Consider the following 230,686-nt stretch of genomic DNA (forward strand, 5'->3'; position numbering starts at 1 on the left):
TTCCATACGGATCAGATTGGGACGCCGTTGGAGCTGACGGACAACGAGGGCAAGATTGTTTGGCAGGCGACGTATCGGTCTTGGGGCACGATAGAAGCTTTGTCGATCAAAGAGGTCGATCAGAATCTGAGGTACCCAGGGCAATACAGCGATGATGAAACCTCACTGCATTATAATACCTTCCGCTACTATGATCCTGAGGTGGCACGATTTACCACTCAGGATCCGATTGGGCTACAGGGCGGTTTCAATCTTTACAGTTATGCTCCTAACTCCACCGGATGGCTTGATCCTCTAGGGTGGTGTGTCAACACCAATGTGACAAGAGGGGCAGCAGGTCAACCCTTGAGGGCTACTGCTACTATCACGAAGAATGACCTGAAAACAGGTACAGCTACCAATCAGTCCTCAAGGGCTTGGGCCCGTATGCTGGGCAATCAGGATGATGACGCTGGACATATAATTGGCAAGCTTCTTGGCGGTTCGGGGGGGAAGGATGGAGTGTTCCCTCAGCTTTCTAAAGTCAACCGTGGTTTGTTTAGGGACTTTGAAAAACAAATCGCAAAAGATGTCTTCGATAATGGGCCTGTTGATGTCGAGCTCGTATTCAAGTACGGCGCCGGCGGTACAAGGCCAACAAAGGTAATTTATAATGTATTCAGGAATGGGGACCTTGTAGATGGAAAAATATTCAGCAACTGATCTGGGTGAGGAGTTTGGCAAGGCGCTGAAGGAATTTATGCATGAAATGTATAATTGGGAGATGACATACTATCAAAAAAGCATTGATGCCTTTGATAGTGACTTGTCGGAAACGGATCTTGAAGAAGCCATGCGTAAAGATCTTTTGAAGATTTTTCGACAATATGTACTTAAAGGTGGAAGGAATTATGATAGGGTAGAAAATTTGATTTGCGGTAGGCATCCTGAGTATGATGAGGCAAATGATCAAGTGGAAGTCATTAATAACGATGGAAAAAAAGTTTCTGTTGTGATAAATAAAGTGAAGGGCTTAGCTGCTGTGTTTCGACTGAACTTTGTTTTAAGCGATGGTGTGTATATGGTTTCAGGTCGGGATTTGCAGCATGGAAAAAAGTGGCAGGAGACTTATGTCTGACGCGTGATTGAAGGCTCGGTGTCATTTCAAAGAGGCTTGGTTTTACTAGTGTTCTTTAATAAATAGTCTTTAGAGGCGATTGCCAACTTTTCAATCGTCTCATTTTTCAAATTTTTTATACATTGATCTATTCGCCTTCAAGTTTTCGTCGGTTTAAGCTTTACGATAGCAAAACCTGACATTTAAGTAAGACCAATTCTCTCGGCTGATCGAGAAACCGACCCGCTGAGCCGCAAGATCGCCTACGAACACCACCATGGCGGTCACCTGATTCGCCTGGACGAAATTGGCTATGGCGAAAGCGGCGAACGTCCGGAGCGCCATACGCTGTTCGAGCGTGACGCCATTGGCCGCTTGATGGCCAAGGTCAATCGCGATGCACGGCAAGATTTCGAGTATGACGAGGCTGACCGGTTACTGAGCATTCAGCGCCACCCAACAAGCGCGGGTAAGCAGCTGGGCATCACCGATGAAAAGCTAGGTTACATCTACGACCTGCTGGGGCGACTGACCCAGGAACTGACCCCAAGTGGGGCACTGGACTATGAATACGACCCACTTAGCAACCTAACTACGCTGACCCTGCCGGATGGCCGCAAGCTCAATCATCTGTATTACGGCAGTGGGCACCTGCACCAACTGAACCTGGATGGCCAGGTGATCAGCGACATGGAGCGCGATGATTTGCACCGCGAGGTGTACCGGACCCAGGGCAAGCTCACCAGTTGCTTTGGCTATGACGCCATGGGGCGCAAGGCCTGGCAGTTTGCGTCGACCTTGCCAGCGGACAAGCTCTCGCAAGTGCATAACACCGGCATTAACACCTCTTTGCTAGTCGAGCACGCCTACAACCCGATCCACCGCCGTTACCAGTACGACCCGGCCGGTGAACTGGTACGTACCCTCGACAAGCTACGCGGTGAGATCAAGTACGAATACGAAGCCAACGGCCAGTTGCGCAGTCGTGATATTGGCTCCTTGATCGGCAGCGAGGAATTCCGCTACGACCCGGCAGCCAACCGGTTGGACTTCAATGCGCGGCAGTTCGACAAGGTCAAGGACAACCGGATCAAACAGTGGCGGGATCAGGAGTACCGCTACGACCCGTGGGGCAACCTGATCGAGAAGCGCTCGGGGCACAGCAAGCTGCAGCACTTCAGCTATGACTGCGAGAACCGGCTGGTGCGGGCGAAGACGTTGGTCAATGGCAAGCTGGAAAGCCAAGGCGAGTACCGGTACGACAGCTTGGGGAGGCGAATAGCCAAACAGGCGGGAATGAATGGCGAGGTAGAGCAGAAGCGCTTCCTCTGGCAAGGCTTGCGGATGCTGCGGGAGGAAACGCCTGGGCACAGCATCTTGTACCTGTACGAGCCGGGTAGCTATGCGCCGTTGGCGCGGGTTGATCAGGTTGAAGGGAAAGGGCAGAAGGTCTATTACTTCCATACTGACCAGATTGGCACGCCGCTGGAGCTTACGAACAGCGATGGCGCAGTCGTTTGGCAAGCTACGTACCGCTCGTGGGGCATGCTAGAGCAGCTAGATATTAGTGAAGTCGAGCAGAACCTTCGATTTCAAGGGCAATACTTCGACGTTGAGAGTGAGCTGCATTATAATACCTTCCGTTATTATGCGTCGGATATTGGGCGCTTTATAACTCAAGATCCATTGGGTTTAGGTGGCGGTGTAAATCTTTACCAATATGCGCCTAATGCCACTGCATGGATTGATCCTTGGGGGCTATCTTTCAAGAGTGTGAATTTTGAGGGTTCGCCTGAGTTGTTCCCCGTAACCGGCAACCAAAAAAATATCGTATCTATTCAAATGCAAGGGTCTCGAGGTCGAGACTTTACTGAAGCTTACAAGCAAGCTGGTTTGTCGAAGGCTCAGGTCAAATCGATTGGTAAATATACTTGGCATCATTTGGATGATTTCGATCCTGTAACTGGTAAGGGAACAATGCAGTTAGTAACTCAGGCCGCGCACGAGGCTTCGTTGCCCCATACAGGGTCGGTGGCACAATTCGAGAAGCATTTCGGTTTGCCTTCTGGATCTTACGGGACACCTGAAGCTGTAGCTATCTCGCAGGACAAGGGGTGGCTGAAAGGGCGCCCACAAAAAATAACGTCTACAACTTGTTGAGGACTATATGGTGGATGATTTTAAACTCTTCAATTCTGATGTCGCTATTTCAGTGCTTGATATTGATGCACTTGAGTCTGAAATCGGTATGAGATTCCCTGCGGAATTTAGGGCGCTATACCTGAGCTTCAATGGGGGTGAGCCTAATCGGGCATTTTGGGCGGAAGACGAAAATTATGAGCCGATTAGAGTTGAAGATTTTAAGAGTATTGCTAGTGATGGCGCTGTAGACAAGGATGAGACTAAGTACATAGGTGGTTGTTTCAGGTTGATGGTGAGCAGGAATGTCTTGCCAGCACACTTGGTGCCATTTGCCGTAGATGAGGCGGGTAACTTTATTTGCCTTGATAAAAATGAGGGCAAGGTAATTTATTTTGCGGTGGACATTTTTCAGCCCGATATTGATATGCATCTAAATCACATCAATGCTCAACGGGTTCTTTCGCTTTCATTCCATGAGTTCATTGGGTCCTTGATTCATGAGGATCAAGTTGATCAGTGAGTGTGTGAGGTGTTGCCCTGAAGGCTGAAAGCTTTTACTGGCTTTAGCGCTTTAGCGTGAATGTCAGTGAATGTCAGTGAATGTCAGTGAATGCTGGCTTTAATTCAACCTTCGGCGCTATACTTTCTAAGTGGATTTAGTTTGGCTGGGATCTTTAATAACTTAACGTCGGAGGGCTGAGGCGTTAGCCTCAGTCATTCCAGTAAACGAGTCACACTGAATAGAACGTCCTGCAGCAGTCAGGCGAGATTGCTCTTTTAGCCGATAATTCGACAACTAGGCCGTTGAAACGCTCACACAGTACCGCTACGACGAACACGGCCAGCTGAGCGCGGTGATCAACCGCAACGGCGACACCGTTCGCAACTTCAGCTACGCCGACGGCCTGATGGTGACCCACAGCAACGCGCTGGGGCTGGGCTGCCACTACCGTTGGCAAACCCTGGGCGACAAGCCGCGCGTGGTTGAACACTGGACCAGCGACGGCGAGCATTACCACTTCCGCTACGACCTCGACAGCCGAACCAGCTGGGCCACCGACGTGCTCGGCCGTGAGCTGCAAGTGCAGTACAACGCCGACCACCGCGTGGTCGCCAGCCGCGACTACGGTGGCGAACGTTACGCCATCGAGCTGGACGAGCACGGCAACATGGTCGGCCTGGGCCTGCCAGACGGCAACCGGCTCGCCTTCAAGTACGATGAATACGCCCGCCTGCTGGAAGAAACCGATCCACTGGGGCGCAAGATCCAGTACGAGTACCACCACCTGACCACGCTGGTGACCAAAGTCAGCTACCCGGATGGCAGCACCTGGCAGGCGCGCTACGACGACAAGGGCAACCTGCTCGCCGAAATCGATGCCCTCGGCCAGATGACCGAGTACCTGAACAGCGATGACGGCCTGCCGCACACCATCATCGACGCGACCTACAAGTCCAAGTACCTGTGGTGGAACACCCTGGCCCAGGTCGAGCGTTATCAGGACTGCTCGGGCAAGAGCACGTACTACCGCTATGACGAGCGCCAGCACCTCGTTGCGGTAACGGACGCGCTGAACCAGACCACTACACTGGAGCGCAAGCCCGACGGCGAAGTGCTGCGCATCAGCCACCCGGACGGCACCACGGAAAGCTTCACCTACAACGTCTACGGCCAGGTACTCAGCCACACCGACGGCAAGGGCCAGACCACCCGCCTGATACGCACGGCCCGCGGCCTGCCGAGCAGCCGCCAGGATGCCAAGGGCCAGCGGGTTCGCTACGCGTACGACAAGGCCATTCGCCTGACCGCGCTGGTCAACGAAAACAACGCTACGTACAGCTTTGGCTACGACGCTTCGGACCGGCTGAGCGAAGAAGTGCGGGTAGATAACCTGACCCGACGTTTCAGCTACAACGTCGGTGGCCATCTCACACGACTGGATGAGATTGGCTATGGCGAGAATGCCGAACGGCCAGAGCGCCATACGCTGTTCGAGCGTGATGCCATTGGTCGCCTGATCGCCAAACTGAATAGCGACGCACAACAGCGATTCACCTATGACGACGGTGACCGCTTGCTGAGCATCGAGCGGCAACCAACCGGGATCGGCAAGCAGCTTGGGATCACGGAAGAAAAGCTTGAGTACGCCTACGATCTGCTAGGCCGGCTAACGAAAGAAATCACCCCCGATGGGACGCTAGCCTACGAGTACGACCCGCTCAGCAACCTGACCACGCTGACCCTGCCGGATGGGCGTAAGGTCAATCACCTGTATTACGGCAGTGGCCACCTGCACCAGCTGAACCTGGATGGTCAGGTGATCAGCGACATGGAGCGCGATGATTTGCACCGCGAGGTGTACCGGACCCAGGGCAAGCTCACCAGTTGCTTTGGCTATGACGCCATGGGGCGCAAGGCCTGGCAGTTTGCGTCGACCTTGCCAGCGGACAAGCTCTCGCAAGTGCATAACACCGGCATTAACACCTCGTTGCTGGTCGAGCATGCCTACAACCCGATTCACCGCCGTTACCAGTACGACCCGGCGGGGGAGTTGGTGCGCACGTTGGACAAACTGCGTGGTGAGATCAAGTACGAGTACGAAGCCAACGGCCAGTTGCGCAGCCGTGATACCGGCTCGCTGGTGGGCAGCGAAGAGTTTCGTTATAACTCGGCAGCCAACCGGCTGGACTTCAATGCGCGGCAGTTTGCCAAGGTCAAGGACAACCGCATCAAACAGTGGCGGGATCAGGAGTACCGCTACGACCCGTGGGGCAACCTGATCGAGAAGCGCTCGGGGCACAGCAAGCTGCAGAGCTTCAGCTACGACTGCGAGAACCGGCTGGTGCGGGCGGAGACGTTGGTCAATGGCAAGCTGGCAAGCCGAGGCGAGTACCGTTACGACAGCTTGGGGAGGCGAATAGCCAAGCAGGCTGAAATCAATGGCGAGGTCGAGCAGAAGCGCTTCCTCTGGCAGGGGCTGAGGATGCTGCGTGAGGAGACACCTACGCAGAGCATCTTGTACCTGTACGAGCCGGGTAGCTATGCGCCGTTGGCACGGGTTGATCAGGTTGAAGGGGAAGGGCAGAAGGTCTATTACTTCCATACGGATCAGATTGGTGCGCCGTTGGAGTTGACGGACAGTGACGGCAAGATCGTTTGGCAGGCCACGTATCGTTCTTGGGGGGCGATTGAGAATCTGGCCGTCAATCAGGTCGAGCAGAATCTGCGCTTCCCAGGTCAGTATTTCGATTCTGAAGCTGGGCTGCATTACAATACGTTCCGTTTCTACGATGCTGAGCTCGGACGGTTTCTGTCCCAGGATCCTATCGGGCTTGCAGGTGGAGTTAATGTCTATTTATATGCTGAAAATCCTGTTCAGCAAATCGACCCGCTGGGGTGGTGTTCGACGAAGCTGGGTAATAGCATGGGTGCCAAAAAAGGCGATGGGATGGCGAACCATCACCTCATTCCTGAGGAAGTGCTCAACAGCCCGCAGTTTGCCAGAATGTTTGATAAACTTAAGACAATGGGCTTCAACGGGGATGGGGCGCCGAACGGAATATTTTTACCTGGCAGCCAAACACTAACGCAGAGAATTAATTTGCCAGGGCATTGGTCAAATCACGCCAAGTATACTGCTATAATTGAGGGAAAAGTATCTAAACTGAATTCCTACTTCGAGGCGGGAGCTATTACCGATACCCAGTTAGCTTTGGGTATTGGAAAGATTCAAAGATTCGCTAGAGAGGGTCTTGAAGCGAATAAATTTATTGTGGACGCAGTTACAGGGAGATTGCTATGAGTCTCAAGGTCAAAAAGTATTACGAAATGCAGTACAACTCTAAAGGTTATGGATGTCCAGATAATTTGACTGGTTTTTTTAATTGCGATAGATTTGAGTGGTCACCTTATGAGAGCTATCCTGAGAAGCTAGAGATAAAAAAACATTATCGCCTCGCTCTTTCAGACTCAAGTATTAATATTGAGCTTTTGGACTTCGATTTTTATCAGATTAGCGTAACGTACGTTTCGCGAAAGTTTTTAGAGGTTTGTGATTCTTTAAAAGCCAAGTATAGGGCTGTACCGCTTGAGATATCACTGGGGAATAGAGTCAGGAAAGATGATTTTTTTATTTTCTTGCCCGGAGAAAGCTTGGCGGCTCTAGATAAAGCTTCATCAGTCTATGAGGCTGCAAAAGACCTAAAAACCGGAGATGTCATTGCTAATCGACTCTATCCCGGCGAGGTTGCTATCGAAAAAATAGAATCATTTGTGGTTTCGTCAGAGATAGAAAGTGATATATTCCGCTGCCAGGAAACACTTCAGCTTTTTTGCAGTGATAAATTTAAACAAGCTTCGCAGGATCTGAAAGGGATCTCATTCGTCGCGATAGATAAAAATTACAGGTATGATCCGTGGTCAGATTTTGAGGATTTGTAGGTAGATGGCTTCGAGCACGATTAGTATATTGGTTGCCTAAATTTCCAAGTTGATATTAACCTGGTTGGCTACAAGAATCCTTAAACATTTGGTCTTTAACAACTTATCGCGGGGCTCGTTTTTTCTCAGCTGCCTTCCGTTTGTGTTCTGGCTCCCGAGATATAGGGTTTTTCGCGATAACTCGCTCCATACTTGGTTCTGGCTAGAACACAAGCCGGACGGCCAAGTACTGCGTACCAACCACCCGGACGGCACTGCAGAAAGCTTTAGCCATGCACCGTTGGCGCGGGTAGATCAGGTTGCAGGGTAGGGGCAGAAGGTCTATTACTTCCATACTGACCAGACTGGCACGCCGTTGGAGTTGACGGACAGTGACGGTAAGATCGTTTGGCAGGCGACGTATCTTTCTTGGGAGGCTGTGGAACACCTAGCTGTTAGGGAGGGTAAGCAGAACCTGCGGTTCCAGGGGCAGTATTTTGATGTTGAAACGGCACTGCATTAAAGCATTTTCCGATACTATGATCCTTAGGTAGGGCGACTTATAACTCAGGATCCAATCGGTTTGGATGGTGGGTTTAATCTTTATCGTTACGTCCCAAATCCCACTAGTTGGGTCGATCCGTGGGGGTGGGTTTGTAATAAGCCAGGGGGTATAAAGCCGGTGATGTGGATGCCCACGGTAACCTATCACCTCAGACTAATAGAGCTATTGGTAATAGAAATATAGCGGTTAATGATTTTGTGCAGTCTCACCACTTTATTCAGCATGAGTGGGCTAAGCTAAACGTAAAAGGCTATAAGAGAAATAGCGCGCCAGCGATTTTGCTAAAAAGCAGCTCAGGTGAGTCTCATGCTATGATTTCTGCGATGCAGCGGGTGAGGCGTAGGGTGTCTGGATTCGGTGGGACGATCCGCGATGAATTTAATGTTGCATACAAAGAAATGATTGATGCTGGTGTTAGTCCGGACGCGGCAAGGCGAGCTGCAAATAAGTCATATAAATACTATGAAGCGTTAGGAGCCTTTGATTGATGGTTATTTGCACTGAGCAGCACGAAGCGGCAATTGATGCCTCAATTGAGGATGTTTGCAAGAAACTTGGTATCTCTGATGCTTCATGGATTGTTAGTCTTTGGAAAAGAACTGATGGTGCGCTTCTAAATGATCAAGTTCTGATTTATTCGGTTGGAGATATTGAGGAGCGTAATCAGACGTTTGAGGTATATAAAAACTTCAAAGGAATGATTGCTATTGGAGATGACTCTGGTGGCCGATTGATATTGATCAAAAAAAATGGAGATAAAGGGTTTATTCTGTCGGGCTCAGCTAATGTATCGTTGGATTATTCAGATCGATACCAGTCTCTAGAAGAGCTGTTAAGATCTTTGATGGATGATCAGGATGATGCTGGATTAGGGCTCGGGGATATCCTTACTAAAGGAGGCTGCAAGCCAAGCTTAGAAGAAATTGTCAGTTTAAAAAAAATGCTGGGAGTAGGTTTGTCGGTGGTGCAGTTAAAGGCTTTGCTAGGTGAGTCGGGGCATGTCCTTCTAAAGTCTGTTTATGCGCAAAAATATAGCGATGCACTAGTAAGATTTTCCCATATTATCGAGTTTAAGTAATGTTTTTGATTTGTTTTGGTTCTTTAATAATGCTTTTTTATTTTGTTGCCTGGCCGTGGTTTGCTGAGTTTACTGACTAACAGTGTTAGAGTATAGGTTCCTGATCAACACGCACTTACAGCACCCAAGTAGCTGCTAAGATGCTGGTAGAGAGTGGAACCGCTACGAGTATGACAAGGCCCTGCGCCTGACCGCACTGGTCAACGAGAACGGCGCGGCCTACCGCTTTGCCTATGACGCGTCGGACCGCCTGAGCGAAGAGGTGCGGGTGGACAACCTGACCCGGCGCTTCAGTTACGACGCCGGTGGTCATCTGGTGCGCCTGGACGAAATTGGCTATGGCGAAAGCGGCGAACGTCCGGAGCGCCATACGCTGTTCGAGCGTGACGCCATTGGCCGCTTGATGGCCAAGGTCAATCGCGATGTACGGCAAGATTTCGAGTATGACGAGGCTGACCGGTTACTGAGCATTCAGCGCCACCCAACAAGCGCGGGTAAGCAGCTGGGCATCACCGATGAAAAGCTAGGTTACATCTACGACCTGCTGGGGCGACTGACCCAGGAACTGACCCCAAGTGGGGCACTGGACTATGAATACGACCCACTTAGCAACCTGACCACGCTGACCCTGCCGGATGGCCGCAAGCTCAATCATCTGTATTACGGCAGTGGGCACCTGCACCAACTGAACCTGGATGGCCAGGTGATCAGCGACATGGAGCGCGATGATTTGCACCGCGAGGTGTACCGCACCCAGGGCAAGCTCACCAGTTGCTTCGGTTATGACGCCATGGGGCGCAAGGCCTGGCAGTTTGCGTCGACCTTGCCAGCGGACAAGCTCTCGCAAGTGCATAACACCGGCATTAACACCTCGTTGCTGGTCGAGCATGCCTACAACCCGATTCACCGCCGTTACCAGTACGACCCGGCGGGGGAGTTGGTGCGCACGTTGGACAAACTGCGTGGTGAGATCAAGTACGAGTACGAAGCCAACGGCCAGTTGCGCAGCCGTGATACCGGCTCGCTGGTGGGGAGCGAAGAGTTTCGTTATGACCCGGCAGCCAACCGGTTGGACTTCAATGCGCGGCAGTTTGCCAAGGTCAAGGACAACCGCATCAAACAGTGGCGGGATCAGGAGTACCGCTACGACCCGTGGGGCAACCTGATCGAGAAGCGCTCGGGGCATAGCAAGCTGCAAAGCTTCAGCTACGACTGCGAGAACCGGCTGGTGCGGGCGGAGACGTTGGTCAATGGCAAGCTGGTAAGCCGAGGCGAGTACCGTTACGACAGCCTTGGGCGGCGGGTGGCCAAGCGGACTGAAATCAACGGCGAGGTCGAACAGAAGCGCTTTCTGTGGCAAGGCTTGCGGATGCTGCGGGAGGAAACGCCTGGGCACAGCATCTTGTATCTGTACGAGCCGGGTAGCTATGCGCCGTTGGCGCGGGTTGATCAGGTTGAAGGGGAAAGGCAGAAGGTCTATTACTTCCATACGGATCAGATTGGTACGCCGTTGGAGTTGACGGACAGTGATGGCAAGATCGTTTGGCAGGCGACGTATCGTTCATGGGGTGCGATAGAGAATCTGGTCGTCAATCAGGTCGAGCAGAATCTGCGCTTCCAGGGCCAGTATTTCGATTCTGCAACAGGGCTGCACTATAATACATTAAGGTTCTATGATGCAGAAGTAGGCAGGTTTATTTCTCATGATCCCATAAGTTTGCTGGGTGGGATTAATTTATATGCATTTGCACCTAACTCGACTGGGTGGATTGATCCGTGGGGACTAAGCTGCCGGACTGAGTATTTAGGAAGGACGCCGGGCAAATCCAGCAAAACTGGTCGAGAAGTTATTGAGGCCATGAGAAAAGAGGGGCGTATTCGAGGTCGCGGTAATGAAATGGAGTTTAAAAGTTCGACAGACAAGCAGTGGTACTCGGTTGCGGAAGCTGACATGGCGCACAAGTATGATGCGGTGACTTATTGGAATGATCGCGGAGGTTTCTTCGGTGCCAAGTCCAAAGAAGTTCGGAAATGGATGCTTGACTCTAAGAATTATGAGTTAGAGCACTTTTCATTCAATCGGTCGGCAGGTGCCAGGCTGAACCAGTTTTATAGGTCGCCAGATAATTTTATCGGGCCGCATGAATATTTTAGCTATTGAGGTGTGCATGAACGATTTGTCGGAAATTAATTTGCCGTTATCTCAAGAGATTGTCGCGATTGTAGAGGCGGGTAATTTATTGCATGAGGCTGGCGCCTATGAATCTGCGCTGGAGAAGTACGGCGAATCTTGGAATATGCTGCCTGAGCCTAAAGAACAGTGGGACCTTGCTCATTGGATTGCCAAGTGTTATTCCAGGCTTTACTTAGAGCTTGAGTGCTATGACGAAGCGAAAGTTTGGGCAGTTAGGGCAGTTCAAACAAAACCCCCTCGCGAGACGTCAAGTTTCATACTCCTTGGTGCATCTCATCTTGGTGCGAATGAAAAAGAATCGGCTTACAAGTTTTTTAAAAAGGCCTTTGAGCTTGGTAAGGGGAGAGCCTTTCAAGGGTTTGATAAAAAATATCTGGATTTTTTTACTGGCTATGAAGAAAAATGAAAGATTTGCCAGATCAGCTATATGACGAAATTCTTGCTCTAAGTGAGCAGGGTAACGAATTGATGGATAAAGGAGAGTACTTGAGGGCAGCTGAGGCTTATCGAGTTGCGTTGATAAAGTTGCCCGAGCCATATGTGCAGTGGGATGCGTTTGTTTGGCTTAAAGCCAGTGTTGGGGATGCAATTTTTCACTTGAAAAATTATGCTGATGCCGCGGAAGAATTTTTTGATGCCATGGGTGGTGCGGATGGTTCTCACAACAGTTTTGTACTCTTGCGGCTCGGTCAGTGCCTGTACGAACAAGCAGATCCGAAAGCGATGGATTATCTATGTAAAGCCTACTTTTTAGAAGGTGATGACGTTTTTAGGCATGAAGATAAGAAATACATTGGCGCGGTTAAATCAGTGTTGGGTAGTAGGGTTAATTGATAAGCTTCAGGTTTGTTATGGTCTAGTGTTAAAGACTGCACTCGAAATTAATTATGCTAACCCTCTTATTGGCTATTTAAGGGCCAGCGCATGTGACGACTTTCAACTTTTTGAAAAATTAGGACGTAAGTCAACCATTGGCAGTATGTCTATGCGTATCGGACCGCTTGAGTGAGGTAGCACGGGTCGACAACCTGATCCTGCGCTTCAGCTACCGCGCTGGCGGTCACCTGATTCGCCTCGACGAAATCGGCTATGGCGAAAGTGGTGAACGTCCCGAGCGCAGCACGCTGTTCGAGCGCGATGCCATTGGCCGTTTACTGGCCAAAGTCAACGGCGATGCACGACAAGACTTCGGTTACGACGACGCTGACCGGCTGTTGAGCATTCAGCGTCAACCTACACCTGCAGGCAGGCAGTTGGGTGTCACCGTCGAAAAGCTTGGCTACAGCTATGATCTTCTAGGGCGCCTGACACAGGAACTGACCCCGAGCGGTGCCTTGGGCTATGAGTACGATGTACTCAGCAACCTGACCACGCTGACGTTGCCAGATGGCCGCAAGGTCAACCACCTGTACTACGGCAGCGGCCATTTGCACCAGTTGAACCTGGACGGCCAGGTCATCAGTGACATGGAGCGCGATGACCTGCACCGCGAGGTGTACCGCACCCAGGGCAAGCTCACCAGTTGCTTCGGTTATGACACCATGGGGCGCAAGGCCTGGCAGTTTGCCTCGACCTTACCGGCCGACAAGCTCTCGCAGATGCATAACACCGGCATCAACACGTCGTTGCTGGTCGAGCATGCCTACAACCCGATCCACCGCCGTTACCAGTACGACCCTGCCGGTGAACTGGTGCGTACGCTGGACAAGCTACGCGGCGAGATCAAGTACGAGTATGAAGCCAATGGCCAGTTGCGCAGCCGTGATACTGGCTCGCTGATCGGGAGCGAGGAATTCCGCTACGACCCGGCAGCTAACCGGTTGGACTTCAATGCGCGGCAGTTTGCCAAGGTCAAGGACAACCGCATCAAACAGTGGCGGGATCAGGAGTACCGCTACGACCCGTGGGGCAACCTGATCGAGAAGCGCTCGGGGCATAGCAAGCTGCAAAGCTTCAGCTACGACTGCGAGAACCGGCTGGTGCGGGCGGAGACGTTGGTCAATGGCAAGCTGGCAAGCCGAGGCGAGTACCGTTACGACAGCCTTGGGCGGCGGGTGGCCAAGCGGGCTGAAATCAACGGCGAGGTCGAACAGAAGCGCTTTCTGTGGCAAGGCTTGCGGATGCTGCGGGAGGAAACGCCTGGGCAGAACATCCTGTACCTGTACGAGCCGGGTAGCTATGCGCCGTTGGCGCGGGTTGATCAAGCTGAAGGGGAAGCGCAGAAGCTTTATTACTTCCATACTGACCAGATTGGTACGCCGTTGGAATTGACGGACAGTGACGGCAAGATCGTTTGGCAGGCGACGTATCGTTCATGGGGTGCGATAGAGAATCTGGTCGTCAATCAGGTCGAGCAGAATCTGCGCTTCCCAGGTCAGTATTTCGATTCTGAAGCTGGGCTGCATTACAATACGTTCCGTTTCTATGATGCTGAGCTCGGACGGTTTCTGTCCCAGGATCCTATAGGGCTTGCAGGTGGAATTAATGTCTATTTATATGCTGAAAATCCTGTTCAGGAAATCGATCCGCTGGGGTGGTGTTCGACGAAGCTGGGTAATAGCATGGGTGCCAAAAAAGGCGATGGGATGGCGAACCATCACCTCATTCCGGAAGAGATCCTTAAGAAGCCGCGTTATGCAAAAATGTTTAACAGACTCCGATCAATGGGGTTCAACGATGACGGGGCATCCAATGGTATATTTTTGCCTGGCACTAAAGGTTTGACGCAAAAAATTGATCTTCCTGGGCATTGGTCTAGCCATTCTCGATATACTAAGGCGATAGAGACCAAAGTGTCAGCACTAAATGACGCACTCAGCGCTGGAAAAATTTCAGACACCCAGTTGGTGTTGGGTATTGGTAAGATTCAGAATTTCGCAAGAGAAAATCTAATGAATAATAATTTTGTAGTGGCCTCTGTTACTGGGAGGCTACTGTGAGTAGTATGAAATATTATGCTCTGCGCTATGACTCTCATGATGCGGGCTGTCCGACTGTATTGTCGGGTTTTTTTAATTGTGAAGAGTTTGAGTGGGGCGCTTTCGAGATTAACCCAATGGAGCTGGTGATAGAAAAGATGTATGCTCTGGAACTGACCAGTCTTGAAGTGCCACTCAATGATTTGGATTTCGACTTCTATGAGCTTGGCGACACTTACGTGTCGAAAAGATTCTTAGAAGTTTGCGATGGCGTGGGCGCAAAGTACAGGGCTATCCCACTCGAAATATCATATGGCGGGGCTTCGCGGAAGGATGAGTTTTATATATTTATTCCTGGTGAAAGTCTGGCGGCGCTAGATAAGAGCAAGTCGGTGTTTGAGGTCTCAAAAGACATGGTCACCGGTTTAGAGGTAGAAAGTCCGATTTATCCAGGTTCTGTGAGTATAGAGAGCATTTCGAGTTTCGTGATGACTCCGACATTGGAAGGTGATCTTTTTAGATGTAAGGAAACGTTGGAGTTGTTTTGCAGTGAGAGATTTAAAGCTGCCGCCAGTGGTTTGAAGGGTGTCAGGTTTGAAGCGGTTGATGAGAAATATACATATGATACGTGGGCTGAATTCAACGATATTTAAAGAGATTAAGTTGTTGGTGAGATAGGTGCGCATAAGGTTGTAAGCTGATCAATCGTACTCTTCAAGAGTATTCGGCGACGGCTCTCCGTGTCATGTGGCAGAGTCAGTACTGGTAAGCTACAGAGTTTGGAGACACGAAACCAAGCGCGTACCGATGTTCGCAGTTGGTGCATGAGTTACGGTTGGTCTCGACCTGTCCACGGCAATGATCTTCTAGGGCGCCTGACACAGGAACTGACCCCGAGCGGTGCCTTGGGCTATGAGTACGATGTACTCAGCAACTTGACCACGCTGACGTTGCCAGATGGCCGCAAGGTCAACCACCTGTACTACGGCAGCGGCCATTTGCACCAGTTGAACCTGGACGGCCAGGTCATCAGTGACATGGAGCGCGATGACCTGCACCGCGAGGTGTACCGCACCCAGGGCAAGCTCACCAGTTGCTTCGGTTATGACGCCATGGGGCGCAAGGCCTGGCAGTTTGCCTCGACCTTGCCGACCGACAAGCTCTCGCAGGTGCACAACACCGGCATTAACACCTCGTTGCTGGTCGAGCATGCCTACAACCCGATTCACCGCCGTTACCAGTACGACCCGGCGGGGGAGTTGGTGCGCACGTTGGACAAACTGCGTGGTGAGATCAAGTACGAGTACGAAGCCAACGGCCAGTTGCGCAGCCGTGATACCGGCTCGCTGGTGGGCAGCGAAGAGTTTCGTTATGACCCGGCAGCCAACCGGTTGGACTTCAATGCGCGGCAGTTTGCCAAGGTCAAGGACAACCGCATCAAACAGTGGCGGGATCAGGAGTACCGCTACGACCCGTGGGGCAACCTGATCGAGAAGCGCTCGGGGCATAGCAAGCTGCAAAGCTTCAGCTACGACTGCGAGAACCGGCTGGTGCGGGCAGAGACGTTGGTCAATGGCAAGCTGGCAAGCCGAGGCGAGTACCGTTACGACAGCCTTGGGCGGCGGGTGGCCAAGCGGGCTGAGATCAACGGCGAGGTCGAACAGAAGCGCTTTCTGTGGCAAGGCTTGCGGATGCTGCGGGAGGAAACGCCTGGGCAGAACATCCTGTACCTTTACGAGCCGGGTAGTTATGCGCCGTTGGCGCGGGTTGATCAGGCTGAAGGGCAAGCGCAGAAGCTTTATTACTTCCATACTGACCAGATTGGTACGCCGTTGGAGCTGACGGGCAGCGATGGCAAGATCGTTTGGCAGGCGACGTACCGTTCGTGGGGGGCGATTGAGGATCTGGCCGTCAAGCAGGTCGAGCAGAATCTGCGCTTTCAGGGGCAGTATTTCGATGACGAAACCGGCCTGCACTACAATACGTATCGTTTCTATGATCCCGAAATTGGTAGATTTATCGCTCAAGACCCGATCGGATTATTGGGGAGTTTCAACTTCTATGAGTACACACGTAACCCGGTTACCTGGACTGATGCTTGGGGGCTGTGTGCTGGAAAAGACTGGGGGGCTTACTACGCGAAGAAGACGGAAACACGTCCACCGGCGACAATGGAGCGACCACACGCTCACCATATAGTATTCAAAGGTGATTTTGCGCGATCTCCAGGCATGCAAAAAGCCCTAGAGCGTAGTAGGGCGGTGCTGGCTAAATACAAAATCGATCCTGGGCACGATACATCTGCCATGATGTGGGCAGAAAACCAAGGTCATACGATAGCGAACGCGAAGCTGGTTGCAGGCAAGCTTGAAGCGGCGGATAAAGCCATTATGGCTCAAGATTTACCCTTCAATAAGGAAGCTTTCGCCATGACGGGTGAGTTGCAAAAAATTGGTGCTGAAATTTTTGGTGGTTCCTAGGAGAGGATGATGGATTGGAAGAATTCTGAAGTTGAAGTTTCGTCCATTGTGAAGCAGGCAATTAAAGATTTGCATGATGCACGGCCAAGTGAGCATTTCTATACATTCGCCCTTTATACAGATACTAGCGCAATGACAGTTGCAATGGCAGCTAATTCTCTTGAGGCACTGGAGCTAAAGCTTCAGGATGAGGATGAAGAGGATCGCGATGAGTCTCGTAGTTACTATCAATGGGCTACCTCAGAGTGGGAATATGAAGCCTGGCGCGGCGATCTGTTTAAAGGGATATCCAAGGAGTTAAGGGAAGCATCTGGGCGCGATGAAATTGCGGCTTTCAGAGAGAATCTATATTTGTCCATGACGAACGTGTTGAAAGAGCTTGGTAAGGAGCGTTTTTTTGATCCGTTTGTCGTGCAAAATCCAACACTATTTGTCACTGTTACGGATGATGATACGGCTGAGGTTGTGGAGAATAATTCAGCAAAAGTCCTAAGTACGCCTGCCGCTTATGCGGAGTTTGTTAACAGGTATGAAAAGTGATGGTATGAGGCTATTGGACCCTGTCTTTTAGTCTGATTGTTGGTGTTGCGGCCAATGAGGACTCATCGGCGAACGCCCAGAGCTGCATACGTAGCTCGAGCGTGATGGCCTTGGCCGACTGATGGCCAAGGTCAATCTCGATGCCTGGCAAGACGTCGCGTACGACGAGGCCGACCGCTTGCTGAGCATCCACAGCGCCACCCAACAAGCACGGGCAAATCCGATAGGTTTGGATGGAGGTTTCAATCTCTATCGTTATGTGTCTAGCCCCCCTCACAGGAGTTGATTTTTGGGGTTGGTGCGAGAAAGTATGGTGGTGAGCAAATCGGGACATCATGTGCCATCGGTGCGAAAGTCGAAAGGTAGACTTTTCGCCGTTTGTAGACCAGATAAAACGCGGCCAGCACGATTACCTAGAGGTGGAAACCCAGGGCATGAATATTGGCCTCTACATCAGGCAGAAAGAGGACCGGTCGGGCCTCGGCAAGGCAATTTCCCAGGTACAGATGATCAACCTTTTGCGGCATATCGTGAGGTTTAAAAGGATTTGCATCATAACAAAGTTGATGTCGTTTCGCCGAACGGAACCCATGTATTTGGTGAAAATTTGACGCCGCGCGCAGCAGTCAATTTAATAGAAAATTGGCTTAGAGAGGATGGGCTAAGATGAAAATAGACTCTTTGGATGATTTGAGGCGCATAATCCAGCAGGATAGTTTTTTTGAGGCTGTTGTGTGTAGTGTGCATGATTGGGATGAAGCATTGGATAGGCGCGATGATGTCATCTTCGACTCTGCATGGACCGGTGCATTTGAGGAATTGAAAAAAATTGAATACTCATCTAAAAGCGATGAAAAGGGTGTAAGCGATATCCGAGAGTATGTGTTTAAGAAAGTATACGGGTTGATTGGTAGTTCGGATGCTGCAGGATATATTTCGGATGATATAGGGCTGGTGGCTGAGTCTATATCGAAAGTGTGCGATGTTCAGTGGGTGAAAAAGTTATTCGATATTTATTGTGTTGGAGAATTTCCTAATGAACTGATTCTTTAAGCTTTGCGCGTTTTTCGTTGAGGGTGGGCGTTCTAAGTCAGCTTTTTAGTATCCGGAGGCCTATATCGCGAGTTACATCTACATTATCCAAGAGCAGGTGGACCTGGTGTGCACCGAAGGCGGCCACTACATACTGCAGAGCCTCGATAACCTGTGCGAGGCCTGGCAGTTTACCTCGACCTTGTCCCACAACAAGCTGTCGCAGGTGGACAACACCGGCCTCAATACCTCGTCACTGGTTGAGCACGCCTACAACCCGATCCACCGCCGTTACCAGTACGACCCGGCCGGTGTACTGGTGCAAACCCTCTATAAGCTACGCGGCGAGTTCAAGTACGAATACGAAGCCAACGGCCAGTTGCGCAGCCGCAGTACCGCCCGCTCCCAGCTCGGTCTTGAACAAGCCGGTGCATTAGGCGACAGCCGCGAAGTCCCCTTCTACCGAATCACTCTCGGCTGGGCATTTGGGGGCGGCCACCACCATGCATTTTTCGGCGCTGGCTCGTTGGCGCCAGATCTACATCGATATTCCAGTACTGCGCTCGCGCCTCACGACTTTGGCCATCTTCAGGTCGAGTGGAGGGCCCCGCATCGCGCAGCCCGGCTTTCACCCTATTTGTAATACCGAAGGGACTATCAAGCGCGTTCAAGCCAAAACATAAAGGAAATCAGTTGCTATCTTATTGGGGTTTCTCCCCCATACTTGCTTTGAGTCGGGCCAATGTAGGTGACTCTCCACCTGTCAACTCAATGCGAAACTCTGCAAACGCATGCTCGAGATCGCCATACTGCTGCAAGCCTTCTTCAGTGAACAGGTAGCGACCCGGGATGTCGCGCCATTCCATGGCGGAATGGATCAGCTGTCGCTCTGCCGCATGCAGCAGCGGCTCTAGCTCTACGCTCAATTTCATGGCAGCGGGGTCCTGTGCCTTCAGGCTGTCGATCAACATGCGAAGCTTGACCGACTTCTGTTTGAGTTTTTCGGTGTTCATGTTCAGCCCTAGTTGGAAAGGGTGCCTATCAATTTTGGAGTGCCCCATTCGCTACGATTAGGTGTGAGGTATTGCATTGCCGCACCGGTGGGTGAAATTGTGCCATTGAGCTCTGTGGTAGGGGCAACTCCACTCACAAAAACTTCGGTTTGCTGCAAGGCCGATCTGTCCAAAGGCGAACGCCCCGGCACGCCCGCCGCTCACCACCCCGCCACGCCGCCGTCGCCAGCCAGTACCTGACCCTGGGCGCGCAGCGCCTCGACCAGGAAAAAGGTCGCGCAGGGCGTTTCCACCAGGCCGGTACGCTGTGCATCAAGGCGATAGCGGTGGCCGATGAAGCAGCCGTGCCGCACCGACGTTGTCAGCAGCCCGGCTATCTGCCGGCAGGCCAGCTCGCACCAGGCATTACGCCCCGGCAGGCATTGCCATAGGCGCAGCAAGGCCACCGAGGCGATGGCGATGGCGCAGGGGTCGGCCTCGTCGGCGCCTGGGCGGCCGCTGGCGGCGGCCGCGCCCCAGCGCTGGGTCCAGTACTCGCAGGCCCGGCCTGCGGCCTCGGCGTACTCACCACCATAGCGACCTACGGCCTCGGCCAGCCCCAGCATCGCCCAGGCCTGCCCCCGTGCCCATTGGCCTGGCGCGGTACGCTGCCAGTTACCGCCTGGCAGCAACAGGGCCTGATTGGCCCAGGCGCCCGAGGGCTCGGACAAGCTGTTCAGGCAACGCTGCAGGTGTTGGCGTGCCAGGGCCCAATGGTCGGCGTCCGGGCTGGCATGCAGCAGGGCGAGCGTCGGGGCCAGTGCGTCGATGTCCAAGGTCCTGGCGCCAGCCTCGCCAGCCCCCAGCCCTGTGCCCAGCCACCAACCGCCCAACTGTGGATCGTAGTCCGCGGCCAGTGCCGCGGCCGCCTGGGTGGCCAGGCCACGGGCCTGCTCATCGCACGACTGGCGGGCGGCAAGGCCGGCGCCGTACCAGAACACGAAGCTGCGGTTAACACTCGGTTCGCCAAGCTGTGCGGCCAGCCGGGCGCTCCAGGTCCGTGCTTCGGCCACATCCACCGCATTGCCACTGGCCTGGGCGCGCCGCCACCAAAGCGCGGCCCAGAAGCCGCCCAGCCAGGAGCCGCGGCGCGACAGTTTCCAGGGCGAGTCCCGATCGACGCGGTACAACGGGAAATGGCCATCGCACTGCTGCGAGATGCGCGGCAGGGGCGCCAGCAGGGCTTCGATGATCGCCCCGCGTTTACGCTGTTCCGGCATCGGCGCAGCCCTCCGACACCTGCCGCGCCCGGTACAGGCTGCGGCATAGCCCGGCCCCCAGGCACAAGGCGATCATCAGCAGTGTCCAGCCCGCGGTGAAGCCGCCGGGCTGGCGCAGCAGCACGGCGAACAGCGGTGGGCCCAGTGCGATACCGCCAAAGAACCCCAGCGACAGCAGCCCGGCGCTACTGGCAACTCCGCCGAAGCGCGGTTCGCGCAGCAGCATGCTCATGGCCACCGCGTTGCTGGCTACCAGGCTCAGGCCCATTCCGACCACCGCGGCCCACAGGGGCCAGTGGCGCGCGGGCGTGGCCAGTTGCATCAACACGATCGTCGCCAGGGCGAACAGGAACAGGCCGCCCAGCAACACGGTTTCATCCTTGAAAGCCGCGCCCAACGGCGTGAGCAGCAGCCGTGAAAGCACACCGGTGACGCCGAACGCACTGATCATCAGGCCGATGCTCGCGGGCGTCACACCGAGGCTGCTGGCATGCACGCCAAAAAAGGTGATGAAGGCCGACAGGCACAGCCCGGCGCAGCCCTGGATGGCCATCAGCCGCAGCAGCCAGCCGTTGGGCCGCTGTACGCGTACGGGCGGTCGATGCGCCTGGGGCGCCGGGGCGATTTGCCGAGCGACCAGCAGCGCCAGCAGCAGCGCCAATGGCGCCCAGCAGCCCAGCGCCATGCGCCAGCCCAGGGCCTGGCTGAGCACCGGCAGGGCCAGGCCGGCGAGCAGCGCCGAGGCCTGCACCCCGGCCTGCTTGATGCCTACCAGGCTGGCGCGCGGTGCGTCCACCGCCTGGGCGATGGCCTGGTTGGTAGCCGGGTTGGCCAGCGCCTGGGCCAGGCCGCAGAAGGCCAGGGCGATCACCAGCCCGACGAAGCCCGGCAGTACCAGCACCAGGCTGAAGGACAGTGCCACCAGCATGAACAGCGCCTGCAAGCCACGGCGCGAGCCAATGCGCTGTACCAGCGCCCCGGCCCATGGCGAGAGCAGCGCCGCCAGGCCGAATGCGCTGGTGGTCAGCCAGCCCAGTTGCTCACGGTCCAGCCCCAGCGCTTGAATCAGTTGCGGGCCGAGTACACCCAGCGCATAGAACACCATCATCGGCAGGCCCATGGCGCAGGTGAGCAGGGCGGCCAGCGGAACATGCCGCTTCATGGGGCCTCCTTGGCAGGCGAAGGAACGGAAGGGGTCAGCACGTCGAAGGCGCGGCCGGGGCGCGTGGCCTGGAGCAGGTCGCGCCCCAGGGTGCTGATCAGCGCGTCGTCGGTGCCGTCGAGAATGTGCGTGGTGCGGGCGCCGCGATAGATGCCCGACAGCGGCGACAGCTCGCTCAGGCCCTCGGCGCCCATTATCTGGATCGCCGAATCCACGGCCAGCGACAGCGCATCGGAGGCCGCCAGCTTGGCCAGGTTGACTTCGATGGCGCTGGCCTGGCCGCGATCGAAGGTGGCCGCTGCCTCGCGCAGCAGGCCCCGGGCCGCCGCGATCTCGCGGTAACAGCGGTATACCCGGGCACGTACCAGTTGCTTGTCGGCGAGCCGTGCCTGCGCGCCGCGGGCCGAGTGCACCCGCGCGCACAGATCGTCGAAGCAGCGCCGGGCCAGGCCCAGCCAGTGGGCGGCGCGCAACAGGCGGCCCAGGCCCAGGCGTTGCTGCATCAGCATCAGGCCCTGGCCTGGCGCGCCCAGCACCTGGTCAGGCTCCACCCGCACCGCCTCCAGGTGCAGCTCGCCCTGGCCCTGCTGACGGCCTAGCAGCGCCAGAGGCCGCACAAAACGAAAGCCTGGGCTGTTGCAGGGCACCACCAGCATCGACAGGCCGGTCTGCAACGGGCCCTCGTCGGTGCGGGCGATGACGGTGGCGAAATCTGCCCGCTCGGCACGGCAGATGAACCACTTGCGCGCCGTCAGCCGCCAGTGGTCGCCTTGCCATTGGGCGCGGCTGTTCAGGGTGGCCGGGATCGAGCCGATGCTGTCGGGCTCGGACATGGCATAGCAGGGCACTTGCTCGCCGCGCACCAGCGGCAGGTACACGCGCTCGCGCAGGCTTGGGTTGGCGTGGCGTGCCAGCATGTGGCAGTCCAGCGTGGCGTCGCAGCCGAGAATCGCCGGCGCGAACTCGCTGCGGCCTTCTTCGGCGGCCACCTCCAGGTAGTCGGTCAGGCGCGCGAGGCGACCGCCGTCGGCCACGGGGTAGAAATTGCCGGATACCCCGGCGCCCTTGGCCTGCACCTGCAGTTCGGCGCTTAGCCGCGCCGCCGCCGCGTCGCAGCGGCCCAGCTCGGCCTCACGCGGCAAAATCTGCCGCTCGACGAAGTGGCGTACCCGTTGCGCCAGTTCAATGACGTGCTCGTTGGCCATGGCTCAGCCCACCTGCCGCACGGGCTCGCCCAGCCCGGCTGCGTCGGCGGCCAAGGCACGCTTGTCGACCTTGCCGGCCGGTGTCAGTGGCAGGTGGCGATAAAAGCGCAGGTATTCCGGCAGCTTGTTCACTTCCAGCCCCTGTTCGCGCAGGAACCCGGTGATGTCCTGCAGGGCGAAGCGCGGGGCGCCGTCGCGCAGGGTCACGCACAGGCATACGCGCTGGCCCAGGTCCGGGTCGGGCACCGGCACGCAGGCCACGCTCACCACGTCCGGGTGGGCCATGGCCAGGCCTTCGATCTGCACCGGGCTGATGTTGGCGCCGCCGCGGATGATGATGTCCTTCTTGCGCCCGGCGAGCTTGAGGTAGCCGGCCGCGTCGATGAACCCCAGATCGCCGGTGCGCACCCAACCCTCGGCGTCGCGATAGCGCTCGTCCAGCTCAGGCGCATTGACGTACTGCATCGGGCTCAGCGGCCCGCGTGCCGTGATTTCACCCACGCTGCCCTGGGGCACTTCGCGGCCCAGGTCGTCGACGATACGTATTTCGCAGACCGCCGGGTTGGGCTTGCCCACGCTGCCCAGCACCGCTTCCAGCGGGTCGTCCAGGGTGTTGTGGCAGTTCACCCCGTCGGCCGAGCCATACAGGCTGATGAAACCGCAGCCGAAGGCTTCGCTGCAGCGCAGCACGGTGGCCTGGTCGATCACCGAACCGCCGCAGATCAGCCCGCGCAGGCTGGAGGTGTCGATCTGCGCCAGGGCCGGGTCGGCGGCGATGCGTTGCAGCATGGTCGGCACGCCAAGGATGAAGGTTGGGCGTAGGCGCGCGATGGCCTTTATCGCCTCGCCCACCTCGAAGCGCGGCAGTACCACCAGCGAGCCGCCCAGCCAGCTGAGCACGCCGAAGGTGGCGGTAGAGCCGAACGAGGACCCCAGCGGGACCAGGTACAGGCCGCGGAATTCGGCGCCGTCATCGCTGATGCGCTGCAGGAAGCGCCCCCGTCCACCGATCAGTGCGTTGTGCGAATACGCCACCAGCTTGGGCTCGGATTCGGTACCGGAAGACACCAGCAGGCGTACTGGCGAGTCCGGGCATACCCGCGGCAGGCTGGTGCTGTCGATCGGCGCATGCTCGAACAGGGCGTCGAGGGTCGACCAGCCTGCACGCGGTGCGCCGTCTACGATCAGCACGCGCAACGAGAGCAGGGTTGGGCGTAGCGACTCGATGACCTCGCACAGGTCGATGTCGGCATACGTGGCCGGTACGATGACCGCCCGGGCATCGCAGCGGCGCACCAGCGCCTGGATGTCGAGCTTGCCGCGCCCCGGCGGGAAGGGTGCGACGATGGCGCCCAGGGCCGCCACCGCCAGGTCGATGGCGCAGCAGCGCCAGCTGTTGCTCAATTGGTAGGCCACCACGTCGCCGGCAACGATGCCCGACTGGCGCAGGCTGCCGGCCAGGCGCAGGGCTGCGCCCAGCAGTTCGGCATAGCTGACGTCGCCCTCGGGGGACAGCACCGCCGGCTTGGCCGGCGTTTCCCGGGCGCGTTCGCGGAACAGGTCGAACACGTCGCGATTAGGGTAGCTGCCGTCTTCGCGCCAGCGGCGACGGGCAGCCTGGGGTACCAGGTCGATGATGCCGGCAGTGTTCATGTGAAACTCCAGGGTGATTGAACGGATCGGTAGGCGCGCTGACCGAAGCAGTCGGCCAGGCGCGGGTCGTTGGCCAGGCACGCCAGGTCCTGATGCACCTGGCTGGCGGCAATGCCAGCCTGCTGGCAGCGCGTCTGCCAGTGCCGGGCGTCGGCGCTGGCCAGGCGCCGGGGTAGCTCTGCGGGGGTGCAGGTGCCGCCCAGCAGTTGCCCCAGGGCTTGCCACTGCTGGCGTGTCTGGCAGTCCAGTGCGAGCAGGCCGTCGCCGGTCTCGAACACGCCTTGCAGCAGGCTGGGCGGGGTGCTGTTGCAGGGGGGGGCCAGCAGCAGGTCGGCGGCGCCCAGCAGCGAGCTGTGTACCTGGTTGCCGCGCCCGTGCAGGCTGCGGTCCAGCAGCGCGGCGCAGATGCCTTGCGCGCTGATCACACCACCCAGGACATCGAGCGCGGTGAACAGCGTGCCGCCACGTGTGCCACTGGCGCGGGCGATGCGCTCGGCGACGCCGGACCACGCCTGCACGGTGAAGTCGGTGCCGGGCGCCGATACCGGGGCATCGCCCCAGCCACCGGCGTAGGCATGCACCAGGCCCGGCCGGGCAAGCTGCAGGTCGGCGGCATCCAGACCCAGCTCGGCGGCCTTGCCGGGGGCCCAGTTATGCAGGAACACGTCGGCGTCGGCGCACAGGGCGCGGATCTCGGCGCGACCTGCAGCGGACTTGATATCCACTTCGCGTACTGTCTTCAGGTGATTGAGCGCGTCGAAGCGCACCGAGCAGCCATCGGCGCAGGGCGGCATGTGCCGCAGGGGGTCGCCGCCTGGCGGCTCCAGGCGGATCACCTCGGCACCTAGCAGGGCCAGCAGGTGCCCGGCCAGCGGCCCCTGGATACGGCGGCATGACTCCAGCACGCGCAGGCCTTGCAACGGTAGCGCGGCTGGGCGCGGGGCTGGCCGCAGCGGTGCCTGCGGGCCGGGTGTCAGCCGCCAGGGGGTGTGCAGGCTGGCCGGGTAGTCGGCATCGGCCTGGCGCTGCGCCGGGCTGCGCAGTACCACCAGCGCTACCCCGCTGGCCCGCGCCTGCTGCCGGATCTGCGCCAGCGGCAGGCGCGCCAGTGCGTCCAGGCATTCGGCCGGCATCGGCGCCACGGCCTTAGCATAGCGCAGCAGAAAGTGCTGCCAGGCTTTGCCGGCCAGGCTGTCGGGCAAGCCGAGGGCGTGCCAGAAGTGGCGCCAGGGCTGGCTGTCGAGGGTTTCCAGTTCGAAGGCCGTGCCTTCCAGGGAAACGAACGGCGGGCGGGCAAGCGCGTCGTCCTGCCCCGGCAGCAGCCGTTCGGCGTCTTCCGGTGCGGTTGCGCCAGCCAGGTACTGGCCGATACTCAGCAGGCCGCCGCGCAGCGGGTCCAGGCTTACCTGGGTGAACTGCCCGCCGCGCAGTTGGCCGACGGCAGCAGCCAGGCTGGCCTGCCAGGCGAGGGCGGCGTTGAGGGCGGCCAGGTAATCCACGCCCAGTGCTTGCGGGCGCCCGCTGGCACGGCCGTGCACCGACATCAGGCCGCAGGCAGCTTGCTGTATGAACTCGCTGGTGCTCTCCAGGGGCAGACCTGGCGGTGCAACGAACCGCATGTGAACGGGGTGCAGATCAGCGTGGGCCAACTGCAGCGCGGCCCCTTCGGCCAGGCCGTCGAGGGCACGCAGGCCAAGGCACTGGCCGTGGTGTTGCAGGGCGCGGCTCAGGCCCTGCCAGCCGGGCAGGGAGGGGCCGCTGCGCCAGCCGAGGCTGGCGTCATCTAGCATACGGGACATGGCGGATCTCGCGAACAGGTTACGGGCGAGCAGGCTTCGCGGGCGGGCCCGCGAAGCGGTGAGCGGTGGGTCAGCCGCCGGCCACGGCGGGCAGTACGGTCAGTTGGTCACCGGGGCGGATAGGCGTGGCCAGGCCGTCGGCGAAGCGGATGTCGTCGTCGTTGACGTAGATGTTGACGAAACGGTGCACCTGGTCGTCTTTCACCAAGCGGGCCTTGATGCCGGGGTAGCGGCTGTCCAGGTGCTCGATGATGTGGCGCACGGTATCGCCTTGGGCCTGGACCTGCTTCTGGCCGTCGGTGAGTGGGCGCAGCAGGGTGGGGACGATCACGGAAACCGACATGCTTTTCTCCTTGTGGTACACGTTGTGCCGGGGGCCGGCAAGGGTCAGGGCTGGACGCACAGGGGCTCTTCGAACACCCGTCCGTCGATGATGCGAAAGCTGCGCGCGGCGTGCCGCGCCTCGCCCCAGGTCGAGACGATCAGGTAATGCACCTGGGGGTCGCTGGCCAGGGCGATATCCTCGCGGCTTGGCCAGGCTTCGCTGGCGGTGTGCGAGTGGTAGATCACCCGGCAGTCTTCGTCGCGCTGATCCAGCTCACGCCAGACCTGCAACTGCTCGCGCGGATCGAAGCTGAACCAGGTGGGGCTGGCGGCCTGGTTGCGCATCGGTACCACCCTGTGTGCAAGCGGCTCGCCGCTGGCGGCGGCAATCAGCCCACAGGCCTCGATGGGATGCGCGGCCTGGGCCAGGTGCCTTACCTGTTCCAGGGCCTGAGCGGTGATGCGCAGAACCATGCGGGCGCCCTCAATAGCTCGGCAGGGCCGGTTCCACTTCGCGCACCCACGCCAGCACGCCGCCTTGCAGGTCACGCACCCTGCCGTGGCCGAGCCGTTGCAGGTCGCCGGCCACGGCTTTGGAGCGCATGCCCGACTTGCAGGTGATCACCAGGTCGGTGTCGTGGCCGTAGCGCTCGACGATCTGCGTCGCCACCTGCGCAGACTTGGGCATGAGCACCGCGCCGTCGATGCGCACGATGTCCCATTCGGTCGGCTCGCGCACGTCGATGATCACCGGCGCGCGTCCGGCATCCTGCAGCGACTTGAGCTGCACCGCGCTGATCTGCGGCACGGGCGCTGCATCACTGGCAGCGGGTCGGTCCAGCCCGCACAACGCCTGGTAGTCGCCCAGGGCGGTGACCGGCTGGCGCTGCGGCAAACGGCGCAAGGGCAGCTCGCGGTAGCTCATCTGCAACGCGTCGTAGACCATCAGGCGGCCCAGCAGTGGCTCGCCGATGCCGGTCAGCAGCTTGATCGCTTCGGTAGCCATGATCGAGGCGATGGCCGCGCACAGCACGCCGAGCACGCCACCTTCGGCGCAGGAAGGCGCCAGCTCCGGCGGCGGTGGCTCCGGGTAGAGGTCGCGGTAGTTCAAGCCGCGACCGCCCGGGGCATTCTCCCAGAACACCGACGCCTGGCCTTCGAAGCGGAAGATCGAGCCCCATACGTAGGGCTTGTCGGCCAGGATGCAGGCGTCGTTGACCAGGTAGCGGGTGGCGAAGTTGTCGGTGCCGTCGAGGATCAGGTCGTAGCCGCTGAACAGCTCCACGGCCATGTCCGCCTCAAGGCGTTCGGTATGGGTGTGCACCTTGACCAGCGGGTTGAGGCGGGCAATGGCCTGGCGAGCGCTCTCGGCCTTGAGCTCGCCGAGGGTGTCGACGCTGTGAATCACCTGGCGTTGCAGGTTGGACTCGTCGACCCGGTCGAAGTCGATCACGCCCAGGGTGCCGATGCCGGCTGCGGCGAGGTAGAGCAGGGTCGGCGAGCCCAGCCCGCCGGCGCCGATCACCAGCACCCTGGCGTTCTTCAGGCGGCGCTGGCCGAGTACGCCGATGTCGGGAATCAACAGGTGACGGCTGTAGCGGTTCACTTCTTCGCGGCTGAGCTCGGCTGCGGGCTCGACCAGAGGCAGTAAGGTCATATCGCTTTCTTCCATTCAGTAGATACGAACTGGAACCATTTTCAATTGTGTGAGCCGCCGGTTCAATCCGCCGAGCGGCCCGATTCGTATGGCAAAGCGCGGTAAAACTATGGGTTTTGTCGGCGGGGCGGTGGCAGGGCGCAAAGGGGCTGCGTGGCAGCCCCCGTGGCTCACGACTGGAACGTGGCCAAGTCCTCGCAGACGCTGGCGAAGGCGCTCAGAAAGCATTCGGCTTCCTCGCGCGTGAGCACCAGCGGCGGCTGGATACGCATCACCCGGTTGTTGTTGGCGGTAACGAAGGTGAGCACGCCATGTTCCTCGGACAGCTTGGTCATGAAGCGCAGCACGAACATGTCTTCCAGGTTCTGCTCCAATGCCTGGGCGGCGGCCTCCAGGTGCGCGCGGGCAGCGCCCGACAGCATGCGGTAGGTGGCCATGGCCTGGCCCGGTATGCGCCCCGCCAGTTCCTTGACCAACGCCTGCACGCCGCCGCGCATGTCCTGGTGAAACTCGATCGCCAGCATCAGCCCGCGGCCGCGCACCGCCACCAGGAACGGGTAGCGGTCCACCAGGTGCTGCAAGCCGGCCTGCAGAAACGCCCCCACTTCGGCGGCATTGGCACACAGGCCGTCCTGCTCCAGCACATCCAGCGCCGCCAGGGCCGCGGCGGCAGCGAAGTTACCGCCACCGAAGGTCGAGGTGTGCAGGGCGAAGCTGTCGATATCGCCATAGGCACGTTCCCACACGGCGTCGCGCGACAACGTGGCACCGATTGGCACCAGGCCGCCGGACAGCGACTTGGAAAGCACCATGATGTCTGGCGCGGTATTGTCCCACTCACAGGCGAACAGCTTGCCCGTGCGGCCCAGGCCGGTCTGGATCTCGTCCAGTATCCACAGGCAGTCGAACTCATCGCACAGCGCACGAACCCCAGCCAGGTAGCCAGGCGGTGGCAGGATCACGCCGCCTTCGCCCTGGATCGGCTCGACGATGAAGGCAGCCACGTCGCCTTGCTCCAGGCGCCTGCGCAACGCGTGCAGGTCGCCGAAGGGCAGGCTGTCGCAGCGCGGCAGCAGGGGCTCGAAGGGGGTGCGGTGCTTGGCCCGGCCGGTCACCGACAGTGCGCCCAGGGTCTTGCCGTGGTAGCCGTTGTCGCAGTAGACCACGCTGCGCTTGTCGCTGGCGGCCAGGGCCAGTTTCAGTGCCGCCTCTACCGCCTCGGTTCCGGAGTTGCTGAAGAACACCCGGTTCAGCCCACCGGGCGCCAGTGCCGCCAGGCGCTGGGCCAGCAGGCTGGCGTGCAATGGCGCCGAGAGGTACTGGATGAAGGTGGGAAATTGCGCCTGCAGGTAGCCTTGCAAGGCCTGGCTGATGGCTGGGTGATTATGGCCGGTGTTGAGGCAGCCGTAGCCGGCGACGAAGTCGAGAAAGCGCCGGCCGTCCAGGTCGGTGAGCCAGCAGCCCTGGCCCTGGCTGAAGACACGCTCGATATGGTTGAACCGGTAGAACTCGCGCAGCACCGGGTTGATGTGCTCGGCAAAGCTGTTGAGCACTTCGCGGCGCAAGGCCAGGGGCTCGTCGGTGGCGTCGCTGGCGCGTAGCGCACGGCGCGGGTGGTGGTGGCGGTGCAGGCGGTCGAAGGCCTCGCTGGCGAGCACTTCGCCGTCATGGGTCATGGGCGAAGGGCTGAAGCCGTGACGCTCGGCGATGCGGCCGATCTCCAGCACCTTGTGCACCGGCAACTCACGGCCCAGGGAGAATGGCTCGGCGCGGCCCTCCAGCGCCAGGATCATGGTTTCGGCCAGGCAGCCATTGAGGCTGCGCTTGGGCTCCAGGCCCAGGCTGCGCAGCCCCAGGTGCACGGCGGGGCTGGCGGAGACCAGGCCGGCGTCCACCAGCAGGATGTCGCGGCGCTGGTGGGGCACGTCCATCACGTCCTTGGGCAAGGCGGCATCCAGCACCACCGAGCCTGGCAGCAGCCGGCGTGGGTCGATCAGGCCGCCGCTGGACGTCGCGGCTACATAGAAGCGCACCTGGGCGTAACAGTCTTCAAGGTTGTCATGCAGGGTGACCTGGGCGTGGTACTGGCTGGGCAGGTATTCCAGGTGCGCCTGGGCCTGCTGGGCGTTGCCCCGGTGCACCAGGCGCAGCCGGCAGCCCTGTTCGGCCAGCAACCGCGCCACGGCCAGGGCGATCGACCCGGGGTAGCCGAGTACCGCCACCTCGGCGTCCGCTGCGGCGATGCCCAGCAGGCGCAGGCTGTCCATCAGGTTGGCGTAGGCGGCGAAGGCGGTCAGCGAGTTGCCGGTGGTAACGGCCACCTCGGCCTGCTGCATGGTCGCCACGCCGCGGTTGCCGACGATCGCGGTAAAGCCGCCCAGGCCCACCAGTTCGGCGCCTTCGGCCTTGAGCGCGGCCACGCCCTGCAGCACCCGTTCGGCAATCGCGCGCGGCTGGCGCAGCATCTGCTCGGCGGTCAGCGGCACGAACTGCAGCATTCCCGAGCACTCGGCGCCACAGGCGCTGACGATGCGCCCGAAATCGATGAACGGCACCAGGTTGCGCTGCTGCCAGCGCTCGGCCTGGTAACCCCAGGCCTGTTCTTCCAGGGTGCGGTCGAGCATGTCCACCAGCTTGACCTGATGCAGCAGGCCAGTGGAGGTGGGGTGGGCAATGAATCCGAATTTCATCAGCAGTTTTCCATGTTCAGGCGGCTCCAGGCGGTTTCCGAGACCAGGCTCAAGCCATCGCCCTCGGAGTTGTGGCCCAGCCATACGTCGAAGAAGTTCAGGCGCCCCGGCGCAGTCAGCGCCTGGCGCAGGGTGTCGGGGCAGAACTGCAGCAGGCGGGCGCGGCAGACACGCAGCGGGCCGAACGCGCGCTCTTCCCACAGCGGCCCCTCGGCCAGCGGCACGTTGACCTGGCTGGCGCCGTGGCAGGCATAGCGTTTGTCCAGGTAGGTCTGAATCATCGACAGCACGCCGTTGGCCAGGTACATCACCGTGACGTTGCGCTGGCCGGCATCGGCGCTGCTGGCCAGGCTCATCGCCAGGCGCTGCTCGATGTCCGGCACCAGGGCGCGGGCACCGTCGCCAATGAACGCCAGCACATGGCGCTCGTCGTTCAGGGCTATGTAGGGCAGCGACATCAGCGCATCGCCCATCAGCGCCCGGCCGTACCAACCGGAGAAGCGGCGTCGGTACGGGGCAGGTTACGCAGGGCCGACAGGCTGCAACGGCCCACGTCGTAGACACCGGTGTAGCGGTAGCCGTGACACTCGATCAGCTCGCCAAGCAACTGGCCGAGGCGATGAAAGAAGTAGTTCGGCGTCATCGGCAGGGTTTCGATCTGGTCGCTGGGCAGCACCTCGCGGGTGCGCTGCAACCTTTGCAGCCGCTCGCGGCGGGTGCGCAGCAGCGCGGCCGGTACGGCCAGGCGCGGCTCCAGGTAGTCGAGCACCCTGTTCAGGGCCAGCGGCACTGGCAGCTCGCAAAACGGCGCGATATGGCCGGGCTGGTGGTTGACCTGGGCAATGTGGAACAGCCTGGGCAGGCGACCTTCCGAGTAGGGCGTGGCGGACTGGTCGATCTTGCTTTTGACGAACATCAGCCAGGGTTTGCCCGGCTCGTTGTCGGTGCCTTCGAGAAACGCGTGCACGCGGCGGCTGAATCCGTACATCGACAGCGGCCCGAGGTAATTGGGCACCGGCTCCTGGTCCTGATAGGCGCATACGCTACCGGGCGCGACAATGCTGTCGGCCAGCGCGATGCCAGCGCGGCGCGCCAGTTCGACCACCCGCTGGCGCTCGTCGGCAGCCAGCCGCCCGCATTGCCAGAGCAGGCGCGAAGGCGTGTGGTTGATCACCGCCAGCAACTGCTCCAGCGCCGCCAACTCCGGTGCCGTAAGCGCCTGCTGCATGGCTGTGGCGGGCATGGGCGGGGGCGGGCCTTCCAACTGCGCGCGGGATTCGAGCACCGCCTGGGTGGCGAACAGGAAAGTCGGCGCCGGGCGTTGGTCAAGGGCAGCGAAGGCCTGTTCGACACAGGCCGCGGCTTCATCCGGGCGGCGCACGAAGCGCTGCCACAGGCCGCGGGCGGCGATGACCTGATGGCCATCGTTGTCGGCGTCCAGGGTGCCCTGGAAGGCGAACCAGACCGACTCCGGGGAGTCGGCGCAGACCACCAGGCCCGGCGCACCGGCGCGCTTGAGGTTGGCCAGGGTGCCGCGCATCTCGTCAAGCATGCCCGAGGTCATCACGATCACGTAGGCCCGTTGGTACAGCTGCCAGCCGGCCAGGGCGCTGACCGCCAGGGCGTGCTCGTTGCAGGCGCTGTGGAAACCGCAGGCGGTTGGCCGCAGCAGTTCGCCCAGCGAGTCGAGCAGGCCGGCGACCATGGAGCCGGTAAAGAAATGGCAATCCCAGGCCTGGCCCCAGCGTTGGGTCATGCGCTGCTGGATGTCGCGGGCCAGGCTCACCGGCTCAGCCGATTGCAGGGTGGTGCGTGCCAGCAAGCGGTTGCAGTAGGCGTGCTCAAGGTGGTCGACGAACAGGCGCAGCAGGTCGGCGCGGCGCAGCGCGCGGTCTTCGTGGGGCACGCGCAGCAGGCGGTTGCCGCCCAGGCGGGTCAGCCAGTGCTGCAGGTGCTGCGCATGGCACAGCAGCACGGCGCTGCTGGGCGAGCGGCGGGCTTCGGGCTGGGTGTCGAGCAGGACGCCCAAGGGGTCGTGCTCGGGTTGCGCTTGCAGGTCACGGGTATCCAGCAGCACGTGGTCGCAGGGGCAGGCGGTGGCCAGCGCCGCCTGGGCCTGGGCAAGGTCGTCGAAGGCCAGCAGCTGCAGGGCCAGCGCACCTGGCTTGGCCTGTTGGCGCAGGTAGGCTTCGGCCTGGCCGGCGACCTGGCGGTACAGGCTCTGCAACTGGGCGGCGGGCCAATGCTGGCTGGCGTGCGGGGTCTCATGCCCCAGCCAGTGGTTGAGCCGGTCGAGCACGGCGCTGACGTCGGCCCGTAGCGCCGGATCGCGGCTGATCAGGCAGATGCCGTAGCGGTGTGGCTTCATGGTTTGCCCTCAAGGGTGATGGAAGCGGTGCCTGGGGCGGCGTCGCCGGGGGTGCGCAACAGGGCGTCGGTGCTGCGGGCGATGCTGTGGCGCACCCGCCACGCCAGCATCAGCGCCAGCGCCAGGCCCGCGCCCAGGCTGGCCAACAGGCCGCCATAGCCCAGGCGGTCGAGCAGCAGGCCGGCGAGCACCGGTGCGGCCAGACGGGTGACCACGAACAGGCTCGACTGCAGGCCATAGTCGCTGGCGCTGCGTTGCTGGCGGCTGAAGAACAGGGTCAGGCCGAACATCAGCGCCGACACCGCCCCCATGGCCAAGGCCAGCAGTAATGCACCGGCGATCAGCCAGGGCTGGCCCAGCCGCAGCCACACCGCCAGGCCCAGCACCCCCAAGGCCAGCAGCGCCGCCAGCAGGTACAGGACAATCGCCCGTGCCGTGCCCAGCAGCGGAATCAGGCGCCCGCCCACCAGGCTGGCAAATGCGCCCAGCGTGCCCCCGGCAATGCCCACCAGCCAGGCCACCTGCTCCAGGGCCATGCCCTGGTCGAGCAGCAGGGGTTTAAGGTACAGCCAGGCCGCCCCGATGAACGGGAAGGCGCTGAGCAGCAACCAGGTCCACTGGCGTGCCGCCGGCTGGCCGAAAAAGCCGGCCCAATCGGCCACCAGGCCCGGTGCCATGGCTGCCGGTGTGGGCACGCTCGGCAGGCGCCTGGCGACGAGCAGCAGCGCCAGCACCCCCAGTGCCAATGCCGCGCCCATGATCACGAACGGCGCCTGCCAGCCCAGGCGCGACTGCACCAGCAACATCGCGCCGCCGCCCACGATCGCACCCACGAACAAGGCCGCGGCGCGGATGCTGCCGGCACGCACCTGTTCGTGGCGCGGCAGCCATTGCACCGCCAGGGCATTGAGTGGGATGTCCATCCAGGTGGCGACGATGCTGATGGCGAAGGTCATGGCGAACAGCGCCAGGCGCTGTTCGATGAGGTTGTCGCGGGCGATCAGCGCATACAGCACGATCAGCACGCCACCGAGCAACGCCAGCCAGCGCGGCAACGGCGAGCGCCCCAGGCGCACCCGCTGCACCGGCACGGCCATGAGGAACTTGAACACTGCCGGCAGCCCGGCCAGCTGGAACAGACCGATCTCGGTCCCGCTCCAGCCGTATTGGCGCATGACCAGCGGCAGGCCGAACATCAGGTAGATGCTCGGCACGGCCAAGGCCAGGTTGAGCCAGCCGAACAGCAGTTGCAGGGCGATGACAGGGGGGCGGGTCATGGTGTCACTCCTTGGCCTTGCGGGCGATGACTGCCGTTACCGGCGTTAGTGGGTAGCGCACGCCATCGACCTGCTCTACACCACGCCAGCCGCTGTCGCGCAGCAGCTGCGCCAGCTCGCCCTCGGCCAGTACGTGGCGGCCTTGCAGGCGCATGTGCAGGTAGTAGGGCAGCACCTGGGCCGCGACCTGACGGGCCTGGGGCACTTCAGCCTGGCAGCACACCAGCAGGCCACCGGGCGCGAGCGCCGCGTGCAGGCGCTGCAAGGTGGCCGGCAGGTCGTCGACGAAGTGCAGCACCGACGAGCACCAGATCAGGTCGTAGCCGCTGCCTATGTCGTCGCTGTTCAGGTCTGCGCCGCGCGCGCTCAGCCGGGCGCCCAGGCCGGCGGCGGCGATATTGTCGGCGGCCACCTGTGCCGTCTCGGGGTATTCGAGGACCACGCCGCTGAGCGCCGTCAGTTGCCGGGCCAGGGCGATGGCCACCAGGCCCGGCCCGCCGCCGAGGTCGAGCAGGCGTTGCAGGCGTGGGTACTCCGGCAGGCTGGCCAGCAAGGCACAGGCGCTGTCGCAGGTGACCGCTCGTTGTTCCTGGGCGATCTGCAAGCGCGCGGCATTGGCCCACCCCTGGTCGAGCTGGGCGGTACTCGGCGCCTGGCGCGGCATGCCCGTGCGCAGGTAGCCGTCCAGTTGTGCGCCGGTTTCCCGCAGCACGCGGTGGCGGAACATCAAGGCATCGCCGCAGTACTGGACCGCGTCGCTGCGCAGGTGGCGGTCGGCCAGCGGGCTATTGCGGTAGCGCGCCGGGCGCTTAGCATGGCGTTCGAGCAGGTCCAGGCTCCACAGCAGTTCGAGGAAGTAGTCGGCGCTCTCGGCATGCCAGTCCAGGGCCTGCGCCACCTGGGCGGGGGCGAGGTATTGCTGCAGGTGATCGAACAGGCCGTGTGCCAGCGCCAGCTGCAAGGCGTCGGCCGCCAGCCCTCCCAGTTGCAGGTCCCAACAGGCTTGCAAGGGGTGGGTGGCGGTGGGGTGCAGGTCGCGGGGGGGGGTGCAAGTCGGGTCACGGTAACTTCCTGTAGTTGTCGCGTGTGTGGCCGTTGCGGGCCCACGGATAAAGAACGAAACGGGGCATGGCCGAATCAGCTCAAAGGGTGGTATATATTAAATAAGAATCATTCACATAAAATATGCGAGCCGGAGCCGTTTCTATGCGGTGCGACGGCCGCAGATCCTCAGGGATGTCTTCATGAACACGAGCAACGCCACCTGCCGCCTGGGCCTGGACCAGCCCCGGCACCGTTCGCTGAGCGCCGACGGGCGCCTGCGCCTGCAACTAGACGAAGCCTACGGGCAGTGCCACACCGACCTGCTGCAACTGGAGCAAGGCCTGTCGCTGGGGCGCCTGCATTACCACCCCACACGCCCGCTGGTGGAGGAGACCTGCGGGCCGCATGACGGCCACGTGATGGTGGTGACGGTGGGGCTGCAGGGAAAATCCGGCTTCATCGGCCAGGACGGCAGCAGCCTGGCGTTCGAGGCGGGGCACACCACCATCACCGCCTTCCGTGCCACGCCTGGCGAGCGCCGTTACCAGGCCAACGAAACCGCTTCGCAACTGCGCGTGGTGATCGACCACGCGACGCTGTGCAAGTACGTGGGCGAGGCACGGGCCACTGAAGTGCTGGGCAGCGGCCGGTTGCACCGCCTGGATTTCCGGCCCAGCTCCCAGGCCGCCCAAGCCCATGCCGCCGCGCTGGTGCGCTACCTGCAACCGGGCGGTCTGGACCCGGCCCACCGGCTGGACCTGCATATCCACACCCTCAGCCTGCTGGCCGAGCAGTTCAACCTGCTGGCGCCGCCGCCCAGCACCGCCGCGGCCTTGAGTACCAGCGACGTGCAGCGTATCGAGCGGGCGCGCAACCTGTTGTGCGAGCAACTGGACAAGCCGTTGACCGTGGATTACCTGGCCACGGCGGTGGGCATGAACGAACACAAGCTCAAGGAGGGGTTCCGTTACCTGTTCGACACCACACCGGCACGCATGCTGCTGGAATTGCGCATGCGCAAGGCCATGACCTTGCTGGAGGCCGGGCAACAGGTGGCGCAGGCGGCGTGGCAGGTGGGGTACAAATACCCGAACAACTTCACCGTGGCGTTCACCCGCTATTTCGGGCGGTCACCAAAGTCGATCTTCGGGCGCAAGCGCTGAGCCCGGTCAGGGCGCCGCTGCGGGCCATGGCGTGGGTCGCAGCGGCGCGCCCCCCCTACAGCTCGAAGCTGACCCTCATCCCCACCTCGCGTGGCGGGCTGTACACGGTCACAGCGCCATTGAGCAGCCCCTGGGCGTCGTAGCGCTTGTCCAGCAGGTTGTCGACATAGGTGCTGACGGTGTACTGCCCGAAGCGGTAGCCAGCGCTCAGGTCCACCAGGCCGTAGCCGGGGCGCCGATAGGTATTGGCAGCGTCCAGATACACCTTGCCCACCGCACTCAGCGCGCCCTGTACGTACCAGCCGGCATCGGCGTCGTAACGCAGGCCCAGGTGGCCGGTGAAGTCCGGGGCGAACGGGTTGCGGTTATCCTCGTAGTCGTTGCTCCCCTCGCGGAACCGCTCGAAGCGGGTGCGGTTCAGCCCCAGCGCTGCAGTGAGGGTCCAGCGTTCGCCCAGCAGGTATTCCAGGTCCAGGTCCAGGCCGGTGGAGGTCGCCGCCGCCGCATTGGTGATGTACACCAGCCCCTGCTGCACCAGTTGCTGTACCTGCATGTCACGCACCTGCATGCGGTACAGCGCCGCCGAGTAGCGCAGGCGCTGGTCCGCGGTCAGGCCCTTCAGGCCCACCTCAAGGCTGCGCACCTGCTCCGGGTCGTATGCCGGGTTGCCGGCGCTGCTGGCGAAGGCATTGAAGCCGCCCGCACGCATGCCCTGGCTGTAGCTGACGTAGGCCTGGGCATCCTCGCTCAGCGCATACTGCAATGCCACCTTGGGGGTGAAGTGCTGCCAGCTGTCGGACTGGTTGCGGTTGCCTGCCGGGTCGATCCAGGCACGTGCGTACTCATAGCGGCCACCCAAGGTCAACGACCAGGCCCCGGACAGCGGCTGCAGCCATTGGCCGAACAGCGCGGCGGTATTGCCCCCCAGGCCGGCCTGGGTGCGGCTGAGCCCCATCGGCAGTTTCTGCTGGTAATCCAGGTCGTGGTCTTCACGGTCGGCATACGCGCCCAGCAGCCAGCGGCCTTGCCCGTGGCTGCCACTCAGGCGCAGTTCCTGGCTCAGGGTTTCGAAGTGGTAGTCGCGGGCCAGGTGCATGAGGTCGCTTGGCTGGAAGTCGGTGTCCTGGCGTAGACGGTCGTCGAACACGCTGCGTGCGGTGATCGAGCGCAGTTCCAGGTCGCCGCCCAGTTGCCGGCGCAGGTCCAGCGACCAGGTGTCGCCGCTGGAGTGGTTACGCCCGGCCAGCCCGGAATTCACTGCCCGGTCGCGGCCCGTGCGGCTGCCCCATTGCGCGGCCTGGTCGCGGTATTTCAGGGTGCTGTAGCGCAGGGTCGCGTCGGTGAGCGCGTCCGGCGTCCAGCGCAGGGTCAGGCGGCCGCTCTGGCGCTCGCGGTCGTCGGCTTGGCCACCGGCGAAGTCGTCGTCCAGGTAGCCGTCCTGGCTTGTCCATTGGCCGGCGGCGCCTGCATACAGGGTGCCTTCTATCAGCGCGGTGCTCAGGTCGGCGCTGACCAGGCGCTTGTCACGGCTGCCCAGCCCGGTTTCCACCCGGGCGTAGTCGGCGTCGCCCGGCTGGCGCGTGAACACGCTGAGCACGCCGGCCTCGGCGTTGCGACCGTACAGTGCCGATTGCGGACCGCGCAGGATCTCCACGCGCTCGACGCCCACCAGGTCATTGTCGAAGCCTTGGCCGCGCAACACCGGCACGCCGTCGACCAGCATCAGCAGCGAGTTGGAGAAGGCCGTGGCATTGGAGGTCAGGCCGCGCACCACCGGCAGTTGCGTGCCCGACTGGCCAAAGGGCTGGAAGGTGAACCCCGGGGTGCGCCGCACCAGTTGTTCCAGCGAGTCCACCGGTGTGCTATGCAGGGTCCTGGCGTCGATCACCGAGAGGCTGGCAGGCAACTGGTCGCGGGCTTGTTCAAGCTTGTCGCTGGCCACCACCGTGTCTTCCAGCACCAGCCGTTCGCTCGCGCTCGTCGGCGTCATACCGCCTGCGACCACCAGCCCTGTGAAAACCCCCACCAGCGTTGTTCTGGCCATGCCCGTTCCTCGATGTTGGCAACGCGCACCCCGCACGGGCACGCAACGGCCGGCATTGTATCGCCTGACCGAGAATCATTCGCGTCTGTAACCTATGCGCCAGCGACGGTTTCCTATGCGTGGCTGCGGATGGAGCACCACCAGCACCAGGCTTTTGTTCCGCAGCATGAAACCAGTTTCGGTTGTGTGCCACGGCAGGCCAGGTTTAGCTGGCAGCCAGCACGACCTGCCTCACCCGTCGTGACCTCAAGGCGAACAACAAGAACGGGAAACCACCCGCACAAGGAGACTGCACATGTCCCGACATCAGCACATCCTGGCCTGGCTGAACGAGGTGGCCAGCGACCTGCACGCAATCCGCCATGATATTCACGCCCACCCGGAACTGGGTTTCGAAGAAAACCGCACCTCAGCGCTGGTCGCCGGCCACCTGGAACAATGGGGCTACGAGGTGCACACCGGCATCGGCAAGACCGGCGTGGTGGGCGTGCTGCGCCATGGCAGCAGCCAGCGCCGCCTGGGCTTGCGTGCCGACATGGACGCGCTGCCCATCCATGAGGCCACCGGTGCCGCCTACAGCAGCCAGCACCAAGGCTGCATGCACGCCTGCGGCCACGATGGGCATACCACCATGCTGCTCGGTGCCGCCCGCTACTTGGCCGCCACCCGGCAGTTCGACGGCACACTGACGCTGATATTCCAGCCGGCAGAAGAGGGGCAGGGTGGTGCCGAGGCGATGCTGGCCGATGGCTTGCTGACGCGTTTTCCCTGCGATGCATTGTTCGGCATGCACAACATGCCAGGGTTGCCCGCGGGGCAGCTGGGCTTACGGGAAGGGCCGATGATGGCTTCGCAAGATCTGCTCACCGTAACCCTGGACGGCGTGGGGGGCCACGGCTCCATGCCGCACCTGACCGTCGACCCGCTGGTCGCCGCCGCCAGTGTGGTGCTGGCATTGCAAACCGTGGTGGCGCGCAATATCGATGCCCAGGAGGCAGCGGTTGTGACGGTGGGGGCCCTGCAGGCCGGCGAAGCGGCCAACGTGATCCCGCAACAGGCACTGCTGCGCCTGAGCCTGCGGGCGCTGGATGCTGAAGTACGGGCGCAGACCCTGCAGCGGGTGCGGGCGATCATCACCCACCAGGCTGAAAGCTTCGGCTGCCGCGCCAGCATCGAGCACCGCCCGGCGTACCCCGTGCTGGTCAACCACCCGGCAGAAAACGCCTTCGCCACCCAGGTAGCCGTGGAGTTGCTGGGCGCCGACGCGGTGGATACCAACACCCGCAAGCTGATGGGCAGCGAGGATTTTGCCTGGATGCTGCAACGCTGCCCGGGGGCCTACCTGTTCATCGGCAACGGCGTCGCGGGGCCGATGGTGCACAACCCCGGCTACGACTTCAACGACGACATCCTGCTGACCGGCGCTGCCTACTGGGGCGCGCTGGCAGAGCGCTGGCTAGCACCTGCCTGATCCTGCCGTTTTTACAGACTGCCGCTGGAACCCGGGTGCGACCGTGCCCGGGCGATCACCCAAACACCGTGTGGAGTGCTCCCTATGCAGACTTCGAGTAATGGCGTGTCGCGTACCCGGCAAGTGGTGGCTGCCGTCATTGGCAACGCCCTGGAGTGGTATGACTTTATCGTGTACGGCTTTCTGGCCAGCATCATTGCCCGGCAATTCTTCCCCTCCGACGATGAATACGCCTCGCTGCTGATGGCCCTGGCCACCTTCGGTGTCGGCTTTTTCATGCGCCCGGTGGGCGGTGTGCTGCTGGGCATGTACGCCGACCGCAAGGGGCGCAAGGCAGCGATGCAGCTGATCATCCGCCTGATGACCGTGTCGATCGCCATGATCGCCTTTGCCCCCGATTACCTGGCCATTGGCATGGCCGCGCCGCTGTTGATCGTGGTGGCGCGCATGCTGCAGGGCTTTGCCACGGGCGGTGAGTACGCCAGCGCCACGGCATTCCTGGTGGAGAGTGCCCCGGCCCACCGCAAGGGCCTGTACGGTTCCTGGCAACTGGTGGGGCAATGCCTGGCGGTGTTCGGCGGTGCGGCGATGGTGGCGCTGGTGACCCACCTGTGCTCGCCTGCGGCGCTGGACAGCTGGGGCTGGCGTATCCCGTTCGTGCTGGGCCTGCTGATCGGCCCGGTAGGGCTGTGGATTCGCAAGCACATGGAAGAGCCCGAGGCGTTCATCGAGGCCCGCCGCCAGGCCAAGGGCCGCTCGCCCAGCCTGCCGCAGGTGCTGCGTGAACACCGGCGCAGCCTGCTGGTGGCCATGGGCCTGGCTTCTGGCGCCACAGTGTCGTTCTATGTGGTGCTGGTGAACATGCCGACGTTTGCCCACAAAAGCCTGGGCCTGCCGTTGGACCAGGTGCTGCTGGTGCAGATGCTCGCGGTGGGCCTGATGACGGTGGTCATTCCACTGGCCGGGGCGCTGTCGGACCGTTTTGGGCGGCGGCCGGTGCTGATGGCCTTCACCCTGGCGTTCTTCGTGATGCTCTACCCGCTGTATGTATGGGTCGCCGCGGCGCCATCCCTGGAGCGCCTGCTGGTCATGCAATTGCTGCTGTGCACGGCCATCGGCGGCTTCTTCGGCCCGGCGCCGACTGCCCTGGCCGAGCAGTTCCCGGTCGAGGTGCGTTCCACCGGCGTGTCGGTGGCCTATAACGTGGCCGTCATGGTATTCGGTGGCTTTGCCCCGTTGATCGTGACCTGGCTGACCCAGGCGCTGGGAACCCCGGTGGCGCCATCGTTCTATGTACTGTTTGCCTGCCTGCTGACCTTGTTGGCTACCTACTGCCTGAAAGACGCACCCCGGGCGGGCAACCGGGCCGCCTTCAACCTTGGAGTGAAACCGTGAAGCCGCTTGTCATCGACCCCATTGTCGCCCTCGGCGCCGAAGCCTTGTCCCAGGCCATACACGCCCGCCAGCTGTCGTGTCGCGAGGTGATGCAGGCCTACCTCGTGCACATCGAGCGGTGCAACCCACGGGTCAATGCGCTGGTCTCGTTGCGCCCGGCCGCGGCACTGCTGGCCGAGGCCGACCAACGTGACCGCGAACTGGCCCGCGGCCATTCACGCGGCTGGATGCATGGCATGCCCCAGGCCATCAAGGACCTGGCGGCCACGGCCGGGCTGCGTACCACACTCGGTTCGCCGCTGTTCGCCGACCAGGTTCCCCAGCACGACGCGATCAGTGTGGCGCGGGTGCGGGCCAGTGGCGCCTTGATCGTGGGCAAAAGCAACGTGCCCGAGTTCGGCCTGGGGTCGCAGAGCTACAACATCTTGTTCGGCACCACCACCAATGCCTACGACCCGACACGGGTGGCGGGGGGCAGCAGCGGTGGCGCGGCGGCGGCACTGGCCATGCGCCTGCTGCCGGTGGCCGACGGCAGCGACATGATGGGCTCGTTGCGCAACCCGGCGGCGTTCAACAACGTGTTCGGCCTGCGCCCCTCGCAGGGGCGGGTGCCCCACGGCCCTGCGCCGGAATTGTTCGTACAGCAGTTGGCCACCGAGGGGCCGATGGGCCGCAGCGTGACCGATGTGGCCCGGCTGTTATCGGTTCAGGCCGGGGCAGATGCACGGGCACCGCTGGCGCTGAGTGAAGGCCGGCGCGATTTCGCTGCCGGCTTGCAGCGCGATCTGCGCGGCGTACGGGTGGGCTGGCTGGGGGACTACAACGGCTACTTGCCGATGGATGACGGGGTGATGAGCCTGTGCGAATCGGCCTTGGCCGACTTCGCCGAGCTGGGCTGCCGGGTCGAGGCCTGCCAACCGGCATTCGACCTGGCTCGCTTGTGGCAGTGCTGGCTCACGCACCGCCACTTCCTGGTGCATGGCAGCCTCAGCGCAGCCTATGCCGACCCGGCCCGGCGCACACTGCTCAAGCCCGAAGCACAGTGGGAGGTGGAAGGCGGCTTGCAGTTGAGTGCTGCAGCGCTGTACCAGGCTTCGCTGGACCGTAGTGACTGGTACCGCGCCATGGCTGAGCTGTTCGAGCATTACGATTTCCTGCTGCTGCCATCGGCCCAGGTGTTCCCTTTCGATGCGGGCCTGCCATGGCCGCAGCGGGTAGGCGGGCGGCCCATGGACTCCTACCACCGCTGGATGGAAGTGGTGATCGGGCCGACCCTGGCCGGCTTGCCGAGCATGAGCGTGCCGATCGGTTTCAACCCTGGCGGCTTGCCCATGGGCTTGCAGATCATTGGCCCGGCCCAGGCAGACCATGCCGTGTTGCAGTTGGCCTATGCCCATGAACAACTCACCGGCTGGGTGCAACGTTGCCCGCCGCCCAGCCTGCAGGCGCCATGAGGTGCTGGCCAGGCGCGCTTTTTGCTGGCTATGCTGACCCTCTGGCAACCAGGAGGTCATCCCCATGGGCATCACGGCAGAAGGTGGCGGCGTGCGTTCGGTGGAGCGGGCGCTGGCCATCGTCGACCTGCTGGGCGAGCACCAGGCACTGGGCCTTGAAGAACTGCATTACCTGACCACACTGCCCAAGGCCACGGTGTCGCGCATGCTTGCTACCTTGCAGGTGCAGGGCTGGGTTTATCGCGGCCTCAGCGACCGGCGCTATCGGCTGTGCTCGCGGCGCTTGTACGGTGACCGCCAGTTGCGCTTCAAGCGGCGCCTGGTGGAACGCGCCGCGCCGATGCTGCTGGAGTTGAGCGAACGTACCGGGTTGGTAGTGGACCTGTCGTGTTTCGATGGTCAGCGGCTGGAGGTCATGGAAAGCGCCATTCCGCAGATCCTGCGCAAGCGTTACCCGCATACCTGCCAGATCGTCGGCCATCATGCCAGCCTGTTCCATTCGGCGATGGGCCGTGCCTGCCTGGGTGAGCTGGGGCTGGAGGAGGTACAACGCCTGGCGGCCGATGCGCGGCTGGGGGACGATGCGTTGCTGCGCGATATCGAGAAAGAGGCACACAAAGGTTTCGGCCAGCGCACCGAGGGCCACTGGGAGTACCCGGTACGCCTGCCGCACCTGATTCGCGCCATTGCCTTGCCCGTGCATGCCGAAGGCCGCCTGGCCGGGAGCATCGCCTTGCACTGGCCGTTGGACCAGGCGCCTGTCGAGCGGGTACTGAGCCTGCACCTGAGCAGCCTGGCGAGCACGGTTGGCGAGGTGCAGCGGGCGTTGGCCTGAGGCTGGCGGCGGTGCCTTCGCACCCTACGGCCGCTCTTGGTGCCTGATGCTGCTTACTTGAGGGTGATGCCACACTGATCGGGGCTGCTGCTCAGCCCATCGCAGGCAAGCCAGCTCCCACAGGGATTGCATCAGGGCTGACAGGTGTTTGCCACAAGGTATGCAGCGCCTGTTAGAGCGAGCGCCGCCCGCGCGGCGCATCGCGAGCTGCGCTCGCTCCTACGTTTGTTTCGGGCCAATTATTCCTGTGGGATTTGCGCGCGAACGCCTTGGCGCATGCCTCAAAATCGCGTCATACGAACAAGGCGGCCGCGCGCATCTGGCACAGGGGTTACTTGCCCGAAACAAACGTAGGAGCGAGCGCAGCTCGCGATGCGCCGCGCGGGCGGCGCTCGATCTCACAGGCGCTGCATATCTTCTGACAAACACCTGTCAGCCCTAAGGCGATCCCTGTGGGAGCTGGCTTGCCTGCGATGGGTCGCGGAGCGGCCCCAACTGCTCAAGTGGACAGCACTACGCTCCTGGTGCCGCCCTGCATCGTTGCCAGTGCAACAACCTAGCGCTCCAGGCTGTACATCCGGCATTCCGCCAGCAAGGCCAGCAGGTTCGGCTCCCGCTCCCGCGCCTTCAGAAACACCACGCCGATATGCTGCTGCAAACGGTACTGCGGCTGCAGGGCTATCAGCCTGACGCGGTTTTCGTAGACGGCCGCGATGCGCCCCGGCAGCAGGGCAAAGCCCACGCCCGAGCTGACCATGCTCAGCAGGGTGAAGATGTCGTTGACCTGCATGGCCACCTTTGGCTTGAAGCCGGCTTGCTGGAAGACCCGGGCGCCATCGCGGTGTGTGGCAAACCCTTGGGTCAGGGTGATGAAGGTGGAGTCGGCGAGGTCGGCCAGGTCCACCTCGGCCTGCTCGGCGAAGGGGGAGTCGGTGGGTACGGCGAGGAAGATGTCGTCGGAAAACAGCGGCAGTTGTTCGCAGGCCGGGTCGCTGACGCTCTCGTCCAGGGAGACGAGAATGGCCTCCAGTTCATGGTTTTTCAGGCGCTGCAGCAGGTCGAGGTTGGAGCCCAGGGTGAGGTCGATGTTCAGTTCGCTGCGCCGCAGCTTAAGCCCCATCACCAGCTTGGGCACGGTTTTTACCGTTAGCGAGTACAGCGCGCCCAGGCGAAAGCGCTCGGCATAGAAGCCGGCAGCTTCGCGGGTCTGGCGCACCATCTGCTCGGCGTCCTGGATCAGCAGGCGGGCTTTCTTTTCCAGTACGTAGGCGCTTTCCAGCGGAATCAGCTGCCGGCCTTCGTGCTTAAAAAGGGCGCAGCGCAGGGCGCTTTCCAGCGAGTGGATGGCACGGTGCACGCTGACCGAACTGGTGCACAGTTCGGCGGCAGCGCGGCTGAGGTTGCCGCTGCGCATGAAGGCGAGGAAGGTTTCCAGCTTTTTCAGGGTGAGTTCTTCGTCGATCAGCATGGGGTGGCCTGGGCAGCGCGGTGGTTGGGATGGCTAGGGCTTCAATAGTGCTGTCGAGGATCAAGCGCGCTGGCGTTGCTCGAGCAATGCCCACAACTGGGCGTCGTTGAAATCAGCGATGACCAACTCTGCCCCCGCTGCCCGCAACCGCTCAGGCGTTTGCGTAGTGGCTACGCCGACAGTAAAGATACCGGCCGCAGTGGCTGCAGCCACCCCCGGCAAGGAGTCCTCGAAAGCCAGCGCCTGCCCGGCGGCGGCGCCCAGCCGCTGCAGCCCGGTAAGGTAGGGCAGCGGGTCGGGTTTGGGCCGCGCCAGCTCGTCGGCCACGACCACATGCTCGAAGCGCTGGGCCAAGCCCATGGCAGCGAGCATGTGCTCGGCATTGAGCCGCGGCGCGTTGGTGACCACGCACATGCCGATGGCGTGGGCCTGGGCATGTTCCAGCAGGCGCAGCAGGCCTGGCATGGGCTGCAACGCCGGTGACATCTCGCGGAACAAGGCTTCCTTGCGGTCGGCCAGCCTGGCGCACTGTTCGGTACTGGCGCCGGGGAACAGTTCGGCGAACAGCTCGCCATTGGCCCTGCCGCTGACCTGGGCCTCGAACTGGGCCTGGCTCAGCTCGCGGCCGTCATGGTCACGCAGCAGTTGGCGAAAGGCCTGCAAGTGCAGGCTGTCGGTGTCGGTAAGGGTTCCGTCGAGGTCGAACAGCAGGGCGGTGAGCATGGGGTATCCCGTTCAGAAAAACACAAGCCGGGGGATCATAACCAATGCAGACGACGAAGGGGTCTGTTCAGCACGCGGCGAAAGGAGTACAAATGTGCTCCATGAATAACCTTACCCCCAAACGCCGCGCCATTTTCGACTTCATCCGCGAGCGCATCAGCGACCACGGCCAGCCGCCGAGCCTGGCGGACATCGCCACGCGCTTCGGTTTTGCCTCGCGCAGCGTCGCGCGCAAACACATCACCGCCCTGTGTCAGGCGGGTTATATCGATGTCACCCCCAACCAGGCGCGGGGCATTCGCCTGGCCGACCCCCTGCGCCGGCCAGAAATGCTCGAAGTCCCGGTGCTCGGCCAAGTGGCGGCAGGCGCCCCGATCGGCCCGGACCTGGGCATCCACGAGCAGTTGCTGCTCGACCCCAGCCTGTTCCGCCGCACCCCCGACTACCTGCTCAAGGTGCGTGGCGATTCGATGATCGATGACGGCATCTTCGACGGTGACCTGGTCGGCATCCTGCAACAGGCCGATGCCCGTGATGGCCAGATCGTGGTAGCCCGGCTCGACGGCGAAGTCACCATCAAGCGCCTGCAACGCGTGGGCAAGCACTACCGGTTGTTGCCACGTAACCCAGCCTATACGCCTATCGATGTGCTCCCCACGCAGGAGTTCTTCATCGAAGGCGTGTTCTGTGGCTTGCTGAGGCGTGACTGATGGGCGCGGTGGTCGACCTCGACCGGCTGTTGGACCAGCGCCGGGTATGGCGCGGCCGGCAGGCCCAGGCGCGACCGCTGGGCCTGCAGCCAACCGGCCATGCCGCGCTGGACGAACGTTTACCGGAAGGCGGTTGGCCGGCAGCCGCATTGAGCGAACTGCTGTTGGCGAACCCGGGTTGTGGCGAATTGCAGTTGCTGTGGCCAACCCTGGCACGCCTGAGCGCAGAAGCCAGCCGCGTGGTGTTGGTGGCGCCGCCTTTCATTCCCTATGCGCCGGCCTGGCAGGCCGCGGGGGTAGACCTGCGTTGGCTGGTGCAGGTAAACGCCGAACCCGCTGACGCCCTGTGGGCCGCCGAGCAGTGCCTGCGCTCGGGCAGTTGCGCGGCAGTGCTGTGCTGGCCCGAGCGTGCCGATGACCGTGCCCTGCGGCGCCTGCAAGTGGCGGCGGAAACCGGCCAGGCGCTGGCCTTTGCCTGCCGGCCGCAGCAGGCCGCCCACAACCCGTCACCGGCAGCATTGCGCATCGCCGTGGATACCCGCCCAGCCCAATGGCGGGTGCTGAAAAGCCGCGGCGGCATGCCGCCGGCCCTGCCCATTGCCAGCCCGTGGCAGGGCTGATGCAACATGCTCTGGGCCTGCATCCTCCTTCCGCAACTGGCGTTGGACACCGTCCTGCGCGAGCGCGAAGACCCAGCCAACCCCCTGGCCATCATTGGCGGGCCCAGCCAGCGGCGGGTGTTGCAGGCAGTCAACCCCGCAGCGGCAGCACTCGGCCTGCGGGCCGGGCAAACCCTGACTGCTGCACGTGCGCTGGCCGATGGTTTCACCTGTATCGAAACAGACCCCAGGCGCATCGAGCGCATGCAGCAACTGCTGGCCGCCTGGGCCTACCGTTTCAGTGCCCAGGTCAGCCTGCATTACCCGCGTGCGCTGTTGCTGGAGGTGGGCTCAAGCCTGCAGCTGTTCGGCCCATGGCCCGTGATGGAAGCACGCCTGCGTCAGGAACTGGCTGAACTGGGCTTGCGCCAGCGCATCGTGGTAGCCAGCAACCCGGTGGCAGCACGCATGCTGGCCAATGCCCACGATGGCCTGGTTGTCGCCGATGCCGCTGCCACCCGTAACGCGTTGCTGAACATGCCCATCCAGCGCATCGGCTTGCCGCCAGAGGCTGCCGAAGCCTTTGCCCGCATGGGCCTGCGGCAACTCGGCCAGGTGCTGGCGTTGCCGCGCGACACCTTGGCCAAACGCTTTCCCGCCCAGGTGCAACTGCACCTGGATCAGTTGCTCGGCCTGCGCACCCTGGGGTTGGACTTCTACCTGCCGCCCGATCGTTTCGAGAGCCGGCTGGAGCTGAACTTCGATGTTGAATCGCACCAGGCGCTGTTGTTTCCGCTGCGGCGCATGCTCAACGACCTGGCCGCATTCCTGGCCGGTCGCGATTGTGGCGTGCAGCGCTTTTGCCTGCACCTGGAGCATGTCGAAGGCCCGGACACGTTGCTGAAGGTCGGCTTGCTGGCCGCCGAGCGCGACGCCGCGATGCTGTTCGAACTGGCCCGTGGGCGCCTGGAGCCGCTGCGTATTCCGGCCCCGGTGCGCAACCTGCGGTTGGTCGCCGAAGACCTGCCAGCCTTTGTGCCACAACACCAGGCGTTGTTCGACCCACGGGCGCAACAGGCGCAACCTTGGGAGCAATTGCGCGAGCGCTTGCGCGCGCGGCTGGGCGATGAGGCCGTCCAAGGCCTGAGCGCGGCCGCCGATCACCGGCCCGAATGTGCCTGGCAACTGGCAGAGCAGGGGGCGCTCGGGGGCATGCCGGTGGCCCCGGGCAGTCGCCCTGGTTGGTTGCTGCCCGCGCCGCTGGCGCTGGATGAGGCTGGCTACCGCTTGCAGAGCCCTGCCGAGCGCATCGAGTCGGGCTGGTGGGATGGTGGCGATGTACGCCGCGATTACTACCGCATCGAAACCCGCGACGGCCTGCGTGGCTGGGCCTACCGTGACCTGGGCCAGGCTGGCCCGCTTTGGTTGCAGGGCTGGTTCGCATGAACCCCGCCCCGTATGCCGAGCTGCATTGCCTGTCCAATTTCAGTTTCCAGCGCGGCGCTTCGAGCGCCGACGAACTGTTCCGGCGGGCCAAAGAGCAGGGTTACCAGGCCCTGGCGATCACTGACGAATGTACGCTGGCCGGTATCGTGCGCGCCTGGCAGGCGGCCAAGGTGCACCAATTGCCGCTGGTAGTCGGCAGCGAAGTGCAGTTGCACGAGGGCCCCAAGCTGGTGCTGCTGGTTGCCGACCTGGCGGGCTACCAGAACCTGTGCGCACTGATTACCCGCGCCCGACGGCGGGCGGAAAAGGGCGACTACCAGCTTTTTCGGGATGACCTTCAGCAGCACCATCACGGTTTGCTGGCCTTGTGGGTGGCGGGCGACAGGGGCGATACGGCCACCGGCCAGTGGTTGCGCGGGCTGTTTGCTGAGCGCCTGTGGTTGGCCGTGCACCTGCACCGTGGCAGTGACGATGCCCGGCACCTGCAGGGCCAGCAAGCCCTGGCGACCGAGCTGGGTATCCGCGCGGTGGCCTGTGGCGATGTGCATATGCATGTGCGCGGCCGCCGGGCGTTGCAGGACTGCATGACTGCGATTCGTCAGCATTGCCAGGTGGCCGAAGCCGGGCGTTTTCTGTTTGCCAATGGCGAACGGCACTTGCGCAGCCCGGTACAACTGGCAGAACTCTACCCGCCCGAGATGCTGGCCGAGACCCTGGCCATTGCCCAGCGCTGCCAGTTCGACCTCGGCCAACTGCACTACCAGTATCCACGCGAACTGGTGCCTGAAGCCCATACCCCGGCCACTTGGCTGCGTGCTCTGTGCGAGCAGGGCTTGCCCGTGCGTTGGCCACACGGGCCGAGCGCCAAGGTGCGGCAGGTGCTGGACACGGAGCTGGCGCTGATCGAAGAGCTGGGGTACGAAAGCTACTTTCTGACCGTGCACGACATCGTCGCCTTCGCCCGGCGCCAGCGTATCCTGTGCCAGGGCCGCGGCTCGGCGGCCAATTCGGTGGTGTGCTTCGTGCTGGGCATCACCGAGCTCGATCCCATGCAGCACCGCCTGCTGTTCGAGCGTTTTTTGTCACGCGAGCGCAACGAGCCGCCCGATATCGACGTGGATTTCGAACACGACCGCCGTGAAGAAGTGATCCAGTACGTGTTCCGCCGTTATGGGCGGCACCGTGCTGCGCTGACGGCGGTGGTCAATACCTACCATGCTGCAGGTGCCGTGCGCGATGTCGCGCGTGTGCTGGGTTTGCCCATGGACCAGGTCGATGCCCTGGCCAAATGCTGTGGCCGCTGGAGCGACCGCATACCCGACGAACAACGCCTGGCCGAGGCCGGGTTCGAAGCTGGCAGCCCGTTGTTGCGGCGGGTACTGATACTGGCCGGCGAGTTGATCGGCTTCCCCAGGCATCTGTCGCAGCACCCGGGCGGGTTTGTCATCTCGCAGCAGCCGCTGGACCAGCTGGTGCCGGTGGAAAACGCCGCCATGGCCGAACGTACCGTCATCCAGTGGGACAAGGACGACCTCGACATGGTCGGCCTGCTCAAGGTGGACGTGCTGGCGCTGGGCATGCTCAGTGCCTTGCGCCGTTGCTTCGACCTGCTGCAGCGCCACCGTGGCCGTGAACTGACCCTGGCGACCATCCCCAGCGAAGACCCCGCCACCTACGCCATGATCAGCCGCGCCGAGACCATGGGGGTATTCCAGATCGAGTCGCGCGCGCAAATGGCCATGTTGCCGCGGCTGCGGCCCAACACCTTCTACGACCTTGTGATCGAGGTGGCCATCGTGCGCCCGGGGCCAATCCAGGGCGACATGGTGCACCCCTACCTGCGCAGGCGGCTGAAGCAAGAGCCGGTGACCTACCCGTCGCCAAAACTGAAGGAGGTGTTCGAGCGCACCTTGGGTGTGCCGCTGTTCCAGGAACAGGTGATGGAGCTGGCCATGGTCGCAGCCGACTATTCACCAGGCGAGGCCGATCAGTTGCGGCGCAGCATGGCCGCCTGGAAACGCCATGGCGGTCTGGAACCGCACCGCCAGCGCTTGCTGCAGGGCATGTTGCGCAATGGCTACGAGCTGGCATTCGCCGAGCGTATTTTCGAACAGATCAAAGGCTTCGGCAGCTATGGTTTTCCCGAATCGCATGCCGCCAGCTTTGCCTTGCTGTGCTATGCCAGCAGCTGGCTCAAGTGCCATGAACCGGCGATTTTCACCTGCGCCCTGGTCAACAGTTGGCCCATGGGCTTCTACAGCCCCGACCAACTGCTGCAGGAGGCGCGGCGCCAGGGCATCGAGGTACGGCCGGTGGATGTCTGCCACAGTGAATGGGACTGCACGCTGGAGCCGGATGCCCAGGGCACGTTGGCCTTGCGCATGGGCTTGCGCCTGGTCCGGGGCCTGGCCGAAGCCGACGCCAGGCGCCTGGAACAGGCCAGGGCGCAGCAGCCATGGCGCGACGTGGAAGACCTGTGCCTGCGTGCCGGGCTGGCCACCCGCGCGCGGGCCTGCCTGGCGGATGCCGGCGCGCTTCGCGCCTTGGCCAGCGACCGGCATCAGGCGCGCTGGCAGGTGGCGGCCGTGCAGGCGCAACTGCCGCTGTTTGCCGATGTGCAGGCCGTGCCGGAGGTGGCGGTGCAGTTGCCGGCCCCGACAGTGGCGCAGGACCTGGTGGCCGATTACCAGGCATTGGGTACCACATTGGGGCCGCACCCGTTGACCTTGCTGCGTACGCGTCTGCGGGCACTGGGCTGCCGCAGCTCTGCAGAACTGCAAGGCCTGGAGCATGGCGACAACACCGCCGTGACGGGGCTGGTGGTAGGGCGGCAGCGGCCGCAGACCGCCAGCGGGGTGACGTTCGTCACCCTCGAGGACGAACACGGTATGGTCAACGTGGTGGTATGGCGGGCGCTGGCCGAGCGGCAAAGGCGGGCGTTGGTGGGGGCGCAGTTGCTCAAGGTCAGCGGGCGGCTGGAGCAGCAAAATGGCGTGCGCCATCTCATAGCGCGGCGCCTGGAAGATGTGACCGCGCTGTTGCAGGGGTTGGACGTGCGAAGCCGCGACTTTCATTAACTTCGCGGGCTTCCCCGCGGCGGCGCGGCCACGCATTCACGAAAATGCCCTGGCGGACTACACCATCGCCAAGCGCTGCTTGCGGGTGGGCGCGGGGAAGGCCAGGTCGATTGCGCGCAGGTCTTCACGGGTCAAGGCCAATGCACCCGCTGCTGCATTCAGCCGAACATGCTCGGGCGCCACGGCTTTGGGGATGGCAATGATGCCATCATCACGGGTGACCCAGGCCAGGCAGACCTGAGCCGGCGTGGCACCATGGCGCTCGGCTATTTCTGCCAGCACCGGGTGCTGCAACAAGCGCCCGGCCTGGGCCAACGGGCAGTAGGCCATGGTCGGTAGCGCGCGTTGTTGGCACCAGGGCAGCAAGTCGAATTCGATGCCCCGCTGGGCCGGGTTGTACAGCACCTGGTTGGTGGCGCAGGCAGGGTTGTTCAATTCGCGCAGGTCGTCGATATCGAAATTGGAAACGCCCCAGCGCTTGATCTTGCCCTGCTCGCGCAAACGCTCGAAGGCGTCGACGGTTTCTTCCAGCGGGTGCTGGCCCCGCCAGTGCAGCAGGTACAGATCGATGCACTCGGTACCCAGGCGTGCCAGGCTGCGCTCGCAGGCGGTTGCCATGCCCTGCCGCCCGGCATTGTGCGGGTAGACCTTGCTGACCAGGAACACCTGGTCGCGGCGCCCGGCAATGGCCTGGCCAACCACGCTCTCCGCACCGCCTTCGGCATACATTTCGGCGGTGTCGATCAGGCTCAGGCCCAGCTCGATACCCTGTTGCAAGGCCGCTACCTCTGCCGCCTTGCGCCCAGGGTCTTCGCCCATGTACCAGGTGCCTTGGCCAATGGCCGGCACGCTCGCGCCTGCCAGTTTCACGTAACGCATGTCACCTCCGGGGGCTGTGTATTGGACAGTAGAACTTCAAGCAACGCCTGCGCTGCAGTGGACAGTTTGTGCTCGCTCAGGGCAATTACCCCAATGCGCCGCTCGACCGTGGGTTCGACCAGGGGCACGCAGCGTGCACCCAGTTCCTGCATCTGGTTGATGCACAGGGCCGGCACCGCGCTAACGCCCAGGCCGCTGGCAACCATGCGGCCGATGGTCGCCAGTTGATGGCTTTCGAACGCCACGGCCAGTTTGCCGTGCTGGGCGGCAACATTCTGCTCCATCAACAGGCGTACCGCCGACGGCCGCTGCAGGGCCACGAAATCTTCGGCCATCAGTTGCGCCCAACTGACCTGGTTCAACAACGCCAAGGGTGAGTCAGCGGGCACCACCGCGACAAAACGGTCCATGTACAGCGGGTGGAAGTGCAGGCCGTCGGTATTGTCCGGCTCGAAACCAATGCCCAGTTCGACTCGGCGGTGGCGCACCAGTTCCTGCACCTGTTCGTTGATCACATCGTGCACGGTGACGTTGACCTTGGGGTAGCGTTGGCGGAAGACCTTGAGCGAATGGGGCAGCAGGTTACCGGCGAACGACGGCATCGCCGCCACCGAGACCCGGCCCAGTTGCAGGGTGAAGCGTTGCCGCAGCATCTCTTCGGTATCGTCCCAGTCGGCCAGCAGCCGCCGCGCCAGCGGCAGCAGCACTTCGCCTTCGGCCGTCAGGCTGACGCTGCGGGTGGTGCGGCTGAGCAGGGCGCCGCCCAGGTTCTCTTCCAGGGCCTTGATGGTCAGGCTCAGGGCCGGTTGCGATACGTGCAGGTGTTCACCGGCCTGGGCGAAGCTCTGGTACTTGGCCACGGCGACAAAGGCGCGCAGTTGCTTGACGTTCATGACGGGCCTATCGTTTATTTTGCGAAATTTATCAATCGATGATGAAAACAAAATTAACAAATCAGTCGCTTGCGGTGAAGATGGCTACACACGCTCACCGACAGCCTCGTCGGTTCAACAACTACAAAAGGCGGATCAGCATGGCCGGACTGGACAAGCGCGTTGCAACCTACGAACAGGCCCTCGACGGGCTGACCGACAACATGACGGTACTGGCCGGTGGTTTTGGCCTGTGCGGCATTCCGGAAAACCTCATCAGCGAAATCAGGCGCCGTGGCGTCAAGGGCCTGACCGTGGTCTCCAACAACTGCGGGGTGGACGGCTTTGGCCTGGGGGTGCTGCTGGAAGACCGGCAGATCCGCAAGATGATCTCCTCCTACGTGGGCGAAAACGCCGAATTCGAGCGCCAGTTGCTCAGCGGTGAACTGGAAGTGGAGCTGACACCCCAAGGCACCCTGGCCGAAAAAATGCGCGCTGGCGGCGCCGGCATCCCGGCGTTCTTCACCGCCACCGGCTACGGCACGCCGGTCGCCGAAGGCAAGGAGGTTCGCGAATTCAAGGGCCGCAAGTACATCCTCGAAGAGTCCATCACCGGTGACTTCGCCATCGTCAAGGGCTGGAAGGCCGACCATTACGGCAACGTGGTGTACCGCAACACCGCGCAGAACTTCAACCCGCTGGCGGCCACTGCCGGCAAGATCACCGTGGTCGAAGTTGAAGAAATTGTCGAGCCGGGTGTGCTGCTGCCGAGCGAGATCCACACCCCAGGCATCTATGTTGACCGGGTGATCGTCGGCACCTTCGAAAAGCGTATCGAAAAGCGCACCGTCAAGGCCTGAGCGGCCTCCACCAGAACAACAAAGAGATCCTGACCATGGCACTGACCCGCGAACAGATGGCGCAACGCGTCGCCCGTGAACTGAAGGACGGCTACTACGTCAACCTGGGTATCGGCATTCCGACCCTGGTGGCCAACTATGTACCCGCCGACATGGATGTGATGCTGCAATCGGAAAACGGCCTGCTCGGCATGGGCGAGTTCCCCACCGAAAGCACCCTCGACCCCGACATGATCAACGCCGGCAAGCAGACCGTCACCGCCCGCCGGGGTGCCTCGATCTTCGACTCGGCGCAGTCGTTCGCCATGATTCGTGGCGGCCATGTCGACCTGACCGTGCTGGGTGCGTTCGAGGTAGACGTGCAGGGCAATATCGCCTCGTGGATGATCCCGGGCAAGCTGGTCAAGGGCATGGGCGGCGCCATGGACCTGGTGGCGGGCGCCGAGAACATCATCGTGACCATGACCCACGCGTCCAAGGACGGCGAGTCCAAGCTGCTGGCCCAGTGCAGCCTGCCGCTGACCGGTGCCGGTTGCATCCGCAAGGTGCTGACCGACCTGGCCTACCTGGAAATTGAAGACGGTGCGTTCATCCTGCGCGAAACCGCACCAGGGGTGAGCATCGAGGAAATCGTCGAGAAGACTGCCGGCAAACTGATCGTGCCGGATGATGTGCAGGAAATGACGTTCTAAGGCGTTACGCCACCCAACCCTGTAGGCGCAGGTTGCACCGCTGAGTGTGTCGGTACATTACCGGCATGGTCGCGAGTCAACCTGTACCTACAGGGTTTTTGCGTTGTCTGTTTCACCTCATAAAACCAATAAAAGGAATGCCACTGTGGCCGCTGAAATTCAAGACAGCCGTAGCGCGCGCTTTGCCTTGCGCTGCTCCAACTGGGCCGAACGCTGGTTCCCCGACTCCTGGGTATTCGCCGCCTTGGCGGTGCTGCTGGTGTGCATCGGCGCGCTGGCCATGGGGGCCAAGCCGACCGACACCGCCAAGGCCTTTGGCGATGGTTTCTGGAGCCTGATTCCGTTCACCATGCAGATGGCTTTCGTGGTCATCGGTGGCTATGTGGTCGCCAGTTCGCCACCGGCGGCACGCCTGATCGACCGCCTGGCGCGTATCCCTGGCAATGGCCGCTCGGCCGTGTGCTGGGTGGCACTGATCTCGATGCTGGCTTCCTTGCTCAACTGGGGCCTGTCGCTGGTGTTCGGTGGTTTGCTGGTGCGCGCCCTGGCGCGACGCACCGACCTGAAGATGGATTACCGTGCTGCGGGTGCGGCCGCCTACCTGGGCCTGGGCGCTGTGTGGGCACTGGGCCTGTCTTCGTCGGCGGCGCAGCTGCAGGCCAACCCGGCCAGCTTGCCGCCTTCGATCCTGTCGATCACCGGCGTCATCCCGTTCACCGAAACCATCTTTCTGTGGCAATCCGGGGTAATGCTGGCGGCGCTGGTCATCGTCTCGCTGGTCATCGCCTACGCCACGGCACCCGGGCCGAACAGCGCACGCAGCGCCGAAGCGTGTGGCGTGGACCCCAGCTTCACTGCACCGGCGGCACCCCAGCGCACCCGCCCCGGTGAATGGCTGGAGCACAGCCCCATCCTGATTCTGCTGCTGGTCGCCCTGGCTGCCGGCTGGCTGTACCAGGAGTTCGCTACCAAACCGGCGATTACCGCCATCTCCGGGCTCAACACTTACAACCTGTTGTTCATCATGCTCGGTGCCCTGTTGCACTGGCGCCCGCGCAGTTTCCTCGACGCCGTGGCGCGCGCGGTACCGACCACCACGGGGGTGCTGATCCAGTTCCCGCTGTACGGTTCGATCGCGGCCATTCTCACCCAGGTGAAGGGCGTGGACGAACAGACCCTGGCCCACCACATATCGTTGTTCTTCACCCAGATCGCCACCCACGACACCTATGCCTTGCTGATGGGCGTGTATTCGGCGGTGCTGGGCTTCTTCATCCCGTCGGGCGGCGGCAAATGGATCATCGAAGCGCCCTACGTGATGCTAGTGGCCAACGACCTGCAATACCACCTGGGGTGGGCGGTGCAGATCTACAACGCGGCAGAGGCCTTGCCGAACCTGATCAACCCGTTCTACATGCTGCCACTGCTGGGCGTGCTGGGGCTCAAGGCACGCGACCTGATCGGCTTTTCCTTTGTGCAACTGCTGGTGCATGTGCCGCTGGTGCTGGTATTGCTCTGGGCGCTGGGCACCACGCTGCAGTATGTGCCACCGGTGATGCCATGAGCGGCGGCTCCACGTATCATGCCCGGGCTGCCTTGGCCTGGGAAACACGCGTCACATGTCTATCCGATTGAAACTGCTGCGCAAGAAACTGGGAATGACCCTGGAAATGCTGGCCGAAAAGACCAGCATGACCAAAAGCTACCTGTCCAAGGTCGAACGTGGCCTCAACACGCCGTCGATTGCTGCCGCCCTGAAGCTGGCGCGCGCATTGAACGTGAATGTCGAGGAACTGTTTGCCGAAGAGCAGGCCGGCCAGAGCCGCTATAGCCTGGTGCGCCACGGCGAGCGCCAGGCGCTGGTGGGTGACGGCCAGGGCCCCGGCTATGCGGCGTTGACCAGCCAGGTGGGGCAGCGCAGCCTGGTACCGTTCCTGATCCAGCCGCCTTCGGAGTTTAGCGACCCGACCTTCAAGGAGCACCAGGGCGAAGAGTTCCTGTTCGTTCACGCGGGCCAGGTGGAGGTGGACTTCATGAACGAGCGGGTGCTGCTGGAGCAGGGCGATGCCTTGCATTTCAACGCGCAAACCCCGCATCGCCTGCGCTCGGTAGGCGCGCAGCCGGCGCAATTGCTGGTGGTCGTTCACCATGCCGAGGAATGAGCCGGGCAGGGCGCTGTTGCAGGCCTGCCTGAACCTTTCACTTTCTCATCCGTGAAACGCTGGCATCCAGCAGCTGGCTGGATGCAGCACTTCCTGTCTGTCGTTTTTTTGACGAATCTGCCTGCCGCCCATTGAATTTTATTATGGTGTCGGATCATTGACGTAGTGTCACTGTGCCCATAAGCTCAATTCAACAGCGACACAAACCCCGCACTACCTCGCCAATAACTCATTGATTTTCCTGTTTAAAGGAAGGGCGTATGCGCACGACTCTGATAATCAAATCGATGTTCTTGCTGGTGCTCTTGAGTGGCGCTGCGCGCGCAGCCGATTCCTATATCAGCCAGAACAGTATCATTCCTGTTTCAACGGCTGGCTGGTTCTTTGCGTTCGCTGTTGTCGGTTTTGTGGCGGTGGCCAACCGCCGGAAAATCTGAACACCCTTTGCCGCAAGTCGCGGGGTGGGGTTTTGCCGCTGGCTTGTTAATTCACCAACCGTTGCTATATTCCCTGTAGCCCATGAAGGTCCATGGTTTCAGGCACCGCAGCCCAGGCTGCACAGCGTCAAGTTAAGGGCCTCCAGGAAGGTCGAGGCCGTCGCGGCAGTGGTGGGTCGCGAAGCGGAGCGAGAGTTGGTGCGTTGTTCTCATACAGTGCTCTTTGTCGGGCCATTTGGCCGGAGGGACCCTCATGATGCGTTCATTGTTTGCCGCGTTCTGCTTGTTGACGGTGTGGTCGAGTGCCAGTTGCGCCGATACCGGCAGCTCTGCGTATTTGCTCAGCCCTGGCGATGTGGTGATGGTATCGGTCTGGCAGGAAGACAGCTTGCGCCAGGAAGCGACCGTACTACCCGATGGCAGTATCACTTTCCCACTGGCCGGGCGCATCAATGTTGCCGGGCTCGATGTAACCGCAGTCGAAAAGCAAGTGGCTGCCAAACTTGAAAAATACCTTCCCGACCCGAATGTCAGCGTTGTCGTCAAGAGCATCGCCGGCAACCTGGTCTATGTCCAGGGCAAAGTGATCAAGCCGGGGCCAGTGCAAATGGCCGGGCCGACCGCCGTGTTGCAGGCGCTGAGCATGTCGGGTGGCTTGGACAAGTTTGCCGACGAAAGCGAGATCAAGGTAGTTCGTGGCGCAGGCGCTTCCCAAAAGATCTTGCCCGTGCGATATAAGGACCTGGTGTCTGGGCGCGATATGTCCACCAACATCCAACTTCAGGCTGGCGACACGCTGGTCGTTCCTTGATCTTGCCTTCAATAAGAACATTTAATGCCACTTTTCAGAACAACTAGCATTGCAACGGCAATCTTGGTCTTGCCGTTTACGGAATCGGCCCTGGCGGCAAATTGGCAGTCTACGGTGGTGGTGCCGACATCCGTCGAGTACGACAGCAACCCATTGTTGCTGACGTCGGGCGAGAAGGGCATCACGCGTACGATCATCGCGCCCGATTACACCCTGATCGGCACCTTCGACCGTGACGAACTGAGACTGGGGCTGGGCATGAATGTGTTGCGCTCGTCCGACACCAACGTAGTCGATAACCGCGAGGACCCCGACATCAGCCTGGGCTGGCAGCGCACCACCGAGCGCGGGCGTTTTGGCCTGGTGGCACGCTACAACGAAAGCTCGACGTTGTCGGGCACTGTGCTGGATACCGGGGTGATCACCACCGATGGCACGCAGAAGCTCTACACCCTGACCGGCAACTGGAGCCAGGCGGTTACCGAGCGCAGTACCTTGAGCAACGAAACCACCTACAGCCGCGCCCGGTATGACGTCAGCACGCTGACGGGTTACAACGAACTGGCCAACGTGTTTACCTGGACCTATGCCTGGAGCGAGCGCGCCGATGTGTATACCCGCTTCGGCGCGCGGCGCTACGAGCCCGAGCAGGACCTGACCGCCACCGCTTCCAACAGTTACACCCCGGCTGTGGGCATCAAGTACCAACTGGCCGATGGCCTGAGTGCCGATGCCCACATTGGTGTCAACCAGGTGTCGGGCGATGAAGGCGGCCGACGCGGGGAGGGTGGGGTGGCGTTGCTCTATACCGGTGTGCGGGCCGATGCCAGCTTCACCGCCGAACGCAGCACGGTGGCCAGTGCCGAAGGCGGCTTCGCCGAGCTCGACCAGGTACGCGGGGTGTGGAGCTATGCCGTTACCGAGCTGACGCGGGTGGGCGCAGACGCTGCCTGGCAAGACAGCAAAGGGCAGTCACCGAACACACTGCAAACGTACAGCGTATGGGCCAGCCGAGAGTTCTCGCCGTATTGGGACCTGCGCCTGTCGCTGATGTACAAGGAACGCCAGCAGGACCACGTACCGGATGCAACCGCAACCATCGTGGGTTTGACGTTGACGTACAGGTACCCCGACATCTGAACTTCAGGCAGGTGGCCCCATGAAGTCTGACTACGAGCTATCCCTTAGAGATTACATCGCCATAATCAAGGACCGAGCCCTGGTGCTAGGGGTGAGTGCCGTAGTCATTCTGGCCGCGACCGTGGCGGTGGCTTTGATGGTGCCGCCGATCTACCAGTCGACCGGCACTATCTTGGTGGAGTCACAGCAGATTTCGCCCGAGCTGGTATCAACCAACAACACCAGTTTTGCCGATGAACGCATCGAGGTGATCCGCCAGCGTGTCATGACCCGCGAGAACCTGCTGCGCATCATCGACAAGTACGACCTGTTCGCCGACAAGCGTCTTGGCGAAAGCGACAAAATCGACCAGATGCGCAACGCCATCGTGGTCGAGACCCTTACCACGTTCGTGCGTGGCAGGGGCGAGGCGACCGTGGCCTTCAATGTGTCGTTCGAGCACAAGCAGCCGCAAGTGGCCAAGCAGGTCGCCGATGAGCTGGTATCGCTGTTCCTCAACGAAAACCTCAAGCAGCGTACCGAGCGGGCCAACGAAACCACCGAGTTTCTTACCCAGGAAGCCAACAAGCTGGGCGCTGAGCTGGCCAGCCTGGAAAACCAGCTGGCCGATTTCAAGCAGGCACATGCCAATGCACTGCCCGAGCACCAGACGCTGCGCATGAACATGCTGTCGCGTTCGGAGCTGGAGTTCCGTGAGGTCGACCGGGACTACAAGGCGGCGCAGGAAGAGTTGCGTTACCTGGAGCTCGAACTGTCGGCGGCCAATGCCGGCCTGGCGACCAAGGCTGCCGATGGCGCGCGCCCTGCCGCTGCCGACCAGGCCCAGGACCTGCCAAGCCTGAAGGCAGAGTACGCCCGGCTGTTGACCCGTTACAAGGAAGCCCACCCCGATGTGGTGGCGGTCAAACGCAAGATTCAGGCGCTGGAGGCCAGTGGTGGTCGCACCAGCACTGCGTCTTCGGTCAGCCTGGATGTTGCCCGGGTACGCGCCAAAATGAGCGCCGCCCAGGAACGCATCGCTTCGCTGGCCGAGCAAAAGCGCGAGCTGACCCGAAAAATGGAAGGCTATGAAGCCGAGATCCTGGAGGCGCCGCAGGTCGAGCGTGGCTTGGTCACCCTGATGCGTGACCACGACAACGCACGCAAGAAATACGAAGAAATCCGCGCCAAGGAAATGAGTGCGAAAATCACCGAAAGCCTGGAGCAGGAAAACAAAGCCGAGCGCTTTGTGCTGCTGGAGCCGCCCCTGTTGCCCGAGAAGCCGATCAAGCCTAACCGCAAGAAGATCGCCGCGCTGGGGCTGGTTCTGGCGCCGGCCGGTGGCGGCGCGCTGGTCATGTTGCTGGAAATGCTCAACCAGCGGGTGCGGGGCGTTGGTGCTCTGGAGAACCTGCTGGGCAAACGGGTGTTGGTGGCACTGCCGTATATCGAGACGCGGGCCGATGTGGCCAGGCGCAAACGCTGGCGTAACCGCTTGATCGTGGCGGCCTTGGCGCTGGCGGCTATCATGATAGTGCTGGTGCACGTGTACTACATGCCACTGGATGTGCTGCTGTACAAAGTCATGTCGCGGTTCGTATAGGGAATGCAGTGATGGACAGGACCAAGCCGGCTGTTGGCAACACTATTCATCAGGTCACACCGGGTACCCCTCAGCCGCTGTCGCCGGCCCCTGGCACGGCGCTGGCGGAGGTGCCGGGGCAGTTCGATTACGTCAACACCAAGGTGGTGCCACTGCATCCAGACCACCTGGAGCGCAACCGCATTGTGGCGTTCAACAAGAACTCGAACATGAACGGGCCGATCGACCTGCTGCGCACCCAGGTGCTGCGGCTGATGGACGAGAACGGCTGGCGCACCCTGGCCATCACCTCGCCCACGCCGGAGGCAGGCAAAACCGTGTTGGCGGTCAACCTGGCCATGAGTATTGCCCACCACACCACCAAGACCGCCTTGCTGGTGGATTTCGACCTGCGCCGGCCCAAGGTGGGAAGCACATTGGGGCTGCCGATGGAGCATGCACTGAATGAGTTCCTGAACGACAAGTCGCCACTGCAGGACTGCCTGGTCAACCCGACCTTGCCGCGCTTCGTGGTGCTGCCGACCCGGGTGCCGGTGCCGTTGTCGACCGAGGTGTTGTCGTCGCCCAAGGTGAGTAACCTGATTGGCGAGTTGCGCAACCGCTACGAGTCGCGCATCTGCATTTTCGACCTGCCGCCGTTGCTGAGCTCCGACGACGCGATCACCGTCATACCCAAGTTCGATTGTGTATTGCTGGTGGTGGCCAATGGCATGAACAACAAGAAAGAAATCGAGGACTGCCTGCACCATCTGGCAGGGGTCAACCTGATTGGTACGGTGTTGAACAAGGCTGACGAACAGCCGCGTACCTATTACTGAGGCGCCGCTAAGTTACCGCGGGTGAACCCGCGCCCACAAATTACTGTGGGAGCGGGCTTGCCCGCGAACACCGGCGCAGCCGGTGCCAGACACCGCGTCGCCTGCTTCGCGGGCAAGCCCGCTCCCACAATGAATAGCGCAGGCTTTTCAAATTTTCAGAAAGACAGTTGCTCCTCAACGGGCGGTGTCGCTGTGGCTAGCGACGACTGTGGAGCAAATGCGGCCCGTGCTGTTCACGGCTACCGCCCCTGGCGTATGGCCCAGGGGTACTGCAACTCCCACTGCCACGCATGGCGGACGATCTGCTCCAGCGCGGCGAACTCCGGCCGCCAGCCCAGCACTTGCAGCGCTCTGCTGGCATCGGCCACCAACCGCGGCGGGTCGCCGGCGCGGCGGGGGGCGTCCAGTGTGTCGATCTGCCGCCCGGTTACCCCACGCGCGGTATCAATCACCTGCTGCACCGAAAAGCCCAGGCCATTGCCCAGGTTGAACGCAGTACGCTCCCCACCCGCCAGCAGGTAGTCCACCGCCAACGCATGCGCCGTGGCCAGGTCCGACACATGCACATAATCGCGAATACAGGTGCCGTCCGGGGTGTCGTAGTCGCGGCCAAATACCGTGACGGCTTCGCGCCGCCCCGATGCCGCCTGCAGGATCAAAGGGATCAGGTGGGTTTCCGGCTCATGCCGCTCACCCAACAGGCCCTCCGGGTCGGCCCCGGCAGCGTTGAAGTAACGCAGGCAAACCGACTTCAAACCATAGGCACGGTCGAAGTCCTCGAGAATCTGCTCGACCATCCATTTGCTCAAGCCATAGGGGTTGATTGGCTGTTTGCCATGCGCTTCGTCAATAGGCACATACAGCGGGTTGCCATACACCGCAGCGCTCGACGAAAACACCAGGTACTTGATGCCGGCGTTGACCATGGCCTGCAGCAGCGCAAGGGTGGCAGCCACATTGTTCTGGTAATACTTGCCGGGTGCGCTGACCGATTCACCCACTTGAATGAACGAGGCAAAGTGAAACACCGCGTCGAAATGCACAACACCGAACAACACATCCAGTGCGGCTTCGTCGGCAATGTCGAGCTTGGCCCATTGAACCCCGGGGCCAGGTGAAACCAGGTCCGCCACCACCACCTCATGGCCGGCGCCCTGCAGGTGCTTGACCATGTGTGAGCCAATGTAGCCGGCGCCACCGACAACCAGGCATTTCATGCGCACCCCCTGTGACCTGCTGTTTTAGCGACGCAGTGAATCGAGCGTAGATGGCTATGTGCCCTATTTCAAGAACAGCCAGTTGGACATGTAGCTGCCGTCGAAGGTCAGGGTGTAGTGCCCGTTGTCGTAGGCCACAGGCAGCGCCTTCAACTGCGCCTGCGCATCGCGGGCGTACAGCTTCAGGCCGGCAGGCGCCTGGATGGTCAGGCGGCCTTCCAGCGGCTCGACATTGAACGGTGTCTTGTCATCGGGCTTGGGCATGGCCCGGGTGCCCAGCGACACCAGCAGGTCCCGCGACTGCCCCAGCGGTTTGTCGTCCAGGCTCTGCACCACGACACTGGCATAGGGCGTAGTCGCCTGCACCTGCACAGCGCCCAGGCTGATCGACCGCCCCCCCAGCCAGCCGGTGGCAGCCTGGGTGAGCGGCGTGTCGATGGTGTAAAGGCCTTGTTGCCAGTTACGCCTGAGCTCGCCCGTGTCGGTGGTCGATTCGCTGGCATCCGCCGGCAGCAGCGATTCATCGGGGTCTTGCAGCACGTGCGCGCCGCTTGGGATGGCAGCAGGTTTCAACCAGGGCAGTTGCGGCGTTTGCGGCAGGGCGATCTGCAAGCGGCCCTTTTCCATGGCAGTACGCAGCAGTGGTGAATTGCGCGGGGTGATTTCCTGGTTGTACAGGGTGGCTGCCGTCGGGGCGAACACATAGTCGGTAGTGGCCGGCTTCACATCGCCGCGGCGGTAGAGCAGGGCGGCAGCGGGCAGGGTGGCGAGCATGCCAGGGTCGTTGTAGGCGTGCCAGTTGTCTGCCGTGCGCCAACCCGGATTGAACGCCTGTTGGCTGTAGGCATATTGCAGCAGGGCGTCCCAGCCTTGGTGGCTGGCGGTAGCGGCCATGTACAGTGGCAGCGAGTGACGGTCTGGCAGCGGGAACGGCTCGGCGTTCCACTCGGTGACGGTCAGTGGCTTGCCGACCACCTGGGCGGCGCCGATCCAGTCGATCATGCCGTCGCTGGTCAGCGGGTTTTTCTCCAGTTGACCCATGTCCCCGTAGCTATGGGCGTCGATCACATCGCCAACACTCAGTGCCGGCAGCGCACTCAGGCCGTTGCCGCCCCAGGTGCTGGTGGTGGCGATCGGCACTTTCACGCCCACGCTGCGCAGGTGGGCGATCATGTCGGTATTGAAGCGCTGCTCCAGGTCGTTGAGGAACAGCTTCGATGGCCCATGCTCCCAGGCGCGCCAAGTCAGGTCGGCGGGCAGGTCGTACTGTTTGGCGAAGGCCTTGGCGGCAGCCATGTAGCGTTCGCTGTGGCGCGGCACATCCTTGTTCGGCATCAGGGCATTGCCGTAGTGCTGAGTCAGGTCGTTCTCGTTGGTGATCAGCACGGCGGCAATGGCCGCGTCGTCTTTGTAGGCCAGCCCCGTGTATGGGTTGACGTGGGTCAGGTACTGTTCGGCGAAGCGCTTCATTGCCTGCTGGATACTGCGGTTGACGTAGGCGTAGCCCTTCAGGTCGATGCGCGCTTCGCCTTTGGCCAATTCGTCGAAGTCTTCGATATTGTCGTTGGCAGTGAGCGCCCGCTGCACATGCATGTCCAGCCAGATGTAGATGCCCTCGTCCTTGAGTGCTTTGATCCACAGGTCCAGCTTGCGCAGCGATTCGGCGCTGAGCTGCTGGGTGTCGCGCACCAAGGTACCGTCGCCAAACACATTGGGGCTGACCCAGGGTGAATCGTGATGATGCAGGCGGACCAGGTTGAAACCCAGGGCCGACAAGCGTTTGGCCTGCTGGCGGATCTCCTCGTCGGGGCTTTTGAACAACGCATAGGCCGACAGGTTGGTGCCCCAGAACCGCACGGCGGTGTTGTCGGCAAACACCAGTTGCTCGCCGACCGCCTTGACGAAGCCACGCTTGCCAGCGGGTTTTTCTGCTGCATTGAGGAACGACAAGTCTACCGGCGCGCTGCGCCAGTCCAACTGGTCGTCTGGCCAGCTGGCCGGGTCCGCCAGGCCGAAGCGTTCGGTGGCGGTGGGTGCGAGTTCGATGTCCCCGGTCAGGTTGAGCACGGCCTTGAGCTGTTGCTTGCCGGCAGTAATCGGGTCCTGGTACAGAAACGCGCGCAGCTCAGACGGGTTGCCACGCTCGAAATACACTTTGGCCAAGGGCGGCTCGAAGCGCATTTCGATGCGCCGGCCCTGCTCGGCGTTGCCCCACCACCAGCCGCGGTTGCCTGGCAGCAATTGCGGGGCGCCCATGGCCCCGGTGACCTGCGCAGGGTCGAACTGGAACACCATGCCGCCCCCCTTCACCCCGGCCTTGCGGCTGTGTGCATCGAGGTCGAAGGTCCAGCTTAGCGTTTGCGCCTGCTCCTTGCGGATATCCGCGGCCAGGTCGAAGTCCAGTTCCTTGTTCTTGCCCAGCAGGGTGTAGTGGTACGGCCCGTTGACCTTGAGGTCGGTGTAGAAGCCGGTCCAGCTCCAGTTGGCGGCCCAGAAATCGAACTTGGCCTTCATCACCGGGCCGCCACCACGGCTTACGGTGGGCAGGCCAGTGTGCTCGTCGACACTGACCTGCCAGGCAGACGCCCAGCCCGGCAATGGCAGCAAGGCCAGGCTGGCGAAGGCCGAAAGGCGGATGAAACCACGCAGGGCGAGCGCATTCATGAACATTACCTGGGTTGGAGGTCGGGTTCGGCCAGTGCCACCGCGGGGCTGGCATGCAGCCGCCGCACCATCTGGGTGTAGGCCACGCCCAGACCGGCGATCGACCAGTACACCACGGGGATGAAGGTGATGCTGCTGACGGTGAAGATGATCACCAGGATGCCGATCAGCGTTGCCAGCAACACGCGGCCGAGCTGTCGTCGTTCGTCGTCCTTGTCCGGGAAGCTGCGCATCGCCTTGCGGATACCGTGCAGCACCACGGCAAAGAACGCCACGAACAGGCCAAGCCCGACCAGCCCCACGCGCAGTGCCAGGTTGATGTAGGTGTTGACGATGTCGATGATGCCTTCACCCTGGATCATCGCCTGCATTTCCGGGGTGTTGCGGAAGTCGAACGAGCCGAACAGCGGATTGCGCTGGATGACGATCCACGAGTTGTCCATCAGCCGCTCGCGGTAGGTGATGTTTTCCTTTTCGATATTGCCGATGTAGGGCAGCAGGTCCAGCACCTTGTCACCGCCCGGCACCACCGTCAGCAACGGCAGCGCCAGCATGCCGGCCGCCCCCAGCAGCGCCAGGCGCCTGACCGCACCTTTGCCCAGCGCGATGAACACCACCACGATGACCACTGCGCCAATCCACGGCCCACGGGACAACGGCGCGAACAGGCCGGCCGCCAGCAGCAGGGCGCCCATGGCCCTGTGCAAGGGCCGCTGCACGTAACCCTGCACGAACAGGAACAGGCCAATTGCCACGCTCATCACATAGCCCAGTGCAATCGCCTGGCCGGTGGTGACACTGGCGCGCAGGGCGCCGCCACGGCTCAGGTAGCCGGACATGCTCCAAGGCACGCCCATGGCGTCGACCAAGGCGCTGTACAGCAACCAGTGGCGCACGTATTCGGCAACCGCGATCAGGGCCATGACGAAGGAGGTGAGCACGAACGCCAGCATCGCGTCCTTGAAGTCGCTGAGCTGGCGCAGGCCACGGCTGGCCACGTAGTACGGCAGGAATACGTCGACATACAGGTACAGGGCCTGGCGCAAGGTATCGGTCAGGGTGGTCTCGCGCAGGTACAGCACGCTCATCAGCACCAGCCCGGCGGCCAGCAGCCGGTCGGCCCAGGTGCGCCCAAAGCGCACGCTGTCGGGGTGCCGGCGCAGCTCCAGCGCAGCCGGCAGCAGCACGCACAGCGTCAGCAGGCGAATGTGGTTCAGGTCGACCAGGTAATTGACAACGCCGAACCCCGGCACTTGCACCGAGGCCGGCGGGATCAGGAACAACAGCATGTAGAACAGCGCCATGGGGTTGTGCTCGCGGCGCCGTGCCAGCAACAGGATGGCCGCACCCGCGCCCAGGTACAGCCAGAAGCTGTGCGAGACGAACGCCAGCACGGTAAGCAGGAACCACAAATTGCGCCGGCGCTTGTAATCGCTGAGCGGAATCAGGTCGGTGGCCGGCCGCCGCGCCAACAGGAAGACCACGCTCGCCAGAAACAGAATGACGATCAACGCACGAAAATGTTCAGGCATCGGCTATGTGCACCTTTCCTTCGGTGGGCAAACGGCGGCTGCCCTGTCGCGGAACTACACTGTCTTCGGGCGAGTGGCAACGCCGGCCGGGCTCCCAAGACGCCGCCAGGCAGTGAGGCGCTGAGTTCCGTGCCAGGGCACTAGCATCGTGGCTAATTGAAACTATAGTGACTTTTAGCCAATCAGTCAGAGAATGAATTCATGCCGTCGATTGATGTGTCAGCCTCCGCGAGCCTGCGCAAGCGGGCCATGCGGGCCGGGTCGTGGAACCTGGTCTCGCAGGTGGCTTCACAGGTCATGCGCCTTGGCGGCAACCTCATCATGGCGCGGCTGTTGCTGCCGGAAATGTTCGGCGTCATGGTCATCGCCACCACCGTTTCGGTCCTCCTGCATCTGCTGTCCGATGTTGGCCTGCGCCAGAACATCATCCAGAGCCACCGTGGTGACGACCCGGACTTTCTCAATACGGCGTGGACCGTGCAGATCATCCGCGGCTTCGTGCTGTTCGCCCTGACGCTGCTGCTGGCCTTGGCGGCCTGGGTGGCGCAGTACCAGCAGTTGTGGCCGGCAGACTCCACCTATGCCGCCCCTGTGCTGCCAATGGTGCTGGCGGTTACCGGCCTGTCGGCGCTGATATGGGGCTTCCAATCCACCAAGATCGATGTTGCGGTGCGTACCTTCCAGCAGAAGCGCGTGGTGCTGGTCGACCTGGCCTCGCAACTGGCCGGGCTGGTGGTGATGCTGGTACTGGGCGTGCTGACCCACTCGATCTGGGCCCTGGTCATCGCGGGCCTGGTCTCGGCGGTGGCCTGGACTGTGCTGGGCCACACCGCGCTGGAGGGCCCGCGCAACCACTTGCGCTGGGACCGTACGGCACTCACCGAACTGATCGTGTTCGGCCGCTGGATCCTGTTGTCGTCGATGGTCGGCGTACTGGCCATGTACGGTGACCGTATCTGGTTTGGCGCCAGCATGTCGGCGGCGCAATTGGGGGTGTACTCCATCGCCGTGCTCATCCTTGGCGCGGTTCAGACGGCGCTGATGAAGATCGTCGGCGCCGTGGCGCTGCCAGCGTTCAGCGAGGCGGCCAGGGCCGACGACAAAGCGCGGCTGAAGACCCTGTATTACCGCTTCCGTTTGCTGGTCGACCTGCTGGTGCTGTTCATTTGCGGGGGCTTCCTCACAGCCAGCCCACTGCTGATTGGCTGGATGTACGATGACCGCTACCAGGAAGCTGGCCAAATGCTGGCGATTCTTTCGCTGTCCTTCATCGTATTGCGCTATACCTTGGCTCATCAGGTATGGATTGCGTTGGGCCTCACCAAATACCAGGCCATGGACAACATCATCCGCCTGGTTTCGCTGTGGGGGCTCCTGCCGCTGTTGCTGGCGCTGGGAGGTGTGCAATGGGCGATCTGGGGGGTGGCCCTGCACACGGTGCCGACGCTGGTACTGGTTGTTCATGTCAATCGCAAGCTGGGCATCTTCAGCCTCAAACGTGAGCTGGTGGTGCTACCGATGCTGCTGGTGGGGGCGCTGTGCGGGGCGTTGCTCACGGCCTTCTTCAACTGGCTGTAGGGCTGCGTGCTGGGTGTAACTTTCATGGGGACAGGTCACAGGATCATGGGGAAGCTCACTTTTTGTACTGCGCAGTTGGGTCGTAGAGGCTTTCTCCAGAGTTGCGTGCTGCTGGGCGTGGGCAGCGCGGCGTTTGGCGCCACGGCGGTGTTTGCTGGCAAACCGGTTGAGAAACCAGGGTTCGTGGTGATCAACGGCTGGGTACTGCCGTCCCGCTATTTCGGGAACCAGCCAGCATGATCCAGGACTATGAGCAGCAGAAGACGCTGCGCGACAACTACGATTTCTGCATCATCGGGGCTGGCCCTGCGGGGATCACCCTTGGCCTGCGCCTGGCGGCAGCCGGCTGGAACGTGTTGCTGGCCGAAGGTGGGGGGCGTGAGTACGCCCCGCGTTCGCAAGCCCTGTACGCCTGCCCCTCGACCGGCCTTGAGCTGTATGCTGAGGAAACCCGCCTGCGTTACCTGGGCGGCACATCCAACCATTGGGCCGGCCGGTGTCGGCCCTTCACGGCTTCCGACTTCGCTGTGGCCCCACCGGGTGAGTTGCCGGGTTGGCCGATTGCCTATGCGGAGATCGAGCCCTACCTGCCGGTGGCCATGGATATCGTCGACCTGCCCGCCGGGGCGGATTTTCGGGCACTGAACACCGCGCTCGAGGGTGGCGACTTCGAAGCTGACCGTTTCCTGCTCAGCACCCCGACCCGCTTTGCCCAGAAATACGCCACGGCGCTGGAGCAGACCAAGGGCCTGGACCTGTTCATCAATTGCAACTGCGTGGACCTGGAATTCGACCAGGCATCCGGCCACCTGGCGGCGGTGGTGCTGTCGGACTACCAGCGCAATCGCCAGCGGTTGGTGGCCCGCAACTTCATCCTGGCCACGGGGGCCATCGAGAATGCCCGACAGCTGCTGAACAGCCAGTCCCTGGTGGCTGCGGGGGTGGTCAACAAGGAAGGCCTGGTTGGCGCGTGCTTCATGGAGCACCTGAACATCGAGATGGGCACCTTCATCCTCAAGTCCGGGCAAGACCCGGAGCCGCGCCAGTACTACACCACCGATGCCTTCCTCGCCGAATACCAGGCCGGCAAAGGCAACGTCACCACAGCCTTATTGGCCGATGTGCAAACCTATGGCCGCACTGCCGAGGTCAAGCATTTTCTCGAGAACCTGGCCTGCGACATGGGGATTTCCAGCAAGATCGAGTTCGTGGCCAAGTTCAGCTGCCCCGGTGACGGCGTGATCAGTACCATGATCGAGCAGTTCCCCAACCTGCACAGCCGCATTTCGCTGCTCGACGAGCACGACGCGCTGGGGGTGCCGAAGGTCAGCGTGAACTGGGTGCTCAGTGCCGATGACCGCCACACCGTCAAGTGCATCGGTACCGAACTGGCCAAGCAGTTCGCTGACACGGGCCTGGGCTTCGTCAAACTCAACGAGTTTGTCTATGACACCTCGATACCGCTGAAAATGGCGCCCCATGCCCACCACATGGGTACCACGCGCATGGCCGCGTCAGCGCAAACGGGCGTCGTGGACGGCAACTGCCGGGTGTTCGGCACGCAAAACCTGTATGTCGCCGGCAGCAGTATTTTTGCCAAGGGCGGCGCCTCCAACCCGACCATGCCGCTGTTGCAGTTCGCCGTGCGGCTGGCCGACCACCTTGACGCGAAGATGAGGACGGAAAGCGGCGCCGCCGCGTGAACCATGTTGTACACAGGTTGAGTGCGTAGTGGTCAGCATCTAGAAGAACGAGACCGCATCGCCTCAGGGCATTCGAGCCGTATTGATCGCGAGGCCAGGAAGGATGATGGGATGGATACGCAAGGCAGTGGCACATTACGCACATGCAACCGGGCGCGGAGGCACGTTCTACCGCCGGTTCTGCAGGCCGTCGGGGCTGGAGTGGGGCGCCTACCTCAAACGATGGGGCAACTTTCACTCGGTAGGCGACAATTTCTTCGTCAATGCCGGCTGCAAGTTCCTCGACCCGTCACTGGTGCGTATCGGCAACAGCGTGGGGTTGTCCGACTGCACGTTGATCGGCCACGACGGGGTGGTCTTGCTGATCGAACACCGGTTTGGCAAACACCTTGATTCGGTCGGTTTCATCGACATCAAAGACAACTGCTTCATCGGCCACGGTGCGATCATCATGCCGCGGGTGACCATCGGCCCCGAGTCCATCGTCGCGGCAGGGGCGGTGGTCACCAAGGACGTGCCACCGGGCACCGTCTACGGCGGCAACCCGGCCGTGTTCATCTGCACCACCGAGGCGCTGGTCAAACGGGTCGAGGCACGCTGCGAAGCCTACCCGTGGATCGACCTGATCAAACAGCGCGACGGCGCCTACGACCCCACGGTTGAGCCGCAACTGATGGCGCAGAGGCGCCAGTACTTCTTCGGGGATGGCAATAATGGCTAGCAAACCGGTCGACGTGATGGTGGTCAATTTCAACACCGCCGGGTTGCTGCAGCCAATGTTCGATGCCTTGCGCTGCGCAGGCAGCGAACACCTGGCCAGTTACCTGGTGGTGGACAATGCCTCCGTCGACGACTCGCTGCAGCGCATGGCCGAGGTATGCCCAGAGGCAGTGTTGCTCAGGAACAAGCACAACGTAGGTTTTGGCCGCGCCAACAACCAGTTGCTGGCCCACCTGCAAGGCAAGTATGCATTGTTGCTGAACACCGATGCGTTCGTGGCTGCCGATTCCCTGCAAAAAACCCTCGACTACATGGATGCCCACCCGGACTGCGGCGTGTTGGGGGTACGCCTCGAAGGCCGTGAGGGTGACCTGCAACCCAGCTGCCGCTATTTTCCCACGCCGCTGAACGTCTTCGTCGGGCGTACTGGCCTGGGGCGCCTGTTCCCTGGGCTGAAAATGGTCGACGACATGGACTGGGACCACGCTTCGGTCCGCGAATGCGACTGGTTGCCCGGGTGCTTCTACCTGGTACGCCGCGAAGTGCTGGACCAGGTAGGCCTGTTCGATCCGCGCTACTTTCTCTATTACGAGGAAGTCGACCACTGCAAGCGGGTCAAGCAGGCCGGCTGGAAAGTGGTGTTCTACCCACATACCACGGTGGTCCACATAGGGGGTGAAAGCTCCAAGTCAGTCACCGAGCTGGAAGCTGCCAGCCGGCAGATTTCCGCCTACCAGATCGAGAGCGAGCTGCTGTATTTCCGCAAGCACCATGGCTTGGCCGGGCTGGCGTTGCATATGCTGCTGGTGACCGTGGGCGACCTGGTGCTGGCACTCAAAGCGCTGTTGAAACGACGCGGCCGGGGCGCGATACAGGCCTGCTGGCGTCATTGCCGGGCGACCTGGTCACTGCTGTTGCAGACCCGTTACGCCAGCCAACCGACAAGGTAGCTACCGTCATGTTCGAGAATATTCGCGCCGACCTGCGGGCCCATGGTGGCGACTGGGGCGCCCAGGGCTTCTGGGTATTGCTGGTGTACCGCTTCGGCCGCTGGCGCTACGGCGTGCGCCCGGCGCTGCTGCGCAAGCTGTGCTCACTGGTGTACAAGGTGTTGTTCAAGTTCGTGCAGATCATCACCGGGGTGGAATTGCCTTGCGAGGCGGTGATCGGCCGCAATTTCGTCATCGACCATTTCGGTGGCATCGTGGTCAGCGGCTACGCCCAGTTCGGCGACGACTGTCGCATCCGCAATGGCGTGGTAGTGGGCCTGAAAAATGTCGACGAGCCCATCGCCCCGGTGTTCGGCAACAACGTCGACATCGGTACGGGTGCCAAAATACTGGGCAGCATTCGCATCGGCAACAACGTGATCATTGGTGCCAATGCCGTGGTGCTGGTGGATGTGCCGGACAACTCCCTGGCCGTCGGTGTACCGGCAGTCATCAAGGCCCGGCACCTGGTGGCCCCGGCGGCGGTCGAGTGAGGCCCTTGGCGATGCAGACCGGCGTGGTGGTCATTGGCCGCAACGAGGGCCAGCGCTTGGAGCGCTGCCTGCGCTCTCTGGCGCATGGGGCCGACAAGGTCGTGTATGTAGACTCGGGCTCCAGCGACGGTTCGCAACAACTGGCCGCTGCCTTGGGCGTCGAGGTGCTGGCGCTGGACATGGGCACCCCGTTCACCGCGGCAAGGGCGCGTAACGAAGGTTTTGCCGTGTTGCAGCGGTTGCTGCCCGCCATGCACTGGGTGCAGTTCGTCGATGGCGACTGCGAAGTGGATGCCTGCTGGCTGGCCACCGCCCAGGCGTTTCTGGCCGCACACCCCGCGGTGGCGGTGGTGTGTGGCCGGCGCCGCGAACGCTTCGCGCAGCGCTCGGTGTACAACCTGTTGTGCGACCTGGAATGGGACACCCCGATCGGCGAGGCCAAGGCCTGCGGCGGTGACGCGTTGATGCGGGTAGACGCTTTCGTCGCCGTGAGCGGTTTTCGCCCTGACCTGATCGCCGGGGAAGAGCCGGAGCTGTGCGTGCGCTTGCGCGCCAAGGGCTGGAAAATCTGGCGCCTGGATGCCGAGATGACCTTGCACGACGCCGACATGACCCGGTTCAGCCAATGGTGGCGGCGCAGCCTGCGTGCCGGGCATGCCTACGCCGAGGGCGCCTATCTGCACGGGCAGCCTCCCGAGCGGCACTGGTTGCGCGAGTCGCGCCGGGCCTGGGTGTGGGGCCTGGGCATTCCCGTGTTGATCGTGCTGGCCTGCCTGCTGGTGGGCGGCTGGGGCTTGGGGTTGTTGTTGATCTACCCGTTGCAGGCCATGCGCCTGGCGCAGCGGGGCAACAGGTCGCCGCGCGAAAACTGGCTGCAGGCCGTGTTTCTGGTACTGGGCAAGTTCCCCGAAATGCTCGGCCAGCTGAAGTTTCTGCGCCACCGCCTGGCGGCTGGCAAAGCGGCTTTGATCGAGTACAAGTGAGAGAGGCCCATGATGCTCGGCACCCTCGTGAAAAGCGTGTTTACCCTGCAACCCGGTTACTCGTTGCGGGCATTGCACAACAAGTACAAGTTGAGCCTGCAGATGGCCAGGCATTGGCCGCAGCTGGACACCTTCATGCAGCGCCTGACCGCGGCGCTGGGCCAGCCGGGGTTGCAGCGGCTGGGCGTTGACTGCATCGGTGTCGTGCAATGGCCCTATATCAGCCAGCGCTGGGAGGCGCCGCAGCGCCTCGATGCAGTGGCCTCGCACTTCGAGCTGGTGGCCCGGCATTTTCCTGGGCTGTTGCTGTTGGGCCGGGACGACAGCCTTGCCCTGTGTGACCTGGGTAGCTATTCGCCGGGCTGCTGCCTGGTGCTCGACCGGCCGATCTGGTTCAAGCGCGAAGGCGAGCTGGTGGTCAACCTGTTCCAGGGTGACCTGCGTGTGGCGTCCCTGGCGTTCACCCTGTGCCAGGGGCCGGCCGGCATCGGTTTGTACATCGGCGCAGTGCAGGGCATCCATAAAGGCATCGACAGCGACACCTCGCTGGCCATCTACCGCGACCTGACCAAAGACTTCGAGGGGTTGCGACCGCGCAGCTTGCTGCTGGAGGCGTTGAAGTGCCTGGCCAGAACGTTGGGGGTCGCCCGGTTGTATGCCGTGAACGATGCCAGCCGGCATCACCGCCACGCTTATTTTGGCCGTGACAAGGGCCAGGAGCTGGCGGCCAACTACGATGCTATCTGGCAGGAGCATGGTGCCAGCGCTTCGGAGCATGCCGATTTCTACAGCCTGCCATTGGCGCCGGCGCAGCGTGCCGAGGCCGACATTCCGGCAAAGAAACGGGCGATGTATCGCCGTCGCCAGGCATTGCTCGACGATGTATTCACCCGCTTGCAAGCAGCTTTGCCAAGCAATGGTGCCAACCTTGGACTACAAGGAACACAGGGGGATGCATTTGCTGTGAGTGCATCGGCAGTAGGCAGGCCGCCGGTAGTCGACAGCCTGAAGTAAAGGTTGCCTGGGGCGGTTGGTCATCAAGCGGGTTTGGATCTGGGTTCATATGCGCATTGCTTATTTCATCAATCAGTACCCGAAGGTCAGCCACAGTTTTATCCGCCGCGAGATCCTGGCGCTGGAGCGCCAAGGGGTAGAGGTGCAGCGCCTGGCACTGCGTGGTTGGGACGCCGAGGTGCAGGATGCCGAGGACGTGGCCGAGCGGGGCAAGACCCGCTACGTGCTGCAAGGCGGGCTGAAACAGCTGTTGCGGCCCATGTGGCAGGTATTGCGCGCGCAGCCGCGGCGCTTTGGCCGGGCGCTGTGGCTGGCACTGCGGCTTGGCCGCCGGGCGGACCGCGCCTGGCCCTATCACCTGGTGTATCTGGCCGAAGCCTGCCAGGTGCTGCAGTGGCTGCAGGCAGGGCAGGCGCAGCATGTGCACGCGCACTTTGGCACCAACTCTACCGAAGTGGTCATGCTGGCCAACATGCTGGGCGGGCCCGCCTACAGTTTCACCGTGCACGGCCCCGAAGAGTTCGACAAGCCGCAGTTCCTGCACCTGGGGGAAAAGGTCCGGCGCGCCGCTTTTGTCGCGGCGGTCAGCTCGTATGGGCGCAGCCAGCTGCTGCGCTGGGTGGCCCACGAGCACTGGGCCAAGGTCAAGGTGGTGCATTGTGGGCTGGAGCGCGCGTTCCATGCGGTGCCTGCGGTAGAGGCGCCCGCGGCGCCACGCCTGGTGTGCGTTGGGCGCCTGTGTGAGCAGAAAGGCCAGTTGTTGCTGCTGGAGGCCGCGCGCCGGCTGGCGGCCCAGTCGCAGGCTTTTGAGCTGGTGCTGGCCGGTGACGGTGAAATGCGCGAGCAGATCGAGGCCTTGATTGCCCGCCACGGCCTGCAGCAGCACGTACGCATTACTGGCTGGATCAGCAGTGCACAGGTGCGCGACGAGATCCTCGCTGCCCGCGCTCTGGTATTGCCCAGCTTTGCCGAGGGCCTGCCGGTGGTGATCATGGAGGCCATGGCCTTGCGCCGCCCGGTGCTGACCACGTTTGTTGCCGGGATCCCGGAACTGGTCAGGCCCGGCGAGAACGGCTGGCTGTTCCCCGCAGGCGCGGTGGACGAGCTGGCAGCGGCCATGGCCGAGTGCCTGGCGCAACCTGCCGAGGTGTTGCAGCGCATGGGCCAGGCGGCCTACGAACGGGTACTGCAACGGCACGACATCGACACCGAGGCGGCCAGGCTGGCCGGCTACTTCAAGGCATTCGCATGATAAGTGTATTAGCGTGGTTGTTGGGCCTGCTGACGGTCATCGTCCTGGTGCCGGTGTTGGTGTTTTCGCTGCAGGTATTGCTGGCTTGCCTGCCCGCACGCAGGCCGCCACCGTGCACCACGGCGCGGCCAACGCTTGCGGTGCTGGTGCCGGCGCACAACGAGGCCTCGATCATCCAGGCCAGCCTGGCGAGCATCGTGCCGCAACTGCTCGAGGGTGACCGCTTGCTGGTAGTGGCCGACAACTGTTCCGACACCACGGCGCAGCTGGCCCGCGAAGCGGGGGCCGAAGTGGTGGAGCGGTATGACGCCCTGCTGCGCGGCAAAGGCTATGCCCTGGACTTCGGCGTGCGCCATCTGGCGCGCCAGCCCCCTGAGGTAGTGATCGTGGTGGATGCCGATTGCCAGGTCGGCGAGGGCGCCATCGATATCCTGGCTCGGCGTTGCCGTGAAACGGCGCGCCCGGTGCAGGCGCTGTACCTGATGCGGGCACCCGCAGGGGCCGGGCTGAAAGTGCAGGTCGCCGAATTTGCCTGGCGCGTGAAGAACCTGGTTCGCCCGCGTGGCTGGGCGCGGTTGGGCTTGCCTTGCCAGTTGATGGGCGCCGGCATGGCCTTCGGCTGGCACGACCTGCGCCAGGTCAACCTCGCCAACGGCCATCTGGTCGAGGATGTGAAGCTCGGGCTGGATCTTTGCCAACAAGGCAAGCCACCGCTGTTCTGCCCCGAAGCCTTGGTGACCAGCCAGTTCCCGCTCAGCCCGCAAGGCCTCAACAGCCAGCGTACGCGTTGGGAGCACGGCCACTTGGGGTTGATGCTGACCGATGGGCCCAAGCGGGCGCTGGCTGCCATCACCCAGCGCAATGGTGCCCTCGCGGCGATGACCCTGGACCTGGTGGTATCACCCTTGGCATTGCTGGTGTTGGCGCTGCTGGGGTTCAACCTGCTGACCTGGCTGGTTTACCTGGTAATCGGGCTGGCGGCACCTGCAGGGTTCGCCCTGCTGGGGCTGGGGTTGCTCGGCGTGGCAGTGGTGGTGGCCTGGGCGCGCTTCTGTCGGGAGCTGATCCCGTTCTCGGTGTTGCTGTACGCACCGTTCTACGCAGCCAGGAAAATCCCCCTCTACCTGGGCTTTCTGATCAAGCGCCAGGTCGAATGGGTGCGCTCGAAACGGGATGACGACTGATGAGCCAGCGGCAATGGCAGCGACGCTGGGGGCGCCTGGTCGGGCAGCTGCATGTGGTCGCCGACGAAAACGCCGTGCAGCGCCTGCTCGAGCACCTTACGACCCCGAGCAAAGCGACGGTGCTGGGGTTCGTCAATGCCCACGCAATGAACCTGGTGGTGCGCGACGGGGGTTATTGCCAGGCACTGTCGGCAGCCGATGTGTTGCTGCGCGATGGCTCCGGCATGGCGATCCTTTACCGCCGCCTGGGCCTGGAGCCGGGCCTGAACATGAACGGTACCGATTTCATTCCCAGGCTGCTGGCGGCCCACCGGGGGCGCAAGGTGGCCTTCTGGGGCACGCGGCAACCCTATCTGCGCCAGGCGGTGCAGCACTGCGCCGACACCTTCGGCGTGGCGCCGGTGTCGGTTCACGACGGCTTTGCCACTGTCGATACCTACTTGCAACTGGCGCGCGAGCATCAACCCGAACTGATCGTGCTGGGCATGGGCATGCCCAAGCAGGAAGCGGTCGCCGCACAGTTGGCCGGCATCAGCGGCCCCTGCCTGATCGTGTGTGGTGGGGCGATCCTGGACTTTCTCGGCGGCAAGGTCAGCCGCGCCCCCGGCTGGCTGCGGGCGGTTGGCGGCGAGTGGTTGTATCGGCTGTGCCGTGAGCCCAGGCGCCTGTTCATGCGCTACGTGGTGGGCAACCCGCTGTTTCTGCTGCGCACCTTGCTGTATCGGCGGGCGAGCGCTGCGGCCAGGCGCACGCTGTGAATCGGCCAAAAGCTGTGGCAGCACGTATTCCGGGCCCGCCTGCGGCAGCTGGCTGCTACAGTGATATCAATGGTTTGGACGCTGCGCGCTTCGCCGCGTGCGGCGCTGCAGGGCTGTGATTCAAGACTGGTTGTTGGCTGTAAGGCACTTGCCACGCTCCAATTGATGAGGTCTGAAATGGTTTTCGAACCCAGAAGCAGTCGTTCCTTACTCCAGCGCCGAAGCAGTGTCAGCAACGCCATCCAGGCCGGCCTCGACGGCATTGCCGTGACGGGTATCGCCTGGTACCTGATCTATGACCAGTTCGGCTACATCACCTCCGATTACGTGATCATGCTGCTGTTGCTGATCGGCGCACTGGCGGTCATCTATGATCATTACGCAATCTACCGGACCAACGTCGGGCTTTCGATCAAGGCCTTTCGCCTGTTCAAGGCCTGGTCGGCCACGTTCTGCTTTCTGGTGGTCATGGCATTCCTGACCAAGCAGAGCGAAACCTACTCCCGGCTGCTGGTTGGCCAGCTGTTCGTCATCGGTTACTTCGCCCAGCTGTTCCTGCACTTCGCCGTGCGTGAGCTGCAGAAGCGTTTCACCGCACATGCACGCCTGGACAATGCCCTGATCATTGGCAATGGTGACCTGGCCAACTTCCTTTACCAGAAAATCAGCAGCAACCCGTGGTTTGGTGAGCGGGTGCTGGGGTGTGTACTGGTCGACAAGGTTGAACCACAAGCAGGCGAGGGCGCCGAGGGCAAACAGCGCCTGCCGGTGCTCGGGCATATTGCCGAGCTTGACGAACTGGTCGCCCGCCACGGCATCCGCACGGTCTACCTGGTGACCCCGCTGGGCGGCTCGGAAGTGATCAACGACGTGTACTTCAAGCTGCTCGACAAGTGCATCGCGGTGAACTGGGTACCGGATATCTTCTCGTTGCGCCTGATCAACCACAGCGTGCGGGAAATTGCCGGCATTCCGGTACTGACCTTGTCGGAAACCCCGCTCACAGGCATGAGCCTGTTCCTGAAAAACCTCGAGGACCGGGTGCTGGCCGCGCTGATCCTGCTGTGTGCGTCGCCGGTATTGCTGGCCGTTGCCCTGGCCATCAAGCTCGACAGCCGCGGCCCGGTGTTTTTCCGCCAGGAGCGTACCGGCTGGACGGGTGAGGCGTTTCGTATCTGGAAATTCAGAAGCATGCATGTGCACCAGCCCGAAGGCGGTGTGGTGCAGCAAGCCCAGAAGAACGACCCGCGGTTGACCCGGGTTGGGGCCTTCATCCGCCGTACCAGCCTCGATGAACTGCCGCAGCTGTTCAATGTGCTGACCGGCGAAATGTCGCTGGTCGGGCCACGGCCGCATGCCTTGCAGCACGACACCTTGTATTCCCAGGACATCGTGGATTACTTCGCTCGCCACAACATCAAGCCGGGCATGACCGGCCTGGCCCAGGTGCGCGGGTTCCGTGGCGAGACCAAGGACATCGAACAGATGATCCAGCGGGTGGACTCCGACATCGAGTACATCAACAACTGGTCGTTGTGGCTGGATTTTGTGATTCTGGTACGCACGTTGAATGCGTTCACAGGTAAACAGGCCTATTGATTGTCATGCCACAGGTGCAGAACAGGCCTCATGCTGTGTTCAACGGGTGCAGTTCGCGGAACCCTCGTGCTTCTTCCACCAGCCAGTCATGTACCGCCCGCGCGCCCGGCTGGGTCAACCCGCCGGGCGGGTAATGCACCACGTAGCGTTTGTGGTTGGCGATCGGTACGCCAAACGGCACGATCAGCGCGCCGCGTTCCAGTTCATCGTTGAGTAGCGTGCGCCGGGCAATGGCGACACCGATACCGGCAATCGCCGCTTCGATGGTCAGGTGGTTGCGGTTGAAGGTGTGCCCGCGGCGTACGTCCAACCCCGTGGCGCCGATCCCGTCCAGGTAGAACTCCCATTCGGCATATTCCGAACTGCCACGCCAGGCGGTGATGTCGTGCAGCAGCGGGTAGTGCACCAGGTCGGCCGGCCCGTGCAGCGGGGGGCGCCCACGCAGCAGTGAGGGCGCGCATACGGGAAATATCTGCTCGTCCAGCAGCGGCGTGGAGAGCATGCCCGGGTAGCTGCCGTCGTTGAGGTCGATGGCCAGGTCGAAGTCGCCCGGGGTCAAGGCCTGGGCACTGTCTTCGGCCACCAGGCGCAGTTCGATGTCCGGGTAGCGCTGCTGGAAACGTGGCAAGCGCGGCGTCAGCCACTTGGCCAGGAACGAGGGGATGGAGCGCACCCGCAACGTGCCACGGATCTCGCCGGCGTCCAGGCGTAGCAGCTCTGCCTCGATGCTGCCGTAGGCGTCGGTCACGGTCTGCGCCAGTCGCTGGCCTTCGGCGCTCAGTTCCACGCCCCGTGCCCGGCGCAGAAACAGCCGGTAACCCAGGCGCTCTTCCAGCTGGCGCATCTGTTGGCTGACCGCCCCGGGGGTGATGTGCAGTTCCTCTGCACAGCGGGTAAAGGACAGGTGCCTGGCGGCGCAGGCAAAGACGTGCAGCCAAACAAACATCTGGCCGTTGAGTTGGCGTCGCATCGTTTAGTCCTGCTAAAGACTTGCTTAGGAAGTTTCGTTGGTCATTTCAATCGCACCGCGTCAGTATCGCGCAAAATCGCAGCAGCGCCCAATTTCTCCAGATACCCGTGCACTGGCTACCTATCAGCGCATGGTCAGGCATTAGTATGGCTATCAGTGTTTTCGACCTTTTCAAAATCGGCATCGGCCCGTCCAGCTCCCACACCGTCGGCCCGATGCGCGCGGCTGCGACCTTTGCCCAGGCCCTGCGCAAGCAGGGCTTGCTGGGGCGGGTGACGCGCGTTGAAGTGCGCCTGTATGGCTCGCTGTCGGCGACCGGCGTTGGTCATGCCACCGACCGTGCCTGCCTGTTGGGCTTGATGGGGCAATGGCCAGACCGTATCGACCCGGCCACCATCGAATCGCGCATCGGTCAGGTGCTGCAGGAACACTGCCTGATGCTGGACGGCAGCCACCCCGTGGCGTTCGAGTATGCGCAAGACATGCTGCTGCTCGACGAAAACCTGCCGTACCACCCCAACGCCATGCGCGTAGAAGCCATGCACGGGCAAAATAGTCTGTTGTGCCAGACCTATTATTCGGTAGGCGGTGGGTTCATCGTTGAACAGGCCGAAGTCGATGCGCCGAAAACTGCAGAGAACGCCGCCGTGCTGCCCTACGAGTTCGGCAGTGGTGCCCAGTTGCTGAAGCTGTGCCAGGCCCACGGCTTGAGTGTGGCGCAACTGATGATGGCCAACGAGTGCGCCTGGCGCCCGGAAGCCGAGGTGCGCGACGGCCTGCTGCGCATTTGGGCCGCGATGCGCGAGTGCGTGGACAACGGCCTGCGCAACGAGGGCATTCTGCCCGGCGGTTTGCACGTCAAACGCCGTGCGGCGCGGCTGCACCGTAGCTTGCAGGAACTGGGCAAGCCTAATGTGATCGGGTCGACGCTCGGCGCCATGGAGTGGGTCAACCTGTACGCCCTGGCGGTCAACGAAGAGAACGCCGCTGGCGGGCGCATGGTCACTGCACCTACCAACGGTGCAGCCGGTATCATCCCGGCGGTACTGCACTACTACATGAAGTTCAACCCTGGTGCCTGCGACGCGGATGTCGTGGACTTCCTGCTTGCCGCGGCTGCGGTTGGCATCCTGTGCAAAAAGAACGCCTCCATTTCCGGCGCCGAGGTCGGCTGCCAGGGGGAGGTCGGGTCTGCCTGCTCGATGGCGGCCGCCGGCCTGGCCCAGGTGCTGGGCGCGACACCGGCGCAACTGGAAAACGCTGCCGAAATTGCCCTGGAACACAACCTTGGGCTGACCTGCGACCCGGTCGGTGGCCTGGTGCAGGTACCGTGCATCGAACGCAATGCCATCGCTGCCGTGAAAGCGATCAATGCGGTGCAAATGGCACTGCGGGGCGATGGCGAGCATTTCATTTCGCTCGACCGGGTAATCCGCACCTTGCGTGATACCGGGGCGGACATGCATGCCAATTACAAGGAAACCTCGCGCGGCGGCCTGGCGGTTGCATTCGTCGAATGTTGAGCTAATGCGGGGGGTAGGGGGCTGCTTTGCAGTTCATCGCCGTTCAAGCCCAGCTCCCGTAGGGATCGTATGAGGGCTGACGCGTGTTTGACACAAGATGTGCAGCGCCTGGGAGATCGAGCGCCGCCCGCGCGGCGCATCGCGAGCTGCGCTCGCTCCTACGTTTGTTTCGGGCCAATTATGCCTGTGGGATTTGCGCGCGAACGCCTTGGCGCATGCCTCAATGTCGCGCCGTACAAACAAGGCGGTCGCGCGCACCTGGCACAGGGGTTACTGGCCCGAAACAAGCGTAGGAGCGAGCGCAGCTCGCGATGCGCCGCGCGGGCGGCGCTCGATCTCCCAGGCGATGCATATCTTTTGCCAAATAACACCCACACATTGCTAGCCCAACACCTCACGTAACCGGTACCACAACATCCCCAGCGCCAGCAGTGGCGAGCGCAGTGCCTTGCCACCGGGGAAGGTCAGATGCGGCACTGCACTGAACACATCCAGGCCGTGGCTGTGGCCCAGGGCGATGCTTTCCGCCAGCAGCTTGGCTGTCCAGTGAGTCACGTTCAGCCCGTGCCCGGAATAGCCCTGGGCGTAATACACGTTGGGGTGTTGGCTCAAGCGCCCGACCTGGGGAAAGCGGTTGGCGGTGATGCCGATCATGCCACCCCACTGGTAGTCGATGCGCACATCGGCCAGCTGCGGGAATACCTTCAGCACCTTCGGCCGCATATAGCCGGCGATGTCCTTGGGGTCGCGGCCGGAATAGTGGCAGGCGCCGCCGAACAACAGGCGGCGATCCGCGGTGAGGCGGTAGTAATCCAGGCCGACTTTCTGGTCGCACAGTGCCATGTTCTGCGGGATCAAGCGGCTCGCCAGTGTTTCGGGCAGCGGTTCGGTGGCCACCACGTAACTGCCGGCTGGCAGCACCTTGCCACTCAGCCGCGGTTCCAGGTCGTCCAGGTGGGCGTTGCAGCCCAGCACCAGGCGGCCCGCGCGCACGCTGCCGTGGGCGGTATGCACGGTAACGCTGGGCCCATGCTCGATACGCAGCACCGGGCTTTGCTCGAAAATGCGCACGCCCAGGGTATGGGCGGCGCGGGCCTCGCCCTGAACCAGGTCGAGCGGGTGCAGGTGCCCTGAACCCATGTCCACCAGGCCGCCGGCGTACCGGTCGCTGGCGACGATCTCATGCAGCTGCCCGCTTGCGACCAGCCGTGTTTCGTGGCGGTAACCTAGCGCTGCCAGGTCTTGCAGTTCATCCTTGAAGGCGTCGAACTGCGCGGGCGTGTTGGCCAGTTCGCAAAAGCCCCAGCGCAGGTCACAGGCAATGCTGTAGCGGGCGATGCGCGCGGCGACCAGCGCCACCGAGTCGATGCCGGCCTGCTTGAGGTAGCGCACGCCATCCTGGCCGACATGCCGGGCAAAACCGCTGACATCATGGCCGATGCCGCGAATCAGCTGGCCGCCGTTGCGGCCACTGGCACCCCAGCCGATGCACCGCCCCTCCAGCAGCACCACCGACAAACCACGCTCGGCCAGCTCCAGCGCCGTATTGACCCCGGTCAGCCCACCCCCGACCACACACACATCAGCGCTCAGGTCAGCGTCGAGGCTGGGGTAGGGGGCCGCATCGCGCGCAGTGGCTGCATAGTACGAAGCGGTGTGTTGGGTATTGAATGACATAGAGAGTCTCGGCTCAGCGGTTGGACTTGATCTTGCTCCAGGAGCGGGTCATGACGCGCATGATCTTCGGGCTGGGGGTACTGGAAATGTACAGCTTGTCCAGTACCTCCTGCGGGGGGTAGATCTCGGGGTTGTCCACCAGCGCGGCATCCATGTAGGCCTTGGCGTCCGGGTTGGCGTTGGCATAGCCGACCGTGGCGCTGACCTTGGCGATCACCTTGGGGTCGAGCAGGTAGTTGATGAAGGCCAGCGCCTGCTCCGGGTTGTTCGCATCCTTCGGAATGGCCAGCAGGTCGAACCACAGGTTGCTGCCTTCCTTGGGAATGCTATAGGCGACCTTCACGCCGTTCTTCGCTTCCACGGCGCGGTTGGCCGCCTGGAACACGTCACCGGAATAACCGAACGCCACGCAGATATTCCCGTTGGCAAGGTCGGAAACATACTTGGAGGAGTGGAAATAGGTGATGTACGGGCGCAGCTCGAGCAAGCGCGCCTCGGCCTTGGCGTAGTCGGCCGGCTTTTCGCTACGCGGGTCCATGCCCAGGTAGTTGAGCACGGCGGGGAACAGTTCATCGGGCGAGTCCATGAAGGCCACGCCGCACTGCTTGAGCTTTTTCAGGTTCTCGGGCTCGAACAGCACCGCCCAGGAATCGATGCGGTCTACGCCCAATGCAGCCTTGACCTTTTCCACGTTATAGCCGATGCCATTGGTGCCCCACAGGTAGGGCACCGCATACTGGTTGCCCGGGTCGTTCTGCTCAAGCTGCTTGAGCAGCTTGGGGTCCAGGTGCTTCCAGTTCGGCAGTTTGCTGCGGTCCAGCGGCAAGAATGCACCGGCCTGGGCCTGGCGGGCCAGAAAATGGTTGGAGGGCACTACCACGTCGTAGCCGGTGCGCCCCGCCAGCAGCTTGCCTTCAAGGGTTTCGTTGGAGTCGAACACGTCATAAACCACCTTGATGCCGCTGCTGGCCTGGAAGTCGGCCAGGGTGGTGTCACCGATGTAGTCGGTCCAGTTGTACACGCTTACAGTGGGTGTGGCGTGGCTGGTGGTGGCGAACAGCAGGGTGAATGCCGCGGGGATCAGGGCTTGCAGATGACGCATGGGAACACCTCGTTGGTTTTGTTCTACGAGTTCAGGTGTGGTGGGGGCTGCACAGCCCCCAGGGCGGCTCAGACGCTCAGCATCAGGAACTCGCGCTCCCACGAGCTGATCACGCGCTTGTAGTTCTCGTGCTCGGCCCGTTTGACCGCCACGTAACCCTGCACGAACTGCTTGCCCAGGTACTGCTGCACGGTCTCGCAGTCTTCCATGTGCTGCAGCGCATCTTCGATGGTGATGGGCAGGCGCAGGTTGCGCCGCTCGTAGGCGCGGCCCTGCACCGGGGCGCTCGGGTCGATCTGCTCGACCATGCCCAGGTAGCCGCACAGCAGGCTGGCAGCGATCGCCAGGTAAGGGTTGGCATCCGCGCCGGGCAGGCGGTTTTCCACGCGCATCGCTTCCGGGCTGGAGGTGGGGACGCGCAAACCGGCGGTGCGGTTTTCTTCACCCCACTCGACGTTGACCGGTGCCGAGGTGTCCGGCAGGAAGCGGCGGAACGAATTGACGTTGGGGGCGAACATCGGCAGCAGCTTGGGGATGTACTTCTGCAACCCACCAATGTGGTGCAGGAACAACGGGCTCATGCTGCCGTCGTCGTTGGCGAAGATCGGCTTGCCGGTGGCGATGTCGACCACGCTCTGGTGCAGGTGCATGGCACTGCCCGGCTCGTCGGTGATCGGCTTGGCCATGAACGTCGCAGCCACGTTGTGCTTGAGCGCAGCCTCACGCATGGTGCGCTTGAACACGGTGATCTGGTCGGCCAGGTCCAGCGCGTCGCCGTGGCGGAAGTTGATCTCCATCTGCGCCGGGCCGTCTTCGTGGATCAGCGTGTCCAGGTCCAGGCCCTGGATTTCACACCAGTCATACACGTCCTCGAACAGCGGGTCGAATTCGTTGGCGGCATCGATCGAGAACGACTGCCGGCCGCTTTCGGCCCGGCCGGAACGCCCCAGTGGCACTTGCAGCGGCAGGTCCGGGTCTTCGCAGCGCTTGGTCAGGTAGAACTCCATCTCTGGCGCGACAATGGGTTGCCAGCCCTTGTCAGCGTAAAGCTTGAGCACTTTCTTCAGCACGTTGCGCGGTGACAGCTCGATGGGGTTGCCTTGCTTGTCGAAGGTATCGTGGATCACGATCGCGGTAGGTTCGATGGCCCACGGGATCTGGTACACAGCGCTCGGGTCGGGGCGGCAGACCATGTCGATGTCAGCCGCATCGAGCAGGTTGTAATAGATATCGTCGTCAACGTAGTCGCCGGTGACCGTTTGCAGCAGCACGCTCTCGGGCAAGCGCATGCCACGTTCGTGAAGGAACTTGGCGGTCGGTGCGATCTTGCCGCGGGCGATGCCGGTCAGGTCGCTGATCACGCATTCTACTTCGGTGATCCGGTGTTCTTTCAGCCAGGTGGAGAGCTGATCGAAGGGGGCGTTCATACAGACCTCTTGGTTGGTTTTTTTATGTGGGAGCCGCTGCACCCGCCAAAGCCGTTGCACAGCTTCAAGGGCATCGCGCTTCCCAGGTGACACGCTGGAGGCTATCTTGGGCTCGGCAGCCCATCGCCATCTATCCACTTTCTTCGGCATTCAATGCACCAAAAGAGTGCAATCAGGACAAAGCGTGACAACGCCCAACGCCTTGCAGGTACAAGCTTTCCACACCTCGGATGTGTCCGAGCAGGTTCGCATCACCCCCGGTTGGCAGCAGCAGTACCGGCAGATGTCGCCGGGCCATTTCAGCGGCCAGTTGCGCTGCCTGGGGCTTGACGGCGTGCAAGTCTACGAAGAACGCCTCAACACCCGGGTCGAGCAATTCTTCCGGGCGCCGAGCGGGTCGCTGGCGTTCTGCTTCGACCAGAGCGAAAACAGCCTTTACCTGCTCAACGAGCAGAGCCGCAACATCTGGATCACGCCAGAGAATTACCAGGAAGTCGCCGTCGTGTTCGACCAGGCGTTTCTCGCCAGCCACGGCCTGGACCCCCGCAGGCTTGACGGTTTGTTCATGGTGCCGCTGGGCAGTGGCCAGAATGCGTTGTTCGGCAGTTGGCTCAGTGCCACCCTGACCCGCCTGGGCGAGGCTGGGTGCCCGTTGCAGGGGCAGGCGTTGGCGGAGCAGTTGCTGGAGGACTGCCTGTTCATCCTCGACAATGCCTGCCAGCGCTTGCAGGGCATGGCCATGGGCCGGCGGGACGAGGAGCGGGCGATCATGCACCGGGTCAGCGAGTGGGCGGCTGACTGCCCGGAAGAAACCTTGAACCTGGTGGAACTGGCGGCGGTGGCGGGCGTGTCGCTGCGCCAGTTGCAGCAGGCCTTCAAGGCCTACACCGGCATGCCGCCCGCGCACTGGTTGCGGTTGCGCCGGCTCAACGGGGCGCGGCGCGATCTGTTGCGGGGCGGTGGCGTGACCGTGGCAGAAGTGGCGATGCGTTGGTCGTTCTGGCATTTGGGAAGGTTTTCAGAGAGTTACCGGCAATTGTTCAAGGAGTTTCCGAGCGAGACACTCAAGCGCGTCAAGCGCTGAACCGCCGGCCCGCAAGTCCAGCAGCCGGCGCCGAAAATTGCTATCGTGCCAGCCTGTTTCGACCCGAGGTGCCGATGTTCTACCTGCCTTTGCCCAGTGACCAGGCTGACAGCCTCGCCAGTGTTCCCCTTACCGATTTCTTCAGCAGCGCCAGCCTGCTCCAGGCCGCTGCGGTGTTGTTCGTGCAAAACCTGCCTCGCCAGCCGGCGACTGCCTCGGCCGATGCTCAGGAACGCCGCTTTGCCGAGATCGTGCGGATCGCCAACGACGTTGAACGTGCCGCGCCTGGGCGCTTCCAGGGGCAGGTGGCGCAGCACTTCGACCGTGAAGCCTTCGCCATGGGCCTGGGCATGCTGGGCGAAAACGGCATTGCGCTGCTCAGTGGCGAAGTGGCGTACAGCGCAGATGAACTGCAGGACGACGAGGGGCACTGGAATTTCCAGTTCGCTGACCGCTATCGCCAGCGCGCCACGCCGTTGCACCCGGTGCACCTGCCGGCGCTGGCCAGCGACCTGATGCTCAGCGACCAGCAGAACCGGCTGTTGCGTGAATTTCTGGGGGGTATCGACGAATCGGTCGCCGTGCAGGGTTTTGCCGGTACCGGCAAGACCTTTCTGATCCACCAGTTCGCCCGGTTGCTGGAGCCGCAGCGCACCTTGTTGCTGGCCTTGACCGAGGGCCAGTTGCGTGCGCTGCAGGCGCGGGTCAAGGATGCCGCAGCCTACACCGCGCTGACCTTCGGTCAGTTGGCCGACGAGCTGTTGAACCGCGACCTCACCAGCAACGGCTGGCGCCTGCGCGACCCTTACCGCACCAAGCGCTCGTGGCGCCCGCAAGAGGCGCAGGTGGTGCGCTGGCTGGCCATACCCGACATTGGCCCGCTTGCCGCACGCGACGTGGTTACCTTGTGCATCCGCGCGGTGCGGGCGTTTTGCCACAGTGCCGACGCGCAGGTGCAGTTGCACCATGTGCCCTGGGGCGGGCCGGGCACATCGCCACTGGACCAGGAAGTGTTGCTGGAAAAGGCACGGTTGTACTGGCAGGAGCTGATTCGCCCGTCAGCGCGGGAAATCCAGTTGCCGGTACGCGACTACCATCGGGTCAAGCTGCTGGCGCTGACCGGCCTGGTGATTGACAGCGGCTACACCCACGTCATCGTCGACGAGGCGCACGAGTTGTCGGCACCGATGCTTGCCGTACTTGACCGCAGCCCGCAAGCGGTCATCGCCCTCGGTGACGAACTGCAGAACCTGAACGGCCTCAGTGCGCACCATGGCAGCTTCATCCGCCAGCGCTGCATCGACCACTCGCTGCGCGCAGGGCCGGCGATGGACAACGTGCTCAACCCGCTGATACAGGCGCACCCGGCATCGATCCAGGCGGCCTTCAGTGGGAGCGCCGAGCACTACACCCGGGTCAGCTTCTTCGATGCGGTCGCGGTGCCGGAACAGCCCACCGCGTTGATCGTCGATGACGAGTGGGGGCTGTTTGGCTGGTTCCAGCGCCTGACGCACCAGGGCGTGCCGTTCGTGCTGCTGCAGAGCGCGCGCAAGGACTTCGAACTGTTCGTGGAGGATTGCATCGAGCTGTACTGCCATGGCACCCGGCCTCGTCACCCGATGCTGTTCCGCTATGCCAGCTGGCAGGCGCTGGAGCAGGACAAGGGTGAGGACAAGGCATTCGTCGCGGTGGCCAACCTGCTGCGCAAGGGCTACACCCCGCAGCACTTTGCCCAGGCCAAGAGCCGTTACCGCTGGACCAAGGCGCCAAAGCTGTTCCTCGGGCGGGTAAGGGATGTGAAGAACATGGAGTTTGCCCGGGTGATGGTGTCGCCCGAGCTGATGGTCACGCCGCAGGTGGCCGGTAACCGCAATGAACGGGCGCGCCTGCTGGCAGGTTTGTATACCGCCTGTTCACGGGCGCGGCATGAGCTGATCGTGCCGGGGGGGATGCTGGACTGGGTCAAGGACCAGGTGCGCGATTGAGGTTGGCAGAGGCTGCAATGCAGCCCCTGCTTCACTGGACTCAGTTACGGTCCAGCCACACGGTCTGGGCATTGGTGAACTCCCGCACACCAAAGTGCGACAGCTCGCGCCCGAAGCCGCTTTTCTTCACGCCGCCGAACGCCACGCGGGGGTCGGATGCGCAGTAACCATTGATGAACACGCCACCGGTATCCAGCGCGGCAGTCATGCGCTCGGCCAGCGCATAGTCGGCGGTGTAGATGGTCGCCGCCAGGCCGAATTCGCTGTCGTTGGCCAGCTCCACGGCATGCTCGGCGTCACGGGCCGTGATGATCGCCGCCACCGGGCCGAACAGCTCTTGCTTGAATGCTGTCATGTCCGGGGTCACATTGGCGAACACGGTCGGGGCATAGAAGTTGGCAACGCCTTCGACCTTGTGGCCGCCCAGCAGCAGGGTGGCACCCTCGGCCAGCGTCGCCTGTACCTGGCCATCCAGCTCGTCGCGCAGGTCGTAGCGGGCCATGGGGCCGATGTAGGTGTCGTCCTGCAGCGGGTTGCCCATGTTCAGCTGCCGGGTTGCCTCCACGAACTTGCGGGTGAACGCGTCGGCAATGCTTGCTTCCACGATCATGCGCTTGGCTGCTGCGCAGACCTGGCCGGTGTTCTGGTAGCGACCGATGACGGCTGCCTGGACGGCGGCGTCCAGGTCGGCGTCAGCCAGTACGATGAACGGGTCGGAACCGCCGAGTTCGAGCACGCATTTTTTCAGTGCGGCACCGGCCTGGGCACCGATCGCCATGCCGGCACGCACGCTACCGGTCAGGGTCACCGCGGCAATGCGCGGGTCGTTGATGGCGCGGGTGACACCCTCCGGGGTCACGTTCAACACTTCGAAAACGCCTTGCGGCAGGCCGGCATCCTTGAACAGTTCGCCCAGCAGGTAGGCGCTGCCCATTACGTTCGGCGCGTGCTTGAGCACGTAGGTATTGCCGGCCAGGATCGCCGGCACGGCGCCGCGCAGTACCTGCCAGACCGGGAAGTTCCAAGGCATCACCGCCAGGATCGGGCCCAGCGGGCGGTATTCGATGCGGGCCTTTTCGACCTGGGTAGGCTCGGCGGCCAGCATCGCGGGGCCATGCTCGGCATACCAGCGGCACAGGCCAACGCACTTGGCGACTTCGCCGCGGGCCTGGGCGATGGGCTTGCCGATTTCACGGCAGATCATCTGCGCGAAGGCCTCGGCCTTGGCTTCAAGGGTGCTGGCCAAGGCGAGCAGGTACTCGCTGCGCTGACCCAGCGACACTTGGCGCCACTGGCGGTAGCCGGCCTTGGCACGCTGCAGCGCCGCTTCCAGTACGGCGTCGGTGTCGAACGGGTAGGCGCCGATCTCCTCGCCGGTGTACGGATCGAGGGAGATGGCGTGGGTCAGGTTGCTGATCGCACTCATGGCAGGGCACTCTCGTCGTGATTGAACAGTGGAGCCAGACTAGTGGGCTATGGCTTTAATGAAAACTGAATAATAATGAGCGAAACATTCACGTTTGGAGAAAGGCTGTGGACCTGGTGCAACTGGAGATCTTCAAGGCCGTGGCAGAGCAGGGCAGCATCAGCGCTGCCGCGCAGCATATCCATCGGGTGCCTTCCAACCTGACCACGCGCATCAAGCAGCTGGAAGAAGACCTGGGTGTGGAACTGTTCATCCGCGAGAAAAGCCGCTTGCGCCTGTCACCCGCGGGTTGGAACTTCCTGGAATACACCCGGCGCATTCTCGACCTGGTGCACGAGGCCCGCCTGACCGTGGCCGGTGAAGACCCGCAGGGCACCTTCGCCCTGGGCTCGCTGGAAAGCACCGCAGCCGTGCGCATCCCGGCCTTGCTGGCGGCCTACAACCAGCGCTACCCCAAGGTGGACCTGGACCTGTCCACCGGCCCTTCAGGGACCATGCTCGAGGGGGTGTTGTCTGGCCGGCTGGTGGCTGCGTTCGTCGATGGCCCGGTGTTGCACCCCACGCTGGAGGGCATACCGGTGTTCGAGGAAGAGATGATGGTCATCGCACCGCTCAATCATGCCCCGGTGACCCGCGCCCAGGACGTCAACGGCGAAAACATCTACGCGTTCCGGGCCAACTGTTCGTACCGGCATCACTTCGAAAACTGGTTCGTCCAGGACCAGGCGGTTCCCGGCAAGATCCATGAAATGGAGTCGTACCACGGCATGCTCGCCTGCGTCAGTGCCGGGGCCGGCCTGGCCATGCTGCCGCGCAGCATGCTCGACAACATGCCGGGCTGCAGCACGGTCAGTGCCTGGCCCATGTCGGAAGACTTCCGCTTCCTGAAAACCTGGCTGGTGTGGCGCCGTGGCACGGTATCACGCAGCTTGAGCATGTTCGTGAAACTGCTTGAAGAAAAGAACGCAAACCAATGATTTACAAATACTAGTCTACGTCTAGTCCGCACGTCTGTACGGCGCTCGCGCTGTGGTAGCGCCTCACACCGCAACGGTGTATGAGCAATAATGGCAATTTACTTCCAACTTTCTGATTATCGGACAATAATCAGAAAAGTATTTCCTCGTGTGACCGGTCGGGATGAACCGGTCACCAATTAATCGAGGGGCTACAGCCCCCGCTTGCCGTGTAGACCATCAGGAGAGTCGTAGATGAAAACCCGTCTCGCAGCATCGCTGGCCGTTGCCGCGCTGGCACTTGCCGGCGCTGGCACGGCCCAGGCCGCGCAGGTGTCCGGCGCCGTGGGCGTTACCAGCCAGGGCGACATGACCTACCGCATTGGTATGTCGTTCGACTGGGACAAGAAGTGGCTGCAAAGCGACATCGGCTATGTCAGCGGTTACTGGGACGCCGGCTACACCTACTGGGAGGGCGGCGACGCCAGTGGCGCCCATTCGCTGTCGTTCAGCCCGGTGTTCACCTATGAATTCAGCGGTTTCACCTACACCCCGTACATCGAAGCGGGCATCGGCCTGGCTGCGTTCTCCAAGACCGATGTAGGCGACCAGCGCCTGGGTTCTTCGTTCAACTTCGAGGACCGTATCGGCCTAGGCCTGAAACTGCCAGGGGAGCAGAAGGTCGGGCTGCGTGCGATCCATTATTCCAACGCCGGGATCAAGCAGCCCAACGACGGCATCGAGTCGTATTCGCTGTTCTACAGCAAAGGTTTCTGACAGGTAGGGCTGCTTATGCAGCCCCAGCCGTTCAGAAGGTGTACGCGACGCCAGCCTGTACCGTGCGAGGCGCACCCGGGTAGGCATACAGGTTGAATGCGCCTTCGTCATACGCCTTGTTGAACAGGTTCTTCACATCCAGGTTCAGGCGTATATGGTCGTTGACCTGGTAGAAGGTCAGCAGATCAACCACCGTGTATTGCTCCATGGTGTAGGTGGTCGCCTCGGTCTGGCCGTTGCGGTCATCCACGTATTTCACCCCAAGCCCCAAGCCAAGCCCCTTGGCGACACCGTCCTGGAACTCATAGGTGTTGAGCAGGCTGAAACTGTTGCGCGGGATATTGGCCAGTCGCGTGCCGGTTGGCAGGCGGTTGTCCTTGGTCACTTCGGCATCCACATAGGCGTAGCCGCCAATGACGCGCCACTCGGGGGTGACATTGCCAGCAACGTTGATATCCAGGCCCCGGCTGCGCACTTCGCCGGCCGCCACGCTGTAGTTCGGGTCCACCGGGTCGCGGGTCAACACGTTTTCCTTGACGATGTGGTAGACCGCTGCGTCGACACTCAGCTGGCGGTCGAGCGCTTCCCATTTCACGCCCAGTTCGTAGGACTTGCCCTTTTCCGGGTCGAAGCCCCCGCCGCTGGCCGGGGTTCCCGTGTTGGGTTTGAAAGAGCGCGCGGTGTTGGCGTAGACGGCGACCGTGTCGGTGAGGTCATAGACCAGGCCAATCCGGGGCGTAGCACCGTTTTCGCCTTTGCTGAAATCACCGGCATTGTCCAGCTTGTTGTCGTAGTCATGCTCGAAGCGCTCGAAGCGTACCCCTGCCAAAGCCTTCAATCGCTCGGTCAGGGCCACCTGGTCCTGGATGAAGAAGGCCCAGGTCTGCAGGTTTTCCTTGTCCCAGGTCGTGGTGCGGGTCAGCGCCGGCCGTGGCTGGCCAAGCACCGGGTCGTAGATGTCGATGGGGTAGGTGCCCGCCACCGCAGAGGACCGCTGGATGATCGAGTTGTAGTCATAGTTCTCGTACTCCACCCCTGTCAGCAAGGTGTGGCTGAAGCCGCCGGTGTCGAAGTAGCCGGTCAGGTTCAGCTGCCAGTCGCGATCGGTCCACTCCAGCTTGCGGTAGTTGAAGTTGCGCTCCAGCGTTCGCCCATCCAGCGGCGCGCCGTTGGCTTCGACCGCATTGCCCTTGAGCGAGCCATCGAGGAACTGGAACCCGCCCGCCAGCGTCCAGTTGTCATTGAGCTGGTGCTCGAAACGTACCTGCGCCATGTTGTTGTCGTTGTGCAGCAGGTTATCGCTGCCTTTTTCCCAGATATAGGTGTCACGCGAAGCGCTGCCACGCTGGGTGGCGTAGCGGGTCAGGCCGCGGTCCAGCGGGTGGTTGTTGCGCATGAAGTCGCCTTCGAACACAACCTTGGTCGTGTCGTTGACCTGCCAGCTGAGCACTGGCGCCACGTCATAACGCTCGCTTTGCACATCATCACGGAAACTGTCGCCGCCCTCGCCAAGCAGGTTCAGGCGGTAGGCCAGCGAGCCGTCCTGGTTCAGCGGGCCGGCGGCGTCGAGGGTAGCGCGGTGCATGCCCTGGTCGTCGAACTGGCTGCCCAGGGTGACCTTGGGTTCTGGTAGCGGCTGCTTGCTGACCACGTTGAAGGTGCCGCCGGGGTCGCCACGGCCGTACAGGCTGCTGGCCGGGCCGCGGATCACCTCCAGCCGCTCGACGGTATTGGCGTCTGGTGCGTTGGGGTAACCACGGTTGATCGGGAAACCGTTACGGTAGAACTCGCCGGTGGTAAAGCCGCGCACGGTGAAGGTGGTAAGGCCCTGGCCACCGAAGTTGTTGGCCCGGCCGACGCCACCGGCATAGTCCAGGCCGTCTTGCAGGCGCGTGGCACCGGTGTCTTGCAGCACCGCCTTGGGCACCACGCTGACCGACTGCGGTGTTTCGTGCAGCGCGGTGTCGGTGCGGGTGGCACTGGCGGAACGGTTGGCCTTGTAGCCGAGCACTGGGCCATCAGCCCGTTCGCTGTCGGCTGTGCCAGTGATGCTCAGGGCCTGAAGTTCGATCTGGGCCGGGTCGCTGAGCGGTTCGGGCTCGGCGAGGGCCATTGGGGAGACAGCATGAAGCACACAAAGCGAAACGAACGTGCGACGCATCGACTGGACGATCCTGAAGTAGGGCGCTAGAGAAGGGGGACGAAAAGAATTAAGGCTACTACGAATCATTACCAGATGCATTAACTTTAAAGCCCCTGCAACTCCCTGGGATTCATGGATGAAGCAGCATCGGCCAGGCACGTTGCGCACGCGGCTGGTGCAATACAGGTTGTCAGGTATCATGCCGATCTTCATAACTGTCACGAGGCCTGTTCCCAATGTCCCTGAGTGCCCCACAGATTGGTGAGTTGCGTACATTCGCCGAGCAACTGGCCGACGCCGCTGCACTGGCCATCAAGCCGTACTTTCGTGCCAGCCTGGACGTCGAGGACAAGGGGGGGCGCCTGTACGACCCGGTGACGGTGGCCGACAAGGCGGCCGAGGATGCGATGCGCGCGTTGATCCAGGCGCGTTACCCGGACCACGGCATTCTTGGCGAAGAGGCCGGGGTGGCGGTGGGCAGCAGCCCGCTGACCTGGGTGCTCGACCCCATCGACGGCACCCGTGCCTTCATCACTGGCCTGCCATTGTGGGGAACGTTGATTGCGCTGAACGACGGTACCCGCCCGGTACTGGGGGTGATGAACCAGCCCTTTACCGGCGAGCGTTTCATTGGCACGCCCGAGGGGGCCTGGCGCAACGCTACACCCTTGCGTACCCGCGCCTGCGCCGACCTGGCTACGGCCACGCTGATGTGCACCACCCCCGACATGTTCGACACAGCCGAGCGCAAGGCCGCGTTCGAGGCGGTAGCCGGGCAGGCGCGGCTGATGCGCTACGGCGGCGATTGCTATGCCTACTGCATGCTGGCGTCGGGGTTCGTCGATGTGATCGTGGAGGCCAGCTTGCAACCCTATGACGTACAGGCGCTGATGCCGATCATCGAAGGGGCGGGTGGGGTGATCAGCGCCTGGGATGGCAGTTCGGCGCAGCACGGCGGCTGCGTAGTGGCCTGTGGCGACCCGGCGCTGCACGCGCAGATGGTGGAGAAGCTGCGCCACGCCATGTGAGGGTACGCCACCGGGCCTGCGGCGGCCTTTACACTGCACTTTTTGCCATTTCCGCGCTCTATGCTTGGCCAGGCCACATCAATCCCCGATGCGGCCGCCGAATATCGACCCGGTGCCGATGGTTGCAAGCTACCCTCATCTGATTCCCCGCGTGCTGCTGGCAGGCGTGCTCACCTGCCTGTGTGCCTGCACCCAGGAACAGGGCCGCGACATGCTCGACCAGTTTGCCGACGGCAAGCCCAGCGAACTGTTCCAGACCAGTGTCGACCGCCTGGCCACGTTGTCGATGCGCGACAACCTGCAAAGCCTGTACCTGCTGATGAACAAGCTGTACCTGCGCAACCCCAACCAGTTGAAGCTGTCGGGGTACGTCGACGCCGCCACTGCCGAGCGGCAGATCCGCAAGGCCATCGAACACCGCCAGCCGCTGGCGCAGCTGGGCAACCGTCGCGACCTGGCAGCCTTGAGTTACGCGTTGAGCCCGGAGTTTCGCGGTGACCGCGTCGGCGCCTTCATCTATGCCATCGGCAGCATGCTGATCACCGCTCACGGCGGGCGCACCGAGTTCTACATGACCGACACGATCGACCCGCTGTTCATCAACAACGCCGCGCGCAATATCGAAAAGGCCACCTGGATGTTGAGCCAGCGGCAAGATGCCAATGGCGTGTTGCTGCTGTTTTCCAACGAGATTTCCGAAGAGGGCAGCAACCTGAGTTTCGCCGTGGAGTTCGGGAAGATCGTGGCGCGCCTGGATTTGCTGGCAGAGTTGCTGGATGAGCGGTATCGGCGGATCGGGCTGAACTATGCACAGAGCCTGCTGCTGATGAACTTCCTGCCTGTACAGTGACTTTGGCTGTTGCATTGGCCCTGGTAGGAGCGGCCAGTAACGCTTTCAGAGCAGCGCCTGGATCGCTTGCCGATAACGCGGCCCGGCCAGGCTCATGCTGTTGTTGTGGCTGGCCCCCGGTACCAGCAGCAGGGTCTTGGGCTGCCGGGCCGCCTCGTACAGCTGCTGGCTGAAACGCGCTGGCACGAAGCGGTCATCCAGCCCGTGCACCAGCAGCACGGGCAAGCCGATGTCCTGGATCTTGCCCAGCGAGTCGAACTTCTGCGACAGCAACCAACGCACCGGCAATGACGTATTGGCTACCGCAGCGGCGACATCGCCCAACGAGGTGAATGTCGATTCCAGTATCAACCCACGCGCCGGGGCCGCGTCACCGCCCTGGCGTGCTTCGGCTGCCAGCGCGCGGGCCAGTTCCACGGCCACCGCACCGCCCAGCGAATGGCCGAAGATCAGCCGTTTGCCCGCGTCGGGTTGCAACTGAGCGAAGCGCTCCCAGGCGATGCGCGCGTCCTCATAGACAGTGGCCTCGGAGGGCAGCCCGCCGCGGCTCTGGCCAAAGCCGCGGTAGTCCACGGCCAGCACCGAGTAGCCCATGGCATGCAACTGCTCGATGCGGAACAACTGCCCGGTCAGGTTCCAGCGCACCCCATGCAGGTAGAGGATGGCCGGGGCATTGGCGCGCCTGGCCGGCCACCACCAGGCGTGCAGGCTCTGATTGGCAGCGAAACTGCGCGGCCGCAGGTCAAGCTCCTGCACACCGCTGGGCAGGCCACGGAACCAGCTGGCCTGCCCAGGTTCGATGCGGAACACCAGTTCGCGCTCTTTGTGCTGAAGCACCGCGCAACTGCTGGGCAGGCCGATCACCAGCAAGGTGGCACACAACCAGGTCAGCCAGCGGCGGCGTAGGTGGGAGAGGAAAAGGGTGGGCATGTGGGCTTTTTAACAGATGCCGGGGCGTGCGTGTGAGGAAAGTGCCTCAATGGTGGGCTGGACTGGTTGCAAGCTGTTACCGCAGTGAGCGGGTGGGCAGTGCCGGCCGTTGCGCGCGTGTGAAACAGCGGCTCAGCTGCTGCCCAGTGATTCCAGTAACGGCTGGAACTCTTCGAGCAACCAGTCGCGCAAGTGCAGGCAACTGGGCTCATGTTCCTTGTCTTCGTTGAAGGCCAGGAAGTGGAAGGTGTCCTTGAGCACCAACTCCTCTTGCACCGGGCGCACCAGCAGCCCCTGGGCCACCAGTTGTGCCACCAAGTGGTGCCAGCCCAGCGCTACGCCCTGGTTGCCAAGGGCCAGTTGCACCAGCAGGTTGTAGTCGTTGGCGTTGAAGAAGTGCGGTGCGGTATTGGCGCGGCTTTTCAGGTCAACGTCGTGGAAGGCCAGCCAGACGTTCCAGTCGACATGTTCGGCCACCTGCGAACGCCCATAAGGGCTGAGGTTGAGCAGGGTGCCATCGCGCAAGCCTTGCAGCGTCTGCACTTCGGGGTGCCGGGCCAGGTACTGTGGGGTGCACACCGGGTAGATCACGTCATGGTTGAGCGGGTGCGAGCTGTAGCCAGCCTGCACCTTGCCCAGCTTGGTGATGTAGATGTCAGGGCGCACACCCGGCTCCATCGACAGGAAGTTCTGCGTGGTGACCCGATTGATTACCCGCCATGCCAAGGAATGGGTTGCCGCCCACCGTCAGCAGTTTGACCAGTGGCTGCAAGCCTCGCGTGATGCAGCGGCCCAGGCCGGTCAGTAACCTGATCCATCAGCGTTGGCTTTTTCGCGGGCTCGCCCGCTCCCACAGGTCCGCCACAGGTTCTGAACACTGTGCAATGCCTGTGGGAGCGGGCAAGCCCGCGAAGCAGCCAATGCGATTCTCGCTGTTGAGTTAATAGCCATGAGCCACTTCGAAAGCATCCTCAAGAACACCAACCTGGCCCATCTGGAGCCCGGCTTTCGCACTTCATTGCCAATGCCCTGCCAGCGGGTGGCCTTCGTTCTGCGTGAACACTTCTCGATGATGGCCTTCACCGCTGCAATGGACAGCCTGGTGACCGCCAACCTGATGAGCGCCACGCCGTTGTTCCAGGTCGAGGTGGTGGGCGAGGGGCCGCAGGTGATGAGCGACCTGGGCATTGCCTTGCCGGTCAACACCCAGCTAAGCGATTTACAGGTGCAAGGCCTGGGTTGCCTGCTGGTGTGCGGCGGTTTACGCGTGCGCCTGCAAGCTGCCCCCCAGTTGCGTGCCAAACTGCGCCTTTCACCCTGATGGCCGGGCGATGATGAACGAGCTCTACCCCAAGGTGCGGATCAGCCGCCAGGCCCATGTGCTGGACCGCAGGCGCATGAGCTGCGCAGGTACCTGCAGCGCGCTGGACATGATGCTGGCCATGCTTGAGCAGGCGGGTGGGGTGCCGTTGCGGCGGGCCGTGGAACAGATGCTGGCGTGCGACCGTTCGCGGGTGGCAAATGACACTGCGGCCGGCGTGGCGGACATTGACCCTGGCATGCCTCACGGCGTGCGCCTGGCGCTGGAGCTGATGCATGCCAATATCGAAGACCCGATCGGTATCGACGAGATCGCTGAACATGCGGGGTTGTCCCGCCGGCACCTGGAACGCTTGTTCCACCGCCATGTGCAGGCCACGCCGCCACGGTATTACCTGGAACTGCGCCTGACCCATGCGCGGCAGCTGTTGCAACACACCAACAAGTCGTTGACCGAAGTGGCGGTGGCCAGCGGGTTTGTCAGCTTTCCGCATTTCTACCGGCGCTTTCGTGAGTTGTTCGCCATTGCACCGCGGCAGTACCGGGCACGCAGCCAGGGCTGGGCAGGGCGGCAGGATGTGGCGGTCCACTGAGTCAGAACGCTGCGAAAATTCACCGGCCCTATCGCCGGCAAGCCAGTACCCACAGGGATTGCATCAGGGCTGACAGTTGGTTGCCACAAGATATGCAGCGCCTGTGAGATCGAGCGCCGCCCGCGCGGCGCAATCGCGAGCTGCGCTCGCTCCTACGTTTGTTTAGGGCCAGTAACGCCTGTGACAGGCGCGCGCGGCCGCCTTGTTTGTACGGCGCGATATTGAGGCATGCACCAAGGCGTTCGCGCGCGAATCCCACAGGAATAATTGGCCCGAAACAAACGTAGGAGCGAGCGCAGCTCGCGATTGCGCCGCGCGGGCGGCGCTCGCTCCAACAGGCGCTGCCATACCTTGTGGCAAACACCTGTCAGCCCTAAGGCGATCCCTGGACTGCCCCCAATAAGTTGGACAGTTTCAGCTAGCAGCCCCTGCAGCGTGGGCCCTGTATTTCACAGGGCTCATGCCATTGAGCTTTAGCTTGATGCGGTCATGGTTGTAGTAGTGGATGTACTCATCCAGACCGGCTTTCAGTTCTTCAACGCTCTTGAAGCGCTGCGGGTAGAAAAATTCGGACTTAAGCGTACCAAAAAAGCTCTCCATAGCCGCATTATCCAAGCAGTTTCCTTTGCGTGACATGCTCTGCTTTACCCCTTGCTCGGCCAGCTTGTGGCGGTACTGCGAGTGTTGGTAGTGCCAGCCTTGGTCCGAGTGGAGTACCAGTTTCGGCTTGTTTCCCAGGCGCTTGAAGGCCTTGCCCAGCATGTTGGTAACCAGCCCAAGGCATGGCCTGCTGGCCACTTCGTAGGCCACAATTTCGGCGTTGTACAAGTCCATCACGGGGGAGAGGTAGACTTTTTCCTGAGCCACTTTGAACTCGGTCACATCGGTCACCCACTTCTGATTCGGGCGCTGCGCGATAAAGTTTCGCTCCAGCAGGTTGGGCGCGATGGTGCCGACGACACCCTTGTACGACCGATATTTTTTCGGCCGCACGAGTGAGCGAAGATCAAGCTCGATCATCAAACGCTCCACCACTTTTTTGTTAACCAAGGTCCCGCCATTGCGGATCACGATCGCAACGCGCCGGTAACCGTAAAGCCCTTTTTCCTCGTGATAGACACGCTGAATCATCTGCTTCAGAGCAGCATGCTTATCAGGTTTGGCCTGCGCTTGAAGCTGGTAATAGAACGTACTGCGCGGCAGATCCGCCAACTCCAGAACAGCGGCCAAGGGAAACCTGTCCTTGAGCGCAGACACGATCAGGGTTTTTTGGGCTGCCTTCGCTCCTGCTTCTTCAACTCTTCCAGCTTTTTTAGGTAAGCGTTCTCCATGCGCAGCCATTCAAGCTCAGCCAGCAACTGGTCGCGGCTTTTATCGGTGTCATCAGAGGTTGTGGGTTTGATGGGGTAAGGCTTTTTCGACATGGCAGCAGGTTTTCTTCTCTTGGGAGCAGGCGAAGCCGGACTTCCACTGTAGTACTGCCGCGCCCAAATGCCTATCTGCGAAGACTGACCAAGACCGAAATGGGCGGCGGTCTGGCGCAAGGAAAGCTGATGCTTGTGCATGTACTCAAGGACTGAGCGCTTGTAGGTCGCACTGTACCGCTGGCCTGGTTTGCGCAGACTGAACTGGCCATGTTTCTGGAAGCTGGAGACCCAGCGCCGCAGCAGGCTGAAGTCCACTGCAAGTCGCTGGGCTACTTTTCGGAAACCTTCACCACCCTCCAGGTAGGCATGAACGGCTGTAAGCTTGAATTGGTCTGAGTACTTGCTCATATGGACACCCTAAGAAATTGGATTGGTGTCCAACTTCTTGGGGGCAGTCCACCCTGTGGGAGCTGGCTTGCCGGCGATAGGGCCAGACCTGCAAAATGAGTTCGATTACCGAACACCAACCAAACTTGGCGTGTCCGCTATCCGCCCACCCAATCCCAACGCTGCATTGCCCAACCCCCGCCTTTTTGCTTAAGTGTGCTCATCCACCGGCTGTCGCCTGCCCCCGCTACCTGCAACCGGCCCGATAGAATGACCGTGACGACCGCAACCACCGCCGAGAAGGCCGTAGGAAGCGGCGACCAGAACAATAACGATGCCGAGTGCCTTGCCTATGGAAAACCGCCTGCTGAGCGAGCGCAGTAGCGTGTTTCACCACGCCGACCCTTATGCTGTGTCCGATTAGTCGGTCGCCACCCGGGGCGTGAACCGGGTGCCATATGGTGCGGCCAAGGGTGGGGTCAATGCGCTGACTGCTTGCCTGGCCTTCGAAACCGCTGGCCGTGGCATCCGCGTCAACGCCACCGCGCCGGGTGGCACCGAAGCGCCGCCGCGGCGGGTGCCGCGCAACACCGCCGAGCAAACCGAGCAGGAGAGGCGCTGGTACCAGCAAATTGTCGACCAGACCCTCGACAGCAGCCTGATGCACCGCTACGGCAGCATCGACGAACAGGTCGGGGCAATTCTGTTCCTGGCCAGCGATGAAGCGTCATACATCACCGGCGTGACCCTGCCGGTAGGGGGCGGCGACCTTGGCTGAACCGCCCGGTCTTGCGGCGTTGCATCTGGCAACAAGGCGGGGAATTGCCTAGCGACCCTGGTTGAGGGTAGTTTCCCGTCACCACCTGCCAGGAATGCTCCCTTGGACTCGATTACCCAAGCTGTACTCGGCGCCGCCCTGCAGGGTGCCGTGCTGGGCCGCCTGCAAGGGCGCCGCGCGCTGTTGTATGGCGCGGCGCTGGGCACGCTGCCAGACCTCGACGTGATCATCCGCTACGCCGACCCGGTGTCGCAGATGACTTACCACCGCGGCTTCTCCCACTCGCTGTTCGTGCTCACCGGGCTGGCCTTGCTGCTGGCCTGGCTGGTCAACAAGTGCTGGCCCGACAAAGGCTATACCTTGAACAGGCTGTTCCTGGCGTTCTGGCTGGTGCTGATCACCCACCCATTGCTCGATGCCTTCACGGTCTATGGCACCCAGTTGTTCTGGCCTCTGCCAGTCACACCGCAAAGCTGGGCTGCGGTATTCATCATTGACCCGGTGTATACCTTGCCCCTGGTGGCCGCCGTTATCTACGCGGCCGTGCGCGGGGTGAGTGCCAGGGCCACGCGGCTGCTGACCCTGGCACTGGTGTTCAGCACGGCGTACCTTGGTTTCGGCCTTGCCGGGCGCATGGCCGCCGAGCAGCGCTTCCAGGCCGCACTGGACCAGCAAGGTGTCGTCACCACTGAACTGCGGGCCGTGCCCATTGCCTTCAACAGCCTGGTCTGGCGAGTGTTGGCGAAAACGCCCGGGGGTGACTACTACGAAGGCATCAGCAGCGCCTTCGACCGGCAGGCGCCAGAAATGCAGCGCTTGCCGCGCAACACGCAGTTGGCGCAGGTGTTGGCCACCGGTGAGCTGTATCAGCGTTTGCGCTGGTTCACCGATGACTGGTTGCGTTACGACCAGGTCGGCGACGTGCTGGTGGTAACGGACTTGCGCATGGGTATCCCGGGCAACTACAGCTTCCGTTTCCGCATGGCGCACCGGGACAGCCAGGGGCAGTGGGTGGTCGATGTGCCAACGGCTTTCCAAACCGGGCCCGGGTCGATGTTCAACAGGCGCGACCTGGTGCTGATCTGGCGGCGTGTCTTGGAGCAGCAACCACCGCTGCCGTTGGCCCTGTGGACCGAGCGCTACCTGGGCCTCAGCCCTGCCGAACGCGAGCGCTGAGGGTTGCGCTCGGCGGGGCTGGACCTGGTCAAATGGACCGCCATGGCGACCATGGTCGCCGATCACCTGCGCTTCATATGGCCCACAGCCGATGGCCTGTTCGTGGTGGGCAGGCTGGCGTTCCCGTTGTTTTGCCTGGCCATTGCAGTGAATGTGCAGCGGGCCAGGGCAGGGGCTTTGAATACCATTGGCAATGTGCGCTACCTGGGGCTGATGCTGCTGTTCGCGGCGCTGTCGGAACCTGCATATCGCTGGCTGGACGGCGGCTCGCAGACATTGAACGTGATGCCGACGCTGGTATTGGGGTTGCTGGTGGCCTGGGGTGTGCATTACCCGTTGCTGTCGCTGCGTTTGCTGGGTTTGGCGGCCGGGCTGGCAGGTTTTTTGTTCAGTGGGCAGTTGATGTATGGGGTGCCCGGGGTATTGCTGCCAGGCGCCTGCCTGATGGCGCGCCGGCAGGGCGGCGCGGCCTGGGTGTTGCCTTGCCTGCTGGCCATGGGCGGCAACCTGACCAACAGCTGGTTGCAGGCGCATTTGCTGGCACCGATCACCCTGCTCACACTGCTGAGCGCGGCCTCGGCGCTTGCGCTTGGCTTAGCGCTGTTGCGCCATGATGATTGGCGGGTGCCGGCAGTGGGGCGCTGGGGCTATCTGTTTTATCCAGTGCATCTGCTGGTAATAAAGGTGCTGTCCTGAGCCTGTGATCGGAGGGCGGGCCTACCCAAGCCCCTTCAGCCGATCAGCGTCAGGGCCTGTTGCAGGGTCAACGGCTGTTTCATACGCTGCGACAGCGCCGCCATGGCGTCGGAATACCCCCTGGCAATCACTGCCTCGACTTGCTCGTTCACACACTGCAGGGCAATGAAGTCACCTGTTTCCGGCTCGCCGACGAACTCGATGCGGTTCCAGTCCTGTGCGTGCCCCAGCACCTCGATGGTAACCCCGTGCTGGTAGGTCCAGAAGAACGGCACGTCGGCGTAGCGGCGTTGCTCGCCGAGCATGTTGGCCGCTGCGATCACCCCCTGTTGCTGCGCCAGGCGCCAGTGCTCGATGCGCACCGGGCGCCCGGCAAGCGGGAATGTGGCGATGTCCCCTGCCGCCCACAGGCCGGGGGCAGCACGCATGTCGGCGTCGACCCTCACCGATTTGTCTTCCCCAAGGGGCACCCCGTGCAGAAACGCCGTCGCGGGGCTGACGCCGGTTCCCAGCACGACCAAGGCTGTTTGCAGGCGCTCGCCGTTGGCCAGTACCACGGCCTCGACCTGCCCCTGGCCTTCGATCAGCTTGACCTCGGTGGGGCCGTGAAAAGTCACCCCTTGAGCCTCATGCAGGGTGCGCAGGCAACGGCCAATGCGTTCACCCAGCTGTCGAGCCAGGGGGATCTCGTGGCGGGCTACCACATGCACCCGCGCGCCGTACGCCTGCAGGGCCGAAGCGGCCTCCAGGCCGATGAAGCCGTCGCCCACAATGACCACCGGCTGGCCGGGCTCGGCCGCATCAAGCACCCGCTCAGCATCGTCGCGGGAACGCAGGGTGAACACCCCAGGCAGATCGATACCGGCCAGTTGCGGGCGCACGGGCTTACCGCCGGTGGCAAGCAGGCAAGCGTCATACGCGATCGACTGGCCGTCAGCCAAAGTGATTTGGCGGTGCTGGCTGTCAACGCTGCGCACCTTGCCATGCTTGCGCTCCAGTTGGCCTTGGCGCAAGGCATCGGCGTCGAGCAAGGCGGGTACTTCGTCGGGGGGCATCTGCCCGGCGATCACGAATTTGCTCAGCGAGGTCCGGTCATAGGCGGGCTGACGCTCCTGGTCTATCCACACCAGCCGGCCGGCAAAACCTTGCCTGAGCAGGGCGGCCACCGCAGCGCTGCCCGCGGCCCCGGCACCCACCACCACAAAGCAGCGGGCATCGCTGTGCCTGGGCGGCTCGACGGCAGCCAGGGGCTGGTCATCTACCCACACCTGATCGCCCTTGAGCCACACCTGGTAGCGGCGCAGGTCGGCAAGTGCCGGCGGTTCGCAGACTGCGCCGTCGTCGACGGCAAACGCGGCTTTGTGCCACGGGCAGACCAGTAGCCCGGCGCACACCACACCCTCGTCGAGCGGCGCGCCGGCGTGCGGGCAATTGGCCTGGTAGGCGTGTACCTGCTGGCCTTGGCGGACGAGGATGATCTCTTCGCTGCCGGCCTGAACGCGCAACGGGCGGTGCTCGTCGAGTTGTGCCAGGCAAGCCACGGCGTACTGGGTCATGGGGGTTCTCCAAAGGGGGCCTTTGGAACCATTTGACGCCTGAGGTGGGAAGGGGGTGCGTTGGGCTGACGACCGGTGTTCCGGTGGTAACGGGCCAGGCCCGCTGCCACTAGAACACCCCCGTTGCATCACTATGCTGGAGTGGTTTGGCAGCGGGCTGGCTCGCCGCTGGACTCAATTGGCCCGGGCAGCACTCAGTGCACCGGCCCTGGTCACGCGCAGCGCCACCAGGCTACCGAGCACGATCAGTGCCGCCAACGAATACAGGGCGGCATCGGTGGACCCGGTCTGGTCTTTGATGAACCCCACCAGGTACGGGCTGAGGAAGCCGGCCATCTGGCCGACCGAGTTGATGATCGCCAGGCCGGCCACGGCGGCACTGGCGCTGAGCAGCGCCGTGGGCATCGGCCAGAACATCGGCAGACCGGTGAGCGCGCCCATGGTGGCGATGGACAGGCCAAGGATGGCAATGGCCGGGTTGGCGGCGAAGTTGACTGCGATCAGCAAGCCCATGGCGCCCATGAGCATCGGCACCACCAGATGCCAGCGGCGTTCGTTGCGCAAGTCGGCCGAGCGGCCGCACAGAATCATGAAGACCCCGGCCAGCAGATACGGAATGGCGCTCAGCCAGCCGATCAGCAGCGGGTTGTCGAAGCCCATGCCCTTGATGATCGACGGCAACCAGAAGTTGATGGCGTAGACACCGCTCTGGATACAGAAATAAACGAAACCAAAGGTCCAGATCAGCGGGTTGGTCAGTACCGCCAGTACACTGTCGCCGGTAGTGGCGGGCTTGCTGGCAGCGTCGGCCGCCAGGTCTGCGGCGATCAGCTGGCGTTCGCCCGCGCTCAACCAGGCAGCCTTCTGGTAACCGTCACTGAGCAGGAACACTGCCAGTATGCCTAGAGCCACGGTGGGCAGGCCCTGGATCAGGAACATCCATTGCCAGCCGGCCAGGCCATGCTGGCCGGCGGCGAAATGTTCGAGGATCCAGCCGGAGAACGGCCCGCCCAGCAGACCCGAAACCGGGATAGCCGACATGAACAAGGCCATGATGCGCCCGCGTCTGGCTGCCGGGAACCAGCGCGAAAGGTACAACACCACGCCCGGGAAGAAGCCGGCTTCGGCCGCCCCGGTGAGCAGGCGCAAGGTATAGAACTCGGTCGGGGTGGTGACGAACAGCAGGCAAGTGGACAAACTGCCCCAGGCGATCATCATCAGCGCGATCCAGCGCCGAGGGCCGAAGCGGTTGAGCGCCAGGTTGCTGGGCAGGCCGCACAATACATAGCCGATGAAGAAAATGCCGGCGCCAAGGCCGTACACGGTTTCGCTGAACTTCAGCGCGTCGAGCATCTGCAGCTTGGCAAAGCCGACGTTGACGCGGTCCAGGTAGTTGAACAGGTAGCAGATGAAAATGAACGGAATCAGCCGCAGGGTGATGCGCCGGTACAGCGCGTTGCGGGTGGTGTCCGTGCCTTGGTCAGGGGCTGGGCTGTGTGCCATGATCGGATTCTCTGTTGTTATGGTTATCGCCGCGTCGCCTGTGCCGGCGCTCGCCCTGACGAGTCTCGGGGACTGCGGCGTGCCTGTCTTTGTGCTTTTGCACAGTGCCGGGCGCGGGCTGCTGTGCCCGAGCCCAAAAGCCTAACACCCTAAGGACCGCGCAATGTTCGAACTCGACCATGACCTGGCACAGGATATCGTTGACCGGGCGATGGCCATTCTGCCGTGCAACGTCAATGTCATGGACAGCCAGGGGTTGATCCTGGGCAGCGGCGAGCCGGAACGCATCAACACCCGCCATGAAGGCGCCCAGTTGGTACTTGCCAACGGCCGGATCGTCGAATTGGACACTGACGCGGCCAAATGCCTGAAAGGCGTGCAGCCTGGGGTCAACCTGCCGTTGATGCTCGACGGCAGGTTGATGGGCGTGCTGGGCCTGACCGGCGACCCGCAGCACGTGCGAACCTACGGTGAACTGGTGCGCATGACCGCCGAAATGCTGCTGGCCCAGCGCCATTTGCAGGCCAACCAGCAGTGGCGGCGGCAGCGCTGTGACGACCTGCTGGCGTTGCTGCTTGGCGGCAGCGGTGATTCCACGCGGTTGCTCGACGAAGCCCGGCAACTGGGCCTGAAGCCACAGCTGCCGCGTGTGCCGTGCTTGTTCGAACTGGCCTCGGGGCCGGCCGCCGAGGCACTGGCAGCGTGGTTGATCAGCCGTTACCCCGACAGCTGGTGCGTCAGCCCGGCGCGGCAGTCGTTGCTGTGGTGCCGCCCGGCGGGTGTCGCACTGGATGAGCCGCGCCTGCTGGAACGCCTGCAACGGCATGGCTGGGAAGTGGAACGGCTAGCCCTGGGCAGCGCCGCGCAGAGCCTGGAGCAGTTGCGCCGGGGTTACCGTCGGGTGCGTGACTTGCTGGCTTATGGCCGTGAGGTATTGCCTGGCGAACGCCTACTCAGCCTGCAGCGCTACCGGCTGCCGGCGCTGCTGTGGCGCCACCGAAATGATGACGCACTGGATGAACTGCTGGAACCGTTGCAGCGCATACGCGTCAAGGACAGCAGCGGCCAGCTGCTGACTACGCTGCGGGCATGGTGTGCCCATGACGGCCAGAGCCAGGCCTGTGCCGATGCCTTGGGCATCCACCGCAACAGCCTGCGCTACCGGCTGGAGCGCATTGCCGAGTTGGGCGAGGTCGACCCGCTGCGGATGGAAGGCATGCTGAGCTTGTACCTGGGGTTGCAGCTGTTGCCTGCAAACTGAAGCATTTCTCTGTTGCGGCCCTATCGCCGGCACAGGCCAAAGGCATCCGCCCAAACAACCCACCCAGGGTTTTGTGCATTTGACCGAGGCCGCCTGGGCGCACAGCTGTCAGCATGCCGCCATCAGGACAGGAGAATCCCCATGAAGATCGTCATTGCCCCCGACTCGTTCAAGGACAGCCTCGATGCTGCCGGGGTTGCGCGCGCCATCGCCGCCGGCTTGCGTGAGGGTTGCCCGGGTGTGCAGGTGGTCGAATGCCCGATGGCCGATGGTGGCGAAGGCACCATGGACGCGATCCTTGCCGCCAGCGACGGCGAGCTGCGCCGCCAGACCGTGCGCGGCCCGCTGGGGCAGAGCGTGGAAGCCGGCTGGGGCTGGTTGCCGCACAGCCGCACGGCAATCATCGAAATGGCCCAGGCCAGTGGCCTGCAGCTGGTCCCAACCGGGCAGCGCGATGCCTGCCGCAGCAGCACCTGGGGTACCGGCGAGCTGATTGCCGCCGCGTTGGCTGCCGGCGCACAGCGCGTGGTACTGGCCATTGGCGGCAGTGCCACCAACGACGCCGGTAGCGGCATGTTGCGTGCGTTGGGCCTGCGCCTGCTGGATGCCAATGGGCAAACGCTGGAAGAAGGCGGCCTTGCCCTGGCCAAGCTGGCCCGTGTTGACGCGAGCGACCTCGACCCGCGGCTGGCCGAGGTGCAATTCGAGGTCGCTGCCGACGTCGACAACCCGCTGTGCGGGGCCAACGGTGCATCGGCGATCTTCGGCCCGCAGAAGGGCGCCAACCCGCAGCAGGTGCAGGCGCTGGACCAGGCGCTGGGGCATTTTGCCGACCAGTGTGCGCAGTTGCTGGGTGAGGATGTGCGTGACTACCCAGGTTGTGGCGCCGCCGGTGGCATGGGTTTCGCCGCGCGGGCATTCATGGGCGCGCAGTTCCGCCCCGGGGTAGAGGTGGTGGCGGAACTGGCCGGGCTCGATGCTCTGGTCCAAGGTGCTGATCTGGTGGTGACGGGCGAGGGGCGCTTCGATGCACAGACCTTGCGCGGCAAGACGCCAATGGGCGTGGCCCGGGTCGCCAAGCGCCACGGGGTACCGGTGGTGGTACTGGCCGGAACCTTGGGTGAGGGCTACCAGCAGTTGTATGCGCACGGCGTGGATGCGGCCTTTGCCCTGAGCAGTGGGCCAATGAGCCTGGAGCAGGCGTGTGCCGATGCCGTTGAGCTGCTGCAGGCGCGGGCCTGTGACATCGCCCGCCTGTGGCGCTGCGCAGCCGTCAGGGGATGAGTACCTGCTCATGGCCGGCCGGTAGGGCGGCCAGTTCGCCGAAGCGTTGTGCCGCATCGATGTAGCGCAGCGCCGACTTGGCGTCTTTCCAGCCCACATAGCTCATCAACGCTTTCAACTCCCAACCATTGGCGGTGGCCCAGGTGGCGAAACCGCGCCGCAGCGAGTGGCCGGTGTACAAGGCTGCCGGAACCCCGGCGCGTGCCAGCATGCGCCTTAGCAGCCCCACCAGGCTGTTGCTGTTGAGCGCGCTGTCGCCCAGGTTGCCCCAACGGTCGAGCTTGCGAAACACAGGCCCGTGGGCAATGCCGGCAACCTCCAGCCATTGCAGGTAGGCCGTGACCGGGCACAGGGCCTTGAGCGCGGGGGTGCGGTGCTGCACCCCCAGCGCTTCGCGGTCACCCTTGCTGCGTGGCAGGAACAGGGTGATGCCGACACCCGCTTCGGCCTGGACATGCTCGACGCGCAGGCGCGCCAGCTCATCGCCACGAAAACCCCGCCAAAAGCCCAGCAACAGCAGCGCGCTATCGCGCCGTGCGCGGCGCAAGGCGGCCAAGTCGTGATTCTCACGGGCCTGGCGGGCTTCCTCTTCAAAACAGGCGACCGCCGTTTGCAGGTGCTGCAGCTGCAGCGGGGCAGCCTGCTTGGGTGGGGCCGGGTGCAAGCTACGAATGCCGCGCAGCACCTGGCGCACCAGGGGGGCCTTGGTGGGGTCGGGAAAGCCCTGGGCAACGTGCCATTGACTAAGCGCGGCCAGCCGTTGGCGCAGCGTGCTCACGGCATGCTGGTCGGCATGCTCGGCCAGGTAGCGGGCGATGCTCTCGGCGGTGGCCGGCAGAAAACCGCCCCAGTGGCTTTCGAAGTGTTCGACGGCAGCCTGATAGCTACGCCGAGTGTTGTCGCGGGTGGCGGCGCGCAGGTAGCGTTCGATATCGGTCATGGTGCAAGCGGCGGTGGAGGACGGCTACACGATAAACCTAAATCACCCGGCTGTCCCGGGTGTGATCCGGCGCGCTGTACAGCAGCGGCACGCTACGGTATACCTGAGCGCGACCAAGGGGAGCCCGGCAACGGGCTGAGAAACCGCTGAGCATCGCAGCGCGGTGACCCTTCGAACCTGATCCGGATCATGCCGGCGAAGGGATGGGCTCGATACGTGTCGTTACCTGCCTTTTTGCCGGCCTCACATGCGAGGCTCGTCCATGTCCAGTGCCAAGGTCTCGCTGCCATCCCCCCACAAGGACAGCACCATGACCGAACGCTTCAGCCAGACCCTGCGCCGCCATAGCCACCCGACCTGGTCGGCCGCCGTTGGCCACCGTTTCGTGACCCAACTGTGCGACGGCAGCCTGCCGGCGCCGATCATGATCGACTACCTGGTGCAGGACCACCGCTTTCTCGACAGCTTCCTGACCTTGCTCGGTTCCGCCATCGCCACTGCCGATACCTTCGAGGCCCGGCTGCGCTTCGGCCGCTTTGCCGGCATGATCTGCAGCGACGAGAACACCTATTTCCTGCGCGCGTTCGAGGCGCTGGATGTCAGCCCGGCGCAACGCCGCGACCCTGCCGATACCGCACCCACTGCCGGTTTCAAGGCAATCATGCGCGAAGCGGCCGCCACCCGTTCCTACGCGGCGGCGCTGGCGGTGCTCAACGTTGCCGAGGGCCTGTACCTGGACTGGGCGCTTAAAGCGCCAAAGCCCTTGCCGGCCAACTTTGTCCATGCCGAATGGATCACGCTGCATGACAACCCGGCCTTCCAGGACTTCGTTGCCTTCCTGCAGGCCGAACTGGACCGGGTAGGCCCGCAGGCGGCGGCGCTGGCCAGTGACTTCTACCAACGCACCGTGGCACTGGAGCTGGCCTTCTTCGATGCCATCTACCCGGAGGGCCAGTGAGCATGGATATTTTCGAGCGCCTGAAAGCCGCCGCCAACCGCCCCTGGGCCCGCTATGTCACGCACGACTTCGTGCAGCAGATGGGCGAGGGCACGTTGAGCGAGCAAGCGTTTCGTACCTACCTGGTGCAGGACTACCTGTTCCTGGTCCAGTTTGCCCGGGCCTGGGCGCTGGCTGCCTACAAAAGCCGACGCCCGGCGGACATTCGTGCCGCACAGACCACGCTGGCGGCCATTCTCGATGAAACCGAGCTGCACCTGCGGCTGTGCGCGCGCTGGGGGTTGAGCCAGGCCGACATTGAAGCGGCGCCAGAGCATCAGGCCACCGTGGCCTACACCCGTTACGTGCTGGACTGCGGCGCTGCCGGGGACCTGCTGGAGCTGCAGGTGGCACTGGCCCCCTGCGTGGTCGGCTATGCCGAAATCGGCCGCGCCCTGGCCGAGCAGATTGGCGACTTGAGCGGCCACCCATACCGCGAGTGGATTGGCGAGTACGCGGGTACAGCCTACCAGGGGGTGGCTGCGGCAGCTCGCCGGCACCTCGACGAGCTGGCAGCACGCAGCATGACCGAGCAGCGTTTTGCCGAACTGGCAGCCATTTTCGCCCAGGCCTCCAGCCTGGAAGCGGATTTCTGGCAGATGGGGCTGGACGGGGCGGCATAACGTTGCGTGCGGTGTCGGGCTGAGTGGTTACTACTCAGCCCGGAACCGCTTTGGTGCATGAATGCCTCAAAAGAAGTCGTGCCGCACACTTTCACCGGGGTAAAACCCGGCTTTACTGGTCACTGTGCACATGCACCAATGGGCTGCATGCCCGGTTTTTTTCGCTGTTTGACGGCCGCAAAAAGCGGCCCGCATCTTGCTCCAGCTGCTCCCAACTACAACCTGGAGCCCCGTGCAATGAGCTCACCCAGCGAATTTCCACTCAGCGAAGCGCCGCCATCAGCCCGCAAGGGCCTGCTGCCGATCACCATGGTCTTGTTCAGTTTCACCTTCTTCACCGGCACCATGTTTGCCGGCGGCAAACTGGGCATGGCGTTCAGTTTCGCCGACATGCTATGGGTCGCCACCCTCGGTAACAGCTTGCTTGCGCTGTATGCCGCCGCGTTGGCCTTCATCGCCTCGCGTAGCGGCCTGAACACGGTGTTGATGGGGCGTTTCTGTTTCGGGGAGGCAGGCAGCCGGCTGTCCGACTTCCTGCTGGGCTTCGCCGAACTGGGCTGGTACGCCTGGGGCACCGCCACGGTGGCGATCGTGCTGGTCAAGCTGCTTGGCCTGGCAGAGGGTTTCAGCCTGCCGTTGATGGTGCTGTTCGGCCTGGGCTTCAGCATCACCGCCATCCTCGGTTTCAAGGGGCTGGATGTGCTGGCCCGGGTTTCGGTGCCACTGATGTTCGTGCTGCTGTTGGTGTCGATGTACATTGCCACCCGCGATGCCGGCGGGTTCGCCGGCCTGGCGGCGGTAGTACCGCATGAGACCATGACGTTTTCGGCGGCAGTGACCATGGTGTTCGGTACCTTTGCCAGCGGCGCTACCCAGGCGACCAACTGGACACGCCTGTCGCGCAGCGGGCGGGTAGCGGTGAGCGCCAGTGTGGTCGCGTTCCTGCTGGGCAACGGCCTGATGGTGGTGGCAGGCGCCTGGTGCGCCATGGTCTACCAGCAGGCCGATATCGTCGAAGTGATGATGCTGCAGGGCTTGTCCTTTGCCGCAGTGGTCATGCTGTGCCTGAACCTGTGGACCATCCAGGGGCCGACCATCTACAACGTTTCGGCTGCCGCGTGCCACCTGCTGCGCAGCGAACGGCGGCGCACGGCGACCCTGTTGGCGGCCGCTGTGGGTATCGTGCTGGCCATGGGTGGCATGTACGAGATGCTGATCCCGTTCCTGGTGCTGCTGGGTTCGATCATTCCGCCGGTGGGTGGCGTGATCATGGCCGATTTCTGGTACCGCCACCGTGGTAAATACCCGGCGCTGGGCACTGCAACGCTGCCGCGTTACAACCTGGTCGGGCTGTTGGCCTACGCCGTTGGCGCCGTACTGGCCTACGCTTCGCCGTGGGTGGCACCGCTGGTGGGTATCGGCGCCTCGGCGCTGTGCTACATCGTCGTGCTCGAGCTGGGCGGGCGCCGCGCAGCGGCCCAGGCGGGCGTCGAACCGTGAGCCTGGCGCTGGAAGAAATCCTGCAGCTGCCCGGCCTGCACGAGATGAGCGTGCGCGCCGGGGCGCGCAACCTGCAACGGCGGGTACGCTGGCCTTATGTGGCAGAAAACGAAGGTATCGCCGAATGGGTGATGGGCGGCGAGCTGGTGTTCGTCACCGGCATCAACCACCCACGGGGTGAGGCCAACCTGCTTGCGCTGGTCGAAGACGGCGACGCCGTCGGCATTGCCGGGCTGGTAATCCTCACCGGCGGCAGTTTCATCCAGCACATTGCGCCTGCAGTGATTGCCCGTGCCGAGCAGCTGGGTTTGCCACTGATCGAACAGCCTTACGCCCTGAAAATGGTGGTGGTCACCCACTTGATCGGTACTGCGCTGGTGCAGATGACCCAGGTTCGCCGCTCGCGCAACGACATCCTCGGCCAACTGCTCAGTGGCGATTACCCAAGCCTGGCGATTGCCCGGCAGCGCGCTGCGCACCTGCAATTGGCGCTGGATGAGCCGCGCCGGCTGCTGGCCTTGCGCCTGGCCGGGGTCGATGAGCTGTTCCAGCGGTTGGGGCTGACGCTCGGCGAGCGGCGCTGGCAGCACACCCGCCAGGCCCTGGAGGACCAACTGCAAGCCTGGTGCCGGCAGCAGCCGGGCAGCGTCACGGCGCACCTGCCCGGTGACCTGTTCGTGGTGTTGCTGGCCGACACCCAAGACCTGCCGGAACGATTGGCCGGGTTGTACCGGCAATTGCAAGGGGTGGCCGGCGAGTTGAGCCTGTACATGGGGCTTTCCAGCCTTGCCGAAGACTGTGCACACTACCGCCAGGCCTTGAATGAAGCGCGCCAGGCACTGGATGTGGCCCGGCACCTGCGCCCGGCCAGTGGTTACTGCAATTTCAGTGAGCTAGGCGTGCTGCGCTTGCTACAGGGCATCGTCGACCGCTCGCTGATCGACGATTTCGTCAGCCGTACCCTTGGCCCGCTGCTGGTACCAGGGCGTAAGCAAGCCACTGCATTGGTCCACACCCTCGACGCCTTGCTCATGGAAAATGGCAACAGCCTCAAAGCCGCCCAGCGCCTGGGCCTGCACCGTAACACTGTCAATCAGCGCATACAGCGCATCGAACAACTGAGCGGGCAGTCGATCGACGACCCGCTTTTTCGCATGAATGCTTCGGTCGCCATGTTGGTATGGCGCATGAGCGAAGCCCACGGCAAGGAGTAACCGCATGAACATCATCAACGCCCGGCTGCGCGGCAAACCCGGCTTGTTCCGCATTGAACTTGCTGGCGAGCGCATCAGCGCAATCGTGCCGCAGGCAAACGTGGTGGCGCAGGCGCCCGGCGACCTGGACGCTGCACAGAACCTGGTGGTAGCGCCCTTTGTCGAGCCGCACATCCACCTTGACGCCACGCTGACGGCCGGTGAGCCGAGGTGGAACATGAGCGGTACGCTGTTCGAGGGCATCGAGTGCTGGGCCGAGCGCAAGCAGTTCACCACCCACGATGACATCAAGGCCCGCGCGAAGAAAACCATTGGCATGCTGGTGGACCACGGTATCCAGCATGTGCGCACGCATGTCGATGTCACCGACCCGACGCTTACCGCGCTCAAGGCCATGGTCGAGGTACGCGACGAAGTCCGCGGGCTGATCGACCTGCAAATCGTCGCGTTTCCGCAGGAAGGCATCGAGTCGTATGCCAACGGCAGGGCATTGATGACCGAAGCGGTGGCCATTGGTGCCGACGTGGTGGGGGGCATTCCGCATTTCGAGAACACCCGCGACCAGGGCGTGTCGTCGATAAAATTCCTGATGGACCTGGTCGAGCGCAGCGGCTGCCTGGTAGACGTGCACTGCGACGAAACCGACGACCCGCAGTCACGTTTTCTTGAAGTTCTGGCCGAGGAAGCCCGGGTGCGTGGCATGGGCGCCCGGGTCACCGCCAGCCATACCGTGGCGATGGGTTCGTATGACAACGCTTACTGCTACAAGCTGTTCCGCCTGTTGAAGCTGTCGGGCATCAACTTCGTGTCCTGCCCAACCGAAAGCATCCACTTGCAAGGGCGGTTCGACAACTACCCCAAGCGCCGTGGGGTTACCCGGGTAGCCGAAATCGACCGCGCCGGCATGAACGTGTGCTTTGGCCAGGACTCCATCGTGGACCCGTGGTACCCGCTGGGCAACGGCAACATCCTGCGCATTCTCGAGGCCGGGCTGCACATCTGCCACATGCTCGGCTACGAAGACTTGCAGCGTTGCCTGGACCTGATCACGGACAACAGCGCCCGCACCCTGAACCTTGGGGAGCACTATGGCATCGAGGTGGGGCGCCCAGCCAACCTGTTGCTGCTGTCGGCACCCGATGACTACGAGATGGTGCGCAGCCAGGGGCATGCGCTGGTCTCGGTGCGCCATGGCAAGGTGCTGATGCAGCGCACGCCAGCCCAGGTGCAGCGCCTGCTCTGAGCGGTTGAGGTTGGGGCCCGGCGCTATGCCGGGCCCTGGCGTCAGCTGTCAACCGACCGCTTCGAGGAACTTGTCCAGGACAATGTTGCGGCCACACAGGACCACCGCAACCCGCTTGCCTTGGTACTGCCTGGCCAGTTTCTGCATGCCGGCGACGGCAACTGCCGCAGCGCCTTCGATGATCCACCGCTCGTGGCGGGCGATGTCGCGCATGGCTGCACGGATTTCGTCCTCGCTGACCAGCACCGTCCCGGTGACCAGTGCCTGGCACAGCGGGAAGCTGACAGCACCTGGCTCGATGCCACCGGCGGTGCCGTCGGAAAGGGTTTCGCGCGCCTCCACTTCGATGATCTCACCCGCCTGTAGCGAGCGCGCCAGTGCGGGATCATTTTCGGGCCAGCAACCAATGATCTCGGTGCCCGGCTTGAGCACGCGCAGGGCGGCGCCGATACCGGCAATCAGCCCGCCGCCGCCCACCGCGACGAATACCGCGTCCAGGTCGGGTGCCTGCTCGAACAACTCCATTGCGAGGGTGCCTTGGCCTGCGATGACCTGCAGGTCGTTGTACGGCGACACGAACGGCACACCCTGTAGCCGCGCTTGCCTGGCGGCCTCCAGTTCTGCACCCAACGGGTCGCTGGGCAGGCAGATGACTTCGGCGCCCAAGGCACGCATCGCTGCCAGCTTGTAGGCCGACGCTGAAGCGGCGCTGTACACCGTCACCGGCACCCCAGCCGCGTTGCCGGCCATTGCCAAGGCCTGTCCGTGGTTGCCCGAAGACGCGGCGATCACCCCGGCAGCCCGCTGTTCGGTTGGCAGCAGGCGGATCTTGTTGCTGGCGCCGCGAAACTTGAACGAACCGGTGTGCTGCAGGTGTTCGCATTTAAGCAGCACATCGCAACCGGTCTGCTCCGAGAGGCGGGCGCTGCGGGTCAGCGGCGTCACACTGACGGCAGGGCGCAGTGCCGCATGGGCATCCTTTATGGACCGAAAAAGCCCATCCAACTGGGTGGCATCGATAATGGGCGCAAGAGCGGGAGTGGCTGCCATGCTGTAAACCTGCATAGATATGGAATATACGTCTACCGTAGACGTTTATTCTAGTCGACACAAGCAGGCGTGCACATGCGTCGCCGTGCTCATCCCGGCAAGCCAGCGATAGTGGGTTTAAAGGGCCTTGAGCTCTTTCAGGTACTTGTACACGGTCGCGCGCCCCATGCTCAGTACGTTGGCCACATAGTCCACGCCACTGCGGCCTTGAAACGCGCCCTCGGCATGCAGCGCCTGCACCAGGCTGCGCTTGTCCTTCATGCGCAACGTTTGCAGTGACAGGTTGCGCGCCTGCAGCCAGCCATGCAGGAAGGTGTTGATGCGTTCCTGCCAGTCATTGCGGAACAACGCGTCCGGTTGCGGCACCATACGGCTCATCTGGAAAAACGCATCCAGCGCAACACGGGCCTGCTCCAGTACCGACACGTTCAGGTTGATGCACATCAGGTGCTCGGCTTCGCCCTGGGCATTGCGCAACACGGTGCTGATCGAACGGACCTTCTGGCCGTTCCAGTTGAGTTTCTCGTAAGGGCCAAGGTTCGTGCCCTGGAGCAAGTCGCCCAGTTCATGATCGATCGCCGAGTCGTCACCCAAGGCGCGTTGGGAGAAGTTGTTGGCGATGTGCACCACCGTCTGGCTGCGCAGGTCGTGGACGATGACTTCCGCGTGCGGGTACAGCAACAGGGCGATGCTGTCGGCAATTGCCTTGTAGTTATCCAGGGTCATTTGTTTCGGGTGCTTTTCGCAGGGGCAGGAACCGGACGTTCATGGTGGCGGCAAAGCGCCTGGGACACAAGGCGGGTGGTTGCAGAGTCTCGTACCGCTGCCAGCACTACCAAACGCACAAATTCACCCCTCACATGCGATAAGCCGTGATTATTCCATGTGAGAAAACCTTTACTGAGCAAGGCCATGATTGGCATAATCAGTACGTAATTACATGCTACATAACACAGTACGAAATCTTAGGAGCTCTCATGGCCCGGGGCGGCATAAACAAGGTGGTGGTGCAGCAGGCACGCCAGGCGCTGATAGCCCGGGGCGAAAACCCCAGCATCGATGCCATTCGTATCGAACTGGGCAATACCGGCTCGAAGACCACCATTCACCGCTACCTCAAGGAGCTGAACGGCCAGCAGCCGGTTGCCGCGGAAGGTGGCGTTGCATTGAGTGAGGTGCTGGCCCGCATGGTTGGGCAATTGGCGACCCAGTTGCAGGACGAGGCCGATCTGACCATCGAGCAGGCCGAAAGCACGTTTACCCAGCAGCGTGAACAGCTGGAGGCGCAGCTCGAAAGCGCCCAGCAAGCCCTGGCCGCAGCGCGTCAGCAGCACCAGATCGATGCCGCAGCACTGGCCGCCGAGTCCGAGCGGCTGCTGTCCACGCAAAGCACGTTGCAGGCCGAACAGCTACGCAGTGCGAGCCTCAACCAGTCGCTGGGCGAACTGCAGCTGCGCCTGGCAGACAAGGACGAGCAGATCCAGTCACTGGAAGACAAGCACCGCCATGCCCGCGACGCCCTTGAGCATTACCGCAGCGCCAGCCGTGAGCAGCGCGAGCAGGAACAACGCCGGCACGAGGCGCAATTGCAGCAGTTGCAGGTGGAAGTGCGCCAATTGCAGCAGGGCATGATCGTCAAGCAGGACGAACTGACCCGCCTGCACCGCGATAACGAGCGCTTGCTCGGTGAGCACCGCCAAGTGGCCAGCGAATGCCGGGCGCAGGGGGAATTGCTGGAGCAACGTGATGCGCAGATACAGGGTTTGCGCACGATCCTGGCGCAGGCGCAGGGCGCCAGCGAGGAAATGCGCCGGCAACTGGAGACCCAGGCACAGAGCCTGGAACAGCGGCGCGAGCTGTGTACCGAGCAAGCACGGCAGCTGAAACACTTCGAGGAACAACTGCACGAGCGTGACGAGGCGTTGGCGCAGTGCCGGGCGCGGGTGGCCGAAGCAGCAGGTTAATCAAACTTTTTCGTGGCAGCGCTTTCTTCCCTAAACACCTCAAGGAGATAGCGCCATGCCTGATAAACAACCACCGCACAAACAGGGGCCGCACTCGTCGGAGCAGGCGGACAAGCAGAGTGACCTGGGTTTCGACCCGGATTCGCCGGACCTCGACGATCCGCAGGTTGACCCGCAGGGCCCCGCCAAACCACCCAGGGATGTGGAGAAGAAATAGGGAATGCCCGCCAGCTGAGCGAAATGGGCTGGCGGGTTTACCGAGGGATTTGCCCGGGCTGTGAGGCCTGGCGGCGCAAATCCCCGGTTTGCCAGCGCTTAGCCCTCGGCCCGCCTGGCGGCGTCCACACCGGCCGCCGACAGCTTGATGGGATACTGGACGCTGATTTGTTGGTCACTGCTGACCACCACGCTGCCATCATGAATCAGGCCGTCGTCCTGCAGGGTCTTGAGCATGCCTGCAACGGCCTTCTCGCCACGATAGTTGTCCAGCACTTCCTTGCCCAGCCCCTGTGGGTGAGCATGCAGAAGACGGGTGAGTACTTCGCTTTTCAGTGCATCGTTACTCATGTCGAACCTCACGTTCACTTAGCGTGTTTGGCCTGTAGTGCCTTGGCGTGCTCCAGGTGCTGTTCCAGCTTGGGCAGGGTTTCGCTGGCGAAGGCCTTCAGCTCAGCCTTGTCGGAGGACGCAGCTTCTTTCTTGAACAGCTCGACCGCTTTCTCGTGCGCATCGACCTGGTTGTTGAGGTAAGACTTGTCGAACGACTCGTCACGCCATTCCAGGATCATCTTCTTGACCTTGTCGGTCATCGCCGCGTCGTCGGGTACCGAAATATCATGTTTACGGGCGATGTCGCCGAGCTTCTGATTGGCCTGGGTATGGTCGGTGACCATTTGCTGGGCGAAAGTCTTGATCTCTGCGTTCTGGCTTTTTTCCTGGGCCAGGTTGCCGGTAACCACTTCGGCGATGCCGGACTCGACCGCTGCATCGACGAAATCATTGGAGCTGGCTGCCAGCGTGTGGGCCGATACCAGACCCAGCACCATCGATAACCCGACACGCTTGATGAAAAGACTGCTCATGCTTCACTCCTTAAACCTTGGCGCGACTTCAGTGTCGCGTACGGTTGAGGGGCGGGGCAGGGCAAAGGTTTAATCTTTTTCATCACCGGCAGCGAACCCGGTGGCGCTCAATCCACGGCCAGCACCTGTTGCTGAAGTTGCCAACGCACTGAACTCACGCCCTTTTCCAGGCTGACCCGGCTGACCAGGCGCTCCAACTGCGCCGGTGCTTGGGCGGTGCCCAACAGCTCTGCACGCACCTCAAGCCTGGCCGGGTTGTCCAGGTCGGCACTTTGCAGCGACTGCAGGCGTAGCTGCGGCTCGGCCAGGCTGTGCAGCATCAGGCTGCGCACCTGGATCTCGTCCTCGGCGCGGCAGACGATGCGCACTTCGAAATGCTGTTCGTGCTCGCTGGCGGGCACCACGCCCTGGCGGTCAAGGCGTTGGGCGATGTCGCGCAGCAGGATATTCGCGCACAGCACCACCAGGCTACCCAGCGCGGCCTCCAGCAACAGCCCCAGGCTGCACAAGACACCGACCGCTGCCGTGCACCACAGGGTGGCGGCGGTATTCAGGCCGCGCACATTGAAGCCATCGCGCATGATCACCCCGCCGCCGAGAAAACCAATGCCCGAGACCACATAAGCGGCAACGCGTGAGGCATCGGCAGCGGCCATGCCGGGCACTGCCTGGGTCATCAGCACGAACAGGCAGGCCCCGGTACTGACCAGTGCATTGGTGCGCAGCCCGGTCAGGCGCTGGCGCAACTGGCGTTCGGCGCCGATCAGCGCCCCTAGCAGCAGCGCGACACTGACGCGCAGCAGAAAAACATTCCAATCCATAGCTCACCTCTTCCACGGGCACACGCCCGCATGAGCGCCTTCACTGGGCGCGGTTGAAAAACCAGAAAGATGCGCAGGACCACGGGGGGAGGGAGGTGAAGCGGGGTTACAAGAAACCACCGTCTTGCCAGGCTGGCCAGACAGTGCAGGACACTGCCGAGCTAGCGCGCCACGTGGGCCTGTCGCAAGCGACTGGGGCTACTGTCCAAAGCGGGTCTCCTGTTGGGATGGCTAAATTGCGCCGCGGACCATACGCCCCGCGGCAAAGCCGGTCAAGGGTGCAAAGATGACAATGGCTTAATCGGCACATGCCCTGCGGCAGCGCCTGCCACATGGAAAAAAAAACCATCAGCCGGTAACCTTGCGCCACCCTATGCGATCACCCGGACCGTTCCATGCTGCTCAATCTGACCGTGCTGTTCGGCACCCTGGTGGCCATGGAGGGCGTAGGCACGCTGGCCCACAAGTACATCATGCATGGCTGGGGCTGGTGCTTGCACCGCTCGCACCATGAGCCACAGCTAGGCATGCTCGAAACCAATGACCTCTACCTGCTGGCGTTGGCGCTGATAGCCGCCGCCCTGATCGCCCTGGGCAAGGGCGGCCATGCGCCGCTGCAGTGGGTGGGCGGTGGCGTGGCGGGCTATGGCGTACTGTATGTACTGGCCCATGATGGTTTCTTTCATCGGCACTGGCCGCGCCGGCCACGGCCGGTCAACCGCTACCTCAAACGCCTGTACCGGGCGCACCGGCTGCACCATGCAGTGAAGGGGCGCACCGGAGGGGTGTCGTTCGGTTTCTTCTACGCGCCGCCGTTGAAGGTGTTGAAACAGCAACTGCGGGGAAAGCGCTACCGGCGCTGACTGCCTGGCCGTTACCCGGCGGTGCCGCCTTCAGGCTGCGCCACGGCGTGCCCTCGGCTCACCCACCAGCCGAAACCGGCGGCGGTGAAGAACATGATCAGGCTGTACAGCGCTGCCGGCACTGCCATGGTCGGGTTATTCAGCAGCGACGGGCTCAGGGCCAGGGCAATGGCCAACGTGCCGTTGTGTATGCCGATTTCCATGCCGATGGCGATGGCCTGGCGCTTGGGGATGTTGAGCAGGCGCGGTACCCAGTAGCCCACCGCCAGGCTCAAGATGTTGAACAGCAGCGCCGCCAGGCCCACGACCGGTGCGTACTCGACCACCGTCTGCCAGTCCTTGGCCAGCGCCAGAACAATGGTGAATGCCAAAAACAATGCCGCCACCAGCTTCATCGGCTTTTGCATGCGCGCGGCAAACCCTGGGGCAATGCGGCGAATCAGCATACCCAGCGCCACCGGCAGCAGAACAATGGCGAACACCTGCATGATTTTGGCGAACTGCAGCGGTATGGCCTGGTCCGACGCCATGAACCAGCTCAACGACAGGTTGACCAGCAGCGGCATGGTGAGAATCGCGATCAATGAGTTGACCGCTGTGAGGGTGATATTCAACGCCACATCGCCATGTGCCAGGTGGCTGAACAGGTTCGCCGTGGTGCCGCCCGGCGAAGCGGCCAGCAACATCAACCCCACCGCCAGCGCCGACTCCAGGCCAAAACCGTTGGCGATCAGGAAGCACACCAGCGGTAACAGCAGAATCTGGCAGGCCAGGCCCACCACCACGGGCTTGGGGTATTTCACTACCCGTGCGAAGTCGGCCAAGGTCAACGACAGGCCAAGGCCCAGCATGATGATGCCCAGGGCCAGGGGCAGAACGGCGGTGAGCAGGGGCGAGGCGGTCATCGGTAATCTCTCGGGCGAAGGATCCGAAGCAGTCTAGGTGGGCCGGGGTGGATAGGTAATTGCAAAGAGCCAGCTCTTGGTAACCATTTGTTACCAGAGACATCCCTCATCGGCGCTGTATGTCGCGTTGCAGCAAGCCCGCAGGCGCAGTAGCATGCCGCCTTTTTCGAGGATTAGCCTGTCATGCCGTTCCAGCAAGGTCTGCTTGCCACCCCGGTGCCGGCCCACGCCCGCCACCTGTTCTTCACCCTGCAATCGCCCGAGGCGTTGCCTGCCGCCCTCGATGCCTTGCTACCGCAGGTCGATGGCGTGCAGGTGATTCTGGGCGTAGGCGCGCCCATGGCCAAAGCCCTGGGGCGTGAAGTACCTGGCCTGCGTCCTTTCCCGCTGCTGGATGCGGCGGTAGAGAACCCCAGCACCCAGCATGCGTTGTGGCTGTGGCTGCGTGGCAATGAGCGGGGCGACCTGCTGCTGCGGGCCCAGGCACTGGAGCAGGCGTTGGCGCCGGCCCTGCGCCTGGCCGACAGCGTTGACGGTTTCCTGCACCGGGGTGGGCTGGACCTGACCGGCTACGAAGACGGCACTGAGAACCCGGTGGACGAGGATGCGGTGCAGGCAGCGATCGCTGCCGATGGTTCCAGCTTTGCTGCGTTTCAGCTGTGGAAGCACGACCTGGCGTACTTCAAGTCGCTGCCCCAGGCCGACCAGGACAACATCATGGGCCGCCGCCTCAGTGACAACGAAGAACTCGACGACGCGCCCGAGTCGGCACACGTCAAGCGTACTGCCCAGGAAAGCTTCGAGCCCGAGGCCTTCATGGTGCGCCGCTCGGTATCCTGGGCCGATCAGCGCGGCGCCGGCCTGGCCTTCGTTGCCCTGGGCCGCAGCTTCGATGCCTTCGAAGTGCAACTGCGGCGCATGAGTGGCCTGGAGGACGGCATCATTGACGGCCTGTACCGCTTCAGCCGGCCCCTGAGCGGCGGCTACTACTGGTGCCCGCCAATCAGCGCCACCGGTGTCGACCTGAGCCCGCTGCTGCAGGCCAGGTAAAAACATCCGGACACAGAAACGCCCACGCGCGCCGGGTAGAGCGACTAGCCTTGGAAGTTTCCCTGGCATGACGGGAGCTTTTCCATGTATGCACGTCGTGATGTCCTACGCGTGGGTGCTACGTTAGGCCTATTGGCCAGCGCCCCTTGGTTGCACGCGGCCACGCCGGCAGGCATGTTGACCCGCGCCGTACCGTCCAGCGGTGAAGCGCTGCCGGTCATTGGCGCCGGGACTTCGGGCAGTTTCGAGGTTGAAGCCGGTTCGGCTGCCTACCAGCAACTGCGGGCAGTGCTCAAGGCCTTTTTCGACGGTGGCGGGCGGGTGATCGACACCTCGCCCAATTACGGTGGCGCCGACAGCATTCTTGGCCAATTGCTGGAGGAGGGGGGTTGGCATTCACGCTGCTTCATTGCCACCAAGATTGCCGCCGACAGCCGCGCAGAAGCCCAAGCGCAATGGGCTGACAGCCTGAAGCGGCTGCGTACCGACAAGGTCGACCTGTTGCAGGTGCACAACCTGCGTGACTGGCGAACCCAACTGCCCTACGCGCGCGAACTCAAGCAGCAGGGCAAAACCCGCTATGTCGGGATCACCCATTACCTGAACAGTGGCCACGCCGAGGTCGCCGAGCTGGTGCGCAGCGAGGCGCTGGATTTCATCCAGATCAACTACTCGGTCAGTGCCCCCCAGGCGGCCCGTGAATTGCTGCCGTTGTGCCAGGAGCGGGGTGTGGCGGTGCTGATCAACCGCGCGTTCGACGATGGGCGCCTGTTCACCCGCGTCAAAGACCAGCCGTTGCCCGGCTGGGCCGCTGAAGCGGGCATCGGCAGCTGGGCGCAGCTGTTTCTCAAGTTCGCCATCAGCCACCCGGCGGTGACGACGGTAATTCCCGCCACCGGTCGGCCAGATCGCCAGCTCGACCAGCTGAAGGCTGGCCAGGGCCCACTGCTTACCCAGGCGCAGCAACAGGCGCTGATCAGGCAATTCACCTGAGCGTATGAATGCCTGGCGGCGGCGCCTGGATCAAGGGCTGAACATACAGCCCGGCGAAGGCCCGGCGGTTATCGCCGGCCTGCTGCTGTTCTATTGCCTGTTTACCGGTTACTTCATGCTGCGCCCTGTGCGCGAAACCATGGGCGTTGCCGGTGGCGTTGACAACCTGCAGTGGTTGTTCACCGGAACCTTCATCGCCAGCCTGGCATGCCTGCCGGTGTTCGGCTGGCTGGCCAGTGGCGTGCAACGCCGGTTCATCCTGCCTTGTACCTATGGTTTTTTTGTCAGCAACCTGCTGCTGTTCGCTGTGTTGTTTACCCGCACACCAGACAACCTGTGGGCGGCGAGGGCGTTCTACATCTGGCTTTCGGTGTTCAACCTGCTGACCATCTCGCTGGCCTGGAGCGTGCTCGCCGACCTGTTTTCTACGGCCCAAGGCAAGCGCCTGTTCGGCCTGTTGGCCGCCGGGGCCAGCCTGGGTGGCCTCAGCGGGCCGATCCTGGGCACGCTACTGGTGGCGCCGCTGGGCCATGCCGGGTTGCTGCTGCTGGCGGCGGTATTCCTGCTCGGCAGCATTGGGGCAAGCCTGTTTCTGCAGCGCTGGCGACAGCGCCATCCGTTGCCAGCGTATGCCGAGCGTGGTGCAGCAAGGCCGCTGGGCGGCAACCCACTGGCCGGTGCCACTGCGGTACTGCGCTCGCCTTATCTGTTGGGCATTGCGCTGTTCGTGGTGTTACTGGCAAGTGTCAGTACCTTCCTGTACTTCGAGCAGGCGCGCATCGTCAGCCAGACTTTCACCGACCCCACCCGGCAAACCCAGGTGTTCGGCTTGATCGACAGCGTTGTGCAAGCCTTGGCCATCCTCACGCAAGTCTTCCTCACCGGGCGGCTGGCACGTCGCCTGGGGGTAGGCATATTGCTGATGGCCGTGCCGCTGGTGATGGCAGTGGGCTTCTTGTGGCTGGCGCTGGCCCCGGTGTTCGCGGTGTTCGTAATGGTCATGGTGGTGCGCCGTGCAGGGGAGTATGCGCTGGTACGACCGGGGCGCGAGATGCTGTTCACCGTGTTGCCGGCCGAGGACAAGTACAAGGCCAAGAACTTCATCGACACCGTGGTGTACCGGGGTGGCGACGCCCTCAGTGGCTGGCTCAAGCGTGCCCTGGACGTGATGGGCGAACACCCGCAACTGGCCATGCTGATTGGGGCGGTACTGGCCGTGGCCTGGGCGGCCACCGGCGGTTGGCTTGGCCGCCGTCAGGCCCATATGGATAACCCGCCGCGCGACTGAAAGGTGCGCCAAATAAGCACTTGCCGCTTATTTAATGCCACCGGTCCGAAGCCTGCCAATTGAAACGAATCCCGACCCGAGCCTGTACTCCGAATTCATGTACGGCGCTGAAGCCGTGCATCCCGAAATCATATGAGGTTTCAGACCATGGCCACTAAAGACAATAGCCGTACCGGCAACCAACAAGGCAGCCAGGGCGGTAACAAGAACTCGGGCAACTTCGCCAATGACCGCGAAAAAGCCTCCGAGGCAGGCCGCAAGGGTGGGCAGCATTCCAGCGGCGGCCAAACCAGTGAATCGGGCCGCAAAGGCGGCCGCTCGTAAACGAGGCCCTGCAGTGCCGGGGAACCGGCACTGCCATCGAGTAGCCCTGGAGGTCGTTATGCAATGGTTACCTGTGGCGGCCCTGTCGGGCGCCCTGTTGCTGGTTGGCGGCTGTTTCGACCGAGACAATGGCCACCCCGGCAAAGACAACGCCGACACCACCAAGCCGTCCCTGCAAATGCAACAACCCAGTGACAAGCCCGCCCCCCAACCTGCGCCAGATCCTGAACCGATGCCAGGTCAGAAACCCAGCCAATGAACGCGCATGAGGAAAACGGCATGACGGTCATGACACGCAAGACCGCCGCGACAGTTCCGGCCTCACTGGCCACAACCAGCCTGCAACAGCGTTACGAAGCCTTGCTGGCAGGCACTGATAACGCTGGCGCGCAATGGTTGAATGAGCAACTGGAGCGTGCCAGGCACTTGCCGGATGACCTGCCAGCCGACCCCGTGGAGCTTGAAGCCTGGAGCGCGCACCACGCCGGGCAAGTAGCTCTAGGTTTTGCCGCCTACTTGGCACAACGCCAGCAAGGTGGGCCACGCCGCTATTTTGCTACGCGCGCGCAAGCGCTATGGTTCCTGCAACAGGTGGCACCGACCAAGGCGGTGGATGGTGCGTGGTTGCACAGTACGTTGCGGCATTGGGCAGACCCGCGCTACCACGGGTTGATCCGGACCTACCTGGAAGAATTGGGCAGCGGTGATGTGCGCTGCAACCATGTGGCGATCTATCAGCGGCTGATGAGCCGCCTGGGTTGCCAGGAACCGTTGCACCTTGAAGACGAACGCTATTTGCAGGGGGCACTGCAGCTGGCACTGGGCCGCTACGGTGAGGACTTCCTCCCTGAGCTGATCGGTTACAACCTCGGCTACGAACAACCACCGCTGCATTTGCTGATTACCACCTATGAACTCGCCGAATTGGGCATCGACGGCCAGTATTTCCAATTGCATGTCACGATCGACAACGCCGCCAGCGGTCACGCCCACCTGTCAATCCAGGCCTTGCGCAAACTCAGCCCGCGCAGTGACCCCTCCGGGTTCTACCAGCGAGTACGGCACGGCTACCGCCTGAATGACCTTGGCGTGGACACACCCACCCTGGTCAGCCTTTTCGACCTGGAAGCGGAATTGGTGCAGGCCTTGGAACAGAAGCGCCAGTTTGGCCAGTTCATGCATTCAGACCGGTGCCGGCTGCAGGGGCGCACCATCAACCAATGGCTGGCGGAACCTGGCGCAATGCCGCACTTTCTGCAGGCGCTGCAGGCGCAGGGCTGGATTCGCCGCGGTGAAGAACCCGCGCAAAGCCGCTGGTGGGCACTCGTGGATGGGCCGTCAGCACCTATGTACGGTGTGTTCACCGCCTATGAAAAGCAGTTGTGGCACGACTGGATCGCAGCAGGTTGGCAGTCGCGCATTCGTCGCCTGCTCCCCGGAAGCTGGCAGTTGCCGGCATCCCCGGAAGGTGCCGCTGTGAATGTCGACGCGCACGATCACGATATTGAAGCGCTCATCGAACGCATGGCTGGTAATCGTCACGCGACGCCTGACGGGCTGCAGGCGACCCGCGCCTATCTGCAGGCCACGGGGATGATCCAGGAGCAAGCGCGCTGATGGTGCCGGACCCGCAAGTACTTGCCAGTGACGATGCGTTGGTGGAATTGGGCCAGCGCCTGCGTGCCGCAGGTTACCGTTTCACCTGCGTGACACCGGCCACACACGCTCGCGTCATGGCCCGCTGCGCCGGCGAGCAGGCACGCACCCTGCGCGATGTGTTCGGCTGGAGTCAGGCGTTCAGCCCCGGGCTGGTAACCGCGGATCTAATGGCCCTGCTGCAGCGCGCGGAGGGCTTGACTGCGGCACCTCAACAGTCGTTTCGCAGCGCGGTGCGCTGGTCCACCCTGGATGACCTGTTACTGGTGCATTCTGCCTACCCGACCGAGGCCGCGGACGCGGTGTTCTTCGGCCCAGACAGCTACCGCTTCGCCCAGGTCATCCATGACCACCTGCGACACACCCCCAACCGGGTTGAGCATGCCGTAGACATTGGCTGTGGAACCGGCATTGGCGCCTTGCTGATCGCGCGGGCGGCGCACCATGCGCAGGTTTCTGCGGTGGATATCAACCCGCTTGCCCTGCGCTACACCGCCGTGAATGCAGCGTTGGCTGGCGTCAGCAATATTTCGGTGAAGCACAGTGACCTGCTGGACGATGTGCCCGGCAACTTCGACCTGATCGTTGCCAACCCGCCCTACATGCTCGATGTGGGCGAGCGGACCTACCGGCATGGCGGTGGCGCCCTGGGGGCCGCGTTGTCGTTGCGGATTGTCGAGCAGGCTCGTGAGCGGCTGACCCCGGGCGGCTCGTTGCTGTTGTATACCGGTGTGGCGATTGTGGACGGCCATGATCCCTTGCTCGAGGCTGTTCGCCTGCGTCTGGCCGGCCCCACGTGCTCTTGGGTGTATCGGGAAATCGACCCTGATGTGTTCGGGGAGCAACTGGCTGAGCCGGGTTATGAAGCCGTGGAGCGGATAGCCGCCGTAGCCCTGACGGTTACCCGCCTGTAGAAGTGTCACGGCGTACTTGCAATTGGCCGGGGTTGCCCGACAATGGCGCGCCCCTTGCCGCCACACGGACCACCCGCACCATGATGCTGACCACGCAATTCCCCGATATCTCCCTGGATGACACTTTGTTCGTTTTCGCCCTTGAAGCCGAAGCGGGCGAGGTGTTCCGCGAAATGAACACCGTGTTCACCGGTATCGGCAAGGTCAATGCCGCTATCGCCCTGACCAAGGCTATCGCTGTGCGCCGCCCCAGGCTGATCGTCAACCTGGGTTCTGCTGGCAGCCAGCGCCACGGTAAAGGCGTTGTCGTGTGCTGCAACCGTTTCGTGCAGCGCGACATGGACGTGACGCCGTTGGGTTTCGCCCGTTACGAGACGCCACTGGCGAATACCCCGGTGCTACTCGAACACGGTGCGGCCATACCCGGCCTGGCGCTGGAAACCTGCGGCAGTGGCGACAGCTTCGAAACCAACCACAGCGATGCGCCTTACGACGTGGTCGACATGGAAGCCTATGTGCTGGCCTTGATCGCCCGCAGCGAAGGTATTCCGTTTGTGTGCCTGAAGTACATCTCCGATGACGCGGGCAGCGAGGCTGCCGGTGATTGGGCCGTACAGGTTCACCTGGCGGCCGAAGCGTTCAAGCGTGTGCTGTTCAACGCGGTCTGATTGCCGGCCATTGGTGGCCGTGGGGCAATGCCATTAAACCTTCGCCACCCGGTGCAGTCACTGTTGGTATCGGCAGCCAACTTTGGAGCAGTGTCATGGCTCGGGCAATCTGGAAAGGCGCTATCAGCTTCGGGCTCGTGCATATCCCCGTGGCCCTCAACACTGCGGTGCGCACCGAACGGGTGGACTTCGACTGGTTGGACAAGCGCAGCATGGAGCCTGTGGGCTACAAGCGGGTGAACAAGGTCACCGGCAAGGAAATCGACAAGGACAACATCGTCAAAGGCGTGGAGTATGAAAAGGGCCGCTATGTGGTGATCAGCGAGGAGGAGATCCGCAAGGCTCGCCCTGAAGCCACCCAGACGATCGATATCTTCTCCTTTGTCGAAGCTGGCGAAATACCCCTGCAGCACTTCGATACCCCGTATTACCTCACCCCCGACCGGCGCGGCGGCAAAGTCTATGCATTGCTGCGCGAGACGCTGGAAAAAACCGGCAAGGTGGCGCTGGCCACGGTGGTGCTGCACACCCGCCAGCACCTGGCGCTGCTGCGCCCTCTGGATGACGCGCTGGTGATGATCACTTTGCGCTGGCCCGAGGAGGTGCGCGGGCTGGAGACCCTGGAGCTGGACAGCAGTGTGACCGATACCAAGGTCGACAAGCGTGAACTGGACATGGCCAAGCGCCTGGTCGAAGACATGAGCGGGCCGTGGAAGCCCGAGGACTACCATGACGCCTTCCGCCAGACCATTCTGGACCTGGTGGAAGAAAAGGCCAGCAAAGGCAAGATCGCTACAGTCGAGAAAGGCAAGGCCGCCAGCGCCGAGAAAGGTGCTGATATCCTCGACCTTACCGAGCTGCTGAAACGCAGCCTCGGCGGCAAGAAGCCGGCGAAGAAGCCGCGCAAGGCCTCCTGAGCGAAGCCCCGCAAGCGCTTCGATCAAACCAGAGCCTGCAGACCCGCCAGGTAATCGCCAAAGCCTTCCCGGGCGCGGCTGTCGCGGCGGCTGCTGGTGGCCACGCTGTGCCTGGCCGTCCAGACGATCTGCGCGCCACTGGCTTGCAGGTCGCTGACCAGTTGCACGTCTTCATGGGCGGCCAAGGGCTGGAAGCCGCCGACTCGCGCATAGGCGTCGGCGCACACGCCCAGGTTGGCGCCATGAATGTGCCGGTGCCCCTCGCGCTGCTCGTAACGGCTTTGGTAGAGCTGGCGCAGGGCTGCCGTCTGCCACGGCTGCCAGTATTCGACGTGTACCGTGCCACAGACAACCTCGGCACTGCAGGCCAGCTGCGACAACAACCAGTGCCCCGGTACCCGGCTGTCGGCATCGGTACAGGCCAGCCACCGCGCACCACGGTCGACCATGTGCGCCGCGCCCACCCGCCGGGCCATGCCCACACTGCCAGCCTCCACCTCCAGCACCTGCACACCAAAACGCCGCGCCACGGCGGCGCTGCCATCGCTGCAGCGGTCGAGCACGACCAGCACCTCGACCCGATGGCCAGCCTGCTGTGCCTGCACGGCGGCGATCAGCACCGCACGCAGGCAACGGCCGAGGCGGCGGGCTTCGTTATGGGCCGGAATCACGACGGCGATCATGGGCAAGTCTCGTCTAGGTCGACCACACTGGGCTGGGCTGACCAGTACTCGAGCACGAAGTCCGCTTCATCATGCTGGAACTGCTTGTAGAGGGGCAGGTGGCGGGCCAGCATGCGATGCACTTCACGCCCATCCTGCGGGCAACCGACAATGGGGTGCTTCCAGTGGCATGCCAGCAGGCCGCCGTCGTAAGACAGGCTGGCGACCGCTTGTTCGATTACTTGCAGCCAGTCGGTGGGGTCCAGGTAGTAGCCCACCTCGCTCAGCACGATCAGGTCGAAGCGCCCACCAGGCCAGTCTGCCGGGAGCCGCGCAAGTTCCACAGACGCATTGTGCATTTGAGCCAAGCGTTCGCGGGCCAGCCCCACGGCGGTGGGATCGAGGTCCTGGCATAGCAGTTCCCCGCTGCGTTCGGCCAGCAGTGCGCTTAGCTCGCCATTGGCGCAGGCTGGTTCGAATACCCGCTGGTAGCATTGACGGGGCAGGCTGGCCATGACCAGCTCGCGCTTGCGCTTCTCGTACCAACGGGTGCGAAAAGCCCACGGGTCTTCATTGGTCGCATACAAGTCGGCGAAATACTGTGGGTCGAGGCTCATGACAACTCCAGTCAAAGGAACACCAGTTCGAAAGGTTGCAGCAGGCAATCCAGCAGGTTTGCCGGTAGCACCGGCGGCCGCTCACCGTCTGCCTGCAACTGGCTGGCATGGGCGGCGAGGGCCTTGCGCTTGCGCGCCAACCGGGCTTCATCCAGCTGCAGGCGGTGGGCACGGGGCCAGGGCAGGCGAGGGTCGTCGGGTTGCGCCCAGTGCCAGGCCCAGACCGGGACCTCGGCCAGTTGCACTTGCCGCGCCAATGCCGCGTGGGCGGCGGCGCGCCCGACGGCCTCGTGGTCGCAATGACCGTCATTGCGCCAGGTAGCCATCAACAGGTCGTCCGGGCGCAACAATTGAGTCAGATGGCTGACGAGGAACGCTTCCTCTCGCGGCAATTGGCCGTCCTTGAGGTTGAGCCGGCGCCAGTCCACGCGGTTCGGGTCCAGGTCAAGCTGCTGCAATGCCAGGCGACTTTCCTGGGGGCGTTGGCGACGCAGGCGATGCTCGCTCCACTGGGTTGAGCCAGGGTGGCTGCCTTCACCATCGGTTGCGGAAATCAGCACCAGGTCGGCTTCACGGCCTTTGAAGCTGCTCAGCAGGCCGCCTGCCATGAGGATTTCATCATCCGGGTGGGGCGCAATCATCACCAGGCGGCGCCCAGGCGGGCAGAGCCGGGCGGGGTCGAGCCATGTGGCCCGGGCGAGGTGGGCGGCCTGCTGCCAGTCGGCCCAAGGGGTGCCGCTGCTGGCCTGGATCAAGTTCTCACTCATAGCTGCCACGCTCCTGCCGGCACCTGCGCCAGCTGTTGGCCCAGCGCTGCCAGGTCACGCTCCGCGTGGCTCTGGCGCAGATACACCGGCAAATCGGCGCTCAAACGGGCGAAGTGGCTGTTGCGGCAGAACGGTGTGGCACCCAAGGCCCGCCCGACATGGCTGATGACCTGGTCCACGGCCTGCTCGACCTGGGCGCGGGTGCGCCGCACTTCAAAACTGGCATCTGCACCCGGCTGCCGGTCGATCCAGGCGGCGCATTCACGCAGCGCCGCACGCGCACCATACAAAGCGGCGTCCACCGCCCCGAGGTGGGCATCGGCATGCGGGTCGGGCCGCGGCTTGCGGCAATACTCGCGCAGGTAGTCGGCCAGGGCCTCGGCCGCACCATACCAGCACGCGGCGATACCGCCGCCGCCGTGCCAGAAACCAGGGCGCGCCAGGTACTGGCCAGGTTTGCCGATCAGCGTTGCCGGGGTGTTGTCGAAGGTAACCTCGACGCTGGCCGTGGTAGCCATGCCCACGGCTTGCCAATGCTCGATGTTCAGCCCCTGGTCAGGCTGCGACAGTTCGATGGCGACCAACTGCTGCTGACCCTGCTCATCCCAGGCCGTGAGCAATGCCCGGTCGATCTGCAACGCCCCGGAACACCAGGCTTTGGTGCCTTGCAAACGTACCCTGTCGCCGTCGCGGGAGGTTATGACCGCGCGGGCATCAGGTGGCTCGGCGGCCCACACGCCCCAAATGCCCTCTGCCACGTGATGTGCAGCTGCGCACTCCGCCAGAATCGCCAAAGCATCGGTGTGCCCTTCATACAGCTTGGCCAGGGCCAGGTCGCAACCCGCCACGCGGGCCAACGTCTGCCAACGGCGCAAGGTATTGCCCTGGCCTGGCAACGGCAGCAGGTCCAGGTGGTCGGCCTGCAGCGCCTGCATCAGCTGAGGCAACTGAGTGTCGAGGTTGAGGGGCTGTTGACGATCACCAAATGTACGCAGTAGGCGGTCGAAATGGGTCAGGTTGAAGTCCTGGACGATGCTCATGGGCGGGTCTCCTGATGCGTGGCCACTAGGCAAGCCCCAGCTGTTTGCGCATGCGCGCCGTAATAGACTGGCGGACCCTGCCCAGGTCCGCCCACGGGTCGTCGACCTCTGCCAGGCGCGCGGGCAGGTTGGCGATGTTCCATTGGTTGGCGGCTTTGAGCGCGGTCAGTTCCTCACGCCAGATGGGCACCGACACCGGCATGCCTTCCCGTGCACGCAGGGAATAGGCACACGCGGTTGTTGCCCCCCTGGCGTTGCGCAGATAGTCGATGAAGATGCGCCCGATGCGGTTCTTGGGCCCTGAAACAGCGCTGAGGCGGTCCGGAAACAGCTTGGCCAGGTACTCGACGATGGCATGGCTGAAGGCTTTGACCTCGTCCCAACCCGCGCGGCGGGTCAGCGGTACCACCAGGTGTATGCCCTTGCCGCCGCTGGTCTTGATGAACACTTTCAGGCCAAGCTCGTCGAGCAGGGTGAGGGTGAGTTGAGTGGCTTCCAGCATGGCCTTCCAGGGCAGCGCGGGGTCAGGGTCGAGGTCGAGCACGAAGCGGTCGGGCTTGTCGAAGTCCTTGTCAGTGGCATTCCAGCTGTGCAGCTCGAGCATGTTCATCCGCACCGCGCCCAGCAGGGTATCGGCGCGGTTGATGACCATGGCCGCCTGGCCGGCCTGGGCCTTGTCGTATTCGAGCACATTGGGCAGGTGCAGCTGGCTGGCGTTCTTCTGGAAGAAAAGCTCACCGGCCAGGCCATCGGGTGCGCGCACCAATGCCACCGGGCGGTGCTGGATCTGGGGTAGCAACCACTGGCTGACGGCGGCGTAATACTCGGCCACATCGCGCTTGGTCACGCCCGTGGTAGCGTCGATCACCCGGTCAGGGTGGGTAAGGTGCAGGTCCTCTGAAAGCGGCGCTGCTTTGCCGCGTTTGCGGCGGGGCGTTGTGTTGGTGGACATGGGGCGTTCCAGGTCGATGGCGGTGGCGGGCTTGTCATCGCGCAGGCCATGGAAGACCGAATGGCGCACAATGCCGTCCCGGGTCATCTGGGCATACGCCACTTCAGCCAGCAGCTGCGGCTTCAGCCAGTGCACACCGCGGGCTTCTGCGCCGCTGGGCGGGCGGGTCACGGCGGGCTTGGCAATTTCCAGTGGCTGCAGGCGCGTATGGATGCTGGCCAGGGTGGCAGCCGTGAAGCCGGTACCGACCTTGCCGGCATAGCGCAGCTCGCCATTGTCCGGGTCGTGCAGGGCCAGCAGCAGGGCCCCGAAGCCGCTGCGGCTGCCTTTGGGGTCGGTGTAGCCAACCAGCACGAACTCCTGGCGGCGCTTGCATTTGAGCTTGATCCAGTCCCCGCTGCGGCGGCCGCTGTAGGGGCTGTCTGCACGTTTACCGATCAGCCCTTCGAGTTCCAGGCGGCAGGCGCTGGCCAGCAGGGCGTCGACCGGTTCGTCGAAGTCGGCGGAATATTTGAGTACGTCTGACGCGTCGTGATCGAGGAGGGTTTTCAGCGTTTCGCGGCGATCCTGTAGCGGTGCGTGACGCAGGTCCTGGCCACCCAGAAAGGGCAGGTCGAATACGTAGTAAGTGATGTGCTCGTCCTGCTCGGTGTCGAAGGCGTTCTGTAACGCCTGGAAGTCCGCTGCGCCATTTTCGTCAGCCACTACCATTTCGCCATCCAGCCAGGCCGAATCGATCCCCAGCGCGCGCAGTGCCGCAAGCTGGCGGGGCATCTTGCTGCTCCAGTCATGGCCGTTGCGGGTAAATAGCCGCACATCGTCGCCGTCGATACGAGCCAGGATGCGATAGCCATCGAACTTGACCTCATAGCGCCAGTCGCCCTGGGGCGGCGTGTCCACCAAGGTGGCCAGCTGTGGCTGCAACTGGTTCGGCAATGCGGCTTGGCGAACCTTACCGGGGCGCTTGCGGGTAGCCCGCGGCTTGGCGGCGGCTTGCTTGGCTGCCGGCTTGCGGGGGATCAGGGTGCGGTCACTGAGCACGCTGTCGGGCTGCGCGTCGACGATGCTGTACTCGGCTTCGCTACGGGCCTGGGCATCGTGGGATTTGACCAGCATCCATTGTTCTTTCTTGCCCGCCAGGTGGGTGCGGAACAGGTGCCACACCCCCGACAGTTTTTCGCCTTGCAAACGAAACTTGAGCTTGCCCTTGGCATAGCCCTCATGGGCGTCGCCCTCCGGCTCCCAGATGCCGCGATCCCAGACGATGACATCGCCAGCCCCGTAGTGGCCTTCAGGGATATGGCCCTCGAAATCGGCATAGTCCAGCGGGTGGTCCTCGACGTGCACGGCCAAGCGGCGCACCTTCGGGTCCAGCGAGGGGCCTTTGGGGATCGCCCAGCTCTTCAACGTACCGCCCAACTCCAGGCGGAAATCGTAATGCAGGTGGCTGGCGTCGTGTTTCTGAATGCAGAACTGCAGCGCATGGGCTTTTTTGCCACGGCTGCGTTTGCCACTGGGCTCGGGCGTTGCGTTGAAGTCGCGCTTGCGCGCGTATTCCTGCAGGGGCTTGGCCATGTCCGGCTCCGGGCAAATCGCACTCTGTAGAGGTGGGAGGCGCCGGGCAGGCAGGGAGTTCAAAAAACTCTGAATCTTCGGCCACCGGATGCAGTCGACCGAATGCAGCCAACTGACGGAGAACGTACATGGCCCGAACAGAAGATCCTAAGCCCTACACCCCAACCGAGATCGACGACACCGAGGACCGCATGGGCAGCGTGCACGAACTGGACTTCGATGAGCGCCTGGACGAACGCCAGGGGCGGGTAGGGGACGAGCGCCCGGCGAGCGAGATCGAGCGCGAATTCCCACCAGAGCGTGTTGCCGAAAGCGGCATGACGGGTGGCGAAGCGCTGAGCGACAGCCTGCATGAAGACAACGTCACCTACGACGACCTGAGCCCGGATACGCTGCTGGATGAAACCGGCGCCCGTGACCCGCACGAGCCCGGCGGCGGCGACGGCCCGGCTGATATGGACCTGCGCGAAGTGGATGCCGACGAAATCGGTGGCGGCTTTGGGCTGGATGAAGCCGAACTGGCACGTTCCGCACCGCTTGACGGGAAACCCTGGACCGATGATGTGATCGATGACGAGGAGAGCAGATCATGAACCAGCAATGTTGTGCCTGTACCGACTGTTCCTGCACCGTGGATGCCAATGCCTTGCAGCGTGACGGCAAGGCCTATTGCTGTGAGGCCTGCGCCAACGGCCATAGCCATGGCGAGGGCTGCAGGATGCAAGCCTGCCATTGCAGCGAAAAACCGGACGAAAATGCCGTAGACAATGCGCTGGATGAGACCTTCCCGGCGAGCGACCCGATTTCCCCTTGAGCTCGCCTTGTTGGCGCGGCACCACGCCGCGCCGACGTTAAGCGCGCCTGCCCCGCACCATCAGGTTTGCACCGAATTGTCGCGCTGGCGCATGGCCTTGGCGCGCTTCTCAAGCACCAGATAAGTCACGATCGCAACCACCAGCGGTATCAGGTAGTACAGGGTGCGATAGCCCAAGAGCGCGGCTACCAGCGTGCCCTGCGCCATCTGCCCGTGCAGCAGGGCGAGGAACACCGCTTCCAGCACACCCAGGCCCGCCGGGATATGTGCAACCACGCCTGCCACGCAACTGATCAACAGGATTCCGAGGATGGCGGGGTAGAAGGCGTCGCCCGGCAGCAACCAGTAAATCAGCAGCGCCATCAATGCCCAGTTGCTGGCCCCCAGCGCTACCTGGCAGAGCGCAAGGCGCAGGGTTGGCAAAGTGACTTCGTGCTCGCGCCAGCGCCACGTGCGCTTCTTGGCCAGGCCACAGGCCAGCAGATACGCCGCGGTGATTGCCAGCAACAGCACGCCGATCAGGCGCAGCCCTGTGGTGCCCACAGCCCAGTTGCCCGGCAGTTCGACCAGACCCAGGGCGAACACACTGCCGGCCAGCAGCATATAGCCCATCCAGTTGGTGAGCAGGCCCAGCGTCAGAATGCGCGTGATGGTGGGGGTATCGAGCCCCAGGCGCCCATACAGGCGGTAGCGCAAGGCAACCCCGCCGACCCAGGTGGTGAAGTTGAGGTTGAACGCGTAGCACACGAAGGCGACCGGCAGCACTTGCCGGGCGGGCAGCTGATGACCGGTGTAGGCGCGGGCCAGCAGGTCGTAGCTGGCGAACGTCAGGTAACTGCACACCGCAATTGCCAGGCCGATCACCAGCGTTCCAGGCTTGTAGGCGAGCAGCGACTGGCGCACTTCGTTCCAGTCCAGGTTGCGCGCCAATTGGTACAGCAGCACAGGGATCAGGATCAGGAACGCGACCGTCAATACGCGCTTGGCCCAGGTTTGCCAGGTTGTCCGTGCCATCAGGTATTGCCCTCGTGCAGGTCGCCGGCCGTGGCCTCGACGTCTGGCTGCAGCGAACGCAGCCGTTGGCGGTGTGCGGGCAACCAGCCGGCGATGCGCGGGAAAAGGCGCGCCGCATGGAAGCAGGCGAAGATCAGCGGTGCCCGCCACCAGTAGCCACGGATCATGCGTTCCAGAGTCACCGGCTTGCACTGCTCGTGCGCAAGTGACTGCAGGTGCTCGCCGAGCAGCTGGTTGAAAGCGCGGTCGCGGATGAACAGGTTGGCTTCCAGGTTCAGCGACAGGCTCAACGGGTCGAGGTTGCTGGAACCCACGGTCGCCCACTCGTCGTCCACCAGCGCCACTTTGCCGTGCAAGGGCCGCTTGCAGTATTCATGAATGACCACGCCATCACGCAGCAGGTAGTTGTACAGCAACCGCGACAGTGCACGGACCCAGCGCATGTCTGGCTGCCCCTGCAGGATCAGGTGCACAGCCACCCCGCGGCGGGCAGCGTTGCGCAACTCGCGCAGCAGCCGGTAGCCGGGGAAGAAGTAGGCATTGGCCACTACGATACGTTCTTTGGCACCGCGAAACGCCTGCAGGTACTGGCTTTCGATGGCTGTCCTGCGCACGCCATTGTCACGCTCTACCAGCACGGCGGTGGTGGACCCGGCGGGCTCGGTCAACGGCCGCACGGCGCTTGGTTCCTGCAGCACCGGCGACATCAGGCGCTTGCTGGCGGCATGCACCTGTGCCACCACTGGGCCGGTTACCTCGACGGCATAGTCCTGCTTGGCCATGGGGCCGAAGTCGCCCAGGTGATCGGCGCTGTAGTTGATGCCGCCAATGAAGGCCCGCTCGCCATCGATGACCACGATCTTGCGGTGCAGGCGCCGGAACAGGTTGGTACGCATGCCCACCAGGCGCGGCTGCGGGTCGAAGGCGTGGAAACTCACGCCGGCATCTGTCATGGCCGCGATGAACGGCGCGGGCAGGTCGCCGGTACCGTAGCCGTCCACCACCACTTCGACACGCACGCCGCGGCGGGCCGCGTCGATCAGCGCCTGCTGCAGTTGTCGGCCGACCTTGTCGTCGAAAATGATGAAGGTTTCCAGCAGGATTTCCTCCTGGGCACGGGCCATGGCCTCGAACACACAGGGGTAATACTGCTCGCCGTTGATCAGCAACTTTACGTTGTTGCCCTCTACCCAAGGTCTGTTCACAGGTGAATCTCCGCGGCCAATGGTGCGTGGTCGGAAAGGTGCGACCACGGGTAATTCGACAGTACCTGGGCAGCGCTCGGCATGGCGTTGCGCAGGTAGATGCGGTCAAGGCGCAGCAGCGGCAGACGCGCCGGGAAGCTGCGTGCCGGGGTGCCGAAGCGCTCGCCAAAGGCCTCTACCAGGTGCTCGCCTAACACGGCATCTGCCTTCAGGCGCCAGTCGTTAAAATCGCCGGCGACGATGACCGGCGCTTGCGGCGGCAGGCTGGCCAGCAGGTCGAGCAAGAGTTGGATCTGGCTTTGCCGATGCGCTTCGCGCAGGCCCAGGTGCACACAAATGGCGTGCACCTGGTCGTGCCCTGGCACCTCGAGTTGGCAATGCAGCAGGCCGCGTTGTTCCTTGCCTTGCACCGACACATCGAGGTTGTTGAAGCGCCGGATGGGAAATTTCGACAGCAAGGCGTTGCCGTGGTCACCCTGCGGGTACACGGCATTGCGGCCATAAGCGAACTGGGGCCACATGCTGTCGGCAAGGAATTCATATTGTGGGGTATCAGGCCAGGCCGGGTGGCGCAAGGCATGCTGCTGATGGCTGCCATGCACTTCCTGCAGGAACACCAGGTCTGCGCCGGTGGCACGGACCGCTTCACGCAGCTCAGGCAGGATGAAGCGGCGGTTGAAGAAGGTGAAGCCCTTGTGCACGTTCAGCGTGAGTACGTTCAAACGGCGCACGGCGGTAGACTGATCGGTGCTACGCGGCAAAGCAGTCATGGGTTCGTTCACAAGGCCACCTCCGGCACCACGCCCGGTTCGGTCATCAGTTCGTGGTCCAGCGACAGCTTCTGCAGCAAACGGCGGGCGTCGTAGGGCGCATGGACCTTCTGGTCATTGTCGAAGTAACAGTACACGTCACGCGCCGCGCGCCGAGGTGGCGGCCCCGGCACGATCAGGCGCGCGTCGTCTGCCTGGCCGCCTTGGCTCCAGTGCAGGATGCGCTGTTTCCAGCGGCGTAACGCACGCGCGGTGTAGCCACTGCTATAGAGCTCCACGTCGCCGTGCAGGCGCATGTACACGAAGTCTGCGGTGACATCTTCGGCATGCGGCCACTTGCCGGCACTGTCCGTAACCACCAGCGCAACACGGTGCTTGCGCAGCAGCTTGATGAACGCCTCGCAAAGAAAACTCTCGTGGCGGACCTCCACCGCGTGGCGCAAAAGTACATTACCGGTGATTGCAAGGCCGCCACTGTCCCGCAGGCGTTCGGCACAGCCCTGGGCGCATGCGCGCGCGGCTTTGCGGTCACGTGGCAGCAACTGCAAGAACCGGGCAAAACGCTCTTCGTCAAACTTCATGTTCGGTGGGAACTGCCACAGGAACGGCCCCAGCTTGTCGCCTAGCAGTAGCGGGCCAGAGGCGAAGAAGTTGGCCACTGGCTCCTCAACCTCCTTCAGGCGCCGCACATGGGTGATGTACCGTGGCCCCTTGACCGCGAAAACGAAGCCATCCGGCGTTTCATCACGCCAACGCAGGTAGCGCTCGGGGGTTTGCAAGCTGTAGAACGAGCCGTTTATCTCGATGCTGTTCACGGCCCGCGAGGCGAACGCCAGTTCATCGTCCTGGCGCAGGCCCTTGGGGTAGAAGTCCTTGCGCCAGGGGCCATAGCGCCACCCGGAAATGCCGATGCGGATATCGCTCACGCCGTCGTCCTCATCACCGGTTCCTTGTTCGGTTACTGTGGTATTGCGACTGGCGCAGAGGGCCAAGGGTTCACCGCTTGTGATCAACGGGAACGGCCACTGACAGGTTGAACTTTGCCCGCGCAGACGATTCCACCGGATAAGCGCCCCAGGCGCGCGAGCCCAGGAATTGACCTGCCAACCCTGGAGGCAAGCATGGCCAGACACATCATTCATTTCACCGGGCCGATCAATTCGTCGACCTGTGGCAACCTGATCAATACCTGCTCAAAGGCATTGCAGCAGGGCGCCGAGGTGCTGCAACTGAACATCGCTACCATGGGCGGCGAGTGCAGCTACGGCTTTACCTTGTACAACTTCCTGCGGGCGCTGCCGGTGCCGGTGCATACGCACAACCTGGGCACCGTCGAGTCCATGGGTAATATCCTGTTCCTGGCCGGGGAGTGGCGCACGGCATGCAGCTACAGCAAGTTCCTGTTCCACCCGTTTCACTGGACTTTGCATGGCTCGGTCGACCATTCACGCATGGCCGAATATGCGATGAGCCTGGATTATGACCTGCAGCTGTATGCGCAGATTGTGGCCGAGCGCACACAAGGTGCGCCGGAGGTGCTGGATGTGCCGCGCTACCTGATGGCGTACCCGCGGATTCTGGGGCCGCAGGAGGCTCTGCAAAGCGGCGTGATCCATGCCGTCGACGAGATGCCGATCACGCTGGACATGAACCAGTGGAGCGTGCACGCCTGAGGTTCATGCCGGCCGACCATCAGTAAGGCACCGTGCCGATCAAGGTTTCGATGGCCTCCACCAGTTCGTCGTAGCCGACCGGCTTGTTCAGGTGCCGGTCGAAGCCGGACTGGCGTGACTTGTGCTGGTCTGCGCTGGCACCGTAGCCGGTGAGGGCAATGGCCGGGGTGTGGCGCAGATGGGCGTGGCTGCGCAGCGCCTTGATCAAGGCATGGCCATCCATCACCGGCATGCCGATGTCGGAGAGGATGATGTCGAACGCCTCACCGGAGGCCACCTCCAGCGCCTCGCGGGGGCGGCTGAAGGCGCGCACGCTGGCGTTTTCCATTTCCAGCAGCTCTTGCATGATCTCCAATACCTCTACCGAGTCATCCACCAGCAACACGCGCACGCCGTGCAGCCGGCCCTCCCGGGAATGCTCTGCAGGGTTGGCGCAAGGCGGCGACTGCACGTTGCACAGGGGCAGGCAAACGGAGAAGGTGCAGCCCAAGCCCAAGCCGGCCGAACTGGCCTGCACGGTGCCGCCCTGGGCTTCGACCAACTGGCGTACCAACGAAAGGCCGATGCCCAGGCCTTCACGGTTCTGATTGGCCAGCTGGGGAGCCTGGCTGAACAGGTCGAAGATGTGCTCCAGGCTGTCGGGGCTCAAGCCTACGCCCTGGTCAATCACCTGCAGGCGTGCCTGTTGATCGTCACGGCTCAACACCAGGCGTATCTCACTGCCTGCCGGGCTGAATTTCAGGGCATTGTTCAGCAGGTTCCAGATGATCTGCTCCAAGCGCGTGACATCGCCTTCGATCATCACTGGCAAGCCGTCGGCAGGCAGCTCCAGGCGCACCAGACAGGGGTGTTGCTCAGCCACCACCACAGCGTGGATGCCGCGCAGGATGGCGCCAAGGTCTACCGGCTCGGTCTTGAGCTTGAGCTTGCCGGTACGGATGCGTGCCACATCCAGCAGGTCATCGATGATCCTGGCCTGGCTGCCAACCGCCTCGCAGATGGTGGCAACGGCCTTGCTAGCGTTGCCGATCTGCTTGATCGAGGGCAGGCGGCGGAGCATTTCCGCATTCAGCTGAATCAGGTTCAGTGGGTGCTTCAGTTCATGCGACATGATGGCGAAGAACTCGTCCTTCATGTGGCTGGTGGTTTGCGATTCCGCCAGCTGCTTGCTCAAGCGTTCTTCGCCCAGGCGCACATGCTCTTCGGCAGCGTGGCTGCTGCTGATGTCGATGAAGGTCAGGACGGTGCCGTCGATTTTCTGCTCGCTGGAGCGGTAGGGCAGCAGGCGTGCCAGGTACCAGTGGTCGCGCTGGCCGCCAACTTCCCGCTCGATAACGGCCTCACCCTGGGCCACGGCGCGGGCATCATCAGCCATGGCCGGGTAGTCCAGGCGGTGCGTGATGTCGAGCAATGAGCGGCCGGTATCGACCGGTAAAATGTTGAACAGGTCGGCGGCGCGCGGCGTGAACCAGCGGATATGCAGGTTGCGGTCGACGAACACGGTGGCGATTTCGGTGCAGGCGATCAGGTTGCTGAGGTAGTCGTTGACCTTGTCGGTCTCTTCCACCTTGTTCTTCAACTCGTAGTTGACGGTAAGCAACTCTTCGTTGATGGACTGCAGCTCTTCCTTGCTGGTTTCCAGCTCTTCGCTGGCCGAACGCAGCTCTTCGTTGATTGCCTGCATTTCTTCGTTGGAGGCCGTGAGTTCCTCGCTGGATACCTGCGACTGCTCGATGGTTTCCTGCAGCTGCAGGCGGGTACGCTGGAGTTCACGCTCCAGGTTATGCAGGACCATGCTGTCGGTCTGGCGGATGACGCCCGGCAGTGGCAGGGAAGGGTCGGGCGCCCGCTGCTCGAACACCACCAGCAGGCAATCGCCGTTGTGCACGTCGTCCTTGTAAGGCTGCACGGTGATTTCCACCTGCAACGGCTGCAGGCCATCGCCCAGGTCGACCGGCCGGGAGGTGACCGCTTCGGTGCCTTGGCGCGCCTGGAACAGCGTACTGCGCAGCGCCAGGCGCAGGCTCGGCAGCACCAGGCCGAGCAGATTGCGGCTGGGCTCGCCGCCGCCCAGTTGCAGGAAGCGCCCGACACCCTCGCTCATGTGCAGGATATTGCCGTCCACATCCGCGATCAGGCTGGCCGGCATGCGCAGGGCCAGCGCGCGGTGGTGCAGTTCGGCATAGGAGGGCTTGCGCCCGGGCTTGACCTTGGCCAACGGGTCCAATGGCAGGCTGGCGCCAGTGCTGCCAGGCACCTGCCGCTCGGCGCGGCGCCCGGCATTGCTGACGTCACGGGCGCGGAAGATACGGTTACGCTTGTCCACCGGCGCGAACAGTTCACCTACCACGTCGGCGGACTCGGACGAGCCCAGGAACAGATGGCCGCCAGGGCGCAAGGCAAAGTGGAACATCAACAGGATGTCGCGTTGCACTTCGCGGTCGAGGTAGATCAGCAGGTTGCGGCAGACAATGAGGTCAATTTGCGAAAAGGGTGGGTCCGACAGCAGGTTGTGGCGCGCAAACAACACTTTTTCGCGCACTTCCTTGCGCACCCGGTAATGCTGGTCTTCCTTGACGAAGAACTGGCGCAGCCGGCTGGGCGGCACATCGGTCACGATCGCTTCGGAGTACAAGCCGGTACGGGCGATGCCGATGGCACGCTCATCGAGGTCGGTGGCAAACACCTGGACCTTGCGGTTGCGCTGCTCCAGCGCAAGTTGCTCACAGATCAGCATGGCCAGGCTGTAGGCCTCTTCGCCGGTGGAGCAGCCGGCCGACCAGACGCGGATCTCGTCATGGCCGTCGACGGGGTCATGCTCGCTGGCCAGTTGCGGCAGCACGTGCCGCTCCAGGGCCTCGAAGGCTTCGCGGTCGCGGAAGAAGTTGGTCACACCGATCAGCATGTCTGCCAGCAACGCCGTGGACTCGGCGGGGTTCTGCTCGAGGTAGTGCAAGTAGCCGGCGAGGTTGCTTTGCCCGGTCACGTGCAGGCGGCGTTCAATGCGCCGCAGCACGGTGGCGCGCTTGTAGTGCTGGAAATCGTGCCCCGTGTTGCTGCGCAACTGCAGGAGGATCTCCTCCAGCAGCGGCTCGCTGGCCTGGGCGTCGCCTACGCGGGTGCCCAGCGCCGGGGGCAGGGTGTCATCCTCGATTTCCGGCAACCTGACCTGGCGGGCGTTACGCCACAGCTCCTCCAGCAGCTTTTGTGGCATCTCGGCCACGGGCAGCACCAGGTCGACCATGCCGGTTTCGATGGCAGCCCGGGGCATGCTGTCGTACTGGGCATCGTCCGGGGTCTGAACCAGGGTCACGCCGCCTTGCTCCTTGATCCGCGACAGCCCCACGGCACCGTCGGCGCCGGTGCCCGACAACACCACGCAGAATGCATGGTCCTTGTGCACGTCGGCCAGGTCGCGGAAGAACAGGTCAATGGCCACGTGGTCGCCACGGCGGCGATTGGCGGGGGTCACGCGCAGGTAGCCGTCATTGGTCGAGAGGCGATTGGCCGGGGAGATGACATACACATGGTTACGCTCGATCGGCACCGGCTCGGTGACTTGGCGCACGGGCATCTGCGTGGTGGCCTGGATGATCCGGTCGGCCACGCTCTGATGATCCGGCGACAAGTGCAGCACCACCACGAACGCCATGCCGCAGTCGCTTGGCATATGCCGGAACAGCGTGCAGATGGCCTCCAGGCCACCCGCGGAGGCACCGATGCCCACCACCGGAAAGTCCAAGTGGCTTGGGCTGAGTGCAGGGTTTTGCGGCGCGGCGGGTTGCTTGGGCGAGGACTTCATCGACGGAGCCTTGTACAAGAGCCTTACGGGCGGTGCGTGACTGTGCAGTCACACCTGGATAGTGGGGCGATTATAGGCCGCTACCCTGCAGTTGTGACTGCTGCATGCGCGATAAAGTGCGACCGGCCTGCAAACGGGGCGCAAATAGTTGGCCTGCACGTGTTTCGGGCCACCGGTCAGCTGCCGTCAAAACGTGTGAGCCAAGCGGGCAATTGCAGGTTCGGAATCTGAACATGGCAACCTTGTGTGTGCACTGTATGAACGCACAGGTTGTGCGACCGCCTATTCATCGCAAGGAGAAACCACATGGCTCAAGATCAGGAAGGTACCCGCCAGCGCGGCGGAACCAAAGAAACCAATCCGGGCAATTTCGCCAACGACCGTGAGCGGGCATCGCGCGCTGGGCACAAAGGCGGCCAGGCTTCGGGCGGCAACTTCGCCAATGATCGCCAGCGGGCATCGGAAGCCGGACGCAAAGGTGGCCGGAACAGCCACGGCAGCCGCAGCGAGTGAAGGTACTGCGCGAGCGGTAGTGTGCCTGTAGGCGTCCACCGCTCGGGCGCCGCTGGTGCCTGTCGATCGATATTTTTTTGAATCTTCTGCTGCTGCCCCGATCAATCAGGGTGTCATCCATGGAGAAGAGGAGGCCCCTGCGATGCCTGCCCCACAGCTGTTCATCATCGATTACCAACTGCATGGTCAGCCGCGCAGTTTCATCATTCGCCTGGACCGCCTGGACAATGCCGAAGCCTGGCATTGGGCAAGTTGCGATGCGGGCATTGGGATCATCCCCAAATTCGGGCGGGAAAAGATCAGGAAGGTCAGCCGCCCGATGGCTGAACGGTATGGGATTACTGCGGTGAGCTGGCGCCTGTCGGGGAGCAAACCGAATCAGTCGGTGGGCGACCCTGCGGCCATTGTCTAGCGGCAGCGCAGGGGCTGCTGCGGTCCCCTCCGCCCGCAGATGGCCCCAGTTCCAAGTACCGATTTGCTGAGAAATGAGGGGAGCGGCCTGCAGCCGCTCCCCTCGCATGTTTCTGACAACTTTCGCGTTACAGCACCTTGTCGAGTGTGATCGGGAACTCCCTCACGCGTTTGCCGGTTGCGTGGTAGATGGCGTTCGCCACTGCGGCAGCCACGCCGACCACGCCGATTTCGCCCACACCCTTGGACCCCAGCTCATTGACGACATCGTCGTGCTCTTCAACAAAGATCACGTCGATATCACCACAGTCCGCGTTCACCGGGATGTGGTACTCCGCAAGGTTGTGATTGACGATGCGACCCAGGCCATGGTCGGTCAAGGCCTCTTCGTGCAGTGCCATGCCGATACCCCATACCACGCCGCCCAGGATCTGGCTGCGGGCCGTTTTCGGGTTGACCACGCGGCCCGCCGCCACGGCGCTGACCACTCGGGTGACCTTGATCATGCCAAGGTCTTCGTCGACCTGGACTTCGACGAACACCGCCGAGTGGGTCGCCGTGGAAAACGGTTGGCGCCTTGCACCAGGCTCAGCGTCGATTTGCACTTCGAACTGCGCGCCGGGGGCACTGGCGACGATATCTGCCAAGGCCACGCGAACACTACCCGCGTGCAGATAACCATCCGCGAAGACGATGTCCTCCCGCGCTGTGCTCGCCACCTGCGGATGCACCTTGCGCGCATGCTCCAGCACCTTGGTACGCAACACCTGGCAAGCCTGGCGCACGGCCGAGCCTACCGACGATACCGTGAACGACCCGCCCTGCAGGGGCGCGGTGGGCAGGGACGAGTCACCGAGCACGAAGGTGACATCCTCCACGCTGACGCCCGCAGCGTCGGCTGCAATTTGGGTCATGACGGTGTAGGTGCCGGTGCCGATATCGGTGGTGGCGCTGCTCACAGTGAGGTGGCCTTGGGCATCCAGGCGCGCTTTCGCGCTGGCCTTCATTTGCATAGCCTCCCAGACGCCGCCCGCCATTCCCCAACCGACCAATTGGTTGCCAGTGCGCATGCTGCGCGGTTGCGGGTTGCGGTGCTGCCAACCGAAACGCTCACTGCCTTGCTGATAGCACGCCAGCAGTTCTTTGCTGGAGTAGGGCTTGCCCTCGTTGCCGTTGTTGGCGGCAAAATTACGCCGGCGCAGCTCTACCGGGTCGATATCAGCGGCACAGGCAAGCTCATCCATCGCGCACTCAAGCGCGACCACGCCTGAACCGGCCCCAGGGGCACGCATGTCAAGTGGCGTGTACACATCCAGCGAGGCCAGGCGGTAGTTGAGTTCAACGTTGTCGCACTGGTAGAGCATGCCGCTCCATTCCACCAGGTGCTCGGTGAAGTCTTCGAAGCGCGAGGTCTGCCCCAGCCCATCGTGACCGACAGCCAGCAAGCGCCCATCTGCATCTGCCCCCAGGCGCAAACGCTGCTCGGTGCGGGGCCGGTAGCCGAACGTGAACATTTGCTGGCGCGTGAGGGTGACGCGCACAGAGCGCTGAAGATGCAGCGCCGCCATCACTGCCAGGGGCAGCTGGTACTGCGGGCGCAGGCCCGAGCCGAAGGCACCGCCGACGAAGGCTGCGTGCACACGGATCTGGGCCTTCGGCAGGCCGAATACCTTGTGCAGGTAGTCCTGGCAGTTCTGCGTGCCTTGGGTCTTGTCATGAATTTCCAGGCTGCCGTCGGGCTTGTAGTGCACGGTGGAGGCGTGGGGCTCCATCGGGTTGTGGTGCTCGTTGGCAGTCAGGTAGGTGGCATCGACCTGCACGGGTGCCCCAGCGAAACTGCCAGCGAAGTCGCCACGCGGGGCCGGTGTTTCTGCCGGCGCCACATGCGACGCCTTGGTAGCGCCCAGGTCTGTCTCGTGAGGTTCCTCGGCGTATTCGATCCGGATCAATGAGCCTGCATACCGGGCCACCTCCAGGGTGTGCGCCACCACCAACGCCAGGGGTTGCCCGCTATACAGCACTTGATCGTTGAACAGGGGCCGAAAGGGCGCGCCCTCAGCTGCATCGGCGTCGCTGTAGTCATCGTCATAACTGGAAATATGCGGACGATGCCCATGGTCGAGCACCGCGACAACGCCGGGTACGCCCAGCGCCTCGGTAGCGTCGATGCGCAGTACACGGCCGCGGGCGATGGTACTGGACACCACGCTGCCATGGAGCAGGCCGTCTTTTGGGTATTCGCCCGCATAGCGTGCCTGGCCGGTGACTTTAGCCACGCCATCCACGCGATCCAGAGGGGTACCGACTACCGATTTGTTGTTGACCATGGTCATGCCCCCCCACCAGCGGCACGGTGCGCCGCGTCAGTCAATGCACGCACGATTGCACGCTGCGCCAATGTTACTTTGAAACCGTTGTGGCTCAGCGGCTGTGCGCCCTGAAGCAGCGCCTGTGCGGCGTTATCGAACAGCGCCTCGGAAGGCACCTGACCAATCAGCAGTCTTTCCACCGCCGGGTCGCGCCATGGTTTGTGCGCTACACCGCCCAGCGCCAGGCGGGCGTGCTGAATCACATCGCCATCCAAGCGCAAGGCCGCAGCGACCGACACCAGCGCAAACGCGTAGGAGGCTCGGTCTCGAATTTTCAGGTAGCGGTAATGCTGTTCGAACAGCGGTGGCGGCAGCTCTACGGCCGTTACCAGTTCATCGGCTGCCAGCTGGTTATCACGCTCCGGATTGTTCTCCGGCAGGCGATGGAAATCTGCGAACGGGATCTGGCGTTTACCAGCCGGTCCCTCTACGTGCACCACGGCTTCGAGTGCTGCCAGTGCTACGCACATGTCGGACGGATGAGTGGCCACACAGGCCTCACTGGCGCCAAGAATGGCGTGTATGCGGTTGCGGCCGCTACGAGCAGGGCATCCGCTGCCGGGTTCACGTTTGTTGCAGGGGGTGCCGGTATCGTAGAAGTAGTAACAGCGTGTGCGCTGGAGCAAGTTGCCGCCGGTACTGGCCATGTTTCTCAACTGCGGTGAAGCGCCCGCCAGGATAGCCTGTGACAGCAACGGGTATTGTTGCTCGATCATCGGGTGCCAGGCCAGGTCGGCATTGCTGACCAGGGCACCGATCATGACGCCACCGTTGGCAGTGGGGTGCAGCCCATCCAGCGCCAAGCCTGAGATATCGATCAGGCGCTCGGGGCGGACCACATTTTCCTTCATCAGGTCGACCAGGTTGGTGCCCCCGGCGATGAAGCGCGCGCTGTCGCCAGCCAGGCTCACGGCTTCGCTGACTGACGCAGGCTTGTGGTAGCTGAAGGGCATCATGGCTTCGCTCCCCGTTGTGGTTGATCCGGGTGTGCCATCAGCGGCTGGGCTTCTTCGATCGCGGCGACGATGTTGCCATAGGCACCACAGCGGCAAAGGTTGCCGCTCATCTGCTCGCGAATGGCCTCACGGCAGTCGGCACGTCCTTCACGCACAAGCCCGACGGCAGAGCAGATCTGCCCAGGTGTGCAATACCCGCACTGAAACGCATCGTGGGTGATGAAAGCCCGTTGCATAGGGTGCAGCACGTCGCCGCTGGCCAGCCCCTCGATGGTCACCAAGTCTGCGCCGTCGCACATGATGGCCAGGGTCAGGCAAGCATTGACGCGCTTGCCGTCGCGCAACACCGTGCAGGCGCCACATTGGCCGTGGTCGCAGCCTTTTTTGGTACCTACCAGGTCCAGCTGTTCACGCAACAGGTCGAGCAGAGTGGTCCACGGGTGGACTGCCAGTGTTCGTGGCTGACCATTGAGGGTCAGGCAGATGGGGTGTTCTGCAGCCCCATTGGAAGAGAGCGCGCTCATGGAAGGTCCTCACGGTCAGGGTTCACGCAGTTGGCTGCGTCTTTGTTGTGCGACCCGGGCGGTTGCAGAAACGTTCCACCGGCCTGCCAGGCGTGGAAAGGTGGCTGTGGGCATGGCGGGACGCGTGCAGGCGTTATGGTGGTGCCGCGGGACTGAGAGCGAAGCTCACGGCTACTGGCCGGTAGCCGAGAAGGGATGAGCGGGCGAGGGCAAGAACCGTGGCTGACGTAAGCTGAGAGCTGACGGAAAAGCCGGTGATAGAATTGACTGGCATGATTTACTGACACTGTTTCATGCCGTCCCTGAAGCTACACGGCGTCGGGTTGGTCTTGACCGTCATGTTGATCAGATCGAATCGAGCCGCAATGTCTTCACTAAAGCACGGTACCGGTACGAGAAAGATGCTCGGCAATTTTACTGCACGGGGTTGGTCGGTGTGCTGCAGGATGTGATTCCGCGTGTCGTTGAGTACCACAAGGAATGTGGCTCAACAGATCCGTTCATTGAGAATTTCGAGATGCATGGTGATGGACTAACCATCATGGTTTGAGGGAGTGTTCTAAGGGATGTGCAGTCCTCCCAGGTGGCGAGCATCGCCTGCAGCGGCTCCAAGACCACCGCGGTTTTCTTCCGCACGGATACGCCTCGGCGCGCCTGGGCCTTGCGTGCCTCGCGAAGAAGCCTCTTCACTGCAGGAGCATCACTTGGGTTATCCAATTGTTCATGCGAGAGATGTACTGAGCCGAGCGCAGGTCTTTGTCGGGCGTTCAGGCAGCACAGCGGCTTGCAATTGCCTCCCGGCCGGATGCTCGAACGACAAGTCGCCGCGCACGGTGCAGTCCTCGACAATGCTTCCTGCGTCCAGCACCACAACCCGCTGGCAGAAGTAGTGCACTAGGCTCAGGTCGTGGGTGATCAGCACGAAGGCGGTCCCCTTGTCGCGACGCAGCGCTTGGAGCCGTTGTAACAGTTGCAGTTGCAGCACACGATCCAGATTCGAAAGCGCTTCGTCGAGTACCACCAGCTTTGGCGAGATCGCCAGTGCTCGGGCGATGTTGGCACGTTGCAACTGACCACCGCTGAGCTGTTGCGGCAGGGTCGCGGCATGCTCGGCGCCCAGCCCCATCTGCTCCAGCAGCTCCACTACCCGTGCGTGGCGGGCTGTCTCATTTAAGGTGCTCAGGTGACGCAGGGGCTCGGCGATGCTCCAGCCGATGCTGCGCTGCGGGTTGAATGCGCCCGGCGCGTCCTGGAACACCAACTGCACGGCACGCTGGAAGGCCCGTGCCTGTTCGCCGCGCAGCTGATTGACCGGCTGTCCCGCGAAGGTCACCAGGCCTTGGCTAGGGGTTTCCAGCCCGAGCAGCAGGCGGGCGAGGGTACTTTTGCCACTGCCGCTACTGCCCAGCAAACCAAGTGATTCGCCCGCATGCAGCTGCAGGTCGATGCCGTCGAGTACTTGGAGCCAGGCGCGTTTGTGCAGCAGCCCGCCGGTGCGGTAGCGATGACTCAGATCGTGGGCGTGCAGCAGGCTCATAGAGGGCTCCCGCAGAGGGCCTGGTGGGCTTCGAGAAGGGTTCGAGCGGTGCCGCTGGCCGGACGCTCGAACAGATCGTGCACGGGCTGGCGTTCGACGATGCGGCCAGCGTCCATAACGGCCACCTGATCGGCGCAGCGGGCGACCACGCCCATGTCGTGGGTGACCAGCAGCACCCCCAGTCCATGCCGTTCGACCAGCGCCATCAGGATATCGAGAAAACGTGCCTGGCTTACGGCGTCAAGGTCGCTGGTGGGCTCGTCGGCCAGCAGGAACGGGGTTTCGGCCATCAGCGCCAGTGCGATCATCATGCGTTGCAGCATGCCGCCGCTGAGCTGAAAGGCGAACGATTGCAAGACCCGAGCATGATCCGTCAGCCCCACGGCCCTTAGGCTGTCGGTCATGCGCTCGCGGGCGGCGGCGCCGGTGGTGCCGTGCAGGCGCAGCGTCTCCAGTCCATGGCTGGCCATGTTGCGTACTGGGTTGAAGGCACTGCGCGGGTTTTGCAGCACCAGGCTGGCCAGGCGGCCTCGTGCCTGGGCGGCGCTTACCGGCTGGCCGTCGAGCAGCATTTGGCCCTGCGTGCGCACAACGCCGGCCGGCAACAGGTCGAGCATGCCCAGGCAACTCAGTGACTTGCCCGAACCACTGGCCCCGACCAGGGCGCAGACTTCGCCGCGACGCAGTTGCAGGTCCACGCCTTGCACCAGCAGGCCGGCCTGGGCCTCGATATGCAAGTCACGGACTTCGAGGGTCGATGGGGTCATCTAGTGGTGCTCCCGGGATGGGTCGAGGCGGTCGCGCAGGGCATCGCCCAGCAGGTTGAAGGCCATCACCGAGAAGAAGATCATCAGCCCCGGCAACAGCAGCAGTTGTGGGTGGGTCCAGATGAACTCCTTGGCGTCGTTGATCATCACGCCCCATTCGGCGGTCGGTGGCGACACCCCCAGGCCCAGGAAGGACAGGCCCGAGACGTGCAGCATCATGTGCCCGATGTCCATGGTCGCCAGCACCAGCAGCGGGCCAGCGATATTGGGCAGCACATGCTGGCGCAGGCGGGTCCAGCGCGAAGCGCCGGCCAGCCGTGCGGCGAGCACGTATTCGCGCCCGCGCTGGGCGATCACCAGGCCGCGCACCATGCGTGCGTACCAGGCCCAATGTGACAGGGCGATGGCGACGACCACATTGGTCAGGCCGGTGCCGAGCAAGGTGACGAAGAAGAACGCCAGCACCAGGGTCGGGAAGGTCATGAACATGTCGCACAGGCGCATCAGCCACAGGTCTATCCGCCCGCCGACGAAACCCGCTACGCCGCCCACGGCCAGCCCGAGGGCCAGGACCAGTGCCAGGGTCAGCATCACGCTGCCCAGCGACAGGCGGGTGCCGACGATCAGGCGCGAGAGCAGGTCGCGGCCCAGGTGGTCGGTGCCCAGCCAATGGCTGGCGTCCGGTGGCATCAGGCGCTGGCTGAGTTCGACCAGGTCGGGATCGTGTGGCGCCAGCCACTGGCCGAGCACGGCCAGTACCACCAGCAGGCCGACCAGCACCGAACCCAGAACCAGGCCAGCATGACCGGCCAATGCCGGTCGACGAATTACCGAGAGCGTGCTCATGCGCTTGCGCCCTCCAGCCGGCTGCGCGGGTCGAGCCAGGCGTAGCACACGTCCACCACGAGGTTGCAGACCATCAGCAAGCCGGTCAGCAGCAGGGTGAAGCACTGCATCACCGGGAAATCGCGGTTTAGCACCGCCGAGACGGCGAAGCGGCCCACGCCGGGCCAGGCGAAGATGGTCTCGATCACCAGCGCGCCCCCAATCAACTCGCCGACGTGCATGCCGGTGGCGGTGACGAAGGGCAGCCAGGCGTTGCGCAGCACATGGTCGCGCCACACCTTACGCTCGGGCAGGCCGCGGGCGCGGGCATAGGTGACATGCCGCTGGCCGCTGGCTTCGAGCAGGCTGGCGCGCAGCAGGCGGGCGTTGATCGACATCGACATCAGCGCAATGGCCAGCACCGGCATGATCAAGTGCCCGGCCGTGCCGCGCCCGAGTGGCGGCAGCCAGCCCAGCCACAGCGAGAACAGCGCGATCAGCAAGAATGCCAGCCAGAAGTTGGGCATCGACACGCCAAGGAAGGTCACCGCGCGCACCGCATGGTCGGGCCAGCGGCCCTGCCAGCGTGCCCCCAGCAGCCCCAGCGGAATCGACAGCAGCAGTGTGCAAGCCAGGGCCAGGCCGCCGAGTTGCAAGGTGGCGGGCAGGTAGTACAGCAGGTCATCGAGCACCGGCCGCCCGGTGAGGTAGGAGATCCCGAAGTCCAGGTGCAGCGCGTTCCACAGCCAGCTCAGGTATTGCGCGTACAGGGGCCGGTCCAGCCCCAGGGTGTGGCGCACTTCCGCGATGGCCGCATCGGTCGGCGGGATGTGCGACAGGCGCAGGTAATCCAGCGCCGGGTCCGTGCTGCCCAGGTGCAACAGCACGAACACCAGCAGCGACACGCCGAACATCACCGGTACCAGCAACACCAGGCGCATCAAGATGTAGCGCAGCATGTCAGGGCTCCTGCCGGGGTGTCATGGCCTCGAACGGCACGTCGAACAGGGTGCTGCCGAACTGCACGTGTGCTACCGAGTCACGCCGCACGCTGATGGCGGTGAGGTGCGAGATCGGCAGGTACACCGCCTGTTCGTGCAGGGTGGTGAGGATGAAACGGTACTGCTCGGCGCGTTGTCGCTCGTCGGTGCTGGCCAGCACCTGGCCGATGCGTTGGTCGAGCTCGTCCTTGATCGCCAGGCCGCACTGGGCCATGTAGTCGGCATGCCCGGCATAGCGCATCGAGCTGACGAACGAATGCGGATCGTAAGGAGCGCCCCAGGTATCGGCGAAGATCATGCCGAAATCACCGTCGCGCTGGCGGCGAACCAAGCCACCTTCTTCCACGGCGCGCAGTTCGATGTGGATACCGACCTTGGCCAGCTCGCCTTGCAGCACTTCGGCCAGGCTTTTCTGCAGGGCGCTGGTGCCGAGAAACACCAGTTCGATTGTAAGTGGCTCGCCGCCCTTGCTGCGCACGGACGCGCCGGGGGCCAGTGTCCAGCCTGCGGCCTCCAATTCCTGCATCGCCTGAGCGGGGTCGTACGGGTAGGGTTTCAGACCGATGTCTGCGTACGGCATGTTGCTGGCGAACAGTGTGTCGGCCTTGGGCTCCAGGCCGTAAAGGATCTTGTCGATGATTGCCTGCTTGTCCACCGCCTCGTTGATCGCCTGGCGCACCGCCAGGTCGCGGGTGGCACCACGGCCAGTGTTCATGGCCAGCGTGCGCGTAGCCAGTGGCGCCGACAGTGCCGTGGCATAGCCCTGGTCGCGCAGGCGCACGAAGGTGCCTGCGGTGATCTCGCCTGCGGCGCCCTGGATCAGATCCACTTCACCAGCCTGTAGCGCCAGCGCACGGCTGTTGGGGTCGGGGATGACCTTGACCATGACTTCGCCGTAGGCCGGCTTCGGCCCCCAGTACAGCGGATTGCGCACGAAGCGGTCGAACTCGCCCAGACGAGACTCGGCACGTACCCAGGGCCCGGTACCGACGGGCTGCCCAGGCTTGGCAGCAGGCGCGCCGAAGCGCAGCGGGCGAACCTGGGCCAGCTCCATCAGGGTGGGGTAGTAAGGGTGCTTGAGCACCAGGCGCAAGGTCAGCCGATCAGGGGCCTCTACGTGGTCGAGGGTGCTGACCAATTCCATCCAGCGGTGGCGTTGGCGGTTAGCCAGGACCGCATCTAGGTTTGCCTTGGCGGCCGCAGCATCGAACACAGTGCCATCGCTGAAGCGCACCCCGTCGCGCAGGGTGAAGGTGTAGGTCTTGCCGTCCTCAGACACCTTCCAACCGGTCGCCAGCCACGGCTCGACAGTACCGGCGTGGGTGTAGCGCACCAGCGGTTCATACACCATCGCCTGGGCGTACATCTGATTCGGCGAGTAGCCGCGCGGGTCGAGTGGGCCCGCGTTGACGGGCCAGGAGTACACCAGTGTCGGGTTTGGCGCCTGGATGTCGGCGGCTTGAGCGAAGGTGCTCGCCGCGAGCCAGAAGATGCCCCACAGGGCGGGCTTTCGTTTGCCAGGCTGCTGCTTCACACTGCGTCCCCCACTTCAACGGAGGCCGTAGGCTAAAGAAGGGTGGGTATGATGTCTATCTAAAATCATCTTACTGGAAGTTACAAAATGCAACGGATCACCATCACGCTGGACGAAGAGCTGCTGGATCTCATCGACCGGCGGGTGGAGACGCAGGGCTATCAAGGGCGCTCGGAGGCCATTCGCGATCTGCTGCGCAGCGGCCTGCGTGAAGCCGAGGCGTTACCCGACGAAGCCCCGTGCGTGGCGGTGGTCAGCTATCTGTACGACCACGCCAGCCGCGAATTGCCTAAGCGCCTCAACCAGACCCTGCATGCCCACCATGAACTGACGCGCTCGACATTGCACGTGCACCTGGATGCCGGCCGTTGCCTGGAAGTTTCGGTGCTGCAAGGGCCGAGTGGGGCACTTGAGCGCCTGTCCCGACAATTGACGGTGGAGCGTGGAGTCGAGCATGGGCATGTGCATGTCCTTCCCGCGCCACGGCATGGGGAAGGTGAGTGAGCCCGTCCCTTGGGTTGCCGCCTGCGCTTGACGTAGCGGCACTTTGATGTTCCCCTGCGCGCCTGTTTCAGGTGCCCCTTGCCGTCGAGCCTGGGGTGAAACGGGAAGCCGGTTCGTCATCGCGTGATGATCAGTCCGGCGCTGCCCCCGCAACGGTATGCGAGCGAAGCATTCAAAAGACCACTGTGCCCTGGCATGGGAAGGTGAATGCTTCATGACCCTCGCGAGCCCGGAGACCGGCCTGAAGCATGTATAGGCAACCCGCGGTGGGCGGGCGCAGGCCGGTTTGCGTAGGCGCACGCCTGCGTTTCCCTGTGCGTTTATCCCTCCGGGCTTCTTCCATTCCTGCTTCAAGTGGAACGACATGTCCCGACTTTCGCTGTTCAGTCCTTTGCCCGCTTCTGTGCTGCGTGCCAGCCTGGCGCCCTGCCTGTTGCTGTGCGTTTCGGCCCAGGCCGCCGAAACCGATCAAGCCCTGGCCTTGCCGGCCACCGATGTGACCGGTGTCGCAGTGGTGAACCCTCAGCCAGACCTGCATACGCCGACCACCAGCGGCTCGCGCCTGAATCTCACTGCTTTGGAGACGCCTGCCAGTGTCACCAGCATCAGCTCGGCGCAAATCCTCGAGCGCAACAATGTCAGCGTCCAGGACGCGGTGACCCGCTCCCCCGGTATCACCTTCATCGGCACACCCGGCAACGGCGGCACGGCCCTGTCGGCGCGGGGCTTTACCGGGCACAGTTCGACCATGCAGTTGTATGACGGCACCCGCCTGTATGTCGGTGCGGGCACGGTCACCTTCCCGGTAGACACCTGGTCGGTCGAGCGTATCGATATCCTGCGTGGCCCGGCGTCGGTGCTGTACGGCGAAGGCGCCACCGGCGCGGTGGTAAACGTTGTGCCAAAAAAGCCGTTCGAGGGTGAGATCCGTAACCATTTTCGCCTGGGTTACGGCTCTGATGATCGTCGCCAGATGGCCCTGGACAGCGGTGGTTCGCTGAGCGATACCCTCAGCTACCGGCTGAATTTGAACAAACTGGCCAGCAACGGCTGGGTCGACCGTGGCGATTCGCAGAGCCTCGCCCTCAGTGGCTCGCTGCGTTGGCAACCGAACGACGACCTGAGCGTCACCCTCAGCCATGACTACGCCGACCAGGACCCGCAGCAGTATTTCGGCACGCCGCTGGTGAACGGGCATTTCCGTGAGTCGCTGCGCGACCACAACTACAACGTCGACAATGCCGAAGTGCACTACAACGACCAGTCCACGCGGTTGGTCACCGATTGGCAGATCAACGACAACCTCAGCGCCAGCAACCAGCTGTACTTCCTCAAGGTCCAGCGCCGCTGGCGCAATGCCGAAAGCTACACCTGGCAACCGGGTGACCAGATCCTGCGCAGCAACTTCATCAGCATCAAGCAGACCGAGGAGCAGATCGGCGACCGCCAGACCTTCACCCTGCAGCACTCGCTGTTTGGCCTGGACAGCCAGACGGTGGTCGGCGCCGATTACAACTCCATCCGTTTCGTGCGCAAGCACGACTTCGGCAACACCCTGAGCGACACCGTGCCGCTGTCCGGTTCCGGGGGTGGCGAGTACATCAGCAACGACCCGTTCCGCAGCCGCGAAGCCAACCAGGCCCGGCAGTTCTCGCTGTTTGCCGAAAACCGCACACAGTTGACCGAACGCCTGTCGCTGATCACAGGCGTGCGCCGCGACCAGGTGCACCTGAACCGCAAGGACTTGCTCGCCGACACCCGCAGTGATCGCAGCCTGTCGGGAGACAACTGGCGGGCGGGGCTTGTTTTCGCCCTGACCGAGGACCTGTCGGTCTACGGCCAGTACGCCACTAGCACCGAGGGCGTGAGCAACCTGCTGACCCTCAACGCCGCCCAGCAGCAATGGGACCTGAGCACGGCCAAGCAGACCGAGGTCGGCATCAAGCAGATGCTGCCCGAAGGGCGAGGGGAGTGGACGCTGGCGGCGTACCACATCGTCAAGAAGAAGTTGCTGAGCACCGACCCACTGAACCCTACTTTGCAACAGCAGGTAGGCCAGCAGTCATCGGATGGCCTCGAGGCGACCCTGGAACTGCGCCTGCCGTACGACCTGCAACTGTCAGCGAACGCGGCCTGGGTACGGGCCAGGTACGACGAGTTCGCCAGTGCCGGCAACGACTATTCCGGTAACCGGCCGATCAACGTGCCGCGGCGCACGGCCAACCTGTGGCTCAGCAAGGACTTCGGCGAGCGCTTCAGCGCAGGCGCCGGGGCCCGTTACGTCGACAGCCGCTATGCGGACAACGCCAACACCGTCAAGGTGCCAGGCTACACCGTGGTCGATACCAACTTCGACTGGCACGTACAAGCGGACCTGACCTTGGGCCTGCAGTTGAACAACCTGTTCGACCGCCTGTACGCCACCAGCACCGACAACAATGGCCGGCAGTGGTACCTGGGCGAGCCACGTTCGTTCTTCGTCACGGCGGACTACAGCTTCTGACACTGTTGCACCGGCCAGCCGGCCGGTGCCTTGCTGAGGTGGCACGGCATGACAACGCTGAATATCGAAGCCCTGGACTGAACGTTGAAGGCGCCGGGGCGCCAGCCAAGGACGCTGCTGCAAGGCGTGGACCTGCGGGTTGGCGCCGGTGAGTTCGTCGGCCTCATCGGCCCTAATGGCAGCGGCAAGAGCAGCCTGCTGCGCTGTGCCTATCGGGCCAGCGAGCCCAGCGCCGGACGTGTGCGGGTTGGCCAGGATGACATCTGGCAACGCCCGGCGCGCTGGTGCGCGCAACGCATCGCCGTGGTGCTGCAAGAGTTTCCCGAGGCATTCGGCTTGAGCGTCGGCGATGTCGCCAGCCTGGGCCTGGCGCCACACAAAGGCCTGTTCGACGGTGACAGCGCCGCGGACGTGCAGCGAGTCAACCAGGCGCTCGCCCAGGTCGGGCTTGGTGCCCACGCCGATCAGCCTTTCGCCACGCTGTCCGGTGGCGAGAAGCAGCGGGTTTTGCTGGCGCGGGCCCTGGTGCAGGCACCCGGGCTGCTGATCCTCGATGAGCCGACCAACCACCTCGACCCGCGCTATCAGCTGGAGCTGTTGCAGCACCTGCGCGGGCTGGAATTGAGCATCATCGCCAGCTTTCATGACCTGAACCTGGCCGCAGCTTTCTGCGATCGGCTGTATGTCATCGACGAAGGCCGCATCGTCGCCAGCGGCACGCCCAACCAAGTGCTGACCCGAGCTCTGCTCAAGCAGGTGTTCGGCGTCGATGCCCTGGTCGACCCGCACCCGCTGCATGCCTACCCGCGAATTACCTGGATCACCCAACCATGAACCTGCGCTACCTGACCTGGCTGCTGGCTGCCGTGATTGCATTGCCGGCCACGGCCAGTGACTATCCCTTGAGCGTGCGCAGTTGCGCGCGCGATGTGACCTTCGCGCAAGCCCCGCAACGGGTGGTGGTGCACGATGTGAACATGACCGCCATGCTGCTGCACCTGGGCTTGCGCGAGCGAATCGTCGGCTATACCGGTTTTACCCGCAACAAGCACCGCGATCCGTGGATCGACCAGGCGCTCGACGGCGTGCCGCAGTTGGCCAGCCGCTACCCTTCGATTGAGACCTTGCTGGCGGCCGACACGCAGCTGTTCTTCGCCGGCTGGAACTACGGCATGCACGTGGGCGGGCCGGTCACGCCGGTGACGCTCGCGCCGTTTGGCATTGCCGTGTACGAACTGAGCGAATCGTGCTCTTGGGTCATGCCGCAGCCGCGTGCCAGTGTTGGGGATGTGTACCGCGACCTGGACAACCTGGGGCGCATCTTCTCGGTCGAGCCAAGGGCGCAGGCACTGGAGGCACAGATGCGCGAGCGCATCGCGACGGTGCGCGCGGCCGTGGCGCACAAAAGCCAGCGGCCAAGGGTGTTTCTCTACGACAGCGGTGAAGACCGGCCGACCACCTCGGGCCGCCTGGGTATGCCCCAGGCGTTGATCGATGCGGCCGGGGGCAACAACGTGATGGAGGATGTCAACGCCAGCTGGACTCAGGTGAACTGGGAGAGTGTGGTGGAGCGCGACCCGCAAGTGATCATGATCGTCGATTATGGCCCGCAAAGTTGGCAGGCCAAACGCGATTTCCTGCTGCGCCAGCCGGCGCTCAAGGATGTGCAGGCCATCCGTGATCAACGCTTTGTGGTACTCAGCTACCTGCAGGTGACGCCGTCGGTGGAGAATGCGCAGGCCATCGAAGTGCTCGCCGAGGCGCTGCACCCACAGTCGCCGCCGGTGGCCCAGCCTTGATCGGCAGGGGCGGGCTGGCGGGGCATCGCGGACTCAATGCAATCCTGCTGACGCTGTTGTTGCTGTCGTGCCTTTGTGCCCTGGCCTTCGGCCCGGCGTCGGTGCCGCTGGCCCATGTGGCAGGCATCGTCGGCCAGAAGCTGGGCTTGAACCTTGACGGGGACTGGACCCATAGCCAGGCGCAGATCGTCTGGGTGATCCGCGCGCCCCGGGTGGTCCTGGGGGCGTTGGTGGGGGCTGGCCTGGCCCTGGTCGGCACCGCGCTGCAAGCGGTCACCCGAAACCCGTTGGCCGACCCGCACCTGCTCGGTGTCAGCTCCGGGGCGGCGTTGGGAGCGGTGCTGGTGATGCTCTACCTAGGCGAGTTCATCGGGGTCTTCAGCCTGCCGCTTGCTGCATTCGTGGGGGCCTCAGGCAGCATGCTGCTGGTGATCGCGGTGGCCCGGCGCGGCGCAGGCATGGAAAGCGACCGCCTGTTGCTGGCCGGAGTAGCGGTGTCGTTCGTGCTGATGGCGCTGGTCAATCTGCTGCTGTACACCGGCGATCAGCATGCGGCGGCCTCGGTGGTATTCTGGATGCTTGGCGGCCTGGGGGCGGCACGCTGGAACCTGATCTGGCTGCCGGCGCTGTGCGTGCTGGCCGGGCTGCTGGCATTGCGCTTGCTCGGGCGTGGCCTGAACGCCTTGATGAGCGGCGAGCAGACGGCGCTGAGCCTGGGCTTCAGCGGCAAGCGCCTGCGCCTGCAGGTGTTCGTCTGCACCTCGCTGCTGACCGGCGTGCTGGTGTCGCTCAGCGGAGCCATTGGCTTCGTCGGGCTGATGGTGCCCCACATGGCCCGTGCGCTGGTGGGCGCCGAGAATCGCCGACTGATCCCGGTCAGCGCATTGCTTGGGGCGATTTTCCTGGTCTGGGTGGATGTGGCGGCGCGCACTGTCATCGCGCCGCAAGACCTGCCGATCGGCATCGCCACGGCGGCACTTGGCGGGTTGTTCTTTATCCTGCTGCTCAAGCGCTAGTTGGCTGGTGAACTGAATCAGGTCTTGCCCTTGAGCTATCATCGACTAACCGTGTTTGACGCTTAAGGACCTGACCCATGCCTGCACATTTTGCAAGAACGATACTCACGACCGTAGCGCTGCTTGCCTCGGTCGCGACTGTCACACCCGCCTTTGCTCACGCCCATCTGAAGAGCGAAACACCTGCCGCGGACAGCACCGTTAAGGCGCCTACAGAGTTGCGATTGGTGTTCTCGGAAGGTGTCGAAGAAAAGTTCACCAAGGTCGAGATCACAACCGGTGGTGCGGCCGTTTCGGTGAAAAGCATCGCGACCGATCCGAGTGATAAAAAGACCCTCATCGTCACACCGGAGCAACCTCTGGCCGCCGGCCAGTACGAGGTTCAATGGCATGCCGTCTCGGTCGATACCCACAAAAGCGAAGGTCACTACGCGTTTACGGTAGGCAACTGAGTGCATGGACAGCGCGATAATCGTTTGCCGGTTCGTTCACTTTTCTATCGTGCTGATGATGTTCGGGGCCAGTTTGCTCAGGCCCCTGTTGCTGGGCTCCAACACAGGGGCCGTGGCGTATATGTCCCTGGATCAAGCACTCGACCGAGCGCTGCGGTTGCTCGCGCTGTTGTCACTGGTCAGTGGGCTTGGATGGTTGATGGTCACAGCGGCCAGCATGGCTGATTCCTGGCAGGCCGCAGTTGATGTGCAGGCTGTATTGCAGGTATTGCGCAGTACTTTTTTTGGCCGGGTCTGGGCGGCGCACCTGATCGTCAGCCTGGTACTGTTTGTATGCCTGTGTCTCAATCCCCGCCCGCCATTCAACTTGCGAGTCATTCTGAGCGGGTTTGTGCTCGCCTCTCTGGCACCGGTTGGTCACGTCGCCATGTTTGACGGTATCAGTGGGCAGCTCCTGATCGTCAACCAAGTCATCCACCTTCTCTGTGTTGGCGCATGGCTTGGAGGGCTGACACTGCTCTTGATGGTGTTGATGCAGCGTGCTCCACAGGACGCTCGCCAAGTGCTGCACAGATTCAGCACGATCGGTTACTGCCTGGTCGCCAGCATCATCCTCACCGGCCTGATAAACGTCCGGGTCCTTAGTGGCGCCTACTGGCCGACCCCGCTATTCAGCGGCTTCGCGCTCATTTTGTTGATCAAGGCTAGCCTGGTGATGGCGATGCTGTTGCTGGCACTCTTCAATCGACTGAATGCTCGATCAGGCCGTATTCACGTACTGCGCACCAGCATCCTGGTTGAATGGTTCTGTGGGGTGGCGGCAGTCGCAGCGGTCTCACTGCTGGGGACACTCCCACCCACCCCGCTCAACTGATGCAAGTGATCGTTATAACGCCGCTTTGGCGTAACAGACCACTCACCAGGCAGAACGCAGATCCCTTTTAGAAATCGAAGGTCACCCCGGCATACAGGGCCCGACCGTCACCCGGCGAATGCAGCGAGGCGTCGGCGCCATCGGGGTCGTACCAGACGTACTCGTAGTAGCGGTTGGTCAGGTTCTTCAGTTGCAGGTCGACGCTCATGGTTTCGCTGAGCTTGTAGGTCGCGCCCAGGTTCATCAGTACGTAGCCGCCGTACGTGCCCTGGGTATTCTCACGCTCCAGGTAGTAGTTGGTCTGGCCGTTCGCCCAGGCGCTCAGTTGCAGGGCAGGGGTGGCCTGGTAGCTGATGCCGGTGTTCCACAGGTGGTGCGGCACGTGGTCGATTTCCTTGCCTTTGCTGTCGGGCAATGCGCTGCTGGGTTCAAGGATCTTCGAGTATTGCCAGGAGTACGACATCCACATCTCGGTGCGCTCGTTCGGGTGCAGGTTGACCTGCAGGTCGTAGCCCCAGCGCCGGGTTTCACCGACGTTGTCCGATTCGCCGCTGGGGTCGTTGAGGCGGCGGCTGACTTCACCGGTGGCGTCCTGGCGCCAGTAGGCCACGCGGCCATCGATCCAGCTGGCAGGTGTGAACTTGACGCCGGTTTCCCAGCCGTCGTTGATCGACGGGTCAAGGTCTTCGTTGCGCGGCGGCACCTTGTAGGCCGCCGCACCGGTACCGACCTGGAAGGTGCGCCCCCAGTTGGCGTAGACGCTGGCGAAGCGCCAAGGCGAGTAGACCACGCTGAGCTTGGGCTGCTTGATCAGCCCATAGTCGTTGATGTCGTAGTCCTGCCCGGTCATCTTGTTGGTGAAGTCGCCACTGATCTTGTCCACCCGGTAGGCCGGCACGATCTTCAGTGATTCGAACGGCTCGATCTCAGCCTGCACGTAGGCACCGACCGTGTTGAAGTCGAAGTCCTGGTCGCGGGTCTGGGCCTGACGCACCCGTTCCAGCGTGCGATAGCGCTCGCTGCGGTTCTGCTGCTTTTGCACATCGCTGCCGCCTTCCAGGGCGAAGGCGTGCAGCCAGTCCACCTGGGGCCGCCAGGTCAGCGAGGTGATGGCGCCATACTGGTCTTCGTAGGTGTCGCGCTCCTGCTGTGAGCTGGTGCGCCAGTACTGGGTCCAGCGGCGGTCGTCGAAGGTGTTGAGGTAGATCTTGGCCGACCAGGACAAGTTGTCGGTCAAGTCCGTGTCGAAGTGCACGCTGACCTGGTTCATCCGCCGTGTGCCTTTGTCCGTGGCGTTGTAGGCGTTGCTCATGCGCGGGTGATGGCGGGCATCGTCTTCGGTCAGGTAGCCGGCCTCCTGGGCTTCGGACTCGTAGTGGCGGGCGATCAGGCCAAGGCGGTAGCTGCCATCGTCAGGGGTGTAGAACCACTTGCCGCCGAAGCTGTAGCGCTCGGTGTCGGCATGGTCGCGATAGCCGTCGACCTGTTGGCGACCGAAGAAATAGTTCTGCGTCCAGTTGCTGGTCTCGATGCCCTTGGCCAGTTGCACTTCGCGGGTGTTGAAGCTGCCGTAGCGCACGCGCGCCTTGTTGTAGTTGCCACCGGTGCGGGTGTTGATGTTGACGTTGCCGGCGATGTTGTTCAGGCCGTAGCGTGGGTCGCTGGTGCCACGCACCACTTCGATGCTGTCGATGTCCATGGGGAACACCGAGTCGATGAAGGGCATGTTGCCGTCGTTGGTGTTGCTGGGGATGCCATCGATCAGCAACTTCACCGCGTTCACTTCGCCTTCGCCATTGAAACCGCGAAACGACAGTTTGCCCGAGGTGGTGCCCTGGTTGAACTCGGTCAGCATCACCCCTGGCGCGCGGCTGAACAGTTGCCAACTGTAGGTCACGGGCATTTTTTCAAGGATATCACCCCCCAGGATGTCCACCGAGCTGAGCACGCTGCTGGTGGCCAGCGGGCCGCTTTCGGTGCCGGTTACGGTGACCGCACCGAGGGTGAGGGTGGAGTTTTCAGCGGGCAGTGTTTCGGCAACGGCCAATGACAGGGGGCTGAGGCTGAACAAAGCGAGCACGGGCAGGACAGCGCGTGCGGTGCAACGGAACGCAGGCATGGAAGATTTCCTGGCTAGACAGTCGGGCAGGGCTACGCACCGCAGGTCACGGGGCAGCCGTTGGCAATCAGCGACGGGTCAGGCCAGGGGAGAGGCGCGGGGGTTCAGCTTTGGCCACTGCTCGCGTGGCAGTGGCAACCTGTGGCTGTCACCGAGCAGGAGTGCATCGGGCCAGAAGCGGGGGAACAGGTGACGATAATAGTCGCTGGCCAGCAAGGCATGCCCGGCGTGTCCGCAACAGCAGTCGCCCGCCTGGTTTTTCGTTGCCGGCTGCTCGTCAAGTTGCGGCAACTCGGCCTTGAGTTGGGCCAGCAGTGACTTGGGCAGGCTCTGCGCACCGTGCAGGCTGCAGAAGCTACCGAGGATCAGTGACTGGCTATCGATGCGGGGTGTTTGCAAGGCACGGTCGAGCGGCATCGCCAGCAGGTTGAACAGCACGGCGAAGCAGGCCAGCAGATAGAAGTGTGCGCGAGCACGTGCAGCCATGAAACCCCCGAACGAATGAGTGTCTAGTCCTGAAATAGGTTTACACCTGTTCAGGTTGGCCGATAGGCCTCAAAACGCCCGATGCACCGCATCGGGCGTTTTGTTTTTCAGAGCCATATGAGGCCGCTCTGCGTTGTAGATCTGCACCGCCTCATCGACCATCTGCCTTGCTTGCTCCAGGTCTTCAGGACTGCTCAACAGCAGCTCCGTCTTGAGGATTCCGTTGATTCGCTCGGCCAGTGCGTTCTGATAGCAGTCATATCCATCTGTCATCGAGCACTGAACCCCATGCCGCTGATGAAGTGACTGGTATAGCTCCGAGCAATATTGGATGCCTCGATCCGAATGGTGGACTAATGGCTGGCGACGACGTCGCTTTCGTAGTGCTTGCTTGAAGGCTTGCGCTACTGACTCGGCATGCAGGCTTTCATGGACGTGGTGGCCAACAATTTTCCTGGAGTACGCGTCCGTTACCAGGCTCAGGTACAGCGGGCCGTTGCGTGCGGGCAGGTAAGTAATGTCGGCAACCCAGACGTGCTCCGGTCTTATCGGAACGACTTGGCTTGGGCCGGGCTTGAGTAAGTTGGGGTGGCGATAGAAGCGATGAAAGCTCTGTGTTGTCTTGTGATAGGCCCGCTTAGGCAGCACTAGCAAACGGCGCTCTCCCAAGACCTGGAACAGCCTGTCTCGGCCGATTTGGAATCGTTTGTCAGGTTGGCAACGCAGCAGATAGTGCAGTTTGCGGGTGCCCAGACGAGGCTGGCGCATCCGGACTTGCTGAACAAACTCAACCACCCGATCTGCCTGGTGCTCTTTGCCATCAGCAGCTCGGTTGCGTTTGTAGTAAGCCTGTCGACTGATGCTTAGAAACTGACAAGCCCTGGCAATGCTCAGTCCTGCGACTTGACCTTGCGAGAGGACTTGCCGGATCGCTTTTTTACGACCGAGACACCATAGTCATTTTTCAGAACATCAACGACCGTTTCAAAGAACTGAGCCTTCTGGCTCATCAGCTCAAGCTGCTGCTCAAGCTCTTTGATCCGCTGCTCTGGAGTCAGCGTTTTGGGGTCAGACATCGCGCAGCTCCTCTCGTCGCGGATCGAAGCCCCCTGGCTCCAATCCTGCCGACCGTGCTTACGCAACCATACCAGAACCGTCGACCGACCCTGGATGCCATACCGCACCTGGGCCTGTTTGTAGGTCAGTTCGCCTTTTTCGATCTGATCAACCACCGCCAATTTAAAAGACAGTGAGTAATCACGCTGTGTGCGCTTTACACCTTGCTCCATCTGACTCTCCGGAAATTCGGGATGGAAGGTGTAAACCTTATTCAGGACGGGACAGAGGCGTGCATTAAGCCGCATCCGTTGCGGGCTGTAAAAGTTCATGGGTGCGCCCTTTTGTCGCAGCTGCGCCCGTCAGGGGGCTCAATGAGTGCGCATGCCGGCAGCCAGCATGAACAATCGGATCAGCCAGGCGAACAGGCCCAAAGCCGCGACACTGCCTGCCCAGATCAGCAGCAGCCAGGTAAGTCGGCGCCACATCGGTTGCTTCACACTGGGTGTCATCACGTTGTGCTCCTAGTGATAGCCGTCTTCATGAGTCACCTTGCCGCGGAACACGTAATAGCTCCAGAACGTGTAGCCGAGGATGATAGGCAGGATGAACAGTGTGCCCACCAGCATGAAGCCTTGGCTCTGGGGCGGCGCTGCGGCTTCCCAGATGCTGATCGACGGCGGGATGATGTTTGGCCACAGGCTGATGCCCAGGCCGCTGTAGCCCAGGAAGATCAGTGCCAGGGTCAGCAAGAACGGCGTGTAGTGCGCGTTGCGCGCCACGGCACGTAGCAGCCCGTAGAACGTTACCAACACCAAGATCGGCACCGGCATGAACCAGAGCAGGTTGGGCATGCTGAACCAGCGGGCAGCGATTTGTGGGTAGGCCAGCGGTGTCCACAGGCTGACCACGGCGATCACTACCAGCAGTACCAGCGCCAGAGGCCTGGCAACGTCGTGCATGCGCTGCTGCAGCGCCCCTTCGGTCTTCATCACCAGCCAGGTGCAACCGAGCAGGGTGTAGGCGACTACCAGGCCTAGTCCGCAGAACAGGCTGAATGGCGTGAGCCAGTCGAGCGCGCCTCCAGCGTATTTGCGCTCGACCACCTTGATGCCTTCGATAAAGGCGCCCAGGGCAACCCCCTGGGAAAAGGTCGCGACCAGCGAGCCCCAGATGAAGGCCTTGTCCCAGAGGTGGCGCTTAGCGGGTTTGGCCTTGAAACGGAACTCGAAGGCCACGCCCCGGAAGATCAGGCCGATCAGCATCAGGATCAGCGGCAGGTAAAGCGCCTCCAGCACCACCGCGTAGGCCAGCGGAAAAGCGCCGAACAGCGCTGCACCGCCGAGGATCAGCCAGGTTTCGTTGCCGTCCCATACCGGGGCGACGGTGTTCATCATCACATCCCGGTCACGCGCGTCCTTGACGAAGGGGAAGAGCATGCCGATCCCCAGGTCGAATCCATCCATCACCACATACATCATCACGCCGAAGATGATGATCACCGCCCAGATCAGTGGAAGGTCGATGCCCATTTTAGTTCACCTCTGCCTGGTAATCGTCGGCGGCGGACAGCGGCCGTGCCGGAGTATGTTGCTGGCCTGGACCGCCTGGGGTGTGTTGGTCGCCCTCGCCAGGTTTTGGTCCTTTGCGCACGAGGCGCATCATGTAGCCGAGACCGGTGCCGAACAGGGCGAAGTACACCACCACGAACGCGACCAAGGTAATGCTGAGCTGGGTGGCGTCATGGTTCGACACACCATCGGCAGTGCGCTGCAAGCCGTACACCACCCACGGCTGGCGGCCGATTTCGGTAGTGAACCAGCCGGCGAGAATGGCGATCAGTCCCGACGGCCCCATCCACAATGTCAGGTACAGGAACGGGCGCGATGTGTAGAGCGTGCCGCGCTTGCGCAGCCACAGGCTCCACAGGCCGACGAGGATCATCAGCAAGCCGAGGCCGACCATGACCCGGAACGACCAGAACACAATGGTCGAGTTGGGCCGATCCTCAGGTGGGAACTCCTTCATCGCCGGTACCTGCTTGTCCAAACTGTGGGTCAGGATCAGGCTGCCGAGGGCGGGGATCTCGATCTTGAAGCGGGTGGTTTCGGCCTTCATGTCGGGGATTCCGAACAGGATCAGCGGGGTCGGTTCACCCGGTTTGTTCTCCCAGTGGCCTTCGATCGCCGCAATTTTCACCGGTTGGTGCTTGAGGGTGTTAAGCCCATGGAAGTCGCCGATGACCGCCTGCACCGGCGCTACGATCAGGGCCATCCACATGGCCATCGACAGCATCTTGCGGATAGCTGGGTTGTCACGCCCGCGCAGCAGGTGCCAGGCCGCCGAAGCGCCGACGAAGAATGCCGTGGCAACGAATGCGGCAGTGGCCATGTGCATCAGCCGGTAGGGGAATGAGGGGTTGAAGATGACTGCCAGCCAGTCCACCGGAATCACCCGGCCATCGACAATTTCATAGCCTTGGGGTGTCTGCATCCAGCTGTTGGAGGCGAGAATCCAGAAGGTCGAGACCAGCGTGCCGAGCGCGACCATCACCGTGGAGAAGAAGTGCAGGCCACGGCCGACGCGGTTCCAGCCAAACAGCATAACCCCCAGGAAGCCTGCCTCCAGGAAGAACGCGGTGAGCACTTCATAGGTCAGCAACGGGCCAGTAACGGCACCGGCAAAATCGGAGAACCTGCTCCAGTTGGTGCCGAACTGGTACGCCATGACCAGGCCGGACACCACGCCCATGCCGAAATTGACGGCGAAGATTTTCGACCAGAAATGGTAGAGGTCGCGGTAGACCTGCTGGTCCGTTCGCAGCCACAGGCCTTCGAGCACGGCCAGGTAACTGGCAAGGCCGATGGTGATGGCGGGGAACAGGATATGGAAGGAAACGGTGAAGGCGAACTGGATTCGAGCCAGGTCTAGCGCCTCGAGCACGCTCATGATGAAGGAGCCTCACAGGGTGGCGCACCTTGGCGCCGTTTTCGGGAAGCAGAGCCCGGGTCCTGGCCGGCTCAGCGTTGCTGTCTGGGAAAAATTGCACTGGCCATTGCGATGGCGGCGCCACTTTAAGGACGGTGGCGGGTGCGACCAACTGCGACAATCTGTCCCTGAGGGGCACCCGCGCGGGTGAATCGAGGCCAGTTAAGTGGGGTGTGACGGCTTGTCGCAGAGAGGACAGGCCGAGGTTGGTGCTTCTGCGGGGCCGGTTTCGATGCTAAAGTTGCCGCCCATGAACTGCCTGCCTTCACACCGTCCCCTCATTGCCTGGGCACTGTACTTCTGTGTCCTGTTCAATGTACTTGGCTGTGGCCTTGCCCACGGGCAGGCATTGGGATTGGCGCTGAATGGATTCGGCGGTGCGTTCTGCAGCCTCGGGGGCGATACGGGCCTGCTGAAAGCCAAGCAGGACAACGCCTTGGCGGGCGACCTGAGCATCCCCTTCAGTTGCCCGATCGGGGCGGCGGCCTTTCTAACGCTGGTTTTCCTGATTGCCGTCGCCTGGCTGCTGGCCAGCCGTGAGCGCCGGCCATTACCGCGCGAAATCCGCAGCCAGGCGCCGCCGCGTTATTGCTGGCCCTCGTCCAACCCTCGCGCTTCACCTCTCTGACGCTACCGGCGCCTTGGCGCCCTGGCGGGCCTCTGCCTGCCCTAAGCACACCGGACCGGCAGTGCATGCCTTGCATGTAACTCCTGGCTGGTTTGACCGTCGTTGGAGAGAGCCCCTCATGACCTGTCGAATCTCCACGCCCGCGCTACCTGGCGAGGCGTGAACATGCGCCGTTGCGGCCTGCGCGCACGTACCTGGGACAACCTCTGGGTCGCCGCGCTGCTAGCGATGCTGCTCAAGGTGCTGGCATTGCCGATGGCCAGCACCCTGGGCGACCTGAGCCTGCAGCAATTGCTGGCGGGCAGCTACTGCTCGTCGGGCGGCGTACAGCCGGCGATTCCGGACAAGGATGGCAACCTAAGCCCGAAAACGGCCGACCCCGGACATTGCTGCTGCGCCCAGGGCGGCCCGGCACCCACGCCTGCTGCATTGGTCCTTGCAGGCTTTGTCTTGCCTGCGCTGCCTGTCGACCGCCAACCGGCTGTTGCGCTGCGTTCGCCCCGGCACCGCTGGCCTTCGATCAACCCCCGTGCCTCCCCGACGGCGATCGCCTGACCTGTAAGGACCCAGGCCGCACCCGCGCAAGGCGGGGTGTCGGCCTGCCGATGGCTAGCCGTACCCAGGAGCACACGATGTCTCGTACCCTGACCGCTTCAGCGTTGCTGGAGCCTTCCACTCGTCCGTCGCGCAGCGGCGACTTTCTGTTGCCGTTTCCCGACTACCCCTGCAATGCCCGCAGCTTCGTCAACCTCGATGCACGCCTGCTGCCTTACTGGCACACGCTGTTCGATGTCTGCCCAGGGCTGCTCAAGCTTGATCCGCCAGAAGGCCTGGAGTTGTTCCGACGATTCATGACCTGGGCATACCGGCACCATCCGGCGCTGGACTGGACCTACTACATCAGCGTTTGCCGTTGGTTACTGAACTCTCCTTACCAGGCACGGGTGACGGAGGAGCATATCGAAGCCTTCATGGTGGCTGCAGCGGCGCTGTGGGTGGCAACTGACGTGTCTCAGGCCCGTGGCCTGGTGCTGGCCTGGCAACCGATGGGCGAACGGGTGGTGGAGTGGAAAACCGGCGTGCGCCCGGCGCTGCCAGCGCCCCAGGCCGATGAAGACTTGCCGCCACCCCCGTGGGAATTTTCCTGGAGCCCGTTGAGCGCCAAGGGCGCGAGCAGCTTCCGGCGTTGGTTGCCGGTGCCCGGCTAAGCCAGGCCAGGACCTGGGCGGCAATACGCCGCCCGTTTCCCACTTCACTGAATACCTAGCGAGATACTGACGATGGACGTACTCCAAGCCATGCGCGCGTTCAGTTGCGTGGTTCAGGCCGGCAGCCTGACCGGCGCGGCCGAATGCCTGGACACCACGACTGCCAGCGTTTCCCGGATGCTCTCCAACCTGGAAGCGCACTTGCATATTCGTTTGCTCAACCGCACCACCCGCCGCATCGCCCTGACCGAAGCCGGCAATCGTTACCTGAAACGCTGCCGTGTGATCCTCGAACTGGTGGATACGGCGGAGCGCGAGATACACCGCACGCTGGATTTGCCCGCCAACGGGCTGTCTCGCACGGGAGCAGGCTCAGCACTGCAAATGGGTGCTTGCTAGTCCGGCAAGTCGTCGCCGCTGGCCAGCGAACGTACCGGTGCATCGACCTTGACCGAGGTTTCGTTGCCGTTTTCATCGACAACGGTCAGGGTCAGCGGCACCGTGGCGCCTTCCTTGATCTGCTCTTTGGGGTTGATCAGCATGATGTGGTAGCCGTGGGTGTCGAGTATCACTGGCTGGCCGGCGGGCAACTCAAGGCTCGCCAATGGCTTCATGGTCATGACACCGTCCTTCATGGACATCTCGTGCAGTTCCGTCTTGGCGGCCACGGGAGAGTTGACCCGAACGAGTTTGACGTCCTCGTTGGCGGTAAGGCGCATGAAAGCACCCGTAGCAGGCTGGTTGGGCACCGTGGCCCTGACCCAGGGGTCTTCAACCTTGACTTCGACCTGGGCCAGGGCGGTGCTGGCGAAGCTCGTCAATAACACGCCCAACAGCAATCCATTGGCTTTGCGCAAGCCTTTGAACATGAAAGGTTTCATTGGCAGCTCCTTGTTTGATTGGTCGCGGCAGCCTTCGTTGTCGAGGCTGCCTGGCCATTTAGCATAGTCGCTGCTGTATCGGGCGGCGGCCGGGGCAATGCCGGTACGCTGCGGTGCGACAGGCTGCCGCAGTTTTCCCTGCGCCACTGCTGGGCGCCCGTGGAGCCAATGCTTACCACTCACTGCGACGGGCTGTCGCAGTGGGGAGCGCCGCAGGCAACGCCTAGCATGGGCAGAGCCTGCTTTGCCGTTGTCCCATCCACGCTGCACGGCAGGCAACCCACAGCGGCCCTTCTTCGGATGAGTTGCTTTTTTTTCAGGCTGGGAGAGCCGTCATGGACCACGAACTGCTGAAAATCGTCTGGTGGTTATTGATTGGCGTGATGCTGATCGGTTTTGTGCTGGGCGAAAGTCTGGACATGGGCGCACGGGTGCTGGTGCCGTGGCTATCGGGGCAAGGTGCCGAACCGCTGCAGTCGTCTGCGGCCGCGCCTCAGCCTATCAACCTGCTGTGGTTGCTGGCCCTGGGATCCACGCTTGCGCTGGTCTGGCCATCGCTCGGTGGCCTGGCCTGCCTGATGACAGGCTTGGTGAGCCTGCTGATACTGCTGCGCCGATCTGCCTGGCAAGCCGCCCGACCGCGCCAAACCTGCAGAGTGCTGGCAATCGGCCTGCTGCCGGCAGCTCTGTTGGGGGGCATGCTGGGCAACTTGCTCCTTGGGTTGCCATTCAGTCGCTGTGGTCAGGCGGGTATGCAGTTTCACGGCTCTTTGGCCGGTCTCTTCAGTCCGTTCGCCTTGCTTTCAGGTGTCGTGAGCCTGGCGATGGTCTGCCAGTGTGGCGCTACCTGGGTGATGCAGCGTGGTGGCCACTCCCTGTATCAGCCAGCAAGCCGGGTTGCAGGCGTTGCGGGCGTGATGTTCCTGGCCAGTTTCATCGTGGCTGCGATAGGGCTGGCAGCGAACGCGCGCGGTTACAGCTTGTGGGCCGTGGAGCGTCCGGCCACCTTGTGCGGGCCTGGCGCGTTCGTGGTGCTGGCCAACAATCCAGGTTGGCTGGCCAATTTTCAGGCCTGGCCTGCAGCCGGCCTGGCACCAGTGCTGGCCTTGTCTGGCACGCTCATGAGCCTGTTCGCCTGCACCCATGCCCGGCCTCGCATGGCGCTGTTGGGCAGTGGCCTGACAGTAGGTGCAACGCTGTGCAGCGTAGGGCTGGCGTTGTTCCCCTTCATCTTGCCTTCCAGCGTGCAACCGTCTGCCAGCATGACCCTATGGAGCGCGGCCAGTGACGACAGAACCTTGGGTACACTGCTGATTCTCGCCAGTGTACTGCTCCCGATGTTGCTGGCGTATACCCTGGCTGCCAGCCTCAAGGGCTCGCACCTGCTGATCGAGTCCCGGCCGCTTGGTCTTGGCTTCAAAGCGAGTTGAGAAACGACAGCAGCGCCATGCGCCTGCCTTGATCCATGGCAATCACGGCATCGCGTGAGTCACGTGCTTCACCGTCATGCCACAAAATGGCCTCCAGCACATCCCGAGCCCGGCCATCGTGCAGGAACTGGGTATGCCCGCTGACCCTAGCTGTCAGCCCCAGCCCCCAAAGTGGCGGCGTACGCCATTGGCGGCCGTTGGCGCGAAATTCCTCACGGTGGTCGGCCAGCCCTTCGCCCATGTCGTGCAGCAACAGGTCGGTGTACGGAAAGATGTGTTGCTGACTCAACTCTGGCAAAGCGTGCTCACCCGTGACGTAGGAGGGCCGATGGCAGGCAGCACAGCCTGCCGCATGGAACACGGCTTTGCCCTCCAGCACCCGCGGTGTGTCGCTATCACGGCGGGCCGGTACACCCAGGGTACGGGTATAGAACAGTACCTGTTCACGAACCCTGTCGCTGACCTCCGGCGCGCCGCCCTGGGGGGGCTTGCGGCAGGCTGACTGCCGTTCGGTGCAGTCATCGCTCGGCAGCAGGCTGCTGGTCAGGCCCATATCACCGGCGAAGGCGTGGGCGTTTTGCTGATCGAGCGTAGGCTGACCGGCTTTCCAGCCGAAGCGCCCCATGCGGGTCTGCTGGCGCAGTTCGTCCCACACCTGGTTGAGCTGCCCATGCACCAGGCCACCTTCGCGAGCCTGGCGGGCTGCGTTCTGCTCCAGGTCGCTGTCGCGTATCGCTTCGAGCAAGCCCAGGCCGATCATGGGTGGCGCCACCCGTAACGACATCTGCGTCTGTGGGTGCAATGGGCCGTAACCCAACTGGCCAATGGTGAACACTGGCTGACGCAAGGTGATTTGCTCGCCGTCGGCAAGGGTGACGACCCGAGCCTGGTAATGCAGTTTCACCCGGCCCTCGGGAGCATGGCCGTCGATGGCAGCATCCTGCAACTGGCCACCGTAGGTCGGCTCGGGAATGATGCCAAGGCGCTCGATCAGCGCTGCCTGATCGGGAGGCGCCGGTATGGACAGGCGCACCAGCGAAGACAGGGCTGGCGCATCGCTGCCTTCGGCCGGCGGGAAACCACGGCCATCCTTGATATGGCAGCTTTGGCAGGAGTCGGTGTTGAACAAAGGCCCCAATCCGATCCGACCACCTTGCTTGCCGTCGGCGCGGGCTGCATGCCAGTTGCCACGGAAGAAAGCATTACCGACAAAGAAGTCCATGCGCCTGGACGGACTGAGGTTCGCCGCGGGCATCGAGAAGGCATCCTTGTCGAACCGTTGGACGGTGGTGGCGCCTCCGGCGAGGTGCTCGCCAGGTTCCGGTCGGGCGTTCGGGTCGCCACAGCCAGCCAGCAAGCCGGCCAGTGTTGCCGTGAGCAGGTAGAGGTTGCGCATGTGTCTACTCGCGATGATGCAGGATTGAGTGCGATGGCTGCGCACTGGAAGACGGTGCGGCAGACTAGCAAGAGGGGCTTGGTTTGCCTGGTGCGACAACCTGCCGCGGGCCTGCGCGACCTTGTCGAATGAGCCTGGTTGCCTGTAGGGTGTGGCACAGTGCCGCAGTGAGGGTACGGTGCATGTCCAACAAGGAGTGAGCAATGCAGCGACGTGAAATACTCAAGACCGTTGCCGGCGCGGTGGCGGTGGCCATGGTGGCGCCGGCGTTGGCCGCGACTGAAGGCCACGAACACCACCATGATCATGGCGGCGGCAAGCCGTTTGCAGGCGTGATCGACACTAGCAGTGATTGCCTGAAAACCGGGGAGGCCTGCCTGGCGCATTGCCTGGTGCTGTTGGGGCAGGGTGACAAGGAAATGGCGGGCTGTGCCCAGTCAGTCAATGAGCTGCTGGCGACCTGTACAGCCTTGATGAAGCTGGCCGTGCAAGGTTCCAGCTTCACACCCGCCATGGCCAGGATGGCGGCCGATGTGTGTGCCAGTTGTGAAAACGAATGCCGCAAGCACGCAGACCAGCACGCTGAATGCAAGGCATGCGCAGATGCCTGTGCCGATTGCTTGAAGGCCTGCAAGGCAATCACTGCCTGACCATTGCCTGGAGCATTTCCTCGAAAGGGTGCCGCTGTGACACACAAGCCGGGCTTGAAAAGCCCCGGCCTGTTCATTAGTGATTTCCGTGGGCAGCGTCCTTGTCGACCTTGACCACGCCCTGGAACAGCGCGAATTGCTTGACCCGCTCGGTTGGCTGTTCACTTTCGGCCTGGCGCACGGCCTGGCTCAGCCGGTCCGCGTCCTGATCGCCGAGCCCCGCGCTGCGCAGGGTAGCTGGGTCGAGCAACGAATCGCCGGCGCACAACACCACCCGCCAGCCATGAGGTCCCTTTCGAAGCAGCGCGCGGCCGCCGCGCTGGCCCTGCAGCCAGCCGGCCACCGCATGGTCGCCTTCGACAGTCACCGGGCCGACGTCCAGCGGTGCGTCGGGGCGTTCGAAGTTGTGCCGCATCAGTTGCTGGATGCTCTGTTGCTCGCTGGCGGTGTCGGCCATGGCCAGCAGCGGGCTGCAGGCCAGCAGCAAGGCAAGGATCGGTGCTTTCATCTGCGTTTTCCTTTATGAGGCTGCCGACGACTGTCGGCAGCGACCGGTGAGGGCTCAGAAGCCCATTTTCAAACCCAACTGCGCCGAAGTGCCGGGCATTGGGTAGTTGGTACGGTAGGCGTAGTCACGGTCGAACAGGTTCTCCACGGCGACGAACACTTCGCCGACCTTGCCCAGCGCCGGCACGGCATAGCCCACGCGCATGTTGACCACGGTGAAGCTGTCGACCTTGGAGAAGTTGCTGGCGCCGGCGGTGCGCTCTTCGGCCAGTACGTACATGTCCTTCTGATACTGCGCGTCTGCCGACAGGCGCCAGCGGCCGATCTCGTAGGTGGTGCCCAACGACAGCGACTTCTGCGGCGCATAGGGCAGGGTCTTGAGCGACGGGTCGAGCCAGGTGAAACCGACGAAGCTGCTCCAGTTGCTGGTCCAGCGCTGCTGCCAGGTGGCTTCGGCGCCCTTGATGTCGTAGTCGCCCAGGTTGATGTAGGACGGGCTCGACACGGTCGGCGGGAAGGCGAACAGGTAGCGGTCCTGCAGCTTGTCCTTGAACACCGCCAGGTCGAGGGTGGCGCTGTCGATCGGGTTGAAGCGCACGCCCAGTTCCTGATGGTCGAGCTTTTCGGGCTTGAGGTCTTTCCAGGTTTCGCCCAGCGCCGGGATCAGGCTCGACATCACCGAGGCCTCCAGGCCCGGATAGTTGATGCCGCGCGAGGCATTGGCGCGGAACTCGACATTGTCCGACGACAGTAGCAGCCCGGCGTGGGGCGCGGTGGCGCTGTCGAAGACATTGTGGTCGTAGGTGCGCACGCCCGCCGATGGCGTCAGGGTCCAGCGGTCGTTGAGGGCGAAGGCATGGCTGACGGCGATATGCGGCGAGGTCACGCGCAGGGTGGGGGCGTCGAACTTCGCCTGCGGTGCAGGGGCGATGCGCTTGAAGTGCACTTCGCCCTTGCTTTCGTCGACGTTCAGGCCCAACGCCACTTCGCCGCCTTGCCAAGGGCGCAGTTGCTCTTCCCAGCGAATGCCCTGCAGGGTGAAATCGCTGATGGTGTCGCCGTCCAGGCCGGTCTGGTCAAGGGCGGAACCACGGCCCTCGTTATGGTAGAGCTTGAGGCTGCCATTACCCCAATCATGCTCGTGGGCCACAGATAGCGAGGTCAGGGTGCCACGGGTGTTGAATTCGCCGTTCTTGGTCTCTGGCAGGCCTTTCTGGCCGGGATCGGATGCCTGGTTGTTGGCGTGCAGCACCAGCAAGCCGGTGCTCCAGTTGTCGTTCAGGCGGTAGCCCAGGCGTGCCATACCGTTGTTCAGGCGGCCATCGCCGTCGCTGCGGTCACCGTCCGAGTGGGCGGCGCCCTGTGCCAGCAGGTAGTCGAAGTCGCCTTCGCGGCCAATCAGGCTGGCCTGTTCGGTGGCGGTACGGAAGCTGCCACCGGTCAGTTGCAGTTCGCCGTGGTGGTTGTCGCCTTGTTCCGCCACCTTGGGTGTGAGATCGATGGCGGCGAAGGTGTTGCCGAACTTCTGCGGCTGCGGGCCCTTGTACACGCTGATGCTTTGCATGGCATTGATCGGCAGCAGGTCCAGCAGCGGGTGGCCCCACACCCCCATGTAGAACGGCACACCGTCGATGTAGGTCTTGATCTCGCTGCCCGGGCGGCTAGCACCCATACCGCGGATGTACACGGCGCCACCTTCGGCGCCGCCGAACGAACCGACCGGGTTGAAGCGCGATACGACCACGCCAGGGGTGCGGCGCAGGGCGGAGGACAGGTCAAGGGCGTTGAGGTCGCGAATCTGCTCCTGGCCGACCACGGTGGTCAGGCTGCCGAAGCTGTCAACGTTGTTCTGGTCGATGACCGAAGTGCCGACCACCGTGGTTTCGGGCAGCTCCACGCTGTCGGTCTGGGCCAGTGCGGTACCACTGGAAAAGGCAAGTGCGGCGGCGCAGCAAAGCGTCTTGTTCTTCATGCTCTGGGTGTTCCTGTTGCGATAAGTCGAGGCGGGCCAGCCCCGCGCGCATGGCGGCATCCCCAGGTGCATAGAGCCAAGGGCGTGGGGCGGGTCAGGGACAACGGATCAGGCCAGAGCAGGCGAGGCGCGGGGGTTGGCTGCGGGCCACAGGCGCCGGGGCCAGGCTGCCGGGGCAGCGGGCAGGCGGTCATCGAGCGCAGCGTGTGCGAACGGCAGGTCTGGCAGCAGGGGCGTGAACGCCAGGCCCGCGTGGCTGCACAGTGGACAATCGAGCGTGGTATTGGAGGCCAGGTTCTCGCCTAGCCATTGTTCGAAACCGATGGGGCCAGGCGGCGCACCAGCGTGGCCGCAGAAGGCGCTGCCGGCGCCATTGAGCGCCAAACCGGTGGCCTGACCGTGGCCGATGCCACAGTGCAGCACGGCGAACAGCACGCTGGCGTAGAGTATCCAGGCGAAGGCGTGGCGACGTCCTGCTGCTCGGTGCATATCCTTTGCTCGATGGCCGCTACGGTTGAATGGGCGAAGCGCGAGTCTAGCAACGCTGCTCGATTGCGCAGGGTGCGACAGTCTGCCACGCCCTGCCGAGGTGACTATTGTTTCGTCACCGCCTGGCGATGGGTGTGGCGGATTGTCGCAGAAGAGTCTAGAGAGCCTTGTGCGGATTGCCAGGCCAGAATGGCAGTCGGTATCCGCCCACCTCCAACGCCACGGATCCGGTGCATGAACCACCCCCCGACACGACGCGCTTTCATTGCCTGGGCCTTGTACTTCAGTGTGCTGTTCAACGTGTTCTCCTGTGGCTTGGGCCATGGGCAGATGCTCGGGTTGGCGCTCAACGGCATCGGCGGGCAGTTCTGCTCGCTCGGCAGCGACACCTCGGCGCTGGCCGCCAAGGACCTTTCGGCCTTGCCCGACAGTGGGCTGGCAACGCCGTTCAGCTGCCCGCTCTGCGCGGCGGGCTTCATCCACCTAGTGTTCCTGGTTGCACTGGCCTGGCTGCTGTCGAACATCGACCGGCGCGCTTTCGCCCGCGCGCCCCTCGGGCATGCGCCGCCTCGCTATTGCTGGCCGTCCTCCAATCCTCGCGCCTCTCCCCGCTGAACCTCACTGCGCCGCACGGACCTGTGGCCGTGTGCGCGTCTGCGGCCCATGGCAAAGGGTACAGGGCCGAAGAGGTGGCTTGCGGGCTTAACGCGCAAGCCGTTAGCCAGCGGAGCGGGTGGCGGGCCAGCAAGGTCGCACGTCGCTTCATGGAGGAGTGCCGGCGATGGACGCTACCTTGCAAGTGGCGAATGAAACGCGTGGCATACGCTAGCGTCGAGCTGTGCCGCGTTGCCCCGGATGCCCCGTTGCAGCGCCTGCGCGCCGTGCCGGCGAGCGCGCCACAAACACTGGCCATCGAGGACGACCTGCTGCTGTTGCGCCTCGATGCCAGCCACTCGGGCACCGGCGTGCAGCGCACCTGCGAACTGCTCGGCGGGCCGCTGCTGTGCCTGACGTTCCTGGAGCAGGGCCATGTGCAGTACGCCGACCGCAAAGGCCGCTGTTGGCGTTTCGAGGCGGGGCAGAGCATCACCCAGTTGCTGCACGCGCCACCGCAGGCCAGTCGCTTTCAGTTCGGCAGGGGCGCTTGTGGTCTGCACCTGCTCGTCGGTGAACACACCTTGCGCCGTTACTTGGGTGAGCAGCAGGCCTGGCGCCTGCTGCATTGCCAGGGCGAGGCGCCGCTGCTGCAGCATGCTACCAGCCGTGATGCGTGTAGCCACGTCCAGGCCCTGGCCACGCGCCTGGCGCAGGGGCACTGCGCGCCACTGGACACCCACTTGCATGTGCTGAACCTGTTGAGCCATCCCCTGCGCCAGCTGGCCGTGTCGTCGCAGGCCACGCTGCTGTTGCCTGCTGCTCAGGTCAAGCGCCTGGAGCAAGCCCGGCAACTGTTGCACGACGAACTCGACCAGCCCCTGACCGTTGCGTTGCTGTGTCGCCGTGTCGGCCTCAGTGCGGCGAAGCTCAAGCAGGGCTTTCATGCGCTGTTCGACACCACGCCTTATCGCATGCTGCTGGCACTGCGTATGCAGCGTGCGTACATCTTGCTCCAAGAGGGCTGCCAGGTCGCCCAGGTGGCTTATCGGGTTGGCTACAGCCACCCCAGCAATTTCAGCGCGGCCTTCAGTGGCTATTTCGGCTTTGCGCCCAAGGAGGTCGGCAAGCGCGGCGCCGTGCCGACGTAATCCATACGTATCAGAACGCAATTCATATGAATCCAAGCCGCCAACGGTTGGGCGCGCCAGGTGGGCTGGCGAACAATGGGCAGGCCCTAAGCCAAGGAGCTTCATGATGATACTTCCCGCACTGGTTGATGCCTGCGCCCAACTGAGCAGCGAAGAGATTTCCCGCTACAGCCGCCACCTTTTGATTCCCGACGTCGGGCTCGACGGCCAGCGCCGGCTCAAGAGCAGCAAGGTGCTGGTCATCGGCGCCGGCGGGCTTGGCTCGCCGACTTTGCTGTACCTGGCGGCCGCTGGCGTCGGCACGCTCGGTATCGTCGATTTCGACGTGGTCGAGGCGTCCAACCTCCAACGCCAGGTGATCCACCGCCAGTCCACCCTGGGCCAGGCCAAGAGCGACAGCGCCGCCCAGGCCATCGACGACCTCAACCCCTTCGTCAACGTGCGCCGACACACCCTGCGCCTGGAACCGGAGAATGCCTTGGCGTTGTTCGCCCAGTACGACCTGATCCTCGACGGCACCGATAACTTCGCCACCCGTTATCTGGTCAACGACGCCTGCGTGCTGGCCGGCAAACCCTATGTCTGGGGTTCGATCTTCCGTTTCGAGGGCCAGGTCTCGGTGTTCTGGGAACAGGCGCCGGGCGGCGCGGGCCTCAATTACCGCGACCTTTACCCTGAACCGCCACCACCGGAGTTGGCACCGTCCTGCTCGGAAGGTGGGGTGCTGGGCATCCTCTGCGCGTCGATCGGCTCGATCATGGCCACCGAGGCGATCAAGCTGATCACTGGCATCGGCGACACGCTCCTGGGCCGCCTGATGGTCTATGACGCTCTGGACATGAGTTACCGCCAGATCCGCCTGCGCCGCGCACCGGACCGGCGGGCCATTACCCGACTGGAGGACTACCAGGCCTTCTGCAGCGGTGTATCGCAAGCCCCGGTGACGGTGCCGCAGGTCAGTGCCATGGAACTGAGCCGGCAGATGCGCGAAGACCCTGCCGTGGTCCTGATCGATGTGCGTGAACAGACCGAATGGGACATCGCGCACATCCAGGGCGCACGCCTGATGCCCAAGACCGACCAGTTGGCCGGGCAGCTCAAGGCCCTTTACGCCAGCGATACGCCCCTGGTCGTGCATTGCAAGTCCGGCGCCCGTTCCCGGGCGGTAGTGCTGCAATTGCAGGCACTGGGCTTCACCCAGGTGCAGAACCTGCAAGGCGGCATCCTGGCCTGGATCGATGACGTCGAACCCGATCTGCCACGCTACTGAAAGGAAGGAGCCTCCCATGCTGATCATTTCCAGGGCGTTGCTCGATGCCGCCATGGCCCATGCACAACAGCAACATCCCCTCGAAGCCTGTGGCGTGATGCCCGGCCGGCAAGGCACTGACCGGCCTTCGCGCTGGGTGCCCATGGTCAACCATGCCGGGTCGCAGACCTTCTTCCAGTTCGAGCCACGCGAGCAGTTGCGGGTGTGGCGCGAAATGGACGCGCAGCAAGAAGAGCCGGTGGTGATCTATCACTCACACACGGCCAGCGATGCCTACCCGAGCCGGGCCGACATCGACTTCGCCAACGAGCCGCACGCGCACTACCTGATCCTGTCCACCGCCAGCGGTAGCGAATACCCGGTGCGCAGTTACCGCATCGCCAATGGCCGGGTGATCGAAGAGAGCCTGCGCATCGTCGACAGCGACACCCGCGCGGCCTGAGCCGCGCCGTCTTCTTCCTTATTAAATCGGCCATTGGCCGAGGAGTACGCCATGCCGGTTATTGTCAGTGTTCCGACCCTGTTGCGCAGCTACACCCAGGAAAGCAAACGCGTGGAAGTGCAAGGCACGACGGTGCGCGAGGTCGTCGACGACCTCGAACGGCGCTACCCAGGCATTCGCTCACGGCTGATGGATGCGCAGCAACTGCACCGCTTCGTCAACCTGTACCTCAACGACGAGGACATCCGCTTCCTCGACAACCTGGACACCGTCGTGGCCGACCGCGATGAGCTCACCATCCTGCCCGCTGTCGCGGGTGGTGCACGATGAATCAAGCGGCGCCGCTGCACGGCTGTCGCCTGCTCGGTGCGTTCGCCGATGAGCATGATTCGTTGCAGCGAGCCCTGGCGATGCAGGCAAGGGCGCTGGGGATTGCCGTCGAGTCTGTATCCGACGCAGGACGCGAACAGTTCTATTGCCTGCAAGGCCAGGGGCTGGCCCCCACGCATTGCCGACTCACCGGCTGGGACGACGAAGCGCCTCGGGCCATCAGCGAATTCACCCTCCAGGCTGCCTGCGGACTGATGGCGGTGCACGGCCGGGCCAGTGGGCAGGCCCAGGCCATCGACCTCGACTATCTCGCTCATGTGGTCGCGAGCCTGGCATTGACCGGGTTGATGGCGACGGCGTTGGCGCGTCTGCGCGGTGGCCAGGTAACGGACTGCAGCGTGTCGCTGCCAGGCGCCGGTCTGCAGTGCATCAGCCAGTACCTGGCTGGAGCAACGGCCGAGAGGGGCGCCGAGCGATTGCCTGCGGGGTGCTCGTCTGCCCGCTTGCGGCCACCCTTTGTCAGTGCCGATGGCGTGGTTTTCGAGCTGGAAACCCTGGACGCCGGCCCGTGGCTGGCATTCTGGGACGGCCTGGGCGTTGCCCGGGCCGACAGCAGCAAAGGTTGGCAGGGCTTCCTGCTGCGCTATGCCCGCGCCATTGCACCGATGCCAGAGACTTTGTGTAGGACGCTGGCGAACCTGCCGTACGCGCAGGTCGTCGAGCACTGCACGGCGGTGGGAATGGCCGTCACGCCAGTCCATCAACCCGGCCAGCGCAATACCCTGACGCCAGTCGGTGATACGCCTTGGGCGTTCAAGCTGCATCCGGTGGCGGTGCTGCCGCGTCCATGCAACCAGGCGCTGCCATTGAGCGGCTTGCGCGTCATCGAGTCGTGCCGGCGTATTCAGGGGCCGTTGGCTGGCCACTTGCTGGCGATGCTCGGGGCACAGGTAACCCGCCTGGAAATGCCCGGCGGCGATCCGCTGCGTGGCATGGCGCCGCTGGCGCAGGGCTGTTCGGTACGTTTCGATGCGCTCAACGGCCTGAAGGCAGTGGTCGAACTGGACCTGAAGTCGGCCAGCGAGCGTGAGCAACTGCGTCGGAACATCGCCGAGGTGGATGTGTTCCTGCACAACTGGGCCCCTGGCAAGGCCGAGGAGCTCGCGCTCGATCAAGCGGACCTGGCGCAGGTCAATCCCGCGTTGACCTATGCCTACGCCGGTGGTTGGGGCAATGCCCAGGTGCCCGTCGGGCTACCGGGCACCGACTTCACCGTGCAGGCCTGGTCGGGCATCGCCCACCTGATCGGCCAGGGCGAGGGCAACCCTGGCGGCTCGCTGTTCACCGTACTGGATGTATTCGGCGGGGTGATCGCCGCCCAGGGCATCGTCGCCGCGCTGCTGGCCCGCCATCTGCACGGCCATGCCGGGCGCGTGGACAGCTCTTTGCTCGGAGCCGCCGATCTGCTGTGCCGCTCGCGGATGACGCGTATACGCCCACTAAGCGCGGGCGTGTTCCGCTGCCAGGACGCCAGCCTGGCGATTGACTGCTGCGCCCCTGAGCACCTTGAAACCCTCGCACGCTTGTTCGACTTCCCCATGCCGTGCGCGTGGCAGACCCTGCGCGAGCCGTTGGCGCTGCAACTGGCCCGGCAGCCGGCCGCCCACTGGCAGGCGCGGTTGCTGGCCGCAGGTGTGCCCGTGGCGATCGTCCGCCAGGACCTTGCTGAACTTCAACAAGACCCACGCTTGGCGCCTTGGCTGGCGCCTGGCCGTTATACCCGCGTGCTTTCCCCATGGAGGTTCACATGAACGAATCCGGCATCATCGATCTGGTCCCCGTCACTGCCAGGCAGGCCTGGCGCGAGGCCGGCTGGTACGCCGACCGGCCATTGTTCGAGTTGTTCGAGGCGCACGTGATGGCCGCGCCCGAGAAACCGGCAGTACTGACCCTGGACGGGCAGGTGAGTTACCGCCAGCTCCACGACCAGGCCCTCCGCCTGGCCCGTGGTCTGCGTGAGCGTGGCGTGGTGGCGGGTGATGTGGTCGCCTATCAACTCGGCAACGGCTGGCAGTGCTGCGCCATCGACCTGGCCGCTGCCGTGCTGGGCGCGGTGGTCGCGCCGTTTCCACCGGGGCGCGGGCGGCTGGATATCGAAGCCTTACTAAAGCGCTGCTGTGCACGGGCGGTGATCGTCGCGCCTTGCCAGGGCGAGGTCGACCTGTGTGCACTGGTGGAATCGCTGCGCCCTACCTTGCTGGGCTTGCGCGTGCTGGTGGTCGACGGCGACCAGCGTCAGGGCTGGTCGACCTTGAGCGGGTTGCTGGCGTCGGAACCACTGACGGCGGCCGAGCGCCCCCAGGTATGCCCCGACAGCCCAGCGCGCTTGCTGGTGTCTTCCGGCACTGAGTCCGAACCAAAGCTGGTGGCCTATTCGCATAATGCGCTGGTCGGTGGACGCGGGCGCTTCCTGCAACGCCTGCATCCAGAGGGGCAGGCTTTACGCGGGCTGTATCTGGTGCCACTGGGCTCGGCGTTCGGTTCCACCGCCACGGCCGGGTGCCTGGCCTGGCTGGGCGGCTCGTTGGCGGTGCTGGCGCACTTTGAAGTGGCAGATGCCATCAGCGCCATCGAGCAGCTGCGCCCGACTCACGTCTTCGCAGTGCCGACCATGTTGCAGCGGATCGCCGCCGAGCCGGCACTGGCCCACGCCGACCGCCGTAGTTTGGTGGCGCTGGTCAGTGGCGGAGCACTGATCGACGGGCAGAGCATCCGCCGCTGTGTCGAGGCGTTCGGCTGCGCACTGGTGAGCCTGTATGGCTCGGCCGACGGGGTCAACTGCCACAACCTGCCGGATGACCCGCTGGATGTAGTGTTGAACAGCGTTGGCAAGCCCAACCCCAGCGTCTGCCAGATCAAGATCGTCGATGACGATGGCCACGAACTGCCTGCGGGCGAAGTCGGCGAGATCAAGGCCCGCGGCCCCTTGAGCCCGATGCAGTATGTCAACGCGCCCGAGCTCGATCAGCGCTATCGCGATGCACAGGGTTGGGTGTGTACCGGCGACCTGGGGCTGATCGATGGGGAAGGACACCTGGTGCTGGCCGGGCGCAAAAAGGACGTGATTATTCGCGGCGGCGCCAATATCAGCCCGGCACAGATCGAGCGGCTGGTCACCGCGCATCCGGACGTTGTCAGTGCCGCCTGCGTGGCGGTGGCCGATGCCGAACTGGGCCAGCGTGTGTGCATCTGCCTGAGCCTGCGTCAGGGCGCCCGGCGTTTTGCCCTGAAACACCTGACCGATTACCTGGGCGACCAGGGTCTGGAGAAGAACAAATGGCCGGAGTACCTGCGCTTCTACCGCGAATTGCCCCTGAGCCCCGCCGGCAAGGTGGACAAGAAAGCATTGGCCGCCGACCTGGAGTTCCTGCAACGCACCCTGAACATTGCCTGCTGAGGAGCGCGCATGCCTGAACATGATCAACTTCATCCCGTGGCCCGGCGCATTCGCCGGTTCGTGGACCAGCGGCTGTTACCGCTGGAGCCATGCCTGGACGCAGGCGATGCCAGGGCCGAGGACTGCCTGGCGCAACTGCAGCAGGCGGCTCGCGATGCCGGCTTGTGGGGGCAGGCCAACGGCCTGGCGCCAGGCCGGCTGCTCGACTACCTGCCCTTGGCCGAGCAGGAAGGCAGGTCCGAATACGGGCCGGCCGTGTTCGGTGCCGAAGCCGTGCTGGACGGCTACATGCTACGTCACGGCAACCCACGCCTGCAGCGCGAGGTGCTTGCGCCCGTGCTGGCAGGGGAGGCGCTTGCCAGCTACGGCATGTCCGAGCCAAACAGCATCGGTTCGATACCCGCGACGCTGACCACCCGCGCCCGTTGGTGCGGTGACCACTGGCAACTGGACGGCGAGAAGTGGTTCATCTGCCGCGCCGAGCAGGCGGCTTTCATCACCGTGGTGGCGCGTACCGCCGAAGGGCCGGTGGAGCGAGCGCTGAGCCTGTTCGTGGTGCCTGCCAGTACACCGGGGGTGGAGGTTGGTGAGCGGATGAAGGTGCTGGGGCGCTATCAGGGGCAAGCGCCGGTACGCCTGAACGCGGTCCGGCTCGCAGAGGATCAGGTGCTCGGCCAGGTGGGCCAGGGATTTGCGCTGATCCAGGAGCGCCTTGCCCTGGGGCGGCTGCTGCGTGCGGCGCACTGGCTGGGCATGGCCCAGCGCTGCTACGACCTGATGGGGGCGCGCATCGTCTCGCCCCGTGGCGCCTTGGCGCGACTGGCGGACAAGCAACTGGTGCGCCTGCGCATGGTCGAGGCGTACCAGGCCATCCATGCCGCGCGGTCGTTGCTGCACGATGCCGCGACCCGGTTTGACCAGGGCCAGAGCAATGACGTGGAGGCCAACCTGGCCAAGCTGGCTGCTTCGCGGGCCTTGAGCCTGAACGTCGATTCGGCGATCCAGATCCACGGCGCCGAAGGCTTGACCGACGGTACGCCACTCTCGGGGATTTACCGGCACGCCCGCGCCACCCACTTCATGGATGGCACCGACGATGCGCTGGTCAGTGCCCTGGGGCGACAGCTGATCGGCGCCTATCAAGAAGGAGGCGGGGTGAATTTTGCCGCGCCTTCTTCGTCTCCCATGAACTGGACAGGTTCAGTGGACGAGGACGGCCCCCATGCAGACTGATCACGTGCTGACCAGCCAGCCTTCCACCTGGCTGTTGCGCAGCTTGCTGGGCGCGGCCATGGCGCTGCCCATGCTGGTGTTCTATGCCATCGGCGCGCTGGGGCCTTTCCTGGTTGCTGACCTGCAGGTACCCGAACACTGGCTGGGTTACCTGACCATGAGCGCTTTTGGCCTGGCTGCGTTGCTGTCGTTAGGCGCCGGGGCCATCGTCGAACGGCTGGGCGGGCGTCGGGCGCTGGGGCTGTTGTTCGGCTGCTGCGCCGTGGCCTACACCTTGGCTGGCGTATTGCCGGGGTTTCTCGGGCTGGTGCTGGCGCTGGCCGTGTGTGGCGTGGCCCAGGCCTTGGCCAACCCTGCCACCAACCTGCTGATCGCTGAACAGTTTCCCGTGGCCGAGCGGGCCGCGACCGTGGGTTTCAAACAGGCCGGCGTGCAAGTGTCGGCGCTGTTCGCGGGGCTACTCTTGCCGCTGTTGGCCCAGTACCTGGGCTGGCGGGTAGCGCTGGTGCTGTTCGCGCCGTTGGCGTTGCTGCTGGGCTGGACGGTCTTGCGTCATCTACCGAGCTTACCGGCCAGTGCTCGCGGTGCCTCGACCACCCTGCGCCGGCCCTCGGCCGGGCTGGCGCTGTTGATGGCCGTGCAGTGCAGCGTGGCCATCGCCCTGTCATCGTTCGTGACCTACCTGGGCGTGTTCGCCCGTGCCCAGGAGGTGCCGGCGGTGCTGGCGGGTTCGTTGGTGGCGGTGTTCGGCGTGATGGGCATCGTTGCGCGGGTGTTGCTGACACCCCTGGCGGCGCGGATGCGCGACGAGAGTCTGATGCTGGGTGCGCTTTGCGCGTTGGCGGCACTGGCGGTGTTCAGCCTGAGCATGGCCACGCCACTAGCCTGGACGTGGCTCTGGGTTGGCAGCATCGGCATGGGGTTGACAGCGGTGGCGACCAACGCGGTGGCCATGAGCATGGTCGTGCATGATCGTGCATTCGGCACGCCAGCGGCTTCGGCCAGCCTGCTGTCGGTAGGGTTCTTTGCAGGCTTCGCGCTGGGGCCGCCTCTGTTCGGCGCGTTGCTGCGGGCCAGGGGATACAGCCTGGTCCTGGACATGATGATCGTGGCGCTGTTGCTGGGGATGCTGCTGTGCCTATGGCTGCGGGCCTGGCGCCGAGCGGAGCGCCGATAGGGGCGTCACCCGTGCCGTGTCAGGCTCGGCACGGGTGGCCGCATCACTTGGACATGTAGTCGATCACCGCCTGGTAATCCTCGGCCGTGCAGTCCATGCACAGGCCACGCGCCGGCATGGCATTGAAGCCTTCGGTGACATGCTTGACCAGTACGTCATTGCCTTTGGCCAGGCGTGGCTTCCAGGCCTCCTGGTCGCCCTTTTTCGGGGCCATGGGCAGTTGGCCGTTGTGACACATCTTGCAGGCGCGGTTGAACACTGCCTCCGGCTCTTGGGCCGCCTGGGCCACGCTGGCGAGTGCCAGGCAGGTAAGCATTGCCAATGTTTTTTTCATGACCGACCTCTCAGGTTTTTTATTCGAAGCCGGAGTCTATGTAAGTGTCGGTAGCTGTCAGGTGCGACAGTTTGACTCAGGCCTGGCGCATCGACTGTGCCGGCGGCATCGCTATCAATGGTGCGGCAGGATGCCGCAGGTCGAGGGTGGTCGAGTGCCGTGCTAATTTGAAATTGGCCCGGTGTTTTGCTCTTGGCAGGGTTTTCACCGGGCCGAAAAAAGCCGGGGCTGGTCACCAGCCCCGGCTTGGTTCTTGCCTCGGTTCATGGTCTTCAGAGCAGGATGTAATCACTGAACTGGCGAATACCCGCGTGCTCGCCCTTGACCAGATGTACATAGCGTCCCGCCACCAAGTCGACCGGCAGGCAATCGTCGACGTCGAGCACAGCGTCGGTATGCGGCTTGAGCCAATCAGATGCCATGCGTTGCTTGCCCAAGCGCTTGGCCTCGGCCTTGTCGGTAGCCGCTACCAGCAGGTACCGATGCGCTTCACCGAATACCTGCCGTTCATAGCCGCCCAGGTTCAGGAAGAACAGGCGCATGGCGTCAGGGCCTGGAGCCATCTGGCTCAGTTCGACGCGATAGCCATCGACCCCGGCGACTTCCAGCCAGGAGTCGATGTGCAGGCCTTCGGCGCTGCCGAACCAGGCTTCGCGCAACTGGGGATGGAGTTGTTCCAGCGTGTCCGCTTGGGCGAAGACCACATCGTGGACTTCGATACGAGCTCGAGGGTGGCGACCGCCGAGCATGACGATGTAGAGCATGATCAACCCTTCAGGGCAGCAAAAAGCGCTGCAGTGTGAACACTGCAGCGCTGTTCGCCAAGCACGCAATCAGCGTAACGGTTACTTGAAAACCCTGAGCAGACGTCGCCATCCCAGTACGACTCCACTGAGCGCGATTACCAGGCCACCAATGCTCATGGCGATGAGCAGGCTTTCGCGCAGCAGCGGCCTGGTCAGCAGGGGTTGCCAATCCCAGCTGTGCAGCAGGTTGAACAACCAGCGCCCGACCCGTTGCGTGCGGTCGGAGCTGGCCACCACCTCGCCGCTGGCCGGGTCCAGATATACCCACGTGCTCGCCGGGTCGGCGAAGCGCAGGCCAAGCACTGGCAAAGGGCGTGCCTGGAAACCGTCTTTTAACCACCTGATTGTGGCGTTGGTGCATCAACGGAGCACTGAAGACTCAGACGCTCAGGCATGCATTGCTTTAATCAACCTTACAGATCATCCATTGGAGGGCATCTCGGCTCTGGCATTTGCTGGACTGCTTCGGGACGACGATCTTGCCATCACCTGGGTGGCAGCTCAGTTGGCGATGCGGATGGCGATTCGGCGCCGCTCTGTTTGGTCGCCGGACAGTGGTCACGATCATACGACAGACCAGATCAGTCGCGAGCAGTCTTTGCAGATGGCTTTGACATTCGATATAGCGCAGCAGCCAAGTCAGTTCCCAGCCGTACCAAAGGCCTGGGAGCAGTTGACGATGCACTTGGAGGAGGGGAGTGAAGAGGTTTTGCGGGACCCTGATCCGTTCTTCGATTAGCGCTTTGCCGCAAGCATTTTCAAGTTTTTCCCTGTCGAACGGTGGTGTGCTTCAGATCAATATCGGCCTCTTTGGCAATCAGCGCTTGCTAGCCTCGTGGAATGGACAGCCTCGCGATTGATGCCACCTAAGGCTACGGGCAGGAAGCGCCATCCAGAAGAACACGGTTGGTACAACTCGCTTGGGCATCTGTGTGCTCGATCAGCACCCAACGTTGACGAGCAATGGTTCACCGATGTTTGCCAAGAGCCATTTCTGGTGCCGGAGCGCAATGCACTGCACATGCTGAGCCGCATTGCTCAGTCCTTGACTGTTCGTCATGTTATCGACGCCGAATGCATTCCTCCAAGCACGCTTTCGCAGTTGGAGTTGTGTGCTGAAAGACTCATCAACGATAGGGCATTCTCCGGGCACAATGACGGCTCGGTGCATGACAACGCATTGTCCCGTCTGATCTCTGCCTTGCTTTTCGTAGAGATAACAGGGGCTCCAGGCGCCAAGCGATTTGCAAATGGCGACTGGTCAGAAATCGCGATAACCATGCCCCTGATTTCCCGCATCATGAACTCCGTCGGCTGGTCATCGTTCGTGATGGGCAAATTCCTCACCCTCTGCGAACGGGCTGCAGATGCTTATCCACTGGATGCGTTCATCCATCAAGTAGGCACTGCAATGGAATCCCTACAATTGGCACAGGGGAGCTGGGCGAGCACCACGCATCCAGCGCGCATTGCAGCCGTAGTACAGCGTCTAGCGGACAGGCGTTATCCTCTCGCTCAGGAACAATCACTCGGCCTGCTCCGGATACTCGATGCATTAATAGATCTGGGCGACCGCCGCAGTTCTGCATTGGAACAGAGCGAAGCGTTCAGGGAGGTGCGGAAAACGTGCCAGCCCTAGATTGAAGGGGGAGAATGAGTGCATTTGGGGAAAGGCTGGCTTATAACTCCACTAAATAGTCATTTAGTATAGTTATTCCTGAAACGAATATTCTAAGGGCAGGGTAGCTCATCTGCTGAACCAGGAAAAGCTCAATTCCTGGGCCGCTGCTCTTGGAGAATCTTGATGCAACCGCATCTCACACCCTGGATGCTTGAAAGCGCGTACCGCTATTGCGAGGCTGCAAAGCACCTGCTTACCGGTCACGACATGATGGCAATTGCCCAAATAAATGCAGCAATTGGCATGGAAATTCTGCTTAAAAGCTTTGTTGCCGTGCCCGATGGCCACCATGGCCAGGTCAATGAAACGTATGACCTGGAGCCCACGCTCATTAGAGATGCACACCGTGAGCTGCAGCGTATTGGCAAGGTTGCAGCTGATCGGAATCGAGCTGACAAGCACGATCTGCTCACGCTTTTTTACGCGGTGCCTGCTGATATCCGTTCGCGACTTCGATTCGACCAGGAGGAAGAATGGATCGAGCGTTATCGGAACGTTTTCACAAGCGCTCGCTATCCGTACGAAGCAAGCTCGCCGGGCGGATATGACGACACGCTAGTCTACATTTTGGGCCAGATGATTGAGCGCGTTGTGATGTGGTACCGCGAGCAAGGCTGCCGCGATTTGTTCATCGTTTGCTATGGAATGACGCCGGCTGATTTCCAGCCCAAAGCGGGAAAGGAGCCTGAGCCATCGTGAGCCTGGCTTCAAATCTGTCCACCCTTGTCAGGCCCGCGAAAAAATGCGCCTTCCGCAACCACCTGAATGTAATGGTGTTTTTTCGCATCTGCCAATAGATGCGCTTTTTTCGAAGGTTAATAAGCAAGAAAGCGCGTTTTCTGGCGGGTAAACAAAAAAGGCGCATTTATTGGCGGGTAAAGGTAACGATCAGCTCTAGCGAGCCTGATACACAGCTTGTGTCATCCAATCTTGAACCCCGACTCAGATCAGGGGAGGAAGGATGGCGCAGGCTCATCCTCAAGCTGGCAGATAGGATACCAGCTACAAACCCGATCTGGACTGAAACTCCGGGCTCATTCGGCTCCAAGCCGACGCTACCGTCAATCCCAGAGAATATGCCAGGAGGCTTGTCCGTACCAGCGGACGCTGTAGCTATGAGCCTGGCCTGCGCGTGTATTCACTAGGCATTAGCGCCAGCCCATCAAATTCTTGAGACGGCTTGCTGCATTAAGACTGTGCAACTCAACAGAGCCTCTTTAGCTTCCATCCACCCAGGAAGCTCTCCGACCAGGATTCGGCTCGGCCTGGCGTCTTGACGGTGCCTTACCTCTGAAAGGGGGGGCTATCACAAACCCACCTAGCAAAGCGCATGCCGCTTTAGATTGGTAGTGCAAATTACAATTATAGTAAAACAAAGAGATTCTAAATATCTGATTTGCATAGAGATTTTGTGCGAAACAATTTAATTGTGTTCCGTAAAGCCCAAGTGATCAATTAATGCGAAAGCCGTTGTGAAAAAATAAAAAAATATGCGGTCAAGTCTCAAGTAATTGATTGCCAAGGCATGACACGCTGTAAGGTGCGATGAAGGGGGCGTCGATTTCCAATATAGCTAATAATATATTACTTGAAGGATTACATTGGATTTTTCAGTCTTATATGATTGACTTCATACAATCAGCTTGGTATTGCTTTGCAGTGTCAATCGCGCTGAACTGCAAGCCGAGGAAGAAATGCGGGAGATACTACAAAAGGGCCAGCTGGTTGTTTTTGAAGGCAAGCGCTGCAAGATCGTAAGCTTCGATAAAACTAACGGCGTACTCGTCCAGGACAGAAGCGACGGTTCCTTTTCCTACGCATCACCTGAACAACTCACTGCGGTAGAGGAATCTGACAAAACTGATGAATTGAAGAAAAATTTGCATGCACTTTGGTTTGACGACTCTAGGGTAACGCCTGAACAACGCACGCTTGCCTCTAAGCGTGAGACGGCTTTCATCAAGTATCGCAGCAAAGAGCTCTCGCGAGTTGAAGCAGCGTTGTCAGTCGGCATGTCCGTGTCTCAGTTTAATCGAAAGCTAAAAAAATATCGCCCCGAGTACGGTGCGATTTCAATTCTGTCCATCCCTCGTGGACGCAAGAAAGGTACGCGCCTTCTATCTGGAGAAGTAGAGGCTATCATAGATTTTTGTATCCAAAAGTACTACCAAGGGCCAGGTGCAACTTTAGAAAACGTTTACCAGCAGATTGATACAAAGTGTACGCTGAGTGGTTTTCCTACTCCGTCCAGGAATGCAGTTTCTAAACGTTTCTACGAGATTCCAGCATTCGATAGATGTCGAATGAAGTACGGCCCTGAGAAGGCCAAACAAAAATACGGAATGAAAACTCGCTCCAAGAAAGTATTGCATGCACTAGACTTTGTTCAAATTGATCACACGATGGTGGATTGTTTTATTTTAGATGATGCGCGCACCCCTCTTATGAGGCCATGGATTACCATGCTCATAGACTTACGCACACGCGTGGTCTTGGGGTATTACATTTCTCTGTGTCCACCAAGCGCAATCAGTTGCGCCATGGCGCTCGTTAATGCAGTATTCCCAAAAACAAAATCATTGCTTGAGTTTAATGATCCCGACATTAAATACATATGCTATGGACTGATGAAGGTTATTCATTCTGATAATGCTAGCGAGTTCACAAGCGAGATTTTTGAGGCTGCTTGCAGGGCGTATGGAATTGATCCGCTATTGCGTCCTCTAGGTGCTAAGCACTTCGGTGGTCATATCGAACGGCTAATTGGCACCTTTATGGGGAAGGTGCATTTTCTGCGAGGCTCGACGCAGTCTAATGTTGTAAAGAGAGGAGAGATTGATCCAGCGACTCAGGCCACTAGGACGCTGGAAGAGTTCGAGTTGTGGTTCGCTAGAAGTGCTAGCATATACCATGATACGGAGCACAGGGCTCTTGAAGGGCTAACTCCTTTTGAGGTATGGGAAGAGGATATGACTACTGCAAGTGGTCAAGACATTATGCCTCCCACGCCCGCAGACCCGAGAACATTTGCTTTAGATTTTTATCCAGAAGACCACAGGATTGTATCTCCAAAAGGCATACTATTTAAAGATAAATATTATGATGATAAGATTCTTCGGGGTGTGGCGCGCGAGACAGTCTATTTTAAGTATGACCCCAGAGACCTAAGTCGCTTATTTTTCAAGGTTAATGGTGTTTATCACGATATCGTTCAATGTGACAAGATGGCGCCAGCCATGAGCGAAAACCAATACATGCTTCGGGCTCCCGAAAAGCGTAGAAAGTCCGGAACGGTGCGATCTGAGCGCAGTCATCGCCTACGTGAAAAAAACAACGAACAAGATATCGAAACCGCCAAGGAAACTAAACGCGCTCGCAAAAAACGCAATGCGGACGCAAAGCATGCCCAGAAAACCCAAAGCGTCATAGGGCCGCCTGCGGTACCAGAGCCGTCGGATCCAGCAGTTAAGGAAATCGATCCAAACCGACAACGTCGTAAGCTTCGCTGGGAGGATTGAGATGGCCGGTGAGCATTTAGAGCCTTCCCGCAGGGGCTTGCTAGACCTGCCAGTGATGGAAAGGATTGCCGTGATTAAGAAGGATCTATGGGTGCATCATTCTCAATATGACCAAATCGAATTCATCATGAAAATGATGATGAATAATCATGGCAATCAAATTTCAGCTGAATGTTTGGCCGTCTTGGGGCCCACAGGCGCAGGTAAAACTAGCTTCCTTGAGGCAAGAAGGCGCTCCGGTGATGACTGGGCACATAAACTCATTCATTTTCATGTCAAGCCAGAGATCGGGTACCGGAAGTTCGTTGCCCAACTATTCGAGGCAGTGGGGGAGCCAAGGCATGCAGATGCTGCAGTACGAGGTACTTTTAGCTATGAAAATTTTGCAGAAATTTTAAGGCTCAAAGGAAAATGTGGCTTGGCATTCGATGACTTTCACGATCTAGGAAAGAACAAGCGCGACCAGCTTGATCTAATTTTGACTTTAATCAGAGGGCTTACTGCAAAGCCCTGCAGCTTATCCATTTTTGGTTTTGGACTTCCTGGTGCGGAGAACCTATTTAAGAACGAAGATCAGCTAGCTAGGCGGGTTGAAAGAGTCAAACTTAATCCCTGGCAGGAGAGGGATCCAGAGTTGTTAGATTTTCTGGATATGCTCGAACAACTCTACCCCTTGCGGGAACGCTCTTACCTCACGGATCCAACAATCGTCCGAACCCTGCACCAATATTCGATGGGGGTCATAGGAATTATGGTCAAGCTATTGAAGAGTGCAGCGTGCTACGGCATTGCCACAGGTATTGAAAAAATCACTGTCGATAACATAACTCTTGGCCACAAAGCCCCTTCGGGCTGGGTACGTTACCTCGGTGACTCTTACTTAGAGTCGCCTGTATGAATGAGGTTGCATACGTCCCCAACCTAGTTCAGGACTTCGCTGGAGCTGAAATTGCCATGACTATCTCACACAAACTGCGGGACGGTGCTGGAGGATGGGTCTGCTTCCATGGTGAAAATCTTAGTGGGCTTACCACTGTTCTGTATCGTCTCTGCCGATCTCGACTAATTGGGCTCAACTCTCCATGGCTGCTTAGGATGACACCTATCCCTCATCTGTTAGGTGTCAGAGCTGCATTGCTCCACGCTATGCGGCTACCTAATGAAAGTGTTATGTGGACAAATACAACAGTCATCCCTCGCTTCCTAAGTGAGTACCTGACGCACTCCAAAATCAAAGTGATGCTAATTGACGATGCTCACCTAATCCAGAAGCTCGGCAAATTGGAAAGGTCGGTATTTATAAGCATTATGCACGCAATGATGGAGCCTCCTTACTCTGTGGTTTTTGTACTGGCTGGAAACTTTTCTATTTTTCAACCCAAGGCCGTTGGCTGGAGTAATTTTGAGCTAGAGCCTCTGCACTCTATCAAGAAATTTGAATCTTCGAAGGATGTTCAAGAGTTCTCCAATGCATTTTTGGCGGAGAAGGCCGTATCCATGCCCAACTTGGCACCTTACCCGTCGATGCCCATAGATGACGCAAGCACCATCTTGAAGCTAACCAAGGGGTATATCGGTGAGGTGGTCGCCTTTTTGTCCATTTTTGCTCGCGAATACCAAGGCGGTGAATGTTGGGCCGTTGGTGTGAATGCTTTCGGTAGGGCGAGGAGTCGCTATAGGCCACGTAATGGTTAAGAACGCAAAGCGGCCCGCGCAAGACGAGACATTTTCGTCTTGGCTCTATAGGGTTGGCATTACGCGCTCAGCCTCCGATTACAACGCATTCATTATGGCTTTGAAAGCCATGATTACCCGGGAACGCCGCGCCCCAGGGTCTGACCAATGGCCCTGGGAATCCACCGATATTGACTACGACATGGATCTGATTCGTGAGGTCATCGGTAGATATCTCTCCAGTTTCGGTGTTAAGCAGGACTATTTTGCATCAACCTCCAGCTTGATCGTACCGCACACCATGCGAAACCATTATTGCCCTGCATGCTTGAGGGAGGATATCACTGCAATCGAATTTCCATGCTGGCGCAAGGCATGGACTTACTGCATGACAGCATATTGTTACCAGCACAAACGCTTGTTGGTAACGATGCGATATGGCCCAAGCACGTACGATCGGGCATGGCAGGCGTTCAAGGAGGAGGCGTCCGACTCCCCATCGAATGCTTTCAGGATGATGCGTGACCGTCTTGCGATTCGGGTTCAGCGCTGGTATTTCAGGCAACCGAGCTTCAACACCTTGGGCCTTGAGAACACTCAGAGCACCAAGGCCCTGTTTGACCTCACCTACTCACTATTGCTCAAACAAAGAACCCGGTTCGAAGGTGGAGGATATGCTTGCGCACTGGCACGTAAGAATAGAGGCCAGGTAATCCCGAAAAGCATGCCCTTGACTGAGCGCATCCAAACAGGAGTGAGCATCTCAACCCCGCTCCAGCGATCCTATGCACTGATTCTTACAGGAATGATTCTAGGACTTATTCTGCCATCACAGATAACCAGGTTTGTCGAGTTGGCGAAGCAGGCCGGCGTTCCCTGGCCAAGCACTCCGTTTGCAATCGGCAAAATGGCGATCCTTTACTCCAATCGGGAAGAATACCTTGAGTTGAGAAAGCTTTATTCCGCTACTCCCCCTGACCTCATTGCTCGATGTGCCGAGTTTTTCCGAGGGCTTGAGCATGCTGTGTACTCGTTGCGAGATGAGTATTCTTCCCAAGATCGTCTGTGGCTGGAGAGCGGAGCGCCGCACCAGCGCTGGCTGGTTTTCCCAGACCTTTGAGACGAAGTTTCTCTGCTTTCTCATTGTCTATAAGGACGATGCCTACACCGTTTGAGCAAGCGGCTTTACTACGGGCCTTGGAACATAGATACCAATGGTCGTCAGGATCTACCTTCAGCCGATTTTTTCAAATGTCGGCTAACCGTCTGCCTGCTGACACCCAGCTGTCGAGCCACAGCAGACTGACTGAGGCCTTGCCCGATGAGTTCTCGGATCTGAGAACTAAGCTCTTCTGCCGCAGCGGGTACTGGGTGAAGCACATCGGAAGGCCTGGATGGAATTTCAGTTGTCAGCAAGCCGGCTGAGGCCAGGTCACCCGCAAGGTGGTCTAGAACCTGCTGAGGCGTTTGACGCCGTTCAGCGGCGTAAGCCAGAACCAAAAGGGAGAGGGGGTCAATCCCAAGTGCGCACGCAATGCTATGGCTCACGTCAACAGTGACTGAATGCTCACCCGCTTCAAGCCGGCTGATGTAGGAGCGGTCAGCCGCCTTGCCCAAGGCATCCTGGGACGATTCATGACGTGTGCGCAGGAATTTGAGGGTCAAGCCGTAGGCAGAGCGAAGCGACATGAGCGTTTCCGTTCAAATCGAACGATATGCTGAATTTGCTTTGTCACACGCAAGTGCATATATTCACTGTCGTGAGCAGGTAGCTTGCTGCTCGCTATCGCACCACCCAGCTAGCCGCATCATGCAATTGATGCGTAAACCGAATTTAAGCACCGAGGAGCTGGAAACCGGGCATCTATTTCGGTAACCGGCACCCAATCTTTACCCTGATAGCAAGGCCCGAAGCACTCACCACTCATGAAAGTCCTCATCTACTCAGACCTACACAACGAATTCGACCGTTTCATCCCGCCAGACGTACCAGTGGATGTGGTCGTGCTCGCCGGCGACATTGATCTCCAAGCACGAGGTGTTTTGTGGGCAAACGAGACCTTCACGGCTCCAGTTGTGTACTGCGCTGGCAATCATGAGTGCTACAAGGGCCATCTCGATCGAACAATCGAGAAGATGCGAGCGGCAGCGGCACCTCACGTTTACGTGCTAGAAAACGAGTCGTGGGTCTTCGGGAATGTCAGATTCCTGGCGGGTACTGCATGGACGGATTTTTCCTCGACGGGCGATACGGTCGCCGCATCCATGACCTGCGGCCGGGTGATGAACGACTTCAAAATGATCAGGGTCGACTCGAATTATCGGCGCCTGCGGCCGGCCGACCTCATTGCCAAGAACCACGCCACGCGGGAGTTTCTCAGCCAGGAGTTGAGCCGGCCATTCGCGGGGAAAACATTTGTCGTCACTCACCATGCCCCATTGGCTGAGGTAGCGGGCGATGAGCACGATGGGCATGTCAGCGCTGCGTACTACAACAGGTGGCACTCCTTGGTGGAACAGGCCGATTTCTGGGTGTTCGGCCATACCCATTTCTCCATCGACACTGTACTGGGTGGGTGCCGCTTGATCTCGAACCAGCGCGGGTATCCTCAGGAAGAATGTGGATTCGACCCGTACAAAATCATTGAAATTAACTGAGGAATTGGAAGCGTGAGTGCCTGTGAACAGACCGGACTCCCAATGCGGGTCGTGCGGGCGAGCGGTATCGAGTGGGGTATCACCATCGATGCGTATTTAATGAACGCTGCTCGGGTGGGTGATCGCTACACGGCTCTCGTCTACGGTGACCAGTCAGGTGCGATCAGTGATGGCATGACCGTCGTTACCCCGCCGGTTCGTGCTGTCGAGCAACGCGGGGGATTTACGCTGATGCGCAGTCTGGGAGGCAATGATCACTACGTAATCGTCTCCGAGCTTCCGGAGTGTGATGACGCGGAGGCCTGAGTCCATTTTATCGCTGGGCAAGCAAGCCCAAGGATAGGGAGAGTCAGGCCGTAGCCAGGCGAGCACCTCCTTGCTGATCTGACTTGGTCGATATCTAACTTTTTGGCAGTAAACAATCTATCTCCGTCATGGGGAGGGCACCTGCCTGCTCGCCTGCCCCCAACATGACCAAATTAACCCAGCACAAAAATTGTGGAGCATTTAAGGAAAGGTATGTCCGATCTCAAAAAAATGACGCTCACTGTCAAGAACTTTCACCTTCAGGCGAGTGGTGACCTTGACGCGCTGTATACTATGGTTCGCTGCGAGGACGACCAGGGTAATACATTCCACTTCAAAGAAGTGGTAATGTTAGATTACCTCAAGCGGCACGGCGCGATTGTGACGGATGCTCCGCGCACCTGGTTCTTCAAGCATGTAGGTAAAAAGTCGATTGTTCTTGTCGCGTTCGAGAAAAGCAATGGCAAAGTCGAGTATGATCTTGATCATATGCGACTGGTTGCTAGGTCGACCGTTCTAAAAGGGATTGTGTTTGGGCTGGGGTCAATCCCGGCCGGCTTGATTGCTGCGACGGCAACGTTCGGCCTCGGTTTGCTGATCATTCCTTTAGGCCTGATCTATGGCTATAGAAATATTTTCAAGTTGCCGAAGATGCTACGGCGCAACACCTTGGTAAATGACCTTGCCTCTTATGGCGTTGTAGTAAAATAGTTTAGGTTCGAAAAACTCAAAACTACTAGGGCATATCAGCTGACGGGGAGAGGACATGATTGCGGCGGTCATTTTTGACCTGTTTGGCACCTTGGTTGAGATTCAGAACCGTCAGAATCCCTATCGAGAGCTGCTCAGGGTAGGTGCGCAACAGGGCCGGGCAGCGTCGCCGAGTGACCTACGCTCGATCATGGCTATCAATGGCGGCCTTGCAGAGGCAGCTGATTTTCTGGAGATCCAGGTGTCCCGAACGCAGTTGGCCAACCTCCAGAGCTGCCTCGACCTTGAGCTCCAGTCCATTAAGCCCTTCGATGAGGCAATGCCTGCCATCGACCTTCTCCGTCAGTGCCAAATCAAAATTGCTTTGTGCTCAAACCTGGCGGGGCCGTATTGTTCAATCGCCAGGAAGCTTTTCCCTGACCTAGATGGCTATGCACTGAGTGCTGAGTTAGGTCTGCTAAAGCCAGACCCGGCGATATACCGGAGTGTCTGCACGATGCTTGATGTTATTCCGGGTCAGGTACCCGGGGTGAGCGATGCGCAGGTATTGATGATCGGCGATTCCAAGCGCTGCGATGAGCATGGGCCACGTGCTGTAGGTATCTTGGGTCATTACTTGGATAGAAAAGGAGGAGGGCGTATCAAGGATTTACTCTCGTTCGCCCAAGGCATCATAGCTAGCAACCCTTGATTGAGAGTATTACCACATCAATTTGCTGAGAACTTTTAACGTAAACGTTCCGGTTGTTTGAGCGTCGTTAGGGGAGCATGTTTAAGAAAACTAATTCTTAGCTTAGATTTGGGGAGCGGCGAGGCGGTTGGTTTGAATATCGAAGCTCTAGCTTAGTTTTATGCGGTCAAGCTCGTGCCCCTTGGCAGATGATTGACCCGTTGCGCAGTATTCAGTTTCGAAGAAGTAGGGACTGAACTCAAATTAAAGTCGCCAGGGCAAACTGCGCCTTGCTCAGCGCAAGCTCCTGCCCACGTGGGTAATGATCAGCTAACACGAAAGTCCTCATCCGACTCGTCGTCGGCCAGCACGTCTTCGCAGGCAAGGAGGTTGAACTCTTCGTCCTCATCCGCTCCTCCTATCAAGCCGCTTTTGTACAGGCCAATCTCGTACATCCTCGACTTCAACTCTTCATGGGCGCTGCGAATTGCCAAGACGGTGGCTTCGATGTGCAGGGTGCCTTTGAGGCTTCTTTCGAGCTTGTTGACACGAAGCAGGCAGCCCAGGTGACGGACTCCTCGAAGCCACTCGGTACGGGCTGAGTCCGAGGTTGATTCGTTCCTGTTGAAAACGAAGGTGATCTCGACGTTGTTGACGCTTCGCCGCCCCCGTACCAGATCCGCCCCGAAGCCGTCGGGAATGTCCGAGAATTGATACGAGCCTTGGGCGAACACCAAGTCGCCACCGAGGAGTAAGCGATCCAGCGTTCCACGGTCTAGGTCGTCTGAAATGTTTCTGACGCAGGTATGCTCCATGGCGGACTGAAGCATGTTGCTCATGTATCGGTACAGAGAGAGCGACCGAGCCTGACCAACGTACAAGAGACCTTCCCTGAAACACAGGTACCCGTCTTCGTCACACGCTCCATTACGTAAAGCGCCTTGAAACCCCTGGAGCTGGATGGCCTCTATCCCAACCTGCTGGGCAATTTCAAAAATTCTGAGGTGATTGAAATACCACCATTGGCAGCTCATTAGCTGAGTGGCTTTGAAAATGGCGAGGGGATCAAGTCGACTGACTTTCTGCTCCCAGGCGGCCTTTGCTGCCTTGAGCCGGTCAGCAGTGAGGGTAAGCTCCAACGCGTGGGTGGAGTGCGCCTCGCCGTGATGAATTGAGCAAAGGACAGCCAAGTTGGAGTGGGAGTGGTCGCGACTTTCAGCCCAGGGTTTGATGTGGTGAACGATGATTGGACGCTCGGCGTCACGGCACACACAGCAAACCCAGCGATTATCATAAAGTGTCTTGATGAGGAGATCAGGGGGTATGGGCGGTCTGCCCTCACCAAGGATGACAGGTACGATGGTGTCGCTGATCCCCAGCTCGATTAGCTTCTCTGGGCTTAGCGATTGGAGCTTTGCAAGTGTCCAGTTGTCCTCTCTCAGCTTCCTGGCCAACGCACTGTCGATCCCTCGGGCCAGAAAGGCTAGTTCACTTGGATTTTTGGTCACGAACTCGCTTCCTTTTTGAGGTTGATGGGAAGATTACCCGCAGACGACCTGCGCTACTGCAGGAGGCAACATGAAGGATAAAAAAAATCCAGGCGCCCTGACAGCCTTGGAATTCGGCGAGATGATGCAAGAGTTCTCAGACGCGGGGGAATGGATAGCGGCACAGCTGCGATCAAGGTCAGGCGAACCCACCGACAACAGCGATGGTGATGAGGAGTGCCCAGATTCGAAGTGCGATTGATGCGTCACTGGCAAAATCCTAACGCACCTGGCCATAGGCTACTCAGTGATCATTGACGCGTCTCTGGCCCGGCCATTTGATTGTTAGACAGGGAATTGCCGTTTCGAGTGCTTTGGGGCGCGCATCCCAAAATAACGGCAGGCAGGACAGCTGATCTGACTCCGTGGACATCCAGGTATCCATCACCGATCCCCTTTGTGGCTAGACCTGGCTGTGCACGGGATCGAGGTTCACGGTGAAAACTGATGGCACCAATCGTCTGATAAACTGCCAACCTTTTGCGGTGTGATTAGCGGATGACAATGGAGTGGCAACCTTCTTTTCTGTCGCGGCTGTTCAGAAGGGCGGCGTCATGGCGTCTGACGATCGAAAACGATGAGCTCAGCGTCACGCTGAATGACCAGACATATCCGATACCGCTGGAAGCGTTCTCCTCGCTGCGATTTCATCAAGGTCTGTTGTGGACGAACGTGACCATCTGGATCGGTCACGAGGTTCACCTCGTTGGCTTGCCCCATGCTGCGCGCAGCACCTTGGATCATCAGCTTCGAGCCGTCACGAGCAAGCAGCATTTCCGTGCTTACTACGCCAAGATCATGGCCTGGCTGAAAGAGGTTGATCAGGTCGAGGTAACTGCAGATGCCGAGCATCGATGGCTAACGCACGACATGCAGCGGGAGCTCCTCTCGAAAAGGGATGCCCTGGGGATCGACGCTGCGAAGCTCAAAGCCTTGTTCGATTCTCCTGTCATCCAGGCGGCGATGGGGGATAACAAGCCGCGAGTGCAAGGGCGGTTGCGTCAATGGTCTCAAGATTGGCCTGAGCACTGGAAAGCTCGAAACCAGGTTCACATGATCCGCGAGCTGGATGCATGTTCGCATCTGCTCGATCACGTCGAGTCCCGGGAGCTCAATGATGAGCAAGCAAAAGCCGTGGTCTGCTTTGACAACCGGGTTCAGCTGATTGCCTCCGCCGGCTCTGGCAAAACCTCAACGATGGTTGCCAAGGCGATTTACGCAGTTCATCGCGGTTTCGTAGCCCCATCCGAGATCATCATGCTGGCTTTCAACAAGGATGCCGCACAGGAGCTACAGGAGAGGGGGGCTCAGTCACTTGCAAGACTTGGCATGGCCGGAGTCACGATCAACGCACTGACATTCCACTCCCTGGGCCTGAAAATCATTGGCGGCGCGACGGGCAAGAAGCCGAGTGTACCCAAGTGGGCTACCAGGGCGGATCTCGGGCTGGAGAAGCTTGGGGTGATCGTCGACACACTCAAAGACAGTTCAGATGAATTCCGCACCAAGTGGGATCTTTTCCGCCTGGTCTTCGGGCGGGATCACTCCACCGCGCCGTTAAGAGATGTGGCGGAGGCCTTCGACCGAGAAGGGGAAGCTCGACTGATCACACTCAATGGCGAGCATGTCGCAAGCCAGGAAGAGCGATTGATTGCCAACTGGTTGTTCTATAACGGTGTCGAGTACGCCTATGAGCGCCCCTACGAGCACGATACTGCGACCGCCGAGCACAGGCAGTATGTGCCCGATTTTTACTACCCCGCGCTGAATCTCTATCACGAGCATTTCGCCTTCGACGCAGACGGTCAAGCGCCCGCACATTTTGAGAATTATGCGGAAGGTGCCGACTGGAAGCGGAAGACGCATGCAAGCTACGGCACCCAGCTGATCGAATCGACCTCCCATCAGTTGAGGACGGGTGAGATCTTCGCGCACCTCTCACGAGAGCTGGCATCGCGTGGTGTTGTACTAGATCCAAACCCCGACCGCCCGATCCCGGATTCCGGCCTGGTGCCCCTGGATCACATTGATCTGGTGAAGGTGCTCCGAGCGTTCATTTCGCACTATAAGAGCAACAGCCTCACGGCGGACAACCTACACGAACGCTACGACGCTCTCCCGCTCAGCGTCTTCAAGTTCCGGTACAAGATGTTCCTGGAGCTTGCGATCCCGGTGATCGACGGATGGGATGCCGCCTTGAAAGAAGACGGCGGCATTGATTTTGAGGACATGATCAACATGGCAGCAGACTGCCTTGAGCGCGGCTACCAGTCGCCGTATCGCTTGGTCATGGCCGACGAGTACCAGGATGCATCACGCGCGCGTGCGCGGCTCTGTCGAGCCTTGGTTCAGGAGACCCACAGTCACCTGTTCGCTGTAGGCGATGACTGGCAGTCGATCAACCGATTCGCCGGCGCCGATGTCAGTGTCATGACAGGCTTCGTCGACTGGTACGGCCACGGTGAGGTTTTCAGATTAGAGAAGACTTACCGATGCCCTCAGGCCATCTGCGATGCGTCCAGCCAGTTTGTGGGCAAAAACCCGGCTCAATTGCAGAAGACTGTGATTTCTGTGACTGAGCCTGTAGGCCCAGCTTTTCAGGCATTTCAGTTATCCAGCAGGGATCAGGTTCGGGATGGCTTGCGACAGTACCTGGACGACCTTTACCAGGGGCTTTCGACCGGGGCAATTCCTGGTGCCGATGGGAGGTTAATATCGGTTTTCGTGCTTGGACGGTACAAGTCCGATGCGCAGTTCATCCCTCAGGGATGGGAGCAGCGCTATGGCAACAAGCTCGAAATCAGATTCAAAACCATCCACACCTCAAAGGGTGACCAGGCCGACTACGTTCTGATTCCTGGAATGATGGTGGGAGGGTTTCCGAGCCTGAAAGGTGACGATCCGGTATTTGGCCTGGTCATGCCTGAAGGCGACACATACCTATATGGCGAGGAACGCCGGCTTTTCTACGTGGCGTTGACCCGAGCGCGTAGGTCAGTCGCCATGTTCACCGTGACGGCCAGAAACTCCCCATTCCTGACCGAACTGGTGAAATACGGTGTCGTGATGGTTACGGACATCAAGGGTGAACCGATCCGGGAAGAACGGTGCCCGGTCTGCCAACATGGTGTCATGCTTCAGCGCACCGGCAAGTTCGGTGATTTCAAATCCTGCTCAGGCTTCCCTCGTTGCAAATACAAACCCGAAAAGCCGAGGCGCCAGGGCAGCCTGCAGAAAAAATTTACTCGACAGCGCTGAGGTGTAGGCAACAACCACGCCTGATCCTGGATAGCGTTGAGCCTTCATATGTGGCATATAGCCGCTATTGAGGTGCGCGGCGGTCACATTGTGGCTACGCCGGCACGAATATGAAGGCAAGTGCGGCAAGGCTGTACGGCAGGCCAGGAACCAGGATCAGGACATGCTAGGGAAAATCGTACGCGGCGCCAGCCGCTGTTGGTGGGCGCTTGTCGCCGGTGGACGGGCAACCCGGCGATCGTTCACGGCTTGGCGTAGTGAGGATGGACTATTTTTCGAGCCATTGACGCCGGTGCTAGTGAAAGACGACAGAGCGGCACGGTATGAGCGCGAACTTTTGCGAGCGCTACAGAACGATGAAGTGCTCAACATCGCAATCACTGGCGGCTATGGGGCAGGGAAGAGCAGCGTCCTGAAGACGTTTTTCGAACACCATCGCAGCTTCAAACACACTTTCGTATCGTTGGCCACGTTCACCAAGGCGAACGCGCCTACAGCTGTTTCGGTGAAGCCACTTGATGAGGCGTCTGACTCTACAGCTCCCGAATTAGCATCGCCGGCACCGGTTGCAGGCGGTTCCGATACGACAGCCAGTGACGACCTGATCAATCGGATCGAAGAGACGATCGTCCAGCAGCTCCTTTACGCGGTACAAGCAAAGCAACTACCCAAGACACGGCTCAAGCGCATTTCTCATGCGTCAACGCTGCGCATTTGTTGGCGCACCCTGTGCGTTGCAGTGATCGGTATCGCCGCACTGCGCCTGGCGGTACCGAAGCTGCAGACCCTCTCCGAGGTAGCTAAGGATTGGGCATTGAAAGGACTGATGTGGCTGCCCGAAATTGCCGCCCTTGGTATCGTAGTGGCAGGCTGTGTATGGGCCCTGTATTCAGGCTTGAAGCTTCTCTCACTCTTCAGCGTCGATGGCCTGACGCTGAAGGGGGGTAAGCTTGAGGCAACTCATCATGGTTCGGTACTACACAAGAACATCGACGAGATCATCTACTGCTTCGAGCGCAGCGACATCGATGTCGTGGTGATCGAGGATCTGGACAGGTTCGACATCCAGGAGATCTTCTTCAGGCTGCGCGAGATCAACTTCATCATCCGCCAGTCCCCCCAGGTCAAGCGTCCTATCCATTTCATCTATGCGCTGCGGGATGAGATGTTTACCGTCACAGACAAGACGAAATTTTTCGACCTGATCATTCCTATCATCCCTGTGGTGAACTCGGAAAACTCCCGTGAAAAACTGGTCGAGCTGCTGGGCCAGCGACATATGGGTGGTCAGCCGCTGAATGCAGGCCTCACGCCCAAATTGATCGAGACCGTGGGGTATCACATCGACGAGATGCGGCTGATCAAGAACATCGTGAACGAGTTCGACATTTACGCGAACATTCTCGCGAATGACGGGTTGCCGCTTGATCCGAACAAGCTCTTTGCGATGGTGGCGTTGAGGAATCTCCATCCAAATGTCTATTCGGATCTACTCAAGCGCAAAGGTGTGGTCTATCAAATCATTGAAGGCTATCCCGCTTGGGTCAAATCTGAGATCCGGCGTCACCAGGCTGCCATCGCTGAGTTAAAACAACGCCGAGAGGAACGAGACGCGGAAGTCGCCAGTGACATTGCGAGTCTTCGTGCCTGCGTCTGGTTTGAGTTCATTCGGAAAGGCAACCTCCAGCACGCCAATTACCTCTGGCTGGAAGATCGATCAGAAATTTCATTGATGGAGTTTGTCGTAGATGGTGTGTTTGAGCGCGTTGTCAGCCATAGAAGCGTCTATCCATCGGTGAACTCTAGGTCGTACGGACATCAGAGGGGTGAGCCCCTGAACATCAAGTCGGTGCTGCAGGAGCTGTCATATCCTGAGCGTGTCAAAGGCCTTGAGGTATCACTCGAAGAGATTGATGACGAAATGAGCCTCATCCAAGCAAAAATCACCGGGCTCAAGACCATGCCTTTCCGGGCCGCCTGCAGCAATGCCTATGGAGAGTCATTTGGCTCCATCCTCCAAGGCTATGAGTTGATCACCTTCCTGCTGCGCCGAGGCAACCTGGACACCGATTACACTGACTACCTCGGCTTCTTCTACGAGGGCTCGCTGACCCAGTCGGACAAAATGCTCACCATGGCCCTTGCCCGGGGCGAAATGCTTGATGTTGGTACGCCCATCCGGAATCCCGAGCGCGTAGTGAGCAAGCTGGATTTCGACTCGATCGACAAGGGCAAAGGGCTGTTGGTGCACTTAATGGCGGAGCTCGTTCGCCCCCGGCACGATGATGTCCACGCTAGGGAAGAAAAGCTGTCAGTAATCATCAAGAGCAGCTTTCAGCACTTGGCGCGCCTTGCAGAGGTGGTCGAACTGCTGCCCGATGACGCGAAGCCTGGGCTCTTCAAGGCATTGTTCAAACATCATCCCAACGTTATCAATGATCTCGTCGCCTACGACAAGGCGAACCTGGTGCGCGAAGACTTGGTGATCATGGTGTTGGACAGTTTGATGGCCGACCAGGTCAAACAGCTTGAAGGGCGCAGCGACACGCTCTTCAATGTCATCAACGATCTGCGTGATGTTTCGAAGCTGATTCCCGGATTGGCCTCAAACCAGATGGGATGGGCTTGGCTCAGACAAAGGCCCGCGCAGTTCTGGAATGTCAGCGAAACATGCACCGTTGACGAGCTCAGAGCGCTGGTGGAGTGGGGGTGTCTGGCGCCTACATTGCGGATGTTGGTACTGCTATGCAGCCCCCTGGAACCTGGCACCAAACCAGTCATGGTTTCGCATCATCAGCTTACCCAGTTAGAGCTCGTGGGCTTCAATCAACTCATCGGGCAATCAGCCTCCGAGTACGTGTATGAGTTGCTGAGTCAGGAGGGAACCCTACCTGAAACGGAGAGCTCACTGCTTAATCTGTTTGCATTGGTGGACGGTACCAAAGACATGGAGACGCTTCAGCTAGCGCTCTTCAAACACACCGACTGCCTGATCACGGATCTTGAAAAGCTTCCTCATGCACTTTGGTTGCCGGCTCTGAAGTCTGCGCGACTGTGCAACCTCGGGGATGCGGTTTGGACATTGTTCAACCGCGTCATCACCAGCACCGGAGACGCCTCATCGTCCGAGGTAGAACGGCCAGATCTTGGTCAGTCTGCTGTTCCAAGTTTCCTAGATTTTGTCACACGCCATTCAGCAAGCCTGGCCAAAGAACTTTGGGCAGGCGACGGCGATGAGGAATTGCAAACGTTCATCATCCAGCAAGAGCAGCTCACCAATGACACCCTGACGACCCTTTTCTCGTCGATCGTCCTGGCGCCTTCCGTGCTGTTGAAGAGCAACATCCCGACGAGCCGGTGGCCCTGTTTCTCCAACGCCTCCTTCGTCCCATACAGCTCAGAAATCAGGCAGCTTCTAGCCCAGTATGATTTCTCCCTGGAGGCACGTTACATTGCCTACCATTGGCGGGACGCACGTGACACTCTCAGCCTGTCTAGCTTACCAGTTGGCTTGGTTACAGCCCTCAGCCGTTCAGGTGTTGCGTCATTGGTCGATACCATGACGATGTGGCAGGGCATCACCGCAGAGATGTTCAGCAGTTGGGAGGGCTCGGTTGTAGAGCTGGCCAACGCTTGCGTCCGCGCAAACAGGGAGCAAGCCACATTCCCGGGCAGCTACCTGCCTGTGATCCGGAATTGTCTTTCGGATGTCTCGTTGAGCCCTTCGCAGCGGACAGACATGGTCATCCAGGCGTTGCAGATGAATTGTGCTTGGACTGACGTGGCACCGGTGCTCCCTCTGCTGGGAGAGGAACATGCCGAACTCGTTGGGAAGAAGCGTGCACACCTTCCGCCGTCCTCAGACGTAAGACGGCTGGTCGAGGCCCTAAAGCGTCGTGGGTTCGTAGGGGTTGTGAGGTATGAGGCCAAGCGTACGGTCGTTTTCAACAAACGAAGCCAAATGGCCTAACCTGAAATTGGCCTGGACGGGCGAACCGCAGACTTGGCTGTCGGCGCCGTTCAGGCACCAGGAGTAGAGAGCTGGAGCGGATCATGAAACGAGACTTTCTAAAGATCTACGTGGACAGCCAACCGCTATCTCAGCAAGCTGTGGATGCCCTTAGGCGATATCACGAGGCCATGGCAGCCGAACTTCCAGCAGAGGAGATCGAGCGCTTGCGGACTGAAGCTGAGGCCCTTTTTCAGGCCGTATCTGATTACCAACTGAGGACGATGGGTATGCCATCTCCGACACTGCAATGATGTTGCTCAGAAACCTGATTTTGAGATGCTACAGGGTCGTAATAGGGTGAAGGGGATGGTGGTCTTGTCGGGTTTGAAAACGAGATGGCCAGCCCCTGCCTGTCACACCATTCGATGCTAGGTGATGTTCAATGCATTATTAATGTCAAACATCTTTACAATATCCCTATTATATTTTCCGTAAGGCAGAGATAGAATTTCTTCTTTTTTCTTCACCACGCCAAAGGCCTTTATTAAAGCAACTAGTGCTTCAAATTCTTTGGGCGCACATGAAGGATCAGCAAGCAAATGAGTACGTTTGCTGAGTATGTCGACTAGCTCAGCCGAGCGAGCGAGCCTAGTGCCGCCATTGTACCGCTCTTCCAGGCCTAGGCTAGTGGCCAGCTGATCTGGAAAAGTACCATTATTAACAAGCTTAACCTTTTCGATTGGTTCACTGGCAAGTACCGAATGATTCAACTCGAATTTATAGATAGAGTCAAAGCACTGTTGATAGGGGTGTATGTGAGTATCAATATCAAATAATTTGCTCTCTTTGAACGTCTGGTTGCATTTTTCGCAGGAGGGAATATGGTTGTAGAATGACAGTGCCAAATAGGGAAAGGCGTGCTTCGAATAGAAGTGATCAATATCATAAAGCATCATGACCTTTCTTTCCGTCGCTGTCTTTTCGACTGCGATGATTTTTGCTGGCTCGTAGTTACAATATGGGCATGTTGCCTGCTCAAAAAGAAGCTTCTGGTAGCGCCTATAGCAATGATCGCTGCTGCGATAAGATGTGTAATTAAATAATTTTTTGAGCAATAATTCCCCGAACGGCTGCGACTTGGCTCTTCCTTTCTGCATTATATATAGATCTTCTTCAAGCAGGATGGATTGGGCTGTCGCAATTATTGGCTTCAGCTGAGTCGGCTTTGCGGTAATAATATGCTTGAGATAAACGGGATTCTCTAGAAGCCCCACATACTTCAATTGTCTTACCATCGCATCGTTGCCAACCTTATCCAAGTGCTCTTGACCTGAAACCAGTTCTCTCAGTCTGCCGGCTTTTGAAGTGATAGCATACTGGTTCGGGTGTCCGAATCTATTGATTGGATTCAGGTCACTCCACATTTCCTCGACAACATCATCAAGAAGCTTGGTGACATCAGGGTACTGGGTCGACAAATGGGTGTGAATGCTAATCATTCTGAAACTATCCGCTTGTGAATATGGAACTTAACGACATCATCATCAATAACTGACAGCGCAAGACTGAGACTTTCGGTATCCTGCTGGCTCAATGTCTTTTTGTCGAGCAGTTTAAATACTTCCCTAAGATAACTAGATGACAGGTTGCCACTTCTTTTATGATTAAGGCCGAATGAATATTGGTATATATCATAAAGGTTCGCTGCAAAGGTTTTGTGTCTTTGCGCATCCCGATTACTTAAGTCGGCGGAACCTTCTGGATCCTTATTTAAAACAACCACGCACTGATGAGGCAGGTCACTGATAAGGATGGGGGAGTGAGTCGTGAAAACGACTTGCACCGTTCCTTCGGAAAGTTTAGGGAGGCATTTTATGAGTCTTTCTACAAACTCCAGCTGCCATTCCGGATGAAGATAGAGATCGCCCTCATCAATGCAGATCAAAGTAGTACGTTTTTTCTCCGACCTAAATCTATAGCTGTCTACACCATTCCATATCGAGCTAAACAGATTTAAATATGCCTTTTGACCTGAGCTTACGCCAGTCCAACTGATAGAGCCAAACCTTAGAGTCTGAATAACGCATGCCAGATGTCTATAGCAGAAGGAGTCGACAGGGTCAAAATCAATGGTAAATATGTATTTAGGGCCAGTTAAAGTTTCATCAATATCGAAATGCTTTTCCTTCAAAAAGCTCTCCAGCCCAAGCAAAATCGTAAGTGCATCATGCAGAAGTAGGTTGGAGCTCCACGGGATTGTATTATTGTGCCGTGAGCAGCGTTCACGAAACTCGGCAATTAGTTCTTCGAATGCTATGTTTGGTCTTTCCTCAAGGATGTGTACCATATCAGAGACAAGCCGCTTCTCTGAGGTATCTCTTTCTAGCAAGGTTTTCAAGAACCCCATTTGTATGGTTTGTCTGACCAGGTAAAGCTTTCCTCTATCCCTGTTCTTTTTTCGAATCTCGGCCAGGTAGTTCAATACCGGAACAACGGCATCTTGCCTAGATACTTGATTATGTCGATTGATAAATTTTTCTATTCTTATTTCAATTCTTGGTGGGGCTGACAGTCCAAGGCTTTCAAATTCACTTGATTGGAAAAATTCAATGTCATTTACAAAATCAGACTGTCTTGTTTCTCGGTTTCTAGCAAGGGTTCTAGGGTTGTTTTTGTTGTTCACAGAGACGTCGGCAATGGCATCTCCAAAGTCAATAAAATTCTTATCAAATACGTTGGAGAAAAATACTGTATCCATCCCCTCCATCTCATCTCGACTTACGGAGCCACTAATGTAGAAGTCAGCAGAGATAGGGTGCTTTATATTGGTTGACTGATAATAATTCCCGCCCGCCCTGTAGATCACCAAGTACTCAATTCTTAATGTCTCGCTGCTGTTCACTATGCGGCATATCAATTCAAGCAGATTAGTCTTACCTGCCCCGTTTATGCCTAGCACACCAGTGATGCTAGCTATATTGTCTCCAAATAAGTGGGGCATGGGGTTTTTATTAATGCGATGAAGATTCCCTCCTGCGATATCAAATTGGAAATCAAATTCATCAGAAAAACTAATGCCGAAGTTTTCTAGATTCTTGAATTTCTTTACCCATATAAAGCAAAGCTGCATTAGATCATCCTTGTAATTCGAAATCTCATATTTGACATGAGGTCGACGCATAAAAAGATACGTGGCGTAATGCCATGCTTAGGATTCTACCTGACCGGAGAAACTGGTGCAGCAGGGTCAGCTGGTAAAAACACCGCGAGCGGTGTTCTTGCGCATCGCCCCGTCGACGCAAATTTTTTGATACGTTTTCAGCCTGCGCCGTGCAGAGTAACTGCCTGGCAAGGCGTATGACCCTCTGCTAGCTTTTTGCCACAACCAACGTCCAGGAGTGGGCAAGATGCAGGCGCAGGTGGATATCCGTTCATGGCTTCTTAAGCAAAATGACTGGCTTCAGGAAGCAGCAGACCGGCTGCTGAAGAAGGGCGAAATTGATGCACTCGATGTCGCGGATCTCACCGCGCTGATCAAAACACCAGCCGGGAGTACCTGCGCCCACCACTGCAATGCTCAACGGCGTATCGCTGTTGGTGGCGTGGGCATTTAGGTGATGGTTCAGCAGTGTCTGATGCAGTTTCTCAGCTTGGCCGCGACTGTCTAGGAACGCACAGTGCTCGTAGACCCCAGGGGTGCTGAAGTCATTGCTTTGACTACCGACGGAGAGTACCAACGTGTCGTAAGCAATCGTACGCTCAGGGCTGATCTCCTTGCCACCGGCATCAAGCGTCCTTTCCAGAGTAATCAGTTTGGCGTTGCGGTCGATGGCCGACATCCGGCCATACTGGAAACTGAAATGGTTCCAACGTGCCTGCGCCACGTAGTTGAGCTCATCGAGCCCGGTATTGAGTGAGCCTGCCGCAACCTCGTGGAACAGTGGCTTCCAGATGTGGGTGAGGTTGGCGTCTACGAGCGTGATTTGTGCTCGTCCTGTGCGCCCCAGCCGCTTGCCGAGTCGTGTTGCCAATTCCAAGCCGCCAGCGCCGCCCCCTACGATAACAATGTGATGATTCATTTCCGCTGCCACTTAATGTTTGTGGTTAAGCATGCCCGTATGAGGAGCAGTGAGAAATTGAGCATTTAAAAAGGGAGGCTTCGCTAAATACGAAGCTAAATTCAGCAACGAGCCAAGACCGGGGTCTACCAAGGCCGTGAGCGCGCTGCCGCCCGCATGGCTTGGCTGTTTAGACATAGCTTGAATCCGCTGAAGAGGTGAGTGATAACATCAAGCGCGAAGTCAATGGAGGACTGAAATGGCAGAGGTTGATGACAGGCTTTTTCAAGCCATGTGTGATCTGTGGAGCATACACAGCTCTCAGAATGGAGTTTTTGCAGAGCCTGAATTCAAGCGGCTTGAGCAGGTTTGCGCTGATCTGTACGAGGGAGGAGATCGTAATCTTGGGCGTACTCTCGCTCTCAATCATGCATTGAGATCTCTTGGCGCCCCGTGCTTACAGACTCAAGGGGGCCAGGGAAATATCGGCGATGTAGTGGTATCTGCAAAGGCCATCGATAAAGCCTTCACGCAGACGCACGCGGACTACACGCATATTTGTCCGCTTGATTACGCAGAGGACTTGCCATCCCTCGAATTCGGCCCGATCAAGCTTGAGCGATTCAGTAAAGCGGATCTCGAAGCGCTTTTCGATTTGCCCAGGCTCGCCAGGCACTATCCAGAACGCTCGCTCGACGCTGCGCGGCTGTCGCAATTTCACTGGCTTGTGGTCAAGGAAAGCCGGCCTGTCGCGGAAAGCGCCGGGAGGCGCGCATTACCGGATTTTTTCGGGTTCATGGATAGGGACAATGGTGCTATCGACCCCCACGAAGGCCGCTTTCCCCAAGCGGTTGAGACAGCTTTGTTTTTCCTACTGCTAGCTCCCTGGGAACGATGGTCAACTATGAACGAGGTAGATTGGCGTGGCTTCCGAGTGCCTTGGATTTACACCCGGAGCGATGACTTGTTCGTCCCGCCTGCGCCGCCTCCTGGCGCAGATACCCTTGCATGGCAGCCGCATATCTACACAAATGAAGATGGAGAGTGTGTTGAAACAGAGCGTCCTATCGAGTTCCCACTGACAGCTTCTGCGGAGCGCGAGATGTCTCAGTTTTGTCAGGAGCGATGGAACAGCTTCCAAACCGCCCTCAGATCCGATCTGCTAAAACCACCGATAATGCATTTTTTGGTGAGGGCATTTCTATCCGACGGCATTGATGAGTTCATGGCTCACATGACGACGATTGAGGCTGCTCTGGGGCTTCATGCTGATCACGATCGTAGGGCCCGGAATCTTCACCATCCAGGATGGTGGGCCACCAGGCGAGTGGGGGCACGAGTGGCATCGATCCTGGACGATGCTTCAGCTGCTGGCCTTTATACCGAGCTGTTCGATTTGCGGAGCGCCTTCATCCATGGACGCGAGAGCATGGAAAAAATCTCAACGTTCAAGCGTGTTGAAGCACGACGTTTGGCGGCAGCAATAGCGGCGGCGGTCGTTCACTACGCGAGCCAGGCTACACAACCCAGAGATAGCTTTTTGCGGGAACTGTTGGATAACGGGGTAGAACTGATCACTCAGAATCAGCCAAGCTGATCGGTACGAGCGTCAACAAAAGTAGCCTGGCATCTTCAAGGCATCAGCCTAGAAGGGAAGCTCTGTTTGCCCTGCAGCCGGTCTGGAAGGTCGGTGCTGCATCCTGGTTGGAGATGTAATTACCTCGGGGACGGGTACCAATGCCTTAAGGCCAGGCACGCCTCCATCACGGGCCAGTTCGCGCAGCTCGACCCCTAACTTGTCGACTAAAGCCGCCGCTGGCTCACCGGTCTCCTCACTAACCGTCAAAGCGAGCAAGGCCAGCGGGGAGAGATCAAGCCGTTCGCTCAGTTGCTCCAGCTTGTCCAAGGTGATGCTGGATTTTCCGCTCTCTAGCTTCGACAGGTATGTCCTGCTCGTTGTATCCGCGAATTCACGCTGGGTGATGTTCCGCTTGCTGCGCAGCGCACGCAGCACCACAGCAAATGACGACTTCAGTGCCATGAGGCCTTCCTCGCATCGAGATGATCATCACGCATGATTCTGAATCTTCTTTGGTGCCCGGATTCCAGCATTTGATGCCTACTTCCCCCGTTAACAGCCACTCCAGCGGGGTCAATTTTCACCATCCCAGCACGGTCGATCAAACCGCTCAGTGGTGAGCGGGCACTGTTGAAATATACAGTGCTCGCCTTTATTCTTCTAGGAGAACATTTGTACTCCTATCACATTTAGGACTCATAGCGCATGCACGACCACGCCAACGACAGACCGATCGAACCATTTTTCAGCCGGGAAGAGCTCCTTGAGCAACGCTGCGACCTGCTCGAAAGCGAGCTTGCGGAACTGGGGGATGAGCTGCAGGCAAGCCGTGAAAAGATATCGACCCTTGTGGTGATGTGGTCTGGCGTCACAGCTGAGCTACGTGCAGCGGAGGCAAAGCTCATTAAGATGAGCTCTCCGGATCATCATGATCGATCCGGCCTGGGCTAAACGCAGCTAAGCCACCGAAGGAGTTGCTGGCGTCGACATACCTCAGCGCAGACTTCATATCTTTCCAGCCGACATAGCTCATGAGGCCCTTGATATCCCAGCCGTTCGCGGACGCCCATGTCGCAAATCCTCGTCGCATCGAATGACTGCTGTAGGACTGAGCAGGTATGCCAGCTTCTTCCAAAATACGCCTAAGCAACGGAATGAGGCTGGTTGATTTAAACCCTTTCTCGGAAAGGTTGCCCCACCGATCTAGCTTTCGAAAGACAGGGCCTCTGGTCATTCCGGCTACGTTTATCCAGTTGATATACGCCTCCACTGGACACAGTTTTTTCAGAGCAGGGGTATGAAAAGTACTGCCTTGATGGTCGCGATCAGCCTTGGTGTAGGGCAGATAGAAGGTGATGCCTATGCCGGCCTCTGCTTGAGTATCTTCGACCTGAAGGCGAGCCAGCTCATCACTTCGAAAGCCGCGCCAAAAACCGATCAGTAGCAGGGCTGCGTCGCGCCGGTATCTCATAAGTGCACGGTAGTCCCCCGACTCTACCGCGTCTGCTGCTTTGCTATTCAGCCAATTGACCGCCTTCTCAAGGTGGCGAAGCTGAAGAGGGGCAGCCTGCTTCTGCCTGGTGGGGTGCACAACGCGGATGCCCTTGAGCATCTGGCGTACTTGGGGTGCTTTTGTTGGATCTGGAAAACCTTGGCTTACATGCCACTGAGCTAGCGCAGCCAAACGCTGACGCAGCGTACTGAGCGCCAGCGAGTCCGCATACTCCGCGAGATAGCGAACGATTCCTTCCGCCGTCGCCGGCAGAAAGCCTCCCCACGTCACCTCGAAATGCTCGATGGCTGCCCGATAGCTTTTGCGGGTGTTTTCACGTGTACCTGCCGTGAGATACCGCTGCGCCTTGTCCATCTGCCTTTTCCTGCCATTCGTACGTGCTCTGGACACGATTCTGAGGCATTTTGAGCGCTAAGAACACATAACACTCCATTATTTACTCTTTTAAGTACTGTTTTTCTGGAGCAAGAAATGGCTTAAGATGAGATGTAAATACATGACATGTAACGCGGTACGAAATTGTAGGGGATGGGCATGGCTCGCGGTGGTATTAACAAAGTTCTTGTGCAGAAAGCGCGTAGCGCGCTGCTGGCGCGCGGCCTCAACCCGAGCATCGACGCCGTGCGGGTTGAGCTCGGGAATACCGGCTCCAAAACCACGATTTCCCGGTATCTGCAGGAGCTGGAGGCTGCAGATCCACGCCCTCAGTCCGACCCGACGCGACTGAGCGATGAACTCACCGGCTTTGTCGCTCAGCTGCGGGAGCGACTACTGGAAGAGAGCAATGCTGTGTTGGCCGAGGAGCGCATCTCACATCAACAGAGCGTGGATGCGCTTTATAAGCAGATCGAGGGTCTTGAAGATGAGCTCAAGAAGGCTCAGCAAGAGACCGCAAGCCGCGACGCCGTGCTGGTAAGTCAGGCCGAGGAGCTGAAGACGTCGCAGTCATCGTTACAGACGGAGCTCAATCGCAATGCTCGCCTCAGCCAGAGCTGTGCTGACTTCGAGTTGCGTGTGCAGGAGAAGGAGGAGCTAGTGCGATCACTGGAGGAGAAGCATGCACATGCTCGTGATGCCATGGAGCACTATCGCAATGCGATCAAGGAGCAACGCGAACAAGACCAGCGTCGTCACGAAACACAGCTTCAGCAGTTGCAGCACGAATCGCTGCAACTCCAACAAACCTTGATGGTGCGCCAGGATGAGCAGTCTCGACTCATTCGTGACAACGAACGATTGCTGGGAGAGGCAAGGCAGAACAACAAGCTTTTACACCAGACTCAGGACTCCCTGAGGCGCCTGGAAGGCGATCTGGGCATCGCAAACATGGCTGCTGCCCGGGCTGAGGGCGCGAAAGAGATGCTTCAGGAGCACCTGACGCTCGCGCGCAGAGAGGCGGAGGCTGCCAATGCCCATGTCATCCAGCTTCAAGGGACTTCAGCAGAGCTGGCCCAGCAGCTTGCAGAAGCCAAGCAAGCCATGTCGCTCAGCGAAAGCCCCGAACCAGCCGATGAAGGGGAAACCGATGCTAGGAGTGATGCTCAACGCAGCTAGTGCCTGGTAGGGAGGCTACGCAAGTTGAACTGCAGATGAAGATTGACCGCACTTAGGCAACGCGGGCGACAGGAGCATCAAACAAAGGGCGATTTCTGAAGAGCAGGGAGCCTTCTGAGCAGCCCCCGAGACGAGCAACAAACCCTAGGCGCACGAGTACCTGCAAATCGCCACCGCAGGTGCCCTCCATTCAATTTTTTCCGAGTGTAAGGTTTTCTTTGCCAGCAAAGAGAAGGTGGCGGCAAAGCCGCCAAAGAAGGACGACCCTCTCCTTCACCCGTATCAATTCAACGTGTTTCATTACAGGATCCAAGACAAGAGAAGGGCAAAAACAGGAGCAGGTAGCACCTAAGACTCCGTTTCAGCACTGGCTCACGCGGAGGGCCCAGACCTCCGCTTTTTCTTTGCTCTCAAATAATAAAACTCCACCTTGATAGCGCAGAGTTTCTCTTCGATCAGGCCGTCCAGGTCAAAGCCTTCCTGGAAACAGTAAACGTCGGTTTCGGTCAGGGGTGGCGGGACTTCTTGGCTAGCTAGGAGATCAGCACCCGCTGCCCGAAACGGCGAACCAGCACCGAAGATAATCCGCCGCGCCTCGTCCAGAAATCGCCCAGTCTGGTTCAGGTCGACAGGGCGGTACTTGATGAGCGTGATTATCTGCTCGCGTGCTACCTCAGAAGCGCTTTCCCAACCGATCCACAGATGAGGGCGTCCTACCAGAAAGACTTCAGCGTCAGCGAGGGTCGGCTCCTTGCTGATGTGCTTGATGGCCAACCCAAGCGCTAGGGCGGTCGCACTTTCAGTTAACGTTGACATAGCTCTTTCACCCAATGCAGGCACTGGGATTCAGACTTGATCTGCTTAGGGCTGCACTGCTCATTTAACGAATCGGAGTGCTGCCGTTGGTAGTCAGGAATGATGTAGATAGCCCCAGTGGATGGGGTATCTATCAGGTGAAGGCCCAGATTTCGAGGCGAATTCCAAACCTTGGCATCCAGCGAGTAGGTTCGATCATTGACCGTGAAGCGCAGGTCAGCCTGGTCGACGTCGGGCCACAGCTCAGCAGAAATCCCTAGCCGAGCAATGCCATCGCGCAAGCGCATCTCCAGCAGCCCCGGAATCAAGGTAAGTGCCCACAATGGGGGGACTAGCCTGTACTTGTTCTTGGCAGTGACGGGGTGGATGACCTTCGAGGTTCTGACGCTCACCAGGTCGTCAGCCATCCACTGGAAAATTCCGACGGTTTGTTCACACCACTGCGCGCCGCAGGACACTGCCCGGTGGCGAATCTCCATCGGCCACCCACAACCCGGACACAGGTAGATACAACCCGAGTGGATCAGATGCTGAGGAATCGGTTCGTACAGCGAGTTGAAGGTGACTTGAAGCGGAATCAAGAAGTCCAGGCTACTGTCAGCGTCTACGACCCCATGCTCGATCAAAAACATCCGGAACAGCCGGTATTCATCATCGCCATGGGGTCGCGTCCGGCAGAGGTCGCGAACCTTCTTCACGATTTGCTGGACACGCTCCCAGCCCAAGCGAGGGTTGGTCTCCAGCGCGATCGCGCTGCACAGCATGGTGGGTTCATCGGCGAACTGCAGAGCTCCCTCGTATCCTTGCCTGAGACGACTGTCCAGCCATTGCTCAAGCGGCAGGCTGAGGCAGGAGAGCAGATTTGCGATCGTGCGGGGAGGGGAACCGGGCTCCAGCCACCAGAGCAGGGCGCTGGCCTGGCGCATGAGGTCATGCCGCTCGGCAAATTGGCGGGCATCAAGCTGCGCTGCCTCTACGATCAGGCCGAGCAAGCGCTGGGCGTCGCTATCCACTGAGTCCATAAGCCCCCCTTTACTTGGAAGCATGTGTCTCTGCGGAGCATCGTGCTCTGCACGTCTTACCACCGGATCAAGCAGGCTGGTTCAATATATCGATTATCGCAAGACAACCGGTCGGATCGCGCCGTGTTCGCTGGTGCCGGCGCTTCCGTGGAACGCCCATATGACCTGGCTTGCTGCGTTGTTTCGCTCTCATGTACGCAGAGCCTGGTTCCGATAAATGGCAGGGACGCACGAAGGTAAAGCACTGCAGTGAGTAGCCTTGGCCAGACTTTCATGTCATATAGCTATCAAATCATTAACGAAGATGTGACAGCACTACTGCGGCTTTCACTCACCACCTGATCGCCAGGGATAGCCATGCAACTTCAGGACTTGCTTTCTAGAGGGTATTTCCCCATCCAGCTCCCGGTTGGGTTCAGCACAAAGCAATTGGCAGAACACATAAGGGCAGTCCAAGCGACCTGGGATGAAGCCTTGGACGGGAGAAGGCGCATACTTTCCCAGTCCGAACGATTTTCGGTGGCGAGGTCGTCTTACAGCAGGCGGACTACCTCCATACCCAATCCCGTCAATTTTTATGGCCTGGCCAAGGACATATGCCAGTACTGGCCTCAAATCCAAGAGCATTTCAACAAGAGTGAGATATCTCGTAGCATCCCTGGAGAAGGAGGCTCGCTGCGAGCGATTGAGCTGACGAAATTCACCGACTTGTACGAGGAGCGCGTGCGCCGCTCGGCAGGCGCGCGCTACGCGCTGGTCACCGATATTTCGAGCTATTTTCCCACCATCTACACCCATACAATTCCGTGGGCGTTGCATTCCAAAGCAGCAGCCAAGGCGAGACGGGACAGAATCCCCGATTTTTTTGGCAACATCCTAGACCAACGCTGCATGGGCACGCAGGATGGGCAGACCATAGGGTTGCCGATCGGCCCGGATACCTCGCACATCATTGCAGAGATGATCGGCGTCGCGATTGACGACTCCATTCGAATTGCCCTGGATGGTTGGCCCAAAGGTTTCCGCTATGTTGATGACTTCACTTTCTTCTTCAACACGAGAGAAGAGGCCGAACGCGCGCTGGCTGTCATCATCAAGTGCGTCAGCGCGTTTGAGCTGCAGATCAATGCATCTAAAACTAAGATTGTTGAGGTACGCGAGCTCGTTCAGGAGTCTTGGAAATACACCCTCAAGAAGCTGAAAGTCTCAGCCAAACGGCGCCAGCAGAAAGATGACATTCACCACTATTTTGAAGTGCTGTTCTCGCTGGAGGCGCGGTTCAAAGATGAGAGCTTGGTGAAATATGGCCTGAAGCAGCTTTCGTCCACCATCGTCAAAAAATCCAATTGGCCCATCGCGGAAGCATACCTTCTCAAATGCGGGTATGGATTTCCCAACACGCTCCAGGTGATTACCCAGATCCTTGTGACCTACCATCGCCACCAGTATCAGTTGAACAGGGTGGCGTTGGGCGACTTTTGCAGAAACCTCCTCGGCTCAGCATCGGCCGCGAACCATCACAGTGAAACGGCCTGGCTGCTATGGCTGTGTAAGGAGCTTGAGATTCACCTGGACGCCGCGTTGGTACAGCAGGTGCTTCACATGGAGAGTTCAGTTTGCTCACTTATTGCTTTGGATCTGAACAATTCAGGTTTTGTGAACGGTGATCTCAACCTTACCGACCTTGGGCCATTGGCGACCCGTCAGGCGCTTGTGGGCAACAATTGGATGTTGGCTTATGAAGGGGGGCGTCGTCGCTGGCTTGCCAACGAGAACCTTGATTTCATCCAGGGAGATGCTTGCTTCGCCGCGCTGCTGGAGGCTGGCGTTGGCTTTTACAGTGAGGCGGCTCAGCTTCACCCCATCTTCCAGCTTAAGCAATCAGCGCCTATGGACATCGACTTCGACTCCGACGATGAAATCGAAAATGACTTTGACTTCGATGATATGGATGAAGAGTACTTTGACTCCACTGACCAGAGCGAAGACGAGGATGACGGCGAGCCAGGAGCGGCAGCGCAGTCAGTTGCTGTCCCTGGCCATTTCGCTGCTGACGACATCGATCTGGACGCAATGTGGTTGAGGGACGAGTAGGGCATAACTGGAAAAGCTGACAGACAACTAGGAGCATTAATGACCACTACCTTCCCACCTCGTCTTATTATCGACGACCAACAGATCATGGTCGTCCTGGATACCTCGCCTGTACGCGAGCTTGCCCATGAGAGCGATAGCCCTGATTGGGTTTGCACGTTCGAAGAAATGTCCAACCAGGGTTACTCATTTTCGCTTGCCGATGGCACCTTTGCGGAGCTGATAAACCAACGCCGTAAAGGAGCGATTCTAGTCGGAGAGTTCGATCGAATGTGCTCGCGGTTGTCCCGATTCTTGAATCTGGATTTTCCGATCATTCTGGGGCGAACCGACGTGCAAGGTATGATTCAGCGCCATCCAACTTCATGGAACGAAGAGGAATGCCGTACGCGCTCCAAACAAGCTTGGGATGAGTTGCTTCACTGCACTCGCGCTGGATATCAACCAGACTCTGCTGAAGCCGTGCTGGAGGCAGAGCGCAATGAATGGCGATCAATGCTCAAAGATTGGCAGGACGGGGTCAACTCAATCCGAGCGGTCAAGCGAGCGCAACTCGCCATTCTCCGCACGCTGGATGAATCAGGATTACTCCAAGGGTTAATGGGTATGCCGGCCGAGGAAGCGTTGAAGACACTTCAAACCCTTCGCGCTCTGCCGGCACATCTTGATGAGGAATTGATTGATGCCTCTGACCCGATCCCTGCTGCTATGGTTGTGAGCATTGGCGAGGCACTCCGATCGATTGACCAGGTAGACATCCCCGGTGTGATGGTTTTTTACCCCAAATATGTGTTCCAAAAGACCCACGTGTCGACTTCCGAATGCGATCCAGAAATAGCCTGGGCGACATGGATGGATCAATTACTCAGTTGGAAAGCAATTGGGCCTCAGATCAGCGAAGGATTTATGAAATCTTTCGAGGTAAACGACTCGGGTGATTTTACCGATAAAATGCGCAGCCATCTCGAACTGGTGTACTGCTGGAGACAGTTCACGCGAATGCAGCAGACAAAAAACGGGTATGACCCCGACGATGAAAAAAAATGTAACGATGGCATCGACTTCGACCTCTATCGTTTCTTAAAAATGCCAGCGCTTGTAGTTACCGAGGACAAGGCTTTTCTCACAGGTTTATCAGACATCAAAAGCTACCAAGCTAGCTGGTTCTACACGCCGAGGAGTCTGGCAAAAAGCTGGGCTAGCGGAAAATCTCCAGCGCCTATGTGGCCGAAGGCTAAGCATTTGTCCAAGCGCTGAGCAGGGGCCTGACCTCTGAAGCCGATATCTGGACAGTCGTAGTTTGACGAAGAACAGGCGGATGGCTGCGGTCGACACTGGTGCTGAACGAGCTGCGCTTCCATCTACCTCCGCGCCCTAGGCGGAGGTCAGTGCCAAGCAATACGCCTGCCTTGCGTCAGCCACACCGCTGAGTACGCCATCCCGAGTCCACCTTTTAGTTGAGGGCGGCGCATCATAGCCATGACGTACATCCTTGCTCGTTTTACGAATGCGGTAGTCGACCAGTCAGATGCCTTGTCACATGGGAAACGAACTCAGCATGCGGGCTGCGGTTCTCCGTCCAGCTACCTGCGCTCTTGGGTTTGGGCCGATAATCTGCCGTTGTGATCAGTAGTCGTACCTTAGCTCGTGAGACACCCACGAAATAGACGCAACGCTCCTCCGCGAGCTTGCCCCAGAACGCCTGGGTCTCCACGCCGAGAATGATGACCGTGTGAAACTCAAGCCCTTTACTCTTGTGGATCGTAAGAAAACGTACCGCCTGGTCGTCAGAAAGCCGAGCGAGTGCACTGGGAATAGTCTTCTCGGTAGCGAGCAACGCATCGACCCGATTTCTGATGTCGCGAACGACTTCATGCAACCGTGGCTTCGAATCGTAGTCTCCTGAGAGTGCAGTCAGAGTTGGATATCCTACGTCCCTCAGGAAGCAGCTTGTTAGTGTCCACCAGTCCTCATACGGGGAGGATGTCCTGCTAGCGGCCCTAACCTGACGCACATGGCCGCGGTAGGTCGTTTCAAACAACCTATGAAGGTGGTCACGACTGGCTTCTTCGTAGGGTGTGAACAAGTCCATCAGACGCGCCCATGCATCCGATTGGCCTTTTCCATAAAGGCAGGTCAGGTAGTCGATCACCAGCCGCGCTGCCGGCTCTTTCAGCAAGTCCTGCAACTCGCTGTCGTTCCTGGAAGCGATCCCTCGGTTGCTGAGCTCCGCCATCAGCGCCGAGCCATAGTCATCCACCTGGCGCGGCATGAGCACCGCGATTTCACGTGGTGGCACCCCCGCTTCAATCCAATGGCAAATGTTGTCTGCCAATACCTTCGCTTCTTGAGAGGAGTGCTGGAAATGAGCAGCCAAGATCTCTCCCTCATCGCCCGAGATCAGCTCCGCCGGCGTTACTGCCGCTGGATCAATTTCTCGGATGATTTCATTCTGAACACGCAGCAGATTGGGCTTCGATCGAAAGTTCGCGTAGAGGTGGAGGGGAAGGGCATTGAACTCAGTCGCATATGTCTTGAAGATACCCTCCAGCGCTCCGGCCCACCCCATGATCATTTGCTTACGATCCCCTACCGCGGTGAGGTAGATCCCCGTGTCAAGAAAGAGCAGCTTGATGAGTTCGTATTGATCTGCAGTGCAGTCTTGGAACTCGTCCAGGAACACATGCGCATAGGTTTTGCGAATTGCGTTTCGTGCGACTTCGCTACGGTGAATGATCTTGATGGCGAGGGGCAGCAATTGCTTGAAAGTGATCTGCTTGCCCGGGATGGCCTCGGTACCGATAGAGTAATCCGGGCTCAAGCCTTCCTCCGCAAGGACGGGGAGGAATTTATCGATGATCCGTTTCGCGAAGCCATGGAATGTCACACTGTCGAATCGCGATGCGAAGCTCCAGCCACAGCGAAGCTGAATCCTCTCTTGCAGGTTACGGCTGGCATCTGTCTTGAACGACACCGCCAGGATTCGCTTGGGGAACCGGCAGCTATTGGTTCGGAGAAGATAATCAGCACGCTGCGCGAGCACTTCGGTCTTGCCAGCACCAGGCCCCGCAGTGAGCAGGATCGACCGATCAAGCTCGCGAACTACACTCCATGCATTTTTTTCCAGGCTCACACCAGGAGACGGAACCCATTGATCATGAGAAATCACTCGGGCGATTCCTCAAGCTTGGCTTTGACCCTGTCTGCCAACCGGTTGAGGGACGGCGGCAGAGAAGCTAACAGCTCTGCGTCAGTCAGGTTGCCCAAGGCATCCAAGTGGGCTGCGGGCTTACTGCTCAGCTTGAATAGCTTGTGGTAGGCAGCGAAGAGTTGCTGCTCCTCATCATCGTACTGATCCGGATTGAAGTGGCTTTTGCCGAGAACAGTTACATGGTCGTGTGGTGTGGGGGGCGATAGCTCAGCGTTAAAGGCATCGGGAAACGCCTTAAGCATCGCAAAATCCAGATCCAGAGGTTCCGAGAAAAACACATCTCGATTTTCCAACGCCTCGAACACGCTGATATTTTGCTCCGAACCACTGGGATACCGGTTATGAGTTCTTACTGGTTTTTCAGGATGATTCCAAGCGACGCGCGGCCACTCCTCGGGAATACTACGAGCGGGATCAAAATTGTTGAGTTGGTCACGTACGTAGTTCACACGTCCCCAGCCTCCTTGATAGCGACCCACGTCGAGGTCGAGCAGGGTAATGTGGGGCGTACCTAGCGCGTTCAGCAGCCGCCAGAAGTGATTGACATGGCGCCCCCCTAGCGGAGCGATCGCCACTGCATATTCGTCAACGGGAGCGCCCTTGGCTTGAAGGATGCGAGGCAGCACGATTTCTTCACTGTCACCTTCACCAAGAACCACCAGGCGTGCGAAATAGAGTTCGGGAAATGCCTGGACTGCTTCTCGGACGAACTTGTATGCATCGCTGCTCTTATCTGGGAGCATGATGGTCGATACATCCGTTTCTCGCTTTGCATTCAGACGCAGGTATCTGATCTGGTCAGGCTCAACTCGTCTGAGCATTGACGGGGCCTGCGTGGCGATCAATGCTTGAGCGTCCACACCCACGGATGATTTCAGGGCGCTCACGATACGTCCCAGGTAATGGGGAGACAGGCTGTTCTCAGGTTCTTCGACCGCCAGAATCGTATAGGCGGCAGGTTTCAGCTTGAGGGGATCGAACGAGGTGTTCTGCCCTGATCTGACCTCGCGGCCAATGCTGAGGGAGGTCAGCACCAACGAGAGGTATAACATCGACTTTTGGCCGTCACTCAGCCTTGCATAATCCACGTGGCTTTCACCATGGCCAGGCGTAAAGGAAATCGAGAGGTGCCGCAGGATGGCCTCAATTTCAGAATTCGCGAAGGTGAGGGATGGATTCGCGAAGAAGTCGCCTTTGTGAAGGCGTTGCCACGCACCGCTGAGGCTTGAGCTCAAGGTCTTGATCGACTCGTTTTCCGACAAGCACTCGGTGATTTGCTCAGTGAGCTGCTTGATTGAGTCCCGGTCATCGCTCCAGTTGACGGCTCGAAGGAGGCGGCCTAGAAGCGCACTGGCACCGAAGGCAATATGATCAGCGGGATCCCGGCGAGCAGGTAGGTAATGAACGTGTATCTCGTCTCGTTCACGCTTCGCCACGGGCTTGAGCGTCGTGGGCTGCCCATTGTCATCCATGCGGGTCACGTAGAGTAAACGCTCTTCCACCTCGCCATCAGGGTGCAAAACGCCTTCCAGGCGATAGCGAATGCGGGGAACACCATCTGCCGTCTGCAGGGTCATCTGCGAGAAGAAAGGCGGTACCGTATCGTCGTCCTCATCATCCAGAGTTTCGTAGAACGTGAAGTCCGCTTCGATCCAGAGCGAGCGTTGAGCAGGTACCTCCTGCTCGGTTGATGGAACATGGAAATCTGCTCGACGGAGGCGACGCAAGCCTGGTTCGAAGCCAAACATCCGTGCCAATGCCTGCAGTGTCGCCGTCTTCCCTGCTCCATTGGGCCCTAAGAGGTATGTGACGCCTTCGAAGGTGATCTCCGTAACTTCATGGCCAAATGACTGAAAACCGCTCAGGCGCAGACTGCAAAGCTTCATGTAATGATTCCTTTCGGCTCCTCCTAATGGCTCGCTCGTGACTCACGAAAAAACTGGGGTGAGGAGGTGGCACCGTGCCGCTACAAGATACGACATGCAATGCGTGGGTGACTAGGCAGGGCTCGGCTTCTCTACTCCCCGAAAGAGTCAGGAGAACGTGAGCTGGCGCTGGCGCGATGCACCCGATTTAACAACCAGCACCTGGTGTCACTGGCCCAGCAGTTCGGTGTCTCGTAACCGTCCGGCCAACTCACCTTCCTGACCCCGACGCCAAAGGCGATGGTGTCCACCTAATTTACGTGGACACCATTTCTAGCCTTTTAAGCGGGTCTTTCCATGCAGTCACAACGCCGTTCCTATTCAAGATCCTTCAAAGCCCAAGTTGTCCAAGAGTGCGCCCAGCCCGGCGCATCGATTGCCAGCGTCGCGCAGAAGCACAGCCTTAACGCGAACCTCGTCCATAAATGGATTAGGGTACTCACGAACAAAACCATGGCGCTGCAACCTGCTTTCATTCCAGTGTCCTTGCCGCTAGTCGGAGGACACTCGCAGGCAGCTTCATCGAGTATCTGCGTTGAAATCCAGCACCCGCGTGGCACCGTCAAAGTGAACTGGCCGACCGAAAGCGCTGTCGCCTGTGCCACCTTTCTGCGAGACCTGTTGGTATGATTCGGATCGATGCCATCTGGCTTGCCACCGAGCCTATGGACATGCGCGCCGGTACCGAGACCGCGCTGGCCAGGGTGATCGCGGTGTTCGGTGTGGCGAAGCCGCACTGCGCATACCTCTTCGCTAATCGCCGTGCCAACCGAATGAAAGTCTTGGTGCATGACGGTGTGGGCATTTGGCTGGCAGCGCGACGATTGAACCAAGGCAAGTTTCATTGGCCCGGCATCCGTCACGGATCGGAAGTCGAACTCGATAACGAGCAACTTCAAGCCTTGGTACTGGGTTTGCCGTGGCAGCGGGTCGGCGCAGGCAGCGCGATCACAGTGCTTTAGCCCCTGCCATTAGCCCATATCGGTTTATCGCTGTTGACGACCTGCTCTGACACAATCAGCGGCATGACTTCCTCGCCCAATCTCGACCAGATGACACCGGAACAGCTGCGCGGCTTGGCCGAACAGGCTATGCAGTTGCTGTCCCAGGTCGACGCCATGAGCCAGAAAATCCATCGCCTCGAAACGGTCAACGAGCAAATGGCTCATGAAATCGCCATCCTCAAGCGACACAAGTTCGCCAAGCGCAGCGAGCAACTGAGCCCCGACCAAGGCAGTCTGCTCGATGATCTGCTCGATACCGATATCGCAGCTATCGAAGCCGAGTTGAAGGCAGCCAATCCGCCGGCCGCACCGGCCGAGCCACGTAATAAGCCCAAGCGTGCACCACTGCCGTCGCAGTTTCCGCGAACCGTGATCCGTCACGAACCAGCGAATACTCAGTGCGTGTGCGGCTGCCAGCTTCAGCGAATCGGCGAAGACGTCAGCGAGAAGCTCGATTACACTCCGGGCGTGTTCACCATTGAGCAGCATGTGCGTGGAAAATGGACGTGCCGTCAGTGTGAAACACTGATCCAGGCGCCTGTACCGGCCCAAGTGATCGACAAGGGCATCCCGACCGCAGGCCTGTTGGCCCACGTGATGGTGGCGAAGTTCGCCGACCATTTACCGCTGTACCGGCAGGAGAAGATTTTTGGCAGGGCCGGACTGGCAATTGCTCGCTCGACACTGGCGCAATGGGTCGGACAGACCGGTGTGCAACTCCAGCCTCTGGTCGAGGCGCTGCGTGAGCATGTGTTGGCCCAGGGCGTGATCCACGCCGATGAGACCCCGGTTCAGATGCTCGCACCAGGCGAAAAGAAAACCCACCGTGCTTACGTGTGGGCCTATAGCACCACGCCTTTCTCGGCCCTAAAGGCCGTAGTCTACGACTTCAGCCCCAGCCGTGCCGGCGAACATGCGCGTAACTTCCTGGGCACGTGGAACGGTAAGCTGGTCTGCGATGACTTCGCCGGCTACAAGGCCAGTTTCGAGCTGGGCATCACCGAAATCGGCTGCATGGCCCATGCACGCCGCAAATTCTTCGACCTGCATGCAGCCAATAAAAGCCAGTTGGCGGAGCAGGCGCTTCACTCGATTGGCGGGTTGTATGAAGTCGAGCGACACGCCAAGGAAATGAGCGACGAAGACCGCTGGCGATTACGTCAGGAAACAGCGGTGCCCATCGCTGAAAAACTGCATGAGTGGATGTTGGCCCAACGCGAACGTGTGCCCGAGGGTTCGGCCACGGCCAAGGCCCTGGATTACAGCCTTAAACGCTGGGTAGCGCTGACGCGCTACCTGGAAGATGGTGCTGTACCCATCGACAATAACCAGATCGAGAATTTGATCCGGCCGTGGGCGCTTGGGCGCTCGAACTGGTTATTTGCCGGGTCGCTGCGCAGTGGAAAAAGGGCGGCGGCAATCATGAGCCTGATCCAGTCGGCGCGTATGAATGGGCACGATCCGTATGCCTATCTCAAGGATGTGCTGATGCGGCTGCCGACACAGCGGGCGAGCGAAATCACGCAATTACTCCCGCAGCATTGGATGCTTGCCTGAGACAGGCTAAGTGGACTTCGCCAAATAGTCAGCTCAAAGGCTGATTGGCATCAACAATTCGGAAGCGACTTTTCTGAGCATGTAGGTTTCGCGCAGAATTGATTGCCCCATCGAAGACTCGTGGCGCTGCATGACGGCTTCATTGTGCGCGATGGCTTCATGCAGGTTGATCCAGACAGGCCGCATACCATTAGCGATTTCGTGGCTTTCCATTCTCACGGGCTCTAGCTGGGGCGCTACTTCGCA

Annotated in this window: 198 protein-coding genes, 16 pseudogenes and 2 riboswitches (2 of these 216 cut by a window edge); of the genes and pseudogenes, 129 read left to right on the top strand and 85 right to left on the bottom strand. The window is 61.3% G+C overall.

The genetic code is table 11. From position 1 onward, the window contains the following. The 19 genes and pseudogenes from AACG97_RS12940 to AACG97_RS28035 all read left to right on the top strand — a co-directional run. On the top strand, positions 1-702 hold the end of the coding sequence (locus AACG97_RS12940) for an RHS repeat-associated core domain-containing protein (protein ID WP_225785565.1). The gene continues 3,525 nt to the left of window position 1, outside the view; only the last 702 of its 4,227 coding nucleotides appear in the window; its start codon lies off the left edge, out of view; it ends in the stop codon at positions 700-702. Beyond that, positions 680-1,117: an NTF2 fold immunity protein gene (locus AACG97_RS12945; protein WP_197886707.1), complete on the top strand. Its 438-nt coding sequence runs from the start codon at positions 680-682 to the stop codon at positions 1,115-1,117. Before AACG97_RS12940 ends, AACG97_RS12945 begins: the two co-directional genes overlap by 23 nt. 255 nt (positions 1,118-1,372) lie before the next feature. Then, a pseudogene (locus AACG97_RS12950) lies at positions 1,373-3,256 on the top strand (RHS repeat-associated core domain-containing protein); the annotation flags it as partial. 10 nt (positions 3,257-3,266) lie between these two features. After that, positions 3,267-3,758, top strand: coding sequence for an SMI1/KNR4 family protein (locus AACG97_RS12955; RefSeq protein WP_225785563.1), 492 nt, complete (start codon positions 3,267-3,269; stop codon positions 3,756-3,758). A gap of 280 nt (positions 3,759-4,038) precedes the next feature. Beyond that, positions 4,039-6,639 (top strand): annotated as a pseudogene (locus AACG97_RS12960) (RHS repeat-associated core domain-containing protein); the annotation flags it as partial. A gap of 87 nt (positions 6,640-6,726) precedes the next feature. Continuing rightward, positions 6,727-7,041, top strand: a pseudogene (locus AACG97_RS28020) (AHH domain-containing protein); the annotation flags it as partial. Continuing rightward, entirely contained in the window at positions 7,038-7,679 is a 642-nt protein-coding gene (locus tag AACG97_RS12965; RefSeq protein ID WP_225785561.1) for an imm11 family protein, read from the top strand. The pseudogene AACG97_RS28020 and the gene AACG97_RS12965, both read left to right, overlap by 4 nt. A gap of 259 nt (positions 7,680-7,938) precedes the next feature. Continuing rightward, a pseudogene (locus AACG97_RS28025) lies at positions 7,939-8,319 on the top strand (RHS repeat-associated core domain-containing protein); the annotation flags it as partial. A 26-nt stretch (positions 8,320-8,345) separates the two neighbouring features. After that, complete coding sequence (locus AACG97_RS28030) at positions 8,346-8,711, top strand: hypothetical protein (RefSeq protein ID WP_366917372.1); 366 nt, start codon at positions 8,346-8,348, stop codon at positions 8,709-8,711. After that, positions 8,711-9,301 carry an SMI1/KNR4 family protein gene (locus AACG97_RS12975; protein WP_232554953.1) on the top strand — a complete coding sequence of 197 codons (591 nt, stop codon included), beginning with the start codon at positions 8,711-8,713 and terminating at the stop codon, positions 9,299-9,301. The genes AACG97_RS28030 and AACG97_RS12975 overlap by 1 nt, the downstream gene beginning before the upstream one ends. Positions 9,302-9,458: 157 nt before the next feature. Further along, positions 9,459-11,462 (top strand): annotated as a pseudogene (locus AACG97_RS12980) (RHS repeat-associated core domain-containing protein); the annotation flags it as partial. A gap of 7 nt (positions 11,463-11,469) precedes the next feature. Next, positions 11,470-11,901 (top strand): hypothetical protein, encoded by a 432-nt coding sequence (locus AACG97_RS12985; RefSeq protein ID WP_009681917.1) that lies wholly within the window; start codon positions 11,470-11,472, stop codon positions 11,899-11,901. Next, the gene (locus AACG97_RS12990) at positions 11,898-12,329 is read left to right on the top strand and encodes a tetratricopeptide repeat protein (protein ID WP_009681916.1); all 432 of its coding nucleotides are present in this window, start codon (positions 11,898-11,900) and stop codon (positions 12,327-12,329) included. Before AACG97_RS12985 ends, AACG97_RS12990 begins: the two co-directional genes overlap by 4 nt. 158 nt (positions 12,330-12,487) lie before the next feature. Then, positions 12,488-14,434 (top strand): annotated as a pseudogene (locus AACG97_RS12995) (RHS repeat-associated core domain-containing protein); the annotation flags it as partial. 5 nt (positions 14,435-14,439) lie between these two features. Then, the gene (locus tag AACG97_RS13000) at positions 14,440-15,066 is read left to right on the top strand and encodes an imm11 family protein (RefSeq protein ID WP_225785872.1); all 627 of its coding nucleotides are present in this window, start codon (positions 14,440-14,442) and stop codon (positions 15,064-15,066) included. 207 nt (positions 15,067-15,273) lie between these two features. Then, positions 15,274-16,893 (top strand): annotated as a pseudogene (locus tag AACG97_RS13005) (RHS repeat-associated core domain-containing protein); the annotation flags it as partial. Between the two features lie 9 nt (positions 16,894-16,902). Next, positions 16,903-17,433: a DUF4303 domain-containing protein gene (locus tag AACG97_RS13010; protein ID WP_225785559.1), complete on the top strand. Its 531-nt coding sequence runs from the start codon at positions 16,903-16,905 to the stop codon at positions 17,431-17,433. Between the two features lie 666 nt (positions 17,434-18,099). Next, the gene (locus AACG97_RS13015; RefSeq protein ID WP_009681724.1) at positions 18,100-18,486 is read left to right on the top strand and encodes a hypothetical protein; all 387 of its coding nucleotides are present in this window, start codon (positions 18,100-18,102) and stop codon (positions 18,484-18,486) included. A 157-nt stretch (positions 18,487-18,643) separates the two neighbouring features. Then, a pseudogene (locus AACG97_RS28035) lies at positions 18,644-18,889 on the top strand (HNH/ENDO VII family nuclease); the annotation flags it as partial. 277 nt (positions 18,890-19,166) lie between these two features. Here the strand turns inward: AACG97_RS28035 and AACG97_RS13025 are convergent. From AACG97_RS13025 to AACG97_RS13090, 14 genes are all read right to left on the bottom strand, one after another. Continuing rightward, positions 19,167-19,478 (bottom strand): hypothetical protein, encoded by a 312-nt coding sequence (locus tag AACG97_RS13025; RefSeq protein WP_182368031.1) that lies wholly within the window; start codon positions 19,476-19,478, stop codon positions 19,167-19,169. A gap of 200 nt (positions 19,479-19,678) precedes the next feature. After that, positions 19,679-20,737, bottom strand: a complete 1,059-nt coding sequence (locus tag AACG97_RS13030) for a glucuronyl hydrolase (protein ID WP_182368034.1) — start codon at positions 20,735-20,737, stop codon at positions 19,679-19,681. After that, on the bottom strand, positions 20,721-21,899 hold the full coding sequence (locus AACG97_RS13035; protein ID WP_182368037.1) for an MFS transporter: 1,179 nt from the start codon (positions 21,897-21,899) through the stop codon (positions 20,721-20,723). Before AACG97_RS13035 ends, AACG97_RS13030 begins: the two co-directional genes overlap by 17 nt. Continuing rightward, positions 21,896-23,104 (bottom strand): acyl-CoA dehydrogenase family protein, encoded by a 1,209-nt coding sequence (locus tag AACG97_RS13040; RefSeq protein WP_225785558.1) that lies wholly within the window; start codon positions 23,102-23,104, stop codon positions 21,896-21,898. Before AACG97_RS13040 ends, AACG97_RS13035 begins: the two co-directional genes overlap by 4 nt. A gap of 3 nt (positions 23,105-23,107) precedes the next feature. Then, the gene (locus AACG97_RS13045) at positions 23,108-24,757 is read right to left on the bottom strand and encodes a class I adenylate-forming enzyme family protein (RefSeq protein WP_009681730.1); all 1,650 of its coding nucleotides are present in this window, start codon (positions 24,755-24,757) and stop codon (positions 23,108-23,110) included. Further along, positions 24,754-26,556, bottom strand: a complete 1,803-nt coding sequence (locus tag AACG97_RS13050) for a CoA transferase (protein WP_047150221.1) — start codon at positions 26,554-26,556, stop codon at positions 24,754-24,756. The genes AACG97_RS13045 and AACG97_RS13050 overlap by 4 nt, the downstream gene beginning before the upstream one ends. 70 nt (positions 26,557-26,626) lie before the next feature. Further along, entirely contained in the window at positions 26,627-26,899 is a 273-nt protein-coding gene (locus tag AACG97_RS13055; protein ID WP_009681732.1) for a MoaD/ThiS family protein, read from the bottom strand. A 44-nt stretch (positions 26,900-26,943) separates the two neighbouring features. Continuing rightward, complete coding sequence (locus tag AACG97_RS13060; RefSeq protein WP_009681733.1) at positions 26,944-27,354, bottom strand: Mov34/MPN/PAD-1 family protein; 411 nt, start codon at positions 27,352-27,354, stop codon at positions 26,944-26,946. A 10-nt stretch (positions 27,355-27,364) separates the two neighbouring features. Next, positions 27,365-28,537 (bottom strand): molybdopterin-synthase adenylyltransferase MoeB, encoded by a 1,173-nt coding sequence (gene moeB, locus AACG97_RS13065; RefSeq protein WP_047150226.1) that lies wholly within the window; start codon positions 28,535-28,537, stop codon positions 27,365-27,367. Positions 28,538-28,707: 170 nt separating this feature from the next. Beyond that, on the bottom strand, positions 28,708-31,227 hold the full coding sequence (locus AACG97_RS13070; protein ID WP_054881958.1) for an aminotransferase class III-fold pyridoxal phosphate-dependent enzyme: 2,520 nt from the start codon (positions 31,225-31,227) through the stop codon (positions 28,708-28,710). After that, positions 31,227-31,685 carry a hypothetical protein gene (locus AACG97_RS13075; protein ID WP_232555164.1) on the bottom strand — a complete coding sequence of 153 codons (459 nt, stop codon included), beginning with the start codon at positions 31,683-31,685 and terminating at the stop codon, positions 31,227-31,229. The genes AACG97_RS13070 and AACG97_RS13075 overlap by 1 nt, the downstream gene beginning before the upstream one ends. Positions 31,686-31,699: 14 nt before the next feature. Further along, the gene (locus AACG97_RS13080; RefSeq protein WP_232555165.1) at positions 31,700-33,595 is read right to left on the bottom strand and encodes a thiamine pyrophosphate-binding protein; all 1,896 of its coding nucleotides are present in this window, start codon (positions 33,593-33,595) and stop codon (positions 31,700-31,702) included. Next, positions 33,592-34,872, bottom strand: a complete 1,281-nt coding sequence (locus AACG97_RS13085; RefSeq protein ID WP_197886514.1) for an MFS transporter — start codon at positions 34,870-34,872, stop codon at positions 33,592-33,594. The genes AACG97_RS13080 and AACG97_RS13085 overlap by 4 nt, the downstream gene beginning before the upstream one ends. Before the next feature lie 4 nt (positions 34,873-34,876). After that, complete coding sequence (locus tag AACG97_RS13090; RefSeq protein ID WP_232109560.1) at positions 34,877-35,881, bottom strand: class I SAM-dependent methyltransferase; 1,005 nt, start codon at positions 35,879-35,881, stop codon at positions 34,877-34,879. 235 nt (positions 35,882-36,116) lie between these two features. Here AACG97_RS13090 and AACG97_RS13095 point away from each other — a divergent pair, with 235 nt between their 5' ends. Continuing rightward, complete coding sequence (locus AACG97_RS13095) at positions 36,117-37,079, top strand: helix-turn-helix domain-containing protein (protein ID WP_009681743.1); 963 nt, start codon at positions 36,117-36,119, stop codon at positions 37,077-37,079. A 55-nt stretch (positions 37,080-37,134) separates the two neighbouring features. Here the strand turns inward: AACG97_RS13095 and AACG97_RS13100 are convergent, their stop codons facing one another. Next, a complete protein-coding gene (locus AACG97_RS13100) occupies positions 37,135-39,123 on the bottom strand; it encodes a TonB-dependent receptor (protein WP_225785555.1) in 1,989 nt (662 codons plus the stop codon). A 295-nt stretch (positions 39,124-39,418) separates the two neighbouring features. Between AACG97_RS13100 and AACG97_RS13105 the strand changes: the two genes are divergently transcribed. The 4 genes from AACG97_RS13105 to AACG97_RS13120 all read left to right on the top strand — a co-directional run bounded on the left by AACG97_RS13105 (position 39,419) and on the right by AACG97_RS13120 (position 44,278). Further along, a complete protein-coding gene (locus tag AACG97_RS13105) occupies positions 39,419-40,594 on the top strand; it encodes a M20 aminoacylase family protein (protein ID WP_009681746.1) in 1,176 nt (391 codons plus the stop codon). An 84-nt stretch (positions 40,595-40,678) separates the two neighbouring features. Next, positions 40,679-41,989, top strand: coding sequence for a citrate-proton symporter (locus AACG97_RS13110; RefSeq protein WP_197886586.1), 1,311 nt, complete (start codon positions 40,679-40,681; stop codon positions 41,987-41,989). Continuing rightward, a complete protein-coding gene (locus tag AACG97_RS13115) occupies positions 41,986-43,443 on the top strand; it encodes an amidase (protein WP_225785554.1) in 1,458 nt (485 codons plus the stop codon). Before AACG97_RS13110 ends, AACG97_RS13115 begins: the two co-directional genes overlap by 4 nt. A gap of 64 nt (positions 43,444-43,507) precedes the next feature. After that, entirely contained in the window at positions 43,508-44,278 is a 771-nt protein-coding gene (locus tag AACG97_RS13120; protein ID WP_029886042.1) for an IclR family transcriptional regulator, read from the top strand. A 556-nt stretch (positions 44,279-44,834) separates the two neighbouring features. Here the strand turns inward: AACG97_RS13120 and AACG97_RS13125 are convergent. Together AACG97_RS13125 and AACG97_RS13130 are read right to left on the bottom strand one after the other, a co-directional pair. Beyond that, positions 44,835-45,746: a LysR family transcriptional regulator gene (locus AACG97_RS13125; RefSeq protein ID WP_197885913.1), complete on the bottom strand. Its 912-nt coding sequence runs from the start codon at positions 45,744-45,746 to the stop codon at positions 44,835-44,837. Between the two features lie 60 nt (positions 45,747-45,806). Then, positions 45,807-46,469 (bottom strand): HAD family hydrolase, encoded by a 663-nt coding sequence (locus AACG97_RS13130; RefSeq protein ID WP_225785553.1) that lies wholly within the window; start codon positions 46,467-46,469, stop codon positions 45,807-45,809. A gap of 92 nt (positions 46,470-46,561) precedes the next feature. On the opposite strand from AACG97_RS13130, the gene lexA reads away from it, so the two are divergent. The 4 genes from lexA to AACG97_RS13150 are packed head-to-tail and all read left to right on the top strand — an operon-like array spanning position 46,562 to position 52,301. Then, positions 46,562-47,179 carry a transcriptional repressor LexA gene (lexA, locus tag AACG97_RS13135; protein WP_197885911.1) on the top strand — a complete coding sequence of 206 codons (618 nt, stop codon included), beginning with the start codon at positions 46,562-46,564 and terminating at the stop codon, positions 47,177-47,179. Next, positions 47,179-47,799: a translesion DNA synthesis-associated protein ImuA gene (imuA, locus tag AACG97_RS13140; RefSeq protein ID WP_029885417.1), complete on the top strand. Its 621-nt coding sequence runs from the start codon at positions 47,179-47,181 to the stop codon at positions 47,797-47,799. Before lexA ends, imuA begins: the two co-directional genes overlap by 1 nt. Positions 47,800-47,805: 6 nt before the next feature. Beyond that, positions 47,806-49,224, top strand: a complete 1,419-nt coding sequence (locus AACG97_RS13145; RefSeq protein ID WP_225785552.1) for a Y-family DNA polymerase — start codon at positions 47,806-47,808, stop codon at positions 49,222-49,224. After that, on the top strand, positions 49,221-52,301 hold the full coding sequence (locus AACG97_RS13150) for an error-prone DNA polymerase (protein WP_197885908.1): 3,081 nt from the start codon (positions 49,221-49,223) through the stop codon (positions 52,299-52,301). The genes AACG97_RS13145 and AACG97_RS13150 overlap by 4 nt, the downstream gene beginning before the upstream one ends. Positions 52,302-52,358: 57 nt before the next feature. Here AACG97_RS13150 and AACG97_RS13155 read toward each other — a convergent pair whose 3' ends face one another. Continuing rightward, entirely contained in the window at positions 52,359-53,180 is an 822-nt protein-coding gene (locus tag AACG97_RS13155) for an aldo/keto reductase (protein WP_125854998.1), read from the bottom strand. Beyond that, positions 53,168-54,073, bottom strand: coding sequence for a LysR family transcriptional regulator (locus AACG97_RS13160; RefSeq protein WP_029885421.1), 906 nt, complete (start codon positions 54,071-54,073; stop codon positions 53,168-53,170). The genes AACG97_RS13155 and AACG97_RS13160 overlap by 13 nt, the downstream gene beginning before the upstream one ends. Before the next feature lie 140 nt (positions 54,074-54,213). Here AACG97_RS13160 and AACG97_RS13165 point away from each other — a divergent pair, with 140 nt between their 5' ends. The 9 genes from AACG97_RS13165 (at position 54,214) to AACG97_RS13205 (ending at position 62,554) form a co-directional block, all read left to right on the top strand. Beyond that, entirely contained in the window at positions 54,214-54,912 is a 699-nt protein-coding gene (locus tag AACG97_RS13165) for a CoA transferase subunit A (protein ID WP_197885907.1), read from the top strand. 35 nt (positions 54,913-54,947) lie between these two features. Next, complete coding sequence (locus tag AACG97_RS13170) at positions 54,948-55,604, top strand: CoA transferase subunit B (RefSeq protein WP_009682728.1); 657 nt, start codon at positions 54,948-54,950, stop codon at positions 55,602-55,604. Positions 55,605-55,749: 145 nt separating this feature from the next. Beyond that, the gene (locus tag AACG97_RS13175; RefSeq protein WP_029885422.1) at positions 55,750-57,168 is read left to right on the top strand and encodes a short-chain fatty acid transporter; all 1,419 of its coding nucleotides are present in this window, start codon (positions 55,750-55,752) and stop codon (positions 57,166-57,168) included. 55 nt (positions 57,169-57,223) lie between these two features. Continuing rightward, the gene (locus tag AACG97_RS13180) at positions 57,224-57,766 is read left to right on the top strand and encodes a helix-turn-helix domain-containing protein (protein WP_029885423.1); all 543 of its coding nucleotides are present in this window, start codon (positions 57,224-57,226) and stop codon (positions 57,764-57,766) included. Positions 57,767-58,026: 260 nt separating this feature from the next. Beyond that, entirely contained in the window at positions 58,027-58,203 is a 177-nt protein-coding gene (gene eppA / locus AACG97_RS13185; RefSeq protein ID WP_009682731.1) for an EPS-associated small membrane protein EppA, read from the top strand. Between the two features lie 253 nt (positions 58,204-58,456). Next, a complete protein-coding gene (locus tag AACG97_RS13190; protein WP_029885424.1) occupies positions 58,457-59,014 on the top strand; it encodes a polysaccharide biosynthesis/export family protein in 558 nt (185 codons plus the stop codon). Between the two features lie 24 nt (positions 59,015-59,038). Then, entirely contained in the window at positions 59,039-60,154 is a 1,116-nt protein-coding gene (locus tag AACG97_RS13195) for a hypothetical protein (protein ID WP_115294070.1), read from the top strand. A 19-nt stretch (positions 60,155-60,173) separates the two neighbouring features. Beyond that, on the top strand, positions 60,174-61,736 hold the full coding sequence (locus tag AACG97_RS13200; RefSeq protein WP_054912453.1) for a GumC family protein: 1,563 nt from the start codon (positions 60,174-60,176) through the stop codon (positions 61,734-61,736). Between the two features lie 11 nt (positions 61,737-61,747). Then, on the top strand, positions 61,748-62,554 hold the full coding sequence (locus AACG97_RS13205; RefSeq protein WP_009682735.1) for a CpsD/CapB family tyrosine-protein kinase: 807 nt from the start codon (positions 61,748-61,750) through the stop codon (positions 62,552-62,554). Between the two features lie 239 nt (positions 62,555-62,793). Here the strand turns inward: AACG97_RS13205 and galE are convergent, their stop codons facing one another. The 3 genes from galE to AACG97_RS13220 form a co-directional block, all read right to left on the bottom strand. Next, a complete protein-coding gene (gene galE, locus AACG97_RS13210; RefSeq protein ID WP_009682736.1) occupies positions 62,794-63,771 on the bottom strand; it encodes a UDP-glucose 4-epimerase GalE in 978 nt (325 codons plus the stop codon). 63 nt (positions 63,772-63,834) lie between these two features. Next, a complete protein-coding gene (locus AACG97_RS13215; protein WP_197885904.1) occupies positions 63,835-66,435 on the bottom strand; it encodes a cellulase family glycosylhydrolase in 2,601 nt (866 codons plus the stop codon). A gap of 5 nt (positions 66,436-66,440) precedes the next feature. Then, positions 66,441-67,967: an O-antigen ligase family protein gene (locus tag AACG97_RS13220; RefSeq protein WP_029885429.1), complete on the bottom strand. Its 1,527-nt coding sequence runs from the start codon at positions 67,965-67,967 to the stop codon at positions 66,441-66,443. A gap of 201 nt (positions 67,968-68,168) precedes the next feature. On the opposite strand from AACG97_RS13220, the gene AACG97_RS13225 reads away from it, so the two are divergent. The 11 genes from AACG97_RS13225 (at position 68,169) to AACG97_RS13275 (ending at position 80,241) form a co-directional block, all read left to right on the top strand. Next, positions 68,169-69,545 (top strand): oligosaccharide flippase family protein, encoded by a 1,377-nt coding sequence (locus tag AACG97_RS13225; RefSeq protein WP_009682740.1) that lies wholly within the window; start codon positions 68,169-68,171, stop codon positions 69,543-69,545. A gap of 236 nt (positions 69,546-69,781) precedes the next feature. Then, on the top strand, positions 69,782-71,248 hold the full coding sequence (locus tag AACG97_RS13230; protein ID WP_197885903.1) for a GMC oxidoreductase: 1,467 nt from the start codon (positions 69,782-69,784) through the stop codon (positions 71,246-71,248). A gap of 103 nt (positions 71,249-71,351) precedes the next feature. Then, positions 71,352-71,969 carry an acyltransferase gene (locus tag AACG97_RS13235; protein WP_009682743.1) on the top strand — a complete coding sequence of 206 codons (618 nt, stop codon included), beginning with the start codon at positions 71,352-71,354 and terminating at the stop codon, positions 71,967-71,969. Further along, the gene (locus AACG97_RS13240) at positions 71,962-72,918 is read left to right on the top strand and encodes a glycosyltransferase family 2 protein (protein WP_225785551.1); all 957 of its coding nucleotides are present in this window, start codon (positions 71,962-71,964) and stop codon (positions 72,916-72,918) included. The genes AACG97_RS13235 and AACG97_RS13240 overlap by 8 nt, the downstream gene beginning before the upstream one ends. An 8-nt stretch (positions 72,919-72,926) precedes the next feature. After that, a complete protein-coding gene (locus tag AACG97_RS13245) occupies positions 72,927-73,451 on the top strand; it encodes a serine O-acetyltransferase (RefSeq protein WP_115294073.1) in 525 nt (174 codons plus the stop codon). Between the two features lie 5 nt (positions 73,452-73,456). Then, positions 73,457-74,434, top strand: a complete 978-nt coding sequence (locus AACG97_RS13250) for a glycosyltransferase family 2 protein (protein ID WP_144188170.1) — start codon at positions 73,457-73,459, stop codon at positions 74,432-74,434. Between the two features lie 9 nt (positions 74,435-74,443). Further along, positions 74,444-75,448 (top strand): VirK/YbjX family protein, encoded by a 1,005-nt coding sequence (locus tag AACG97_RS13255; protein WP_197885900.1) that lies wholly within the window; start codon positions 74,444-74,446, stop codon positions 75,446-75,448. 49 nt (positions 75,449-75,497) lie between these two features. Next, a complete protein-coding gene (locus AACG97_RS13260; protein WP_009682748.1) occupies positions 75,498-76,700 on the top strand; it encodes a glycosyltransferase family 4 protein in 1,203 nt (400 codons plus the stop codon). Continuing rightward, positions 76,697-77,884 (top strand): glycosyltransferase family 2 protein, encoded by a 1,188-nt coding sequence (locus AACG97_RS13265; protein WP_125854992.1) that lies wholly within the window; start codon positions 76,697-76,699, stop codon positions 77,882-77,884. Before AACG97_RS13260 ends, AACG97_RS13265 begins: the two co-directional genes overlap by 4 nt. After that, positions 77,884-78,642: a WecB/TagA/CpsF family glycosyltransferase gene (locus tag AACG97_RS13270; RefSeq protein WP_197886083.1), complete on the top strand. Its 759-nt coding sequence runs from the start codon at positions 77,884-77,886 to the stop codon at positions 78,640-78,642. The genes AACG97_RS13265 and AACG97_RS13270 overlap by 1 nt, the downstream gene beginning before the upstream one ends. Positions 78,643-78,819: 177 nt before the next feature. Next, positions 78,820-80,241, top strand: coding sequence for an undecaprenyl-phosphate glucose phosphotransferase (locus AACG97_RS13275; RefSeq protein WP_009682751.1), 1,422 nt, complete (start codon positions 78,820-78,822; stop codon positions 80,239-80,241). 28 nt (positions 80,242-80,269) lie between these two features. On the opposite strand, the gene AACG97_RS13280 is transcribed toward AACG97_RS13275, so the two are convergent. Beyond that, positions 80,270-81,211 (bottom strand): LysR substrate-binding domain-containing protein, encoded by a 942-nt coding sequence (locus AACG97_RS13280; protein WP_009682752.1) that lies wholly within the window; start codon positions 81,209-81,211, stop codon positions 80,270-80,272. A gap of 146 nt (positions 81,212-81,357) precedes the next feature. On the opposite strand from AACG97_RS13280, the gene AACG97_RS13285 reads away from it, so the two are divergent. Next, a complete protein-coding gene (locus AACG97_RS13285) occupies positions 81,358-82,734 on the top strand; it encodes an L-serine ammonia-lyase (RefSeq protein ID WP_197886082.1) in 1,377 nt (458 codons plus the stop codon). 381 nt (positions 82,735-83,115) lie between these two features. Here the strand turns inward: AACG97_RS13285 and AACG97_RS13290 are convergent, their stop codons facing one another. From AACG97_RS13290 to AACG97_RS13300, 3 genes are all read right to left on the bottom strand, one after another. Further along, positions 83,116-84,411: an NAD(P)/FAD-dependent oxidoreductase gene (locus AACG97_RS13290; RefSeq protein WP_144188180.1), complete on the bottom strand. Its 1,296-nt coding sequence runs from the start codon at positions 84,409-84,411 to the stop codon at positions 83,116-83,118. 13 nt (positions 84,412-84,424) lie between these two features. After that, positions 84,425-85,513 (bottom strand): polyamine ABC transporter substrate-binding protein, encoded by a 1,089-nt coding sequence (locus AACG97_RS13295; RefSeq protein ID WP_029885440.1) that lies wholly within the window; start codon positions 85,511-85,513, stop codon positions 84,425-84,427. A 68-nt stretch (positions 85,514-85,581) separates the two neighbouring features. Continuing rightward, entirely contained in the window at positions 85,582-86,940 is a 1,359-nt protein-coding gene (locus tag AACG97_RS13300) for a glutamine synthetase family protein (protein ID WP_009682756.1), read from the bottom strand. 184 nt (positions 86,941-87,124) lie between these two features. Here AACG97_RS13300 and AACG97_RS13305 point away from each other — a divergent pair, with 184 nt between their 5' ends. Both AACG97_RS13305 and AACG97_RS13310 read left to right on the top strand, forming a co-directional pair. After that, complete coding sequence (locus AACG97_RS13305; RefSeq protein WP_029885441.1) at positions 87,125-88,024, top strand: helix-turn-helix domain-containing protein; 900 nt, start codon at positions 87,125-87,127, stop codon at positions 88,022-88,024. A gap of 74 nt (positions 88,025-88,098) precedes the next feature. Then, positions 88,099-90,009 carry an AAA family ATPase gene (locus AACG97_RS13310; RefSeq protein WP_225785549.1) on the top strand — a complete coding sequence of 637 codons (1,911 nt, stop codon included), beginning with the start codon at positions 88,099-88,101 and terminating at the stop codon, positions 90,007-90,009. Between the two features lie 40 nt (positions 90,010-90,049). Here AACG97_RS13310 and AACG97_RS13315 read toward each other — a convergent pair whose 3' ends face one another. Continuing rightward, positions 90,050-91,435, bottom strand: coding sequence for an aldehyde dehydrogenase family protein (locus AACG97_RS13315; RefSeq protein ID WP_197886079.1), 1,386 nt, complete (start codon positions 91,433-91,435; stop codon positions 90,050-90,052). 107 nt (positions 91,436-91,542) lie between these two features. Between AACG97_RS13315 and ptrR the strand changes: the two genes are divergently transcribed. Together ptrR and AACG97_RS13325 are read left to right on the top strand one after the other, a co-directional pair. After that, positions 91,543-92,412 carry a putrescine utilization regulator PtrR gene (ptrR, locus tag AACG97_RS13320; RefSeq protein WP_144188184.1) on the top strand — a complete coding sequence of 290 codons (870 nt, stop codon included), beginning with the start codon at positions 91,543-91,545 and terminating at the stop codon, positions 92,410-92,412. 234 nt (positions 92,413-92,646) lie between these two features. Further along, a complete protein-coding gene (locus tag AACG97_RS13325) occupies positions 92,647-93,168 on the top strand; it encodes an acyloxyacyl hydrolase (protein ID WP_009682761.1) in 522 nt (173 codons plus the stop codon). Positions 93,169-93,199: 31 nt separating this feature from the next. On the opposite strand, the gene AACG97_RS13330 is transcribed toward AACG97_RS13325, so the two are convergent. Continuing rightward, complete coding sequence (locus AACG97_RS13330) at positions 93,200-95,329, bottom strand: TonB-dependent siderophore receptor (protein ID WP_225785548.1); 2,130 nt, start codon at positions 95,327-95,329, stop codon at positions 93,200-93,202. Positions 95,330-95,547: 218 nt separating this feature from the next. Here AACG97_RS13330 and hisN point away from each other — a divergent pair, with 218 nt between their 5' ends. Both hisN and AACG97_RS13340 read left to right on the top strand, forming a co-directional pair. Then, positions 95,548-96,339, top strand: a complete 792-nt coding sequence (hisN, locus tag AACG97_RS13335) for a histidinol-phosphatase (protein WP_009682763.1) — start codon at positions 95,548-95,550, stop codon at positions 96,337-96,339. Positions 96,340-96,427: 88 nt separating this feature from the next. Further along, positions 96,428-97,189, top strand: coding sequence for a hypothetical protein (locus AACG97_RS13340; protein WP_371105798.1), 762 nt, complete (start codon positions 96,428-96,430; stop codon positions 97,187-97,189). 45 nt (positions 97,190-97,234) lie between these two features. Here AACG97_RS13340 and AACG97_RS13345 read toward each other — a convergent pair whose 3' ends face one another. Together AACG97_RS13345 and AACG97_RS13350 are read right to left on the bottom strand one after the other, a co-directional pair. Then, the gene (locus tag AACG97_RS13345) at positions 97,235-98,119 is read right to left on the bottom strand and encodes an alpha/beta hydrolase (RefSeq protein WP_115294085.1); all 885 of its coding nucleotides are present in this window, start codon (positions 98,117-98,119) and stop codon (positions 97,235-97,237) included. Between the two features lie 132 nt (positions 98,120-98,251). Then, positions 98,252-98,830: pseudogene (locus AACG97_RS13350) on the bottom strand (LysR substrate-binding domain-containing protein); the annotation flags it as partial. Between AACG97_RS13350 and proX the strand changes: the two are divergent. Together proX and AACG97_RS13355 are read left to right on the top strand one after the other, a co-directional pair. After that, positions 98,829-98,927, top strand: a pseudogene (proX, locus tag AACG97_RS28040) (glycine betaine/L-proline ABC transporter substrate-binding protein ProX); the annotation flags it as partial. The pseudogenes AACG97_RS13350 and proX sit on opposite strands and share 2 nt — an antisense overlap. A 141-nt stretch (positions 98,928-99,068) precedes the next feature. Further along, positions 99,069-100,032 (top strand): annotated as a pseudogene (locus tag AACG97_RS13355) (GlxA family transcriptional regulator). Positions 100,033-100,446: 414 nt separating this feature from the next. On the opposite strand, the gene AACG97_RS13360 reads toward AACG97_RS13355, so the two are convergent. Then, a protein-coding gene (locus AACG97_RS13360) for an IS3 family transposase (protein ID WP_225786126.1) occupies positions 100,447-101,807 on the bottom strand; the annotation gives its coding sequence in 2 pieces (ribosomal slippage) (positions 100,447-101,339 and positions 101,339-101,807; 1,362 coding nt in all). 403 nt (positions 101,808-102,210) lie between these two features. Here AACG97_RS13360 and AACG97_RS13365 point away from each other — a divergent pair. The 3 genes and pseudogenes from AACG97_RS13365 to AACG97_RS13375 form a co-directional block, all read left to right on the top strand. Continuing rightward, positions 102,211-102,564 (top strand): annotated as a pseudogene (locus AACG97_RS13365) (SDR family oxidoreductase); the annotation flags it as partial. A 102-nt stretch (positions 102,565-102,666) separates the two neighbouring features. Then, positions 102,667-103,740: a metal-dependent hydrolase gene (locus AACG97_RS13370; RefSeq protein WP_197885517.1), complete on the top strand. Its 1,074-nt coding sequence runs from the start codon at positions 102,667-102,669 to the stop codon at positions 103,738-103,740. Between the two features lie 3 nt (positions 103,741-103,743). Beyond that, a complete protein-coding gene (locus AACG97_RS13375) occupies positions 103,744-104,436 on the top strand; it encodes a TraX family protein (RefSeq protein ID WP_009686928.1) in 693 nt (230 codons plus the stop codon). 35 nt (positions 104,437-104,471) lie between these two features. Here AACG97_RS13375 and AACG97_RS13380 read toward each other — a convergent pair whose 3' ends face one another. Next, positions 104,472-105,992 carry an FAD-dependent oxidoreductase gene (locus AACG97_RS13380; RefSeq protein ID WP_009686927.1) on the bottom strand — a complete coding sequence of 507 codons (1,521 nt, stop codon included), beginning with the start codon at positions 105,990-105,992 and terminating at the stop codon, positions 104,472-104,474. A 174-nt stretch (positions 105,993-106,166) separates the two neighbouring features. Beyond that, positions 106,167-107,495 (bottom strand): MFS transporter, encoded by a 1,329-nt coding sequence (locus AACG97_RS13385; protein ID WP_115294086.1) that lies wholly within the window; start codon positions 107,493-107,495, stop codon positions 106,167-106,169. A gap of 163 nt (positions 107,496-107,658) precedes the next feature. Here AACG97_RS13385 and AACG97_RS13390 point away from each other — a divergent pair, with 163 nt between their 5' ends. Next, on the top strand, positions 107,659-108,756 hold the full coding sequence (locus tag AACG97_RS13390) for a sugar diacid recognition domain-containing protein (protein ID WP_115294087.1): 1,098 nt from the start codon (positions 107,659-107,661) through the stop codon (positions 108,754-108,756). Positions 108,757-108,897: 141 nt separating this feature from the next. Next, on the top strand, positions 108,898-110,040 hold the full coding sequence (locus AACG97_RS13395; protein ID WP_144188198.1) for a glycerate kinase: 1,143 nt from the start codon (positions 108,898-108,900) through the stop codon (positions 110,038-110,040). Here AACG97_RS13395 and AACG97_RS13400 read toward each other — a convergent pair. Then, complete coding sequence (locus AACG97_RS13400; protein ID WP_182365466.1) at positions 110,030-110,980, bottom strand: site-specific integrase; 951 nt, start codon at positions 110,978-110,980, stop codon at positions 110,030-110,032. The two genes, AACG97_RS13395 and AACG97_RS13400, sit on opposite strands and share 11 nt — an antisense overlap. Positions 110,981-111,086: 106 nt before the next feature. After that, positions 111,087-111,201: riboswitch (TPP riboswitch) on the top strand. An 89-nt stretch (positions 111,202-111,290) separates the two neighbouring features. Between AACG97_RS13400 and AACG97_RS13405 the strand changes: the two genes are divergently transcribed. The 5 genes from AACG97_RS13405 to codA all read left to right on the top strand — a co-directional run bounded on the left by AACG97_RS13405 (position 111,291) and on the right by codA (position 116,557). Further along, complete coding sequence (locus AACG97_RS13405; protein WP_115295286.1) at positions 111,291-111,938, top strand: TenA family protein; 648 nt, start codon at positions 111,291-111,293, stop codon at positions 111,936-111,938. A 2-nt stretch (positions 111,939-111,940) separates the two neighbouring features. Then, positions 111,941-112,600, top strand: coding sequence for a thiaminase II (gene tenA, locus AACG97_RS13410; protein WP_009686919.1), 660 nt, complete (start codon positions 111,941-111,943; stop codon positions 112,598-112,600). A 237-nt stretch (positions 112,601-112,837) separates the two neighbouring features. Beyond that, complete coding sequence (codB, locus tag AACG97_RS13415; protein WP_144188202.1) at positions 112,838-114,100, top strand: cytosine permease; 1,263 nt, start codon at positions 112,838-112,840, stop codon at positions 114,098-114,100. Continuing rightward, positions 114,097-115,314, top strand: coding sequence for a PucR family transcriptional regulator (locus AACG97_RS13420; protein ID WP_009686917.1), 1,218 nt, complete (start codon positions 114,097-114,099; stop codon positions 115,312-115,314). Before codB ends, AACG97_RS13420 begins: the two co-directional genes overlap by 4 nt. A gap of 4 nt (positions 115,315-115,318) precedes the next feature. Further along, positions 115,319-116,557, top strand: a complete 1,239-nt coding sequence (gene codA, locus AACG97_RS13425; protein ID WP_232555129.1) for a cytosine deaminase — start codon at positions 115,319-115,321, stop codon at positions 116,555-116,557. Between the two features lie 48 nt (positions 116,558-116,605). On the opposite strand, the gene AACG97_RS13430 is transcribed toward codA, so the two are convergent. Both AACG97_RS13430 and AACG97_RS13435 read right to left on the bottom strand, forming a co-directional pair. Further along, entirely contained in the window at positions 116,606-117,607 is a 1,002-nt protein-coding gene (locus AACG97_RS13430; RefSeq protein WP_009686915.1) for a threonine/serine dehydratase, read from the bottom strand. A gap of 117 nt (positions 117,608-117,724) precedes the next feature. After that, positions 117,725-118,333: a helix-turn-helix transcriptional regulator gene (locus AACG97_RS13435; protein ID WP_009686914.1), complete on the bottom strand. Its 609-nt coding sequence runs from the start codon at positions 118,331-118,333 to the stop codon at positions 117,725-117,727. A gap of 251 nt (positions 118,334-118,584) precedes the next feature. Here AACG97_RS13435 and AACG97_RS13440 point away from each other — a divergent pair, with 251 nt between their 5' ends. Beyond that, entirely contained in the window at positions 118,585-119,571 is a 987-nt protein-coding gene (locus AACG97_RS13440; RefSeq protein WP_197885511.1) for a DNA-binding protein, read from the top strand. A gap of 55 nt (positions 119,572-119,626) precedes the next feature. Further along, positions 119,627-119,788 (top strand): DUF6021 family protein, encoded by a 162-nt coding sequence (locus AACG97_RS13445; RefSeq protein WP_167524213.1) that lies wholly within the window; start codon positions 119,627-119,629, stop codon positions 119,786-119,788. Positions 119,789-119,886: 98 nt separating this feature from the next. Here AACG97_RS13445 and AACG97_RS13450 read toward each other — a convergent pair whose 3' ends face one another. The 3 genes from AACG97_RS13450 to AACG97_RS13460 all read right to left on the bottom strand — a co-directional run bounded on the left by AACG97_RS13450 (position 119,887) and on the right by AACG97_RS13460 (position 121,474). Beyond that, complete coding sequence (locus AACG97_RS13450; protein ID WP_009686911.1) at positions 119,887-120,138, bottom strand: hypothetical protein; 252 nt, start codon at positions 120,136-120,138, stop codon at positions 119,887-119,889. A gap of 14 nt (positions 120,139-120,152) precedes the next feature. Then, entirely contained in the window at positions 120,153-120,653 is a 501-nt protein-coding gene (locus AACG97_RS13455) for a DUF4142 domain-containing protein (protein WP_232555128.1), read from the bottom strand. A 107-nt stretch (positions 120,654-120,760) separates the two neighbouring features. Beyond that, positions 120,761-121,474 carry an MgtC/SapB family protein gene (locus AACG97_RS13460; RefSeq protein ID WP_009686909.1) on the bottom strand — a complete coding sequence of 238 codons (714 nt, stop codon included), beginning with the start codon at positions 121,472-121,474 and terminating at the stop codon, positions 120,761-120,763. Positions 121,475-121,869: 395 nt separating this feature from the next. Between AACG97_RS13460 and AACG97_RS13465 the strand changes: the two genes are divergently transcribed. Beyond that, the gene (locus AACG97_RS13465; protein ID WP_029886201.1) at positions 121,870-122,337 is read left to right on the top strand and encodes a sterol desaturase family protein; all 468 of its coding nucleotides are present in this window, start codon (positions 121,870-121,872) and stop codon (positions 122,335-122,337) included. An 11-nt stretch (positions 122,338-122,348) separates the two neighbouring features. Here AACG97_RS13465 and AACG97_RS13470 read toward each other — a convergent pair whose 3' ends face one another. Beyond that, positions 122,349-123,242 (bottom strand): bile acid:sodium symporter family protein, encoded by an 894-nt coding sequence (locus AACG97_RS13470; protein ID WP_197885509.1) that lies wholly within the window; start codon positions 123,240-123,242, stop codon positions 122,349-122,351. Positions 123,243-123,425: 183 nt separating this feature from the next. Between AACG97_RS13470 and AACG97_RS13475 the strand changes: the two genes are divergently transcribed. The 9 genes from AACG97_RS13475 to ku all read left to right on the top strand — a co-directional run bounded on the left by AACG97_RS13475 (position 123,426) and on the right by ku (position 131,052). Next, positions 123,426-124,292, top strand: a complete 867-nt coding sequence (locus AACG97_RS13475; RefSeq protein ID WP_047150156.1) for a Dyp-type peroxidase — start codon at positions 123,426-123,428, stop codon at positions 124,290-124,292. Between the two features lie 84 nt (positions 124,293-124,376). Next, entirely contained in the window at positions 124,377-125,285 is a 909-nt protein-coding gene (locus AACG97_RS13480) for an aldo/keto reductase (protein WP_115294094.1), read from the top strand. A 4-nt stretch (positions 125,286-125,289) separates the two neighbouring features. Beyond that, positions 125,290-126,573 carry an NTP/NDP exchange transporter gene (locus AACG97_RS13485; protein WP_197885508.1) on the top strand — a complete coding sequence of 428 codons (1,284 nt, stop codon included), beginning with the start codon at positions 125,290-125,292 and terminating at the stop codon, positions 126,571-126,573. 147 nt (positions 126,574-126,720) lie between these two features. Further along, entirely contained in the window at positions 126,721-126,897 is a 177-nt protein-coding gene (locus AACG97_RS13490) for a general stress protein (protein WP_009686902.1), read from the top strand. Positions 126,898-126,955: 58 nt separating this feature from the next. After that, positions 126,956-127,156: a hypothetical protein gene (locus AACG97_RS13495; protein WP_197885507.1), complete on the top strand. Its 201-nt coding sequence runs from the start codon at positions 126,956-126,958 to the stop codon at positions 127,154-127,156. A gap of 20 nt (positions 127,157-127,176) precedes the next feature. Then, complete coding sequence (locus AACG97_RS13500; RefSeq protein WP_197885506.1) at positions 127,177-128,514, top strand: iron-containing redox enzyme family protein; 1,338 nt, start codon at positions 127,177-127,179, stop codon at positions 128,512-128,514. After that, on the top strand, positions 128,514-129,467 hold the full coding sequence (locus AACG97_RS13505; protein ID WP_197885505.1) for a methyltransferase: 954 nt from the start codon (positions 128,514-128,516) through the stop codon (positions 129,465-129,467). The genes AACG97_RS13500 and AACG97_RS13505 overlap by 1 nt, the downstream gene beginning before the upstream one ends. 80 nt (positions 129,468-129,547) lie before the next feature. Further along, positions 129,548-130,135: a 5'-methylthioadenosine/S-adenosylhomocysteine nucleosidase family protein gene (locus tag AACG97_RS13510; protein ID WP_009686898.1), complete on the top strand. Its 588-nt coding sequence runs from the start codon at positions 129,548-129,550 to the stop codon at positions 130,133-130,135. 95 nt (positions 130,136-130,230) lie between these two features. Next, on the top strand, positions 130,231-131,052 hold the full coding sequence (gene ku, locus AACG97_RS13515; protein WP_009686897.1) for a non-homologous end joining protein Ku: 822 nt from the start codon (positions 130,231-130,233) through the stop codon (positions 131,050-131,052). 23 nt (positions 131,053-131,075) lie between these two features. Here ku and AACG97_RS13520 read toward each other — a convergent pair whose 3' ends face one another. The 5 genes from AACG97_RS13520 to ligD are packed head-to-tail and all read right to left on the bottom strand — an operon-like array spanning position 131,076 to position 136,665. After that, positions 131,076-131,735 carry a glycosyltransferase gene (locus AACG97_RS13520; RefSeq protein ID WP_009686896.1) on the bottom strand — a complete coding sequence of 220 codons (660 nt, stop codon included), beginning with the start codon at positions 131,733-131,735 and terminating at the stop codon, positions 131,076-131,078. Continuing rightward, entirely contained in the window at positions 131,732-132,331 is a 600-nt protein-coding gene (locus AACG97_RS13525) for a class I SAM-dependent methyltransferase (RefSeq protein WP_047150154.1), read from the bottom strand. Before AACG97_RS13525 ends, AACG97_RS13520 begins: the two co-directional genes overlap by 4 nt. An 11-nt stretch (positions 132,332-132,342) precedes the next feature. Next, a complete protein-coding gene (locus AACG97_RS13530) occupies positions 132,343-133,098 on the bottom strand; it encodes a PIG-L deacetylase family protein (protein WP_054881613.1) in 756 nt (251 codons plus the stop codon). Continuing rightward, positions 133,095-134,138: an acyl-CoA dehydrogenase family protein gene (locus tag AACG97_RS13535; RefSeq protein WP_009686893.1), complete on the bottom strand. Its 1,044-nt coding sequence runs from the start codon at positions 134,136-134,138 to the stop codon at positions 133,095-133,097. The genes AACG97_RS13530 and AACG97_RS13535 overlap by 4 nt, the downstream gene beginning before the upstream one ends. A gap of 25 nt (positions 134,139-134,163) precedes the next feature. Continuing rightward, positions 134,164-136,665 (bottom strand): DNA ligase D, encoded by a 2,502-nt coding sequence (ligD, locus tag AACG97_RS13540; RefSeq protein ID WP_197885502.1) that lies wholly within the window; start codon positions 136,663-136,665, stop codon positions 134,164-134,166. 128 nt (positions 136,666-136,793) lie between these two features. Between ligD and AACG97_RS13545 the strand changes: the two genes are divergently transcribed. Together AACG97_RS13545 and AACG97_RS13550 are read left to right on the top strand one after the other, a co-directional pair. Beyond that, positions 136,794-137,258 (top strand): hypothetical protein, encoded by a 465-nt coding sequence (locus AACG97_RS13545; protein WP_054904694.1) that lies wholly within the window; start codon positions 136,794-136,796, stop codon positions 137,256-137,258. Beyond that, on the top strand, positions 137,255-137,479 hold the full coding sequence (locus tag AACG97_RS13550; RefSeq protein ID WP_197885501.1) for a metallothionein: 225 nt from the start codon (positions 137,255-137,257) through the stop codon (positions 137,477-137,479). Before AACG97_RS13545 ends, AACG97_RS13550 begins: the two co-directional genes overlap by 4 nt. Positions 137,480-137,539: 60 nt before the next feature. Here the strand turns inward: AACG97_RS13550 and AACG97_RS13555 are convergent, their stop codons facing one another. From AACG97_RS13555 to AACG97_RS13570, 4 genes are read right to left on the bottom strand one after another with little or no spacing between them, the layout of a single operon-like run. After that, positions 137,540-138,493, bottom strand: coding sequence for a lysylphosphatidylglycerol synthase domain-containing protein (locus AACG97_RS13555; protein ID WP_197879207.1), 954 nt, complete (start codon positions 138,491-138,493; stop codon positions 137,540-137,542). Further along, positions 138,493-139,698, bottom strand: coding sequence for a cardiolipin synthase ClsB (gene clsB / locus AACG97_RS13560; RefSeq protein ID WP_197885500.1), 1,206 nt, complete (start codon positions 139,696-139,698; stop codon positions 138,493-138,495). The genes AACG97_RS13555 and clsB overlap by 1 nt, the downstream gene beginning before the upstream one ends. After that, on the bottom strand, positions 139,695-140,468 hold the full coding sequence (locus tag AACG97_RS13565) for an endonuclease/exonuclease/phosphatase family protein (protein ID WP_054913153.1): 774 nt from the start codon (positions 140,466-140,468) through the stop codon (positions 139,695-139,697). The genes clsB and AACG97_RS13565 overlap by 4 nt, the downstream gene beginning before the upstream one ends. Positions 140,469-140,476: 8 nt before the next feature. After that, the gene (locus AACG97_RS13570; RefSeq protein ID WP_115294103.1) at positions 140,477-141,394 is read right to left on the bottom strand and encodes a DUF72 domain-containing protein; all 918 of its coding nucleotides are present in this window, start codon (positions 141,392-141,394) and stop codon (positions 140,477-140,479) included. Positions 141,395-141,589: 195 nt separating this feature from the next. Between AACG97_RS13570 and AACG97_RS13575 the strand changes: the two genes are divergently transcribed. After that, entirely contained in the window at positions 141,590-142,141 is a 552-nt protein-coding gene (locus AACG97_RS13575) for an ATP-dependent Clp protease proteolytic subunit (protein WP_182389831.1), read from the top strand. Between the two features lie 19 nt (positions 142,142-142,160). On the opposite strand, the gene AACG97_RS13580 is transcribed toward AACG97_RS13575, so the two are convergent. Then, positions 142,161-145,943 (bottom strand): CheR family methyltransferase, encoded by a 3,783-nt coding sequence (locus AACG97_RS13580; protein WP_232555127.1) that lies wholly within the window; start codon positions 145,941-145,943, stop codon positions 142,161-142,163. 306 nt (positions 145,944-146,249) lie between these two features. Between AACG97_RS13580 and AACG97_RS13585 the strand changes: the two genes are divergently transcribed. Continuing rightward, on the top strand, positions 146,250-146,456 hold the full coding sequence (locus AACG97_RS13585) for a general stress protein (RefSeq protein WP_029886815.1): 207 nt from the start codon (positions 146,250-146,252) through the stop codon (positions 146,454-146,456). A 142-nt stretch (positions 146,457-146,598) separates the two neighbouring features. After that, complete coding sequence (locus AACG97_RS13590) at positions 146,599-146,868, top strand: DUF6555 family protein (protein ID WP_029886814.1); 270 nt, start codon at positions 146,599-146,601, stop codon at positions 146,866-146,868. A gap of 127 nt (positions 146,869-146,995) precedes the next feature. Here AACG97_RS13590 and AACG97_RS13595 read toward each other — a convergent pair whose 3' ends face one another. The 9 genes and pseudogenes from AACG97_RS13595 to nikA form a co-directional block, all read right to left on the bottom strand. Then, a complete protein-coding gene (locus AACG97_RS13595) occupies positions 146,996-149,200 on the bottom strand; it encodes a xanthine dehydrogenase family protein molybdopterin-binding subunit (protein ID WP_397460126.1) in 2,205 nt (734 codons plus the stop codon). After that, entirely contained in the window at positions 149,197-150,192 is a 996-nt protein-coding gene (locus AACG97_RS13600; RefSeq protein WP_115294106.1) for an FAD binding domain-containing protein, read from the bottom strand. Before AACG97_RS13600 ends, AACG97_RS13595 begins: the two co-directional genes overlap by 4 nt. Next, positions 150,189-150,716, bottom strand: coding sequence for a (2Fe-2S)-binding protein (locus tag AACG97_RS13605; protein WP_054914187.1), 528 nt, complete (start codon positions 150,714-150,716; stop codon positions 150,189-150,191). Before AACG97_RS13605 ends, AACG97_RS13600 begins: the two co-directional genes overlap by 4 nt. Before the next feature lie 573 nt (positions 150,717-151,289). Next, positions 151,290-151,424 (bottom strand): annotated as a pseudogene (locus AACG97_RS13610) (integrase); the annotation flags it as partial. Positions 151,425-151,437: 13 nt separating this feature from the next. After that, complete coding sequence (nikE, locus tag AACG97_RS13615; RefSeq protein ID WP_009686877.1) at positions 151,438-152,253, bottom strand: nickel import ATP-binding protein NikE; 816 nt, start codon at positions 152,251-152,253, stop codon at positions 151,438-151,440. Then, the gene (nikD, locus tag AACG97_RS13620) at positions 152,250-153,020 is read right to left on the bottom strand and encodes a nickel import ATP-binding protein NikD (protein ID WP_009686876.1); all 771 of its coding nucleotides are present in this window, start codon (positions 153,018-153,020) and stop codon (positions 152,250-152,252) included. The genes nikE and nikD overlap by 4 nt, the downstream gene beginning before the upstream one ends. Continuing rightward, positions 153,021-153,866 (bottom strand): nickel ABC transporter permease subunit NikC, encoded by an 846-nt coding sequence (gene nikC / locus AACG97_RS13625; protein WP_029886808.1) that lies wholly within the window; start codon positions 153,864-153,866, stop codon positions 153,021-153,023. Further along, on the bottom strand, positions 153,863-154,804 hold the full coding sequence (gene nikB, locus AACG97_RS13630) for a nickel ABC transporter permease subunit NikB (protein WP_197886214.1): 942 nt from the start codon (positions 154,802-154,804) through the stop codon (positions 153,863-153,865). Before nikB ends, nikC begins: the two co-directional genes overlap by 4 nt. Position 154,805: 1 nt before the next feature. Further along, entirely contained in the window at positions 154,806-156,380 is a 1,575-nt protein-coding gene (nikA, locus tag AACG97_RS13635; protein ID WP_225786386.1) for a nickel ABC transporter substrate-binding protein, read from the bottom strand. 87 nt (positions 156,381-156,467) lie between these two features. Here nikA and nikR point away from each other — a divergent pair, with 87 nt between their 5' ends. The 7 genes from nikR to copD all read left to right on the top strand — a co-directional run bounded on the left by nikR (position 156,468) and on the right by copD (position 163,528). Beyond that, complete coding sequence (gene nikR / locus AACG97_RS13640; RefSeq protein ID WP_115294109.1) at positions 156,468-156,884, top strand: nickel-responsive transcriptional regulator NikR; 417 nt, start codon at positions 156,468-156,470, stop codon at positions 156,882-156,884. A 52-nt stretch (positions 156,885-156,936) separates the two neighbouring features. Next, positions 156,937-157,143: riboswitch (cobalamin riboswitch) on the top strand. A 105-nt stretch (positions 157,144-157,248) separates the two neighbouring features. Beyond that, a complete protein-coding gene (locus AACG97_RS13645; protein WP_197886212.1) occupies positions 157,249-159,387 on the top strand; it encodes a TonB-dependent receptor in 2,139 nt (712 codons plus the stop codon). An 84-nt stretch (positions 159,388-159,471) separates the two neighbouring features. Beyond that, entirely contained in the window at positions 159,472-160,221 is a 750-nt protein-coding gene (locus AACG97_RS13650; protein ID WP_225786387.1) for an ABC transporter ATP-binding protein, read from the top strand. Then, positions 160,218-161,186, top strand: coding sequence for an ABC transporter substrate-binding protein (locus tag AACG97_RS13655; RefSeq protein ID WP_009686867.1), 969 nt, complete (start codon positions 160,218-160,220; stop codon positions 161,184-161,186). Before AACG97_RS13650 ends, AACG97_RS13655 begins: the two co-directional genes overlap by 4 nt. Continuing rightward, positions 161,183-162,202 (top strand): FecCD family ABC transporter permease, encoded by a 1,020-nt coding sequence (locus tag AACG97_RS13660; protein WP_009686866.1) that lies wholly within the window; start codon positions 161,183-161,185, stop codon positions 162,200-162,202. Before AACG97_RS13655 ends, AACG97_RS13660 begins: the two co-directional genes overlap by 4 nt. A gap of 77 nt (positions 162,203-162,279) precedes the next feature. Next, positions 162,280-162,654 (top strand): copper homeostasis periplasmic binding protein CopC, encoded by a 375-nt coding sequence (copC, locus tag AACG97_RS13665; protein ID WP_009686865.1) that lies wholly within the window; start codon positions 162,280-162,282, stop codon positions 162,652-162,654. A 4-nt stretch (positions 162,655-162,658) separates the two neighbouring features. Further along, complete coding sequence (gene copD / locus AACG97_RS13670) at positions 162,659-163,528, top strand: copper homeostasis membrane protein CopD (RefSeq protein WP_115294112.1); 870 nt, start codon at positions 162,659-162,661, stop codon at positions 163,526-163,528. Positions 163,529-163,595: 67 nt separating this feature from the next. Here copD and AACG97_RS13675 read toward each other — a convergent pair whose 3' ends face one another. The 6 genes from AACG97_RS13675 to AACG97_RS13700 all read right to left on the bottom strand — a co-directional run bounded on the left by AACG97_RS13675 (position 163,596) and on the right by AACG97_RS13700 (position 170,138). Continuing rightward, positions 163,596-165,647, bottom strand: coding sequence for a TonB-dependent receptor (locus AACG97_RS13675; RefSeq protein ID WP_232555126.1), 2,052 nt, complete (start codon positions 165,645-165,647; stop codon positions 163,596-163,598). Between the two features lie 78 nt (positions 165,648-165,725). Further along, complete coding sequence (locus tag AACG97_RS13680) at positions 165,726-166,133, bottom strand: DUF2946 family protein (protein ID WP_125855180.1); 408 nt, start codon at positions 166,131-166,133, stop codon at positions 165,726-165,728. 69 nt (positions 166,134-166,202) lie between these two features. Further along, positions 166,203-167,422 (bottom strand): IS3 family transposase gene (locus tag AACG97_RS13685; RefSeq protein ID WP_125855774.1). Its coding sequence is split into 2 segments (ribosomal slippage): positions 166,203-167,074 and positions 167,074-167,422, totalling 1,221 coding nucleotides; the frame shifts between segments, so codons are not numbered across the junction. Between the two features lie 138 nt (positions 167,423-167,560). Further along, positions 167,561-167,701, bottom strand: a complete 141-nt coding sequence (locus tag AACG97_RS13690) for a DUF2474 domain-containing protein (protein WP_009686860.1) — start codon at positions 167,699-167,701, stop codon at positions 167,561-167,563. A 12-nt stretch (positions 167,702-167,713) separates the two neighbouring features. Further along, positions 167,714-168,721, bottom strand: a complete 1,008-nt coding sequence (gene cydB / locus AACG97_RS13695; protein ID WP_115294114.1) for a cytochrome d ubiquinol oxidase subunit II — start codon at positions 168,719-168,721, stop codon at positions 167,714-167,716. A 1-nt stretch (position 168,722) separates the two neighbouring features. Then, entirely contained in the window at positions 168,723-170,138 is a 1,416-nt protein-coding gene (locus tag AACG97_RS13700; protein ID WP_115294115.1) for a cytochrome ubiquinol oxidase subunit I, read from the bottom strand. A gap of 289 nt (positions 170,139-170,427) precedes the next feature. Between AACG97_RS13700 and AACG97_RS13705 the strand changes: the two genes are divergently transcribed. The 4 genes and pseudogenes from AACG97_RS13705 to AACG97_RS13720 form a co-directional block, all read left to right on the top strand. Beyond that, positions 170,428-170,805 (top strand): DUF2946 family protein, encoded by a 378-nt coding sequence (locus tag AACG97_RS13705; protein ID WP_009686857.1) that lies wholly within the window; start codon positions 170,428-170,430, stop codon positions 170,803-170,805. A 165-nt stretch (positions 170,806-170,970) separates the two neighbouring features. Next, positions 170,971-171,360 (top strand): DUF2946 family protein, encoded by a 390-nt coding sequence (locus tag AACG97_RS13710; protein ID WP_009686856.1) that lies wholly within the window; start codon positions 170,971-170,973, stop codon positions 171,358-171,360. Between the two features lie 77 nt (positions 171,361-171,437). Next, on the top strand, positions 171,438-172,013 hold the full coding sequence (locus AACG97_RS13715; protein WP_009686855.1) for a putative natural product biosynthesis protein: 576 nt from the start codon (positions 171,438-171,440) through the stop codon (positions 172,011-172,013). Positions 172,014-172,085: 72 nt separating this feature from the next. Continuing rightward, a pseudogene (locus AACG97_RS13720) lies at positions 172,086-172,385 on the top strand (LysR family transcriptional regulator); the annotation flags it as partial. Between the two features lie 23 nt (positions 172,386-172,408). Here AACG97_RS13720 and AACG97_RS13725 read toward each other — a convergent pair. After that, positions 172,409-172,894: a copper chaperone PCu(A)C gene (locus tag AACG97_RS13725; protein WP_115295292.1), complete on the bottom strand. Its 486-nt coding sequence runs from the start codon at positions 172,892-172,894 to the stop codon at positions 172,409-172,411. A 335-nt stretch (positions 172,895-173,229) separates the two neighbouring features. Here AACG97_RS13725 and cydB (AACG97_RS13730) point away from each other — a divergent pair, with 335 nt between their 5' ends. Beyond that, the gene (gene cydB / locus AACG97_RS13730; RefSeq protein ID WP_009686852.1) at positions 173,230-174,324 is read left to right on the top strand and encodes a cytochrome d ubiquinol oxidase subunit II; all 1,095 of its coding nucleotides are present in this window, start codon (positions 173,230-173,232) and stop codon (positions 174,322-174,324) included. Here the strand turns inward: cydB (AACG97_RS13730) and AACG97_RS13735 are convergent. Continuing rightward, a complete protein-coding gene (locus AACG97_RS13735; RefSeq protein ID WP_125855181.1) occupies positions 174,311-175,720 on the bottom strand; it encodes a di-heme oxidoreductase family protein in 1,410 nt (469 codons plus the stop codon). The two genes, cydB (AACG97_RS13730) and AACG97_RS13735, sit on opposite strands and share 14 nt — an antisense overlap. A gap of 203 nt (positions 175,721-175,923) precedes the next feature. On the opposite strand from AACG97_RS13735, the gene AACG97_RS13740 reads away from it, so the two are divergent. Next, positions 175,924-176,370, top strand: a complete 447-nt coding sequence (locus tag AACG97_RS13740; RefSeq protein WP_009686850.1) for a four-helix bundle copper-binding protein — start codon at positions 175,924-175,926, stop codon at positions 176,368-176,370. A 76-nt stretch (positions 176,371-176,446) separates the two neighbouring features. On the opposite strand, the gene AACG97_RS13745 is transcribed toward AACG97_RS13740, so the two are convergent. The 3 genes from AACG97_RS13745 to AACG97_RS13755 all read right to left on the bottom strand — a co-directional run bounded on the left by AACG97_RS13745 (position 176,447) and on the right by AACG97_RS13755 (position 179,338). After that, positions 176,447-176,878, bottom strand: a complete 432-nt coding sequence (locus AACG97_RS13745) for a copper uptake system-associated protein (RefSeq protein WP_115294118.1) — start codon at positions 176,876-176,878, stop codon at positions 176,447-176,449. A 54-nt stretch (positions 176,879-176,932) separates the two neighbouring features. Continuing rightward, the gene (locus AACG97_RS13750; protein ID WP_197885104.1) at positions 176,933-178,849 is read right to left on the bottom strand and encodes a TonB-dependent receptor; all 1,917 of its coding nucleotides are present in this window, start codon (positions 178,847-178,849) and stop codon (positions 176,933-176,935) included. A 108-nt stretch (positions 178,850-178,957) separates the two neighbouring features. Continuing rightward, positions 178,958-179,338 carry a DUF2946 family protein gene (locus tag AACG97_RS13755; RefSeq protein WP_009686848.1) on the bottom strand — a complete coding sequence of 127 codons (381 nt, stop codon included), beginning with the start codon at positions 179,336-179,338 and terminating at the stop codon, positions 178,958-178,960. Between the two features lie 234 nt (positions 179,339-179,572). Here AACG97_RS13755 and AACG97_RS13760 point away from each other — a divergent pair, with 234 nt between their 5' ends. From AACG97_RS13760 to AACG97_RS13800, 9 genes are all read left to right on the top strand, one after another. Beyond that, positions 179,573-179,953 (top strand): DUF2946 domain-containing protein, encoded by a 381-nt coding sequence (locus AACG97_RS13760; protein ID WP_009686847.1) that lies wholly within the window; start codon positions 179,573-179,575, stop codon positions 179,951-179,953. A 200-nt stretch (positions 179,954-180,153) separates the two neighbouring features. Beyond that, positions 180,154-181,083 carry a helix-turn-helix transcriptional regulator gene (locus AACG97_RS13765; protein ID WP_181880561.1) on the top strand — a complete coding sequence of 310 codons (930 nt, stop codon included), beginning with the start codon at positions 180,154-180,156 and terminating at the stop codon, positions 181,081-181,083. 106 nt (positions 181,084-181,189) lie between these two features. Continuing rightward, positions 181,190-182,353: a molybdopterin-synthase adenylyltransferase MoeB gene (gene moeB, locus AACG97_RS13770; protein WP_197885105.1), complete on the top strand. Its 1,164-nt coding sequence runs from the start codon at positions 181,190-181,192 to the stop codon at positions 182,351-182,353. 16 nt (positions 182,354-182,369) lie between these two features. Next, on the top strand, positions 182,370-182,795 hold the full coding sequence (locus tag AACG97_RS13775) for a Mov34/MPN/PAD-1 family protein (RefSeq protein WP_197885102.1): 426 nt from the start codon (positions 182,370-182,372) through the stop codon (positions 182,793-182,795). A 51-nt stretch (positions 182,796-182,846) separates the two neighbouring features. Beyond that, positions 182,847-183,125, top strand: a complete 279-nt coding sequence (locus tag AACG97_RS13780; protein ID WP_009686843.1) for a MoaD/ThiS family protein — start codon at positions 182,847-182,849, stop codon at positions 183,123-183,125. Beyond that, complete coding sequence (locus AACG97_RS13785; RefSeq protein WP_225786390.1) at positions 183,122-184,936, top strand: CoA transferase; 1,815 nt, start codon at positions 183,122-183,124, stop codon at positions 184,934-184,936. Before AACG97_RS13780 ends, AACG97_RS13785 begins: the two co-directional genes overlap by 4 nt. Further along, positions 184,933-186,582, top strand: a complete 1,650-nt coding sequence (locus tag AACG97_RS13790; protein ID WP_225786391.1) for a class I adenylate-forming enzyme family protein — start codon at positions 184,933-184,935, stop codon at positions 186,580-186,582. Before AACG97_RS13785 ends, AACG97_RS13790 begins: the two co-directional genes overlap by 4 nt. A 9-nt stretch (positions 186,583-186,591) precedes the next feature. Further along, entirely contained in the window at positions 186,592-187,815 is a 1,224-nt protein-coding gene (locus AACG97_RS13795) for an acyl-CoA dehydrogenase family protein (RefSeq protein WP_009686838.1), read from the top strand. After that, on the top strand, positions 187,805-188,992 hold the full coding sequence (locus AACG97_RS13800) for an MFS transporter (protein ID WP_197885098.1): 1,188 nt from the start codon (positions 187,805-187,807) through the stop codon (positions 188,990-188,992). The genes AACG97_RS13795 and AACG97_RS13800 overlap by 11 nt, the downstream gene beginning before the upstream one ends. Before the next feature lie 43 nt (positions 188,993-189,035). Here the strand turns inward: AACG97_RS13800 and AACG97_RS13805 are convergent, their stop codons facing one another. From AACG97_RS13805 to AACG97_RS13815, 3 genes and pseudogenes are all read right to left on the bottom strand, one after another. Continuing rightward, on the bottom strand, positions 189,036-189,326 hold the full coding sequence (locus tag AACG97_RS13805) for a c-type cytochrome (protein ID WP_197885097.1): 291 nt from the start codon (positions 189,324-189,326) through the stop codon (positions 189,036-189,038). A 272-nt stretch (positions 189,327-189,598) separates the two neighbouring features. Continuing rightward, positions 189,599-190,090 (bottom strand): DUF1543 domain-containing protein, encoded by a 492-nt coding sequence (locus AACG97_RS13810; protein WP_009686835.1) that lies wholly within the window; start codon positions 190,088-190,090, stop codon positions 189,599-189,601. A gap of 81 nt (positions 190,091-190,171) precedes the next feature. After that, positions 190,172-190,447: pseudogene (locus AACG97_RS13815) on the bottom strand (PepSY domain-containing protein); the annotation flags it as partial. A gap of 112 nt (positions 190,448-190,559) precedes the next feature. Here AACG97_RS13815 and AACG97_RS13820 point away from each other — a divergent pair. The 7 genes from AACG97_RS13820 (at position 190,560) to AACG97_RS13850 (ending at position 198,125) form a co-directional block, all read left to right on the top strand. Continuing rightward, a complete protein-coding gene (locus tag AACG97_RS13820) occupies positions 190,560-190,871 on the top strand; it encodes a hypothetical protein (protein WP_125855186.1) in 312 nt (103 codons plus the stop codon). 117 nt (positions 190,872-190,988) lie between these two features. Continuing rightward, positions 190,989-191,771 carry a hypothetical protein gene (locus AACG97_RS13825; protein WP_197885096.1) on the top strand — a complete coding sequence of 261 codons (783 nt, stop codon included), beginning with the start codon at positions 190,989-190,991 and terminating at the stop codon, positions 191,769-191,771. A gap of 165 nt (positions 191,772-191,936) precedes the next feature. Next, positions 191,937-192,512, top strand: a complete 576-nt coding sequence (locus AACG97_RS13830; RefSeq protein ID WP_197885095.1) for a hypothetical protein — start codon at positions 191,937-191,939, stop codon at positions 192,510-192,512. A gap of 995 nt (positions 192,513-193,507) precedes the next feature. Continuing rightward, on the top strand, positions 193,508-195,331 hold the full coding sequence (locus AACG97_RS13835; protein ID WP_154211338.1) for a Mu transposase C-terminal domain-containing protein: 1,824 nt from the start codon (positions 193,508-193,510) through the stop codon (positions 195,329-195,331). 1 nt (position 195,332) lies between these two features. Next, positions 195,333-196,229: a TniB family NTP-binding protein gene (locus AACG97_RS13840; protein WP_049275663.1), complete on the top strand. Its 897-nt coding sequence runs from the start codon at positions 195,333-195,335 to the stop codon at positions 196,227-196,229. Positions 196,230-196,426: 197 nt separating this feature from the next. Then, on the top strand, positions 196,427-197,026 hold the full coding sequence (locus tag AACG97_RS13845; RefSeq protein ID WP_152906050.1) for a hypothetical protein: 600 nt from the start codon (positions 196,427-196,429) through the stop codon (positions 197,024-197,026). Beyond that, positions 197,019-198,125: a TniQ family protein gene (locus tag AACG97_RS13850; protein ID WP_049275665.1), complete on the top strand. Its 1,107-nt coding sequence runs from the start codon at positions 197,019-197,021 to the stop codon at positions 198,123-198,125. The genes AACG97_RS13845 and AACG97_RS13850 overlap by 8 nt, the downstream gene beginning before the upstream one ends. Positions 198,126-198,226: 101 nt before the next feature. Here AACG97_RS13850 and AACG97_RS13855 read toward each other — a convergent pair whose 3' ends face one another. Then, positions 198,227-198,694 carry a helix-turn-helix domain-containing protein gene (locus AACG97_RS13855; RefSeq protein WP_049275666.1) on the bottom strand — a complete coding sequence of 156 codons (468 nt, stop codon included), beginning with the start codon at positions 198,692-198,694 and terminating at the stop codon, positions 198,227-198,229. Between the two features lie 237 nt (positions 198,695-198,931). Between AACG97_RS13855 and AACG97_RS13860 the strand changes: the two genes are divergently transcribed. From AACG97_RS13860 to AACG97_RS13875, 4 genes are all read left to right on the top strand, one after another. Further along, positions 198,932-199,663 (top strand): metallophosphoesterase, encoded by a 732-nt coding sequence (locus AACG97_RS13860; protein WP_154211335.1) that lies wholly within the window; start codon positions 198,932-198,934, stop codon positions 199,661-199,663. Positions 199,664-199,675: 12 nt separating this feature from the next. Continuing rightward, complete coding sequence (locus tag AACG97_RS13865) at positions 199,676-199,969, top strand: hypothetical protein (RefSeq protein ID WP_338463660.1); 294 nt, start codon at positions 199,676-199,678, stop codon at positions 199,967-199,969. 213 nt (positions 199,970-200,182) lie between these two features. After that, positions 200,183-200,680, top strand: a complete 498-nt coding sequence (locus tag AACG97_RS13870) for a hypothetical protein (RefSeq protein ID WP_049275670.1) — start codon at positions 200,183-200,185, stop codon at positions 200,678-200,680. Between the two features lie 55 nt (positions 200,681-200,735). After that, positions 200,736-201,371, top strand: coding sequence for an HAD family hydrolase (locus AACG97_RS13875; RefSeq protein WP_049275672.1), 636 nt, complete (start codon positions 200,736-200,738; stop codon positions 201,369-201,371). Between the two features lie 305 nt (positions 201,372-201,676). Here AACG97_RS13875 and AACG97_RS13880 read toward each other — a convergent pair whose 3' ends face one another. After that, entirely contained in the window at positions 201,677-202,858 is a 1,182-nt protein-coding gene (locus AACG97_RS13880) for an HNH endonuclease (protein ID WP_154211761.1), read from the bottom strand. A 70-nt stretch (positions 202,859-202,928) separates the two neighbouring features. On the opposite strand from AACG97_RS13880, the gene AACG97_RS13885 reads away from it, so the two are divergent. From AACG97_RS13885 to AACG97_RS13900, 4 genes are all read left to right on the top strand, one after another. Next, positions 202,929-203,099: a hypothetical protein gene (locus AACG97_RS13885; RefSeq protein ID WP_154211760.1), complete on the top strand. Its 171-nt coding sequence runs from the start codon at positions 202,929-202,931 to the stop codon at positions 203,097-203,099. A gap of 302 nt (positions 203,100-203,401) precedes the next feature. Then, on the top strand, positions 203,402-206,155 hold the full coding sequence (locus AACG97_RS13890; protein ID WP_232555074.1) for a UvrD-helicase domain-containing protein: 2,754 nt from the start codon (positions 203,402-203,404) through the stop codon (positions 206,153-206,155). A gap of 163 nt (positions 206,156-206,318) precedes the next feature. After that, on the top strand, positions 206,319-210,125 hold the full coding sequence (locus tag AACG97_RS13895; protein WP_049275674.1) for a YobI family P-loop NTPase: 3,807 nt from the start codon (positions 206,319-206,321) through the stop codon (positions 210,123-210,125). Positions 210,126-210,208: 83 nt separating this feature from the next. Beyond that, on the top strand, positions 210,209-210,418 hold the full coding sequence (locus AACG97_RS13900) for a hypothetical protein (RefSeq protein ID WP_080983701.1): 210 nt from the start codon (positions 210,209-210,211) through the stop codon (positions 210,416-210,418). A 117-nt stretch (positions 210,419-210,535) separates the two neighbouring features. Here the strand turns inward: AACG97_RS13900 and AACG97_RS13905 are convergent, their stop codons facing one another. The 3 genes and pseudogenes from AACG97_RS13905 to AACG97_RS13915 form a co-directional block, all read right to left on the bottom strand. Next, entirely contained in the window at positions 210,536-211,606 is a 1,071-nt protein-coding gene (locus AACG97_RS13905; protein WP_049275676.1) for a hypothetical protein, read from the bottom strand. Next, positions 211,603-213,237, bottom strand: coding sequence for an AAA family ATPase (locus tag AACG97_RS13910; RefSeq protein ID WP_166524983.1), 1,635 nt, complete (start codon positions 213,235-213,237; stop codon positions 211,603-211,605). Before AACG97_RS13910 ends, AACG97_RS13905 begins: the two co-directional genes overlap by 4 nt. A 415-nt stretch (positions 213,238-213,652) precedes the next feature. Further along, positions 213,653-214,186: pseudogene (locus tag AACG97_RS13915) on the bottom strand (NAD(P)/FAD-dependent oxidoreductase); the annotation flags it as partial. A 238-nt stretch (positions 214,187-214,424) separates the two neighbouring features. Between AACG97_RS13915 and AACG97_RS13920 the strand changes: the two are divergent. Then, the gene (locus AACG97_RS13920) at positions 214,425-215,762 is read left to right on the top strand and encodes a hypothetical protein (protein WP_154211756.1); all 1,338 of its coding nucleotides are present in this window, start codon (positions 214,425-214,427) and stop codon (positions 215,760-215,762) included. 48 nt (positions 215,763-215,810) lie between these two features. Here the strand turns inward: AACG97_RS13920 and AACG97_RS13925 are convergent, their stop codons facing one another. Beyond that, positions 215,811-216,206: a helix-turn-helix domain-containing protein gene (locus AACG97_RS13925; protein ID WP_049275679.1), complete on the bottom strand. Its 396-nt coding sequence runs from the start codon at positions 216,204-216,206 to the stop codon at positions 215,811-215,813. Between the two features lie 243 nt (positions 216,207-216,449). Here AACG97_RS13925 and AACG97_RS13930 point away from each other — a divergent pair, with 243 nt between their 5' ends. Then, positions 216,450-216,695 (top strand): hypothetical protein, encoded by a 246-nt coding sequence (locus AACG97_RS13930; RefSeq protein WP_076384769.1) that lies wholly within the window; start codon positions 216,450-216,452, stop codon positions 216,693-216,695. Here the strand turns inward: AACG97_RS13930 and AACG97_RS13935 are convergent. After that, on the bottom strand, positions 216,649-217,611 hold the full coding sequence (locus AACG97_RS13935) for a tyrosine-type recombinase/integrase (RefSeq protein WP_154211755.1): 963 nt from the start codon (positions 217,609-217,611) through the stop codon (positions 216,649-216,651). The genes AACG97_RS13930 and AACG97_RS13935 overlap by 47 nt on opposite strands. 180 nt (positions 217,612-217,791) lie before the next feature. On the opposite strand from AACG97_RS13935, the gene AACG97_RS13940 reads away from it, so the two are divergent. Continuing rightward, positions 217,792-218,811: a DNA-binding protein gene (locus AACG97_RS13940; protein WP_049275715.1), complete on the top strand. Its 1,020-nt coding sequence runs from the start codon at positions 217,792-217,794 to the stop codon at positions 218,809-218,811. 372 nt (positions 218,812-219,183) lie between these two features. Here the strand turns inward: AACG97_RS13940 and AACG97_RS13945 are convergent, their stop codons facing one another. Then, positions 219,184-219,627 carry a hypothetical protein gene (locus AACG97_RS13945; RefSeq protein ID WP_049275681.1) on the bottom strand — a complete coding sequence of 148 codons (444 nt, stop codon included), beginning with the start codon at positions 219,625-219,627 and terminating at the stop codon, positions 219,184-219,186. Then, positions 219,615-220,649 carry a restriction endonuclease-related protein gene (locus AACG97_RS13950; protein WP_049275682.1) on the bottom strand — a complete coding sequence of 345 codons (1,035 nt, stop codon included), beginning with the start codon at positions 220,647-220,649 and terminating at the stop codon, positions 219,615-219,617. Before AACG97_RS13950 ends, AACG97_RS13945 begins: the two co-directional genes overlap by 13 nt. 357 nt (positions 220,650-221,006) lie before the next feature. Here AACG97_RS13950 and AACG97_RS13955 point away from each other — a divergent pair, with 357 nt between their 5' ends. Further along, the gene (locus AACG97_RS13955; RefSeq protein WP_049275683.1) at positions 221,007-222,743 is read left to right on the top strand and encodes an RNA-directed DNA polymerase; all 1,737 of its coding nucleotides are present in this window, start codon (positions 221,007-221,009) and stop codon (positions 222,741-222,743) included. 39 nt (positions 222,744-222,782) lie between these two features. Further along, entirely contained in the window at positions 222,783-224,000 is a 1,218-nt protein-coding gene (locus AACG97_RS13960) for a hypothetical protein (RefSeq protein WP_232555075.1), read from the top strand. A 244-nt stretch (positions 224,001-224,244) separates the two neighbouring features. Here AACG97_RS13960 and AACG97_RS13965 read toward each other — a convergent pair whose 3' ends face one another. Together AACG97_RS13965 and AACG97_RS13970 are read right to left on the bottom strand one after the other, a co-directional pair. After that, positions 224,245-225,912 carry a UvrD-helicase domain-containing protein gene (locus AACG97_RS13965; RefSeq protein WP_110606490.1) on the bottom strand — a complete coding sequence of 556 codons (1,668 nt, stop codon included), beginning with the start codon at positions 225,910-225,912 and terminating at the stop codon, positions 224,245-224,247. Then, positions 225,909-227,840, bottom strand: a complete 1,932-nt coding sequence (locus AACG97_RS13970) for an ATP-dependent nuclease (RefSeq protein ID WP_049275686.1) — start codon at positions 227,838-227,840, stop codon at positions 225,909-225,911. The genes AACG97_RS13965 and AACG97_RS13970 overlap by 4 nt, the downstream gene beginning before the upstream one ends. Positions 227,841-228,176: 336 nt before the next feature. Between AACG97_RS13970 and tnpA the strand changes: the two genes are divergently transcribed. The 3 genes from tnpA to tnpC all read left to right on the top strand — a co-directional run bounded on the left by tnpA (position 228,177) and on the right by tnpC (position 230,440). Beyond that, the gene (tnpA, locus tag AACG97_RS28045; protein WP_154211754.1) at positions 228,177-228,509 is read left to right on the top strand and encodes an IS66-like element accessory protein TnpA; all 333 of its coding nucleotides are present in this window, start codon (positions 228,177-228,179) and stop codon (positions 228,507-228,509) included. After that, positions 228,506-228,841, top strand: coding sequence for an IS66 family insertion sequence element accessory protein TnpB (gene tnpB / locus AACG97_RS13975; protein WP_009684097.1), 336 nt, complete (start codon positions 228,506-228,508; stop codon positions 228,839-228,841). Before tnpA ends, tnpB begins: the two co-directional genes overlap by 4 nt. Before the next feature lie 63 nt (positions 228,842-228,904). Continuing rightward, positions 228,905-230,440: an IS66 family transposase gene (tnpC, locus tag AACG97_RS13980; RefSeq protein WP_154211753.1), complete on the top strand. Its 1,536-nt coding sequence runs from the start codon at positions 228,905-228,907 to the stop codon at positions 230,438-230,440. 33 nt (positions 230,441-230,473) lie between these two features. Here the strand turns inward: tnpC and AACG97_RS13985 are convergent, their stop codons facing one another. Beyond that, positions 230,474-230,686 carry the 3' portion of an NUDIX hydrolase gene (locus AACG97_RS13985; protein WP_154211752.1) on the bottom strand. Its footprint extends 321 nt past the window's final position, so 213 of the gene's 534 nt are visible here — the last part of the coding sequence; the start codon falls outside the window, past its right edge; its stop codon occupies positions 230,474-230,476.

The organism is Pseudomonas sp. Nvir, from assembly GCF_963778085.1.
Classification (GTDB): Bacteria; Pseudomonadota; Gammaproteobacteria; order Pseudomonadales; family Pseudomonadaceae; genus Aquipseudomonas; species Aquipseudomonas juntendi.

Coding starts and splice junctions, on each gene's coding strand:
- AACG97_RS13550 (WP_197885501.1), top strand. CDS start 137,255: ATGAACCAGCAATGTTGTGCCTGTACCGACTGTTCCTGCACCGTGGAT.
- AACG97_RS13870 (WP_049275670.1), top strand. CDS start 200,183: ATGTCCGATCTCAAAAAAATGACGCTCACTGTCAAGAACTTTCACCTT.
- AACG97_RS13030 (WP_182368034.1), bottom strand. CDS start 20,737: ATGCCGGAACAGCGTAAACGCGGGGCGATCATCGAAGCCCTGCTGGCG.
- AACG97_RS13150 (WP_197885908.1), top strand. CDS start 49,221: ATGAACCCCGCCCCGTATGCCGAGCTGCATTGCCTGTCCAATTTCAGT.
- AACG97_RS13470 (WP_197885509.1), bottom strand. CDS start 123,242: ATGACCGCCTCGCCCCTGCTCACCGCCGTTCTGCCCCTGGCCCTGGGC.
- tenA (WP_009686919.1), top strand. CDS start 111,941: ATGGATATTTTCGAGCGCCTGAAAGCCGCCGCCAACCGCCCCTGGGCC.
- AACG97_RS13600 (WP_115294106.1), bottom strand. CDS start 150,192: ATGATGCCCTTCAGCTACCACAAGCCTGCGTCAGTCAGCGAAGCCGTG.
- AACG97_RS13535 (WP_009686893.1), bottom strand. CDS start 134,138: ATGAGCATCGTCCAGGACTTCAACCTGACCCATTTCGACCGCCTACTG.
- nikR (WP_115294109.1), top strand. CDS start 156,468: ATGCAACGGATCACCATCACGCTGGACGAAGAGCTGCTGGATCTCATC.
- AACG97_RS13000 (WP_225785872.1), top strand. CDS start 14,440: ATGAAATATTATGCTCTGCGCTATGACTCTCATGATGCGGGCTGTCCG.
- AACG97_RS13580 (WP_232555127.1), bottom strand. CDS start 145,943: ATGAAGTCCTCGCCCAAGCAACCCGCCGCGCCGCAAAACCCTGCACTC.
- moeB (WP_047150226.1), bottom strand. CDS start 28,537: ATGACCTTACTGCCTCTGGTCGAGCCCGCAGCCGAGCTCAGCCGCGAA.
- AACG97_RS13340 (WP_371105798.1), top strand. CDS start 96,428: ATGCGGCCGCCGAATATCGACCCGGTGCCGATGGTTGCAAGCTACCCT.
- AACG97_RS13605 (WP_054914187.1), bottom strand. CDS start 150,716: ATGAGCGCGCTCTCTTCCAATGGGGCTGCAGAACACCCCATCTGCCTG.
- AACG97_RS13155 (WP_125854998.1), bottom strand. CDS start 53,180: ATGCGTTACGTGAAACTGGCAGGCGCGAGCGTGCCGGCCATTGGCCAA.
- AACG97_RS13025 (WP_182368031.1), bottom strand. CDS start 19,478: ATGAACACCGAAAAACTCAAACAGAAGTCGGTCAAGCTTCGCATGTTG.
- tnpC (WP_154211753.1), top strand. CDS start 228,905: ATGACTTCCTCGCCCAATCTCGACCAGATGACACCGGAACAGCTGCGC.
- AACG97_RS13190 (WP_029885424.1), top strand. CDS start 58,457: ATGATGCGTTCATTGTTTGCCGCGTTCTGCTTGTTGACGGTGTGGTCG.
- AACG97_RS13690 (WP_009686860.1), bottom strand. CDS start 167,701: ATGACACCCAGTGTGAAGCAACCGATGTGGCGCCGACTTACCTGGCTG.
- AACG97_RS13490 (WP_009686902.1), top strand. CDS start 126,721: ATGGCCACTAAAGACAATAGCCGTACCGGCAACCAACAAGGCAGCCAG.
- AACG97_RS13100 (WP_225785555.1), bottom strand. CDS start 39,123: ATGGCCAGAACAACGCTGGTGGGGGTTTTCACAGGGCTGGTGGTCGCA.
- AACG97_RS13345 (WP_115294085.1), bottom strand. CDS start 98,119: ATGCCCACCCTTTTCCTCTCCCACCTACGCCGCCGCTGGCTGACCTGG.
- tnpA (WP_154211754.1), top strand. CDS start 228,177: ATGCAGTCACAACGCCGTTCCTATTCAAGATCCTTCAAAGCCCAAGTT.
- hisN (WP_009682763.1), top strand. CDS start 95,548: ATGTCCCTGAGTGCCCCACAGATTGGTGAGTTGCGTACATTCGCCGAG.
- codB (WP_144188202.1), top strand. CDS start 112,838: ATGAGCTCACCCAGCGAATTTCCACTCAGCGAAGCGCCGCCATCAGCC.
- AACG97_RS13050 (WP_047150221.1), bottom strand. CDS start 26,556: ATGTCCCGTATGCTAGATGACGCCAGCCTCGGCTGGCGCAGCGGCCCC.
- eppA (WP_009682731.1), top strand. CDS start 58,027: ATGCGCACGACTCTGATAATCAAATCGATGTTCTTGCTGGTGCTCTTG.
- AACG97_RS13745 (WP_115294118.1), bottom strand. CDS start 176,878: ATGAAAGCACCGATCCTTGCCTTGCTGCTGGCCTGCAGCCCGCTGCTG.
- AACG97_RS13925 (WP_049275679.1), bottom strand. CDS start 216,206: ATGGCACTGAAGTCGTCATTTGCTGTGGTGCTGCGTGCGCTGCGCAGC.
- AACG97_RS13520 (WP_009686896.1), bottom strand. CDS start 131,735: ATGATCGCCGTCGTGATTCCGGCCCATAACGAAGCCCGCCGCCTCGGC.
- AACG97_RS13295 (WP_029885440.1), bottom strand. CDS start 85,513: ATGCGTCATCTGCAAGCCCTGATCCCCGCGGCATTCACCCTGCTGTTC.
- AACG97_RS13460 (WP_009686909.1), bottom strand. CDS start 121,474: ATGGATTGGAATGTTTTTCTGCTGCGCGTCAGTGTCGCGCTGCTGCTA.
- AACG97_RS13920 (WP_154211756.1), top strand. CDS start 214,425: ATGGCAGAGGTTGATGACAGGCTTTTTCAAGCCATGTGTGATCTGTGG.
- AACG97_RS13760 (WP_009686847.1), top strand. CDS start 179,573: ATGAACCACCCCCCGACACGACGCGCTTTCATTGCCTGGGCCTTGTAC.
- AACG97_RS13110 (WP_197886586.1), top strand. CDS start 40,679: ATGCAGACTTCGAGTAATGGCGTGTCGCGTACCCGGCAAGTGGTGGCT.
- AACG97_RS13275 (WP_009682751.1), top strand. CDS start 78,820: ATGGTTTTCGAACCCAGAAGCAGTCGTTCCTTACTCCAGCGCCGAAGC.
- AACG97_RS13450 (WP_009686911.1), bottom strand. CDS start 120,138: ATGAGTAACGATGCACTGAAAAGCGAAGTACTCACCCGTCTTCTGCAT.
- AACG97_RS13940 (WP_049275715.1), top strand. CDS start 217,792: ATGGCTCGCGGTGGTATTAACAAAGTTCTTGTGCAGAAAGCGCGTAGC.
- AACG97_RS13875 (WP_049275672.1), top strand. CDS start 200,736: ATGATTGCGGCGGTCATTTTTGACCTGTTTGGCACCTTGGTTGAGATT.
- AACG97_RS13955 (WP_049275683.1), top strand. CDS start 221,007: ATGCAACTTCAGGACTTGCTTTCTAGAGGGTATTTCCCCATCCAGCTC.
- AACG97_RS13225 (WP_009682740.1), top strand. CDS start 68,169: ATGCCGTCGATTGATGTGTCAGCCTCCGCGAGCCTGCGCAAGCGGGCC.
- copD (WP_115294112.1), top strand. CDS start 162,659: ATGGACAGCGCGATAATCGTTTGCCGGTTCGTTCACTTTTCTATCGTG.
- AACG97_RS13055 (WP_009681732.1), bottom strand. CDS start 26,899: ATGTCGGTTTCCGTGATCGTCCCCACCCTGCTGCGCCCACTCACCGAC.
- AACG97_RS13205 (WP_009682735.1), top strand. CDS start 61,748: ATGGACAGGACCAAGCCGGCTGTTGGCAACACTATTCATCAGGTCACA.
- AACG97_RS13145 (WP_225785552.1), top strand. CDS start 47,806: ATGCTCTGGGCCTGCATCCTCCTTCCGCAACTGGCGTTGGACACCGTC.
- AACG97_RS13060 (WP_009681733.1), bottom strand. CDS start 27,354: ATGGTTCTGCGCATCACCGCTCAGGCCCTGGAACAGGTAAGGCACCTG.
- AACG97_RS13960 (WP_232555075.1), top strand. CDS start 222,783: ATGACCACTACCTTCCCACCTCGTCTTATTATCGACGACCAACAGATC.
- AACG97_RS12975 (WP_232554953.1), top strand. CDS start 8,711: ATGGTTATTTGCACTGAGCAGCACGAAGCGGCAATTGATGCCTCAATT.
- AACG97_RS12985 (WP_009681917.1), top strand. CDS start 11,470: ATGAACGATTTGTCGGAAATTAATTTGCCGTTATCTCAAGAGATTGTC.
- AACG97_RS13910 (WP_166524983.1), bottom strand. CDS start 213,237: ATGCAGCTTTGCTTTATATGGGTAAAGAAATTCAAGAATCTAGAAAAC.
- AACG97_RS13080 (WP_232555165.1), bottom strand. CDS start 33,595: ATGAAGCCACACCGCTACGGCATCTGCCTGATCAGCCGCGATCCGGCG.
- AACG97_RS13035 (WP_182368037.1), bottom strand. CDS start 21,899: ATGAAGCGGCATGTTCCGCTGGCCGCCCTGCTCACCTGCGCCATGGGC.
- AACG97_RS13445 (WP_167524213.1), top strand. CDS start 119,627: ATGCCTGATAAACAACCACCGCACAAACAGGGGCCGCACTCGTCGGAG.
- AACG97_RS13530 (WP_054881613.1), bottom strand. CDS start 133,098: ATGAGTGAGAACTTGATCCAGGCCAGCAGCGGCACCCCTTGGGCCGAC.
- AACG97_RS13860 (WP_154211335.1), top strand. CDS start 198,932: ATGAAAGTCCTCATCTACTCAGACCTACACAACGAATTCGACCGTTTC.
- AACG97_RS13285 (WP_197886082.1), top strand. CDS start 81,358: ATGGCTATCAGTGTTTTCGACCTTTTCAAAATCGGCATCGGCCCGTCC.
- AACG97_RS13710 (WP_009686856.1), top strand. CDS start 170,971: ATGCGCCGTTGCGGCCTGCGCGCACGTACCTGGGACAACCTCTGGGTC.
- AACG97_RS12945 (WP_197886707.1), top strand. CDS start 680: ATGGAAAAATATTCAGCAACTGATCTGGGTGAGGAGTTTGGCAAGGCG.
- AACG97_RS13430 (WP_009686915.1), bottom strand. CDS start 117,607: ATGGCAGCCACTCCCGCTCTTGCGCCCATTATCGATGCCACCCAGTTG.
- AACG97_RS13890 (WP_232555074.1), top strand. CDS start 203,402: ATGGAGTGGCAACCTTCTTTTCTGTCGCGGCTGTTCAGAAGGGCGGCG.
- AACG97_RS13565 (WP_054913153.1), bottom strand. CDS start 140,468: ATGACTGCTTTGCCGCGTAGCACCGATCAGTCTACCGCCGTGCGCCGT.
- AACG97_RS13850 (WP_049275665.1), top strand. CDS start 197,019: ATGGTTAAGAACGCAAAGCGGCCCGCGCAAGACGAGACATTTTCGTCT.
- AACG97_RS13755 (WP_009686848.1), bottom strand. CDS start 179,338: ATGCACCGAGCAGCAGGACGTCGCCACGCCTTCGCCTGGATACTCTAC.
- AACG97_RS13040 (WP_225785558.1), bottom strand. CDS start 23,104: ATGGCCAACGAGCACGTCATTGAACTGGCGCAACGGGTACGCCACTTC.
- AACG97_RS13795 (WP_009686838.1), top strand. CDS start 186,592: ATGCCTGAACATGATCAACTTCATCCCGTGGCCCGGCGCATTCGCCGG.
- AACG97_RS13220 (WP_029885429.1), bottom strand. CDS start 67,967: ATGCCTGAACATTTTCGTGCGTTGATCGTCATTCTGTTTCTGGCGAGC.
- AACG97_RS13800 (WP_197885098.1), top strand. CDS start 187,805: ATGCAGACTGATCACGTGCTGACCAGCCAGCCTTCCACCTGGCTGTTG.
- AACG97_RS13170 (WP_009682728.1), top strand. CDS start 54,948: ATGGCACTGACCCGCGAACAGATGGCGCAACGCGTCGCCCGTGAACTG.
- AACG97_RS13395 (WP_144188198.1), top strand. CDS start 108,898: ATGAAGATCGTCATTGCCCCCGACTCGTTCAAGGACAGCCTCGATGCT.
- AACG97_RS13120 (WP_029886042.1), top strand. CDS start 43,508: ATGGGCATCACGGCAGAAGGTGGCGGCGTGCGTTCGGTGGAGCGGGCG.
- codA (WP_232555129.1), top strand. CDS start 115,319: ATGAACATCATCAACGCCCGGCTGCGCGGCAAACCCGGCTTGTTCCGC.
- AACG97_RS13215 (WP_197885904.1), bottom strand. CDS start 66,435: ATGAATGCGCTCGCCCTGCGTGGTTTCATCCGCCTTTCGGCCTTCGCC.
- AACG97_RS13405 (WP_115295286.1), top strand. CDS start 111,291: ATGACCGAACGCTTCAGCCAGACCCTGCGCCGCCATAGCCACCCGACC.
- AACG97_RS13885 (WP_154211760.1), top strand. CDS start 202,929: ATGAAGGATAAAAAAAATCCAGGCGCCCTGACAGCCTTGGAATTCGGC.
- AACG97_RS13575 (WP_182389831.1), top strand. CDS start 141,590: ATGGCCAGACACATCATTCATTTCACCGGGCCGATCAATTCGTCGACC.
- AACG97_RS13455 (WP_232555128.1), bottom strand. CDS start 120,653: ATGAGCAGTCTTTTCATCAAGCGTGTCGGGTTATCGATGGTGCTGGGT.
- AACG97_RS13495 (WP_197885507.1), top strand. CDS start 126,956: ATGCAATGGTTACCTGTGGCGGCCCTGTCGGGCGCCCTGTTGCTGGTT.
- AACG97_RS13330 (WP_225785548.1), bottom strand. CDS start 95,329: ATGCGTCGCACGTTCGTTTCGCTTTGTGTGCTTCATGCTGTCTCCCCA.
- AACG97_RS13270 (WP_197886083.1), top strand. CDS start 77,884: ATGAGCCAGCGGCAATGGCAGCGACGCTGGGGGCGCCTGGTCGGGCAG.
- AACG97_RS13900 (WP_080983701.1), top strand. CDS start 210,209: ATGAAACGAGACTTTCTAAAGATCTACGTGGACAGCCAACCGCTATCT.
- AACG97_RS13400 (WP_182365466.1), bottom strand. CDS start 110,980: ATGACCGATATCGAACGCTACCTGCGCGCCGCCACCCGCGACAACACT.
- nikD (WP_009686876.1), bottom strand. CDS start 153,020: ATGACCCCATCGACCCTCGAAGTCCGTGACTTGCATATCGAGGCCCAG.
- AACG97_RS13475 (WP_047150156.1), top strand. CDS start 123,426: ATGCCGTTCCAGCAAGGTCTGCTTGCCACCCCGGTGCCGGCCCACGCC.
- galE (WP_009682736.1), bottom strand. CDS start 63,771: ATGAAATGCCTGGTTGTCGGTGGCGCCGGCTACATTGGCTCACACATG.
- AACG97_RS13845 (WP_152906050.1), top strand. CDS start 196,427: ATGACACCTATCCCTCATCTGTTAGGTGTCAGAGCTGCATTGCTCCAC.
- moeB (WP_197885105.1), top strand. CDS start 181,190: ATGATACTTCCCGCACTGGTTGATGCCTGCGCCCAACTGAGCAGCGAA.
- imuA (WP_029885417.1), top strand. CDS start 47,179: ATGGGCGCGGTGGTCGACCTCGACCGGCTGTTGGACCAGCGCCGGGTA.
- AACG97_RS13485 (WP_197885508.1), top strand. CDS start 125,290: ATGAATGCCTGGCGGCGGCGCCTGGATCAAGGGCTGAACATACAGCCC.
- AACG97_RS13835 (WP_154211338.1), top strand. CDS start 193,508: ATGCGGGAGATACTACAAAAGGGCCAGCTGGTTGTTTTTGAAGGCAAG.
- AACG97_RS13780 (WP_009686843.1), top strand. CDS start 182,847: ATGCCGGTTATTGTCAGTGTTCCGACCCTGTTGCGCAGCTACACCCAG.
- AACG97_RS13700 (WP_115294115.1), bottom strand. CDS start 170,138: ATGAGCGTGCTCGAGGCGCTAGACCTGGCTCGAATCCAGTTCGCCTTC.
- AACG97_RS13735 (WP_125855181.1), bottom strand. CDS start 175,720: ATGCGCAACCTCTACCTGCTCACGGCAACACTGGCCGGCTTGCTGGCT.
- AACG97_RS13840 (WP_049275663.1), top strand. CDS start 195,333: ATGGCCGGTGAGCATTTAGAGCCTTCCCGCAGGGGCTTGCTAGACCTG.
- AACG97_RS13280 (WP_009682752.1), bottom strand. CDS start 81,211: ATGCGACGCCAACTCAACGGCCAGATGTTTGTTTGGCTGCACGTCTTT.
- AACG97_RS13300 (WP_009682756.1), bottom strand. CDS start 86,940: ATGAACGCCCCCTTCGATCAGCTCTCCACCTGGCTGAAAGAACACCGG.
- AACG97_RS13905 (WP_049275676.1), bottom strand. CDS start 211,606: ATGATTAGCATTCACACCCATTTGTCGACCCAGTACCCTGATGTCACC.
- AACG97_RS13950 (WP_049275682.1), bottom strand. CDS start 220,649: ATGGACTCAGTGGATAGCGACGCCCAGCGCTTGCTCGGCCTGATCGTA.
- AACG97_RS13945 (WP_049275681.1), bottom strand. CDS start 219,627: ATGTCAACGTTAACTGAAAGTGCGACCGCCCTAGCGCTTGGGTTGGCC.
- AACG97_RS13085 (WP_197886514.1), bottom strand. CDS start 34,872: ATGACCCGCCCCCCTGTCATCGCCCTGCAACTGCTGTTCGGCTGGCTC.
- AACG97_RS13325 (WP_009682761.1), top strand. CDS start 92,647: ATGAAAACCCGTCTCGCAGCATCGCTGGCCGTTGCCGCGCTGGCACTT.
- AACG97_RS13725 (WP_115295292.1), bottom strand. CDS start 172,894: ATGAAACCTTTCATGTTCAAAGGCTTGCGCAAAGCCAATGGATTGCTG.
- AACG97_RS13750 (WP_197885104.1), bottom strand. CDS start 178,849: ATGAAGAACAAGACGCTTTGCTGCGCCGCCGCACTTGCCTTTTCCAGT.
- AACG97_RS13440 (WP_197885511.1), top strand. CDS start 118,585: ATGGCCCGGGGCGGCATAAACAAGGTGGTGGTGCAGCAGGCACGCCAG.
- lexA (WP_197885911.1), top strand. CDS start 46,562: ATGTGCTCCATGAATAACCTTACCCCCAAACGCCGCGCCATTTTCGAC.
- AACG97_RS13680 (WP_125855180.1), bottom strand. CDS start 166,133: ATGGCTGCACGTGCTCGCGCACACTTCTATCTGCTGGCCTGCTTCGCC.
- AACG97_RS13715 (WP_009686855.1), top strand. CDS start 171,438: ATGTCTCGTACCCTGACCGCTTCAGCGTTGCTGGAGCCTTCCACTCGT.
- AACG97_RS12965 (WP_225785561.1), top strand. CDS start 7,038: ATGAGTCTCAAGGTCAAAAAGTATTACGAAATGCAGTACAACTCTAAA.
- AACG97_RS13810 (WP_009686835.1), bottom strand. CDS start 190,090: ATGCTCTACATCGTCATGCTCGGCGGTCGCCACCCTCGAGCTCGTATC.
- AACG97_RS13930 (WP_076384769.1), top strand. CDS start 216,450: ATGCACGACCACGCCAACGACAGACCGATCGAACCATTTTTCAGCCGG.
- AACG97_RS13165 (WP_197885907.1), top strand. CDS start 54,214: ATGGCCGGACTGGACAAGCGCGTTGCAACCTACGAACAGGCCCTCGAC.
- AACG97_RS13805 (WP_197885097.1), bottom strand. CDS start 189,326: ATGAAAAAAACATTGGCAATGCTTACCTGCCTGGCACTCGCCAGCGTG.
- AACG97_RS13255 (WP_197885900.1), top strand. CDS start 74,444: ATGATGCTCGGCACCCTCGTGAAAAGCGTGTTTACCCTGCAACCCGGT.
- AACG97_RS13590 (WP_029886814.1), top strand. CDS start 146,599: ATGCCTGCCCCACAGCTGTTCATCATCGATTACCAACTGCATGGTCAG.
- AACG97_RS13125 (WP_197885913.1), bottom strand. CDS start 45,746: ATGCTGATCGACGAAGAACTCACCCTGAAAAAGCTGGAAACCTTCCTC.
- AACG97_RS13740 (WP_009686850.1), top strand. CDS start 175,924: ATGCAGCGACGTGAAATACTCAAGACCGTTGCCGGCGCGGTGGCGGTG.
- AACG97_RS13830 (WP_197885095.1), top strand. CDS start 191,937: ATGCAACCGCATCTCACACCCTGGATGCTTGAAAGCGCGTACCGCTAT.
- AACG97_RS13010 (WP_225785559.1), top strand. CDS start 16,903: ATGGATTGGAAGAATTCTGAAGTTGAAGTTTCGTCCATTGTGAAGCAG.
- AACG97_RS13555 (WP_197879207.1), bottom strand. CDS start 138,493: ATGGCACGGACAACCTGGCAAACCTGGGCCAAGCGCGTATTGACGGTC.
- AACG97_RS13645 (WP_197886212.1), top strand. CDS start 157,249: ATGTCCCGACTTTCGCTGTTCAGTCCTTTGCCCGCTTCTGTGCTGCGT.
- AACG97_RS13465 (WP_029886201.1), top strand. CDS start 121,870: ATGCTGCTCAATCTGACCGTGCTGTTCGGCACCCTGGTGGCCATGGAG.
- AACG97_RS13500 (WP_197885506.1), top strand. CDS start 127,177: ATGACGGTCATGACACGCAAGACCGCCGCGACAGTTCCGGCCTCACTG.
- AACG97_RS13105 (WP_009681746.1), top strand. CDS start 39,419: ATGTCCCGACATCAGCACATCCTGGCCTGGCTGAACGAGGTGGCCAGC.
- AACG97_RS13435 (WP_009686914.1), bottom strand. CDS start 118,333: ATGACCCTGGATAACTACAAGGCAATTGCCGACAGCATCGCCCTGTTG.
- AACG97_RS13595 (WP_397460126.1), bottom strand. CDS start 149,200: ATGACCATGGTCAACAACAAATCGGTAGTCGGTACCCCTCTGGATCGC.
- tnpB (WP_009684097.1), top strand. CDS start 228,506: ATGATTCGGATCGATGCCATCTGGCTTGCCACCGAGCCTATGGACATG.
- copC (WP_009686865.1), top strand. CDS start 162,280: ATGCCTGCACATTTTGCAAGAACGATACTCACGACCGTAGCGCTGCTT.
- AACG97_RS13480 (WP_115294094.1), top strand. CDS start 124,377: ATGTATGCACGTCGTGATGTCCTACGCGTGGGTGCTACGTTAGGCCTA.
- AACG97_RS13785 (WP_225786390.1), top strand. CDS start 183,122: ATGAATCAAGCGGCGCCGCTGCACGGCTGTCGCCTGCTCGGTGCGTTC.
- ligD (WP_197885502.1), bottom strand. CDS start 136,665: ATGGCCAAGCCCCTGCAGGAATACGCGCGCAAGCGCGACTTCAACGCA.
- nikB (WP_197886214.1), bottom strand. CDS start 154,804: ATGCTGCGCTACATCTTGATGCGCCTGGTGTTGCTGGTACCGGTGATG.
- AACG97_RS13265 (WP_125854992.1), top strand. CDS start 76,697: ATGATAAGTGTATTAGCGTGGTTGTTGGGCCTGCTGACGGTCATCGTC.
- AACG97_RS13585 (WP_029886815.1), top strand. CDS start 146,250: ATGGCTCAAGATCAGGAAGGTACCCGCCAGCGCGGCGGAACCAAAGAA.
- AACG97_RS13970 (WP_049275686.1), bottom strand. CDS start 227,840: ATGAAGCTTTGCAGTCTGCGCCTGAGCGGTTTTCAGTCATTTGGCCAT.
- AACG97_RS13245 (WP_115294073.1), top strand. CDS start 72,927: ATGTTCGAGAATATTCGCGCCGACCTGCGGGCCCATGGTGGCGACTGG.
- AACG97_RS13385 (WP_115294086.1), bottom strand. CDS start 107,495: ATGGCACACAGCCCAGCCCCTGACCAAGGCACGGACACCACCCGCAAC.
- AACG97_RS13545 (WP_054904694.1), top strand. CDS start 136,794: ATGGCCCGAACAGAAGATCCTAAGCCCTACACCCCAACCGAGATCGAC.
- AACG97_RS13095 (WP_009681743.1), top strand. CDS start 36,117: ATGAACACGAGCAACGCCACCTGCCGCCTGGGCCTGGACCAGCCCCGG.
- nikC (WP_029886808.1), bottom strand. CDS start 153,866: ATGAGCACGCTCTCGGTAATTCGTCGACCGGCATTGGCCGGTCATGCT.
- AACG97_RS13525 (WP_047150154.1), bottom strand. CDS start 132,331: ATGAGCCTCGACCCACAGTATTTCGCCGACTTGTATGCGACCAATGAA.
- AACG97_RS13675 (WP_232555126.1), bottom strand. CDS start 165,647: ATGCCTGCGTTCCGTTGCACCGCACGCGCTGTCCTGCCCGTGCTCGCT.
- AACG97_RS13260 (WP_009682748.1), top strand. CDS start 75,498: ATGCGCATTGCTTATTTCATCAATCAGTACCCGAAGGTCAGCCACAGT.
- AACG97_RS13310 (WP_225785549.1), top strand. CDS start 88,099: ATGTTCTACCTGCCTTTGCCCAGTGACCAGGCTGACAGCCTCGCCAGT.
- AACG97_RS13390 (WP_115294087.1), top strand. CDS start 107,659: ATGTTCGAACTCGACCATGACCTGGCACAGGATATCGTTGACCGGGCG.
- AACG97_RS13775 (WP_197885102.1), top strand. CDS start 182,370: ATGCTGATCATTTCCAGGGCGTTGCTCGATGCCGCCATGGCCCATGCA.
- AACG97_RS13180 (WP_029885423.1), top strand. CDS start 57,224: ATGTCTATCCGATTGAAACTGCTGCGCAAGAAACTGGGAATGACCCTG.
- ku (WP_009686897.1), top strand. CDS start 130,231: ATGGCTCGGGCAATCTGGAAAGGCGCTATCAGCTTCGGGCTCGTGCAT.
- AACG97_RS13505 (WP_197885505.1), top strand. CDS start 128,514: ATGGTGCCGGACCCGCAAGTACTTGCCAGTGACGATGCGTTGGTGGAA.
- AACG97_RS13230 (WP_197885903.1), top strand. CDS start 69,782: ATGATCCAGGACTATGAGCAGCAGAAGACGCTGCGCGACAACTACGAT.
- AACG97_RS13240 (WP_225785551.1), top strand. CDS start 71,962: ATGGCTAGCAAACCGGTCGACGTGATGGTGGTCAATTTCAACACCGCC.
- AACG97_RS13015 (WP_009681724.1), top strand. CDS start 18,100: ATGAAAATAGACTCTTTGGATGATTTGAGGCGCATAATCCAGCAGGAT.
- AACG97_RS13290 (WP_144188180.1), bottom strand. CDS start 84,411: ATGTCATTCAATACCCAACACACCGCTTCGTACTATGCAGCCACTGCG.
- AACG97_RS13070 (WP_054881958.1), bottom strand. CDS start 31,227: ATGAAATTCGGATTCATTGCCCACCCCACCTCCACTGGCCTGCTGCAT.
- AACG97_RS13895 (WP_049275674.1), top strand. CDS start 206,319: ATGCTAGGGAAAATCGTACGCGGCGCCAGCCGCTGTTGGTGGGCGCTT.
- AACG97_RS13075 (WP_232555164.1), bottom strand. CDS start 31,685: ATGTCGCTGCCCTACATAGCCCTGAACGACGAGCGCCATGTGCTGGCG.
- AACG97_RS13790 (WP_225786391.1), top strand. CDS start 184,933: ATGAACGAATCCGGCATCATCGATCTGGTCCCCGTCACTGCCAGGCAG.
- nikE (WP_009686877.1), bottom strand. CDS start 152,253: ATGAGCCTGCTGCACGCCCACGATCTGAGTCATCGCTACCGCACCGGC.
- AACG97_RS13160 (WP_029885421.1), bottom strand. CDS start 54,073: ATGAACGTCAAGCAACTGCGCGCCTTTGTCGCCGTGGCCAAGTACCAG.
- AACG97_RS13235 (WP_009682743.1), top strand. CDS start 71,352: ATGATGGGATGGATACGCAAGGCAGTGGCACATTACGCACATGCAACC.
- AACG97_RS13130 (WP_225785553.1), bottom strand. CDS start 46,469: ATGCTCACCGCCCTGCTGTTCGACCTCGACGGAACCCTTACCGACACC.
- AACG97_RS13705 (WP_009686857.1), top strand. CDS start 170,428: ATGAACTGCCTGCCTTCACACCGTCCCCTCATTGCCTGGGCACTGTAC.
- AACG97_RS13195 (WP_115294070.1), top strand. CDS start 59,039: ATGCCACTTTTCAGAACAACTAGCATTGCAACGGCAATCTTGGTCTTG.
- cydB (WP_009686852.1), top strand. CDS start 173,230: ATGGACCACGAACTGCTGAAAATCGTCTGGTGGTTATTGATTGGCGTG.
- AACG97_RS13200 (WP_054912453.1), top strand. CDS start 60,174: ATGAAGTCTGACTACGAGCTATCCCTTAGAGATTACATCGCCATAATC.
- AACG97_RS13380 (WP_009686927.1), bottom strand. CDS start 105,992: ATGACCCAGTACGCCGTGGCTTGCCTGGCACAACTCGACGAGCACCGC.
- AACG97_RS13510 (WP_009686898.1), top strand. CDS start 129,548: ATGATGCTGACCACGCAATTCCCCGATATCTCCCTGGATGACACTTTG.
- AACG97_RS13935 (WP_154211755.1), bottom strand. CDS start 217,611: ATGGACAAGGCGCAGCGGTATCTCACGGCAGGTACACGTGAAAACACC.
- AACG97_RS12990 (WP_009681916.1), top strand. CDS start 11,898: ATGAAAGATTTGCCAGATCAGCTATATGACGAAATTCTTGCTCTAAGT.
- AACG97_RS13315 (WP_197886079.1), bottom strand. CDS start 91,435: ATGAGTGCGATCAGCAACCTGACCCACGCCATCTCCCTCGATCCGTAC.
- cydB (WP_115294114.1), bottom strand. CDS start 168,721: ATGGGCATCGACCTTCCACTGATCTGGGCGGTGATCATCATCTTCGGC.
- AACG97_RS13855 (WP_049275666.1), bottom strand. CDS start 198,694: ATGTCGCTTCGCTCTGCCTACGGCTTGACCCTCAAATTCCTGCGCACA.
- AACG97_RS13045 (WP_009681730.1), bottom strand. CDS start 24,757: ATGAACACTGCCGGCATCATCGACCTGGTACCCCAGGCTGCCCGTCGC.
- AACG97_RS13655 (WP_009686867.1), top strand. CDS start 160,218: ATGAACCTGCGCTACCTGACCTGGCTGCTGGCTGCCGTGATTGCATTG.